Annotated in this window: 153 protein-coding genes, 4 tRNA genes and 2 pseudogenes (1 of these 159 running past the window's edge); 76 read left to right on the forward strand and 83 right to left on the reverse strand. The window is 69.0% G+C overall.

What is annotated here, in order from left to right:
* Nucleotides 1-793, forward strand: partial view of a LacI family DNA-binding transcriptional regulator gene (locus EEJ31_RS00600; RefSeq protein WP_233563669.1) — the 3' portion only. The gene continues 185 nt to the left of window position 1, outside the view; the window shows 793 of its 978 coding nt (coding positions 186-978); its start codon lies beyond the left edge, outside the window; its stop codon occupies nucleotides 791-793.
* A gap of 76 nt (nucleotides 794-869) precedes the next feature.
* On the opposite strand, the gene EEJ31_RS00605 is transcribed toward EEJ31_RS00600, so the two are convergent.
* A complete protein-coding gene (locus EEJ31_RS00605; RefSeq protein ID WP_233563646.1) occupies nucleotides 870-2135 on the reverse strand; it encodes an FAD-dependent oxidoreductase in 1266 nt (421 codons plus the stop codon).
* Nucleotides 2136-2230: 95 nt separating this feature from the next.
* Here EEJ31_RS00605 and EEJ31_RS00610 point away from each other — a divergent pair, with 95 nt between their 5' ends.
* Both EEJ31_RS00610 and EEJ31_RS00615 read left to right on the forward strand, forming a co-directional pair.
* Nucleotides 2231-2713 carry a DUF3151 domain-containing protein gene (locus EEJ31_RS00610; RefSeq protein ID WP_123044348.1) on the forward strand — a complete coding sequence of 161 codons (483 nt, stop codon included), beginning with the start codon at nucleotides 2231-2233 and terminating at the stop codon, nucleotides 2711-2713.
* Between the two features lies 1 nt (nucleotide 2714).
* A complete protein-coding gene (locus EEJ31_RS00615; RefSeq protein ID WP_123044349.1) occupies nucleotides 2715-4001 on the forward strand; it encodes an adenylosuccinate synthase in 1287 nt (428 codons plus the stop codon).
* Between the two features lie 64 nt (nucleotides 4002-4065).
* Here EEJ31_RS00615 and EEJ31_RS00620 read toward each other — a convergent pair whose 3' ends face one another.
* Nucleotides 4066-4902, reverse strand: a complete 837-nt coding sequence (locus tag EEJ31_RS00620) for a metallophosphoesterase (RefSeq protein ID WP_123044350.1) — start codon at nucleotides 4900-4902, stop codon at nucleotides 4066-4068.
* Nucleotides 4903-4927: 25 nt separating this feature from the next.
* Nucleotides 4928-5677 carry a polyprenol monophosphomannose synthase gene (locus tag EEJ31_RS00625; protein ID WP_123044351.1) on the reverse strand — a complete coding sequence of 250 codons (750 nt, stop codon included), beginning with the start codon at nucleotides 5675-5677 and terminating at the stop codon, nucleotides 4928-4930.
* A gap of 125 nt (nucleotides 5678-5802) precedes the next feature.
* On the opposite strand from EEJ31_RS00625, the gene EEJ31_RS00630 reads away from it, so the two are divergent.
* Entirely contained in the window at nucleotides 5803-6123 is a 321-nt protein-coding gene (locus EEJ31_RS00630) for a chorismate mutase (protein ID WP_123044352.1), read from the forward strand.
* 125 nt (nucleotides 6124-6248) lie between these two features.
* Here EEJ31_RS00630 and EEJ31_RS00635 read toward each other — a convergent pair whose 3' ends face one another.
* The 4 genes from EEJ31_RS00635 to EEJ31_RS00650 form a co-directional block, all read right to left on the reverse strand.
* Nucleotides 6249-7217 (reverse strand): hypothetical protein, encoded by a 969-nt coding sequence (locus EEJ31_RS00635; RefSeq protein ID WP_233563647.1) that lies wholly within the window; start codon nucleotides 7215-7217, stop codon nucleotides 6249-6251.
* 434 nt (nucleotides 7218-7651) lie between these two features.
* Nucleotides 7652-9964, reverse strand: coding sequence for a phosphoribosylformylglycinamidine synthase subunit PurL (purL, locus tag EEJ31_RS00640; RefSeq protein ID WP_123044353.1), 2313 nt, complete (start codon nucleotides 9962-9964; stop codon nucleotides 7652-7654).
* Nucleotides 9965-10189: 225 nt separating this feature from the next.
* Entirely contained in the window at nucleotides 10190-11617 is a 1428-nt protein-coding gene (locus EEJ31_RS00645; RefSeq protein WP_123044354.1) for a DUF2254 domain-containing protein, read from the reverse strand.
* Between the two features lie 40 nt (nucleotides 11618-11657).
* The gene (locus EEJ31_RS00650; protein WP_123044492.1) at nucleotides 11658-13262 is read right to left on the reverse strand and encodes an AMP-binding protein; all 1605 of its coding nucleotides are present in this window, start codon (nucleotides 13260-13262) and stop codon (nucleotides 11658-11660) included.
* A 314-nt stretch (nucleotides 13263-13576) separates the two neighbouring features.
* Here EEJ31_RS00650 and EEJ31_RS00655 point away from each other — a divergent pair, with 314 nt between their 5' ends.
* Nucleotides 13577-14851 (forward strand): mechanosensitive ion channel family protein, encoded by a 1275-nt coding sequence (locus EEJ31_RS00655; RefSeq protein ID WP_233563648.1) that lies wholly within the window; start codon nucleotides 13577-13579, stop codon nucleotides 14849-14851.
* A gap of 18 nt (nucleotides 14852-14869) precedes the next feature.
* Here the strand turns inward: EEJ31_RS00655 and EEJ31_RS00660 are convergent, their stop codons facing one another.
* The 4 genes and pseudogenes from EEJ31_RS00660 to EEJ31_RS00675 form a co-directional block, all read right to left on the reverse strand.
* Complete coding sequence (locus EEJ31_RS00660) at nucleotides 14870-15184, reverse strand: ferritin family protein (RefSeq protein WP_123044356.1); 315 nt, start codon at nucleotides 15182-15184, stop codon at nucleotides 14870-14872.
* A 145-nt stretch (nucleotides 15185-15329) separates the two neighbouring features.
* Entirely contained in the window at nucleotides 15330-16028 is a 699-nt protein-coding gene (gene purQ / locus EEJ31_RS00665; protein WP_123044357.1) for a phosphoribosylformylglycinamidine synthase subunit PurQ, read from the reverse strand.
* Between the two features lie 131 nt (nucleotides 16029-16159).
* Nucleotides 16160-16399, reverse strand: a pseudogene (purS, locus tag EEJ31_RS14235) (phosphoribosylformylglycinamidine synthase subunit PurS); the annotation flags it as partial.
* 58 nt (nucleotides 16400-16457) lie between these two features.
* Nucleotides 16458-17762: a kynureninase gene (locus EEJ31_RS00675; protein WP_123044359.1), complete on the reverse strand. Its 1305-nt coding sequence runs from the start codon at nucleotides 17760-17762 to the stop codon at nucleotides 16458-16460.
* Between the two features lie 151 nt (nucleotides 17763-17913).
* On the opposite strand from EEJ31_RS00675, the gene EEJ31_RS00680 reads away from it, so the two are divergent.
* Nucleotides 17914-18594, forward strand: a complete 681-nt coding sequence (locus tag EEJ31_RS00680) for a TetR/AcrR family transcriptional regulator (protein WP_158603869.1) — start codon at nucleotides 17914-17916, stop codon at nucleotides 18592-18594.
* A gap of 134 nt (nucleotides 18595-18728) precedes the next feature.
* Here EEJ31_RS00680 and EEJ31_RS00685 read toward each other — a convergent pair whose 3' ends face one another.
* Both EEJ31_RS00685 and EEJ31_RS00690 read right to left on the reverse strand, forming a co-directional pair.
* On the reverse strand, nucleotides 18729-19598 hold the full coding sequence (locus EEJ31_RS00685) for a VOC family protein (RefSeq protein WP_123044493.1): 870 nt from the start codon (nucleotides 19596-19598) through the stop codon (nucleotides 18729-18731).
* Nucleotides 19599-19705: 107 nt separating this feature from the next.
* Nucleotides 19706-20641 (reverse strand): phosphoribosylaminoimidazolesuccinocarboxamide synthase, encoded by a 936-nt coding sequence (locus tag EEJ31_RS00690; protein WP_123044361.1) that lies wholly within the window; start codon nucleotides 20639-20641, stop codon nucleotides 19706-19708.
* 84 nt (nucleotides 20642-20725) lie between these two features.
* Between EEJ31_RS00690 and EEJ31_RS00695 the strand changes: the two genes are divergently transcribed.
* On the forward strand, nucleotides 20726-22315 hold the full coding sequence (locus EEJ31_RS00695) for a DHA2 family efflux MFS transporter permease subunit (protein WP_123044362.1): 1590 nt from the start codon (nucleotides 20726-20728) through the stop codon (nucleotides 22313-22315).
* 127 nt (nucleotides 22316-22442) lie between these two features.
* On the opposite strand, the gene purD is transcribed toward EEJ31_RS00695, so the two are convergent.
* Nucleotides 22443-23711, reverse strand: coding sequence for a phosphoribosylamine--glycine ligase (purD, locus tag EEJ31_RS00700; protein ID WP_123044363.1), 1269 nt, complete (start codon nucleotides 23709-23711; stop codon nucleotides 22443-22445).
* Between the two features lie 189 nt (nucleotides 23712-23900).
* On the opposite strand from purD, the gene EEJ31_RS00705 reads away from it, so the two are divergent.
* Entirely contained in the window at nucleotides 23901-24254 is a 354-nt protein-coding gene (locus EEJ31_RS00705; protein ID WP_123044364.1) for a sterol carrier family protein, read from the forward strand.
* Nucleotides 24255-24414: 160 nt separating this feature from the next.
* Here the strand turns inward: EEJ31_RS00705 and EEJ31_RS00710 are convergent, their stop codons facing one another.
* Complete coding sequence (locus tag EEJ31_RS00710) at nucleotides 24415-25365, reverse strand: ribokinase (RefSeq protein ID WP_123044365.1); 951 nt, start codon at nucleotides 25363-25365, stop codon at nucleotides 24415-24417.
* A gap of 92 nt (nucleotides 25366-25457) precedes the next feature.
* Here EEJ31_RS00710 and EEJ31_RS00715 point away from each other — a divergent pair, with 92 nt between their 5' ends.
* From EEJ31_RS00715 to purM, 3 genes are read left to right on the forward strand one after another with little or no spacing between them, the layout of a single operon-like run.
* Nucleotides 25458-25889, forward strand: coding sequence for an MFS transporter (locus tag EEJ31_RS00715; protein ID WP_148040102.1), 432 nt, complete (start codon nucleotides 25458-25460; stop codon nucleotides 25887-25889).
* Entirely contained in the window at nucleotides 25886-27469 is a 1584-nt protein-coding gene (purF, locus tag EEJ31_RS00720; RefSeq protein ID WP_233563650.1) for an amidophosphoribosyltransferase, read from the forward strand. The genes EEJ31_RS00715 and purF overlap by 4 nt, the downstream gene beginning before the upstream one ends.
* The gene (gene purM, locus EEJ31_RS00725; protein WP_123044367.1) at nucleotides 27466-28569 is read left to right on the forward strand and encodes a phosphoribosylformylglycinamidine cyclo-ligase; all 1104 of its coding nucleotides are present in this window, start codon (nucleotides 27466-27468) and stop codon (nucleotides 28567-28569) included. The genes purF and purM overlap by 4 nt, the downstream gene beginning before the upstream one ends.
* An 87-nt stretch (nucleotides 28570-28656) precedes the next feature.
* Here purM and EEJ31_RS00730 read toward each other — a convergent pair whose 3' ends face one another.
* The 4 genes from EEJ31_RS00730 to EEJ31_RS00745 form a co-directional block, all read right to left on the reverse strand.
* On the reverse strand, nucleotides 28657-28884 hold the full coding sequence (locus EEJ31_RS00730; protein ID WP_123044368.1) for a DUF3073 domain-containing protein: 228 nt from the start codon (nucleotides 28882-28884) through the stop codon (nucleotides 28657-28659).
* Nucleotides 28885-29035: 151 nt separating this feature from the next.
* On the reverse strand, nucleotides 29036-31096 hold the full coding sequence (locus tag EEJ31_RS00735) for an APC family permease (protein ID WP_233563651.1): 2061 nt from the start codon (nucleotides 31094-31096) through the stop codon (nucleotides 29036-29038).
* 42 nt (nucleotides 31097-31138) lie between these two features.
* Entirely contained in the window at nucleotides 31139-31747 is a 609-nt protein-coding gene (locus EEJ31_RS00740) for a PadR family transcriptional regulator (protein ID WP_123044369.1), read from the reverse strand.
* Nucleotides 31744-32595 carry a DUF4097 family beta strand repeat-containing protein gene (locus EEJ31_RS00745; RefSeq protein ID WP_123044370.1) on the reverse strand — a complete coding sequence of 284 codons (852 nt, stop codon included), beginning with the start codon at nucleotides 32593-32595 and terminating at the stop codon, nucleotides 31744-31746. Before EEJ31_RS00745 ends, EEJ31_RS00740 begins: the two co-directional genes overlap by 4 nt.
* Before the next feature lie 297 nt (nucleotides 32596-32892).
* Here EEJ31_RS00745 and EEJ31_RS00750 point away from each other — a divergent pair, with 297 nt between their 5' ends.
* Nucleotides 32893-34089: an ROK family transcriptional regulator gene (locus tag EEJ31_RS00750; RefSeq protein ID WP_407643183.1), complete on the forward strand. Its 1197-nt coding sequence runs from the start codon at nucleotides 32893-32895 to the stop codon at nucleotides 34087-34089.
* 145 nt (nucleotides 34090-34234) lie between these two features.
* Here the strand turns inward: EEJ31_RS00750 and EEJ31_RS00755 are convergent, their stop codons facing one another.
* From EEJ31_RS00755 to EEJ31_RS00790, 8 genes are all read right to left on the reverse strand, one after another.
* Nucleotides 34235-35236 carry a sugar phosphate isomerase/epimerase family protein gene (locus EEJ31_RS00755; protein WP_123044371.1) on the reverse strand — a complete coding sequence of 334 codons (1002 nt, stop codon included), beginning with the start codon at nucleotides 35234-35236 and terminating at the stop codon, nucleotides 34235-34237.
* Nucleotides 35237-35302: 66 nt separating this feature from the next.
* Complete coding sequence (locus EEJ31_RS00760; protein WP_123044372.1) at nucleotides 35303-35647, reverse strand: putative quinol monooxygenase; 345 nt, start codon at nucleotides 35645-35647, stop codon at nucleotides 35303-35305.
* Nucleotides 35648-35661: 14 nt separating this feature from the next.
* Complete coding sequence (locus tag EEJ31_RS00765) at nucleotides 35662-36834, reverse strand: levoglucosan dehydrogenase (protein ID WP_123044373.1); 1173 nt, start codon at nucleotides 36832-36834, stop codon at nucleotides 35662-35664.
* Nucleotides 36835-36914: 80 nt separating this feature from the next.
* Nucleotides 36915-37691 (reverse strand): sugar phosphate isomerase/epimerase family protein, encoded by a 777-nt coding sequence (locus EEJ31_RS00770; protein WP_233563652.1) that lies wholly within the window; start codon nucleotides 37689-37691, stop codon nucleotides 36915-36917.
* A 38-nt stretch (nucleotides 37692-37729) separates the two neighbouring features.
* Nucleotides 37730-38896 (reverse strand): Gfo/Idh/MocA family protein, encoded by a 1167-nt coding sequence (locus EEJ31_RS00775; RefSeq protein WP_123044375.1) that lies wholly within the window; start codon nucleotides 38894-38896, stop codon nucleotides 37730-37732.
* Nucleotides 38893-39879, reverse strand: a complete 987-nt coding sequence (locus EEJ31_RS00780; RefSeq protein ID WP_123044376.1) for an ABC transporter permease — start codon at nucleotides 39877-39879, stop codon at nucleotides 38893-38895. The genes EEJ31_RS00775 and EEJ31_RS00780 overlap by 4 nt, the downstream gene beginning before the upstream one ends.
* 2 nt (nucleotides 39880-39881) lie before the next feature.
* Nucleotides 39882-41390 carry a sugar ABC transporter ATP-binding protein gene (locus EEJ31_RS00785; protein ID WP_199727229.1) on the reverse strand — a complete coding sequence of 503 codons (1509 nt, stop codon included), beginning with the start codon at nucleotides 41388-41390 and terminating at the stop codon, nucleotides 39882-39884.
* A gap of 56 nt (nucleotides 41391-41446) precedes the next feature.
* The gene (locus EEJ31_RS00790; RefSeq protein ID WP_123044377.1) at nucleotides 41447-42613 is read right to left on the reverse strand and encodes a substrate-binding domain-containing protein; all 1167 of its coding nucleotides are present in this window, start codon (nucleotides 42611-42613) and stop codon (nucleotides 41447-41449) included.
* A gap of 445 nt (nucleotides 42614-43058) precedes the next feature.
* On the opposite strand from EEJ31_RS00790, the pseudogene EEJ31_RS00795 reads away from it, so the two are divergent.
* Nucleotides 43059-43355, forward strand: a pseudogene (locus EEJ31_RS00795) (ABC transporter permease); the annotation flags it as partial.
* 102 nt (nucleotides 43356-43457) lie between these two features.
* Nucleotides 43458-44234, forward strand: a complete 777-nt coding sequence (locus tag EEJ31_RS00800) for a DeoR/GlpR family DNA-binding transcription regulator (protein ID WP_123044378.1) — start codon at nucleotides 43458-43460, stop codon at nucleotides 44232-44234.
* Between the two features lie 9 nt (nucleotides 44235-44243).
* Here the strand turns inward: EEJ31_RS00800 and EEJ31_RS00805 are convergent, their stop codons facing one another.
* Entirely contained in the window at nucleotides 44244-45068 is an 825-nt protein-coding gene (locus EEJ31_RS00805; RefSeq protein ID WP_123044379.1) for a BtpA/SgcQ family protein, read from the reverse strand.
* 127 nt (nucleotides 45069-45195) lie between these two features.
* On the opposite strand from EEJ31_RS00805, the gene EEJ31_RS00810 reads away from it, so the two are divergent.
* Both EEJ31_RS00810 and EEJ31_RS00815 read left to right on the forward strand, forming a co-directional pair.
* A complete protein-coding gene (locus EEJ31_RS00810) occupies nucleotides 45196-45969 on the forward strand; it encodes a MerR family transcriptional regulator (protein ID WP_123044497.1) in 774 nt (257 codons plus the stop codon).
* 12 nt (nucleotides 45970-45981) lie between these two features.
* Entirely contained in the window at nucleotides 45982-49122 is a 3141-nt protein-coding gene (locus tag EEJ31_RS00815; protein WP_199727230.1) for an efflux RND transporter permease subunit, read from the forward strand.
* Between the two features lie 97 nt (nucleotides 49123-49219).
* Here the strand turns inward: EEJ31_RS00815 and prpB are convergent, their stop codons facing one another.
* The 7 genes from prpB to EEJ31_RS00855 all read right to left on the reverse strand — a co-directional run bounded on the left by prpB (nucleotide 49220) and on the right by EEJ31_RS00855 (nucleotide 57098).
* On the reverse strand, nucleotides 49220-50119 hold the full coding sequence (gene prpB / locus EEJ31_RS00820) for a methylisocitrate lyase (protein ID WP_123044380.1): 900 nt from the start codon (nucleotides 50117-50119) through the stop codon (nucleotides 49220-49222).
* A gap of 71 nt (nucleotides 50120-50190) precedes the next feature.
* Nucleotides 50191-51768 carry a M23 family metallopeptidase gene (locus EEJ31_RS00825; RefSeq protein ID WP_158603870.1) on the reverse strand — a complete coding sequence of 526 codons (1578 nt, stop codon included), beginning with the start codon at nucleotides 51766-51768 and terminating at the stop codon, nucleotides 50191-50193.
* Between the two features lie 283 nt (nucleotides 51769-52051).
* Nucleotides 52052-52795: a hypothetical protein gene (locus EEJ31_RS00835; RefSeq protein ID WP_123044383.1), complete on the reverse strand. Its 744-nt coding sequence runs from the start codon at nucleotides 52793-52795 to the stop codon at nucleotides 52052-52054.
* The gene (locus EEJ31_RS00840; protein ID WP_233563653.1) at nucleotides 52792-53424 is read right to left on the reverse strand and encodes an RNA polymerase sigma factor; all 633 of its coding nucleotides are present in this window, start codon (nucleotides 53422-53424) and stop codon (nucleotides 52792-52794) included. Before EEJ31_RS00840 ends, EEJ31_RS00835 begins: the two co-directional genes overlap by 4 nt.
* 11 nt (nucleotides 53425-53435) lie before the next feature.
* A complete protein-coding gene (locus tag EEJ31_RS00845; RefSeq protein WP_123044384.1) occupies nucleotides 53436-54188 on the reverse strand; it encodes a protein tyrosine phosphatase in 753 nt (250 codons plus the stop codon).
* A gap of 135 nt (nucleotides 54189-54323) precedes the next feature.
* A complete protein-coding gene (locus EEJ31_RS00850; RefSeq protein WP_233563654.1) occupies nucleotides 54324-55982 on the reverse strand; it encodes a RecQ family ATP-dependent DNA helicase in 1659 nt (552 codons plus the stop codon).
* Between the two features lie 90 nt (nucleotides 55983-56072).
* Nucleotides 56073-57098: an alpha/beta hydrolase gene (locus EEJ31_RS00855; protein ID WP_123044385.1), complete on the reverse strand. Its 1026-nt coding sequence runs from the start codon at nucleotides 57096-57098 to the stop codon at nucleotides 56073-56075.
* A gap of 471 nt (nucleotides 57099-57569) precedes the next feature.
* On the opposite strand from EEJ31_RS00855, the gene EEJ31_RS00860 reads away from it, so the two are divergent.
* The 7 genes from EEJ31_RS00860 (at nucleotide 57570) to recQ (ending at nucleotide 65469) form a co-directional block, all read left to right on the forward strand.
* A complete protein-coding gene (locus EEJ31_RS00860; RefSeq protein WP_123044386.1) occupies nucleotides 57570-59681 on the forward strand; it encodes a DEAD/DEAH box helicase in 2112 nt (703 codons plus the stop codon).
* 266 nt (nucleotides 59682-59947) lie between these two features.
* Nucleotides 59948-60631, forward strand: a complete 684-nt coding sequence (locus EEJ31_RS00865; protein WP_123044387.1) for a hypothetical protein — start codon at nucleotides 59948-59950, stop codon at nucleotides 60629-60631.
* A 49-nt stretch (nucleotides 60632-60680) separates the two neighbouring features.
* Entirely contained in the window at nucleotides 60681-61409 is a 729-nt protein-coding gene (locus tag EEJ31_RS00870) for a YcnI family copper-binding membrane protein (RefSeq protein WP_158603871.1), read from the forward strand.
* Nucleotides 61410-61419: 10 nt separating this feature from the next.
* Nucleotides 61420-62079, forward strand: a complete 660-nt coding sequence (locus tag EEJ31_RS00875; protein WP_123044389.1) for a copper resistance CopC family protein — start codon at nucleotides 61420-61422, stop codon at nucleotides 62077-62079.
* 36 nt (nucleotides 62080-62115) lie between these two features.
* Entirely contained in the window at nucleotides 62116-62922 is an 807-nt protein-coding gene (locus EEJ31_RS00880) for a thymidylate synthase (protein ID WP_123044390.1), read from the forward strand.
* A complete protein-coding gene (locus EEJ31_RS00885; RefSeq protein ID WP_123044391.1) occupies nucleotides 62919-63410 on the forward strand; it encodes a dihydrofolate reductase in 492 nt (163 codons plus the stop codon). Before EEJ31_RS00880 ends, EEJ31_RS00885 begins: the two co-directional genes overlap by 4 nt.
* A gap of 76 nt (nucleotides 63411-63486) precedes the next feature.
* Nucleotides 63487-65469 carry a DNA helicase RecQ gene (recQ, locus tag EEJ31_RS00890; RefSeq protein ID WP_123044392.1) on the forward strand — a complete coding sequence of 661 codons (1983 nt, stop codon included), beginning with the start codon at nucleotides 63487-63489 and terminating at the stop codon, nucleotides 65467-65469.
* Between the two features lie 236 nt (nucleotides 65470-65705).
* Here recQ and EEJ31_RS00895 read toward each other — a convergent pair whose 3' ends face one another.
* A complete protein-coding gene (locus tag EEJ31_RS00895) occupies nucleotides 65706-66290 on the reverse strand; it encodes a YdeI/OmpD-associated family protein (protein WP_123044393.1) in 585 nt (194 codons plus the stop codon).
* Nucleotides 66290-66814 carry a DUF1697 domain-containing protein gene (locus EEJ31_RS00900; RefSeq protein ID WP_123044394.1) on the reverse strand — a complete coding sequence of 175 codons (525 nt, stop codon included), beginning with the start codon at nucleotides 66812-66814 and terminating at the stop codon, nucleotides 66290-66292. The genes EEJ31_RS00895 and EEJ31_RS00900 overlap by 1 nt, the downstream gene beginning before the upstream one ends.
* Before the next feature lie 239 nt (nucleotides 66815-67053).
* Here EEJ31_RS00900 and EEJ31_RS00905 point away from each other — a divergent pair, with 239 nt between their 5' ends.
* Nucleotides 67054-69228 carry an acyl-CoA dehydrogenase family protein gene (locus tag EEJ31_RS00905; protein WP_123044395.1) on the forward strand — a complete coding sequence of 725 codons (2175 nt, stop codon included), beginning with the start codon at nucleotides 67054-67056 and terminating at the stop codon, nucleotides 69226-69228.
* A 9-nt stretch (nucleotides 69229-69237) separates the two neighbouring features.
* Nucleotides 69238-70194: a prolyl aminopeptidase gene (pip, locus tag EEJ31_RS00910; protein WP_123044396.1), complete on the forward strand. Its 957-nt coding sequence runs from the start codon at nucleotides 69238-69240 to the stop codon at nucleotides 70192-70194.
* Between the two features lie 87 nt (nucleotides 70195-70281).
* Here pip and EEJ31_RS00915 read toward each other — a convergent pair whose 3' ends face one another.
* From EEJ31_RS00915 to EEJ31_RS00945, 7 genes are all read right to left on the reverse strand, one after another.
* Nucleotides 70282-71052, reverse strand: a complete 771-nt coding sequence (locus EEJ31_RS00915) for a CDP-alcohol phosphatidyltransferase family protein (protein WP_233563655.1) — start codon at nucleotides 71050-71052, stop codon at nucleotides 70282-70284.
* A gap of 13 nt (nucleotides 71053-71065) precedes the next feature.
* On the reverse strand, nucleotides 71066-75085 hold the full coding sequence (locus EEJ31_RS00920; protein WP_123044397.1) for a fibrinogen-like YCDxxxxGGGW domain-containing protein: 4020 nt from the start codon (nucleotides 75083-75085) through the stop codon (nucleotides 71066-71068).
* A gap of 76 nt (nucleotides 75086-75161) precedes the next feature.
* The gene (locus EEJ31_RS00925; protein WP_123044398.1) at nucleotides 75162-75854 is read right to left on the reverse strand and encodes a hypothetical protein; all 693 of its coding nucleotides are present in this window, start codon (nucleotides 75852-75854) and stop codon (nucleotides 75162-75164) included.
* Nucleotides 75855-75966: 112 nt separating this feature from the next.
* Nucleotides 75967-77532: an oligosaccharide flippase family protein gene (locus EEJ31_RS00930; protein WP_123044399.1), complete on the reverse strand. Its 1566-nt coding sequence runs from the start codon at nucleotides 77530-77532 to the stop codon at nucleotides 75967-75969.
* A 13-nt stretch (nucleotides 77533-77545) separates the two neighbouring features.
* Entirely contained in the window at nucleotides 77546-78391 is an 846-nt protein-coding gene (locus tag EEJ31_RS00935; RefSeq protein ID WP_123044400.1) for a WecB/TagA/CpsF family glycosyltransferase, read from the reverse strand.
* An 89-nt stretch (nucleotides 78392-78480) separates the two neighbouring features.
* On the reverse strand, nucleotides 78481-79161 hold the full coding sequence (locus EEJ31_RS00940; RefSeq protein WP_123044401.1) for a hypothetical protein: 681 nt from the start codon (nucleotides 79159-79161) through the stop codon (nucleotides 78481-78483).
* A 170-nt stretch (nucleotides 79162-79331) separates the two neighbouring features.
* A complete protein-coding gene (locus tag EEJ31_RS00945) occupies nucleotides 79332-80858 on the reverse strand; it encodes a YveK family protein (protein ID WP_123044402.1) in 1527 nt (508 codons plus the stop codon).
* Between the two features lie 150 nt (nucleotides 80859-81008).
* Between EEJ31_RS00945 and EEJ31_RS00950 the strand changes: the two genes are divergently transcribed.
* Together EEJ31_RS00950 and EEJ31_RS00955 are read left to right on the forward strand one after the other, a co-directional pair.
* Nucleotides 81009-82310, forward strand: a complete 1302-nt coding sequence (locus EEJ31_RS00950; RefSeq protein WP_123044403.1) for an O-antigen ligase family protein — start codon at nucleotides 81009-81011, stop codon at nucleotides 82308-82310.
* A gap of 35 nt (nucleotides 82311-82345) precedes the next feature.
* Complete coding sequence (locus tag EEJ31_RS00955) at nucleotides 82346-83281, forward strand: glycosyltransferase family 2 protein (protein ID WP_123044501.1); 936 nt, start codon at nucleotides 82346-82348, stop codon at nucleotides 83279-83281.
* Nucleotides 83282-83365: 84 nt separating this feature from the next.
* Here EEJ31_RS00955 and EEJ31_RS00960 read toward each other — a convergent pair whose 3' ends face one another.
* The 4 genes from EEJ31_RS00960 to EEJ31_RS00975 all read right to left on the reverse strand — a co-directional run bounded on the left by EEJ31_RS00960 (nucleotide 83366) and on the right by EEJ31_RS00975 (nucleotide 88602).
* Complete coding sequence (locus tag EEJ31_RS00960) at nucleotides 83366-85009, reverse strand: family 16 glycosylhydrolase (RefSeq protein WP_158603872.1); 1644 nt, start codon at nucleotides 85007-85009, stop codon at nucleotides 83366-83368.
* 330 nt (nucleotides 85010-85339) lie between these two features.
* Nucleotides 85340-85837: an adenylyltransferase/cytidyltransferase family protein gene (locus EEJ31_RS00965; protein ID WP_123044405.1), complete on the reverse strand. Its 498-nt coding sequence runs from the start codon at nucleotides 85835-85837 to the stop codon at nucleotides 85340-85342.
* A complete protein-coding gene (locus EEJ31_RS00970) occupies nucleotides 85837-87390 on the reverse strand; it encodes a sugar transferase (RefSeq protein WP_123044406.1) in 1554 nt (517 codons plus the stop codon). Before EEJ31_RS00970 ends, EEJ31_RS00965 begins: the two co-directional genes overlap by 1 nt.
* Before the next feature lie 318 nt (nucleotides 87391-87708).
* Nucleotides 87709-88602, reverse strand: coding sequence for a dihydrodipicolinate synthase family protein (locus EEJ31_RS00975; RefSeq protein ID WP_123044407.1), 894 nt, complete (start codon nucleotides 88600-88602; stop codon nucleotides 87709-87711).
* 75 nt (nucleotides 88603-88677) lie between these two features.
* Between EEJ31_RS00975 and EEJ31_RS00980 the strand changes: the two genes are divergently transcribed.
* The 3 genes from EEJ31_RS00980 (at nucleotide 88678) to EEJ31_RS00990 (ending at nucleotide 90761) form a co-directional block, all read left to right on the forward strand.
* On the forward strand, nucleotides 88678-89283 hold the full coding sequence (locus EEJ31_RS00980) for a helix-turn-helix domain-containing protein (protein WP_123044408.1): 606 nt from the start codon (nucleotides 88678-88680) through the stop codon (nucleotides 89281-89283).
* A 73-nt stretch (nucleotides 89284-89356) separates the two neighbouring features.
* Complete coding sequence (locus EEJ31_RS00985; protein WP_123044502.1) at nucleotides 89357-90169, forward strand: EamA family transporter; 813 nt, start codon at nucleotides 89357-89359, stop codon at nucleotides 90167-90169.
* Between the two features lie 82 nt (nucleotides 90170-90251).
* On the forward strand, nucleotides 90252-90761 hold the full coding sequence (locus tag EEJ31_RS00990; RefSeq protein WP_123044409.1) for a barstar family protein: 510 nt from the start codon (nucleotides 90252-90254) through the stop codon (nucleotides 90759-90761).
* A 20-nt stretch (nucleotides 90762-90781) separates the two neighbouring features.
* Here the strand turns inward: EEJ31_RS00990 and EEJ31_RS00995 are convergent, their stop codons facing one another.
* The gene (locus EEJ31_RS00995; protein ID WP_123044410.1) at nucleotides 90782-91276 is read right to left on the reverse strand and encodes a GNAT family N-acetyltransferase; all 495 of its coding nucleotides are present in this window, start codon (nucleotides 91274-91276) and stop codon (nucleotides 90782-90784) included.
* A 117-nt stretch (nucleotides 91277-91393) separates the two neighbouring features.
* Here EEJ31_RS00995 and proS point away from each other — a divergent pair, with 117 nt between their 5' ends.
* The 4 genes from proS (at nucleotide 91394) to EEJ31_RS01015 (ending at nucleotide 93992) form a co-directional block, all read left to right on the forward strand.
* Entirely contained in the window at nucleotides 91394-92818 is a 1425-nt protein-coding gene (proS, locus tag EEJ31_RS01000; protein WP_123044411.1) for a proline--tRNA ligase, read from the forward strand.
* Nucleotides 92819-92959: 141 nt separating this feature from the next.
* The gene (locus tag EEJ31_RS01005) at nucleotides 92960-93364 is read left to right on the forward strand and encodes a VOC family protein (RefSeq protein WP_123044412.1); all 405 of its coding nucleotides are present in this window, start codon (nucleotides 92960-92962) and stop codon (nucleotides 93362-93364) included.
* The gene (locus EEJ31_RS01010) at nucleotides 93361-93642 is read left to right on the forward strand and encodes a winged helix-turn-helix transcriptional regulator (RefSeq protein ID WP_123044413.1); all 282 of its coding nucleotides are present in this window, start codon (nucleotides 93361-93363) and stop codon (nucleotides 93640-93642) included. Before EEJ31_RS01005 ends, EEJ31_RS01010 begins: the two co-directional genes overlap by 4 nt.
* A 122-nt stretch (nucleotides 93643-93764) precedes the next feature.
* Nucleotides 93765-93992: an RNA-binding S4 domain-containing protein gene (locus tag EEJ31_RS01015; RefSeq protein WP_123044414.1), complete on the forward strand. Its 228-nt coding sequence runs from the start codon at nucleotides 93765-93767 to the stop codon at nucleotides 93990-93992.
* 10 nt (nucleotides 93993-94002) lie between these two features.
* Here EEJ31_RS01015 and EEJ31_RS01020 read toward each other — a convergent pair whose 3' ends face one another.
* The 4 genes from EEJ31_RS01020 to EEJ31_RS01035 all read right to left on the reverse strand — a co-directional run bounded on the left by EEJ31_RS01020 (nucleotide 94003) and on the right by EEJ31_RS01035 (nucleotide 95114).
* Nucleotides 94003-94659, reverse strand: a complete 657-nt coding sequence (locus EEJ31_RS01020; RefSeq protein WP_233563656.1) for a histidine phosphatase family protein — start codon at nucleotides 94657-94659, stop codon at nucleotides 94003-94005.
* 136 nt (nucleotides 94660-94795) lie between these two features.
* A tRNA-Phe gene (locus EEJ31_RS01025) sits at nucleotides 94796-94868 on the reverse strand.
* A 61-nt stretch (nucleotides 94869-94929) separates the two neighbouring features.
* A tRNA-Asp gene (locus EEJ31_RS01030) sits at nucleotides 94930-95003 on the reverse strand.
* Nucleotides 95004-95041: 38 nt separating this feature from the next.
* Nucleotides 95042-95114, reverse strand: a tRNA-Glu gene (locus EEJ31_RS01035).
* 491 nt (nucleotides 95115-95605) lie between these two features.
* Here EEJ31_RS01035 and EEJ31_RS01040 point away from each other — a divergent pair.
* Both EEJ31_RS01040 and EEJ31_RS01045 read left to right on the forward strand, forming a co-directional pair.
* On the forward strand, nucleotides 95606-96868 hold the full coding sequence (locus tag EEJ31_RS01040; protein WP_233563657.1) for a M23 family metallopeptidase: 1263 nt from the start codon (nucleotides 95606-95608) through the stop codon (nucleotides 96866-96868).
* Nucleotides 96861-98330 (forward strand): C40 family peptidase, encoded by a 1470-nt coding sequence (locus tag EEJ31_RS01045; RefSeq protein ID WP_158603873.1) that lies wholly within the window; start codon nucleotides 96861-96863, stop codon nucleotides 98328-98330. Before EEJ31_RS01040 ends, EEJ31_RS01045 begins: the two co-directional genes overlap by 8 nt.
* 120 nt (nucleotides 98331-98450) lie before the next feature.
* Here EEJ31_RS01045 and EEJ31_RS01050 read toward each other — a convergent pair whose 3' ends face one another.
* Complete coding sequence (locus EEJ31_RS01050; protein ID WP_123044417.1) at nucleotides 98451-98942, reverse strand: inorganic diphosphatase; 492 nt, start codon at nucleotides 98940-98942, stop codon at nucleotides 98451-98453.
* Nucleotides 98943-99028: 86 nt separating this feature from the next.
* On the opposite strand from EEJ31_RS01050, the gene tilS reads away from it, so the two are divergent.
* The 15 genes from tilS (at nucleotide 99029) to cls (ending at nucleotide 113339) form a co-directional block, all read left to right on the forward strand.
* Nucleotides 99029-100036: a tRNA lysidine(34) synthetase TilS gene (gene tilS, locus EEJ31_RS01055; protein WP_123044418.1), complete on the forward strand. Its 1008-nt coding sequence runs from the start codon at nucleotides 99029-99031 to the stop codon at nucleotides 100034-100036.
* 55 nt (nucleotides 100037-100091) lie between these two features.
* On the forward strand, nucleotides 100092-100643 hold the full coding sequence (gene hpt / locus EEJ31_RS01060; protein WP_123044419.1) for a hypoxanthine phosphoribosyltransferase: 552 nt from the start codon (nucleotides 100092-100094) through the stop codon (nucleotides 100641-100643).
* 164 nt (nucleotides 100644-100807) lie between these two features.
* Nucleotides 100808-102823, forward strand: a complete 2016-nt coding sequence (ftsH, locus tag EEJ31_RS01065) for an ATP-dependent zinc metalloprotease FtsH (RefSeq protein ID WP_123044420.1) — start codon at nucleotides 100808-100810, stop codon at nucleotides 102821-102823.
* A 7-nt stretch (nucleotides 102824-102830) separates the two neighbouring features.
* The gene (gene folE / locus EEJ31_RS01070) at nucleotides 102831-103400 is read left to right on the forward strand and encodes a GTP cyclohydrolase I FolE (protein WP_123044421.1); all 570 of its coding nucleotides are present in this window, start codon (nucleotides 102831-102833) and stop codon (nucleotides 103398-103400) included.
* Nucleotides 103397-104203 carry a dihydropteroate synthase gene (gene folP / locus EEJ31_RS01075; protein ID WP_123044422.1) on the forward strand — a complete coding sequence of 269 codons (807 nt, stop codon included), beginning with the start codon at nucleotides 103397-103399 and terminating at the stop codon, nucleotides 104201-104203. The genes folE and folP overlap by 4 nt, the downstream gene beginning before the upstream one ends.
* Nucleotides 104200-104574 carry a dihydroneopterin aldolase gene (gene folB / locus EEJ31_RS01080; RefSeq protein WP_123044423.1) on the forward strand — a complete coding sequence of 125 codons (375 nt, stop codon included), beginning with the start codon at nucleotides 104200-104202 and terminating at the stop codon, nucleotides 104572-104574. Before folP ends, folB begins: the two co-directional genes overlap by 4 nt.
* On the forward strand, nucleotides 104571-105125 hold the full coding sequence (gene folK / locus EEJ31_RS01085) for a 2-amino-4-hydroxy-6-hydroxymethyldihydropteridine diphosphokinase (protein WP_233563658.1): 555 nt from the start codon (nucleotides 104571-104573) through the stop codon (nucleotides 105123-105125). Before folB ends, folK begins: the two co-directional genes overlap by 4 nt.
* Nucleotides 105122-105589 (forward strand): DUF3180 domain-containing protein, encoded by a 468-nt coding sequence (locus EEJ31_RS01090; protein WP_123044424.1) that lies wholly within the window; start codon nucleotides 105122-105124, stop codon nucleotides 105587-105589. The genes folK and EEJ31_RS01090 overlap by 4 nt, the downstream gene beginning before the upstream one ends.
* Nucleotides 105582-106178, forward strand: a complete 597-nt coding sequence (locus EEJ31_RS01095) for a PH domain-containing protein (RefSeq protein ID WP_233563659.1) — start codon at nucleotides 105582-105584, stop codon at nucleotides 106176-106178. Before EEJ31_RS01090 ends, EEJ31_RS01095 begins: the two co-directional genes overlap by 8 nt.
* Nucleotides 106175-107815: a PH domain-containing protein gene (locus tag EEJ31_RS01100; RefSeq protein WP_123044425.1), complete on the forward strand. Its 1641-nt coding sequence runs from the start codon at nucleotides 106175-106177 to the stop codon at nucleotides 107813-107815. The genes EEJ31_RS01095 and EEJ31_RS01100 overlap by 4 nt, the downstream gene beginning before the upstream one ends.
* A complete protein-coding gene (locus EEJ31_RS01105) occupies nucleotides 107812-108561 on the forward strand; it encodes a Rossmann-like and DUF2520 domain-containing protein (protein WP_123044426.1) in 750 nt (249 codons plus the stop codon). The genes EEJ31_RS01100 and EEJ31_RS01105 overlap by 4 nt, the downstream gene beginning before the upstream one ends.
* Nucleotides 108558-109466: a pantoate--beta-alanine ligase gene (panC, locus tag EEJ31_RS01110; protein WP_233563660.1), complete on the forward strand. Its 909-nt coding sequence runs from the start codon at nucleotides 108558-108560 to the stop codon at nucleotides 109464-109466. The genes EEJ31_RS01105 and panC overlap by 4 nt, the downstream gene beginning before the upstream one ends.
* A 20-nt stretch (nucleotides 109467-109486) precedes the next feature.
* Entirely contained in the window at nucleotides 109487-111025 is a 1539-nt protein-coding gene (gene lysS / locus EEJ31_RS01115; RefSeq protein ID WP_123044427.1) for a lysine--tRNA ligase, read from the forward strand.
* Nucleotides 111026-111227: 202 nt separating this feature from the next.
* Entirely contained in the window at nucleotides 111228-111869 is a 642-nt protein-coding gene (locus EEJ31_RS01120) for a hypothetical protein (protein WP_123044428.1), read from the forward strand.
* 9 nt (nucleotides 111870-111878) lie between these two features.
* Nucleotides 111879-113339 carry a cardiolipin synthase gene (cls, locus tag EEJ31_RS01125; protein WP_123044429.1) on the forward strand — a complete coding sequence of 487 codons (1461 nt, stop codon included), beginning with the start codon at nucleotides 111879-111881 and terminating at the stop codon, nucleotides 113337-113339.
* Between the two features lie 17 nt (nucleotides 113340-113356).
* On the opposite strand, the gene EEJ31_RS01130 is transcribed toward cls, so the two are convergent.
* From EEJ31_RS01130 to EEJ31_RS14200, 4 genes are all read right to left on the reverse strand, one after another.
* Complete coding sequence (locus EEJ31_RS01130) at nucleotides 113357-113749, reverse strand: type II toxin-antitoxin system VapC family toxin (protein WP_123044430.1); 393 nt, start codon at nucleotides 113747-113749, stop codon at nucleotides 113357-113359.
* The gene (locus EEJ31_RS01135) at nucleotides 113746-114018 is read right to left on the reverse strand and encodes a FitA-like ribbon-helix-helix domain-containing protein (protein WP_123044431.1); all 273 of its coding nucleotides are present in this window, start codon (nucleotides 114016-114018) and stop codon (nucleotides 113746-113748) included. The genes EEJ31_RS01130 and EEJ31_RS01135 overlap by 4 nt, the downstream gene beginning before the upstream one ends.
* Before the next feature lie 3 nt (nucleotides 114019-114021).
* Nucleotides 114022-114222 carry a helix-turn-helix domain-containing protein gene (locus EEJ31_RS01140; protein WP_123044432.1) on the reverse strand — a complete coding sequence of 67 codons (201 nt, stop codon included), beginning with the start codon at nucleotides 114220-114222 and terminating at the stop codon, nucleotides 114022-114024.
* Nucleotides 114223-114419: 197 nt separating this feature from the next.
* The gene (locus EEJ31_RS14200; RefSeq protein WP_267897599.1) at nucleotides 114420-114542 is read right to left on the reverse strand and encodes a hypothetical protein; all 123 of its coding nucleotides are present in this window, start codon (nucleotides 114540-114542) and stop codon (nucleotides 114420-114422) included.
* A gap of 137 nt (nucleotides 114543-114679) precedes the next feature.
* On the opposite strand from EEJ31_RS14200, the gene EEJ31_RS01145 reads away from it, so the two are divergent.
* From EEJ31_RS01145 to EEJ31_RS01165, 5 genes are all read left to right on the forward strand, one after another.
* Nucleotides 114680-117205, forward strand: coding sequence for an ATP-dependent Clp protease ATP-binding subunit (locus EEJ31_RS01145; RefSeq protein ID WP_123044433.1), 2526 nt, complete (start codon nucleotides 114680-114682; stop codon nucleotides 117203-117205).
* Nucleotides 117206-117405: 200 nt separating this feature from the next.
* The gene (locus tag EEJ31_RS01150; protein WP_233563661.1) at nucleotides 117406-117918 is read left to right on the forward strand and encodes an amino-acid N-acetyltransferase; all 513 of its coding nucleotides are present in this window, start codon (nucleotides 117406-117408) and stop codon (nucleotides 117916-117918) included.
* 177 nt (nucleotides 117919-118095) lie between these two features.
* Nucleotides 118096-122601 carry an ExeM/NucH family extracellular endonuclease gene (locus tag EEJ31_RS01155; RefSeq protein WP_325049326.1) on the forward strand — a complete coding sequence of 1502 codons (4506 nt, stop codon included), beginning with the start codon at nucleotides 118096-118098 and terminating at the stop codon, nucleotides 122599-122601.
* A 151-nt stretch (nucleotides 122602-122752) separates the two neighbouring features.
* On the forward strand, nucleotides 122753-123388 hold the full coding sequence (locus EEJ31_RS01160) for a hypothetical protein (RefSeq protein WP_123044436.1): 636 nt from the start codon (nucleotides 122753-122755) through the stop codon (nucleotides 123386-123388).
* Between the two features lie 57 nt (nucleotides 123389-123445).
* Nucleotides 123446-123844: an SseB family protein gene (locus EEJ31_RS01165; RefSeq protein ID WP_123044437.1), complete on the forward strand. Its 399-nt coding sequence runs from the start codon at nucleotides 123446-123448 to the stop codon at nucleotides 123842-123844.
* Nucleotides 123845-123857: 13 nt separating this feature from the next.
* Here EEJ31_RS01165 and radA read toward each other — a convergent pair whose 3' ends face one another.
* The gene (radA, locus tag EEJ31_RS01170) at nucleotides 123858-125219 is read right to left on the reverse strand and encodes a DNA repair protein RadA (protein WP_123044438.1); all 1362 of its coding nucleotides are present in this window, start codon (nucleotides 125217-125219) and stop codon (nucleotides 123858-123860) included.
* A gap of 9 nt (nucleotides 125220-125228) precedes the next feature.
* Nucleotides 125229-126065, reverse strand: a complete 837-nt coding sequence (locus EEJ31_RS01175) for an SGNH/GDSL hydrolase family protein (RefSeq protein WP_233563662.1) — start codon at nucleotides 126063-126065, stop codon at nucleotides 125229-125231.
* Nucleotides 126066-126159: 94 nt separating this feature from the next.
* Between EEJ31_RS01175 and EEJ31_RS01180 the strand changes: the two genes are divergently transcribed.
* A tRNA-Ser gene (locus EEJ31_RS01180) sits at nucleotides 126160-126249 on the forward strand.
* Between the two features lie 360 nt (nucleotides 126250-126609).
* Here EEJ31_RS01180 and EEJ31_RS01185 read toward each other — a convergent pair.
* On the reverse strand, nucleotides 126610-128778 hold the full coding sequence (locus EEJ31_RS01185) for a fibronectin type III domain-containing protein (RefSeq protein WP_123044439.1): 2169 nt from the start codon (nucleotides 128776-128778) through the stop codon (nucleotides 126610-126612).
* A gap of 219 nt (nucleotides 128779-128997) precedes the next feature.
* Between EEJ31_RS01185 and panD the strand changes: the two genes are divergently transcribed.
* Nucleotides 128998-129408, forward strand: a complete 411-nt coding sequence (panD, locus tag EEJ31_RS01190) for an aspartate 1-decarboxylase (RefSeq protein WP_123044440.1) — start codon at nucleotides 128998-129000, stop codon at nucleotides 129406-129408.
* A gap of 4 nt (nucleotides 129409-129412) precedes the next feature.
* Here panD and EEJ31_RS01195 read toward each other — a convergent pair whose 3' ends face one another.
* A complete protein-coding gene (locus EEJ31_RS01195) occupies nucleotides 129413-130012 on the reverse strand; it encodes a TetR/AcrR family transcriptional regulator (protein ID WP_233563663.1) in 600 nt (199 codons plus the stop codon).
* Nucleotides 130013-130153: 141 nt separating this feature from the next.
* Between EEJ31_RS01195 and EEJ31_RS01200 the strand changes: the two genes are divergently transcribed.
* Together EEJ31_RS01200 and EEJ31_RS01205 are read left to right on the forward strand one after the other, a co-directional pair.
* The gene (locus EEJ31_RS01200) at nucleotides 130154-130426 is read left to right on the forward strand and encodes a hypothetical protein (RefSeq protein ID WP_148040106.1); all 273 of its coding nucleotides are present in this window, start codon (nucleotides 130154-130156) and stop codon (nucleotides 130424-130426) included.
* Nucleotides 130427-130501: 75 nt separating this feature from the next.
* A complete protein-coding gene (locus EEJ31_RS01205; RefSeq protein ID WP_233563664.1) occupies nucleotides 130502-131440 on the forward strand; it encodes a sigma-70 family RNA polymerase sigma factor in 939 nt (312 codons plus the stop codon).
* Between the two features lie 93 nt (nucleotides 131441-131533).
* Here the strand turns inward: EEJ31_RS01205 and EEJ31_RS13800 are convergent, their stop codons facing one another.
* Nucleotides 131534-131710: a hypothetical protein gene (locus tag EEJ31_RS13800; protein ID WP_158603874.1), complete on the reverse strand. Its 177-nt coding sequence runs from the start codon at nucleotides 131708-131710 to the stop codon at nucleotides 131534-131536.
* A 122-nt stretch (nucleotides 131711-131832) separates the two neighbouring features.
* Between EEJ31_RS13800 and EEJ31_RS01210 the strand changes: the two genes are divergently transcribed.
* Entirely contained in the window at nucleotides 131833-132216 is a 384-nt protein-coding gene (locus EEJ31_RS01210; RefSeq protein ID WP_123044443.1) for a DUF3054 domain-containing protein, read from the forward strand.
* A 9-nt stretch (nucleotides 132217-132225) separates the two neighbouring features.
* Here the strand turns inward: EEJ31_RS01210 and EEJ31_RS01215 are convergent, their stop codons facing one another.
* The gene (locus tag EEJ31_RS01215; RefSeq protein WP_123044444.1) at nucleotides 132226-132531 is read right to left on the reverse strand and encodes a hypothetical protein; all 306 of its coding nucleotides are present in this window, start codon (nucleotides 132529-132531) and stop codon (nucleotides 132226-132228) included.
* Nucleotides 132532-132594: 63 nt separating this feature from the next.
* Nucleotides 132595-133386: a LysR family substrate-binding domain-containing protein gene (locus tag EEJ31_RS01220; RefSeq protein WP_123044445.1), complete on the reverse strand. Its 792-nt coding sequence runs from the start codon at nucleotides 133384-133386 to the stop codon at nucleotides 132595-132597.
* A gap of 79 nt (nucleotides 133387-133465) precedes the next feature.
* On the opposite strand from EEJ31_RS01220, the gene EEJ31_RS01225 reads away from it, so the two are divergent.
* Nucleotides 133466-133900, forward strand: a complete 435-nt coding sequence (locus EEJ31_RS01225) for a DUF5997 family protein (RefSeq protein ID WP_233563670.1) — start codon at nucleotides 133466-133468, stop codon at nucleotides 133898-133900.
* A gap of 60 nt (nucleotides 133901-133960) precedes the next feature.
* Here the strand turns inward: EEJ31_RS01225 and EEJ31_RS01230 are convergent, their stop codons facing one another.
* Nucleotides 133961-134608: an alpha/beta hydrolase gene (locus EEJ31_RS01230; protein ID WP_123044447.1), complete on the reverse strand. Its 648-nt coding sequence runs from the start codon at nucleotides 134606-134608 to the stop codon at nucleotides 133961-133963.
* A 154-nt stretch (nucleotides 134609-134762) separates the two neighbouring features.
* Here EEJ31_RS01230 and EEJ31_RS01235 point away from each other — a divergent pair, with 154 nt between their 5' ends.
* On the forward strand, nucleotides 134763-135350 hold the full coding sequence (locus EEJ31_RS01235) for an NUDIX hydrolase family protein (protein ID WP_123044448.1): 588 nt from the start codon (nucleotides 134763-134765) through the stop codon (nucleotides 135348-135350).
* Between the two features lie 27 nt (nucleotides 135351-135377).
* Here EEJ31_RS01235 and EEJ31_RS01240 read toward each other — a convergent pair whose 3' ends face one another.
* The 4 genes from EEJ31_RS01240 to EEJ31_RS01255 all read right to left on the reverse strand — a co-directional run bounded on the left by EEJ31_RS01240 (nucleotide 135378) and on the right by EEJ31_RS01255 (nucleotide 139520).
* Nucleotides 135378-136334 (reverse strand): nucleoside hydrolase, encoded by a 957-nt coding sequence (locus tag EEJ31_RS01240; RefSeq protein ID WP_123044449.1) that lies wholly within the window; start codon nucleotides 136332-136334, stop codon nucleotides 135378-135380.
* Nucleotides 136335-136545: 211 nt separating this feature from the next.
* Nucleotides 136546-138093 carry a DEAD/DEAH box helicase gene (locus tag EEJ31_RS01245; protein ID WP_233563665.1) on the reverse strand — a complete coding sequence of 516 codons (1548 nt, stop codon included), beginning with the start codon at nucleotides 138091-138093 and terminating at the stop codon, nucleotides 136546-136548.
* Between the two features lie 273 nt (nucleotides 138094-138366).
* Nucleotides 138367-138996 (reverse strand): DUF1684 domain-containing protein, encoded by a 630-nt coding sequence (locus EEJ31_RS01250; protein ID WP_123044451.1) that lies wholly within the window; start codon nucleotides 138994-138996, stop codon nucleotides 138367-138369.
* Entirely contained in the window at nucleotides 138993-139520 is a 528-nt protein-coding gene (locus tag EEJ31_RS01255) for a hypothetical protein (RefSeq protein WP_123044452.1), read from the reverse strand. The genes EEJ31_RS01250 and EEJ31_RS01255 overlap by 4 nt, the downstream gene beginning before the upstream one ends.
* A 24-nt stretch (nucleotides 139521-139544) precedes the next feature.
* Between EEJ31_RS01255 and EEJ31_RS01260 the strand changes: the two genes are divergently transcribed.
* The 3 genes from EEJ31_RS01260 (at nucleotide 139545) to EEJ31_RS01270 (ending at nucleotide 142117) form a co-directional block, all read left to right on the forward strand.
* A complete protein-coding gene (locus EEJ31_RS01260) occupies nucleotides 139545-140003 on the forward strand; it encodes an EVE domain-containing protein (RefSeq protein WP_123044453.1) in 459 nt (152 codons plus the stop codon).
* Nucleotides 140004-140047: 44 nt separating this feature from the next.
* Nucleotides 140048-141313 (forward strand): coiled-coil domain-containing protein, encoded by a 1266-nt coding sequence (locus tag EEJ31_RS01265; RefSeq protein WP_123044454.1) that lies wholly within the window; start codon nucleotides 140048-140050, stop codon nucleotides 141311-141313.
* Nucleotides 141314-141562: 249 nt separating this feature from the next.
* Nucleotides 141563-142117 (forward strand): 2-phosphosulfolactate phosphatase, encoded by a 555-nt coding sequence (locus EEJ31_RS01270; protein WP_123044455.1) that lies wholly within the window; start codon nucleotides 141563-141565, stop codon nucleotides 142115-142117.
* A gap of 63 nt (nucleotides 142118-142180) precedes the next feature.
* Here EEJ31_RS01270 and EEJ31_RS01275 read toward each other — a convergent pair whose 3' ends face one another.
* From EEJ31_RS01275 to EEJ31_RS01290, 4 genes are all read right to left on the reverse strand, one after another.
* Nucleotides 142181-142675 carry a SprT-like domain-containing protein gene (locus EEJ31_RS01275; RefSeq protein ID WP_123044456.1) on the reverse strand — a complete coding sequence of 165 codons (495 nt, stop codon included), beginning with the start codon at nucleotides 142673-142675 and terminating at the stop codon, nucleotides 142181-142183.
* Nucleotides 142675-143886: a PQQ-dependent sugar dehydrogenase gene (locus EEJ31_RS01280; RefSeq protein ID WP_233563666.1), complete on the reverse strand. Its 1212-nt coding sequence runs from the start codon at nucleotides 143884-143886 to the stop codon at nucleotides 142675-142677. The genes EEJ31_RS01275 and EEJ31_RS01280 overlap by 1 nt, the downstream gene beginning before the upstream one ends.
* A gap of 29 nt (nucleotides 143887-143915) precedes the next feature.
* Nucleotides 143916-144785 carry a spermidine synthase gene (locus tag EEJ31_RS01285; protein WP_123044458.1) on the reverse strand — a complete coding sequence of 290 codons (870 nt, stop codon included), beginning with the start codon at nucleotides 144783-144785 and terminating at the stop codon, nucleotides 143916-143918.
* Between the two features lie 196 nt (nucleotides 144786-144981).
* Entirely contained in the window at nucleotides 144982-145932 is a 951-nt protein-coding gene (locus tag EEJ31_RS01290; RefSeq protein ID WP_123044459.1) for a sugar kinase, read from the reverse strand.
* 228 nt (nucleotides 145933-146160) lie between these two features.
* Here EEJ31_RS01290 and EEJ31_RS01295 point away from each other — a divergent pair, with 228 nt between their 5' ends.
* Entirely contained in the window at nucleotides 146161-147708 is a 1548-nt protein-coding gene (locus tag EEJ31_RS01295; RefSeq protein WP_123044460.1) for a UxaA family hydrolase, read from the forward strand.
* A gap of 12 nt (nucleotides 147709-147720) precedes the next feature.
* A complete protein-coding gene (locus EEJ31_RS01300) occupies nucleotides 147721-148743 on the forward strand; it encodes a Gfo/Idh/MocA family protein (protein ID WP_123044461.1) in 1023 nt (340 codons plus the stop codon).
* 147 nt (nucleotides 148744-148890) lie between these two features.
* Here the strand turns inward: EEJ31_RS01300 and EEJ31_RS01305 are convergent, their stop codons facing one another.
* Nucleotides 148891-149619, reverse strand: coding sequence for a FadR/GntR family transcriptional regulator (locus EEJ31_RS01305; RefSeq protein ID WP_123044462.1), 729 nt, complete (start codon nucleotides 149617-149619; stop codon nucleotides 148891-148893).
* A gap of 112 nt (nucleotides 149620-149731) precedes the next feature.
* Between EEJ31_RS01305 and EEJ31_RS01310 the strand changes: the two genes are divergently transcribed.
* From EEJ31_RS01310 to EEJ31_RS01325, 4 genes are read left to right on the forward strand one after another with little or no spacing between them, the layout of a single operon-like run.
* Nucleotides 149732-150817, forward strand: a complete 1086-nt coding sequence (locus EEJ31_RS01310; RefSeq protein WP_123044463.1) for a zinc-dependent alcohol dehydrogenase — start codon at nucleotides 149732-149734, stop codon at nucleotides 150815-150817.
* Between the two features lie 35 nt (nucleotides 150818-150852).
* On the forward strand, nucleotides 150853-152229 hold the full coding sequence (locus EEJ31_RS01315) for an ABC transporter substrate-binding protein (RefSeq protein ID WP_123044464.1): 1377 nt from the start codon (nucleotides 150853-150855) through the stop codon (nucleotides 152227-152229).
* 59 nt (nucleotides 152230-152288) lie between these two features.
* Nucleotides 152289-153233 carry a carbohydrate ABC transporter permease gene (locus EEJ31_RS01320; RefSeq protein WP_123044465.1) on the forward strand — a complete coding sequence of 315 codons (945 nt, stop codon included), beginning with the start codon at nucleotides 152289-152291 and terminating at the stop codon, nucleotides 153231-153233.
* Nucleotides 153230-154051, forward strand: a complete 822-nt coding sequence (locus EEJ31_RS01325; protein WP_123044466.1) for a carbohydrate ABC transporter permease — start codon at nucleotides 153230-153232, stop codon at nucleotides 154049-154051. The genes EEJ31_RS01320 and EEJ31_RS01325 overlap by 4 nt, the downstream gene beginning before the upstream one ends.
* A gap of 794 nt (nucleotides 154052-154845) precedes the next feature.
* Here the strand turns inward: EEJ31_RS01325 and manD are convergent.
* From manD to EEJ31_RS01345, 4 genes are all read right to left on the reverse strand, one after another.
* On the reverse strand, nucleotides 154846-156078 hold the full coding sequence (manD, locus tag EEJ31_RS01330) for a D-mannonate dehydratase ManD (RefSeq protein WP_123044467.1): 1233 nt from the start codon (nucleotides 156076-156078) through the stop codon (nucleotides 154846-154848).
* Nucleotides 156079-156113: 35 nt separating this feature from the next.
* Nucleotides 156114-157544, reverse strand: a complete 1431-nt coding sequence (gene uxaC, locus EEJ31_RS01335) for a glucuronate isomerase (RefSeq protein WP_123044468.1) — start codon at nucleotides 157542-157544, stop codon at nucleotides 156114-156116.
* Between the two features lie 177 nt (nucleotides 157545-157721).
* Nucleotides 157722-159086 carry an APC family permease gene (locus EEJ31_RS01340; protein WP_123044469.1) on the reverse strand — a complete coding sequence of 455 codons (1365 nt, stop codon included), beginning with the start codon at nucleotides 159084-159086 and terminating at the stop codon, nucleotides 157722-157724.
* 63 nt (nucleotides 159087-159149) lie between these two features.
* Nucleotides 159150-160778, reverse strand: a complete 1629-nt coding sequence (locus tag EEJ31_RS01345) for an amidohydrolase (RefSeq protein WP_123044470.1) — start codon at nucleotides 160776-160778, stop codon at nucleotides 159150-159152.
* Between the two features lie 99 nt (nucleotides 160779-160877).
* Here EEJ31_RS01345 and EEJ31_RS01350 point away from each other — a divergent pair, with 99 nt between their 5' ends.
* The gene (locus EEJ31_RS01350) at nucleotides 160878-161489 is read left to right on the forward strand and encodes a TetR/AcrR family transcriptional regulator (protein WP_123044471.1); all 612 of its coding nucleotides are present in this window, start codon (nucleotides 160878-160880) and stop codon (nucleotides 161487-161489) included.
* A 74-nt stretch (nucleotides 161490-161563) separates the two neighbouring features.
* Here the strand turns inward: EEJ31_RS01350 and EEJ31_RS01355 are convergent, their stop codons facing one another.
* Entirely contained in the window at nucleotides 161564-162952 is a 1389-nt protein-coding gene (locus EEJ31_RS01355) for an APC family permease (protein WP_123044472.1), read from the reverse strand.
* Between the two features lie 311 nt (nucleotides 162953-163263).
* Here EEJ31_RS01355 and EEJ31_RS01360 point away from each other — a divergent pair, with 311 nt between their 5' ends.
* Both EEJ31_RS01360 and EEJ31_RS01365 read left to right on the forward strand, forming a co-directional pair.
* A complete protein-coding gene (locus EEJ31_RS01360; RefSeq protein WP_123044473.1) occupies nucleotides 163264-164169 on the forward strand; it encodes a hypothetical protein in 906 nt (301 codons plus the stop codon).
* 329 nt (nucleotides 164170-164498) lie between these two features.
* A complete protein-coding gene (locus tag EEJ31_RS01365) occupies nucleotides 164499-165254 on the forward strand; it encodes a hypothetical protein (RefSeq protein ID WP_148040107.1) in 756 nt (251 codons plus the stop codon).
* Between the two features lie 449 nt (nucleotides 165255-165703).
* Here the strand turns inward: EEJ31_RS01365 and EEJ31_RS01370 are convergent, their stop codons facing one another.
* The 3 genes from EEJ31_RS01370 to EEJ31_RS01380 all read right to left on the reverse strand — a co-directional run bounded on the left by EEJ31_RS01370 (nucleotide 165704) and on the right by EEJ31_RS01380 (nucleotide 169599).
* Nucleotides 165704-166711, reverse strand: a complete 1008-nt coding sequence (locus EEJ31_RS01370; protein WP_123044475.1) for a LacI family DNA-binding transcriptional regulator — start codon at nucleotides 166709-166711, stop codon at nucleotides 165704-165706.
* 93 nt (nucleotides 166712-166804) lie between these two features.
* Entirely contained in the window at nucleotides 166805-168559 is a 1755-nt protein-coding gene (locus EEJ31_RS01375) for an amidase (RefSeq protein ID WP_123044476.1), read from the reverse strand.
* A complete protein-coding gene (locus EEJ31_RS01380; protein ID WP_123044477.1) occupies nucleotides 168556-169599 on the reverse strand; it encodes an agmatine deiminase family protein in 1044 nt (347 codons plus the stop codon). Before EEJ31_RS01380 ends, EEJ31_RS01375 begins: the two co-directional genes overlap by 4 nt.
* Before the next feature lie 78 nt (nucleotides 169600-169677).
* Between EEJ31_RS01380 and EEJ31_RS01385 the strand changes: the two genes are divergently transcribed.
* Nucleotides 169678-170301, forward strand: coding sequence for a TetR/AcrR family transcriptional regulator (locus tag EEJ31_RS01385; RefSeq protein ID WP_123044478.1), 624 nt, complete (start codon nucleotides 169678-169680; stop codon nucleotides 170299-170301).
* The last annotated feature ends 148 nt before the right edge of the window (nucleotides 170302-170449 follow it).

Below are 170449 nucleotides of genomic sequence, written 5' to 3' on the forward strand. Positions count from 1 at the left end.
CCTCGTTCTACCCAATCTCACCAACCCCTTCAACCTCGACCTGATCCGCGGCAGCCAGGTTCAAGCGCAGGCCGCGGGCTTCATGCAGCTCCTCGTAACCAGCGGCGAGTCAGAACAGGTGGAGGCCGATTGGCTGACTGAGCTGGCCGACACCGTCGACGGCGTAGTGGTGGCGTCGCCTCGTTCAGCGGATGCCCTACTCCAGCAGGTACGCGAGCGTGTCCCTCTCGTCGTGCTGAATCGAGAAGTGCCGTGGCTCTCTGGTGTGCTGATCGATACGCCGGCCGGCCTCGCGCAGGCGCTCGACTACCTGGTCTCCCTCGGGCACGAACGGATCGCCTACGTGCGCGGGCCGGCCCGTTCCTGGACCGATCAAGCCCGGTACCGAGCCTTGAAGCAGGCGGCCGGGCGTCACGAGGTGGAGTTGATCGCGCTCGGGGCGTTTTTCCCAACACTCGCCGCGGGCGCTGCGGCCGCGGACGCCGTGGGGCTGGCGAAAGTCACCGCAGCCATCTTCTTCAACGACACCCTCGCGATCGGTGCGCTCGGGCGGTTCGAAAAACAAGGCATTCGGGTACCGGACGACCTGAGTGTCGTGGGATGCGACGACATCTTCGGCGCATCATTCACGAATCCTTCGCTCACCACCGTAACGGCGTCGGGCGAGCAAGCGGGGCGGGCGGTGACAGACATGCTGCTGGGCACCTTCACCACCAAGGACCGCTCCCATCGGGTCGATCGGCTGCCGACACACCTTACTGTGCGGGGGTCGACCGGCCCGGTGCGCGCCTAGCTCAACCTGCCTGGCGACCCCTTATTCGCGAGTGAGCACGAACTGCGGGAATGGGCGCTATTCCCGCAGAAACTGCTCACTCGCGTCGCCGATACGGGTGCAGCAGCTCCCCGTCGAGGCGCTCGGGTCGGAAGCCGCGGCCGACGACGCGCGCGGCGACCCGCCGAATGACCGGCAGCGCGAGCGCGACGGGGATGCGCTGCCACCAGGGCATCGGGTTCCGCAAGAATCCGCCCCCGCCGGGCTTGGCGATCACGGTGTGCAGCTGGATCTGGATCGGCTGCATGCGCCGCACGGGCGGCAGGCGCCGCTGCTGCACCGCGGCGAGGTGTTCGGGCGCAACGGATGCCGCGCGAAGCGGCGGGGCGAGGATTCGGGCGGCGGCCACGGCATCCTGAATGGCGTAGTTCACGCCGACGCCGAACGCGGGCGACATCGCGTGGGCCGCGTCGCCGATGCAGAGCAACCCGGGCACCCACCAGGTGGGAAGCCGGTTGACCTGCACGCTGAGGAGCTTCACCTGGTCCCAGGAGTGCACCGCCCCGACCGCCGGCGCCAGGAAGGGCGCCGCGCGCACGATGCGGGCGCGGAAAGCGTCGAGGCCCTCCGCCTGGATCTGGGGATAGGCGCCCTTGGGGATGAGCATGCCCGACTGGTAGTAGTCACTGCGCGGAATCGTGATGACCATGGACTCCGCATTGAGGTAGCCGAGCGTGTCGGGCGGCGGGGAGCCGAGCTTCGGCAGCCGGAACCACAGCACGTCGATGCCGACCCCGTAGTCCACCGGCACGAGGCCGGCGGAGCGGCGAACATCGGAATCGCGGCCGTCAGCTGCCACGGTGAGGTCAGCGGTGATCTCGACGGCCTGGTGATGTGTGTGCGCGGTGACGCCGATCACCGGGCGCTGGCCGGCGGCATCCGCTGGGCCATACCTGACACTCGTGGCCTCGGTGCCCATGAGCAGGCGGAACGTGGGGTAGCGGGACGCCTCGTTGGCGAGCAGGTTGAGGAAGTCCCACTGGGGCATGAGGGCGATGCTGCGGTTGGGCCCGCGCAGGGAGCCGAAATCGATCGGGGTCAGGCGGTTGCCGTTGACGACGACATCGAGCGTGTGGATGTGGCTCTGCGGGATGCCGTCGAACCGGTGCCGGAGACCCAGCTGGTCGATCAGGTCGATGGTCGACGGGTGGATGGTGTCGCCACGGAAGTCCCGGAAGAAATCGTCGTGCTTCTCGAGCACGATCACCTCGACACCGGCGCGCGCGAGCAGCAGGCCCAGCATGATGCCGGCCGGCCCGCCCCCGACGATGCAGCACTCGGTCTGGAACGACTGTTCGGGCACAGCGCACCGCCTTCCGGTTCCCGCTATTCTGACGCTCGCCGCGGTGCTCGTCCAGCGCGAAAGCGGCCCCGTGGTGGCCCGCGATAGGATCGAGTGTGACCGGCGACAACCTGTTGAACCAGCCCGAGACGCTCCTTCCGGCCGAAACCGAGGTGGCGGAGGCCCTGCAGGGGGTCTCGATAAGCGACCTTCCCGCTGTCGTGGCGGCGCATCCCACGTCGTCACTGGCTTGGGCCGCACTGGCGGATGCCGCGCACGACGACGGTCGCACCCTCGACTCATACGCCTATGCGCGGGTCGGTTATCACCGGGGCCTTGACGCCCTGCGCAAAGCCGGCTGGCGCGGCCAGGGCCCGGTGCCGTGGCGGCACGAGCCGAACCGCGGAGTGCTGCGGGCGTTGTACGCCCTGCGCCGCGCGGCGGCCGAGATCGGGGAGACGGGGGAGGTGCAGCGCCTCACCGAGTTCCTTGACGGCGCAGACCGCTCGGCCATCGCCCAGATCGAGGCGGAGCAGGCGGCGTCGCACGCCGCCGTTGCCCCGCCGACCGACACCTTCATCATCCGAGGAGAGGACTGACATGCCAGCGATCGTTCTGATCGGCGCCCAGTGGGGCGACGAGGGCAAGGGCAAGGCGACCGACCTCCTCGGCAGCCGCGTCGACTTTGTCGTGAAGTTCAACGGCGGCAACAACGCCGGGCACACGGTCGTCGTCGGCGATGAGAAGTACGCCCTGCACCTGCTGCCGTCGGGCATCCTCACCCCCGGCGTGACTCCGGTCATCGCGAACGGTGTGGTCGTCGACATCGAGGTGCTGTTCGAGGAGCTCGACGCGCTCGCGGAGCGCGGCGTGGACGTGTCGAAGCTCAAGGTGAGCGCGAACGCGCACGTCATCACCCAGTACCACCGCACGCTCGACAAGGTGACGGAGCGCTTCCTCGGCAAGCGCCAGATCGGCACCACCGGGCGGGGAATCGGACCGACGTACGCCGACAAGATCAACCGGGTCGGCATCCGTATTCAAGACCTGTTCGACGAGAACATCCTTCGCCAGAAGGTGGAAGGCGCGCTCGCCCAGAAGAACCACCTGCTGGTGAAGGTGTACAATCGGCGCGCCATCGAGGTGGATGAGGTCGTCGAAGACCTGCTGTCGTACGCCGAGCGGCTGCGCCCCATGGTCGAAGACACCGCGCTGCTGCTGCACAACGCGCTCGACGCCGGCAAGACCGTGCTCTTCGAGGGCGGCCAGGCCACCATGCTCGACGTGGACCACGGCACCTACCCGTTCGTCACGTCGTCGAACGCCACCTCGGGCGGCGCGGTCACCGGCTCGGGCGTTGCGCCGAACCGCATCGACCGGGTCATCGCCGTCGTCAAGGCGTACACCACGCGCGTCGGTGCCGGCCCGTTCCCGACGGAGCTGTTCGACGAGTCCGGCGACTTCCTGCGCGAGCACGGGTTCGAGTTCGGCACCACCACCGGCCGGCCCCGCCGCACCGGCTGGTACGACGGCCCCATCGCGCGCTACACGGCGCGCATCAACGGCGTCACCGACTTCGTGCTCACCAAGCTCGATGTGCTCACGGGTCTTTCGACCATCCCCGTCTGCGTCGGCTACGACGTGAACGGCGTGCGCTTCAACGAGGTGCCGGTCTCACAGTCCGACTTCCACCACGCGACCCCCATCTACGAGGAGTTCCCCGGCTGGACCGAGGACATCACCGGAGCGCGCCGGTTCGAGGACCTCCCGAAGAACGCGCAGGACTATGTGCTCGCGATCGAGGCGATGAGCGGCGCGCGTATCTCCGCGATCGGCGTTGGACCGGGCCGCGATGCCATCGTCGTGCGCCACGACCTGATCGACTGACGCGGGAGTCCCGCATCCGTCAGCCGGGTGACGGGCAACGGATGCCGCACCCCGCGTTGCCGGGTCAGGCCGGCTGCACCCCGGCCAGCGCAGCGATGCGCGCCACCTCGGCCTCATCGAGATCGAAGATCTCGCGGCCGTCGTCGTCGCCCGGGGCGGTGACGAACGCCGTTCGCACGCTGCCGCGCTCGGGAATCTCGACGAGCGCGAAGCCGGCACCCATGGTGGCCCGCTCGCGGCCGCGAGGTGCGAGGACATCCGTCGTGTTCGCGATGCCGGGCGCGACGATCACCGGGATGCCGGCGGCAGCGGTGGCCAGGGCGTGGTGATAGTGGCCGGAGAGGATGGCCCGCACATCGCCGCCGGCGCAGACGCGAAGCAGCGCATCCGCGTTCTGCAGTTCGAGGGCCGCCAGCAGTGCGGTACCTGCCGGCACGGGCGGGTGGTGGGCGACGACGACCGTGCCGTTTTCGGCGGGCGCGGCCAGTTCGGCGGCCAGCCGGTCGAGCGTGCCGGGGTCGACGGCGCCGTACCCGGCGCCCGGCACCGAGGTGTCGAGGCTGATCAGTCGGAAACCGTGCACATCGAGCACCCGGTTGCGCGCGCCGAGCACCGCCTCGAACGCCTCCCGGTTGTCGTGGTTGCCCATGGCGTAGACCACCAGGGCGCCACGATCGGCGGCCCACGGCTCGATCACCTCGCGCAGCCGCCGGTACGACGCGGGGCTGCCGTCGTCAGAGAGGTCGCCTGAGGCGACGACGACGTCGACGTCGCGCATCCGTCCGGCGCTCTGCAGCACCCGCCGGGTCGCAGCCAGCGTGTCGACCAGCCCGTAGTGCAGGGTCTGGTCGCCGAAGAGGTGCGTGTCGGAGAGGTGCAGGATGCGCAGTGAGGAACTCATGCGCCCACCATACGCACCGCCTCCGTCACCGCTCGGCAGGCACCAGCGGATGCTCCGGCTCGCGCGTGAAACCCCACCGCGTCACGCGCACCAGGGCTTCGACCACGATACGGAGCGTCATCTTGCTCCGGCCGTGCTCGCGCTCGACGAACGTGATGGGTACCTCGGAGATCGCCGCGCCCGATCGTTCCAGCCGCCAGGCCAGCTCGATCTGGAACGCGTAGCCGTGCGCGGAGAGCGACCCGAGGTCGACGGCCTCGAGCGCCCGGCGGGGAAACGCCCGGTACCCGGAGGTGATGTCGTGCAAGCGGGAGCGCAGCAGGATCCGGGCGTACTGGGTGCCCGCCCGGGAGATCAGGCGGCGGTACCAGGGCCAGTTGACCACACGGCCGCCGGGCACCCACCGGGAGCCGATTGCGAGCGCCGCGCCGCCGTCGAGCGCGGCCAGGAGCGCCGGAAGCTGCTCGGGCTGGTGCGAACCGTCGGCGTCCATCTCGACGACCCTGTCGTATCCGTTGTGCAGCGCCCAGCGGAACCCGGCGACGTACGCCGGCCCGAGCCCCTGCTTGCTGTCGCGGTGCAGCACCTGCACCCGAGGAGTGGTGCGGCTGATCTCGTCGGCGAGGTCGCCGGTGCCGTCGGGGCTGTTGTCGTCGACGATGAGCACGTCGACGGCGGGCGTCACGGCCAGGAGCCGCGTCACGAGCGCGGGGAGGCTCTCGCGTTCGCAATACGTGGGGATGACGACCACGGCTCGGTCGGTACTGAAGGTCACCGCTGGTCTCCCGCAGGGTCATGCCGAAACCGGTCCGGCTGCTTCTGTTTCTCCTGCCAGACTACGCAGTTCTGATGGGTGCGCACCGCGAGCCGCTTCCTCCTGCTCCTTGCTAGGGTCGACGTATGCCAGAGACCAGCCCCCTCGATCACGACGACGCGCAGAACGAGCTGGACGGCATCCGCCAGAGCATCGACAACATCGATGCCGCACTCATCCATCTGCTCGCGGAGCGCTTCAAGTTCACCCAGAAGGTGGGCCGGTTGAAGGCCGCGAACGGGATGCCGGCGTCTGACCCGGAGCGCGAACGCGTGCAGATCGCCCGCCTGCGCGCGCTCGCCGAGGAGAGCCACCTCGACCCGGCGTTCGCCGAGAAGTTCCTGAACTTCATCGTCGCCGAGGTCATCCACCATCACGTCAAGATCGCCAGCGGCGAGAGCGCCTGACCCGCCGGCCCCCGCGCCCGCGACGTCCGCCTACGCCTCACACGGGCAGGATTCTCTCGCCGGTGCGGGCAAGATGTCGCCTCGCGCGTGTCCAGGCGGCAGAAATCACGCACCCACGGAACGAGTCAAGGGTTCCAACCTTTAGCGAGGAGCGCACGACGAACTTTGCCCTCGACTTCGTTCCGTCTCGTTCCGAGGTGGCTCTTGTTGTAACGAATGACCCGCCAGTCCTCCTCCATGATCTCGTCGAGCCGATCGACGTCGCGCTGGAACTGCTTCTCATCGACTCGATGCACCTCACCGTCGTACTCGAGCAGGATCTTGTGCTCCCGGTACACCAGATCGCCCCAGGCCATGAAGGCGCCATACCGGTTTCGTAGTTCGAGATTGACTTCGGGCTCCGGCAGGTTGGCTCGAACGATGATGAGCCGAAGCATCGTTTCACGGGGCGAGTCGGTGCGCGGGCGCACGAGCGCCAGCGCTTCACGCAGCAGCTTGGCGCCGGGTCGACCGCTGCATCGGGCGACAGCAGTGGCAAGGATCTGCATCGTAGCCGGGGGACTCTTGCGCCGAACCAGCGCGTCGCCCATGATGACCAGCTCGTCAAGCGTGAGGGTGGTGGATAACTGGCACCAAACGTCCACGGCGGATGCAACGGGCAGGGTCTCGAGGTACACCACGCGGGTAACAGTGGATGCGAAGTGTCCGCGGACGCCACTGCCAGTTCGGCGAAGGCTCCGGCTCATTGTGGAGACATCGAGCCATTCGATGTCGCGAAACCGGCTCGGAAGGGGAAGCCCGTGAAGGAACGCCGCCGTGATGTGGCTGAAGAACTGCCCGTCCGGCATCCGTGTCGCATATTCGTGTGCACGAACTCGATTGCGCGAGCGAGCGCGCGTCCAGGTCTCCTCCACGGTTTCATTCGCGGGGGCTTCGTCAAATGACTCCGACGCTTTCAGGGAACGCACGCCCCGGAAAGGCCTCCGGAGGTCGCTCCGCCGCAGGCGGCCGTCATTGACGCCCAGATTGCGGGCTTCCCGGGTGCTGAACGGGCCGGTTGTGAGGCTTAGTGGAAGGTCGGCGGGGCGTGTCATCGGACGATCGTCGCATTCCTCGACGCGCCAAACTCGTTATCCACAATCAGCCAGGTCAGCCTCGCATTATCCACAGCCTCGCGCCCGCGATGTCCGCCTCTACGCGGGTGCGGGCGAAGTGCCGCCGGGAGGCGAGACGCGCGGCAGAAAGCCCGCACCGGCGGAGGGGCGCGGGGCGCCGGTGTGGGCCAACCGCCGCCTTGCGGGCGAAGAGGCGGCTGAAACTTCGCACTCGTGATGGGGCCCCGGAAGAAGAGGGCAGGAGGAGTGGGAGGGCGCCGGGCAGCCGCGGGTGCGGGCGAAGTGCCGCCGGGAGGCGACACGCGCGGCAGAAAGCCCGCACCGGCGGAGGGGCCTCGGGGCCCGGTGCGAGCGAAGTGCCGCCGGGAGGCGAGACGCGCGGCAGAAAGCGCGCACCGGCGATGGGGAACGGACTACGAGGCGAAGTGCGCCGGCAGCGTTCCGCGATGGCGGGCGCGAAGCTCGTCGAGGCTGATCGTGAACTGGTCCTGCACCTCGAGGCCGGGCGCCGTCGCATCCGTCACGCCGATGCGCAGCACCGGGTAGTCGCGGCCCTCGCAGAGGCCGAGGAACTTCACGTCGTCCTCGCGCGGCACGCTGACGATCACGCGGGCGGTCGACTCCGAGAACAGCGCAACGGATGTGTCGATCCCGTCGCGCTCGCAGATGTCGCCCAGCCACACCCGGGCTCCCACCCCGAACCGCAGCACCGACTCGGCGAGGGCCTGCACGAGGCCGCCCTCGCTCAGGTCGTGGGCCGAGTCGATAAGTGCGCCCTGCGATGCCGCGTGCAGGAGCCCCGCCAGCGCGGCCTCGCGGTCGAGGTCGACGACCGGGGGACGGCCGCCGAGGTGGTCGTGCACGACGCCGGCCCACGCGGAGCCGTCGAGCTCCTCGCGGGTGACGCCGAGGAGGTAGATGTTGTGCCCGTCGTCCTGCCAGCCGCTGGGGACGCGGCGGGCGACGTCGTCGATCACGCCGAGGACGGCGATCACGGGCGTCGGGTGGATCGGCTGGTCGCCGGTCTGGTTGTAGAACGACACGTTGCCGCCGGTGACCGGGATCTCCAGCTGCAGGCATCCGTCGGAGAGCCCCTCGACGGCCTGGCCGAACTGCCACATGACCTCGGGGTTCTCGGGAGAGCCGAAGTTCAGGCAGTCGCTGACGGCGGCGGGGACCGCGCCCGTGACGGCGACATTGCGGTACGCCTCGGCGAGGGCGAGCTGCGCACCGCGGTACGGGTCGAGCTGGCAATAGCGGCCGTTGGCGTCGGTGGAAATCGTGAAGCCGAGGCCGGACTCCTCGTCGACGCGGATCATGCCGCCGTCGTCGGGGAACGCGAGCGCCGTGTTGCCCATCACGTAGCGGTCGTACTGGTCGGTGATCCAGCTCGGGTCGGCCTGGTTGGGGGAGCCCAGCAGGGCCAGCACCTGCGAACGCAGGGTGTCGGCATCCGTCGCCCGCGGCAGCACCGTGGCGGTGTTGGCCTGCAGGGCGTCGATCCAGGCCGGGTAGGCCACCGGGCGGTCGTAAACCGGGCCGTCGACGGCGACGGTGCGCGGGTCGACGTTGACGATCTCCTCGCCGTTCCAGTCGATGATGAGCCGGCCGGTGTCGGTGACCTCGCCGAGCACGCTGGTCTCCACGTCCCACTTGGCGGTGACGGCGAGGAAGCCGTCGAGCTTCTCGGGCGCGACGACGGCCATCATGCGCTCCTGGCTCTCCGACATGAGGATCTCCTCGGCGGTGAGCGACGGGTCGCGCAGCAGCACGTTCTCGAGCTGGATGTACATGCCGCCGTCGCCGTTGGAGGCCAGCTCGCTCGTGGCGCAGGAGATGCCGGCGGCGCCGAGGTCCTGGATGCCCTCGACGAGTTTCTCGCGGTAGAGCTCGAGGCAGCACTCGATGAGCACCTTCTCGGCGAACGGGTCGCCCACCTGCACGGCGGGCCGCTTGGTGGGGCCGCCCTCCGAGAAGGTGTCGGACGCGAGAATGGATGCCCCGCCGATGCCGTCGCCGCCGGTGCGGGCCCCGAAGAGCACCACTTTGTTGCCGGCGCCCGTGGCGTTGGCCAGGTGCAGGTCTTCGTGGCGGAGCACGCCGACCGAGAGGGCGTTCACGAGCGGGTTGGCCTGGTAGACGGCGTCGAACACGGTCTCGCCGCCGATGTTCGGCAGGCCGAGACAGTTGCCGTAGAACGAAATGCCCGAGACCACGCCGTGCACGACGCGAGCCGTGTCGGGGTCGTTGATGTCGCCGAAGCGCAGGGCGTCCATCACGGCGACCGGCCGGGCGCCCATCGAGATGATGTCGCGCACGATGCCGCCGACGCCCGTCGCGGCGCCCTGGAACGGCTCGATGTACGACGGATGGTTGTGCGATTCGATCTTGAACGTGACGGCCCAGCCCTCGCCCACGTCGATGACGCCGGCGTTCTCGCCCATGCCGACCATGAGGTTCTTCTTCATGGCCGGCGTGACCTTCTGTCCGAACTGGCGCAGGTAGTTCTTGCTCGACTTGTAGGAGCAGTGCTCGCTCCACATCACCGAGTACATGGCCAGTTCCCCGCTCGTGGGGCGCCGGCCCAGGATCTCCCGGATGCGCGCGTACTCGTCGTCTTTCAGGCCGAGGGCGCCGTACGGCTGCTCCTTCTCGGGGGTCGCGGTCGCGTTGGAGACGGTGTCGGCGACGCCGCGAGTGGTGGGGGATGCAGCGGTGTCGGTCACGTCGGAAGTGCTCCTTGAAAGAACGGATGCCGGGGATGGGTCCAGTCTAGTTCGGGCTCCCGGCACCTTCGCTCCTCTCCACCCCACCCGGATCCGGCCTCGGTGAGGGGACAACTTTTCCTAGTGGAACCCGGTCGTCGACTAGGTAAAGCTGGCCCCTCACAGAGGAGTCACAGAGGAGTCGCAGAGGAGTCGCAGAGGAGTCACAGAGGAGTCAGGGAGGAGTCACAGAGGAGGAGGAACGGGAGGAAGGAGAGGGAGAGGAGGAGGGGGCGGGGTGGGAGAGAGCGCCTCCTCGACCTGCAGTCGTTGCCGCTCGAACCGGGCGAGCTCGGTCTCGTCATATCCGCCGTCGAGAACGGATGCCGTCAGGCGCCGGCATTGTGCGCGCACCTCGTCGCGCTGCCCGGCCGTGTGGGCCGCCTCCGCGACCTCGCGCAGGAGTTCGAAGAGCCGGCCGGCGACATCGGGATCACTCGCGCCGTACCGGCGCGGCTGCTGCACGCCGAGCTCGAGCAGGTCGGCGAAACCGTACCGGCAGGTGATCAGCCGGAGCGTGCCGTCGGCGTCCTGCAGGGCCGGGGGCTCGTCGGGGAGTGCAGCGATCGTACGCAGCAGCGCGGAGACGTGACGGAGCGCGTTCACTGCGGTGGTCGGGTCGTTCACGGCGGGCGAGAGCGACCGGTTGGCGACATCGACCAGCTGCCGGAGACCGTAGCCGACATCCTGACCGGCCGTGCGCTCGTATCCGGTCGCGTACGCCGCGTTCACGGCCTTGTCGATGTCGTCGTGCGCCGGAACGGAATCATCGCCGCCTGCGGAGCAGGGCCACCAGCTCGCCAGCGGAAGTCCGCTGACGACGCTGGAGCCGACCGGATTGCGCTCCTCGATGACGATGTCGTGCTGCACGGCGACCGCGAGCAGCTTCGCGCGGTTCACCGACGTGATGAAACCGGAGGACGCGGCGCGGGTCGTATGCGAGTCCGCGGGTCGCGCGACGGCCTCGGCCCGGCCCCCGGCGTCGGCCGGCGTCTCGCTCATGACGGCGATCGTGCGGTCGGTCTCCTTGTGCACGTTGTGCAGCATCGTGTCGACCCGCAGCAGGGTGGCCAGGTGAGCGAGGAACAGCGTGAGCATGATCACGCTGGCGAGGGTGAGCAGCGACGCGAGCGTGATCGTGATCCGCGGCACGATCGCATCCGTTGTCTCGTCGCCGTCCTGCACGGTGCGGAGCGCGGTGAGCGCGTAGGCGAATGTGCCGAGGAACACCGCCAGCGTGGCGTGCACGGTGCGGTCCTTGGCGAACAACCGCAGCAGGCGGGGCGAAGCCTGGCTGCTGGCCAGCTGCAGCGCCACGACGGTGAGCGAGAAGGTGAGCGACGTCGCCGTGATGAGCGAGCCGGCGATCGCCGAGAGCAGGGCCCGGGCTGAGCCCACCCCGCCGGCGAACAGGAAGTCGCGCAGCGTCGCCGGCAGGTCTTCGTCGATCGTGGTGTCCAGCACCGGGAGGTAGATTCCCAGCAGCACCGCGATCACGATGGCGGTGGTCGGCAGCGGCCACAACTGGGCGGAGATCTCCTCGCTGATCCTCGCCCACCGTCCGCTGAGCGGCCCGTGGCGGCCGCCGCCCGCGCCGGACGAGCCCTTCGTCATCGCGCCCCCTCCCCGGCGGGACTGCCGCCGATGCCCCAGCCTAGGTCGATGCCAGCGATCGTCCACCCTGCTCCCGCGCCCGCAGCTCCTTGCGCAGGATCTTCCCCGCCGTCGACTTCGGGATCTGGTCGATGAACTCCACCACGCGCACCCTCTCGTACGGTGCCACCCGCTCGGCCACGAACGCGATGACGTCGTCTGCGCTGAGGGCGGCATCCGGCCGGGCGACGACGAAGGCCTTCGGAATCTCCTGGCCGTCGGCATCCGCCACGCCGATCACGGCGGCGTCGGTGACCAGCGGATGCGCCAGCAGCACCGCCTCGAGCACCGCCGGCGCCACCTGGTAACCCTTGTACTTGATGAGCTCCTTGAGCCGGTCGACGATGCGGAAGGCGCCGTCGAGGCCGACCGTGGCGACATCGCCGGTGTGCAGCCAGCCGTCGCCGTCGAGGGTGGCGGCGGTCGCCGCGTCGTTGCCGAGGTAGCCGTGCATGATGTTGGGCCCGCGGAGCAGGAGTTCGCCCGGGGCGCTCTCGCGCTCCACGGGCGGCTCGACATCCGTGCCGGTCTCGGGGTCGAGCAGCCGGGCCTCCAGGTTGGGAAGGAGCAGTCCGATGCTGGAGCGGTCGAGGTCGTCCCGTTCAAGGGGGATCGCGTGCGTCACCGGGCTGGTCTCGGTCAGCCCATAGCCCTGCGAGACGGTCGTGTCGAGCCGCTCGGCGACCGTGGCGGCCAGGGCACCGTCGAGCGGCGCGGCACCCGAGAAGACGACGCGCACCGTCGACAGGTCGTACTCGTCGACGAGCGGGCTCTTCGCCAGGGCGACCGCGATCGGCGGCGCGATGAACACGAATGTCGCCCGGTGCTCGCTGATCACGCGCAGGAACTCTGCGAGGTCGAAGCGGGGCATTGTCACGAGCGACGACCGTTGCTTGAGGGCGAAGTTCAGCAGCACCGTCATGCCGTAGATGTGGTAGAACGGCAGCACCGCGAGCACCCGGTCGTCGGGGCCGAGGCCGATGATGACGCGGGTCTGCGCGACGTTCGCCACGAGGTTGCGGTGTGTCAGCATGACGCCCTTCGGAATGCCCGTCGTGCCCGACGAATAGGGAAGCACGGCCAGGTGCGTGGCCGGGTCGAAGGTGACCTTCGGCGCGGGTGCGCCCTGGGTGAGCAGATCCTGCAGCGACGGATGCCCGTCGGCGCCGTCGAGCACGATGAGGTGCGCGTCGTCGATGCCCGCGCTCGCCGCCGCGGTCTTCGCGCCGGCCAGGAGCGCGGAGACGGTCACCAGCCAGGTCGCCCCGGCGTTCGCCAGCTGGGCGGCGATCTCGTCGGGCTTGTACAGGGAGTTGATGGTGGTGGCCGTCGCGCCGGCGCGGAGGATGCCGTGGAACGCGACGGCGAAGGCCGGGGAATTGGGGCAGAGGAGCCCGACGACACTCCCGACCTCGCCGCCCCGGGCAGCCAGGGCGCCCGCGAACGCCTCGATCCGGTCGACGAGCTGGCCATAGGTGGTCTGGGCACCCGAAGTGCCGTCCACCAGTGCCACCCGATCGCGCTCGTCGTCGCCCAGGTCTCCGAACAGGTAGTCGAACACGTTCTGTTCGGGGACGTCGACGTCCGGGTAGGGGCTGGTGAACATGCTGATCTCCTTCGATCGGGCTCGGGCCTGCCCCATTTGACCCTGAACGTGCTCCGAAGGGCAAGCCCCCGCTCCCCAGCGCTCGCCCCCGACCCGCCCCGGCGCCCGTTGTTCCATCGCGAGGGGACAGCTTTCCCTAGTGGAACGAGCCTTGCACTAGGTAAAGGCGACCCCTCACGCGAGGGCGGGAGGGGCGCGGGCGGGAGGGGCGCGGGCGAGGGCGAGGACGGGACGGGACGGGGGAGGCGGGGGAGCGCTGAGGCGGCATCCGTATGCTGGACGAGGCCCACCCATCAAGCAGGAAGGCAGCTTCATTGCCCGATTGGCAGACCTGGCTCCAGTTCATCCTCGCGGTTGTCGCGGCGCTCGTCGCGGCGGTCGTGGCGACGCTTCTCGTGACCCTGATCGTGCACCTCGTCGCCAGGCGACGGGACTGGCCGCGCGCCCTCGTGCGGCACACCCGGGTCCCGTTCCGCTCCCTTGTCGTGGTGCTGGGGTTATGGTTCGCGGTCGCCAACTTCTTCCCGCTGCCTGACTCGCTCACGCTGCTGAACCACCTCTTCACGATCGCGGTGATCGGCACCGGCGCCTGGCTGCTCGGTCAGTTCCTGCTGTTCGTCGAGGACCTCGGCGTCGCCCGCTACCGCATCGACGTGCCCGACAACCGGGTGGCCCGGCGCATCCGCACGCAGATGCTCATTGTGCGGCGCCTCACCATCGTCGTCATCGCGGTTGTGGCGATCGGCAGCGTGCTGCTCACCTTCCCCGCCGTGCGAACGGTGGGTGCCAGCCTCCTCGCATCCGCTGGCGTTGCCAGCATCGTCGCCGGTCTGGCCGCGCAGTCGATTCTCGCGAACATGTTCGCCGGGCTGCAGCTCGCGTTCAGCAACGCCCTACGTGTCGACGACGTGGTGGTCGTCGAGGGCCAGTTCGGGCGCATCGAGGAGATCACGCTCAGCTATGTCGTGGTCAGGGTGTGGGATGACCGGCGCCTGGTATTGCCCTGCACCTACTTCACGACGCAGCCGTTCGAGAGCTGGACCCGCCGCTCCAGCCAGCTGCTCGGTGCGGTCGACTTCGACCTGGACTGGCAGGTGCCGCCGGCGGCCATGCGGGCCCAGCTCGCCGTCATCCTGGACCGCACCCCGCTCTGGGACCAGCGCACGAGTGTGTTGCAGGTGACGGATGCCGTGGGCGGCTTCGTGCACGTGCGCATCCTGGTCTCGGCCGTGGACGCCCCCACCCTGTTCGACCTCCGCTGCCTCGTGCGCGAGGAGATGGTCACCTGGCTGCAGCAGAAGCAGCCGGCCGGGCTCCCGCGGCGGCGCGTGCAGCTGCTGGGCGCCGAAGCCGCCTCCGACGAGCGGGCGACGGATGCCGCGCCCCACGAAACCGGCGAGGGCGGCCGCCGCTGGCATCCGGAACACGTGCCCGACGACGCCGACGAGGCGGCGGATTCCGCCGCGCACGGCGCGGAGCGCGGCGGCCTCTTCACGGGCTCGAAGGAGGCGGAGGAGCGCGCCGGCCAGTTCACCGGGGCGATCAGCACGGTGCCCGACGACGAGCGCGAGGACGCCGCCCGCCCCTGACGGGCAGCGCCGCACGGACTATCCCGCCTCGGACTCCGCGGTCTCGCCGTGCCCCACGATGTTGCCGCTCTTGAAGAGCACTCCTTGGGCGATCTCACGCCACTTCGGCATCTTCCGCAGGAGAAACTCGAGCTCCATGCTGAAGTGCTTGAATTCCTCGCCGAGTGAGTCGTCCATGATCGCGTGAGCTTCCTCGTCGGGTTCAACCGACATCCGCTGCACGTACCAATTGATGGCGTCCGCTTCCTCGCTCAGGCTCGTAAGCATTCGAGCGAGTGTTCTCGTTTCTGCCGATAGTTCATCCGCCGGCTCGTGATATTGCTCAAAACCCATCGTGACTCCTCGTCGAAAGTGGTTGTGAGCTTGAGCGTAGGTTGGAGTCGCCTGAGTGGCAACGGTCTGCCCGTTTCGCAGCCCTCGACGAGGCTGGGGACTCCGAGCACGCCCGCCGGTCAGCGCATGCGGTCAGCGGATGCCGTCAGGCGCCGACGAGGGTGCGCTCGATGACCGACGTGAAGAAGGCGAGGCCGTCGACGCCGGAGCGCATGGCGGCGGCGGTGTCGGGGCCGAAGCCCGGCTCCACCGCGTGCTCGGGGTGCGGCATGAGGCCCACCACGTTGCCGCGGGCGTTGGAGACGCCCGCGATGTCGTTGAGCGAACCGTTCGGGTTGGTCTGCAGGTACCGGAACACCACCTGGCCCTCGCCCTCGAGGCGGGCGAGCGTCTCGCGCGACGCGACGAATCCGCCCTCACCGTTCTTCAGGGGGATGGTGATCTCCTGCCCGGCCGTGAACCCGCTGGTCCAGGCCGTGGACGTGTTCTCGACGCGGAGCTTCTGGTCGCGGCAGACGAAGGTGCCGCGTTCGTTGCGGATCAGGCCGCCGTCGACGAGGTGCGCCTCGGCGAGCATCTGGAAGCCGTTGCAGATGCCGAGAACCGGCATCCCCTTGCCGGCGGCGTCGACGACCTCGGTCATGATCGGGGAGAGGCTCGCGATGGCGCCGCAGCGCAGGTAGTCGCCGTAGCTGAATCCGCCGGGCAGCACGAGCGCGTCGACGCCGGCGAGGTCGTGGTCGCCGTGCCAGAGGGCGACCGGCTCGGCGCCGGCCAAACGGATGGCGCGCTGCGCGTCGCGGTCGTCGAGCGAGCCGGGGAAGGTGACCACGCCGATCCGCATCAGCGGTCCGCCTTCTCTGCCGCATTCTCCTGCGCGTGGGTGCCGTCCGCCTCGATGCGCTGCGGGTCTTCGGTGACGTTGCCGGTGGCGAAGTCCGCTTCGGCGCTGGCCCCGAAGCCGTCGACGCCGGCGTAGTGCACGCTGACCACGTCTTCGATGACCGAGTTGGAAAGGATTTCCTCCGCGACCGCCTGCGCCTCCGCGAGCGCCGCGTCATCCGCCGGCCCGTCGACCGTGATCTCGAAACGCTTGCCGACGCGCACGCCGTGGAACCGGTCTTTGCCGAGGCGGGCGAGGGCGCCGGCGACGGCCTTCCCCTGCGGATCCAGCAGCTCGGCCTTGGGCATGACTTCGACGACGATTGTTGGCACAGGTCACTCCGCTTGCGCTCGGGGGTGGGATGCCCCTGATTCTACAGGCTGCGACGCCTCAGCCGGGCAGGAGGCCGGAGCGGCCGAGCAGGATCCCGCGCAGCACGTCGCGAATGGCCGCCATGCCGGTGTGCGTCTCCGCGAAGCTCGTGGAGAGCGGTGCCAGGCCCACGCGCAGGGCGTCGGGCGAGCGGAAGTCGGGCAGCACGTCGTGCTGCCACAGGGTCGCCGTGACCTGCCGCATCGCCGGATGCCGGAGCAGGATGTGCCCGCCGCGCCGCTCGGGGTCGCGCGGGGAGGCGAGCACCACGCCCATGGGCGCCAGCCACTCGTCGGCGAGGGCGATCGCGAACTCGGTGAGCGCGACCGACTTCGCCCGCACCTCATCGATGCCCGCCTCCTCGATCATGCCGATGGTGTCCTGCATGGCGAGCATGCCGACGACGGGCGGCGTGCCGCTCTGAAAACGACGGATGCCGGCGGCCGGCACGAACTCCGGCCCCATCTCGAACGGATCCTGGGCACCGGCCCACCCGCGGATGGGTTGCGACAGCCGGTCCTGCAGGTCGGCGCGCACGTACCCGAATGCGGGCGAGCCCGGGCCGCCGTTCAGGTACTTATAGGTGCAGCCCACCGCGAGGTCGACGTCGCAGGCGTCGAGGTCGATGGGCACGGAACCCACCGAGTGGCAGAGATCCCAGAGCACCAGCGCGCCGGCCTCGTGCACGGCGGACGTGATGGCGGGCAGGTCGGCCAGGAACCCGGACCGGTACGCCACGTGGCTGAGCAGCACGAGGGCGGTGCGCGGTCCCACGGCCTGCCGCACCTGCTCCACGGTGACGCCGGCGGCGGGGTCCGGCACGATCCAGCGGATGCTCGCGCCCCGCTCGGCCGCGATCCCCTCGAGCACCCAGCGGTCGGTGGGGAAGTTGTCGGTGTCGATCACGATCTCGGTGCGGCCGCGGCCCTGCGCGAGTGCGGCATCCGTCGCGGCGCGGGCCAGCTTGTAGAGCAGCACGCTCGTGGGGTCGCCGATGAAGACCTGGCCGGCCGCGGCGCCGAGCGCGGCGCGGCCGAGCTGGTCGCCGATCGTGAAGGGCAGCCGGGACCAGTCCTCGTCCCATCCGCGGATGAGCCGGGTGCCCCATCCGTTCGCCACAAATTCGGTCAGCCGTGCGACGCTCGCCTTCGTCGGCCGACCGAGGGAGTTGCCGTCGAGGTAGGCGAGCACGGGGGGCTCCACGCCGGCGTCGACGCCGACGAAGCGCTCGCGCAGGTGGGCGAGGCCGTCGATCCGGTCCATGCGGCGCGCGAAGGTGAGGTGCGGGTCGGCGGGCAACGCGTGTGACGGATCGGGGATCATGCTCGGCTTTCGCTTCGGGGCGCTCCTGAACGCGCCAGCGGCGGCCGCGGGCGCGTTTCCACGGTAGCGGTGTCGGCCGCGGAACGGGGCCGCGCCTCGCCCGTCCTACCCCACGATGGGGTGTCTGGCAAGGGGTCCTAGAATCGATGGCATGACTCCGCTTTCCCGCACCCCAGAGGACGTTTCCCCCTCCAGGCGCCGGGATGCGAGGGCCAACCGGGAACGGCTGCTCACCGAGGCGCGGATCCTGATCGCGGAGAACGGCATCGAGGCATCGCTCGAGGAGATCGCCCGCCGCGCCGAGGTGGGCGTGGCGACCCTCTACCGCAACTTCCCGACGCGCGACGACCTCGTCCGTGCCCTGCACGCGACGGCCCTTGCCGATCTCCTGCCCGTGCGCGAGGAGATCGAGGCCGCCCCCACCGCGTGGGACGGCGTCGTGGTGTACCTCGAGCGCGTCATCGAATGGCTGGTCGCCGACCCCTCGCTCCCGCCGATCCTCAAGCGCATGGCCGTCATCGAGCCCGGGATGCGCTCCGGGGACCGGTTCGAGTCGTTCATCGCCGAGCTCGTCGAGCAGGCCAAAGTGGAGAGTTCTCTCCGTTCCGACGTCTACGCGGTCGACCTGGCCGTGCTCATCACGCTGATCGGTTCGCTCGGCTCACTGGGCAACGGATACGCCGGCCAGTGGCACCGGCAGCTCTCGATCGCGCTCGACGGGTTGCGCCCTCCCGGTCACGACCGGGCGAAGCTCCCGGGGCGACCGCTCAACGTGAAGCAGTTCCGGGCGAGCATGCACGGCCTCAGCCGGCGGTCGCGCCGCGCGACGTGAGCCGACGGGCCCTGCCCCGCGGCTCTCGCCGCGCATCCACGGCACTTTCCGCCGAGATTGCCAGTTCCGGTCGAGTATGAGCGGCGCGCCGCTCACTCTCGACCGCAACGGTCACTCTCGGCGCGTGAGGCGGGTTACGCGGCGCGCACCGTCAGCGTGTTCGCCCACGGGTCGTCGAAGCTGAGGGCCTGCCCGTCGTGACGTGTCTGCACGCCGTAGTGCGACATCCGCTCGCCCAGTTCGCCGAGATCGTCGCCGGAGGGCACGACGATGTCGACCGTGCCGAGGCCGAGGGCCAGCCGGCGCTTGCCGGAACCGGCGCTGTTCCAGGTGTTCATGGCCATGTGGTGGTGGTAGCCGCCGGCCGAGACGAACAGCGCCGAGCGGCCCAGCGTGGCCGTCGTCTCGAAACCGAGCCGGTCCACGTAGAACTCGCGGGCGGTGACGGTGTCACCGACCGACAGGTGCACATGCCCGACCACCGCGTCGCCGGCGGTGGGCGCGGCAATGCCGGTCTCGGTGAGGTGCTCGCGGATGAACGCGTTGGGGTCGAGGTGGAGCGTCGCCATCTCCACCTGGCCGTGGGTCCAGCTCCAGCTCGTGCGGTCGCGGTCCCAGTAGAGTTCGATGCCGTTGCCCTCGGGGTCGGTGAAGTAGAAGGCCTGGCTCACGAGGTGGTCGGCGCTGCCGGTGAAGGTGCCCGGATGCTTCGTGGCGACCGAGTAGACCGCCGCGGCGAGGTGCGCCTGCGTGTCGAACAGGATGGCCGTGTGGAAGAGGCCGGCCTCGTGCGGGCTGGCGGCGGCGAGCTCGGGCGCGTGCTGCAGGATCACGATCGGCGTGCTGCCGCGACCGAGCACGGCGACCGGCCCGTCGTGGCTGAGGAGCTCGAGGGTCACCGCGTCGCGGTAGTACGCGATCATCGCGTCGAGGTCGCCCACGCGCAGGGTCACCGCCCCCATCGCGGTGTCGGCGGCGAGGAGGTCATGGGCGGTGCGGGTCATGCTCTCCACAACGGATGCCGCGCAGCCGGTATTCCGCGCGTCGCGCCCGCGGCCCGCGCCCCGCGCGCGTCCTCGCGGTCCGTCTCGACGAGACCGCGGCGCCGGGCTTAGGCCGTGAGGCGCTCCAGCAGCTCCCGGTAGCGCGCTGCCGTCCGCTCCACGATGTCGGCGGGCAGCTCGGGCGGGGTTCCGGTGCCGTCCCAGTGGGTGCTCAGCCAGTCGCGCACGATCTGCTTGTCGAAGCTCGCCATCCGCTCCTCGGGGGTGCCGCCCGCGCGCCACGTCTCTGCATCCCAGTACCGGCTCGAGTCGCTCGTGAGCACCTCGTCGGCGAGAGTCAGCTCGCCGGTGGCCCGGTCGGCCCCGAACTCGAACTTGGTGTCGGCGAGGATCACGCCGGCCGCTTCGGCGATGTCGGTGGCGGTGCGGAAGATGGACAGCGACAGGTCGCGGAGCGCCTCAGCGGCCTCCGCCCCGACCAGCTCGACTGTGCGTTCGAAGGAGATGTTCTCGTCGTGTTCCCCCATCGGCGCCTTCCAGGCCGGGGTGTAGAGCGGTTCCGGCAGCCGGTCACCGTTGGCCAGCCCCGCGGGCAGCCGGATGCCGCACACGGTCTGTGACTGCTGGTATTCCTTCCAGCCCGAGCCGGTGAGATAGCCGCGCACCACGCACTCGATCGGGTACATGTCGAGCGTCTTGCAGAGCATGGCCCGCCCGGCCACCGCGGCGGGGATGGCGCTGCGGGCGTCATCGCCGAGGGAGTGGTCGGGGACGAGGTGGTTCGGAACGGCGCTCAGCCGGTCGAACCACCAGAGGCTGAGCGTCGTCAGGAGCTCGCCCTTGCCGGGGATGCCCGGCTCCAGCACATGGTCGAACGCGCTCACCCGGTCGCTCGCCACCACGAGCAGGCGCCCGGCGCTCGCGACATCCGTTGCCGGGTCGTTGGCCGGCACATACAGGTCGCGCACCTTGCCGGAGTAGGCGTGGCGCCAGCCTTCGAGCTCGGGGGCAGCGGATGCGGGCGGCGGAGTGTCAGTGGTCACTGGTTTATTCTCCACCAGGTGCGCGTACGCTACTGAAGTCGGTTCGCGAGACTGGCCGTTCACGCGAAGAGAAGGACAACCCGCATGGAAGACATCACCAGGCCCTGGCCCGCGCTCTGGGCACTTGTCCTCGGCTTCTTCATGATCCTCGTCGACAGCACGATCGTGTCCGTCGCCACGCCCGCGATCATGACGGGGCTCGACGCGGGCATCAACGCGGTGATCTGGGTGACGAGCGCCTACCTGCTGGCGTACGCGGTGCCGCTGCTGATCACCGGTCGCCTCGGCGACCGGTTCGGCCCCAAGAACATCTACCTGATCGGCCTCGTGGTGTTCACGGGGGCGTCCACCTGGTGCGGGTTCTCCGGCGACATCACCATGCTCATCACCGCTCGCGTGCTGCAGGGCTTCGGCGCGGCGCTCATGACGCCACAGACCATGGCCGTCATCACCCGCATCTTCCCGCCCGACCGCCGCGGGCAGGCCATGGGCCTCTGGGGCGCGGTCGCCGGCATCGCCACCCTCACCGGGCCGATCGTCGGCGGCGTGCTCGTCGACGCGGCGGGCTGGGAGTGGATCTTCTTCGTGAACGTGCCCGTGGGCATCCTCGCATTCGTGCTGGCCTGGCGGCTGGTGCCGAAGCTCGTGACGCACCAGCACCGGTTCGACATCGTCGGCGTGGTCCTGAGCGCCGTCGGCATGTTCCTCCTCGTGTTCGGTATTCAGGAGGGCGAGACCTACGACTGGGGCACGATCGTCGGCCCGATCTCGGTCTGGAGCCTCATCGTCGCCGGCATCGTCGTGCTGGCCGGCTTCGTCGTGTGGCAGCACTTCAACCGGGGCGAGCCGTTGCTGCCCCTGAAGCTGTTCCGCGATCGCAACTTCTCGCTGGCGAACCTGGCCATCACCACGGTGGGCTTCTCGATCACCGGGATGGCGCTCCCGCTCATGATCTACGCGCAGACCGTTCGGGAGCTCTCGCCCACGCAGTCGGCGTTGCTGCTGATCCCGATGGCGCTCATCTCCGGCGGCCTCGCGCCGGTCGTCGGCAAGCTCGTCGACCGCATCAACCCCAAGTACATCGCCCTGTTCGGCCTGCTCTGCATGGCGGCGGCCCTGTTCTGGCTCGGGTCGATCCTCACAGCGGATGTCGCGATCTGGCTCCTCCTGCTGCCGATCGCGCTCCTCGGGCTCGCGAACGCCGGCATCTGGGCGCCGTTGTCGACCACCGCGACCCGCAACCTTCCGCCGCGCGACGCGGGAGCCGGCTCGGGCGTCTACAACACCACCCGCCAGGTCGGCGCGGTGCTCGGAAGCGCCGGCATCGCCGCGATCATGCAGGCCCGCCTCGTCGCTGACCTTCCCGCCGCAGCCGGCGCAGCCGCCGAGGGCGGAGCGGTTGCCGGTGGTGGCAGCCTGCCGGAGTTCCTGCACGCCGGGTTCAGCTCGGCCATGGGGCAGTCGCTCTTCCTGCCGGCGGCCGTCGCCCTGATCGGCGCGGTGACCGTCATCTTCTTCACCAAGCCCAAGGCGCCCGCCTGGGGGCCCGGAGCGGCGGCGGCCCCGGCTGCCGAGCAGCCCGCGGCGCCGGCGCCCGAGGGGCTCGCCGTTCACACCCCGGACGCGGTCGCGTCGCAGCAGGCCGCTGCCCGGGAGTCCGCGGACGCGCAGTAGCCCGCCGCCCAGTAGGCGCGTGCGAGCTGCGACACGGGACGGGCGCCCGCGACCGGGAGCGTTGGTGCCCGCGACCGGGAGTGTCAGTGCCTGCGACGGGGAGCGTCAGTGCCCGCGACGGGGAGCGTCAGTGGGCGACGCGCGCCGCGATGTCGGTGCGGAACTGCGCACCCTCCAGCGAAACCTCGCCGAGCGCCCGGTACACGCGATCGCGGGCCTCGGCGAAGTCCGCGCCGACGGCGATGACGTTCAGCACGCGGCCCCCGGTCGCGACGAGGTCGTCACCCCGCCGCGCGGTCGCCGCGTGGGCGATGCTCACTCCCGGCACAGCGGATGCCGCGTCGAGCCCCGACACGACGCGCCCGGTCACGGGCTGGTCGGGGTAGTTCTCGCTCGCGACGACGACCGTGATGGCGACGTCGTCCGAGAAGGCCGGACGCTCCACCCCGGCGAGCTCGCCCGATGCCGCGGCCAGCAGGAGCGTCGACAGCGGTGTGACGAGCCGTGGGAGCACGACCTGCGTCTCGGGGTCGCCGAACCGGGCGTTGAATTCGATGACGCGGATGCCCGCATCCGTCAGTATCAACCCGCAGTACAGCAGGCCGATGAACGGAGTGTCCTCGTGCTCGAGCTGGCGCACCGTCGGCAACGCGATGGTCTCGATCACCTCGTCGACGAAGGCCTGCTCGCTCCCGAAGCGTTCGTCGAGCCAGGGGAGCGGCGAGTACGCGCCCATGCCGCCGGTGTTGGGGCCGCTGTCGCCGTCGCCGAGCCGCTTGTAGTCCTGAGCGGGAGAGAGCGGAAGCACGTTGTGCCCGTCGCTGAGCAGGAACAGCGACACCTCGTCGCCGTCGAGGAACTCCTCGATGAGCACCGCGCCCTGGCGCAGCCAGTGCGTCGCGTGCTCGAGCGCTGCGTCGCGCGACTCGGTGACCAGCACGCCCTTGCCCGCGGCGAGACCGTCGGCCTTCACCACGTAGGGGGCGCCGTAGGCATCGAGGGCGGCCTCCGCTTCGGCGAGCGAGCCGGCACGGGCGGCGCGACCGGTCGGAACGCCGGCTTCGTCCATGATCCGCTTGGCGAAGGTCTTGCTGCCTTCCAGTGCGGCGGCCGCGCGGCCGGGTCCGAACACCGGGATGCCCCGGGTGCGGAGGGCATCCGCGACCCCGGCGACGAGGGGAGCCTCGGGCCCGATCACCACCAGCTGGATGTCGTTGGCGGTGGTGAACTCGGCGACCGCCTCCGGGTCGTTCGCGTCGAGGGCGACCACGTCGACGTCGGCGGCGATCCCGGCGTTCCCCGGGGCCGCGATGATCTCGTGCGACGCGTCCTCCCGGAGCAGGGCGGAGATGATGGCGTGCTCGCGGGCACCGGAGCCGAGGACGAGTATTCTCACCGCTTCAGGCTAGCGGATGCGCCTCTCCCGGCGCCCGTTGCGCCTTCGCCCCCGCACGCGCCGACGTCTCGCGCCCGTAACTCCGGAGATCAGCCGTGGCGTCGCCCGGCTTCCGCACGTTTCAGCGGCCGCCCGGTCCGGCGCGGCGCGTTTTTCCGGAGTTACGTGCAGGGGAGGCAGGATGGAGAGGTGGCCAGGGCGAGGATCGACGATGCGGCGGGCACGGCCGCGGTGCACGACTGGAGTGTCGGCGACGGGGGACGCGAGGTGCGTGCCCGCGCCGTGCGTTACACGCTGCAGGTGCTCGCCGAGCGCGCCGAGGGCAACACCGTCGAGGTGCGTGTGCCACCGTTCGGCGCCGTGCAGTGCATCGAGGGCCCCCGGCACACGCGTGGGACCCCGCCCAATGTTGTCGAAACGGATGCCGAGACCTGGCTCGCACTCGCCACCGGCGTGCTCACGTGGGGCGACGGCCTCGCCTCGGGGCGCATCCACGCCTCGGGGCAGCGCGCCGACCTCACCGGTCACCTTCCCGTGCTGTAGCGCGCCCGTCCCCCGGCTCCGTCCCCCGTCCTCCCACGCGCCGTGAGGGGCCAACTTTCCCTAGTGTCGCGGCCGCGCGACTAGGGAAAGTCGTCCCCTCACGGGCGGGGCGGGTCGGGGCGGGGCGGGTCGAGGTGGGGCGGGGCGGGAGCCGGGCGGGTCAGGTGAGGAGCGATGCGACCTCGGCGTACGTCGGCATGGAACTCGTGGCGCCGTTCCGGGTAACCGAGATCGACGAGGCCACCGTCGCCCAGCGCACCGCCTCCACCATGTCGGCCTCGCTCACGGGCCCCATCCGCTCGCCCTCGGCCTCCCCGGTGGTCGCACCGCCGGTGGCGGCCCCCGCCAGCCGGGCGACGACCCCGCCGACGAACGTGTCGCCGGCCGCTGTGGTGTCGACGGCCTGGACCGGCCGGGCCGGCGCCAGCCCGAGCACCGTTCCGTCGTGCGCGATGATCGAGCCTTCGGCGCCGAGCGTGACGATCGCCCAGGTTTTCCCCGCGCTCAGCGCCTCGGCCGCGCGCACCGGGTCGGCCTCCCCGGTGAGTTCGGTGGCTTCGATCTGGTTGGGCACGACGAGATCGACGGATGCGAGGAACCCGGCCGGCAACGGCATCACCGGCGCCGGCGTCAGCACCGTGAAAACGTCGGCGGCACGGGCGACGGCGATCGCCTCCTCGAGCACCGGAACCGGAAGCTCGCACTGCATCACGAGAACCGATGAACGCTCGATGAGCCGCGTCGCGGCATCCGTCAGCGCCGTCACCGTGGCATTGGCGCCGGAGACGACGACGATCGAGTTCTCGCCCGAGTCGACGACCGAGATGTGCGCGGTGCCCGTCGGCTGGGCCGACCGGGCCACACTCTCAATGCCGATGCTCGCGTCGGCCATGAGGTCGAGCAGCGCCGTGCCGTATGCGTCGTCGCCGACCGCGCCCACGAAGTTCACCACGGCGCCCTGCCGCGCGGCGGCCACCGCCTGGTTGAGGCCCTTGCCGCCTGGGACGGTCGCGAAGTCCGTTCCGAAGATCGTCTCGCCCGGTTGCGGCAGCCGCGGCTGGCGAACGACGAGGTCCATGTTGGCGCTGCCGAGCACGGCGATTGTCTTCATCCGCCCAGTCTGCCAGCAATGGGCATCCGGTCGCGGCGACCAGCGCGCGCACGCGGGCGCGGGCACACAGCTGGAGGTGGGACAATATGCGGGTGAGTATCCCCGAGCAGCCATTCGGCAGCAGGCCGAACGCTGACGAGAGTATCCCCGTTCACGACCCCGGTGAGCCGCGCGGTGAGATGCCCGTGTCCCCGGAGACCGCAGCCGAGCCCGAACCCGTGCAGACGCAGGTCGTCGTGCGCCGGTCGCCGCGCTACAACCATTTCATGATCCTCGGCGCCATCGTCGGCGCCCTGGTGGCGCTCATCCTCACCTTCGCCTTCCCCGCGAACCCCACCTACGACCGCGGCCAGGTCTTCGGCTACCTCCTGCTCGTGGGCGTCGCCATCGGCGTCGGCCTCGGCGCCCTGGTGGCCCTCATCCTCGACCGCATCGTCGGCCGCAAGGGCACAAGCGTCATCGCCGACTGGGTCGAGACCACCCCCGGCGATGAAACCGGCACACGAAAGGACGGCGACGCATGAGCGGCGGCGACGGACTGCTCGGTCACGACCTCCTTCCCGGCGAGAAGGGCCCGCAGGATGCCTGTGGCGTCTTCGGCGTCTGGGCTCCCGGCGAAGAGGTGGCCAAGCTCAGCTACTTCGGCCTGTACGCGCTGCAGCACCGCGGCCAGGAGTCCGCCGGCATCGCCACGAGCGACGGCGGCAAGATCCTGGTCTACAAAGACATGGGCCTCGTCTCGCAGGTCTTCAACGAGGCCGCGCTGAACACCCTCATCGGCCACATCGCCGTCGGGCACTGCCGGTACTCCACCACGGGTGGATCGAGCTGGCAGAACGCGCAGCCGACGCTCGGCCGCACCACGAGCGGAACCGTCGCCCTCGGCCACAACGGCAACCTCACCAACACCGCCGAGCTCCTGCAGCTCGTGCACGAGCGCTACCCGCAGGTCGAGGGCGAGTTGCGCCGCGGCAACACCACCGACACGGCCGTGCTCACCGCCCTCCTCACCGGCGACCCCGACCACACGCTCGAGGCCACCGCGCTCGAAGTGCTCCCGCGCGTGCAGGGCGCCTTCTGCCTCGTGTTCATGGACGAGACCACGCTCTACGCGGCCCGCGACCCGCAGGGCGTGCGTCCGCTCGTGCTCGGCCGCCTCGAACGCGGCTGGGTGGTCGCCTCCGAGACCGCGGCGCTCGACATCGTCGGCGCGAGCTTCGTGCGCGAGGTCGAGCCCGGCGAACTCATCTCGATCGACGAGAACGGCCTCCGCACCCAGCGGTTCGCCGCAGCCAAGCCCAAGGGCTGCGTGTTCGAGTACGTCTACCTCGCCCGCCCCGACACGTCCATCGCCGGCCGCGGCGTGCACGAGGCCCGCGTGGAGATGGGCCGCCGCCTCGCCGCCGAGCACGCGGTCGAGGCCGATCTCGTCATCCCTACGCCGGAGTCCGGCACGCCGGCCGCCATCGGCTACGCGCAGGCCTCCGGCATCCCGTTCGGGCAGGGTCTGGTCAAGAACTCCTACGTCGGGCGCACGTTCATCCAGCCGTCCCAGACCATCCGGCAGCGCGGCATCAAGCTCAAGCTCAACCCGCTCAAGGAGATCATCAAGGGCAAGCGCCTGATCGTCGTCGACGACTCGATCGTGCGCGGCAATACCCAGCGCGCCCTGGTGAGCATGCTGCGCGAGGCCGGCGCCGCCGAGGTACACGTGCGCATCTCCAGCCCGCCCATCACTTGGCCGTGCTTCTACGGCATCGACTTCGCCTCCCGGGCGGAGCTCATCGCCACGGGCCTCGGCGTCGACGAGGTGCGCCAGTCGATCGGCGCGGACTCCCTCGGCTACCTCTCGCAGGAGGGCATGATCGAGGCGACCGAGCAGCCGCGCGACCGGCTCTGCACCGCCTGCTTCACCGGCGAGTACCCGATCCCGCTGCCCGACGCCCAGCACCTCGGCAAGAACCTGCTGGAGCGCGGCGCCGCCGCAGACGGCTGCGACCCCGGCCCCGACGCCGAGTTCGAGGTGTCGCTTCCCGCCGGCCCCGTGCGCCGCACCCACAGTCCAGCCGCCCAGCCCATCGGCGACCCCGGAAGGCAAGAATGAGCAACGCTTCGTACACCGCTGCCGGAGTCGACACCACGGCCGGCGACCTCGCCGTCGAGCTGATGAAATCGGCCGTCGGCAGGACCCACGGCCCCAACGTGCAGGGCGGCGTCGGCGGGTTCGCCGGCCTCTACGACGTGTCCTTCCTCACCCACTACCGGCGGCCGCTGCTGGCCACCTCAACGGATGGCGTGGGCACCAAGGTCGCGATCGCCCAGGCCATCGACAAGCACGACACCATCGGGCAGGACCTCGTCGGCATGGTCGTCGACGACATCGTCGTGGTCGGCGCCCGTCCCCTGTTCATGACCGACTACATCGCCTGCGGCAAGGTCGTGCCCGAGCGCATCGCCACGATCGTGGGCGGCATCGCCGCGGCGTGCCTGGCCACCGGAACGGCCCTCGTCGGCGGCGAGACCGCCGAGCACCCGGGGCTCCTCGGGCGTGACGACTACGACGTGGCCGGCGCGGCGACGGGCGTGGTCGAGGCCGACCGGGTCCTCGGGGCCGAACGGGTGCGCGACGGCGACGTCGTCATCGCGATGGCCTCCTCCGGCCTGCACTCCAACGGCTACTCGCTCGTGCGCAGTATTCTTCGTCAGGCCAAGATCGACTTCGTCGATCGGTCTGATGACTTCGGCGGCCAGGTGGGCGAGTCGCTGCTCACCCCGACCCGGTTGTACACGACACCGCTGCTGGGCATCCTCGACGACCCGTCGCTCCACGGCGCCGTGCACGCGCTCAGCCACGTCACCGGCGGCGGCATCGCGGCGAACCTCGCCCGCGTGCTCCCGCTCGGTGCGTGGGTGGAGATCGACCGGTCCACGTGGTCGCCGCTGCCGGTGTTCCGGGTGCTGAGCGACATGGCCTCATCCACGCTCGAAAGCGCGGAGGGCACCTGGAACCTGGGCGTCGGCATGTTCGCGGTCGTCGCGCCGGAGGCCGCGGCATCCGTTATCGACCGACTCGACAACGACGGCATCGCCTCCTGGGTTGCGGGCACCGTCTCGACGACCGCCCGCGACGTCACCGGGTTCGAACAGGGTGCGAAGGGTGTCGACGGCGGCGCGGTGCGCCTCGTCGGGCGCTACGCCGACTAGTCGGTCACGGCCTGAGGCGCTGCAGCGTGCCGAAGGCGCACGAGAGCCGCCACCGCTGATGCGGCGACGACGGATGCGACGAGCGGGCTACGCGCGCTTCTGCTCGTCCTCGGGCGTGTAGTGGTCCGCATACTCCTCAGGAGCCAGCTCGGCCTCGTACTCCGGCCACTTGGCCAGATCCTCGTCGAGTCGCGGGTCGCCTGCGGCGTGCCCGGTGAGTTCACGCTCAAGCGCGTTGTAGTTGGTGTCAGGGCTGAAGTACTTCAGCTCTCGCGCAACCTTGGTGTGCTTAGCTTTTTGACGGCCGCGCCCCATGCGTGACCCCCTTACGATGCCAGGCCGGGATGAGCAATGAGTCACCCGGGATTACCGAACGGAACAGAGAAACCTAGGCTTAGTTTAGCATGGTGCACTTGTTCCCCCGCCGGAGCGGCATGCCGGGCGAAAGCGGGCCAGGTGGGGCCGGCTAGTGCTTCTCCCGGCCGGTGGGACGCCCGGCGGGGGTGAGTGGCTTCCGCGGCACCGGGCGAGGCCGCACCGGCTCGCCGCGTCGCTCCTGGCCCGGCAGCGGCCGTGACCGCCGGCCGTAGATGAGCTCCGAGGAGTCCAGCAGCCACGGCACCAGCGCGATCGTGACGCCGTGCACCATCATCAGCTTCTGGCGGATACGCCGGGCCTTGTGGTTGTGCAGCAGCGACTCCCACCAGTGGCCCACGATGTAGATCGGCGTGTACACGGTGACGACCTCGGAGCCGTGCTCCTCGCGGCGGCCCTTGATGTACTGGATCAGCGGCCAGCTGAGGTCACGGTACGGCGACTGCACGATGCGCAGCGGCACGGCGATGTTCTGCGCGATCCAGTCCCGTTTGAGCTTCAGCGTCTCGTCGTCGTCGATGGAGACGTGGATCGCCTCGAGACTCTCGTGCCGGGCAGCGATCGCGTAGTCGAGTGCCTTGAGCACCGGCTTCTGCATCTTGCCCACGAGCACGACGGCGTGGTCGCCCTGCGAGCCGAACGTGGTCTCCGGGTCGACGGCGATCTCGGTCGCCACGTCGCGGTAGTAGCGGTTGACGCCGAGCATGAGCGTGAACAGCACCGGCATCATCACGAACACGAGCCAGGCGCCGAGCGTGAACTTCGTGACCGTGACCACGAGCAGCACCACGAAGGTCAGCAACGCGCCGAAGCCGTTGATGGAGAGGCTGCGGAGGATCGGTCCCCGCGGGCTCGCTCCCGCCCGAAGCATCGTGATCCAGTGCTTCACCATGCCCGACTGGCCGAGCGTGAACGACACGAAGACGCCGATGACGTACAGCTGGATCAGAACCGTCAGGTTGGCGCGGTAGACCACGAGGATGAGACACGCCGCGAGGGCGAGCAGCAGCACGCCGTTGGAGTAGATGAGCCGGTCGCCGCGGGTGCTGAGCGACTTGGGCGCATACGAGTCGCGGGCGAGCACCGAGCCGAGCAGCGGGAATCCGTTGAACGCCGTGTTCGCGGCGAGGAGCAGCACCGCCGCGGTCGCCGCCTGCACGATGAAGAACAGCAGCGAATTGTTGCCGAAGATCGAGGAGGCGACCTGCGCGATGAGGCTCCGCTGCGGCTCGGTCGCGCACTCGGCCCAGCCGATCAGGTCACACGGGTCCTCCGAGTAGTGCACGCCGGAGATCAGCGCCAGGGCCGTGAGCCCCACGAACAGGGCGATGGCGATGCCGCCCATGAGCGCGAGCGTCGCCTGCGCGTTCTTGATCTTCGGACGACGGAAGGCGGGCACGCCGTTGGCGATCGCCTCGACACCGGTGAGGGCGCTGCATCCGCTGGCGAACGAGCGCAACAGCAGCAGGATCAGCGCCGCCTGCGCCAGCGAGTGCGACTCCACCTCGTATCCCGCCGATTCGGCGACCGGCGGATCGCCGAGGGCCACCCGGGTGAGCCCGACCAGCACCATGGCGAACACGCTGCCGATGAAGACGTAGGTGGGAACCGCGAACGCCTTGCTCGACTCGCGCACCCCGCGGAGGTTCACCGCCCCGAGCAGGATCACGAAGAACACCGCGAGCTCGACGCGCAGCGGCGCCAGCTCGGGCAGGGCCGAGATGATGTTGTCCACACCGCTGGCCACCGACACCACGACGGTCATCACGTAGTCGACGAGCAGGGCGGATGCGACCACCAGGCCCGCCTTCTCGCCCAGGTTCTTCGACGCGACCTCGTAGTCTCCGCCGCCCGACGGGTAGGCCTTCACCAGCTGCCGGTAGGAGAGGGTGACCACCACGAGCAGCAGCACCACGACCGCGGCGACCCACGGCGCGAAGGCCAGGAACGACAACCCGCCGAGCGTCAGGATCATCAGGAGTTCCTGCGGCGCGTACGCCACGCTCGACAGCGGGTCGCTCGCGAAGATGGGAAGGGCCAGGTATTTGGGGAGGAGCTGGCCTTCGAGCTGCTCGCTCGGGAGCGGGTCTCCGATGATCCACCGCTTCGGCGAGCGGATGTCGGGTGGCGGGGCGTTCCCCTCGGAAGTCACGAGGGACGACACTACACCGTTGATTTCCGGTGTCAAGCGGGGCTAACGGCGCAGCGAATCCAGCAGCCGCGACCGCACGCCCGCGAGCTCCCGCCGCAGGTCGTCGACCGTCTCGGGACCGATCGGGGAGCGGGCGGCCAGCGTGCGGAGATCGGTGCGCACCTGCTGACGGAACTCGTTCAGCACGACGTCGGCCTCGCGAAGCAGCCGGGCGGAATGGCTGTGCGGCGACTCCTCGGCGGCCGGCTCCTTCGCATCCGTTTTCGCCTGCTGTGCGGCGGCGGCCAGGTCCGCGCGCAGGCTCTTCATCGCCGCGTTGACGCCCGTGCGCACCTCGTCGGCCAGGCGCCGCACGGAGTCGCTCATCTCGTTCTCGATCATGGTCAGGTCTCCTTCACGTGCGTTCAGCTCGGCGCGTCCGGCGTCGGTGATGTCGTAGACGGTCTTGCGCCCGTCGGCCGCCTTCTGCACCAGACCGTCCTCCTCGAGTTTGGCCAGCCGCGGGTAGATGGTGCCGGCGCTCGGGCTGTAGGTGCCGCCGAAGCGGTCGCTGAGCGCCTGGATCAGCTCGTAGCCGTGCCGGGGCTGCTCGGCCAGCAGGCTGAGCAGGTAGAGGCGCAGGCTGCCGTGGGAGAAGACCGGCGGCGTCATGCGGATGCCTCGCCCGGCGCATCCGTTGCCCCGGACGGCGCCTGGACGCGCTGGCGCACGACGGAGATGTCGCCGGAGACGGAGTTCGCGCGCAGTTCGAGCCAGGAGCCGGCGAGTTCGCCGAAGCTGCCCTCGTAACCCTTGCCGAAGCTGCGGCGGATGGTGTGGTCGTCGACCTGCAGGGCGCCCGAGACCGTATTGAGGAGGTAGCGGGCGGGCACGTCGGAGCCGAGCCGGAGCATCACGTTGCCGTTGACGGTGTTGGTGGTGACGGCGTTGGGGGTGCCGGCGAGGTCGAGGAACACGTCACCGGAGACGCCGTCGAGGGTGAAGCGGTCGATGTGGCCGCTGGCGGTGGTCTCGCCGGTGACCGTGTGCACCGAGATGCTGCCGGTGTGGCCCCGCACCGAGAACTCCCCGTTCACGCCGTTGAGGTCGAGCGGCCCGGAGAGGCCGTCGACGACGATATCGCCGGAGACGGTGCTGAGCCGCGCCCCGGCGGTGAGATTGGAGACCAGAGCCTCTGCCGAGACGACGCCGAGCTTGAGTGCCACGTCGCGCGGCACCATGACGCTGATGTCCGCCTTCGCGGTGCCGCGGAAGGAGGAGAAGGCGTCGATGAAGTTGTCCCAGCGCAGTTGCGGGTGGTCGATCTCGAGGGCGTCGCCGTCCATGGAGATGCGCAGGTCTTTGCCGGTGACCGAGTGCACCTCGACGCGGGCGCCCGGCTCGTCGTGACCGATGACATCCACTTTGCCGCCGATGAGGGTGACCTTCAGCCGGCGCACGAGGGCCAGGTCGATGACTTTGGACTGGCCGGGGGCGACCAGCCATTTTTCGAGTGACATCTTTTCTCCCTACGGACGGCGAGTGGGCCGCCCCATAACTCGCGATATATCGCGACCGATGAAGACACGTTATATCGCGTTCAACGGATGCGCAAGAGTCGCCGCACCGTCGGCCGGACTTCGCGGCAAGCGTTCAGGAAGCGGGCGAGGGTTGGGACGCGCGCCCGCTTCCTGAACACGAGCCGGCGCCGGGCGCCCGCTCTGTTGAGGGCGGCGGGAGCGTACTTACGCCAATAGTTCGGGGCGATACCGCTTCATTCGGCTCGCTTACATTGAGGACTATGGTTCAATTGAACGGTGATCGACATAAGTCTCGGAAATGCCCTCGGATCCACCGGTGCCAGCGACCTGTTCCAGATCCTCCGGGACGGTCGTCCACGCACCCGCACCGAGCTGGCCAACCTGACCGGACTGGCACGCTCCACGATCGCGCTGCGCATCGACGCGCTCACCGAACTCGGCCTGGTCGGACCGGCGGGCGATGCCCCATCGACGGGCGGCCGCCCCTCCTCGCAGTTCGCTCTGGCCACCGACACCAAGGTCGTCCTCGCCGTGGACATCGGCGCCTCCCACATCCGCCTCGCCGTCAGCGACCTGTCGGGGCGGCCCCTGCTGGAGGATGCCACGGACATGGAGGTGTCCGCGGGGCCGGAGGCAGTCCTGAACTGGGTGATCGATGCCGGTGACGCACTCCTCACCGCGGCCGGCCGTTCGCTCGCCGATCTGCTGGCCATCGGTGTCGGCCTGCCGGGCCCGGTCGAGCACGGCAGCGGCCGCCCGATCAACCCGCCCATCATGCCCGGCTGGGACCGGTTCGACGTGCCGGGATGGCTGCAGGCGCACTTCGACGTGCCCGTGCTGGTCGACAACGACGTGAACATCATGGCGCTGGGGGAGCGCGAGCTGGCCTGGCCCGACGTCGATCACCTCGTGTTCATCAAGGTGGCCACCGGCATCGGTTCCGGCGTCATTTCCGGGGGGATGCTGCAGCGCGGTGCCCAGGGCATCGCCGGGGACATCGGCCACGTGCAGGTCTCCCGCGGCCTCGACGTGCCCTGCCACTGCGGCAACCGCGGCTGCCTCGAAGCCCTCGCCTCCGGACCCGCGCTCGCCAAGGCCCTGCGCGCGCGGTCCATCGACGCGCACGGCAGCCAAGACGTGGTCGACCTCGTCAAGCACGGCAATCTCGAGGCCATCCAGGCGGTGCGGCAGGCCGGACGCGACCTCGGCGAGGTGCTCACCGCCTGCGTCAGTCTGATCAACCCCTCCGTGATCGTCATCGGTGGCTCCATGGCGCAGGCGGGCGAGCACCTGATCGCCGGCGTGCGCGAGGTCGTCTACACGCGCTCGATGCCCCTGGCCACACAGCACCTGCAGATCACCCAGTCGAGCGCCGGTGTGAATGCCGCGGTGCTCGGTGCGAGCATTCTGGCCATCTACCATGCCCTTTCGCCCGCCGTGGTCGAAGCCATGGTGGCCCGGCACACTGGCTGAATTCCGCGCATGAGGTGCGCCAGCAGGCGCCTCGTGCGCCGCTGGCATTTCGGCGCACGACAGCGCCCTCGGCTTCCGTGCCCAAAGCGCGTCCAGTACCGCCTTGGCCCCGGCGCAGCTGCCGCTTCAGTCGTGCTACCCGCGTCTACCGGGTGCTGAACGCCGCGTCGAAGGCCGCATCGGGCTGGTCGAAGGCGAGGCGGCGCACGAACTGGAGCGCCTCCGGTGCGCCGATGAGCCGGTCCATGCCGGCGTCCTCCCACTCCACCGAGATCGGGCCGTCATAGCCGATCGTGTTGAGCATGCGGAACGCGTCCTCCCACGGCACGTCGCCGTGCCCGGTGGAGATGAAGTCCCAGCCGCGGCGGGGGTCGGCCCAGGCCAGGTGCGAGCCGAGCCGGCCGTTGCGGCCGTTGCCCATCCGCTTCTTGGTGTCCTTGCAGTCAACGTGGTAGATGCGGTCCTTGAAGTCCCACAGGAAGCTCACCGGGTCGAGGTCCTGCCAGACGAAGTGGCTCGGGTCCCAGTTCAGGCCGAACGCCTCCCGGTGCCCGATCGCCTCCAGCGTGCGCACCGTCGTCCAGTAGTCGTAGGCGATCTCGCTCGGGTGCACCTCGTGGGCGAACCGAACGCCGACCTCGTCGAAGACGTCGAGGATCGGGTTCCAGCGGTCGGCGAAGTCCTGGTACCCGGCGTCGATCGCCTCCTGCGAGACGGGCGGGAACATCGCCACGTACTTCCAGATCGACGAGCCGGTGAACCCCACCACGGTCTTCACGCCGAGCTTGGCCGCGAGCCGGGCGGTGTGCTTCATCTCCTCGGCGGCGCGCTGGCGCACCCCTTCCGGGTCACCGTCGCCCCACACCACATCCGAGAGGATGTCGCGGTGCCGCTGGTCGATCGGGTCGTCGCACACCGCCTGACCCTTCAGGTGGTTCGAGATCGCCCACACCTTCAGGTCGTACTTCGCCAGCAGGTCGAGCTTGCCCTGCACATACTCGTCGTCATCCCAGCGCCACGGGTCGAGGTGGTCGCCCCAGCAAGCGATCTCCAGCCCGTCGTAGCCCCACTCGGAGGCCAGGCGCGCAACTTCTTCCAGGGGCAGGTCGGCCCACTGGCCGGTGAACAGGGTGACGGGGCGGGGCATGTCGTGACTCCTCTGAGTGCGCGTGATGGGAATTTGCTTGGTCAATGCAGGAATGGGAACTTACATTCACGGCCCCTCTGGCGCTCCGTTGCCGACCGTGCGCAATCGTGTGACTTCCAGGGGTCGGACCAGCCAATCCGGAACCACGTCTAAGAAGTTCTTGACGTGCTCTTGCTCGTTGTGCGCGTGCAAAGCCTCTTCTGTGGACCATTCCTCGTAAAGGATGAAGCGGTCTAGGTCATTCGCATCAACAAAAACGGAATAGTCGACACAGCCGTGATCTTCACGGCTGTGAGCCTGAAGCTTGGTGAGTTCGTTCTGCAGGGCAGCACGGAACTCGGGTTTCGCCACGAAAACTGGCATAAGGATGGCGACGTCCGATTTCGCCGCTGTCAAGGAGATGCCCGTCATGGCGTCCCCGCCTTCTAGAGCTCCGCCGGCTGAACGTCTACCCACGCATCTGATTCAGCTGACTGCACGATGGCATCGTCAATCAAGGCGATCTGATATCCGTCTGCGAAATTTGGACTCACCGTGCCACCTTCTGCAATAGCGGTGAAGAAGTCGTGAGCTTCGATGATTTTTGTTTCGCCGTAACCGATACCCAGTGCGGGGATGGGCCACAGGGCTGCACCGTAGGGGTGGACCGGGCCAGTGTAGATGGTTCGGAAACCTCGGCGGTCCCCCTGATCACTCGCGAAACACACCTGCAGTTCGTCGCGCCGTTCGTAGTTGAATACGATACTTCCCTCGGATCCGTGGATTTCGAATGTGATGAAGTTATTGCGACCGTAGGCGTTTCGGGTGGCCTCGATGGACCCGACCGCGCCGTTAGAGAAGCGGATCATCGTCATGACTTCATCGTCGACGTCTACGTCGCCCCGCGGCCCGTCGGAACCACGTACGGTGCCGAGAGCATCAGCGCCGCCAGCCTGGAGCGGTCGTTCAGGAATCCAAGTGGACAGGATGGAGTTCACCTGGCTGAAATCACCGACAAGGTACCGCGCCATGTCGATCACATGTGTAGCGATATCGCCAAGTGCTCCGGACCCTGCGATCGACTTCTGGAAGCGCCAGGACAACGGAGAATTGGGGTCGGCGCTCCAGTCCTGAAGGTACGTTCCGCGGAAGTTCAAGATGCGGCCAATGGCACCTTCTTCGATGTACTTCTTTGCAAGCGCGACAGCGGGCGTCCGCCGATAATTGAACGCAACAGCATGCACCACCCCTGCTTCCTTCACGGCCTCGTACATTGCCTTCGCCTCTTGAGAGGTGCGGGCAAGCGGCTTCTCGCTGATGATGTGCTTGCCGGCCTTGGCCGCAGCAATGGCGATCTCGGCGTGCAGGTGATTTGGCGTTGCGATGTCGACAACGTCGATCTCAGGGTCTTCCACGACGCTGCGCCAGTCCGAGGTGGATTGCTCGAACCCGAAGCGGCGTGCAGCTTCTGCCGCTAGCTGGTCTGTCGCTTCAGCAATCGTCTTACGCACGGGCATCGCAGGCGCAGGCCAGAAGAACATTGGCATCGCCGCGTAGGCGAGCGAATGAGCCTTGCCCATGAAGCCGCCGCCGATAAGGCCGACATTGAGATTCTGCATGATGATTCGTTGTCCCTTCTAGATGCGGCACGCCGCAATGGCTTCTATTCGTTTGTGCCGCGCTTTACGTGGCCTCGTGATCAGAGAACGTTGTCAAGGAATTTCTTGCTGATTTCTGCGGCAACACGAGGGTCACCGTCATAAGAGTCGAGTTCGACCATGAGCCAGCTGTCGTACCCGCTTTCTTTGACCGCCCGGATGATGTCTTCCATATCTAGATCGCCTTCGCCTAGGGGTAGGAATGCGAATGGTTCCTTCCGCAAGTCCTTCAGATGGACGTGACGAATTCGATCGGAGTACTGCCGGATCAATGCGGCAGGGTCTCCACCGGCCGCCGCTAGGTGCGCCGTGTCAGGGCAGAACCCGATCTTGGTCAGGCCCATCAGCTTCTGTAGTTCCTCGGGGCTCTCCACGATGGTGGACAGGTGTGGGTGATAGCTCGCTTCTAGTCCGAAGCTTTCTGCAATGTCAGTCACCCGATCCAGGGCTTCGCCCAGACGCTGGTAGTCGTCATTCGTGGTTCCAGCCGCCCGTCGTGCGCCACCACCAACGACAAGTCGTTCCGCCCCGAACGTCTTAGCCAGCTCGGCGGCACGATGGACGCGGTGCAGCTCATCGGGAAGGATGTCGGAATAGATGAAGTTAGCGCCGGTGTAAACGCTCACCAGTTCGAGTTTCGCGTTCTCCATCATTTCGCGGAGCTCATCCGGACGATCGGCATGGTCGGCAAGGTTGCCGTCGAACATTTCAATTCCTTCGTACCCCACCGAGCCGATATCGGCAATCGCCGCTTCCATGGAGCCGTTCGCGCGATAGAAGAGGTCTTTGACGCTGGTAACTCCGGTTGCATCGCCCACGACGCCGCCCCAGGTGATTGTGTGGTAACCCAAACGCATTAGCTTGACCTTTCGTTAATAAGCGCGGTCGGCTTGATTCCGGTCGCGCTGTCATCGATACTCGGAACGCTGACCCAGCCCCCCGAGGCAGCGGAATCCAAGACGGATTCGGTCAGTTGCGCGGCCCGCAATCCGTCACGAAATGTCGGTAGTCCGACAACCGCTTCTCCTGAGATTGCTGAGTAGCTGTCCTTGACGAAAGCATTGAAGGAGTCTTGGTATCCCTGCGGGTGTCCAGCTGGCAGAACCGCGTATTTCTTACCCTGATCGGTTGTGAGCATGTCAGCTCCAGCGGGGATATGGCGCGCGGACTTAGTGTCGCCCACCCGCAATGTGCCGGGGTTTTCCTGATTGAAGCTGAATGATTTTTCGGTTCCGTCAAACGAGAACCAGAGTCGATTTTTGCGGCCCGGTGTGACCTGGCTGATCACGAGGGATCCGCTTGCCCCATGATCCGTCTCGAAAAGCAGGTTGGCACCGTCTTCCGTTTCGACGCGTGTGGCTCGGGCGCCATTAGGACGCTCGGGGAAGGCGCGTGAAGTCTTGGCGACTAGTCGAGTAATGCGGTGGCCAGTCACGAATTCCATGAGATCGCACCAGTGGACGCCGATGTCTCCGAATGCTCTAGAACCGCCCCCGAGTGCAGGGTCCACTCGCCAATTGTTTGAGCGGGGATCTGCCAACCAGTCCTGCAGGTATGAGCCATGCAAGAGCCACAGTCTGCCCGCATCGCCCGAGAGGATCCGCTCTCGGATCTCCCGTACAGCAGGATAAAAGCGGTAGATAAACGGAACAGAGGCAACAACGCCGGCTGCCTCTGCTGAAGAAACCAGCCGGGCCGCGTCCTGCACGGACGTGGCGAGGGGCTTTTCACAGATCACCGCTTTGCCAGCAGCGATTGCGCTCGCCGCTAGCTCGGCGTGGGACGCGTTGGGCGTGCAGATGTGCACGACATCAATGTCATCCCGGGCGATGAGCGTCGCCGGTGACTCGCAAGCTTCCGCGGCGCCTAGCCGGGTGGCAGCGGCGAGAGTTCCCTCGGGGCTGCGGCTGGCTACGGCTGCCACTACGCCCCCGCTTGCACGAACGGCGTGGGAGTGGACGGTCCCCATGAAGCCCGTTCCGATGATGCCAGCACGAAGTGCACCACCAGCCTGCATGGTCATTTCTTACGGGCCAAGGCGACGGCGAGGATGATGATGGCGCCGCGGACGATTTGTTGCTGGCTGCTGTCCAGCCCGGCGAGTACCAGGCCGTTGTTGATCAAGCCGATGAGCAGTGCGCCGAACATTGTGCCGATCACCGTGCCACTGCCACCGAACAAGCTCGTTCCCCCGAGGATGACAGCCGCAATGGCTGAGAGCTCATCTCCGGTGCCCCACTGGAACCGTCCCGATTGCAGTCGGCCTGCGTAGAGCATGCCGGCGACACTGGCGACGACTCCAGAGATCAGTAACACCGTGAATTTGATGCGCTTCGTGTTGATACCTGTGAAGTTGGCGGCGGTCCGGTTTCCCCCGGTTGCCAGAACCTGACGACCGAATTTGGTGCGGGAAAGGCCTATCGCGCCAATCGCGACGAAGACGGCAGCCCATACGACAAGACTCGGAACTGGGCCGATGTTTCCCGAGCCGAAGATGTTGTTGAAGACATCACTGAGGATCGGCTCAGGGGCGGAATTGGTGATCCACTGCGCCGTGCCGACGGCGACGCCCATCATCCCGAGCGTTACCAAAAATGACGGGATGCCAAGCAGGCTGACCAGGGAACCGTTTATTGCACCGACAACGAAGCCGACGGCCAAGCCGGTGACGATCCCTGGCACGAGGCCCCAGGCGGAGATCGCCATTGCCGTGGATACGCTCGAAAGCCCGGCGATCGATCCCACGCTGAGGTCGATCTCCGCAGCCGCGATTACATACGTCATTCCGACGGCGATGACCATGATTGTTGCGGTCTGGCGCAAAATGTTCACGAGATTGACGGGTGAAAGGAATCCCTGGTTTCCAAGGAAGATCGCGAAAAAGAGGAACACAACTGCAAAGCCGATGTAGATGACGTACCGGCGCCAATCGATTCCGGTGATAATGTCCCGGGATCGGCGTTTGGAGGCGATCGGCGACGCCGAAGTGGTACTCGTGTTGTTCATGTTCAGACTCCTTGAACTGCAAGTTGAAGAAATTCCTCGTCAACAATCTCGTTGCGAGAAAGATCGCGAATTACGGAACCGTCGCGGATGATTAGCACGCGATCGCTGACAGCAAGAAGCTCGGGGTATTCCGAAGAGATGATCATGACGGCCTTTCCTTGATCCGCCAGATCACGGACCAGATCGAGAATCTCGCTCTTCGTGCCGATGTCAATGCCCGCTGTGGGTTCGTCAAGAATCAAGATGTCGGGGTTTCGGCCCAGCCACTTGGCTAAGACGACTTTTTGCTGATTGCCGCCGGAGAGCAGGTTGACCGGCTTGGCGGGATTGGAGACCTTGACAGCGAACTTCGAGATCAACAAGTTAGCGAGCTCCTTACCCGCGCGAGTATCTATCAACGGGCCTTTGCCGATTCCAGTCAGCAGACCGAGCAGAAGATTGTCGCGGACCGAGTGGTCCAGAACCAATCCTTGATCTCTTCGGTCCTCGGGGATTAGGGCGATTCCGGCTTGCATTGCGCGCTGCGGCGAGGAGATGTTGACTTTCTCACCCCGAATGTAGATGTCCCCGCTTTCAACGCGATCAATGCCGAAGAGCGCTCTGGCCAATTCCGTGCGTCCGCTCCCCATGAGGCCAGCGAGCCCGATAATCTCTCCTGGCCGAAGGGTGAGGGACACGTCCCGCACCCGCGCTCCGGCATTGAGCCGACGCACCTCAAGGAGTGGTTGATCGTCGAATGCGGCTTGGGATCGAGTGCGGTAGGTCAGTTCCCCCTCGATTTTCTTGCCAACAATGCCCTCAATGATCTGCTCGGGAGCAACGTCTGCGAGCGATTCGGTCAAAAGTCGCCGCCCGTCCCTCAGGATGGTGATGCGGTCGCTGACACGGTAAACTTCGTCCATCCTGTGTGAGATGTAGATAATGGAGATGCCGCGGCTCTTCAGCCGGCCGATCAAGGCGAACAGCGCCTCGGTTTCATTCTTTGCAAGACTCGCCGTCGGTTCATCCATAATTAGAACTCGCGCGTTCTGGGCCAACGCCTTGGCAATCTCGGTGAGTTGCCAGTAAGCGGTTCCTAGGCGGCCCACCTCAGAGCGCGGGTCGAGATCGACCTCCATCTCTGAAAGTACGTCTCTAGCGCGCTGCCTTGATTCTCTGTCGTTGATGAATCCCGCGCCGTTCAACGGCTCAGCTCCGAGGAAGATGTTCTGCGCGACGGTGAGGCTGGGCACGAGGCTGAATTCCTGGAACACCATGCCGATGCCAGCGGCCTTCGCGTCCGGGATGGAATCGATTTTCACTCGGTTGCCGTCGACCATGATCGTGCCGCGATCGGATTGGTAAACACCTTGCAGGATCTTCATCAACGTTGACTTTCCCGCACCGTTGCCGCCGACGAGAGCGTGAACTTCGCCTTTGCGAACTTCGAAATCAACGTCATTGAGGACAGTTACACCATTGAAGCTCTTGGAGATGGACCGCATCTCCACTGCGTACTCTGCTCCGGTCATGAGACACCACATTTTCCGGAGGACGCGGCGAGAAAGCCGCGGCCCCCATTCATCGATTACTTCTTGTAGGAGTCCACAATCGACGCGGGCGGATCAGCGTGATACACCTGCTTCCAAGCGTCGAGCACGTTTGAGTGGTCAACGGGAAGAGCAGGCACCGCTACGTATGCCGGCAGGTCCTTGCCGATCAGAGAAAGAGCTCCCAGACGGGCTTCGGTCACTCCCTGGTCGAAGGGTCGCTGCGCGCCGAGACCGACAATGAGCTGGTCCTTGGCCAGTGCGATCGCGACGTTCGTCCCGAGGTCTTCAGTGGCTATTTTCAGGTTTGTGTTGCCTGCCGCTCTCGCGGCTGCCATAACACCTTCTGCAGGGACGTCCCAAACAGCCCAGATGCCCGTCAGGTCGGGGTGCTTGGTCAGCATGGCGCCAGCGGACACTTGTGCCTGTCCGGCGAAATCAGGACCAGCGATACCTGTCTCTTCGACAATCTCGATGTCGGGGAATTCCTGGTTGATCGTCTCTTTGAAGCCTTGGTAGCGCTGTTTGGTGACGAAGAAGTCAGCTTGATGGAAAATTACGCCGATCTTGCCTTTACCGCCGATTGCCTTGGCCATCTCGTATGCGGAGACCACTCCGTTGCCGTAGTTGTCGGCCGATACGACGGAGACATAATCTTCGCCGGCCGTCATGCCGTTGGGCACATTGTCCATGAACACGAGCTTTATTCCAGCCGCCGCCAACGCTTCATAAGCTGATTCTGTGGCAACGGGATCGGTCGGGATCGACACGATGAGGTCGGGCTTCTGGGTGGCGAGAGTTTCAAGCTGCGACACTTGCTGGTCGGGCTTGAAGTTTGCATCTGTCGTCGCGATCACTTTGATGCCGAGCTTGCCGAACTCGCTTTTCAGGCCGGCGATCTGGGCGGTGGCCCAGTCGTTCCCGCCGTAGTGCATGGCGATAGCCGCAGTCGCGTTCAGCGCCTTCACTTTAGCGATTTCTTCCTCCGTCATGTCTGCTGAGGAAGCGGGAGCGGCCGTTTCGCCGTGGGGACCCTTGCTGAGAACCTTTCCGCTGACAATGTCCGCAAGTGCCTTCTCCGCCTTTTGCACGGCTGGATTTGCAGAGGCAGCAGCCTGCGAGTCGGAGCTTCCTGCCGAACTGCAGCCCGAAACGGCGATGAGTACCGCCCCTGTCGCTGCAATCAAAGCCAAATTGCGCTTCATGAATATTCTCCAATGAATATCGGGCACGCCCGGGTGGGATCTTGCCGATTACCGAGGACCCCTTCACGAACGGTGGTGCCCGGTTCCGACGCGGATATCGCTCAACACCCGCTCGGCAAGTATGGCAGAAGACGTGCGTCTTTTGTCAAGCCAATTACAAAAGTCGTGTGTCGATCGACGGGTTCCGGAATGCTGCGCGGCATTACTTTCAGGAGAAAGGGCCAATGTTGTTGGTTGCAGCCGCAATCGCGGTGAAGGACTGAACGCGGTGCGGGTGCGCGGGATCCCACAGAGCACCTACGCCGTCAGCTACATAACCGCCTCCGTTGTGGCAATCCCCAATCCGCAACTCGAGGAAGGGCTGACGTTGCCGGAAAGTTCTAGCGTGCGTGCAGCGAGACGGCAGACGTAAGCGCCACCCCGTCTACGTTGTACGTGCTCGCGGGCCGGCATTGCCGCCGTGATGATGCTCGGCCGCACCACTGCGGGCACGTCGACGCACGGCACGCTGTACGAGCTCGACGCGATCGCTTCGGTCGTCGTCGGTGGCACCCTGCTGATCGGCGGGCGCGGCACGATCGTCGGCACCGTGCTCGGCGTGCTCATCTTCAGCACCCTGTCCAACATCTTCACTCAGAACAACCTCGACACCTCCGTGCAGGCGGTCGCCAAGGGCGTCATCATCGTCGTCGCGGTGCTGCTGCAGCAGCGCTTCGCCGTGCGGGGCGCCAAGCGCACATAGGTCGAGCGCCTCGCCGTCCACGCCCCCTCCAATAGGCTGTGCTACAGCGGATGCGCCGCCGCGATGTGCGAGAGCGGTGCGTGCTGAGAGGAGCTGGGGTTCGTGAAGGCAGAACGGCACTCCCGCATCGTCGAGATCCTCGATGACCGGAACACCGCATCCGTTGCCACCCTGAGCGAACAGCTCGACGTCTCGGAAATGACGATCCGGCGCGATCTCCTGGAACTGGAGCGCACCGGCATCCTCCGGCGCATCCACGGCGGGGCCACCCGCACCACCGGTCGGGCCTACGAGCCCCCGTTCCGGGTGCGGCAGATGAACGACAGCGGCATCAAGCGGGCCATTGCGAAGGCCGCGGCGGCGATGGTCGACGACGGCGACGCCCTCGGGATCGACGTCGGGTCGACCGTGCTGGAGATCGTTCCGCAGATCACCGCGTCGAACCTGACGATCGTGACGGCGAGCCTGCGCGTGGCCATGGCCGTGGCCGAGCATCACGCGCTGGAGCAGACCGTGCGACTGATCTCGACCGGCGGCGTGCTGCGGGCCGAGGAGCTCTCGTTCATCGGCCAGGCCGCCGTGCAGAGTTTCGGGCGGTTCCGCATCGACAAGGCGTTCCTGGGCGTGGGCGGAGTGTCGGTGGCCGGCGGCGCCACGGAGTTCAACCTGGAGGATTCGGACGTCAAGCGCGCCATGGTGGAGTCCGCCAACAGCGTGATCGTGCTCGCCGACTCCAGCAAGCTGGAGAAGGTCGGATTCGCGGAGGTGTGCCCGATCGAGGATATTGACGTGCTGGTCACCGACGACCGCGCCGACCCCGCGCTGCTGGAGAGCTTCCGGGCAGCGGGGGTCGACGTCGTGGTGGCGCCGGTCGGCTAGCGAAGAGCGTCAGCTCGCCGGCAGCGTGTGGCGCAGCTTCTGCACTTCACCCATGAGTTCGCGCACGCGGGCGGGGTCGACGGGGTTCTCGAAGACGCCGTCCTTCTTGAAATAGGTGCCGACCACGCCGCCGTCGGCGACGCTCAGCTGCGCGGCCGCGGTGTTCGCCCTCACGCCGGTGTTCACGAAGACCGGCACGTTGCCCGCCGCGTTCTTGACGGCCTGGAGCTGGTCCATGTCGGTCTGGGAGCCTGCGGTCGGTCCGGAGACGCAGATGGCGTCGGGGAGCGTCGCGAAGACGGTGGTGCGGGTGATGGCCTCGAGGTCGCGGTCGGCCAGGTACTTCGCCGATTCCGGAACGATGTTGAAGAACAGCTTGACGTTCTCGCCGCCGACCGCCCGGCGGTGCCGTGCGGTCTCGCCCACGTTGGTGTTCCAGAGGCCGAAGTCGCTCGCGTAGACGCCGGTGAAGATCTCGCGCACGAACTTCGCATCCGTCGCGACGGCGAGGTCGATGGACGCCCGTCCGTCCCACAGCACGTTCACGCCGAAGGGCACGCTGATCTCATCGTGCAGCTCGCCGATGATGCGCGCCATGGTGATGGCCGTGATCGGCTCGGTCTTGGTGAGGTAGGGAAGGCTGAACTCGTTGGAGAACATGACGGCGTCCACCCCGCCCTCCTGCAGATTGGCGAGCTCGGCGCGGGCCCGGTCGAGGATCGTCGCCAGGCCGCCCTTCGAGTCGTACCCCGGGTCGCCCGGCAGGGCGGAGAGGTGCAGCATGCCGATGATCGGCTTTGCCACGGGAAAGACGTCGTGCAACCAGGTGGCCATGGAAGAGGTTCTCCTTGAATGTTAGAAAGTGTTCATATTATACAGAGCCGACGTGATCGTTTGGGAGGGGGCCGGGCCGCGATATCCGCTTGACCTTGACGCAGCGTCAACGTTTAGCGTGGACCTCATGAGAGAGGGAACCGCCAGGGAATGGCCGATTCACGACATCGCACGGCTGGCCGGCACCACGAGCCGTGCCCTGCGGCACTACGGGGCCGTCGGGCTGTTGCCGCCGAGTCGCATCGGCGGCAACGGTTACCGCTATTACGACGAGCAGGCCCTGGTGCGACTGCAGCGCATCCTCATGCTGCGTCAGCTCGGCCTCGGCCTGCCCGCCATCGGCAGGGTGCTCGACCGCGAGACCGACGATGTCGCAGCCCTCTCCGACCACCTGCTTCGCCTCCGGCAGGAGCAGGACCGGCTCGACCGCCAGATCCTGGCCGTCGAGCACACCATCCGCACCCTCACCGAAAGCGAGACGCTCATGCCCGAGAACATGTTCGACGGATTCGACCACACCCAGTACCGCGAGGAGGTGGAGGAGAAGTGGGGGAAGGCGGCCTATGCGAGCGGCGACCGCTGGTGGCGCAGCATGACGGATGCCGAGAAGGCCGGCTTCCAGCAGCAGCACGTCGACATCGCGCGTGACTACGCCGCCGCGCGTGACCGGGGGCTGGCCGCCGACAGCGCCGAGGTGCAGGCCATCGCCGCCCGGCACCGCGACTGGATCGCCATCGGCTGGCAGGGGCGCCGGCCGACGGCCGAGGAGCTGGCCGGCCTCGGCGACATGTACGTGGCCGACGAGCGCTTCGCCGCCAACTACGGCGGTCAGGACGGCGCCGCGTTCGTGCGGGACGCCCTGCACGCCCTCGCGGGAAAGGGGCCGCACAGCACGGAATGACATACTTGCCCGGTGCATCTCCTCGCTGTCCTGAGCATGAAGAACCGGGCCCTGATCGCGCTCATCACCATCGTCGCCGCGGTGTTCGGAACCCTCGCGCTCACGAGCCTCAAGCAGGAGCTCATCCCGTCACTGCAGCTCCCGCAGCTCGTCATCACCACGAGCTACCCGGGTGCGTCGCCCGAGGTCGTCAACGACGACGTCTCGAGCCCGATCGAGCGGGCGATCCAGGGCGTCCCGGGGCTCGAGTCGACGTCGACGACCAGCAGCACGAACGCGTCGCTGGTCAGCGCGACCTTCACCTATGGCACCGACCTCGCCAAGGCGGAGTCGAAGATCGCCTCCGCGATCAGTTCGATCTCGTCGCGACTGCCCGACAACCTCGATCCGCAGATCCTCTCGGGCAGCATCGACGACTTCCCGGTGCTGTCGATCGCCGTTTCGGGTGACGACACCACCGCGCTCGCCGACGACCTGAAGCGCAGCGTGCTCGGCGACATCCGCGACGTCGACGGCGTACGCGACGCGACGCTGGTCGGCGAGGCGGGCAAGCGGGTGACGATCACACCGGATGCCGCGGCGCTCGCCGAGGCGGGGTTCAGCACGCAGGCCATCCGTGACGCCCTGCAGCAGAACGGCGTGCTCGTGGCGGGCGGCGCGATCACCGAAGGCGGCAAGACGCTGTCGGTGCAGGCCGGCTCGAAGCTCGTCTCGGTCGGCGACATCGCGTCGCTGCCGCTCATCCCGTCGGGGATCCCGGGAGCCGGCGGCGCAGCCGGGGCGCCGGGGTTCGGCGCCGACGCGGCCGACGCGGCCGCGGCATCCGTTGTGACGATCGACGACGTGGCGGATGTCGCCCTCACCGAGAACCCGGCCACCAGCATCTCGCGGGTGAACGGCGAGCCGGCCCTCACCGTCTCGGTCACCAAGGTTCCCGCCGCGAACACGGTCGACGTGTCGAAGGCGGTGCGGGCGATCCTGCCGGGGCTGGAGGAGGGCATCCCGGGCGCGACGTTCACGGTCGTGTTCGACCAGGCGCCGTTCATCCAGCAGTCCATCGACTCCCTCACGCAGGAGGGCGTCCTCGGCCTCGCGTTCGCGGTGCTGGTGATCCTGGTGTTCCTGCTCTCGGTGCGCGCGACGCTGGTGACCGCGATCTCGATTCCCACCTCGGTGCTGATCACGTTCATCGGGCTGCAGGCCGTGGACTATTCGCTGAACATCCTCACCCTCGGCGCGCTCACCATCGCGATCGGCCGGGTGGTCGACGACTCCATCGTCGTCATCGAGAACATCAAGCGGCACCTCGTGGCCGGGCGTGACCGGGCGCAGACGATCATCGAGGCCGTGCGCGAGGTCGCCGGCGCGATCACGGCGTCGACCATCACCACGGTGACCGTGTTCCTCCCGATCTCGTTCGTCGGCGGGTCGACGGGTGAGCTGTTCCGCCCGTTCGCGCTCACCGTGACGATCGCGCTCCTCGCCTCGCTGCTGGTGGCCCTCACCATCGTGCCGGTGCTGGCGTACTGGTTCCTCCGCACGCCCGCGCGCGGCACCTCGCCGGAGGTCGCCGCGGTGCAGGACGCCGACGACCTCGAGCACCCCAGCCGGTTGCAGAAGGGCTACCTGCCCGTCATCCGCTGGACGCTGCGCCACGCCGTGGCGACCATGCTGCTGGCCGTCTTCGTGCTCGTCGGCACGGCCGCGCTCGCGCCGCTCATGAAGATCAACTTCCTCGGCTCCACCGGCCAGAACACGTTCCGGGTGACGCAGACCCTGCCCGTGGCGACGAGCCTGGCCGCGCAGGACGCCGCCGCGCAGAAGGTCGGCGACGTGCTCGGCGGTATCGACGGGGTGCAGACGGTGCAGGTCTCGATCGGTGGGCAGAGCGCGGAGTCCGCGTTCCGCGGCGGCCCGTCGAGCTCGGTGACCTACTCGATCACCACGAGCGACGAGGCCGACCCCGACCACGTGCAGCAGGTCACCCGCGACAGGCTGACCGGGCTCGACGGGGTGGGCGAGGTCTCGGTCGCGGCCGCCGGCGGTTTCGGCGGGTCCTCGGACATCGAAGTAAACGTCACCGCCACAACGGATGCCGACCTGCAGGCGGCGACGGACGCCATCCTCGAGCGGGTGCACGCTCTCGACGGCATCGCCGAGAGCACCAGCAACCTCGCCGCTTCCCGCCCGTACATCGCCGTCACCGTGAACCGGGACGCGGCCGCCGAAGCCGGCCTCAGCGAACTCGCCCTCGGCACCCTCGTGTCACAGGCGATGCAGCCGAGCGCCGTGGGCTCGGTCGTGATCGACGACACGACCCTCTCGGTGTACCTGCAGTCCGATGCGCCGCCGACGACGACCGCCGAGCTGGCGGCCCTGCCCATTCCCACGCCGTCGGGCGAGGTGCCGCTCGACGAGCTCGCCACCGTGGAACAGGTGAAGGGCCCGTCGACCATCACCACGACCAAGGGGCTCCGCACCGCGACCGTGTCGGCGACGCCGAAGGGCGACGACCTCGGGGCCGCGACCGCGCAGGTGACATCCGCGGTCGAGGAGGCCGACCTTCCCGCCGGCGCGAAGGCGACGATCGGGGGCGTGAGCGCCGACCAGGCGGAGGCATTCAGCCAACTCGGTGTGGCGATGCTCGTCGCGATCCTGATCGTCTATGTCGTGATGGTGGCCACGTTCCGCTCCCTGCTGCAGCCGCTGCTGCTCCTGGTCTCGGTGCCGTTCGCGGCGACCGGCGCCATCGCGCTGCAGGTGGTCAGCGGCATCCCGCTGGGGGTGGCCTCGCTGATCGGCGTGCTCATGCTGATCGGCATCGTGGTGACCAACGCGATCGTGCTGGTCGACCTCGTCAACCAATACCGCCGCCGCGGCATGGCCGTGGGCGACGCGCTCGTGCACGGCGCGTCGCGCCGGCTCCGCCCCATCCTCATGACCGCGCTCGCCACCATCTTCGCCCTGCTGCCGATGGCCGTCGGGCTCACCGGGCACGGCGGCTTCATCTCGCAGCCGCTCGCGCTCGTGGTCATCGGCGGGCTGGTGTCGTCGACGCTGCTCACCCTCGTGGTGCTGCCCGTGCTCTACTACCTCGTGGAGGGCACCCGCGAGCGCCGCGCGTCACGTAACGCCCGATCTCGCGAGGCGTAGCCCTGTTCCGCCGCCGCCGGTGCGGGCCAATTGCCGCCTCGGCGCTCGGCGCGCGGCAGAAAGCCCGCACTCGCGCGTTCGCGGGTGGCGTCGGGAGCTAGCGGGCGATCGTGAAGTTGAACACCGAGCTGTCGAAGGCGTTGTAGGCGGGGTAGTCGAGCAGGTCGTAGAGGTCGGCGCGGTGCTGCATCTCGTCGAGGCGTGCCGTCAGCGCGCCCTCGTCGTTCAGTGTGTCGAGCGCCCGGCCGGCAGCCCCCATCGCCATGCGCAGCAGCGACACCGGCCAGATGACGATGTTCACACCGACATCCGCCAGCTGCTCTGAGGTGAAAAGCTCGCTCTTGCCGAACTCCGTCATGTTGGCGAGGATCGGCACGTCGACCGCCGCGCGCACGGCTTCGAACTCGGCGAGCGTGGCCATGGCCTCGGGGAAGATCACGTCGGCCCCGGCGTCGGCGAGCTTCTTCGCCCGGTCGACGGCTGCGTCGAGGCCGTCGACGCCGCGCACGTCGGTGCGGGCGATGACGACGAAGTTCGGGTCGCGACGGGATTGCACGGCCGAGCGGATGCGCTTGAGCGCGGTGTCCTCGTCGACCACCTGTTTGCCGTCCAGGTGCCCGCAGCGCTTGGGGTTGACCTGGTCCTCGATGTGGGCGCCGCCCAGTCCGGCGTCTTCGAGCTCCTGGATCGTGCGGGCCACGTTCATCGGCTCGCCGAAGCCGGTGTCGGCGTCGACGATGGCCGGCAGGTCGGTCATCCGCGCGATCTGCCGGGCGCGCCCGGCAACCTCGGTGAGGGTGGTCAGCCCGATGTCGGGGAGCCCGAGGTCGGCGGCGATGACGGCGCCGGAGATGTAGACGCCGTCGAATCCCTTGCGCTCGATCAGCCGCGCCGACAGCGGGTTGAAGGCGCCGGGGAAGCGCAGGAGCTCACCGTCGGCGAGGCGCTCGCGGAAGAGCCGGCGCTTCTCGGATGCAGGAGTCTGGGCATAGAGCATGAGGCGAACCTTTCACGGGATGCGGGCGCAGGGGTGTATACCTACGTCCACAGTAAGCCCGCGAGCCGGTGTCACCGGCCCAGGACGACACCGCGCTTCGCCAGGAACGGCTGCGGGTCGACCCGCGAACCGTCGATGCGCACCTCGAAGTGCAGGTGACATCCGGTCGAGGCGCCCGTGCTGCCGACCCCGGCGATGACCTGTCCTCCGATCACCGTGTCGCCGACGGAGACGAGGGTTTCGCCGGTCGCGAGGTGCGCGTAGCCGGTCTGCACGCCGTTGCCGTGGTCGATGAGGATCCAGTTGCCGTACGTGCCGAGGGTGCCGGCCGACACCACGGTGCCGGAGGTGGCGGCGTACACGCCCGCGTCGCAGGAGGCGCCGATGTCGGTGCCGTAGTGGTAGTCGCCGACGTCGGGCAGCGGCTTGTCGGGCCGCGGGCCGAAGCGGTCGGTGATGGCGCCGACGGCGGGAAGCACCCAGCCCTGGGCGCTCAGCTGCCCGGTGTCGGGCTTGTGCGCCGGCAGCGGGCTCATCCCGAGCACGCCCGCGGTCGACGCCCGGCGCAAGGAGTCCAGCCGCGCCTTCGCGGCGTCGAAACCGGCCTTGGCCGCCTCCATGCCGCTGCGCGCCTGGTCGAGCGGAACGGCGAGCACGGCCTCCTGCGCGACCCGATCCTTCTCGAGCAGCGCGTCGGCACGCTGCTGCTCGACCACGCTCCGCACCTTGATCGCGGGAAGACTGCCGCTCAGGTGCGACAGCTTGTCGAGCGTGCCGAGCCGGTAGAGGAGGCCACTGCCCGAGCCGTCGAGGAAGGCGTCGACCGCCGCGGTGCCGGAGCGCTGCTGCGCCATCGCGCGGGTGATCGTCGCGACGACGCGACCGGCGCGTGCGGCGCTCTCCGCGGCATCCGTTGCCATGCCATGCACGAGTGTCGCGCGTGCCACCGCCTCGTCGTACCGCGCCTTCACCGAGGCGTAGGTGAGCTTCGCGTCGTCATACGCCGCCGAGGCCTTCGTGAAATCGGCCTGTGCCGCCATGAAGGCCGCCACCCGGGCAGCGGATGCGCGTGCCGCGGCTTCCGCTTCGGCCCTGGCCGCCGCTGCAGCCTCGTCGGCGTCGGCCTGGGCCTGCGCGGCCTGCTCGCGTGTCTCTCGCGGGGTCGGGTAGTCGCCGGGCGCGTCGTGGATGGTGAGCGGCGGCGACGTCGGCGGAACCCGCGGGGGCACGGTCGGCGTCGGCGTGGTGGGGCGGCTGGGAACCGTCGTGGGAGTGGGTGTCGGCGTCGGTGTCGGTGTGGGCGTCGGTGTCGGCGTGACGACGGGAGACTCAGGGGAATCGGTCGGCCCAGGAGTCGGCGTGCCCTCGTCATCGGCATCCGCCGGCTGCCCATCGCCATCGGCGTCTCCCGCGGCAACGTCGTCGGCGGGAGGTGGCGTTTCGGCGGGAGTCGTCGCCGGGTCGTCCCCCTCGTGGGAACGCGCGTCCCGCAAGGAGGCCAACGCATCCAGTGCGTCGAGCGCGTCGGCGACGCCGGATTCCGGCTCCGCGGTGCTGCTCGGCGCGGGAGTCGGGACGTCGTCGGCCCATGCTGCCGGGGGAGCCACCGCCGTGAATGCCGCCGCAACGAGCACTGAGCTGAGGAGCACGCCGGCACTTCGCGCCCGAGGGCCGGACGCGTCCGGTCCCCGCCTAAAACGACGTTTACTCAGCTTCGATGCCATAACGGTGCGCGATCCATTTCGGGTGATGGATGTCCGGCTCGGGTCGCCGGGGTGGCGCTAGTATTTCACGCCCCCGCTTCGCCCCACAAGACATGAGCGAAACTCCGGTCGTCGGTTTCGGAGAACCGCGGGTCGAACGCCGCTCCGCGGGTCGAATTCAGCCCGCGCAGCGGCGTTCAGCCCGCGCAGCTGGGGAGGGCGGGCAGGGCTACCGGGACCCGCGTCCCTTCCCCGCGGAGTCGTCCTCGTCCTCCGCCGTCTCGTGCGCGGTGCCGACGGAGGCGACCTCGTCCTGCTTGGTCTTGTGGGCCGTGCCGGGCGAGGCCGGAACGTGCGGGCTGCGGGGGATCCCTGCGGAGGGTGCTGCGTGGTCGGGCACCCGGGCTGCCGGAGTCGCGCGCGATGCCTGCTCGGGGAGCTTGGGGAGCGTCGGTCCCTGCCGCCTGAGCGCTTCCTCGCTGCGGCCGGGCTTTGCGGCGGTGCCGGCGTCCGAGTGTGGGGCATCCGGAGTTGCGGACCGCACGTGTTCAGGGGCCGGCGGGGCGGCGGGCGCGACGGGCGGCGCCGTGGGCGCGGCGGTTGGTTCGGGCAGCTCGGTCTCGGCGGGCGCGGAAGGGGCGGCGGCCAGGCTGCTGATGAGGCCGGCGACGGTCTCCTGCGCGGAGTCGCGGAAGTCGGGGCTCGCGGCCGCCGCTGCTCCGACGCCGAGCCCCATCGCGGCGACGACGGCCAACGAGGTCAGGCCCACCCGGCGGCGAGCCCGTCGCGCCCTGCCGAGATCGATGGCCGGGGCGGTCTCGCGCGCGTGCAGCTCCGAGGAGAGCGCCGGGGCGTGGGCGAAGCCACGCAGTTCCAACAGGGCGTTCCGCAGCCCGTCCGACTGCGTTCCTCCGGCTTCGGACAGCACCGTGTCGACGACGTGCTCATCATGCCTGCTGAATCGGGTGTTCATGGCGTTCCCCAGCTTTCGATGGCGGGCTGTTTCTTCAGGGCGGCCAGGGCGCGGCGCTGAAGTTGTTTGATGGATCCGACCGACTTCTCCATGATCTGGGCAACCTGCTCCAGGGAAAGGTCGGCGACGATGCGGAGGAGGAGGACCTCACGCTGCTCGGGACTCAGCACCCGGAGCAGGCTGAGCACACTGGATCCGTCGACGGCGAGTTCCTCGGCAGACGGGCTGGTGCGCACATCGAGGTCGGGCTCGTACTCAAGCGCGGCCGGGATGCGAGACCGGCGGCGCCAGTGATCGACCACGCGCGCGTGGGCAATGGTGAAGAGCAACGACTTCGCCCCCTCTGTACCGCCACGCAGGGACTCGATGCGGGGAAGCACCGCCAGGAAGACGTCGTGGGTCGTGGCCTCGGGATCATCGACGCGCTGGGCCGTCAGGTAGCCGCAGACGGCGGGCGAGAAGGTGCGGTACAGCTCATCGAACGTCACGGTCGACGGCTCAGCGGATGCCGGTGCCAGCGCCCCGGCCGCACGCCGAGCGGGACGTCGTCGATCGACGACGTCCCACACCGACGTGCTCGTCACTTGCTGCTCACCCTGGTCCTGCCGGCGGCCCCTCATCGGGGCCATGGATCGGCGTGCTACCGGCGGTCGGCCTTCGCGGCCTTCGCGGCCTTGTGGGCGGCACCGTGTGCCTTCGCCTTGGGGGCATTCACTACGGCGTCGTCGGTCGCGTCGACGGTGGCTTCCACCTCGACGTCAGCCGCCGCGTCGTCTGCGGTTTCGTCACCAGCGGTCGCGTCGTCCTCGGTGGTCCTCTTCGGGGCGTGTGCCGCGCGGGCCGCCTTGTGCTCAGCCGAGTGGCCAGGCGCCGGGATGGAGGCGCAGTAGTCGACGATGCCGTCCGCACCGCCGGCTGCCGTCTCGAGGGAGGCGTAGGCGACCGAGGTGATCGAGAGGCCGCCGTGCGTGTACGCCTCGCAGAGTCCGTGCGCGGCCGGGCCGGTGGCGTCGGGGCCGACCGGGGCGGTCGCGTCGTCGGTTTCGTCGTCGACGGTTGCCGTGCCGTCGGTCGTGCCGTCGACGGCTGCGGCGTCGTCAGACTCGGTGCCATCCGTCTCGACGGCCGTGGACTCGGAGGCGGCCGTGGACTCGGAGGCGTCGGTGGACTCGGAGGCGTCGGCATCGACATCCGCTTCGGTCGTCGCGTCGGCGTCGGCGTCGGCTTCGGCTTCGGGGGCGGGCGCGCCGATCACGTCGTGCGCGGCCTGCTGCAGCGGCTCCGGCAGGACCTCGGCGTAGGCCGCGACGCCCGTGCCGCCGGCGACGACGACGCCCGCGGTGAGCACCGCAGCGCTGATCTTGCTGCTGAGCAGAGTGGTGATGAGAAGCATGAATCCCCCGAATGTGATCTGTGGACAAACTCTATGTGCAGGTGCGGTCGCGCCTACACCTGAGTAATCGACGCCGGGGGCGAAAAAGTTACGCCGGTTCTCAGAAGTTTGGAATGTTGCTCCGCGGCTGGCGCGTCACACCACGTCGAGGAGGTCGTGCTCGCGGATCGCGTCCAGTGAGAGCACCTTGTACCCCTCTTCCTCGAAGAAGACCGTGATGCGGTCGTCCTCCACGCTCATGACCGTGCCGGGGCCCCACTCGCGGTGCCGCACGGTGGTCTCGGGAGGGAAGCCGACCGCGCCGTGCTCACGCGCGGCGTCGCTCGGGGCCGGTGCCGAAGCATCCGTTTCATAGGCGGAGCCGGAGGTGCACGTGTCGCAGTTGCCGCACGGCTCGGCGAGGTCCTCCCCGAAGTAGCCGAGCAGGAATTGCCGCCGGCAGCGGCTGGTCTCGGCGTAGCTGCGCATCATGGCGATCCGCGACTGTTCGATGCGCTCCCGCGACTCGGCGACCTCGGTGGCGAGCGTCGCCGCTTCGCCGGGGTCGACGGATGCCGTGGCCCGCACCCCGCGCCGGTCGCTGTCCACGAGTCCCGCCTCCTCCAGCAGGTTGAGCAGGTTCGAGGCGCGGCGCGTCGTCACGTCGAGGGCCGCGCCGACCGCCGAGACGCGGATCGGCGCATCCGCTGCCGCCACCGCCCGGTATGCCCGGGCGAGGTCGCCGTGGTCGGGGGTGCCGGAGTTGAAGAAGGTGCGGAGGCCGAGGTCCTCGGCGCGGTAGTGCAGCGTTGTCGTGGCCGGTTCGTCGTCGCGCCCCGCGCGCCCGATCTCCTGGTAATAGGCGTCGATGGACTCGGGGATGGCGGCGTGAACGACGAAGCGCACGTTCGGCTTGTCGATGCCCATGCCGAACGCGGAGGTCGCAACCACAACGTCGACCTCGTCGGCGTGGAAGGCTTCGTGTGTCACCGTGCGCTCGGACGCCGTGAGCCCGGCGTGGTACGCCGCCACCCGGAGGCCCTGCCCGGCCAGCTCCTCGGCGTAGCGCTCGGTGTCCTTGCGGGTGGCCACGTAGACGAGGCCCGGCTTCGGCAGCTCGACCACCTGCTCCACGACGGCACGACGCTTCTCCTTGTCCTCCGCGTGCCGCACCACCTCGAGACGCAGATTCGGCCGGTCGAAGCCGCGCGTGAGCACGAGAGCGTCCCGCAGGCCCAGGCGTTCCACGATCTCTTCGCGCACGGGCGGCGAGCCCGTAGCGGTGAGGGCGACGACCGTCGGGTGGCCGAGCCGCTCGATCACCTCGCCCAGGCGGAGGTAGTCCGGCCGGAAGTCATGCCCCCAGCTCGACACACAGTGGGCCTCATCGACCACGAACAGCGAGACACCGAGATGCTTGAGGCGTTCGATGACGTCGTCTTTCGCCAGCTGCTCGGGGGCGAGGAAGAGGTACTCCGCGTCTTTCGTCGACAGGGCCTCCCAGGCATCGGCGTTCGTGCGCGCGGACTGGGCCGAGTTCACGGCGACGGCGTCGGGCGCGTCCTCCGCCGCCGTGATGCCGGCGACCTGATCGGCCTGCAGGGCGATGAGCGGGGAGACGATGAGCGTCGGGCCGTCGATGAGCGTGGCCGCGACCTGGTAGATCGCCGATTTGCCGTAGCCGGTGGGCATGACCGCGAGCACGTCGCATCCGTTGACGGCCGCCGTGATGGCTTCGAGCTGCCCGGCGTGCAGGTCGTCCCAGCCGAAGCGCTCCTCGGCCGCCGCCTGCACCTCGTCGCTGCCGATGGTCACGCTGTCTCCTTGTGCACATGCCCAGTGCAGCAGGACGCGGGAAACGCGGCAAGCCCCGCCACCCGGCAATCTGCCGGGTCGACCGGTGGGTCAGCGACCCAGGGTGTCGTGCAGGAACGCGGCGACTCTCGCGCGCATCGCCTGGTCGAGGATGCCGATGGAGTGCAGCGCGCCGGGCACGGTCACGACGTCGTGACGGATGCCGTGCCGCTCGAGTTCGCCCGCGTACCGAGTGGCCTGGGCCGCCGGCACGTAGTCGTCGGCGGATGTCGCGAGGAAGACCGGCGGGTCGCTCACGTCGAGCTGGGTGGTGGCGGACGCCTCCGCGGCCTGCGGGCACGGGTCGGCCGGCTCGCAGCCGAGGTAATCGAGCACGCTGTGCTGCAGGCTGGGCGCCGTGCCGTCGGCCGCGAGCTGGCGGGCCCGGAGGTCGATCGGTCCGGAGAGCTCGGCCACGGCCGCGACCCGGGACCCCTCGGTGAGCGGCCCGGAACCGCGAGCGCCGAGGAGCGCGGCCAGGTTGCCGCCGGCCGAGCCGCCGAAGACGCCGATCCGGCGCGGATCGATGCGGTACCTGTCAGAGACGGAGGGAGTGCGGAGCCACTCCACCGCCAGGCTCACGTCGTCGATGGCGGCGGGAAAGACGGCCGCCGGCGACAGGCGGTAGTTGACCGAGAACGCGACGAAACCCTCGGTGGCGAGCCATTCGCAGACGCCGCGCCAGTCGGAGTTTCCCTTGTCGCCGCGCGCCCAGCTTCCGCCGTGAATGGAGAGCACCGCGGGGGCCAGCGGCGACCGTGCGCCCGCGCGCACCGCGGGAGTGCAGACGTCGAGGGTGAGGAGGGACCCGTCGGGTTGGGTGCCGTAGACGACGTCGGGCGTCACGGTGATGCCCTCGGCGGGCTGGGTGAAGGTGCGGATGCCGACCACCTGGCGGGTCGTCAGTTCGCTCGCTGTGCCGCCGGCCGGGGTGATCGGGTGCAGTTCGGTGTGGAAGCCGACGAGTACCGCCGCGCCGACGACGGCGACGACGCCGGAGCCGGCGATGGTGAGGAGCCGGGCGCGCCGGTGCCGGGACGCGAGCAGGCGGCGCGGGAACAGTCGGGACGACTTCACAAGGGACTTTCGGGTTACGCGTCATTGCGTGTGTGCTGGTGGTGCGGGGCAAGCCAGCGTGCGGCGTCTGCACGTTGTGTGCACTGAGAGTATTCGCATCCGTTGCCCATTGCCAATCGCCCAACCGGGGGGTCTGGCGGGTGCGGAGTTTCTGCCGGTATCGCGGTTCTCGCCCGGCAGAAACTCCGCACTCGCGAGAAGGGGCGGGAACGGGCGGAGACGGGCGGAGACGGGCGGGGGACGTTTTCCGTGACATTTGGGCGAGTGTCGGGTAACGTAGGCAGGTCGGCTCTTGACACCGCTATGTTCGCGGATGGGTTTGTAAGTCAGGTGGGCCGGTTTCCCAACAGACAGTTGGCGAAAAATCACTGTATGTGAACGGTCCCGGCCATTGACTGCCCGGGTTCTTCAGGTTGCGTCGCTTCGCGGCGTTGTTCTGCCATGCATCAAGAACAACCCAGGAATATTTCTATGCCCAAGAGCAAGAAGCCAGCCGCCGGTCGCGCGGCCAAGAACTTCGATCCCGCCTACGGCCGCCCGGCCAGGGGTGGCGTGAAGCCGGGAAGCAAGAGCCCCGGCCACCGCGGTTACCGTGCAGACGAGGGTGCGCCCAAGAAGCAGCGCTGGAACGCCGACGAACGTGCAGCCCGTGCTGCCGGCCGGCCGGCGGAGCGCACCGAGCGTCCCTCCTATGGCGAGCGGGCCGAGCGTCCCGCGTATGGAGCCCGCGCGGAGCGTCCGTCCTACGGTGACCGTCCGCAGCGGGGCGAGCGCCCCTCGTACGGTGACCGTCCCCAGCGTGGTGAGCGTCCGTCGTATGGTGACCGTCCTGCCCGTAGCGAGCGTCCGTCGTATGGTGACCGTCCTGCCCGCAGCGAGCGTCCGTCGTACGGCGACCGTCCTGCCCGTAGCGAGCGTCCGTCGTACGGCGACCGTCCTGCCCGTAGCGAGCGCCCCTCGTACGGCGACCGTCCCCAGCGCGGTGAGCGTCCGACGTACGGCGACCGTCCGGCCCGTGGCGAACGTCCGTCGTACGGTGATCGCCCGTCGTACAACGACCGTCCCGCCCGTGGCGAGCGTCCGTCGTACGGTGATCGCCCCGCCCGTAGCGAGCGCCCGTCGTACAACGACCGTCCCGCCCGCGGCGAGCGACCGTCGTACAACGAGCGTCCCGCCCGTAGCGAGCGCCCGTCGTACAACGATCGCCCGGCGCGCTCCGACTTCGCCGACCGTCCCCGCCGCAGCTTCGACGAGCGTCCCCCGCGTCGTGACTTCGACCGTGACAACCGCGCCCCTCGCAGTGAGGGTGGAGACACTTCGTCCTACTCTCGCAAAGACGAGAAGCCCCGGTTCACGGCTGATGACGACGTGGTGCTTGAGCGCCTCGAAGCGCAGGCGACCACGGCATCCGATGTCGTGGGCGTGAGCTGGGCCGACCTCGGACTCGGCTCGAACATCGTGCGTGAGCTCGGCCTTCTCGGCGCCCCGAGCCCGTTCCCGATCCAGGCGGCGACCATCCCCGACGTGCTGGCCGGCCGCGACGTGCTCGGCCGCGGCCGCACGGGCTCCGGCAAGACCATCGCCTTCGGCGCTCCGCTGGTGGAGAAGCTGATGGAGAACGAGGGCGGCAAGAACCGCAAGATGGGCCGCAAGCCCCGCGCGCTCATCCTCGCGCCGACTCGCGAGCTCGCGTTGCAGATCGACCGCACCGTGCAGCCGATCGCCCGGAGTGTTGGCCTCTTCACCACGCAGATCTACGGCGGCGTTCCGCAGTACCGCCAGGTGAGCGCTCTGCAGCGCGGTGTCGACATCATCATCGGCACCCCCGGCCGCATCGAGGACCTCATCGACCAGGGGCGGCTCGACCTCAGCGACGTGATGGTCACGGTGCTCGACGAGGCCGACCACATGTGCGACCTGGGCTTCCTCGAGCCGGTGCAGCGCATCCTGAAGCAGACCAAGGAGGGCGGCCAGAAGCTGCTGTTCTCGGCGACCCTCGACAAGGGTGTGGCCATGCTCGTCGACGAATTCCTCAAGAACCCGTCGGTGCACGAGGTCGCCGGTGAAGACCAGGCGTCGTCCACGATCGACCACCGCGTCTTCGTGGTCGAGCACCGCGATAAGAGCGCGATCATCGAGCAGCTCGCCGACCGGGAGGGCAAGACGCTCATCTTCAGCCGCACCCGAGCGTTCGCCGAGCAGCTGGCCGACCAGCTCGAGGACGCCGGCATTCGCGCCACGAGCCTGCACGGCGACCTCAACCAGTCGCGCCGCACGCGCAACCTGCAGCTGCTCACCAGCGGCCGGGTCAACGTGCTGGTGGCAACGGATGTCGCAGCCCGCGGCATCCACGTCGACGACATCGATCTCGTGATCCAGGCCGACGCTCCCGACGAGTACAAGACCTACCTGCACCGCGCCGGCCGCACCGGTCGCGCGGGCAAGGCCGGAACCGTCGTGACGCTCATCCCGAAGCAGCGCCGCCGCCGCATGGACGACCTGCTGGAGCGCGCCGAGATCGAGGCGAGCTTCGTCTCCGCGGCACCCGGCGACCAGGCCGTCGCCGACCTCGCGAGCCTGTAGGCCAGACGCACGCGCAAGGAAAGGGGCACCCCGCGCGGGTGCCCCTTTCGCGTCCGGCAAGGCAAATGATTCTCCGGCGTGTCGTTTCCGGCTTTCGACCCGGGAAGTTCTAACCTGCAGATGTCGCTGGCACGCTTCGTGCGTAGCCGCTCGCTCTCTCCGCTTCAATTCGGGTTTGAGGCCGAGAGAGCGCGCGACAGGCACCTGTGGGGCCGCCGTCTCGGCGCCCCACAGGTTGCGGCGATCCTCCCCGGTAGGGTGGCAGGGTGAGCACCGACCGGAACGGCATGACCACACGATGGTCGCGCTTCTTCCGCGGCTGGGCGGCAGCGGCCTTCGCCACGTTCGTCGCAGCCCTCTCCCACACCTTCGCCGGTGGCGGCGCACCCGGCGCCCTGGCCATCGTCGTCTCGCTCGCGTTCGCCGGCATCATCTGCATCGGCATGACGGGCCCCGCGCAGTCGCTGTGGCGCACGAGCGTGGCGGTGGGGGCGAGCCAGCTCGTCTTCCACGGTCTGTTCCTCCTGACGGGAGCATCCGGCACGGCTGCGACCACCCTCGTGCAGCGCGCACCAGACGGCGCTCACCACCACGCCGCCGCCGTCTCGGTCGTGACGAGCGCCCCGATGGCTCCAGGGAGCGTGCACGGCGGCCTCGGCAGCGACGGAATGATCGCGGCGCACGCCGCAGCCGCGATCGTGACGATCCTGGCCCTGCGGCACGGCGAAAGCGCCATTCAGAGGCTCCTCGCCACGGCGCGACTGGCCATCCGCATCCTGCTCCCTCGCCTCGCCGGCGCCATCGCGCCGTCGTCACCCCGGCAGTCGGTCCACGCCGCCCCCATCGCCGCCGGCTCGCCACGCGAGGCGTTGATCTCGCCCATGCGGCACCGGGGGCCACCCGCGCTCGCCGGCGCTTTCCGGCGCACCGCACACCTCTTATCAGCTTGACCCGCGCGCGGCCATCATGGCGGCCCGCGGGAAGACCCTAGGACTCGTCATGAAACTTCGCACACCTGCCCGCGCCGCCACCGGACTCGCCGCCGGCGCCCTGCTTGCCGTCGCCGTTCCACTCTCCGCCAGCGCCCACATCCACGTCGACCCGTCGTCGGCCCCGGCCGGCTCCTCCGCCGTGCTCACCTTCACGCTGCCGCACGGCTGCGACGGCTCGGCCACGACCGCGATCTCGATCGAGATCCCCAAGGGCATCACCGGCGTCACCCCCACCGCCAAGGCGGGCTGGAACGTCGAAAAGGTGGCCGTCGACCTCGACAAGCCTCTCGACGACGGACACGGCAACACCATCACCACCCGCACCGGCAGCATCCGCTACACCGCCGACACCCCGCTGGCCGACGGGCTGCGCGACACCTTCGCGCTGAGCGTGCCGCTGCCCGCCGACGCCGCCGGCGAAAGCCTGCAGTTCCCGGTGCTCCAGGCCTGCGAGTCCGGCACCGTCGAGTGGAACGAGACCCAGAAGGCCGGCGCCGAGGAGCCCGAGCACCCCGCGCCGGCCGTCACGGTGACGGCGGCGACGCCCGGCGAGCACTCCGATGACGGCGACGGCGACGCCGCGCAGGCCGTGCAGGCCGCGCCGGCAACGGATGCGGCAAGCCAGGCCACGCCGACAGCCGGCGACGACATCCTCGCGCGCGTGCTCGGCATCGGCGGTCTCGTGGTCGGCGCCGTCGGAATCGTGGTCGCACTGACCGCCCGGCGCCGGGCGTAGGGTCGGGACCATGGCGACCAGGAAACGATGGCTGGGCCGACTCGGTGCGGCGGTGCTCCTCTCGGGCGCCGCGCTCGGGGTGTTCGCGGCGCCCGCCTCTGCGCACAACTACGAGGTCAGCTCCACGCCCGAGGCGGGCGCGGTCGTGACGACGCAGCCCGACGTGATCTCCGTCACGACGAACGACGACCTCCTGGCCGTCGACGGCCTCAACGGCGGCATGGGCATCCAGGTGTCCGGCCCCGCGGAGCATCCGCTGTATTACGGTGACGGATGCGTCACGGTGTTCGGGCCCACCATCGAGGCGGAGGCCGCGCTGGGCCAGCCCGGCGAGTACACGGTGAGCTGGCAGGTGATCTCCACCGACGGACACTCGGTGTCGGACAGCTTCACCTTCACCTGGAAACCCAACGCCGACCAGAAGCTCGCCGCCGGGAAGAGCGCCCCGCCGACCTGCGGGAAGACCGCGACCGACGCGGCTGGCGAGGGCACGGCAACGGCCGCGCCTGACGGGTCCGGCGACGCGGGCGGCGCGGCCACGAGCGGTGACGCGGCCAAGGCCGCGCTCGTCGACGTGGTGTGGATCGGCGGCGCCGTGCTCGTCGTGCTCGTCGCGGTGGTGGTCACCCTCGTGCTGGTGCGCCGGAAGCCCGCCGTGCCCCGCGAGTAAGGCGTACGTCCGAACGCGCTCCGGTACGATCAGGGCATGGCCCAGACGATCCCGACGCCGTACGAAGACCTCCTGCGTGACGTTCTCGCGAACGGCAGTCACAAGGACGATCGCACCGGCACCGGTACCCGGAGCGTGTTCGGACGCCAGCTGCGCTTCGACCTCGCGGCGGGGTTCCCGCTCATCACCACCAAGCGCGTGCACTTCAAGTCGATCGCCTACGAACTGCTCTGGTTCCTCCGCGGTGAGAGCAACGTGGGCTGGCTGCGCGAGCACGGCGTGACCATCTGGGACGAGTGGGCCGACGCCGACGGCGACCTCGGCCCGGTCTACGGGGTGCAGTGGCGTTCCTGGCCCACGCCCGACGGCGCGCACGTCGACCAGATCTCCCAGGTCATCGAGACGCTCCGCACCAACCCCGATTCACGGCGGATGATCGTGTCGGCATGGAACGTCGCAGACATCCCGCAGATGGCCCTGGCCCCGTGCCACGCCCTCTTCCAGTTCTACGTCGCCGACGGCAAGCTCTCCTGCCAGCTCTACCAGCGCAGCGCCGACCTCTTCCTCGGCGTGCCGTTCAACATCGCCAGCTACGCGCTGCTCACCCAGATGGTCGCCGACCAGGTGGGCCTCGAGCTCGGCGACTTCGTCTGGACCGGCGGGGACTGCCACATCTATGACAACCATGTGGAGCAGGTGACCGAGCAGCTCTCGCGGGAGCCGTTCCCGGCGCCCACGCTCAGCATCCGGCACCGCGACAGCATCGCCGACTACGAGTACGACGACTTCCAGCTCGAGAACTACCAGCACCACCCCGCCATCCGCGCCGCGGTCGCCGTATGACCATCGGGCTGGTCTGGGCGGAGGCCGCAGGCGGCGTCATCGGCAACGAGGGCAGCATGCCGTGGCACCTCCCCGAAGACCTCGCCCACTTCAAGCAGGTCACCCTCGGCAACCCGGTCATCATGGGGCGCCGCACCTGGGACTCGCTGCCCCCGCGGTTCCGCCCGCTCCCCGGCCGGCGGAACATCGTCGTCACCCGGCAGGCCGACTGGCGAAGCGACGGCGTCGAGACGGCGCACTCGGTCGACGCGGCGCTCGCGCTCGCCGGCACAGCGGATGCCTGGGTCATCGGGGGCGCCGAGATCTTCGGCATGGTCATGCCCCGCGCTGACGTGCTCGAAGTGACCGAGATCCGGTCCGAGGTTCCGGGCGACACGCACGCGCCCTCCCGCGACGGGTGGGAGCTCGTGGCCTCCGAGCCCGACGAGGGCTGGCTCACCTCGCGCACCGGCCTCGAGTACCGGTTCCTGCGCTACCGACGCCCCTGACGCATCCGCTGCCCCCTTCGCCGGGGACGCGCGGCCGGCGCAGGGGCTTGTCAGGAGCGCTCGGTAGAGTTGCCGCGTGAGTTGGAACGCGGAGACCCCCTGGGCCATTGACGACCTCGTTCCGCCCGACGACTACGACGCGCCGCCGCCGCCCGACGAGGGCTGGGGCAGCCCCGCCAGCAGCACGACCGCCGGCGCGACGGTCGCGGTGACTCCGCGAGCCGCGGCGCCCCGCTTCTCCTCGGCCCTCGACGCACTGCACGAGGTGTTCGGCTACGACAGCTTCCGGGGCGAGCAGGCCGAGATCATCGACCAGCTCATCGCCGGGAACGACGCCGTTGTGCTCATGCCCACCGGCGGCGGCAAGAGTCTCTGCTATCAGGTGCCGTCCCTCGTGCGGGAGGGCACCGGCGTCGTGATCTCGCCGCTGATCGCCCTGATGCAGGACCAGGTCGACGCCCTCACTGCCGTCGGCGTCCGCGCGGCGTTCCTCAACTCCTCGCAGGACGCCGCCGCTCGCGCCCAGGTGGAACGCGCCTACGTGGCCGGCGAACTCGACCTGCTCTACGTCGCCCCCGAGCGGCTGTCGTCCGAGGCCACCAAGCGATTCCTCGAGCGCGGCACCATCGCGCTGTTCGCCATCGACGAGGCGCACTGCGTCTCGCAGTGGGGTCACGACTTCCGCCCCGACTACCTCGCGCTCTCCGAACTCGCCGACCGCTGGCCCGACGTGCCGCGGGTCGCCCTCACCGCGACGGCAACGGATGCCACGCACCGCGAGCTCACCACCCGGCTCCAGCTGGGCGACGCGCGCCACTTCGTCGCGAGCTTCGACCGGCCCAACATCCAGTACCGCATCGTGAACAAGGCCGAGGTGCGGAAGCAAGTGCTGGCGTTCATCCGCTCGGAGCACGACGGCGACGCCGGCATCGTCTATGCGCTCAGTCGGCGGAGCGTCGAGCAGACGGCGGAGTTCCTGCGCGCCAACGGCGTCAACGCCCTCCCGTACCATGCCGGGCTCGACGCGCGCCTGCGCGCCGCCACCCAGGCGCGCTTCCTGCGTGAGGAGGGCGTGGTCATCGTCGCCACGATCGCGTTCGGCATGGGCATCGACAAGCCCGATGTGCGCTTCGTCGCCCACATCGACCTGCCCAAGAGCGTGGAGGGGTACTACCAGGAGACCGGCCGCGCGGGTCGCGACGGACTCCCGTCGACTGCCTGGCTCGCGTACGGGCTGCAGGACGTCGTACAGCAGCGCCGCATGATCGACGAGTCGCCCGGCGACCTCGCGCACCGGCGCAAGCTCTCGGCGCACCTCGACGCGATGCTCGCGCTCTGCGAGACGGTGCATTGCCGGCGGGTGAACCTGCTGAGCTATTTCGGGCAGCCCAGCGAGCCGTGCGGCAACTGCGACACCTGTCTCACGCCGCCCGAGGCGTGGGACGGAACCGTCCCCGCCCAGAAGCTGCTCTCCACCGTGGTGCGCCTGCAGCGCGAGCGCAACCAGCGCTTCGGCGCCGGGCAGCTCATCGACATCCTGCGCGGCAAGGTCACCCCGCGCACCACCCAGCACCGGCACGATCAGATCAGCACCTGGGGCATCGGCGCCGACCTCAGCGACCAGCAGTGGCGCGGCGTCGTGCGGCAGCTGCTGGCCCAGGGCATCCTCGCGGCGTCGGGGGAGTACGGGACGCTGGGTCTGACGGATGCCGCGGCATCCGTTCTCAGCGGATCCCGCAGCGTGCAGCTGCGCAGCGAACCCGACCGGCCCGAGCGCGCCGCCGGCGGCAGCCGCGGCTCCCGCGGCGGCACACGCGCCGCCGCGGCCGACCTCAGCCCGGAACAGGCCGAGCGGTTCGAGGCGCTGCGTGCCTGGCGCGCCGGTGAGGCCCGCGAGCAGGGGGTCCCCGCCTACATCGTCTTCGGTGACGCCACCCTCGCCGCGGTCGCCGCGGCGCAGCCGTCCACGCTCGCCGACCTGAACGGCATCAGCGGCATCGGTGCGAAGAAGCTCGACGCCTACGGCCAGGCCCTCCTCGACGTCGTCGCCCGCGCCTGACCCCGCGCACCCCCGCGTCCCCGTTCGCGCCCTCCGCTTCCACCCTCTTCCGCGGGTGCGCGCTTTCTGCCGCCTTGGCGTCCGCGAGACGGCAGTTCGCGCGCACTCGCGCGCCCTCCGCTTCCACCCTCTTCCGCGGGTGCGGGCTTTCTGCCGCCTTCGGGGGGGGTCGAGGCAGCAGTTCGCGCGCACTCGCGCTGCGTTTTCGCGCGAAGGCACGGGCACCGCGCCGTGGGTCAGGGCTTGCGCGGGTGGATGGTCTCGCCGCGGGCGAGCATCGCCACGTAGTCCGCGATCTTGCGGGCACGCGTCTCCGCCCGCTTCACGTTTCCGATGCGGAAGATGATGGCGTAGCGGTTGGCGCTGTCGAGCCGGGCGAACAGCTCGGCCGCCTCGGGGCTCGCCGCGAGGGCCTCGGCCAGGTCGGCAGGCACCTCCGCGCTGCCCTGTGACGCGTAGGCCGCCTCCCAGCGCCCGTTCGCCCGCGCCTGCTCGACCGCCGCCTCGCCGGCGGGCCGCATGCGCCCCGCATCCGTCAAGCGCTGCACGCGCTCCCGGTTCACCTGCGACCAGATGCTCCCCGGCCGGCGCGGGGTGAACAGCTGCACGTAGTACCGCTCGTCGAGGCGGCCCTTCTGCGCGTCGATCCACCCGAAGCACAGGCCCACGTCGACGGCATCCGAATAGCTCACGCTCGAGACGCCGGCCCCCTTCTTGGCGATCGCCAGCCGCACCCCGGGCGACGACTCCCCGTTCGCGTCCAGCCAGCGCTCCCACTCCCCGGCGTCGGCGCAGTAGACGATCTCCCGCTCCACGGCCATCAGGCGACCAGCTTCTGCAGCGTTCGCAGGTTGCGCGTCGTCGTCGCGGCCTTGTACCGGGCGCGGCCGAGCGCCTTGCCGAACGCGCTCGTGAGCGTGCTGCCGCGTTCGACGGTCCAGTAGACGACGCCCGGCCCGGCGAGAATCTGCTCCCGCACGGGGTCGAGCTCGTCCTGCATCGCGAGCAGCTCGCCGGCGACGGCCGGGTCAGCCACGAACACGACATACGGATGCCACCCGTCGCGTTCGGCGTCGAAGGGAAAGCCGGTCAGCAGCGCCCGGATCGCGTCGATGCCGTGCACCTGCACCCACGCCTCGTACCCGAACCGTTCCCCGAGCGCCCGCTCGATCAGCGGCTGCACCTCGTCTGCCGACAGATCGGTCTCGAACAACACGTTGCCGCTGGCCAGCACCGTTTTCACGCCGCCCAGGCCGAGGCCCTCGAACACCGCCTTCACGTCGGCCATCTTCAGGTTGATCCCGCCGACGTTCACCCCGCGCAGGAGCGCCGCGTATCGAGTCATGCAGTGAGGCTACCGTGTCCGGCGGATGCCCCGGAAGGCGCCCGCGACCACCACCGCACCGGTCGCCTCGTTTGTCCGTTTCGGTGCCGGTCTCCGCGTCTGAGTTGTGGAAACCTACACAACGGATGCCTCCGCTCACGGGCTTCTTTGTAGCCGGTTCACGCACCATTTCTGCGCTCCCCGGCGCCGACCTAACGTGGGACCGACCCACGCATCGCCCGGAAAGAGAAGGATCGACGATGGTTGACACCGCCCAGAGCGCCGCGAACACCACAGAGACGGACATCGGCCCGACCCGGGCATCCGACGCGGGGACCGGAACGGGCCTCACCGACGTGAGCGTCGACACCGGCCCCATCCGGGTCTTCGGCGACCCGTCCGGACCAGCGGTCGACGTCGACTCCCTCCGCCGCCAGCTGCTCGGCACCTGGGCGGACGTCCGCCTCGCCGCCCGGGAGATGACGGCGAAGCCGGAGTTCCACGGCATCCCGGGCCTGTCGATGGCCGATCACCGCACCCGTGCCTTCGAGCAGATGCAGCGCCTCGCCGACAACGGCCACGTGCACCGGGCCTTCCCCGCGCACCTCGGCGGGCAGGACGACCATGGCGGCAACATCGCTGGCTTCGAGGAGCTGGTCACCGCCGACCCGAGCCTGCAGATCAAGGCCGGCGTGCAGTGGGGCCTCTTCGGCGCGGCCGTACTGCACCTCGGCACCGCCGTGCACCACGACACCTTGCTGCCCGGCATCATGAGCCTCGAGGTTCCCGGCGCGTTCGCCATGACCGAGATCGGGCACGGGTCGGATGTCGCGAGCATCGGCACGACGGCGACCTACGACCCGCAAGACCAGGAATTCGTCATCCACACGCCGTTCCGCGCCGCATGGAAGGAGTACATCGGCAACGCCGCCAAGGACGGCATCGCCGCCGTGGTGTTCGCCCAGCTGATCACCGGTGGCGTGAACCACGGCGTGCACGCCTTCTACGTGCCCATCCGCGACGCGTCCGGCGCCTTCCTCCCCGGAGTCGGCGGCGAGGACGACGACCTCAAGGGCGGCCTGAACGGCATCGACAACGGACGCCTGCACTTCGACCACGTGCGCATCCCGCGCACGAACCTTCTCAATCGCTACGGCGACGTCGCCGTCGACGGCAGCTACACCAGCCCCATCGCGAGCCCGGGGCGCCGGTTCTTCACCATGCTCGGCACCCTCGTGCAGGGGCGCGTCTCCCTCGACGGCTCCGCCACCCAGGCGTCGGCGCTCGCGCTCACCATTGCGATCACCTACGCCAGCCAGCGCCGCCAGTTCACGGCGGGCAGCGACACCGACGAGGAGGTCATCCTCGACTACCAGCGGCACCAACGCCGGCTGTTGCCGCGCCTGGCCACGACCTACGCGCAGACGTTCGCCCACGACGAATTCCTCGTCAAGTTCGATGCCGTGTTCAGCGGCGCCGCCGACACGGACGAGGACCGCCAGGACCTGGAGACTCTCGCGGCCGCGCTGAAGCCGCTGTCCACCTGGCACGCGATCGACACGCTGCAGGAGGCCCGCGAGGCCTGCGGCGGCGCCGGGTTCATGGCCGCGAACCGGCTCGTCGGCCTCCGCGCCGACCTCGACATCTACGCCACCTTCGAGGGCGACAACAACGTGCTGCTGCAGCTGGTCGCCAAGCGACTGCTCACCGACTACAGCCGCAAGTTCGCCAAGGCGGATGCCGGTGCCCTGGCCCGCTACGTCGTCAAGCAGGCCACCGGTCGCGCCTACCACGGCTCGGGCCTGCGCCGGCTGTCCCAGGCGGTCGCCGACCGCGGCTCCACTGCCCGCTCCGTCGGTGCACTGCGGGACCCGGCGGTACAGCGCCAGCTGCTGACCGACCGGGTGGAGACGATGATCGCCGACGTCGCATCCGTTCTGCGCCCCGCCACCCACCTGCCGAAGAAGGAGGCCGCTGACCTGTTCAACTCGCAGCAGAACGCGCTGATCGAGGCGGCCAGGGCGCACGGGGAGCTGCTGCAGTGGGAGGCGTTCACCCGGGCGGTCGAGTCGACGACGCACGAGGGCACGAAGCAGGTGCTCACGTGGCTGCGCGACCTCTTCGGGCTCGGCCTCGTGGAGAAGCGCGTCGCCTGGTACCTCATCCACGGGCGGCTCTCCGCGCAGCGTGCGCTCGCCGTCACCGCCTACACCGACCGGCTCATCGCCCGCCTGCGCCCGCACGCCCTCGACCTCGTGAACGCCTTCGGCTACACGCAGGACCACCTGCGTGCCCCGATCGCGAGCGGCATCGAGCGGGAACGCCAGGACGAGGCCCGGGACTACTACCGCCGGCTGCGGGAGTCGGGCGCGGAGCCCGTGCCGGAGAAGGCTCACAAGGGCGACCGGAAAAAGAAGGATCACCCCGGGCAATAAGCTCGACCCATGCGTGACTTCTATCCCGAGATCGAACCGTACGACACCGGCATGCTCGATGTGGGTGACGGCAACAGCATCTATTGGGAGGTATCGGGCAACCCGGAGGGCAAGCCGGCGGTCTACCTGCACGGCGGCCCCGGCGGCGGATCGAGCCCCACCCAGCGCCGCCTGTTCGACCCGGAGAAGTACCGCATCGTGCTGTTCGACCAGCGCGGCTGCGGCCACAGCCTGCCGCACGCCAGCGAAGCGGATGCCGACCTGTCGACCAACACGACGTGGCACCTGGTCGACGACATGGAGAAGCTCCGGGAACACCTCGGCATCGACCGGTGGCTCGTCTCGGGCGGCTCCTGGGGCAGCACGCTCGCCCTCGCATACGCCGAGACGCACCCGGACCGGGTGACCGAGCTGGTGCTGCGCGGCATCTTCACGCTGCGCCCCGTGGAGCTCGACTGGTTCTACGAGGGCGGCGCCGCTGCCGTGTTCCCCGACCTGTGGGAGGAGTTCGTCGCCCCGGTGCCCGAGGACGAGCGCGGCCGCATGATCAAGGCCTACGGCGCGCTCCTCAACGACCCGAATCAGGAGGTGCGGGAACGCGCCGGCATCGCGTGGTCCACCTGGGAGTCGTCCACCATCACACTGCTCCCGCAACCGGAGACCGTGGCCCGCTTCACCGAGCCCTCGTTCGCCGTCGCCTTCGCGCGCATCGAGAACCACTACTTCCGCCACGGCGGCTGGTTCGAGCCCGGCCAGCTGATCCGCGACGCGCACGAGCTGCGTGACATCCCCGCCGTGATCGTGCAGGGCCGTTACGACATGTGCACGCCCGCGTTCACCGCCTGGGACCTGCACCGGGCCTGGCCCGAGGCCGTCTTCCAGCTGATCCCGGATGCCGGGCACGCCTTCGACGAGCCGGGCATCCGGGAGGCACTCATGGACGCGATGGACCTCTTCGCCGGCTGATTCCCGCCGAGACGCACGCTTCCGGTCGAGACGGACGCGCGTGCCTGTCCGTTCGGACCGCAACTGTCCGTTTCGGGGCGGGGCAGGTCAGGCCACGCGCGGCCGGCGCAGCTTCTGGTACTTGCGGCGCATCGAGACCGCGCTGTGCACCGCGTTCAGCAGGAACATGATCGTGTACGCGGCGACGAAGGCCGGCGGGAACCCCCAAAGCAGGAACATCCAGCAGAACGTGCCCGTGTCGGTGGGGATCAGCACGAACGACTGCCGGTTGCCGCTCGGCGGCGGCGGCGGGATCTTCGCGGACCGGGCGAGCTGCTCGGCGAGGATCTGGCTCATGAACTGGGCGACGCTCACGAGGCAGTAGGCGAGGGTCACGGCGAGCACCCACGCCGGCTGCCCCATCGCCCAGAACCCGACCAGCACCGCCACGTGGATCGCCGGCGTGCGGATGGCGTCCACGACGTGGTCCAGCCACTCGCCGGCGGGGCTGCCGCTGCCCTGCAGCCTGGCCACCTGCCCGTCTGCTGAGTCGAGTAGGTAGCCGACGGCCAGCAACACCGCAATGGCGACGCCGGTGGCCGGCCCGGCCGGCACCGCTATCAGCAGCGCGATCGCCACCGCCGAGAAGGCCGCGCTCGCCGCGGTCATCATGTTGGGCGTCCAGCCCAGGGCGTAACCCGCGGCGGCGGCATAGCGCGCCAGCCTCCGGTTCACCCACCGCGTGTATGCGGGAACCCCCTCGCCCGGCTTCTGCGCGCGGCCGAGTCCGGCCATGCCGGCCCGGTACCGCGCGCCGAGTGACGCGCCGGCGTCGGCCGGCGCAACCGGAAAGACGGTCCCCGCCTTGATCACCGTCATCGTCTCATCCCCTCTACTGCACCGCGGCGATCAGCTCGAAGCTGTGGCTCGACGCGCTGTGATAGTTGGAGTGCACCTCGGCGGTGATCAGGTTCGCGCCCGTCACGAACGCCGAGGCCGGAACGGTGAAGGTGACCGGGTTGGCGACGGCCGTGCTGGCCGACACGGGCGCCGTCGCGTAGGTGTTCGCCGACACCGCGCCGCTCGGCAGGTTGTTGCGTCCCACTTCGACGCCGTTGACGTAGACCACGATGCCGTCGTCGGAGCGCGCGGTGACCAGCACCGATCCGAGCTTCGCGGCATCCGTCACGCTGATCGCCTTGCGGTAGTACGACGTCAGCGGATACGGCGACGCCGCGGTCAGGGCCGTTGCGATGTCATTCGTTCCGCGACCGATCGGGGCCGCACCCGTCTGCCAGGTGGAGGAGTCGAATCCCGCCGTGTTCCAGCTCGATCCCGGCGCCGTGTCGGAGTAGTAGTACTGCCAGTCGGCGCCGGCCGCGACGAGCACGCCGTCAGCGGGCGGGTCGGCCGGCGGGTCGGCCGGCGGGTCCACCGGGTCCTCGGCCGCGGGCTGGGTGCCCGGGGTGATCGTGGCCGCCATCTCGAAGCTGTGGCTGGATGCCGAGTGGTAGTTGGAGTGCACCTCCGCGGTGATCAGGTTGGCGCCGGTGACGAATGCGGAGCCGGGCACCTCGAACGTCACCGGGCTGGCGACCGCCGTCGTCGCCCCCACTGGCGACTTCGCGTAGCTGTCGAAGTCGACCGCGCCCGTCCCCATGTTGTTCCTGGCCACTTCGCTGCCGTTCACGTAGATGACGATCCCGTCGTCGGAGCGCGCGGTCAACGTCACCGAGGCGACCTTCGTCGCATCCGCCACCGTGACCGCCTTGCGGTAATACGAGGCGAGCGGATACGGCGACGCGGCCGTGAGGGTGGTGGCGATGTCGTTCGTGCCGCGGCCGATCGGAGCGGCACCGGTCTTCCAGGTGGAGGCGTCGAACCCGGCGGTGTTCCAGCCGGAACCCGGGGCGGTGTCGGCGTAGTAGTACTGCCAGTCGGCTCCATTCGCGACGAGGGCGGTGTCGTCGGCCGGCGGGTCGCCGCCCCCGTCACCGGGGTCGGCCGGCGGGTCCACCGGGTCCTCCCCGGCGGGCTGGCTGCCCGCGGTGACGGTGGCCGACAGCTCGAAGCTGTGGCTGCTCGCCGCCCGGTAGTTCGAGTGCACCTCGGCGGTGATCGAGTTGGGACCGGTCACGAACGCCGAGCCGGGAACCGTGAAGGTGACCGGGTTGGCCACCGCGGTGGACCCCGATACCGGCGCCGTGGCGTAACTGCCCGACGTGATGGTTCCGGAGGGCAGGTTGTTCCTGGCCACTTCCTTCCCGTTCACGTAGACCACGATGCCGTCGTCGGATCGTGCGGTCAGCGTCACCGAGGCGACCTTCGTCGCATCCGTCACCGTGGCCGTCGTGCGGTAGTACGAGGTCAACGGATACGGGGACGTCGCCGTCAGGGCCGTCTTGATGTCGGCCGTGCCGCGACCGATGGGGGCCGCACCGCTCTTCCAGGTGGAGTCGTCGAAGCCGGCGGTGTTCCAGGCGGCAGCCGGGGCGGTGGCCTCGTAGTAGTACTTCCACGAGGAGCCGGCCGGGATGAGCACGCCGTTCGATGCCGGCGGGTCGACGGGCGGGTCGACGGGGGAGCCGGCCTTCACCGGTACCGCCGTGGTGCTGGCCGAGCGGTTGCCGCTCGGGTCGGCAGCCTGCACGAAGTACTTCACGTCGACGGGCACGACGGGCACGGTGGCCGACAGTGCGGTCGTCGTGGCGATGACCCGGTCGTTGCGCAGGATCTCGTATGTGACGCTGCCGCGGTCATCCGTTGCCCCCGACCAGCTGAGGGTCGTGCCCGTCGAACCGACGGATGCCTTCAGATTCGACGGTCTGGACGGCGCGTCGGTGTCGTTGTGGGCGAAGCGCACGAACCCGCCCGACCACTGTTCGGTCCAGCCCGCCTTCACGGAGCTCTTGTAGTCGCCGCCGAACCAGGTGGCGCCCGTCGAGTCGTTGAACAGCGCCCAGGCGCCGGCCCCGCCCCGCTGGCTCACCGTGGGGTTGAACTGGGTGACATACTTTCCGGTCGCGTTGTTCCATCCGCCGGCGGAGTTGATCTTGTTGGCCTGCGTCCACGTGGTTCCGATGTTCGGCCAGCGGCGGGCACCGGCGTAGTCGGTGTAGAAGCAGTGGCAGCCGGCGTAGACGACGGTGCCATCGGTGGAGATGGACTGGATGTCACCGTTCGGGTAGCCGATGTTGGTGCTGAGCTCCGACATGTCCGACCGCGCGTAGCTGTAGAGCATGTGCTGGGAGCCACCGATCCAGACCCGGTTTCCGACCTCCTTCACCGCCTGCTGATAGTTGCTGGTGCTGGAGAAGTCGATGACCCACGGGATCACGCTCGCCGTGTCGGTGGTGATGACGGCTCCCTTGACGGCGTCGGTGTCGGCCGAGGTGGTGAAGTAACCGGCGAAGTACACCCGGTCGCCCTGGGCAGAGGCATCGAGGGAGACGACCGTCCCGTTGAACTCGGGGTTCCAGTTGTCGCCCGGGGTGCCGTCCGTCACCGAGACGCGCCCGGCGGACCGCACGTACTTCTCGGTGCTCCGCGTGCCGCCGGTCATGTGCGTGAACGTGCCGCCGATGTACAGCCAGTCGCCCTGCACGTCGAGGCTGCGCACGACCGGGATGCCGCTGGCGAGCTTGTTGATCACCTTGGTGGTGAAGGTGGTGTCGGTCGCGCCCGTCTTCGGGTCGAGCACGACGAAGGCCGGCTGGCTCCTGCCGTTCACCGTGGTGAAGTAGCCGCCCGCGGCCACGCGCCCGTCGGGGAGCACGGCGATGGCCTTGACCTGCCCGTCGAACGTCGGGCGGAAGCTCGAGATCCACTCGCCGGTCTTCACGTCGAACGCGGCCAGGTACGGCTGCGAAACGGCGCTCGCCCCGCTTGCGCTCTTCTGCACGGTGAGGAAGTTGCCGCCGACGTAGACGACGCCGTTGCCCTCGGCGAAGGCGGACACCTCGTTGCTGCCTTCATTGTCCGAGGAGGGGCCGGTGCCGAGCCCGGAGACGCCCCACACCGTCGGCATGGCGAAGCTCTCGGCCGCCGCCGGGATGGTGCGCTTCTCGGTACCGGAATCGGGGATCGCCGTGAAGATGTCCGCGCCGAGGAGCTTCGGGCGAAGGAAGACCTGCGTGAACGGGCGGGCGTTGCCCTTGCCGATGCTGGCCTCCCACAGGTAGCTGCCCGCAGCCTGGGAACCGTGGACGGCGGTGCCGAAGCCGAAGCCGCTCACCCAGCCCTGGTTCGCGCCGGTCCTGGTCTCGATGCGGTTCAGGCCCGTCCCGGAGCCGAACGCGGCGGTCTGGCCACCGGTGCCGCTGACGCCGCCGATCGTCCAGGTCTTCACGCGCTGCTGGTTGTCGAACACCCAGGCCCAGTCATCGCGGGGGGAGTCGAAGGTGAAGGTGTCGTCCTGCCAGGCGGTGCCATCCGTGTTGGTGGCCCGGTGCAGGCGGATGCCGTCGGGCAGCGAGCTCACCGGCTTGCCGTTCAGCAGCCCGCCGATGACCTTCGCGGAGAGCTGCGCGGGCTTGAATGCCGCCGGCCCGGTCACCACGCTCCGCACGTCGGCCGGCGTGCCCCAGCCCTCGTTGGTGTCTGACCAGTTGTCCCGGCCGCGGCCCACCAGCACCCACCCGCCGCCGTCGGTCTCCTGGTCGCAGTAGAACTGCTGCGGCGCCCCGAGTTCCGGGGTCACCAGCCAGTAGATTCCGCTCCTGGCAGCCGGCGTCGTCTGCTTGACCTCCCAGCAGGAGGCCGCTGCGGTGGCGGCGCTGGCCCCGTCAGGTGCGGGGAGCGATGCGGCGGCTGTCGCCGTCTGCGGGGTGAGGAGTGCTGCGACCACGACGGTGGTCGCGAGCGCCGCACCGAGCCCGAGGGATCGGGTCGGTGCTTTCGGGGTGAGTGACACGGGATTCTCCTTGATGAGTTCGGGTCTGCATGGGAGTTTTTGGGGCCTGTGGGTCGCAGGCGGGTCGGGCTGTGGGTTAGCAGGTGGGGTTGTCGGGGAAGGTGCGGTCTGTCACCTGCCAGGTGCCGTCGGTGCCCTGTGTGAGGGTGTAGATGTTGAGGGCTCGGCGGTTGGTGTCGGGGGTGCCGATGGGGTTGCCCTTGTTGTCGAGGATGGTGACGGCGCTGGAGTCGATGCAGGCCTGGACGGTGGCGGTTGTGGCGGTGGTGTGGAGCACTTTGACGCTGTCGACGACGGATTGGCCGTGCTGGGTCCAGCCGTTGGAGTCGAGTTCGAGGTGTTCGTTGCCGAGTTCTTCGAGGATCGCGCCGGTGGCGACGGGAGAGAGTTGCTTTTTCACGTCGCTGACGTTGTCGACGGTGGCGACGGCGCCGAGGAAGCCGTGCAGGGAGGCTTTGGCGTGGGTGTTGTCCAGGGGCACGCCGGGTGTGCCGGGGGCGGGCGTGGCTGGAGCGGGCTTGGCGGTGGCGGAGTTCTTCGCGGCCGGGGCGGTGGGGGTCGCGGTGCTCGCGGCGGCCGGCGTGGTGGGGGCCGGTGCGGCGGCGGCGAGTCTGGTGTCGGCGCCGGGGAAGGCCGTCCAGGCCAGGCCGCCGACCGCGGTCGCGACGGCGACGGTCAGGACCGCGGGGAACACCCAGCGGCGCCGCCTGGTCGGGGCTGGTGTGCCGTCGGTGCCGGCGTTTTCGGGGTCAGTCGTGTTGTGGTTCATCGATCCTGCGATTCGGGTTGCGCGGTTCGTTGCTGCCACCGTAACCGGCGGCCGTGAGGACTAACAAGAGAGATGCTCACCTTTTATGGGGATCGATTGGCCCCACTTAGGGTTACAGCAGAGACGGGGAGGGGGCCCGTTTTCTCCTGGCGAGCACGACCAGCTCGTGGAGGTGCAGGCGTTCGCGGTCGAGCGCGCACCACGTGAGCAGGAAGATTCCGCCCACCACGATCGAGAGGGTCATCGGGAGGAGTCCGGGGCCGAGGGTGAGGCGGGCAATGCCGGCGGGGAGGCCCACGGAGGCCACCGGCACCAGCAGGGCGTAGAGCACGCTTCGCAGCTCGATGGAGATGCCGAGGAACTTCCGCACCTCGATCGCGGCCAGAGCGGCGTCCACGAGCATGCTGAAGGCCCAGGTGACGGCGGCGCCGGTGATGCCCATGAGCGGGATGAGCAGCAGGTTTCCGGCCACGTTGACGAACAGCACGACGGACTTGTTGACCGCGTCCCAGCCGCTCCGGCCGCTCATCAGCAGCAGCGACTGGATGGTTCCGGCCGTGAAGGTGAGCACCGCCCCCACGCAGAGGATGCTGAGGGCGGTGCCGCCGCGCACGAACTCCGGTCCGAGCAGGCCCAGGACCACGGGCGAGAACAGGGCGAGAATCACGTAGATGGGCGTGCCGAAGAGCACGAGCCACGTGGCCGCGGTGCGGTACAGCGCACCCGTCTCGGCCTTCTTCTCCTGGGCGAGCAGGCGGCTGAACGCGGGGGCGACGACCACGCGGATCGCGGTGTTCACGATCAGGCCGGCGGCGACGAAGCGGCTGGCCCCGCCGTAGACGCCCGCGGCGGCGGAGCCGCTGATGATGCCCACGAGCAGCACATCCAGCCAGATCACCGACTGTTCGAGCCCGGCCGAGACCACGCGTGGCGCCGAGTAGGCCCAAATCGTCTTCCGCAGGGTGCGGGAGGGTGCGAAGAAGGAGCCGCGGGCGTCGCCGGCCCGTTCGTGACGCCTGACCTGCCTGACGAGCACCAGCACGGCGGCGGCCAGCGCGAGCGGCAGCGGGGCCGCCCAGCCGAGGGCGATGACGGTAAGCGAGCCGCCGCCGAGCGCGAGGAGCCCGACGACCACCGGCCGCAGCGCGGGCAGGGCCACGCTCCCCACAGTGACGTACGGAAGCACGCCGCCGAGACCGCGCGTCGCCGACAGGGCGACGAGGAGCAGGGCGCCCACGGGGATGAACCAGGCGACCACGGCGACCGCCTGCCGCACGTCGCCGGCGTGCGGGTCACCGCTTCCCGCGAGCAGGGGAGAGAGCAGCAGCGTGCCGATGCCGCACACGATGCCGGCGCCCGCCGTCGCGGTGAACATCACGGCCAGGGCGGAACGGATTTGACCGGTGTCGTGGTCGGCCAGGCGGGGCATGATCCACACCGCCGCGGAGTCCATGCCCGCCCGGGCGAAGCTCAGCACGATCGTGAAGATCGCGATGGCCTGCAGGATCACGCCGGCACCGGAGTCGCCGAGGGTGCGGGCGAGCACCACCGTGAGGATGAACCCCATCAGCGCGCTGGTGGCCGCGCCGAGGAAGCTGGTGATGCCGCCCTTCATCAGGTTCTCGGGCGGCTTCACGGCTGCCGGTCCGGCGGCCTCGGTCCTCACGGTGGTGCTCATCGGCGGTCCAGGGTCAGGCGCGCGCGCCGGTGAGCCGGGCGCGCAGGAGCTGCACGGTCAAGCGGCCCAGGAACACCGGATTTCCGGCGAGGTAGCGCTTCGCAAGGCGGCGCGGTTCGAGGATCAGCCGCCACAGCCATTCCAGGCCCGCCGAGATCATCCACTGCGGGGCACGACGGTTGGATCCGCTCACCCAGTCGAACAGCCCGCCGCAAGTGAGGACGGCCGGCACGTGCAGTTCGGTGCGGTGGTCTGCGACCCAGGCCTGCTGCAGCGGGTCGCCCAGGCCGACGAGCAGGATGTCGGGGTCGTACGCGTCGATCTCGGCGATGAGCGCCGGCATCTCCGCCTCGGACACGAATCCGTCCCGGGCGCGGTACTGCAGGCCGGGGGCGCGCTCCGCCAGGCGCTCGCCGGCACGGGCGGCGACGCCGGGAGCGGCGCCGAAGAGGTAGATCTTCTTGCCGCGGAGGGCGCACTCGGCGACCAGCGGGTTGATGAGGTCCGTCGTCGCCACCCGCTCCGGCACGTCGGCGCCGAGCGCGCGCGCCGCCCACACGATCGACTGGCCGTCGGGGTAGTCGAGGTCGGCCGAGAGCAGGATCTGCCGGAAGGAGGCGTCGCTGGCGGCGAGGTTGCACACGTTCGCGTTCACGCCCACGGCCACCTTCATTCCCTCGGTCTCCGTCCAGCCCATGATCGTCTGCACGAGCTGGGTCATGGACAGGCCGCTCACGGGAACCCCGACGACGTTCACGTCGTGCGTGCGGGGGGCAGGGGCGGGGCGGCGGATGCGAGAGCGACGCACGGTTGCGCGGGGCGGGACGACGCGGGTGGCCGGTTTTCGGGTCAGTGACACAGGGGGTCTCCTTGATGAGTTCGGGTCTTCATGGGAGGGGCGTGGCCCCGGCGGGACGCCGAGGCCGGTGAGGCGGGTGGGGCTGTGGGTTAGCAGGTGGGGTTGTCGGGGAAGGTGCGGTCTGTAACCTGCCAGGTGCCGTCGGTGCCCTGTGTGAGGGTGTAGATGTTGAGGGCTCGGCGGTTGGTGTCGGGGGTGCCGATGGGGTTGCCCTTGTTGTCGAGGATGGTGACGGCGCTGGAGTCGATGCAGGCCTGGACGGTGGCGGTTGTGGCGGTGGTGTGGAGCACTTTGACGCTGTCGACGACGGATTGGCCGTGCTGGGTCCAGCCGTTGGAGTCGAGTTCGAGGTGTTCGTTGCCGAGTTCTTCGAGGATCGCGCCGGTGGCGACGGGAGAGAGTTGCTTTTTCACGTCGCTGACGTTGTCGACGGTGGCGACGGCGCCGAGGAAGCCGTGCAGGGAGGCTTTGGCGTGGGTGTTGTCCAGGGGCACGCCGGGTGTGCCGGGGGCGGGCGTGGCTGGAGCGGGCTTGGCGGTGGCGGAGTTCTTCGCGGCCGGGGCGGTGGGGGTCGCGGTGCTCGCGGCGGCCGGCGTGGTGGGGGCCGGTGCGGCGGCGGCGAGTCTGGTGTCGGCGCCGGGGAAGGCCGTCCAGGCCAGGCCGCCGACCGCGGTCGCGACGGCGACGGCCAGCACGACGGGGTACAGCCAGCGTCGTGGGCCCCCGCGGCCGGTGCCGGGGGTGTTTTCGGGGTCAGTCGTCGGGTTCATCGATCCTGCGATTCGGGTTGCGCGGTTCGTTGCTGCCACCGTAACCGGGCGCGCACCCCGAGAACAAGAGAAGTCCTCATGTTTGCCTGTCGGGCGTGGCCCCATTTCGGGGGCCGTGGCGTCGCCGCGCTCTCAGCGCACCGTCGCGGCGGCGCGCGACCGAACGTCGGTCAGGAGGCCTCTGCCGCCGGCACGGCGCCGGCCAGCGCGTGATCGCGGTGGCGGCGCATCCGCCGGTGCCGGGGCGTTATCAGCGTGCCGAGGAGAGGGGTGCCGATCGCGGCAGCCTCGCGGAGGATGGCGAAGGCGCGCTTCGACGTGCTCGACCGGCTCGCGAGTGCCAGCACCACGCCGTCGGCCAGCCGCAGCGCGGCTACGAGGCTGGTCTCGGGCGCGGTCGACCTGGCCACGAGCAGCGTCATCCCGTTCTCGGGCGCGGAGTCCACCGTCTCGGCGAGGTCGGGGGCGACGCCCGACGGCGTCGTGCCGGCCGGGGGCAGCAGGCAGAATTCGAGGCCGGGGTGCAGCGCCGACTGGAACCGCTCGGGCCCTTTCGCCCGCGTGGCGGTCATCAGGCCCAGCCGGTTACCCAGCACCTCCCGCGCACGGGAGGTCACGTCGAAGAGCACCACCCTCACGGGAATGCCGCTCTCGGCAAAGGCGAGGGCCAGCGTCGCGGGCAGGCCGAATTCGTCGGGGCCGGAGGAATCGTCGATGACCGCCAGGGACGCGGGCGGTTCGAGACGAGCGAGCACACGCTCCCGCACCGCGGCCAGGGCGTGCAGCGCCTCGGTGTTCGTCTCGGGGAACTCCGGCGTGCGGGCCGTGAGCACGGCGAGCGGCGAAAGGCCGAGTGCGCGTTCGACCTCGCGGGCGTTCCGGAACCGGCGGTCGAGCCGGTTGATCGGGAAGGCGATGATCATGCCGAAGACGAGGCCGGCCAGCACGCCCCCGGCCATGGTGATGAGGGGGTTCGGCGTGACGCTCACCGGGTTCGTGACGGCCCGGTTGAGGATGACGCCCCCGGCGGTGTCGATCTGGGCGAGGTCGGTGCGTTCGGACACCAGCCGGTCGATGCCCTTGGTGACGACGTCGCGGCTGGTGCGGGCGAGCACCGAATCGCGGTGCGCGGCCTCGGCCGCATCGATCGCCGTGCGCGCCTCGCCGAGCTGCTTCTGCAGGCCGGCCAGTTCCTGCTGGATCCGGGTGAGCATGCCGGCGATCTCCGCGTCGGCGCGCGCGCTACGGTAGGCGAGGTACGAGGCGGCCAGGGCGTCGGCGCCCGCGCGGGCCTGCTCGGTCGTCGGGGCGGTGTAGCTGAGGTGCACCACCTGGCCGTCGGAGGAGGTCGTCGTCTCCAGGCCGGCGCGCAGGGCGTCCGGCGTCTGCGCGTCGCCGAGGGCGCGAGCCGCCCGGGCTGCGACAGCGGCGGAGTGAACGATCTCCGACTCGGTCGCGGTGTCGAGCAGGCTCTGCGGGGGACGCGACGAACTGAAGGCGTTCGTCGCGATGACGTCGAGCTGCACATCCGTTGTCGCCGTCGAGGCGGCCGGGACGGCGAGGAGGTAACCCCAGGCGACGAGTGCGCCCACGAGTGTTGCCAGCACGACGACATACCACTGCCGCTTCAGCACGAATCCGTACTGGTCGATACCGACGCTCTGGGCGGACGCCGTGCGTGGCATGGAGTCGAACATGTCCCCCCTCGGGTCGGCTGTGGACAGGACAACGGTGGCAGTGCAACCGAGCAAATGTCAATATCCCATGGACATTCGGCCCGGAGTGGTCCATATACTGTGACCTACCACCGCCAGACCCGACTGGTGGCAGAGGGGACGTGATCCTGCATGCGTACGTCGACCGCACCGGAGCGACTCCTGCCGCGGTGGCCGTTCGCCCTCATGTTCGTGTGGTTCCCGGCGTGGTGGCTCCTGGGCCTCGGTGAGATGGCGTGGATTCCCCTCTCGTTCGCCATGGTCTTCTACCTGGTGCGCCGGGGGCGCATCGAGGTTCCGCGTGGCTTCGGCATCTGGCTGTTGTTCATGGTGTGGATGGTGTGCTCCGGGATCGGGATCGACACCAGCGGTCGACTGATCGGATTCGTCTACCGCGCCCTGTTGTACCTCGTGACGACCATTGTCTTCGTGTACGTGTACAACGCGCGCCTGCGGCTCACCCCGCGGTACGTCGGCGGTGTGCTCACCGTCTTCTGGCTCATCACCATGGTGGGAGGGTTCATCGGCGTCCTGTTCCCGCTGTTGTCGTTCACCACGCCGCTTGCCATGGTGTTGCCGCAGCCGCTGCTCGACAACGAGCTGGTGCATGAGATGGCCGTCCGGCAGGTGACCCAGTACAACCCCGATTCCTGGCTCCAGATCGATCCGCGACCGAGCGCACCGTTCCTGTACACGAACGGGTGGGGGAACGTGTACTCGATGCTCACGCCCATCGTCATCGGCTACATGGTCGCGGTTCGCCGAGAGCGCCGGTTCTGGTTCCTGCTGCTCGCCCTCCCCGTCTCCCTCGTTCCCGCCCTGCTCACGCTCAACCGCGGGATGCTCATCGGCCTCGCGCTCGCCCTGGCCTACGTCACCGTGCGGTTCGTCTTGCGCGGCAACCTGCGCGCCATCCTCGCCCTGCTCGGGCTCGCCCTTGTCGTCGGGGTGGTCTTCATGACGGTGCCGGTCGCGCAGCGGATCACCGACCGGCTCGCCGTCAGTTCGACGACCGCGGATCGCGCGAGCCTCTATGACGAGACGTTCCAGCGCACCCTCGAGTCGCCGCTCTTCGGCTATGGGGCGCCGCGTCCGTCGCTGAAGGAGGGCGCTCCGTCTGTGGGCACCCAGGGGCAGATGTGGATGGTGCTGTTCTCCCACGGGTTCCCGGGACTGGCGTTCTTCATGGGGTGGCTGGTGTGGGCGTATCTCCGCACCCTTCATCGCTGGGATCCGCTCGGGCTGGCCTGTAATACCGCGCTCCTCGTGGTCGTCGTCGAGTCGAGCTACTACGGCATCCTCACGGCCGGCCTCACCATCGCCATGATCGCCGCGGCCCTGGCGCTGCCACGATCCGAGCCGCCGCTGGACGTCCCCACAAGTCGAGCAATCCTCAAAAATACTAGGAATGAGCGCGCCGTTCCAATACACTGAGCGGCACCGATCCGACCCGAACGAAGCGGCTAATGATGAACTCACCCGAAAATGTTGTTCCGCTCCCCGGCGTTTCCGTCGTCATCGCGACGCGGGGACGGCCCCAACTGCTGCGCGCCGCCGTGCGTGCGATCCTCGCGCAGGACTATGCCGGGGACGTGGACGTGGTCGTCGTGTACGACCGCATCGAGATCGACCCGCTCGACGATATCGCCGTGCCCGAAGGGCGTCGACTGAAGACCACCGCGAACGTGCGCGCACCCGGGCTCGCCGGCGGTCGCAACACCGGCATCCTGGCGACTAGCGGCGAACTCGTGGCCTTCTGCGACGACGACGACGAGTGGCTGCCGGGCAAGCTGGGCCGGCAGGTGGAAACGTGGCAGGCCGATCCCGGCGCGATCATGGTGGCCACCGGCATCCGCATCGAAACCGGCGAACAGAGCCACGTGCGACTGCCGCCGGACCGGGTCGAATTCGCGGACCTGCTGCTGTCGCGCATCACGGAGCTCCACCCGTCTTCCTTCCTCATGCGGCGGTCGGACCTGCTCGGCCAGGTTGGGCTGGTCGATGAGGAGCTCCCCGCCTCATACGGGGAGGATTACGACCTGCTGCTGCGCATGGCGCGTCAGGGGCACGTGCTCGCCGTGCGGGAGCCGCTCGTCATCGTGCACTGGGACCGCGCCTCCTTCTTCTCCGAGAAATGGCGCGGCATCGCCGACGGCCTCAGCTACCTGCTTGCAAAGCACCAGCGCTTCGCGGAGTCCCCCAAGGGATCCGCGCGGATCGAGGGTCAGGTCGCCTTCGCCTTCGCGGCGCTCGGCGACCGGGGCGACGCCTGGCAGTGGGCGCTCCGCACGATCCGTCACGACGCCTTCCAGCTGCGCGCATACGCGGCGGTCGCCATCGCGTCCCGCGTCGTGCCCGCCGGACCGCTCGTGCGCCTCGTCAACAGCCGCGGCCGCGGCCTCTGATCCCGCCCCTTAACGCGCGAGTGCGCAGTTTCCGCCGGAAAGCCTCTCGGTTGCCGGCAGAAACTGCGCACTCGCGGATGGGGACTAGCGCTGGTAGACCCGCACATAGTCGACCTGGTACTTGGCAGGGAACGCGGTGTCGGCGTCAGGCGATCCGGGCCAGCTCCCGCCCACGGCCATGTTCAGGCGCAGGTAGAAGTCGCCGGAGAAAGCCTTGTCGATCCACGACGTCGTGTCCTTCGTCCGCGTGTAGGTGAGGTTGCCGTCGACGTACCACTTGATCGAGCCGGGCTCCCACTCCACGGCGAAGTCGTGGAATCCGTCGGCGTAGCTGCCCGACGGCGTCTTGTAGACGTTCACCTGCATCGGGTAGGTGGGCACGTAGTCGTAGTGGATGGTCTGGCTGACCTTATTGGCTTCAGAGGCGTTGTTCTTGCTGGTGCCGACCACCTCGAGGATGTCGAGCTCACCGAGGCTGCCCGACGTGGGGCGCATCCAGAACGCGGGCCACAGCCCCTTCGAGGAGCCCGGCGTGGTGGGCAGCTTGGCGCGGATTTCGAACCGGCCGTACTCGAAGTCCATCTTGTTCTTCGTGTTCATCATCGCCGAGGTGTAGGAGCGCCCGTTCGGGAACCGGGAGTCGTGCGAGCCGCACGTGATCGGCGAGGACTCCTTACGGGCCGAGATGGTGAGGAGGCCGTCGGATTCCTTGATGTTCTCCGGCCGATCCATGAGGCACGCGAGTTCCTTGTTGCCGTCGCCGTAGGTGGAGTTGTTCTCGACGGTCCAGGCGTTGCGGTCGATCGTGGTGTCGTTGAACTCGTCGCTCCAGGCGAGCTTCCAACCCGAGGGCGCGGCCGGCGAGGAGGTCTTGGCCGGTGCGACAGCGGCGGGTGAGGCGGATGTCGTCGGGGCCGGCTGCGAGGCGGCGGCCTCGGTCTGCGCGGCGGCGTCGGCCGCGACATCCGGAGCCGTCGTGGGCGTCTCGGTGGCCTTGGCCGACGGCTTCGTCGTGGGCTCGGAGGTGGACTTGGCAGAGGGCTTCGCGGTGGGCTTGGCGGTGGCCTTTGCCGTCGCGGTCGCGGTGGGCGCAGCGCTGGCTGTGCTCGCGGGGGTGACGTCGACGAGGGTCACGTCGTCGATCACCATCCCGCGGTCGCGGTCGACCCCATAGCCCAGGATGCCGAGATCCAGCGACGACGCGTTGCTGCGTGCGGTGTAGTCGGCGGTGATCTTCTTCCAGCCGGTGCTCTTCGGCTTGCTCGCAGCCTGCTCGGTGCCCACGACGTGGTCGCGGTGGTTCTTCTCGTACAGGCGGAGGGCCACGGAGCGCCCGAGCTTCTCGACGCGCACCCAGGCCGTAGCGCGATAGGTGTGCTTGGCGACGACATTCTCGACCGGCGTCCGGCGTTCCCAAAGCGCCACCGTGCTCGCGGCGTGCGACGTGCTGGTCACGCGCACGGCACGGTCGTCGCCGCGGCCGTCAGCGCTTGACAGGCGCGTGTTTTTCGCCCCGGTCCAGCCTGCGTTGCTGCTCGCGAAGGTGCCGTTGGAGACGAGGTTCTTCCCCGTCTCAGGCTGTTCGGCCTGGGCGGCAAGGCCGGTCAGGCCGGCACCAGCGACGGCGGCGATGGCGAGCGCGCTGATTCCCGCGCGACGAAGGGGAAGCCCGCCCTTCACGGTACGACCGGCCGCCTTCTGGGCGTGCCTGGGCCTGGATTTTGACATGCGAATTCTCCTCAACGCAACGACGAACAAGCGTGGGGGAGCCACATAGGCATGACTGGACGCCAGGCGTCGCATCCGTTCCTGGGGCAGGAACAGCGTGCATGATGCCGGGCCGCCGAGGCGCGCCACGAAGGGCGGTACTCGGGACGCAGGACATCAGCTCGTCCCCCCCCAGAGGATGGTGGCACGTCGATACTCCTCAATGCCAATTCTGTGACCCCTTAATGGGGGACTCCCAGAATGGTTGGAGGACGTAGCGTACAATGCGGCATCCCCGCACCCCTCGCTGGGGGAGGCGAGGGATGCGGGGACGGTCTGGGGGTGCGAGCCCTACGGCATGGCCGCGCTCGCGGTCTGGCTCACGGCCTGACTCACCGCGCCGGTCGCCTGGCTGACGAGTGCATTCAGGGCGCCGCGGAGCAGGGTGCTCGAGGTGGACAGCGTGTACGGGAAGTAGACGATGTCCACGCCGTACCGGGCGAATTCCCGCTCCAGGCGGAGCCCCTTCTCGGTGCCCTGCCAGTCGTCGCCCTTGAAGAAGACGTCGAAGCGGAGTTCCTTCCAGGTGTCGAGTTTGTCGGGCAGCACCTCGGGGATCGCTTCATCGACGTAGGAGATGTGCTGCACGATCTCCAACCGCTCGGCCAGGGGAACCACCGGTGGCCGCCCCTTGTTCAGCAGCAGCATCTCATCGGAGACGACGCCGGCGATGAGGTAGTCGCAGTGGCTCTTCGCGTGCCGCAGCAGGTTGAGGTGCCCGATGTGGAACAGGTCGAAGGCGCCCGCGGCATAGCCGACCCGTTCCGCGTGGTCGCGCGTGGTTGACATCAATACGCTCCTTCGGGCCTCAGCACGGTCTTGATGGTTCGCCAGATGATCATCAGATCGCCGGTGAGCGACCAGTTCTCGACGTAGTACAGGTCGAGGCGCACGCTGTCTTCCCAGCTGAGGTTGGACCGGCCGTTGACCTGCCACATTCCGGTGAGGCCGGGCTTGATGTACAGCCGGCGGTGAACGTGGCGCTCGTAGCACTCCACCTCCTTGGGGAGCGGGGGGCGCGGTCCGACCAGGCTCATCTCGCCCACGAGGATGTTCCAGAGCTGGGGGACCTCATCGAGCGAGTACTTCCGAAGGATGCGGCCCACCCGCGTGATGCGCGGGTCGTTGCGGATCTTGAACAGCACGCCGGAGGCTTCGTTCTTGTCGAGCAGGGAGGCGAGGTCGTCCTCCGCCGTCTGCACCATCGACCGGAACTTGACCATGTGGAACGGCTTGCCCGTGCGCCCGCAGCGCTCCTGAAAGAAGAGCACCGGGCCGGGGCTGTCCAGCTTGATGAGGATCGCGATGGCGAGCAGCACGGGGAGCAGCACCAGCAGTCCCATCGCGGCGGCGACGGCGTCGAAGGTGCGCTTCATCACGTGCTTCGTTCCCTCGAACCGGGGGATCTCGACGTGGATGAGCGGAAGGCCCTCGACCGGGCGGAAGTGGATGCGGGGACCCGCGACATCCGTCAGCCGGCTGGAGAGGACCAGTTCGGCCGATGTGCCCTCCAGGCCCCAGCCCAGATTGCGGATGTACTGGCTGCCGCCGCTGGGGTTGCCGGCGACGATGACGGAGTCGACCCCCAGTTCCGCGGCGGCGGCGGGGACGTTGTCGTAGTCGGCGACGACGGGAACCTGCTGGTCCCGGCCGCTCACGGCAGCGATGTCGCCGCCTTCCAGGGCCACACCGACCACGTGATAGGCCGCCCCGGATTTCTCGCCGATCTGGCGCACCACGTATTCGACATCGTCGCGGTTGCCTACCACGATGGCGCGGGCGAGGTAGTGCCCGAAGTGGCGCTGGCGTAGCAGCCACTTGCGCCACAGCCAGCGTTCAACGGTGAGCCCGGCGACCCCGAGCGGCAGCGCGAGGATGAAATACCCGCGGGCGATGTCGACCTGGAACACGAGGAAGCCGATCGCCAGCAGCCCGAAGGCCAGCGCGCTGGCGTTGATCACCTGCTTGTACTCGGTCGCACCGACGCCCACCACCCGCGAGTCTCGGGTGTGCAGGGCGCTCAGGGTGGCGAGCCATGCGACGACGATGACAGCCGACACCATCCAGTACTCCACGACGGGCGAGGTGCCAACGGATGTCTGCGCGCCGGCCACGCCGAAGCGCGCCACGAGGGCGACGGTCACGGCGGCGACGATGACCGTGAAGTCCGTCGCGCGTAGCCGGTTCCGGTAGCGCCGGGCCCAGGTGAGCCCGGACTCCCGGCTGTCGGCCGTGAGCGTCGGTGTCACCGGTGCGAGGGTGTCGACGAGCCGCAACTTCGGAACCCGGCGCCCGAAGGCGGGGGCGCCGATGAGGGGGAGGCGAGGCTTGAGATCGCTCATTCTGCCGTCACCCCCTCGCGCACGTGAGGGCGCCGTCTGGCGCGGAGGCCTGGCGGAGTCGCGGTCTGATCGGGCAAGATGGGTCGACGGAGCCGCCGACACGTCGTGGACGTAGTCACGTTGGTTCCCTGCATTTCGGGTTTACAGGTTCAATACGGGATCACATCGGGCGAGGGCCTAGGGAACCCGTTGCCGTCCGTGGAAGATAAGTGACGCTTTCTCACTTAGCCACGGTGTGAACATACCTCACTTTTACCGTGGTGTGCTGTAACCCGAAAGGGGGGCAACCGTCGGTCACGGCCGGTGGGCACCCGGCACTCAGGCGGCGAGGTCCAGTTCGTCGACGACGCGGGCGATGCGCGCGCGGGCGTCGGCGTCGAGTCCGCGGAGCGGGCGCGGCAGTGACGGGGTCGACACTAGTTGAAGGTGTTCGGCGATGGCCGCGGTCACCCTCAGGCTCCCGAACTGTGCGAAGAGATCCCACAACGGCTGCAGGCGTGCCGATTCCGCCAGGGCGGCGGCGTGGTCGCCTGTGTGCGCGGCGCGGGAGATGGCCAGCGCCGGGGCGGGCAGCGTGCCGGCGATGACCGAGTACCAGGCGTCGCATCCGGCTGCGAGCCCGACTGCGGCAGACCCGTCGCCGGAGATGCCGATGCCGACGTGGTCGGGAATGCGGCTGCGGATGTCTTGGACGCGTTGCCGCGCCGCTGCCGGCTGACTCGGCACCGGCGGGATCTTGATCGAGGCGACTCGGGGGAGTTCTGCGATGCGGGCGTAGAGGTCGTCGGAGAAGGTGACGTGCGTGGTGCCGGGGTTGTCGTACACGACCAGCGGAATCGAGAGGTCGGCCGTGACGTCTTCGTAGAGTCCGAAGACGTCGTCGTCGGTGAGGGGCTGGTACGACATCGGCGCGAGCAGCACGGCGGATGCCCCTGCCTCCTGGGCGTCGTCGGCGAGGGCCTGGACGAGGGACGTGCGCAAGGCGCCGATCCCGACAATGACCGGAGTGCTCCCAGCGTGCTGCACGGCGGATCGTGCCACACGGCTGCGCTCGGCGCGGTCGAGGTACGCGTAGGAGCCGGTCGAGCCGAGCGCCGTGATCGAATCGACGCCGGAGCGCGCGAGCCGCGACACCAGGCGAGCGTACGCATCCTCGTCGAACTCGTCGTCGCGTAAGGGGGTCAGGGGAAACGCGCTCAGACCGGTGAACACCGTGGCTCTCCTTCTCGCGACGGGCGGGATCCGCTCCAGTATACGAGTGCACGTCTAGTGCAGTATTCTGCACTAATGGACAGGACCGCCACTGCCCTCGCCGAGGCGATCGGGGCGCGCATCAAGAACGAGCGCCAGGCGCGCCGATGGACGCTCGACCGCCTCGCGGAGGTCGCCGGGCTGAGCAGGCGCACGGTGGTCGCGATGGAGCAGGGTGCCGCGAATCCCAGCGTCGGAAGCCTGCTCAGGATCAGCGACGCCCTCGGCATCGGGCTACCCGCGCTGGTGGAGCCGCCGTCGCTGAAGCCGGTGAAGGTCACCCGCCGGGGCGAGGGCGCGACGCTGTGGCGGAGCGGCTCGGGCGGCTGTGGTGTGCTGGTGGCAGGCACCGAACCGCCGGACGTGGTCGAATTGTGGGATTGGACGCTGGCCGGCGGAGACCGCCACGACAGCGAGGCCCACGCGGCCGGCACTCGCGAGCTCATCCAGGTGCAGGAGGGGTGCCTCCTCATCGAGGCCGCGGGCCAGTCGGTCACGCTGGAGGCGGGTGACGCCATGGGGTTCCCCGGCGACGCCGCGCACGCCTACATCAACCCGGGCCAGGCATCCGCTCGGTTCTCGCTGGTCGTCTTCGAGCCGGGCGTCGGTTCGCCCGCGCGACCGGGGGCCACGGGTGCGTGACCCGGCCGGCCTGGGGCGGTTCCGGGTGCCGCAGCGGATGCCGGTGCCTCCGTGGGCGCTCGCGGTGACGGCGATGCTGTCGGTGCAGCTGGGGTCCGCGCTCTCGGTCGGCCTGATCGCAGAAGTCGGAGCGGCCGGTACCGCGTGGCTCCGGCTCAGCGTGGGCGCGGTGATCTTCGTGCTCCTCGCGCCACCTCCGCTGCGGATGGTTCGTCGGAGGGACGTCTCCGCGCTCCTGGGCCTCGGCGTGGCGACCGGGATCGTGACGATGGCGTTCCTGGCGGCGATCGAACGCATTCCGCTCGGCACGGCCGTCGCCATCGAATTCCTCGGGCCCCTGACCGTCGCCGCAGTGCGGAGCCATAACGCGAAAGCCCTCCTCTGGCCCCTGACCGCGCTGCTCGGCGTCATCCTGCTCACCGAACCCTGGCTCGGCGAGGTCGACATCGTCGGAATCGGATTCGCTGTCGTCTCCGGCGTCGGCTGGGGCACCTACATCGTGCTCACGCAGCGTGTCGGTGATCGCTTCAGCGGCATCACGGGGCTCTCATTCACCATCCCGATCGCCGCGCTGACCGCGGCGATTGTCGGAGTCCCGCAGGCCGCTGGCCACATCAGCCTCGCGATCCTGGTCGCCGCAGCGGGCCTCGCGCTACTGCTTCCGGTGCTCCCCTTCGCGCTGGAGATGATCGCCCTGCGTCACCTCACGCCGCACGCCTTCGGGACGCTGATGGCTCTCGAGCCGGCGTTCGGCGTGCTGCTCGGGCTGGTCGTGCTGGGGCAGCAGCCCTCTGCCACCCAGGTCCTCGGCATCCTGCTCGTCGTTCTCGCCGGCGCCGCAGCGCAGCGCCGGGGCCGGCGGGGTGCGAGCCCGACAGGCGTCTGACGGTAGGCTGCTGCCGACCTGGGCTGCGTTGGAAACCGCACCTCCGCCATTCCGAGTCGTTCCCGATGATGCGAGGATCCGAATGACTGTGACGCGCTCATTCTTTGAGGTTCAATCTCCCTTCGAGCTGGATGTGCTTGTCGGGTCAGAGTCTGAGATAGGGAACGCGATACTCCGGTGGTCGATGGCTGGGCTGACCGTACGGATGGTGCGGGGCAGCAAGATGCCGATCGTGTCGGAGCTCTTCGATGAGTTCAGTGCCGCACTGCAGTTCCCGCTCTATTTCGGCGAGAACTGGGATGCCTTCGATGAATGCTTGTCAGATCTGGACTGGCTGCCCGTCGAGCGGGGGAGGGTCATCGTCGTGACGGCGCCCGAGCACGTCTTGACCATGACGGAGCCGCGCGCGATGCAGGTGCTCGTGAGATGTATCGAGGTCGCCGCTGCGGAATTCTCGAAACCGATCGTCGACGCGGGTGAAAATATCGACCGGGCGGCGATTCCTTTCCGCGTGGTCCTGGCTACGCGGCCGGAATCAGTGCCGGCCGTTGCAGCGCGGTGGGCAGGCGTCCCCATGAGGATGCTCGGCTGACCCTCACCGCGGCGGCCGGTTCAGACCAAGCCGGTCAGGTCCATCCGCCAGTCGTTGGACTCCGCCCAGGTGCCTTTGGGGTACTCGAACGAGCTCGTGCCGACGAGTTCGAAGCCGGCCCTGCGGCATACCGCGTTAGACGCGGCGTGATCGACGCGGGGGAACGCGTGCAGATGACGGCGAGTAGCGCGCAAGGCCGCTCGGGAGGCGACCAGTCGCAGTGCGGCCGTGGCGTACCCGTGGCCGCCGAACTCCGAGAAGATCGCGTATCCCGTTTCGTACACCTCGTGACCGTCCCAGCTGCGCGCCCAATATCCGATCGAGCCGATCGCCACCTCGCCCAGGCGAACGACCATCATCTCGCCATCCTCAAGATGCAGGTAGCGCTGGTGGCGGCCACCCACCGCTTCTTCGAGCTCTGGTCCCCCGAGGTGCCTCGTCATTGCCGGCGTGTTCTGTCGTCGCAGCACATCCAGTCCGGCGTCGGACCACGGCTCGAGGTGAAGAGCACTCATAAGTGGAACGTTACCTGTCGCCGCCGACACGGCGTGGGCGTGCTGGTGCTTATGAGGCGCCCGAGCTCGGCTCCTGCGAGCTATCGCTGAACTTCGCGCTGCCGGTAGCGTTGCCCAATGGCGCATAGCAGTCGGACGAACGTTCTCACCTCCCAGCAGGATGACTTTCCCCGCTGGTACCAGGACGTCTTGGAGAAGGCCGAGCTGGCCGAGAACGGTCCGGTGCGCGGCACGATGGTGATCCGACCGTATGCCTACTGGCTCTGGGAGCGGATGCAGGCTGAGGTGGACGGGCGGATCAAGGCGACCGGCGCCGAGAACGTCTATCTGCCCCTGTTCATCCCGCAGTCATACCTGGCACGAGAGGCCGAGCATGTCGAGGGTTTCAGCCCCGAACTTGCGGTAGTCACGCACGCGGGCGGTAAGGAGTTGCCTGAGCCTGTCGTCGTCAGGCCCACGAGCGAAACCTTGTTCGGCGAGTTGATGTCCAAGTGGATCCAGTCGCATCGCGATCTGCCCATGTTGCTGAACCGATGGGCGAATGTTGTGCGGTGGGAGATGAGGCCCCGCCTGTTCCTGCGTACGTCGGAGTTCCTCTGGCAGGAGGGCCACACCGCGCATGCGACTCGCGAAGAGGCGAACGCTTATGCGCTTCGAATTCACCTGGACGTGTATCGCGATTTCTTGCAGAACGTTCTCGCAATTCCGGTGCTTGTAGGCGTGAAATCCCGGCGCGAGCGGTTCGCGGGGGCCATCAACACGATGACCTGCGAGGCCATGATGGGAGATGGCAAGGCGCTGCAGATGGCTACGAGTCACGAGTTGGGGCAGAACTTTGCGAAGGCGTTCGACATCACCTTTGCCAGCAGCTCAGGGCAGGTCGAACCGTGCTGGACGACCTCGTGGGGCTCCAGCACGCGGATGGTCGGTGGGCTGATCATGGCGCACGGTGATGACCAAGGAATCCGCATACCGCCCCGCGTCGCGCCGGTGCAGGTGGTTGTCCTCGCGGTGAAAGTCGACGAGCGGACGATGACGATTGGTTCCTCGCTCGTCCGCGAACTGATCACGGCAGGAGTGCGTGCCCGGCTCGACAATCGGACAACGCAGGGCTTTGGCCGGCGTGCCACAGAGTGGGAGCTCAAGGGTGTCCCGGTGCGGTTGGAGGTCGGTCCTCGAGATCTCCAATCGGGCCACGCGACGATCGTGCGACGCGACGGCGGCGCCAAGGAATCGGTCAGGCTCGAGGCGGTCAGCACAACCATTGTCGCCCTGCTGGAGAGCATTCACACAGAGATGATAGAGGCCGCCCGTCAGCGACTGATGGACCGCACTGTGGAGGCTGCGTCCGTGACCGAGGCACTTGACGCTGCCAAGGCAGGATTTGCGCGAATCCCCTGGGAGCAACTCGGTGAGGAAGGCGAGGACGCGCTCAACCGCGAGGCTGTGAGTGTCCGCTGCCTGCAAACCCGGCAAGGAACAGTGCCCGGAAACGGCGACCTGGCCTCCGACCTGATGGCGATTGTCGGCCGCAGTTATTGACCATGCACGTCGTGACTAAGGAACGACGCCCGCCGGAGCACTGGCTGCCTTAAGAACCGAAAGCTCTCGATGAGAACGGCCTTGATCGAGCGCGGGGCGGGGGGCTTGACGTTTCACTTGCATTTTGCAAGTATCGACCGCATGAACCTCTTCATCACTTGTCCGGTCGAGAGCGTCGAGCGCGCGACCGCCTTCTACACCGCCCTCGGCTGGACCCTCAATGCCGAGATGTCCGATCACAACGTGTCGTGCTTCAAGATCGCGCCCGAGCAGTACGTCATGCTCGGCAGCCGTGAGATGTACGCGAGCGTCGGCGCCACCGAGGAGTTGATCGGCGGGCCCGACACCCCCTCCAAAGTGACCGTCTCGTTCGGCCTCGGCAGCCGTGAGGCCGTCGATGAACTCGTCGAGCGCGCCGGCGCTGCCGGCGGACGTGTCGGTGACATCGACGACTACCCCTTCATGTACCAGCGCCAGTTCGACGACCCTGACGGCTACCACTACTCCCCGTTCTGGATGAAGCCGGACACCGATCCGATCGCGTGAGTGACCTCGCCGCAGCCCTCGACATTGTCGGAGCACGGTGGGCCCTGCTCATCGTGGAGCGGCTGCTCGACGGGCCGCAGCGATACGGGGACCTGCAGCGCGACCTCGGAGTGCCGACGAACATGCTCGCGACCCGCCTGCGCGAGCTCGAAGCGGCCGGCGTGCTGTCCCGTCTGCCGCTCCGGCACAACACCAGGGCCTACGCGCTGACCGATCGCGGGCTTGCCTTGCGCGAGGCGATAATCGCGCTCGGACGCTGGGGCGCCGAAGAGGCCTAGGTGTGGCGCCTGGCCCCAAGCCCTCGATCGGCATGGTCGCGTTGCGTCGCGACGACGAATTGCTCCCGTGACGTGCGTAGTTGAGGTCGGATCGCCGGCATCTTGTCGACTAACATTCGGGCATGGCAAATCCAGCTCCGATCGATGATGTCGCGATCGGTGGTGAGGTCATCCGCCTCGGGCAGTTCCTGAAATTCGCTGGACTCCTCGACTCCGGCGGAGACGTGAAAGAGGCCATCATCGACGGCCTTGTGGCCGTGAACGGCGAAGTTGATCGCCGACGCGGAAGGCAACTGCAGCCCGGCGACATCGTCAGCTTCGATGGACGCAGGGTTCGCGTCTGCCCGTGAGCGGACCGGCTCAGGACTCTGACGGCACCACGGGTAGCTCGAGCCCGTAGTTCCAGGACATGATGGCCGGCTGCTCGCGGTAATAGCTCAGCACGGACACTGATCCCGCATCCAGGGTTATCTGCGCACCGAATCGAGGGGCCAGTCGCAGGTACACGGCGGTCAGGATGCGCAAGAAGTGGCCGTGTGCCACCAAGGCGACGTCTCCGTTGGCCATCGCAGGCAGTACCCGGGTGAGAACGCGTGACGCGCGCGCAGCAACTTCTTCCACCGTCTCACCCGGCGTCTGCCCACGGATCACGCCGTGGGTGAACGCGCTCCAGTTGTAGCCGAGCTCGCTGCGAATGTCGCGCGTTGTGCGTCCCTCGTATCCGCCGTAGTCCCATTCGACGAGGAGGGGGTCCACTTCAGCATCGAGGCCAGCTAGTTCGGCAGTCCGTCGCGCGCGCTGCAGCGGCGATGTCAGGACGAGCGAGAACTCGTAGCCGACGAGCAGCTTGCCGGCACCACGGGCAAGGTCCTCTCCTCGGGCAGTGAGGGGAATGTCGGTGAGGCCCGTGTGCTTGCCACTCTTCGACCACTCCGTTTCCCCGTGGCGAAGGAGAATCAGCTTCCCCGATGGGTTATCCGGCGCGGGGTGGTCGGGCAGTGGATCGTTGGTGAGCACATTTCAACAGTAGTGTCGAGTTCGCTCGGGTCTTCACGGGCGAGAAGTGATGGCCAAAGCTCAGCGCGGCCTGTCGCTGTAGGTTGTAGGTTCCCGGAAACGAGAAAACCCCCGGCTCGGCCGAGGGTTTTCGCAGTGGCTCCGACCGGCATCGATCCGGTGACCTTTCGATTTTCAGTCGAACGCTCTACCAACTGAGCTACAGAGCCGTGAAGGCCGCAATGCGGCCGTCTAAGACAAAAGCCCTTCCTCAGAAGGGCTTGTCGCCTGCGACCCTGACCGGACTTGAACCGGCGACCTCCGCCGTGACAGGGCGGCGCGCTAACCAACTGCGCTACAGGGCCAAATGTGAAACCTTTGGTGCTTTTTTCAATTATAGGCGTGACCCCAACGGGATTCGAACCCGTGTTAACGCCGTGAAAGGGCGCCGTCCTAGGCCGCTAAACGATGGGGCCGGCGAGGTCACAAACCGCATGACTTCCGACGCATAAGCATAAGGGGCATTTGCTTCAATGCCAAAATCGAGGCGGATGCCGCGGGCAACCCCTGTCGACAGGCGCGCGTCGCGGCACCCGGAATTCGGTGCGGCGCGCGCAATTGCGCGCACTGTGACCCAGGTTCCAGTGCTTCCGGCGAGGCCCAGCGCACGGAAAGCGCAGAGAAAGGGGAGCGGGCGGCGCGATTTCACCCCGGAATTGGGGGGAAACGTACCCAGCTCGGGGGTCATCGGCGGGCCGCGACTCGCCCTCGGGCCGCTCGCTTGTTACCGTGAACAGTCGCCACTCAAGGCAACGAGACATCGAAGACGACTCACTGGGCCGCCGATCGGGGAAGTATGCATCGCACCGGAATCGCGACGAATCGCGGAGCGTGGGCAGGTCTGCGCACTTTACGAACTCGACGCGAAGGTCGACTTTCACGGCTTTCGGGGGGTGCGATCGCCGCGGTGATTGCGCTCGTCGTCTCGCTCGCGGGCCCCGCGCACTCCGCGCTTGCCGTCGACTATCCGACCTGGGACGAGCTGCAGCAGGCGAAGTCGAACACCGCTGCCGCCGCTGCCAAGGTCGCCGAGATCAAGACGTTGATCGGCGGCCTGCAGGACCAGGTCGCGGCGACCGAGGCTGAAGCCGAGGCTAAGGGTGTTGCGCTCCAGGACGCGCAGTTCGCGTTCGACGCTGCGACCCGGCGCGCTGCGGACCTCGCCGCGCAGGCCAAAGAGAGTGCGAAGACAGCGGATGCCGCCACCCGGCAGGCCGGCCAGCTCGCCTCCCAGCTCTACCGCACCGGTGGCACCGACCTGAGCGTGAATCTTCTCCTCCAGGGCAGCGGCAACGGCGCCGGTGCCGAACAGCTGCTCTCCAAGCTCGGGAGCATGTCGAAGCTCGTCGAGCGCAGCACCGAGATCTACGAGGACGCGCAGACGGCCGAGAACACCGCCCGGTCGCTCGGTGACCAGGCCGAAGCCGCCAAGAAGGTGCGGGAACAGCGTCGCGTCGAGGCGCAGAAGGCGATGGCTGAGGCGCAGGCGGCAGCGGATGCGGCAGCAGCCGCCCTCGCCGAGTCGCAGGCGAAGAGCGTCGAGCTCAAGCAGCAGCTCGCGTTCCTGCAAGACACCGAGGCGAAGACGGCGACGGCCTACAAGGAAGGCGTTGCCGAACGAGCGCGCATCGCGGCCGCGAAGGAAGCGGCGCGGCGCGCTGCCGAGGAGGCGGCGCGCGAGGCGGCCGCGGAGGCGGCTGCCGAGAGCGGGAGTTCCGGCGCGGGACTCGGCGGCGGCTACGTCGGCGACGAGGGCTGGGCTGTGCCTGCCAATGGGCGCATCACCGACGGGTACGGCCCCCGCGCGGTGATCTGCGGCAACGACGGCTGCAGCAAGGGGTACCACTCGGGCACCGACCTCGGGGCCGGCTGCGGCGCGAACATTTATGCCGCGCACTCCGGAACCGTCGACTACGCCGGCCGCATGGGAACGTACGGCAACTTCATCCTGCTCGACAACGGCGGCGGGGTGTCCACCGGCTACGCCCACATCGTCGACGGCGGAATCCACGTCGACTACGGCGAGCACGTGGAGGCGGGCGAGGTGATCGCCAGCGTCGGCGAGACCGGCGCCGCCGACGGCTGCCACCTGCACTTCGAGGTCCGGATCAACGGCAGCACCATCGACGCCGAACCGTTCATGGCCGACAGGGGGGCGCCACTTGGCTGACACCACCACGGGCAAGCCGAGGGGGTTCTTCTCGCGGCTGAGGCCACGCACGATGCTTTCCGTCGTCGCCGTGGGAGCGACCGGTGCCGTCGCGGCATCCGCTGGCATCGCCATGCCGGCCGCCTTCGCCGACCAGAACTACCCGAGCTGGGACGACGTTCAGAAGGCGAAGCAGAACGAGGCGGCGACGAAGGCGGAGATCGACAAGATCGGCTCCCTGCTCACCGGCCTGCAGCTCGCCGCCGAAGAGGCGTCCATCCGCTCGCAGAAGGCCGCGGAGGCGTATCGGGTGTCGCTCGACGACCTCGCCGCGGCCAAGGCCCGTGAAGAGAGCCTCACGACCCAGGCGGCGGCCGCCAAGAAGAAGGCCGAGACGTCGAAGATGCGGGCCGGCCTCATCGCCGCACACCTGGCCAAGACGGGCGCGCAGAACCTCTCGCTCAACCTGTTCCTGAACGGCAACGGCGCGACCGACCTGCTCCACCAGCTCGGCACGGCCAGCAAGCTGAGCGAGCAGTCTGAGCTGATCTACCGCGAGGCGCTGCAGGACCAGAACACGGCGGAGGCGCTCGGCGAACAGGCCGCGTCGGCGAAGGCCGAGCGGGAACGGCTTACCGCCGAGTCGAAGGACCGCTACAACGAGGCGAGTACCGCCGCGCAGGACGCCGAGGCGGCGTACACGACGCAGCAGGAGAAGTCCGACCAGCTGTTCGAGCAGCTGGCGGTGCTGAAGAACACGACCGCCGAGACCGAGCGCTCCTACCGCGCCGGCGTCGAGGCCGCCGCGGCGGCGAAGGCGCTGGCCGAGGCCCAGGCGGCCGCGGCGGCGAAGGCCAAAGCGGAGGCGGATGCGCGCGCCGCGAAGGAGGCCGCCGACAAGGCGGCCGCGGAAGCGGCCAAGCCCAAGCCCAGTCGGCCGAGCCCGCCCAAGCCGCCGGCCAGCGGCGGATCCAGCGGTGGATCCAGCGGCGGATCGAGCGGTGGGTCCAGCGGCGGATCGAGCGGTGGGTCCAGCGGCGGATCGAACGACTCCGGCGGCTCCGGTGACTCCGGCGGTTCCGGAAGCGTTGGGGCGCCCAGCGCGGGCGCCGTCGACACCGCGATCTCCTTCGCGCGTGCGCAACTCGGGGAGCGCTACGAGCTCGGCGGTTCCGGTCCCAACGTTTGGGACTGCTCGGGGCTGACGCAGGCGGCATATGGCGCTGCAGGAATCTACATCGGCACGCACTCGGCGACCAACCAGTACTACACGATGGCGGACCGCGGGCTGCTGGTGCCGTTCAGCGATGTGCGGGTGGGCGACCTGGTGTTCTGGTCGAGCGGATACGACTACTACCACGTGGCGATCTACATGGGCGGCGGCCAGGTGCTCGAGGCTCCCGACGTCGGGAAGCCCGTGCGCATTCACGCGATCTGGGGCTGGGGCGACGTCGCCTCCTACGTGGGCCGCCCCTCCGCCTGACCCGCCGGCGCGATCCGGCGCATCCGTGCCGCTGACTCGCGGACTTGCGCCTTCGTATCGACGCGAATGGCCCCTTCACTCGAGGTGAAGGGGCCATTGCTGACGAGAGGGGCGGAGGGCCTAGTGGCCTTCCTCCGCGAGCTTGGTGATTCCGTCGCGCACGATCTGGTCGGCCTCCGCGGCGTCGCCCCAGCCCTCAGTCTTGACCCACTTGCCCGGCTCGAGGTCCTTGTAGTGCTCGAAGAAGTGCTCGATCTCCTTGCGCGTGAACTCGGGGATGTCGTCGACGTCCTGGATGTGGTTCCAGCGCGGGTCGCCCGCCGGCACGGCGATGACCTTGGCGTCTGAGCCGCCGTCATCCGTCATGTTGAACACGCCGACCGGACGCACCGAGACCCCGACTCCCGGGAAGAGCGGGTAGTCCAGCAGCACGAGCACGTCGACCGGGTCGCCGTCGAGGCCGAGGGTGTTCTCGAAGTAGCCGTAGTCGGTCGGGTAGACGAACGACGTGTAGAGCACGCGGTCAAGGTAGACCCGGCCGGTCTCGTGGTCGACCTCGAACTTGTTGCGGCTTCCCCGCGGAATCTCGATGACGGCGTCGTATTCGCCCATGGTGCTCTCTCCCTTTGTTTCAAGCCTTCGTGCGGGGTGCCGGGCAGCGCGTGTGCCGGTTCCACGTCTGCCGATAACGTTACTGGATGCACTCCGACCGCAGGCCCCGGCTGACCCCCGCCATGGCCGACGTGCGCCGGGCGGTGCGCAAGGCGCTCGCAATGCAGGCGGGACCGGTGCTGGTGGCCCTGAGCGGCGGGGCCGACTCGCTGGCCCTCGCCGCCGCCACCGCGTTCGAGGCGCCGCGGGCCGGGCTACGCGCGGGCGCCGTCATCGTCGACCACGGCTTGCAGGCCGGGTCAGCGGATGCCGCGGCGCAGGCCGCGCAGGCGGCCCGCGAGCTCGGGCTCGATCCTGTTCTGGTTCGGGCCGTGGTCGTGGCTGGCGACGGGTCCGGTCCCGAGTCCGCCGCGCGCGCCGCCCGCTACCGTGCCTTCGAGGAGGCGATGCGCGACACCGGCGCCACCCACGTGCTGCTCGGGCACACGCTCGACGACCAGGCGGAGACGGTGCTGCTCGGGCTGGCCCGCGGATCCGGGCCCACGAGCCTGCAGGGCATGTCGTCGGTGACCGGGCCGTACCTGAGGCCGCTCCTCGGCATCCGTCGCGCGACGACGCAGCAGTACTGCCGGGATGCCGGCCTGTCGCCGTGGGCCGACCCGCAGAACGGCGACCCGCGCTACGCCCGGGTGCGCGTGCGGCAGCGCGTGCTCCCGACACTGGAGCAGGAGCTCGGGCCGGGCGTCGCCGAGGCGCTGGCGCGCACGGCCGAGCAGCTGCGTGAGGACGCCGACGCGCTCGACGCCCTCGTACTCGAGGTGATCGAGGAGATCTGCGAGCCGGCCGAAGGCGGCATCGCGGTGTCGGTGGGAGCGCTCGCGGCGAACCCGCCCGCGCTCCGGCAGCGCATCATCCGCTTCGTCGTCGAAAGCGAGTTCGGCGTGACACTCAGCCGCGCGCAGACGCTCGCGGCCGTGCGGCTGGTCACCGACTGGCACGGCCAGAAAGGCGTCGACCTGCCAGGCGTTAGAGTGGAACGTCAGAACGGCTTGCTGGTCTTCCGCGTGACCAGGGCCGTCGCTGCAGACCATTGAGCGCTGCCCACCCGACACGCGCTGCAGACACCGAACCGAAGGATTCCGCGCCTTTATGGAACCACGCGACATTGACAGCGACCTCACCGAGATCCTGATCGAGGAGGAGGAGATCCGCGCCAAGCTCGCGGAGCTGTCCCGCCGGATCGAGGCGGACTACGCCGGCAAGGACCTGCTGCTCGTGGGGGTGCTGAAGGGCGCCGTCATGGTGATGGCCGACCTGGCGCGTGAGCTGACGCATCCGGTGACCATGGACTGGATGGCCGTCAGCTCCTACGGCAACGGCACCGAGTCCAGCGGCGTCGTGCGTATTCTCAAGGACCTCGACAGCGACCTCACCGGCCGCAATGTGCTCATCGTCGAGGACATCATCGACTCGGGCCTCACGCTCTCGTGGCTGCTGGCCAACCTCAACTCCCGCGGGCCGGCGTCGATCGAGATCTGCGCCCTGCTGCGCAAGCCCGACGCCGCCCGGGTCGACATCGACGTGAAGTACGTGGGCTTCGACATCCCGAACCAGTTCGTGGTCGGGTACGGCCTGGACTACGCCGAGAAGTACCGCAACCTGCGCTGCGTCGGCGTGCTCGCGCCGCACGTCTACGCCTGATCGCCGTCCTCTCCCCGTGAGGGGACGACTTTTCCTAGTGCAGAGCGGCCAGAACTAGTAAAAGGTGACCCCTCACGGCGGTGGGGGAGGGAGAGCGTGCTCTCGTTCCTCCTGCGGCGAACACTCGGCGTTCCCTCAGTGGTAAGCGGTAGCCTGTGAGGACCATGAACGTGAAGAAGCTTCTGCGCGGCCCGATTCCCTACATCGTGCTGGCCGTCATCGTCCTCTGGGTGGGGTCGGCCCTCATCAGCATGTCCGGCGGATACCGCCAGATCTCGACCCAGCAGGGACTCGAGTTCCTCACCCAGGACAAGGTCGCCGAGGCGACCATCGTCGACGGCGAGCAGCGCGTCGACCTCACACTCACCGCGGCCGACAAGGAGCTCGGCAAGCGCGTGCAGTTCTATTACGTCGCCCCCCGTGGCGACGAGGTCGTTCAGGCCGTGACGGATGCCCACCCCGCCGACGGTTTCACCGACCAGGTTCCCAAGCCCAACTGGTTCACGTCCATGCTGGGCTTCCTCATCCCCCTCCTGCTGCTCGGCGGCTTCTTCTGGCTGATGCTCTCCGGCATGCAGGGCGGCGGCAACAAGGTCATGCAGTTCGGCAAGTCGAAGGCGAAGCTCGTCTCCAAGGAGAGCCCGCAGGTGACGTTCGCCGACGTGGCCGGCGCCGACGAGGCCATCGAAGAGCTGCAGGAGATCAAGGACTTCCTCAAGGAGCCGGCGAAGTTCCAGGCCGTCGGCGCCCGCATCCCGAAGGGCGTGCTGCTGTACGGCCCTCCCGGAACCGGTAAGACCCTGCTCGCCCGGGCCGTCGCCGGCGAGGCCGGCGTGCCGTTCTACTCGATCTCCGGCTCCGACTTCGTGGAGATGTTCGTCGGCGTCGGCGCCAGCCGCGTGCGCGACCTGTTCCAGCAGGCCAAGGAGAACTCGCCGGCCATCATCTTCGTCGACGAGATCGACGCCGTCGGCCGTCACCGCGGCGCCGGCATGGGCGGCGGCCACGACGAGCGCGAGCAGACCCTCAACCAGCTGCTGGTGGAGATGGACGGCTTCGACGTCAAGACCAACGTCATCCTGATCGCCGCCACCAACCGCCCTGACATCCTCGACCCCGCACTGCTGCGCCCGGGGCGCTTCGACCGGCAGATCGGCGTCGACGCACCCGACATGCTCGGCCGCAAGAAGATCCTCGAAGTGCACGCCAAGGGCAAGCCCATGGCCCAGGGCGTCGACCTCGAGGTCTTGGCCCGCAAGACGCCTGGCTTCACGGGCGCCGACCTGGCCAACGTGCTCAACGAGGCGGCGCTGCTCACCGCGCGCTCCAACGCGCAGCTGATCGACAACCGTGCCCTCGACGAGGCCGTCGACCGGGTCATGGCCGGCCCCCAGCGTCGCACGCGCGTCATGCGCGACCAAGAGAAGCTCATCACCGCCTACCACGAGGGCGGCCACGCCCTGGTGGCGACGGCCATGCGCAACACCGACCCGGTGACGAAGATCACCATCCTCCCGCGCGGCCGCGCCCTGGGCTACACCATGGTCATGCCGCTCGAGGACCGCTACTCGGTCACCCGCAACGAGCTCCTCGACCAGCTCGCCTACGCGATGGGCGGCCGCGTCGCCGAGGAGATCGTCTTCCACGACCCCACCACCGGCGCATCCAACGACATCGAGAAGGCCACCGGAACCGCCCGCAAGATGGTCACCGAGTTCGGTATGAGCTCCGAGGTCGGGCCGCTGAAGCTCGGGCAGGCCTCCGGTGAGATGTTCCTCGGCCGCGACATGGGCCACCAGCGCGACTACTCGGAGCGACTGGCCGAGCGCGTCGACACGGAGGTGCGTGAGCTGCTCGAGAACGCGCACGACGAGGCGTACGAGGTGCTCAGCAACAACCGCGGCATCCTCGACTCCCTCGCCGCCGCCCTGCTCGAGCACGAGACGCTCGACCAGAACGCCCTCGCCGAGATCTTCAAGGATGTCGAGAAGCTGCCGCCGCGCCCGCAGTGGCTCTCCAGCGACAAGCGCCCGGTCTCCGACCTGCCTCCCATCGCGCTCCCGACGCCCAAGGCGCCCATCGACGAGGGCGCCGTCGACGGCGGGATCACGAGCGGCGGCAGCGCCACCGACAAGCCCAAGCGACTGCCCGGCATCAACCCGCGCCCCGCCACGGCCTAGAACCGCCGTGGGGGTCGACAGGGCACGGATCGAGGCGGCCGTCACCGAGATCCTCGCCGCCATCGGCGAAGACCCGGGCCGCCCGGGCCTCGCCACCACGCCGAAGCGGGTCGCCGAGGCGTACGACGAGTTCTTCGCCGGTCTCGGCCGCGACCCCGCCGTGCACCTGCGCGGCAGCGTGCCGGTCGGGCCCGGGACGGGCGAACTCGTGCTCCTGCGCGGCATCGCCTTCCGGTCGGTGTGCGAGCACCACCTCCTGCCGTTTCTCGGAACGGCGCACATCGCCTACCTGCCCGGCGACCGCGTCGTCGGCCTCGGACGCCTGCCCGCCGTCGTCGAGACGATCGCGGCCCGCCCGCAAATGCAGGAGCGCCTGACCGAGGAGATCGCCGACGCCCTGCAGGAGGGCCTCGACCCGCGCGGCGTGCTCGTCGTCCTCGACGCCGTGCACGGCTGCGTGGTCGCCCGAGGCTCACGCCAGGCGGGGAGCTCCACCGTCACCCTCGCCACGCGCGGCGCGTTCGACGACCCGGTTCAGCGCGCCGAGGTCATGGCCCTCATCGGCGCACCGTCATGACGCAGGTCATGGGCATCCTGAACGTCACCCCCGACTCGTTCAGCGACGGCGGCCGGTGGGCGCAGGCGGATGCCGCGGTCGCCCGAGGACGGGAACTCGCCGCCCAGGGCGCCGACATCATCGACGTCGGCGGCGAATCCACCCGCCCCGGCGCCGACCGCGTTCCGCCCGAGGCCGAGCAGGAGCGGGTCATCCCGGTGATCCGGGAACTGGCGCGCGCCGGCCTGGTCGTAAGCGTCGACACGCTGCACGCCTCGACGGCCCGCGCGGCGGTGGAGGCGGGCGCCGCCATCATCAACGACGTCTCGGGCGGCCTCGCCGACCCGGCCATGGCATCCGTCGCCGCCGAAACCGGCCGCCCCTACATCGCCATGCACTGGCGGGGACACGCCAAGCAGATGGACACGCTCGCGGAGTACGCCGACGTGGTGCACGACGTGCGACGCGAACTGGAGGAGCGCGTCGACGCGCTGCTGGCCGCCGGCGTTGCGCCGAGCCAGCTCGTGCTCGACCCGGGCCTCGGGTTCGCCAAGCAGGGCCACCACAACTGGGAGCTGCTCGCCCGCCTCGACGAGCTGCAGGCGGTGGGCTTCCCCGTCATGGTCGGCGCGAGCCGCAAGCGGTTCCTGGCGGGGCTGCTCCCCGCCGACGCGCCCGTCACGGCCCGCGATCTCCCGACCTCCGTCATCAGTGTGCTGGCCGCGCAGGCCGGGGCGTGGGCGGTGCGGGTGCACGACGTGGAATCGACCCGGGTGGCACTCGCTGTGCTCGCACGCGTGGACTCCGACAGAATGGACGCATGAGCACCGACTCGATCACCCTCACCGGGCTGCGCGTGAACGCGCACCACGGGCTGTATGACTTCGAGCGCGAGAACGGCCAGGACTTCGTCATCGACGTGACCGTGTGGCTCGACCTGTCGGGCGCGTCGGACAGCATCGACCGCACCATCAACTATGGCGAACTCGCCGTGGAGGTGACCGACGCCGTCGCCACGAACCCGGTCGACCTGATCGAGACCGTTGCGGAGCGCGTCGCCGCCGTCGTGCTCGCCCACGAGGCCGCCGAGCGCGTGCAGGTGACGGTGCACAAGCCCGAGGCCCCGATACCCGTTCCCTTCACGGATGTCGCGGTGACGCTCACGCGCAGCCGCCCGGCCCGGGTGCACGCATGAGCCCCCTCCCGCGCCCCAACATCCGCATGGGCGAGGCGCGTGCCCGTGCACCGCACCGGGTCGTGCTCGCGATCGGCAGCAACCTCGGCGATCGCGCCGAGACCCTGCAGCGCGCCGCCCGGGACATCGCCGACCTCGACGGATTCGAACTCGACGCCGTGTCGGCGTTCGTGGAGTCGGCCGCCGTGAAACCCGACGGGGTCGACGAGGCCGCGCCCCGCTACCTCAACGCCGTGCTGCTCGGCCGGTACGCGGGCGACCCGCACGACCTGCTCGACTCAGTCAACGGCATCGAGGCCGAGCACGGCCGCGTGCGAGCCGAGCGCTGGGGCGACCGCACCCTCGACATCGACGTCGTCGCCGTCGACGACCTCCAGCTCGCCGACGACCGCCTCGTCGTTCCGCACCCCCGCGCGGCCGAACGCGACTTCGTGCTGGTGCCGTGGGCAGAGGTCGACCCGGATGCCGTACTGCCGGGCCGCGGGCGGGTGCGGGACCTGCTCGCCCGCATCCCGAACACCGTGCAGCCGTACCGCGGAGGGGACGAGTGAAGCGCACCACGCCCACACCCATCATCGCCCTGTTCGTGATCGGGCTTGCGATCGGATTCCTCGCCGAGGTCTCCGCCGCCGCGTCGGGCGTGCCGGTGTTCGTGGCGCCGCTGTCGCTGCCCATCACCCTCGTGGTGATCGCGGCCGTGGTGGTCGCCCTCGCCCGGCCGATCCGCAAGGCCACCAAGGGCGATGCCGGGCCGGTCAACCCCTTCGTCGCGCTGCGCGTCGCCGTGCTGGCCAAGTCGGCCAGCCTCAGCGGATCGCTGCTTTTCGGGGCCGGCACCGGCATCCTGCTGTACCTGCTCACCCGCACGGTCATGGCGCCGTCGGAGTCGCTCTGGCTCACCGTGGCGGCGGCGGTCAGCGGCGCCGTTCTGCTGGTCGCCGGGCTCATCGCCGAATTCTTCTGCACGCTTCCGCCCGACGACCACGAGAATGAGCCGGGAGGCGAACATGTCTGAGCACCAGGCCGTCATGGGCGATGGGCAGGCGGGGCAGGCGCAGGCGGACCAGGCGCAGGCGGACCCGCACTCGGCGGAGCCACTGGCGCCGGCGCCCGCGGACGGCCCGCGCCTGGAACTGCCGGCCGTCGGCGAGTGGAAGCGCGTGTCGCCCAAGTACGTCGTCGTCGAGGTCGTCGGCACGCTGCTCTTCGGCGTGGCCGCCTGCGCCGCCGCGGCCGTGCTCTGGCTCGTCGCAGACCAGCAGTGGGCCATCTACCCCGGTGCGGTCATCGCCGTCGGGGTGCTCGTCACGGTGGCGCTCGAGCCGCGTCGGGTGCGCTCCATCGGCTACCAGCTGCGCGACGACGACCTGCTGTTCCGGCGCGGCATCATGTTCCAACGCTTCGTCGCGGTTCCGTACGGGCGGATGCAGCTGGTCGACATCACGCGCGGCCCGGTCGCCCGCTGGCTGGGCCTGGCCGACCTGAAGTTCGTCACCGCAGCCGCCGCGACCGGCGTCGCCATCCCCGGCCTCCCCGAAGCGGAGGCGGACCTGCTGCGCGACCGCCTGGTCGAACTGGCCGAGAGCCGCCGGGCGGGACTGTGAGCTCCCCGACCAGGGCTGCGTCGACCTCGCTCGCCGACGGCGCCTGGCACCGGCTGCACCCGGCGACGCCCCTGTTCCGCGGCGGGATCTTCATGGTCGCCGTGCTAGGCTTCATCCTCGCCAACCTCCGCGAACGGCTGGTCGACTTCTTCTTCCGGGTTCCCACCTACGGCGGCGACCCGCTCGACGAGATCTTCCGGCGTGGAGCGGTGGGCTGGGCCCTCCTCGCGATCGCCGTGGTGCTCATCGTCATCCTCGTCGTGTTCTACCTCATGTGGCGCATGCACACCTTCCGGGTAGACGCGGAGTCGGTCGAGGTGCGAAGCGGCTTGCTCCTGCGCAGCAACCGCCGTGCCCGGCTCGACCGCATCCAGGGCGTCAACATCTCGAGGCCCCTGGTGCCCCGGCTGTTCGGGGCCGCGCGCCTCGACGTGAGCGTCGCCGGCCAGGACGCGACCGTGCAGTTGGCCTACCTCGGGTCGGCGGTGGCCGACGAGCTGCGCCGCGACATCCTTCGTCTGGCCTCGGGCGCCAAGCAGGCGGCCGCCCCCATAGCGCCGACGGATGCCGCCCCACCGTCGGACGCGCACCCCGACGCCCTGCACGGTTCGGCACCCGCCCACGGGTTCGAGGGCGCGAGCCGGTTCGCGGCCGCCCGGGTGCAGGAGTTCCTCTCGCCCGAGCTCGACCCCGACGCCGCCCCGCCCGCGTCGGTGGTGCGCATTCCCCCGCAGCGGCTGGCCGGCTCCATCGTCTTCAGCCTGTCCACCCTCGTGCTCGTCACGCTCGCCGTCGTCATGGCCGTGCGCGCGGCGACCGGCAACCCGGACTGGCTGATCGGCGCCGTGGTCCCCGTGCTCGGTGGCCTCGGCTACTCGTTCTCCCGCTTCACCAAGTCGCTGCGCTACAGCATCGCCGGCACGCCCGACGGGGTGCGGGTCGGCTACGGCCTGCTCTCCACGAACAACGAGACTCTCCCGCCCGGGCGCATCCACGCCATCCACGTCTTCCAGCCGCTGCTGTGGCGCCCGTTCGGCTGGTGGCAGGTGCGCATCAACAAGGCCGAACGCTCCGCGAACCGCGGGGCGGCCGGCCAGGCCGCCAGCACCACCACCCTCCCGGTGGGCACCCTCGCCGACGTCATGAAGGTGCTCGAGCTGATCCTGCCCGGGTACGACGACGACCAGGCGCGTGCGCTCGTCACCCAGGGCCTCCTCGGCACCGGCCACGCGGGCGACGGGTTCGCCAACGCCCCGCGCCGAGCCGCCTGGCGGCGGCCGCTCTCCTGGCGCCGCACCGGGTACGCCGTCGACGACGGCGTGGTGCTGTTTCGCCGCGGGGTCATCACCCGCGACCTGATGCTCGTGCCGCTGGCGCGGCTGCAGAGCGTCGGCATCAGCCAGGGGCCCCTGCAACGGATGCAACGGCTCGCGTCGGCGAAGCTGCACACGGTCGCCGGCCCGGTCACCGCCTCCCTCCCGGTGGTGGCGCAGGCGCAGGCGCTCGTGCTGTTCCAGGCGCTCGCGGCGGGAGCCGTCGCATCCGCTGAGGCCGACACGACCCACCGCTGGCGGAGCGAACGAGCCGCGGCCCCTGCGGGCACGGGTACGGCGGGGGCGGAAGGAGCAGGAGCATGAGCACACGTCCGGGACGGCTCGGAGTCGGCATCATCGGCGCCGGTCGGGTGGGGCCGGTGCTCGGCGCTGCCCTCGCCGGCGCCGGGCACGCGCTCGTCGGAATCAGCGCCATCTCGAAGGAGAGCCGGGACCGGGCGGAGGCGATCCTGCCGAACGTGCCCGTGCTCACGGTGCCCGAGGTCGTCGAGCGCAGCGAACTGGTCATCATCGCCGTGCCCGACGACCAGTTGGAGAGTCTCGTGGCCGGCCTCGCCGCCACCAAGACCTGGCAGCCGGGCCAGCTCGTGCTGCACACCGCCCCGGGCTTCGGCGCGAACGTGCTGGCCCCCGCGCTCGCCGGAGGCGCCATCCCGCTGGCGGTGCACCCCGCCATGACGTTCACCGGCACGAGCATCGACATCCCGCGCCTCGCCGACTGCTACTTCGCGGTCACCGCGCCGACGCCCGTGCTCCCGATCGGGCAGGCGCTCGTAGTGGAGATGGGCGGCGAACCGGTGATCGTGGCGGAGAAGGACCGCGCGACCTACGCGGAAGCGGTGGAGACGGCGACAGCGTTCTCCACGTCGATCGTCGAACAGGCCACCGGGCTGCTCGCATCCGTGGGCATCGAGCATCCCGGTGCCGTCATCGCACCGCTCGTGCGCTCGGCGATGGAGAACGCGCTGGCCCGCACCGCGCCGCCCGTGCTCGACCTGTCGGTGCTCCCGCCGTTCCCCGACGATGAGCCCGAGGAGGACGACGAGTGAACGCATCCGCTGGCCGGCCCGAGGTGATCGGGAGCATCGCGGACGTGCGCGCGCGCCTCGCCGCCGCCCGGCAGGAGGGCGCAGCCGCCGTGCCCCGGGTCGCGCTGGTGCCCACCATGGGGGCGCTGCACGACGGCCACCTCGCGCTCGTGGAGCGCGCGCGGGAGATCGCCGACATCGTCGTGGTCTCCATCTTCGTGAACCCCCTGCAGTTCGGCGCGGGCGAAGACCTCGACCGGTACCCGCGCACCCTCGACGCCGACCTGACCCGCCTGGCCGAGGCGGGCGTGCCGTTCGTGTTCGCGCCCACCGCCCGCGAGATGTACCCGGAGGGCTCGCCCGGAACCCGGGTCACAGCCGGCGCGGTCGGCTCCCTTTATGAAGGCGCGGCGCGCCCGGGCCACTTCGACGGCATGCTCACGGTGGTCGCCAAGCTGTTCAACATCGTCGGCCCCGACGTGGCCGTGTTCGGGCAGAAGGATGCGCAGCAGGTGTTCCTGGTGCAGCGCATGGTCGCCGACCTCGACCTGCCGCTTCGCATCGACGTCGCCCCGATCGTGCGCGAGGAGAGCGGGCTCGCCCTCTCCAGCCGCAACCGCTACCTCGACGAGGCGCAACGGGCCGCGGCGCACGCCCTGTCGGCGGCGCTCGCGGCCGCGGCATCCGTTGCCCGGGGCGGCGACGCGACGGCGGGGCAGGCGCTGGCCGCAGCCCGCGACGCCATCGAAGCCGCGCCAATGGTTAAGCTGGACTATCTCGTTGTCGTGCATCCGCACACCTTCCTCCCGGTCGGCGACGACTACCGGGGGCCGGCCAGGATGCTGGTCGCCGCGCTGGTCGGAACCACGAGGCTCATCGACAACACCGCACTCGACCTCGATACGGGCCGGACCAGCACCCGCTGACCGCCCCGACGGAGAACCGCATGACCGAGAACACGACCACCGCCCTCGCCGACGCAACTGCCGACGCTGAGGCCATTGCCGCCGCCGAGATGAACGAACAGAAGGCGGTGCGCATGGCCAAGCGCGAGCGCCTGAACGCGGCGGCGGGCGCCCCCGGCGGCGGCGCCTACCCGGTGTCCGTGCCGGTCAGCGACACGATTCCCGCCGTGCGCGCGCGCTTCGAAGGCCTCGAAGCGGATGCCCGCACGGGCGAGACCGTCGCGCTCGCCGGCCGCGTGGTGCACCTGCGCAACACCGGCAAGCTGTGCTTCGCGAGCCTCCAGGCCGGCGACGGCAGCCGCATCCAGGCGATGGTGTCGCTCGGCGAGGTGGGGGAGGAGTCCCTCACCGAGTGGAAGGACCTCGTCGACCTCGGCGACCACCTCTTCGTCTCCGGTGAGGTCATCTCCTCCCGGCGCGGCGAGCTCTCCATCATGGTCGCGTCGTGGCAGATCGCCACCAAGGCGCTGCTGCCGCTCCCGAACCTGCACTCCGAGCTCAGCGAGGAGACCCGGGTGCGCAGCCGCTACCTCGACCTCATCGCCCGCGAGCAGGCCAGGCGGAACGTCATCTCCCGGTCGACGACGGTGGCGAGCCTCCGGTCGACCTTCACCGGGCTCGGCTTCATCGAGATCGAGACGCCGATGCTGCAGACCATGCACGGCGGCGCATCCGCTCGGCCGTTCACCACCCATAGCAACGCCTTCGACACCGAGCTGTACCTGCGCATCGCGCCGGAGCTGTTCCTCAAGCGCGCGGTCGTCGGCGGCATCGACCGCGTCTACGAGATCAACCGCAACTTCCGCAACGAGGGTGCCGACTCCACGCACTCGCCGGAGTTCGCGATGCTCGAGGCGTACGAGGCCTACGGCGACTACAACTCCATCGCCGATCTCACCCAGAAGCTCATCCAGGACGCCGCGCAGGCCGTCGCCGGATCGCACGTGGTGACGTGGGCCGACGGCACCGAGTACGACCTGGGCGGCGAGTGGGATCGCATCAGCATGTACGAGAGCCTCAACGCGGCCGCCGGAACCGACGTGACGCCCGCCACGCCCGTGGCGGAGCTGAAGGCGCTCGCCGAGCGCGAGGGGCTTGAGGTCGACCACCCCACCCACGGCAAGTACGTGGAGGAGCTGTGGGAGCACTTCGTGAAGGGCGACCTGGTGCGCCCCACGTTCGTCATGGACTTCCCGGTCGACACCAGCCCGCTCGTGCGCGGCCACCGCACCACCCCGGGCGTCGTCGAGAAGTGGGACCTCTACATCCGTGGCTTCGAACTCGCCACCGGATACTCGGAGCTCGTCGACCCGGTGATCCAGCGCGAGCGCTTCGTGGAACAGGCGCGCATGGCGGCCGGCGGCGACCCCGAGGCGATGCGCCTCGACGAGGAGTTCCTGCGGGCCCTCGAATACGGCATGCCGCCGTCGGGCGGCATGGGCATGGGCATCGACCGGTTGCTCATGGCGCTCACCGGCCTCGGCATTCGCGAGACCATCCTGTTCCCGCTGGTGAAGTGATGAGCGACGCCGACAAGAAGGGCCCGTCGACGAACCGCATCGTGCTGTGGGTCGTCGTGGGCGGCATCGGCCTGTACCTGGTCGTCTCCGGGCTCATCGGCATCGTTGGCCGCTGACTCCCGGCGCTCGTTCCGTCACCCGCGACGCGCGCGCGTCGCGAGAACAGGAAGAATCGCGGCGATGCGTGCGGCATCATCAGCGGATGCAGCGCTCACTCACGCAGGACAAGGTGCGATTCGGGAACCTGGCCCGGCGCTCACAGCTGGCCGCTCTCGGCTACTCGCAGCGCGACATCCGTCGTGCCGTCGATGAGCACCAGTTGTGGCCGATCCGGCGCAGCTGGGTGGCGCATGCCGGGGCCGACTGGCGGGCGGCTCGCGCCATCGCCCTGGGCGGACGGCTCGCGGCGGCATCGGCGCTGGCGGCCTACGGCGTCTGGGTGACGCGGCCAAGCGGCCTGTGGGTGCAGACGCCGCCGACCGCTGCTCGGCTGCCGCAGCCGGGACCCGGCGAACACCGGCTCTGGTCGCCGGAGCACTTTCCGATCGCCGGTGACATGCGGCATCCGTTGCTGAAAGCAGGAAGGATTGCGCGTCGGGCACGCCCCGCGTCCTGCTTTCGCGACGGAAAGCCCGGGCGCAGCGCGGCGGGGTATCCTAGGAGCACTATGGACAGCTTCTGGGTGAATGCGCTCTACTCGCTCGCCCCCACCGTTGTGGTCGGATTGATCTTCTGGCTCGTGATGCGCTCCATCATTCACGCCGACCGCACCGAGCGGAAGGTCTACGCCCGCATCGAGGCGGAAGAACGCGCGAGACTCGGTCTCGACAAGCCGACCTCGTAGCCGGCCGAGGTGATATTCAATCTCACGACGATCATTGTCCTGGTCGCCCTCCTGGTGGACTTTGTCGTGCGCGTCATCGCGATCGTCGTCGTGCCGCGCAACCGCCGCCCCACCTCGGGCATGGCGTGGCTGCTCACCATCTTCTTCATCCCGTACCTCGGCGGCCTGCTGTTCCTGCTGATCGGCACCCGCACCCTCCCGAAGAAGCGGCTCGCGATCCAGGAGGAGATCAACGAGTTCATCCTCGACAGCACCCAGGGCATGGAACGCGTGCGCCGCGACCACCCGTGGCCGGGCTGGCTCGAGTCCGTCGTCGAACTCAACCGCAACCTCGGCTCCATGCCGCTGGTGGGCGACAACACCGCGAGCCTGCAGAGCGACTACGCCGGCTCGCTGGCGTCGATGACGGATGCGATCAACAACGCCCGCAAGTACGTGCACGTCGAGTTCTATATCCTCTCCCTCGACTCCACCACCGAGCCGTTCTTCGACGCGATGGCGAACGCGGTCAAGCGCGGCGTCACCGTGCGCGTGCTGATGGACCACATCCAGTCGATGCGCAAGCCCGGCTATCGCAAGACCAAGCGACGGATGACGCGTGACGGCGTGGACTGGAAGCTCATGCTCCCGCTCCAGCCGTTCAAGGGCCAGTGGCAGCGACCGGACCTCCGCAACCACCGCAAGCTCCTCATCGTCGACGGCGAGATCGGCTTCATGGGGTCGCAGAACATCATCGACCGCAGCTACAACGAACGGCGGAACATCCGTCGCGGGCTGAAGTGGAAAGACCTGATGATCCGCCTGCAGGGGCCGATCGTCGCCGGGCTGAACGCCATCTTCATCACCGACTGGTACAGCGAGACCGGGGAGCTGCTCACCCGCGACATCGAGCCGGTGCACTCCGTGCGGGTCACCGACCCGCTCGACTGCCAGGTGGTGCCGAGCGGACCCGGGTTCGAGGGCGAGAACAACCTGCGGCTCTTCCTCGCCCTGCTGTACTACGCGCAGGAGCGCATCATCATCACGAGCCCCTACTTCGTGCCCGACGAATCGATCATGTACGCCGTGACGACGGCCGTGCAGCGGGGCGTGCGCGTCGAGCTCTTCGTGTCCGAGATCGGCGACCAGCCGCTGGTGTACCACGCGCAACGCTCGTACTACGAGGCGCTGCTGCGCAGCGGCGTGGTCATCTACATGTACAAGGCGCCGTTCATCCTGCACGCCAAGCACTTCACCATCGACGACGAGGTGGCGGTGATCGGGTCGAGCAACATGGACATGCGCTCGTTCACCCTCAACATGGAGGTATCGCTCATGGTGCGCGGCTCCTCGTTCGTGCGGGAACTGCGGGCGGTCGAGAACGGGTACCGGCTCGACAGCCGGGAACTGACGCTCGAGGAGTGGGAGAAGCAGCCGCTCCGTTCGACGGTGCTCGACAACCTCGCGCGGCTCACCTCCGCAGTGCAGTAGGCCGCGGGCTGCGCCGATCAGGCGAGCAGCGTTACCGCACAGTAGCTTTCGGCGGCACGGCGGAGCCGGGCATCCGCTGTGATGAGGGGCACGCCGAGGGTCTGGGCGAGGGCGACGTACATCGCGTCGTAGGGCGTGATGTTCTCGCGCAGCGCCCAGGCCTTCTCAAGGAGGGGTCCGTGGGAAAAGCGTCGGATGGTGACACGTTTGAACTCGCGAATGAGACGTTCGGCTCGTTCGATAGGGATGCTGCCGCGGAGGATGAGCTTGCGGGTACTGCTGAGGAATTCGGGATCCAGCAGATGTGGAGCGACGAGGTCCGCAGTCGCTGCATGGCGAGGCACCCCGGCGGCGCCATGCTTGAGGATGAGTTCCAGTAAGGCGCCACTGTCGATCACCGCGAGACTCATCTCTCTTCGCGGCCTTCCTGGATGGTTTCGAGGATCACGTCCCTGTCCACGTGGATTGGCTGCCACCGTTGTTTCTCCGGTTGTGACATCCGCAGCTCGTCCTCCGCCACAGCTCGTTCCCAACGCTCGTGCACCTGAATGCGCTCGGCGATGTCGCTCAGCGTGCGCCTCAGGTACTCGGACAAGGAGAGACCCTGGGCTGAAGCCTGCGCCTTCAGCGTTTCCTGTACGGCTGGGTCAAGATCTCGAACTTGCACCGTCACTCCCATGTCTCAACGGTAACTCCGGATGCATGCATACACAACGGTTCTGCATGCATTGCGGGCGCGGTCGTTCTTCAACACCGAGAGGTTCACGATGCTCAGGTCGACGAGTTTGCTCAGCTCGGTGAGGGTCATCCCGCGTTCGGCGAGCACGTCGTCCAGGCGGCAGCGGATCCCTGTCCCCTCTAAGCGGGACTCAGTGGCTTTCATCACACCAGGCCTTCGGTGTCGCGTTGCAGCCTCGCGCTGTACCGAAAGGCGACGGCGACGGCCAACAGGGCGAGCGCGAAATAGATCGGCCAGAAGTCGAGGGCGAATCCCATGGATGGCTGGGGTAGCCCTGTCGACAGTGAATCAAACGTGGGGCCGTCGGGGTTGAAGCCTGTGAAGGAGATCTCCTCGGATTTTCAGCCGACGACGCCGAGTGCCTGCTGGGATGAAACGAGACCGCCGATCTGGAAGAAGACCTGCCAGGCGATCCCCCCGACACCGACGGCCACCGCGGCCGCCATGACCGAACCGGCCAGCACGGGCTTGAAAGGCTGGCCGCCGGTCAGTTGCCGGCAGGCGTCACGCTGGGGGCGAACACAGGCCCGATTTCAGGTATTGCTCGTTACTCTCGTTGTATCGGCGCCATAACTGCCCTGGTGCCAAGGGGAGCAATCACATGTTTGAGAGATTCACCGACCGAGCTCGTCGCGTCGTCGTCCTGGCCCAGGAAGAGGCCAAGATGCTCAACCACAACTACATCGGAACCGAGCACATCCTGCTCGGGCTGATTCACGAGGGTGAAGGCGTCGCCGCCAAGGCCCTCGAGAGCCTGGGCATCTCCCTCGACGCCGTGCGTGAGCAGGTGCAGGACATCATCGGCCAGGGCCAGCAGCAGCCCACCGGCCACATCCCGTTCACCCCGCGCGCCAAGAAGGTGCTCGAGCTGAGCCTCCGCGAGGCCCTGCAGCTCGGCCACAACTACATCGGAACCGAGCACATCTTGCTCGGCCTCATCCGCGAGGGCGAGGGCGTCGCCGCCCAGGTGCTCGTGAAGCTCGGCGCCGACCTCAACCGCGTGCGCCAGCAGGTCATCCAGCTCCTCTCCGGCTACCAGGGGAAGGAGCAGGTGCAGGTCGGTGCGAACGAGCAGACGGGCGCCCAGGCGGGCAGCCAGGTTCTCGACCAGTTCGGCCGCAACCTCACCCAGGCCGCGCGTGACAGCAAGCTCGACCCCGTGATCGGCCGCGAGAAGGAGATCGAGCGGGTCATGCAGATCCTCTCCCGCCGCTCCAAGAACAACCCGGTGCTCATCGGCGAACCCGGCGTCGGCAAGACCGCCGTCGTCGAGGGACTCGCGCAGGCCATCGTCAAGGGCGATGTGCCCGAGACGCTGAAGGACAAGCAGCTCTATTCGCTCGACCTCGGCTCGCTCATCGCCGGCAGCCGCTACCGCGGTGACTTCGAGGAGCGCCTGAAGAAGGTGACCAAGGAGATCCGCACCCGCGGCGACATCATCGTGTTCATCGACGAGATCCACACCCTCGTCGGCGCTGGTGCGGCCGAGGGCGCCATCGACGCTGCGAGCATCCTGAAGCCGCTCCTGGCGCGCGGTGAACTGCAGACCATCGGCGCGACCACCATCGACGAATACCGCAAGCACTTCGAGAAGGATGCCGCGCTCGAGCGCCGCTTCCAGCCCATCCAGGTGGCGGAGCCGTCGCTGCCCCACACCATCAACATCCTCAAGGGGCTGCGCGACCGCTACGAGGCGCACCACAAGGTGTCGATCACGGATGGCGCGCTCGTCGCCGCCGCGAACCTCGCCGACCGCTACGTCGCCGACCGGTTCCTCCCCGACAAGGCCATCGACCTGATCGACGAAGCCGGCGCCCGCCTGCGCCTCTCGATCCTGTCGAGCCCGCCGGAGCTGCGCGAATTCGACGAGAAGATCGCCGTGGTGCGCGCCGCCAAGGAGACCGCGATTGAGGACCAGGACTTCGAGAAGGCCGCGAGCCTCCGTGACGAGGAGAAGAACCTCCTCGGCGAGCGGCTGCGCCTCGAGAAGCAGTGGAAGTCCGGCGACGTGAAGTCGACGGCCGTCGTCGACGAGGGGCTCATCGCCGAGGTGCTGGCGCAGGCCACCGGCATCCCCGTGTTCAAGCTCACCGAGGAGGAGTCCAGCCGGCTCGTCTTCATGGAGAAGGCGCTGCACCAGCGGGTCATCGGCCAGGAGGAGGCGATCTCCGCCATCTCCAAGAGCATCCGCCGCACCCGCGCCGGCCTCAAGGACCCGAAGCGTCCCTCCGGTTCGTTCATCTTCGCCGGCCCCACCGGCGTCGGCAAGACCGAGCTCGCCAAGGCGCTCGCCGAGTTCCTGTTCGACGACGAGGCCGCGATGATCTCGCTCGACATGAGCGAGTACGGCGAGAAGCACACCGTCTCGCGGCTGTTCGGTGCCCCTCCCGGGTTCGTCGGCTTCGAAGAGGGCGGCCAGCTCACCGAGAAGGTGCGCCGCAAGCCGTTCAGCGTTGTGCTGTTCGACGAGATCGAGAAGGCTCACCCCGACATCTTCAACTCGCTCCTCCAGATTCTGGAAGAGGGCCGGCTGACGGATGGCCAGGGCCGGGTCGTCGACTTCAAGAACACCGTGATCATCATGACCACGAACCTCGGCACCAAGGACATCAGCGGCGGACCCGTCGGCTTCCAGGTGGAGGGCGACACCTCGACCGGCTACGACCGCATGCGCGGCAAGGTCAACGAGGAGCTGAAGAAGCACTTCAAGCCCGAGTTCCTGAACCGCGTCGACGAGATCATCGTGTTCCCGCAGCTGAGCAAGGCCGAGCTGCTGCAGATCGTCGACCTGTTCATCAAGCACCTCACCGACCGGATGCTGGACCGCGACATGACCGTCGAGCTCACCGTCCCGGCCAAGGAGCGCCTCATCGAGGTGGGCTTCGACCCGGCGCTCGGCGCCCGGCCGCTGCGCCGCGCGGTGCAGCGCGAGGTGGAGGACCGCCTGTCGGAGAAGATCCTGCACGGCGAGCTGAATGCGGGCGACCACGTGCACGTGGACTTCGCCGACGGCGAGTTCGTGTTCACCACCAGCACCCGCGAGCACCCGGTGTCGGTGGGCGCCAACGCGAACGCCGCGCTCGGCACCGGCCCCGGCACGCCCGACCTCGCGGTGACCAGCGACTGACGCACGCTCACACGAAGGGCCCGGCGGAGCATCCGCCGGGCCCTTAGTCGTCGCCGAGCCCTCGCCGTCCCGTCGCCCTTGGCCGCTAACTCCGGAGATCCAGGGCCGCGGGAGGGACGTGGCGCGGGGTGGCGGGGTGCGGGTGCCTAGACTGGAAAAGTTTCCGGAGTTAGCGACAGGCAGGGGCGGTTAGGGTGACGGTGGGCCAGCAGGGGTACCGGGTGCGCCGCGCGCGCACCGCCGACGTGCGGCAGATCAAGGAGCTCGTGGAGCCGTTCGTGCAGCAGCGGATCCTGCTCGGCAAGGAGACCGTGGTTTTCTACGAGGCGGTGCAGGAGTTCCGGGTGGCAGAGGATGCCTCGGGCCGGCTGATCGGCTGCGGCGCCCTGCACGTGATCTGGGAGGACCTCGCGGAGGTGCGCACCCTCGCGGTGGCCAGTGACTGGGTGGGCCGCGGGGTCGGCCATGCGTTGCTCGACCGGCTGGAAGACGACGCGCGGGAGCTCGGCCTCAGCCGCCTGTTCTGCCTGACCTTCGAGGTCGGGTTCTTCGGCCGGCACGGGTTCGCCGACATGGGCAGCGAGACGGTGGACCCGTCGGTGTACTCCGAGTTGGTGCGCTCGCCCGATGAAGGCGTCGCCGAATTCCTCGACCTGGCGCGGGTGAAACCCAACACGCTCGGCAACACACGGATGGTCAAGCGGCTGTCGTAGGCGTCGCGGCACTGGTTCGCCGCGGGATCGCTGGGCAGGAGCGCGTCGACAATGCGCGTCACCCGTTGCAGCGCCACCCGTTCGAGGGTGCTCATATGAGCAAAATTGGACGACATGGGATTCTGCCGTTCCCGCGCGGTGAGTACCGTAGCTAGGCTCCGAGCATTGCCGTCAACGATGACTGTCGATCAGGAGAACAAGATGTCGCATCCCCCGCTAGGCGGAAGGCTCAAGCTCACACTCGCGTCCGGACTGGGATTGGCGATGGTCGCAGCGCCGATCATGGCCCTTCCGGCCAATGCGAGTACAGATGGCATCGGGGTGGTGATCAACGAGGCCTACCTCAACGGGGGCAGTACCGGCGCGACGTTCCACAACAAGTTCGTTGAGCTCTACAACCCGACGGATGCCGCGATCAGCCTGAGCGGGATGTCGCTGCAGTACCGCTCGGCGAGCGGCACTGGCGCTCCTTCCGGGGTGCAGGCGCTGACCGGCTCCATTCCCGCCAAGGGCTACTACCTGATCCAGGGCGGCAGCAACGCCGACAACGGTCTTCCCCTCCCCGAACCGGATGCGACGATCAGCAACTCGTTCCTGGCGGGCAGCGGCGGCACTGTCTTCCTCGCCGACCAGACCGGAGCGATCACGCCGCCGGTCGGAACGGCGATCGGTGTCGACGGCATCGTGGACCTGCTCGGTTACGGAACCTCGAACACCTTCGAGACGGCGAAGAGCTCCGCAGCCTCGATCACCAGATCCCTCAACCGCAACGGCTTTGCGGACACCGACAACAACGCAGCCGACTTCACGACGGCAGCTCCCACGCCCACGAATTCCGGGCTTGAGAGCGAGCCCGCCCCCGACCCGGTCGAATCGGCAGGCGAGCACACGATCGCCGAGATCCAGGGAACAACCGACACCAGTCCGTTCAAGGACAATTCCGTCGTCACAAAGGGCATCGTCACCGCCGCCTACCCGGACGGCGGCTTCAGCGGCTACTACATCCAGACGCCGGGCACCGGCGGAAACCTCGACCTCGGCACCCACCCGGCGTCCGACGGCATCTTCGTCTTCTCGTCGGCCACCGCCGGCGACGTCGCTATCGGCGACTACGTCGAGGTGACAGCAACGGTCACCGAGTTCTACGGCATGACCGAGCTGAACGTGGCTTCCGGCGGACTGAAGAAGCTCGACGCCGCTGCCGTCACGGCCCCTGCCCCGGCCGCGGTCGGCCTCCCCGCCGACGTTGCCCAGCGTGAGTCCCTCGAGGGCATGCTCGTTGCGCCGCAGGGCGACTTCACCGTCACCGACAACTACGCCACCAACCAGTACGGCGAGATCGGGCTGGCGGCCGACGACAACCCGCTCATCCAGCCGACGGTCCTCGCCCACGTGGGAACGCCGGAGTACGCGGAGGCCGTCGCCACGAACAAGGCGCTCGCGGTCACCCTCGACGACGGTTCCTCGCTGAACTTCAACAGCTCCGCCAACCAGTCCATCCCGGTGCCCTACCTCTCCACCACGGCTCCGGTGCGCATCGGAGCGGCCGTCGACTTCACCAGTCCGGTCATCTTCGACTACCGCAACGACACCTGGAAGTACCAGCCGCTCACGCAGCTCACGCCGGCGAACGCCGGCACGGTGCAGCCGGCAACATTCGAGAACACGCGAACGGATGCCCCGCGCAACGTGGGCGGCGACATCCGTCTGGCCACGTTCAACGTGCTGAACTACTTCAGCACCACCGGAGACAGCATCGACGGCTGCACCTACTACAACGACCGCGACGGTGAGGCGACGACGGTCAAGGGCGGATGCGACGCCCGCGGCGCCGCGAACGCCGACGACCTCGCACGACAGCAGGCGAAGATCGTCAGCGCGATCAACGCGCTGGACGCCGACGTCGTGTCGCTCGAGGAGATCGAGAACTCGGCCACGTTCGGCAAGGACCGCGACGACGCCCTCTCCAACCTGGTGGCGGCGCTGAACGCCGACGCCGGCGACGGGGTGTGGGCCTTCGTGCCGTCACCGGCGGCCGTTCCCGCCAGCGAGGACGTCATCCGCACCGCCTTCATCTACAAGCCGTCCGCGGTGGAAACCGTGGGCGACTCGACGATCCTCATCGGCTCCGCGGCGTTCGACAACGCCCGGCAGCCGCTCGCCCAGGAGTTCAAGCTCGCCGGCGCCGCCGACAGCGAGGGCTTCCTCGTGATCGTCAACCACTTCAAGTCGAAGGGCTCCGGCGTCGGACCGGGGAACGAGACCGATGAGGGGCAGGGCAAGTCGAACGCGGACCGCGTGGCGCAGGCCGAGGCCCTCGTCGACTTCGCCGACGAGATGAAGGCCGCCAGCGGAACCGACCGCCTGTTCCTCTCGGGCGACTTCAACGCCTACCTGATGGAGGACCCGATCCAGGTGCTCACCAAGGCCGGATACATCGACCTCGGCACACGCACCGGCGAGGAGACCTACGCCTACGACGGCATGATCGGATCCCTCGACCACGTCTTCGCCTCGCCGGCCGCCGAGGAAGCGGTCAACGACGTGGACGTCTGGAACATCAACTCCGTCGAATCCGTCGCGCTGGAGTACAGCCGGTACAACAACAACGTCACCGACTTCTACGTCGACGACATGTACCGCTCCTCCGACCACGACCCGATGGTCGTCGGCCTGAACCTCGCGGTCGACCCGAACGCGACGGTGGACCTGAACCTGCTGAACATCAACGATTTCCACGGGCGCATCGACGGCAACACCGTCAAGTTCGCGGGAACCATCGAGCAGCTGCGGGCAGCCGGCGGTGATGCGAACACCCTCCTCGGCTCCGCGGGCGACAACATCGGTGCGTCGCTGTTCGCCTCCTCCTCGCAGCAGGATGTTCCGACCATCGAGGTGCTGAACGCGCTGGGACTCGAATCATCCGTGGGCAACCACGAGTTCGACACCGGCTACCCCGACCTGACCGGCCGCATCGCCGACCTGACGGACTGGGACTACCTGGGCGCGAATGTCTACTTCAAGGGAACCACTGACCCTGCGCTGCCGGAGTACTCGATCTTCGACGTCGCCGGAGTCGACGTGGGCGTCATCGGGGCTGTGACCCAGGAGACTCCTTCCCTCGTCTCGCAGAGCGGCATCTCGATGCTGGACTTCGGGGACCCGGTGGACGCCGTGAACCGCGTGGCCGCGCAGCTCACGGATGGCGACCCGAACAACGGTGAAGCGGACGTGATCGTCGCCGAGTACCACGAGGGTGCCAGCCAGGGAACGCCGAACGGTGCCACGCTGGAAAGCCAGGTCGCCATGGGCGGCGCCTTCGCGAAGATCGTGAACGAAACATCCGCCGCGGTGGATGCGATCTTCACGGCTCACACGCACAAGGCGTACGCGTGGGCCGGCCCCATCCCCGGTGCCGACGGCCAGACCCGGCCGATCCTGCAGACCGGCAGCTACGGCGAGAACGTCGGCCAGGTCGTTCTGACCTACCAGCCGTCAACGGATGCCGTAGTGAGCTACACGGAGCGGAATGTTCCGCGCACCACCACGGCCGACGCCGACCTGGTGGCCGCGTACCCGCGGGTCGCCGAAGTGAAGAAGATCGTGGACGACGCCCTCAAGGCGGCGGCCGTGATCGGTGAGCAGAAGGTGGGATCGGTCACCGCCGACATCACCACCGCATTCGGCGGTACCCCGCCCGTGCGCGACGACCGAGGCTCCGAGTCCACCCTCGGCAACCTGGTGGCCGACGCGCTGGTATCGAGCCTCTCCGATCCGGAGCTCGGCGGTGCAGAGATCGGCGTCGTGAACCCGGGCGGTCTCAGATCCGAACTGCTGTACGGCGATGACGGCGTCATCACCTACGCCGAGGCCAACAGCGTGCTGCCGTTCCTGAACAACCTCTGGACGACGACCCTCACCGGGGCCCAGTTCAAGACGGTTCTCGAGCAGCAGTGGCAACGGGACAAGGACGGCAACCCGATCACGTCGGGTCGTACCTTCCTGAACCTGGGTCTGTCGAACAATGTCAGTTACACCTATGACCCGGACGCCACGCTGAACAACCACATCACCAGCATCACGGTGAACGGTGCGCCGATCGACATGGCCAAGGACTACCGGATCGGGTCGTTCAGCTTCCTGTTGGATGGCGGCGACAACTTCTGGGAGTTCAAGAACGGAACCGACACGCGCGACTCCGGTCTCGTGGACCGTGACGCCTGGATCGACTACATCGGGGCCAATAGCCCGCTCTCCCCATCGTTTGCCCGCCGTGGCGTGGCGGTGGATGGCTACCCGGTGGGGGCCGTGGCTCCCGGCCAGTCGGTGACTCTCACGGTCTCGAAGCTCGACCTGACGTCGCTCGGCAGCCCGGCGAACACCGAACTGTCGATGAGCTGGTCGGGCACCGACCTCGGCACGGTGCCCGTGGTCAACGGTACGGCGACGGTGACCTTCACGGTGCCAGCGGATGCCGCAGCGACCGGCGAGCTGGTGCTGACGGCTAAGGAGTCCGGCACCACCGTGCACCTCCCGTTCACCGTCACGGCCCCGACCAACACCTGCGACCCGCTCGGCAACGGGCACGGGCAGGGCAAAGCCAAGGGCCACGACAAGGTGAACCCCGGAAAGGGCAAGGCGAAAGGTCATGACCAGTGCGCTGCAGCCGGCGTCGGGATATAACCACATCGCCTAGGTGAAACCCGGCGGCGCCGGTGTGCGACCAACTCGCGCACCGGCGCCGCCGCGCGTGCGGCGGGCAGCCGGCCGCTATTCCACGCCGACACGCGCCCCGCTACCCCGGCGCCCCGGAATGGGTGGTTAGCCTGAGGGCATGTCGACGTTCAAGCATCCGGCCGGCCGGCCGTCAGCGACGGTCTACCGGCGCCGGCGTCTCCTGGTCGGCCTCGCACTGGTCGCCGTCATCGTCGCCATCGTGCTGATCGTGGTGAAGCCGGGCTCCAGCACAGCCGAGCAGAAGCATCCGGCGGCCCAACCCGCCACCACGACCTCGCCCAGCAAGCCTGCGGCAACGCCGGCCAAGGCCACGCCGACCCCCGGTGCGCCCTGCACCGCCGCATCCGTCAAGGTCGAGGCCGTCACGGACGCGACGCACTACGCGGCCGATGAGAAGCCGAAGCTCTCGCTGCGGGTGACGAACACCGGCCAGGTCGCCTGCACCCTGAACGCCGGAACCTCCCAGCAGGTGTTCACCATCAGCAGCGGCTCCGACGTCTACTGGCGTTCGACCGACTGTCAGGTGGATGCCGGCGATGCCGTCGTGACGCTGAAGCCGGGCAAGCCCATCAGCTCGGCCACGCCCATTGCCTGGGAACGCGTGCGCTCTGCTCCCGACACCTGCAACGACGACACGCGCCCAAAGGCCCCGGCGGGCGGCGCGTCATACAACCTCAGCGTCTCGATCGGCGGCCTGACGTCGGCCGCACCCAAGCAGTTCATCCTCGACTGAGCGCGAGCGGTCACCGCATCCGTGCGCCTGCACCGGCGTGGATGATTGAATGGTTCGATGACCGATTCCACTCCGCCGACCCGTTCCGAAGCACTCGCGACCGCGCTCGCCAAGCAGGACGTCGCGGCGGTCGCGTACGCACTGCGCAATGACGTGGTGATCGTGCCGCAACTGGTGGTCGACGGCCGGGCGGAGCAGGTGCGCGTGTTCGGCCGTGAAGATTCCGGCAAGCGGATGCTGCTGCTCTTCTCCTCGGCGGAGAACTACGCCGCCATGGTGCCCGACGAGACCGACCGCCAGGTGATGGTCGGCGACGCGCAGTGGCTGCGCGAGTTCCTGACCGTGCACAGCCAGGTGCTGGAGATGGTGTTCTTCGACATCGCCGGCCCGCACGTCATGCAGGCGGCGCCCTCGGAGCTGCTCAAGGCGCTGGGGCCGCAGCCCGACGCCGAGTAGACCCGGCGCCCGCTCAGAAGGCCGCGTCTAGTTCGGCCTCCCGATGGGTCACTGACGTCGTCAGCGCTCGAGCAACCGCGGCCGTCAACGACCCGCTGGACGCGTCGATGCGCGTTCGGAAGCCGAGCCGGGCGCCCTCCGCCGCGCGCTGCTTGGCGGCCGTCACGGGTCGGATCTCACCGGCGAGGCTGATTTCACCGAACGCGGCGACGGTGTGGGCGATCGGTTTCTCCCTGGCCGCGGAGGCGATGGCGAGAGCGATCGCGAGATCGGATGCCGGTTCGGTGAGCCGCACGCCGCCGACCGTCGAGACGTAGACGTCCTGGTCGCTCACCTTGATGCCCACACGCTTCTCAAGCACCGCGAGGAGCATCGCCACGCGGGAGGAATCGACGCCGTTGGTGACCCGCCGCGGGTTGGGGGCGGTGGTGGGAAGGACGAGCGCCTGCACCTCGACGGGCAGGGCGCGCCGCCCCTCGAGGGCCACGGTGACGCACGTGCCGGAGACGGCGTTGTTTCCCCGGCTGAGGAACAGGCCGCTGGGGTCGGGGACCTCCGCGATGCCGTCGCCGGTCATCTCGAAGCACCCCACCTCATCCGTCGGGCCGAAACGGTTCTTGAGTGCACGCACGAAGCGCAGCGCCGTGTGCCGGTCGCCTTCGAACTGGCACACCACGTCGACGATGTGCTCGAGCAGACGGGGGCCCGCAATGGTGCCGTCTTTGGTGACGTGACCCACGAGGAGGATCGGCAGGTCGCGGTCCTTGGCGACGCGGATGAGCGTGGAGGCCACCTCTCGCACCTGGCTGGGCTGGCCGGCCAGCCCGTCGGACAGGGAGCTGGAGATGGTCTGCACCGAGTCGATGATGACGAGGTCGGGCGCGACGGCGTCGATCTGGCCGAGGATCGTGGCCAGGTCGGTCTCGGCGGCCAGGTAGAGCTCGGGCTGGAGTGCGCCGGTGCGTTCCGCCCGCAGGCGCACCTGGCTGACCGACTCCTCGCCGCTCACGTACAGCACGCGGGACTTCGCCGCGGCCGCCTTGGACGCCACCTCGAGAAGAAGCGTGGACTTGCCCACACCCGGCTCACCGCTCAGGAGGATGACGGCGCCGGGCACGATGCCCCCACCGAGCACCCGGTCGAACTCGTCGATCCCGCTCGGCCAGTGCTCCACCGCCGCCGTCTCGACGTGCGTGATCGGGCGGGCCACGCCCGCGCCGGAGACGAGGGCCGGCTTGACCGCGCGGGAGGAGGCGGCCTTCTCCGCCACGTCGACGACGGTGCCCCACTGCTGGCATTCACCGCACCGGCCCGCCCACTTCGGGGTCGTCCAGCCGCATTCGGTGCAGCGGAAATTCGATACGGGCTTGGGCATGCAGCGAGCCTAGCTCGCGCCGCTGACACTCCCGCTCGCCACCGCACCGGCTTGTGGACGCGCCGCGGCATCCGCTCGCGGTGGAAAGCGCCGGCGCAGGTCGTCGGCCAGAACCGGACCGAAGGCATCCGCCCAGATGCGATACCCGCGGTCGTTGGGGTGGAACATGTCGTTCGCGACCTGGGTGAGCGCGCGGCGGAGGCCCTGCCGCCTGGTGACATCGTGCAGTGGCGCGAGCGTGAGCCCGCTCTCGGCCGCCACCCGGCGCACGATGCCGTTGGCGATCGCCACCTTGCGTTCGTTGTGCGGGAGGTGGAAGCACGGCAGGTCGGCGACGATCGCGTAGGTCGGGAGCGCCCCGAAAAGACGACGGATGCCGGCCTCGAAGGCGACGGGATCCCAGAGGGCGATGTCGTTGGCCCCGATGGCGACGGTGACGATGTCGGGTTGGCGCACCTTCATGAAGCGGGGCAGTTGGTCGCGCACGGCGAGTCCGACCGTCGCACCCGAGACGCTGAGGTTGAGCACACGCACGGTACGGCCGGTGGCCTCGCGGATCTGCCGGGCGAGGAGACCGACGTAGCCGCGGTGAGGCGCACTCGCCCCGATGCCCTGGGCGGCGCTGTCGCCGATCGCCACGTAGAGCAGGTCGCCCTTCTTCTTGGCGAGATCGCGCCACCACTTGGAGTTGATGGGAAGCGTCTCGTTGAGCACGAGCGCGTTCGCGGCGATGCGACGGCGGAACCGAAGGTATGCCGTGCGACCGCCGAGCGCGACGCCGGCGATCGAGCCCAGGGCGAGCGCGGTTACGGCCGCGCCGCTGACGGTACTGCTGGTTCTGTTCACGGGCCTCACTCCGTCGAGATTACAACCATCGAACGGATGCCGGACGCGCGCGGTCGATTCGCGCCGTCGGCCACCGTCAACTACAATCGACCCCGGTACCGTGTCCGAGCGGCCGAAGGTGCAACTCTCGAAAAGTTGTGTGGGGGAGACTCCACCGTGGGTTCAAATCCCACCGGTACCGCCATCGAAAACCCCTGACGAGTCAGGGGTTTTCTGCTTTCCGGCGGGGCGCCTGGTGGTCTGTGGTGCACTTCTCCCCGCACCTTGGCCCCGCGCAAGCATCCGTTTGGCGTGCCCGGCCACCGTACGGGACCGCCATCTCCGTCTGTAGCAAATGGCGACCTTTTCGAGGCTGCGAAGTCGGTCGGCGCGGTCGCAAGCCGCAGCGCCGCCCAGCAGATGCGTCGCGGAGTATGAACACGGGCTGCTCATCGGCGAGCCCAGCTGGCCAGCGTGGGCGCCGGCTGTGCTCACCTGACGAACACCACCACCAAGGGGGAACCCTCGGTGACCATGCTGGCCAGTCGGTGCCGGCCGGCTCGGCTCAGGACCGGCGTGTGCGCCGACGACGCACGGTTGTCAGCACGCCGCCGGCTGCGAGCAGTGCCAACGCGAGCAGCGACGCCTCTCCGGTGCCGGCAGAGCCGGTGTGGGCCAGCCGGGATTCGGGCGTGGCCGTCACGCGGGTGGCGGTCTCCGTCGTGGCGCCCGTGCCGGTGGTCGGGTCGGTGCCGGCCGTCGCGGTTCCGTCCGGATCGATCCCATCGGTCGGGTCCGTTCCGTCGGTCGGGTAGGCGGCAATGAGGGCGACCGCGAACGGGTCCGAAGACAGCGACTGGGGCGCGAGGTTTCCGCCCGAGATAGTGGCAACGAGTCGGTGTTCGCCGATCTCCGCGTTGGCGGGCAGCGAGGTGCTGATGTGCACCTCGCCGTCGGCGCCCACGGTGCTCGTCGCGAGCACGAGGGGCGACGAGTGCAGTTCGAGAACGACGGATGCGCCGACGGGCAGGCCGGTCGCGTCGAAGCCAACCGGAGCGCCGATGCGGAGCGTTTCGCCGCCGGAGAAGTCGCCCTCAGAGGTGCCAGCGAAGGAGCCCGTGAACGTGAATGGCTGCACCGTATCGGCGACGCCCGGATCGGTCGTCCACAAGCCTGGACCTGCTGCGGAAATGGCGCGGATGCGGAACTGGTACGCGGTGCCGTCGACGAGTCCGGTCACGGTCGCGGGGGAGGATGCGCCGCTCAGGGCGGCCGTCCAGTCCCCTCCGACGGTCCGGTACTCGACGTCGTATCCGCTGAGGTCGGAGCCGCCGTCGTCTGCAGGGTTCGTCCAGGTCAGCACAGCGGAACCAGGACCGCTGACGACCGACAGGGCGGTTGGCGCCGATGCGGGACCGACAGGAACAGCCTGCGCGAGTGCGAAGTCACTGCGGCCGTCGAACGAGTCCGCCGACACGCGGAAGCGATATTCGGTGCCGTTCACGAGCCCGGTGACGTCGGCGGCAGTGCCCTCAGTCTCCTCGCGGAGGGTCCACGCGGAGCCGTCGAAGACCTCGACCCGGTAACCGACGACTGGGACGCCTCGTTCGACGGCGGCCTGCCACGCGAGGTGCACTCCGCCGTCGGTGCCCGTCACGACGAGGCCAGTCGGGGCGAGCGGGACGTCGGTGGTGGTGGCGGAGACCGGGGCGGTCGGTATCGTCGTGCCCGCGGCCGACGAGGCCGTCACGCTGAAGGCGTACGCCGTGAACGCGTCCAGGCCCTCGACCGTGCACTCGCTGCCGGTCGTCGCGCACGATGCCCCGCCAGGCGACGCGGTGACCGTGAACGTGGCGGCGTCGTCCCCGGGGTCGCCAGCCGTCCAGGAGACCAGGGCGGAGTTGTGTGCCGGCCTGATGGTGATCGCGGAGGGCACGGCCGGGATGATGCGCGGACGCACGGTGATGCTGCCCGTCGTCGTGGCGGCGCCGTCGGCGTTCGAGGCCTGCACCGTGAAATCGTAGGTGCCCGTCGCGGTGGGCGTCCCGGCGATGCCGTCAGCGGTCAGGGTGAGGCCGGGCGGCAGGGCGCCGATCGCCACCGTGAGAGCAGGATTCGGCGTGCCGGAGAGGGCGTACGTCGACGAGTACGCGGACCCGACCGGCACGGTGACCGTACCGGGCCCGCCACTGATCCGGGCGCTCCAGTCCAGGTAGGTGCGGAAAAGCCAGTCCATGTCGCTGGAGCCGACGTTCGGGTTGCCGCTCGGGTACCGGTCGCCGGTCGTCAGCATCTGGCCGGGGCCGTTGCGCACCAGGGCGTACTTCTGGCCCGCCACGAGCTGTGCCGGCTCCGTGAAGTCGGCGGTGATCCAGGCGGGACCGCCCGAGCCGCTCACCGGAGTGACCGCGAGCGGCGGTTGCGACTGATCGGCGCCGCCCCAGCCGTTTGCGGGGTAGATCGAGAGGGTCTGGGCGTCCCAGCCGTACCAGTACTCGTAGATTTCGACCCGGGAGAGCGCTCCGGAGGAGCCGGCAACGAAGGTTTGAGAGCTGCCGCCGCCCGCTGCAGCCATCGGACCAGCGGCAGCGGTGTCGTCGTTGGCCTGGTCGAGATGGAGCGTGCCTGCGGCGACGGCCGATTCCGGGATAGCGAGGAGTCCGCCGAGCGCGACAACACCTGCAATCCCGACGGCGGCGAGGTGGAGGGAACGGGAACGGCGGAGTGCGCGCATGGGGTCCTTTCGGGCGGACAGCGCGGGGCGCGTCTTTTCGAGGCTACCGACTTCTCGTCACGGCCCGCTCACCCCCGTTCGGGCTCCACGGCGCGATCAAGGGCGTTGGGGCATTCGTTTAGGAGGGGGCCGCCGTGCCAAGGGAGCGGTTCTCTTGAGGCGTAGCGTTCGACACTCGACGGCGGTGAACTGTGAGCGCGGCTTCGCTAGGCTTTAACCATGCTCCGCACCCTGATGACCGCCAAGATCCACCGCGCAACGGTCACCCACGCCGATCTGCACTACGTGGGATCGATCACCGTCGACAAGGACCTGCTCGACGCCTCCGGCATCCTCCCGGGTGAGCGCGTCTCGATCGTCGACGTGACCAACGGCGCGCGCCTGGACACCTACACGATCGCCGGTGAGCCCGGCAGCGGCGTCATTGGCATCAACGGCGCCGCGGCGCACCTCGTGCACGTCGGCGACATCATCATCCTCATTGCGTACGGCCTGTTCGAAACCGACGAGGCCATCGCCTTCAGTCCGACCATCGTGCACGTGGACGCGGGCAACGCCATCGTCGCGGTCGACTCGGATGCGGCATCCGCTGTCGCAGAGGGCGTTGAGCGGCCGCCGCACGCCCTGTAGCACCTCAGGCGGTGGCGCCCTCGGCGTCGCCCGTCTCATCCGCGACCTGGAAGTCCTTGATCAGCGACGCGGCCATGTGCTGCGCCCGCTTCGCCGAATTCAGGTCACCCATCGTCGCCTCGATGATCGAGCCCTTCATGAGAATCTGGTAGGAGAAGGCGAACTCCTTCGGCTCGCGCAGGCCGGCCTCGATGGCGAGCTCCTCCAGATTCTTGCGAACGTTGGCGAGGTGGCCGATGCTCGCCTTGCCCAGCGGATGGTTCGCCCCCATCTCGATGAGGACGTTGACGAACGAGTCCCCTTCGAAATTCTCCCGGTGGAACCACTCGTCGAAGACGTCGAAGATGGCCAGCAGTTTCGCGACGGGATCGGAGCCGCGCTCCCGCGCAGCGGAGACGACGCTGTCGCTCGTCCAGAGTTGCTCCCGGCGGCTCAGGAACGCGGTGACCAGCTCGTCCTTGGAGCGGAAGTGCCGGTAGAAGGTTGCGATGGCAACCCCCGAGCGCCGGATTATCTCGTCGACGGGCACGTCTCTCACCCCGCGCTGGGTGAAGAGTTCGTACGCGGTCTGCAGGATACGTTCGCGTGCGTTCGGCTTGCTCATATCAGACATCGTGCCCGTAAGCCTACCCCCTTGACAGAGAAACCGTTCTCCCCCTAAATGGGAACAAGAGATAGCGTTCTCTTCCCCCTCGGTCGAGGGAGGAACGGGCTCTCTCATAACGAATGAGCGGAAGGGGAAATCATGATCAGCGCTTCTTCCACGGATGGACTCGTGGGTGCGCTCGCGAGCGATGAACTGCCGGCCCCGACGGTCGGCGACCTGGTCGTCCAGTCGGTCTCCGACGGTGTCTGGCGTGTCCGGGACGGCCGCCTGCCCGAGCACGACGCCCTGTGCGTGCTCGGCGTCATCGAAGAAGCGGGCGGCAGTTTCGACGCGCTCGCCGTCGGTCGCGGCCTCAAGCGTTCGACCTTCGCCTCCCTCGACGAGGCGATCCCATTCTTCGCCCGGCAGTAGCCGGCGATCACCCGAACACCTCATCAGCACCACACCTCGCAAGTCAACGCTCAACAGAGATCAAGGAGCAGGAATATGTCCAACACCGCAGTCTCACCCGAACTGTCGCGAGCTCGCGTCACCGATGACGCCGTCAAGGATTACCTCCAGAAGATCGGCATGATCCCCCTGCTCACCGCGGAGGAGGAGACCGAGCTGGCCCGTCGCATCGAAGTCGGTGTCTTCGCCCAGGAGAAGCTCGAGTCGGCCGACCTCCCCGAGGAGCTCGCCGGCGAGCTCCGCTTCCTCGTGCGCGAGGGAGAAGCCGCCAACCGTCGGTTCGTGCGCTCCAACCTGCGCCTCGTGGTCAACATCGCCAAGCGCTACCTGCGCCACGGCGTTCCCTTCATGGACCTCATCCAGGAAGGCAACATCGGGCTCGACCGCGCCGTGAAGAAGTTCGACTACCGCCAGGGCTACAAGTTCTCCACCTATGCCACCTGGTGGATCCGCCAGTCGATCAGCCGCGGCATCGCGGATTCGGCACGCCTCATCCGCGTTCCCGTGCACACCGGTGAGCGCATCTCGGTGCTGCGCAAGGCCGTGCGCGAGTTCGAGGTCGACACCGGCCGCCAGCCCACCGTCGACGAGCTTTCCGAGCTCACCGGCTTCACGCTGAAAGACGTCCAGAAGCTGTTGAACGCCGACCGGGAGCCGGTATCCATCCACACCCTCATCGGCGACGACGCCGGCTCCGAGCTCGGCGACCTGATCGAGGATGACGACAGCGCCCCCGTGGTCGACATCGTCACCGCCCGCATCAGCCACGACCTGCTCTACCGCAAGATCGACGACCTGCCGGCCCGTGAGGCCGAGATCCTCCGGATGCGCTTCGGGCTGGGCCTGGCGGAGCCGATGACGTTCGACCAGGTGGGTGCCGCCTTCGGCGTCTCGCGCGAGCGGGTGCGCCAGATCGAGAAGCGGGCACTGCGCATGCTCCGCTGCCCCGAGCTGAGCAGCGCCGTTTCGATGTAGAACCGCGAGGCGAGGGCAGCTGTGCGCTTCGGCGCGCAGCTGCCCTTTCTTGTGCCCGGCGCCTGCCCACAGCGGATGCGCCGGCTCGGCCGGTCAGGACGCGCCGGCCGAGCGCGCGGCGTCGACGGCCGCCCGCACCCCGTTCCGCCAGGGCTCGCCGTGCCCCGGCAACAGCACGCGGGCATCGGTCGCGGCCAGTGCGTCGAGTGAGCGCGCCTGGCCGAGCCCGGGCACCCGAAGCGCCCCGGCCGCGGTCATCGCGAGCAGCACCGGGAGCGCCCCTGAGTAGAGGAGCGGATACGCGGCCGACGTCCTGCCAGGTGCGAGCTCGCCATTGGTGCACCTCCCGTTGCGGGCCAGAGTACCCCTGCCGCGGCATCTAGGCTGGGGAGATGAGTGCTGGTCGGCCCGTGGCGGCAACCGTTGTCTGGTCGGCCGTGGCCGACGTCGTTCTCGTGCTCGTGTTCGTGCTGATCGGCCGGGGCAGCCACGACGAGGGTCTCACCCTCGCCGGCACCGCGTCGACGGCGTGGCCGTTCATCGTCGGGCTGGCCGTGGGCTGGGTGGCCATGCGCGCGTGGCGGTATCCGCTCTGCCTGCGCTGGACCGGCGTGGGCATCTGGGTGGCAACGGTCGTCGTGGGCATGCTGTTGCGGGCCCTCACCGGCCAGGGCACCGCGGTGAGCTTCGTGATCGTTGCGACGATCGTGCTAGGCGTCTTCCTGCTCGGCTGGCGGGGGATCGCCCTGCTGGTGCGGCGGCGCAGGCGGCGATAGCGCCAGGTCTCAGCTTTCGCGGCCGGGGATGTGGATGTCTTTCGGGTCGACGTCGACGTCGCCCTGGTCGTCGGGGCCGCCGGTTCCGGGCAGCACCTCGACGTCGGCCGGGTCGATGTCGGGGTCGTCGAGCGCTTCGCTCTGTCGCGGATGCCGCTGCAGCGGTTCCATGTCGTCTTCGCTCGAGGGGCTGTAACTGGTGTCCCGGTCCAGTTGCTCGTGTTCGGGAAGACCCGTGTCATGGGCCAGCTGGTCGGGGGTCTTCGCGGTGTCGGCGGCCACCTGGTCCTTGCCGGGATCCTTGTCAGCGCTCATAGCTCGACGCTACGTCGTGCCTTGCGGATCGTCTAGGCCTCGACCGCGCGGATCGTTCGTGCGTTATCGCCCGCGGCGCTTGCCGGAACCGCGGGGCGCGTTGCGCGTGCGACCGGGCGCGGGCTTCTGCGTGCCGCCGTGCGACTTCTTGCCGGCCGCCTCGCGCGCGGCCTTGGCGGCTTCCTTGGCCTTCGCCGTTTTCTTGACCTTCTTCTCCGGCTCGCCGCGAACCACGACCGTCTCGGACCGCGAACTCGCTGCCGTGCGCCCGCGGACGATGCCGATGAACGTCTCCACGTCGTCCGTCGTGTTCGCCGTGGGCCACGCGAGGGCGATCTCGGTGTCCGCGACGCCGGCGACCGGCCGGGACACGACATCCTTGCGGCTGTGCAGGCGGGCCAGCGAGTGCGGCAGGATCAGGATGCCGACGCCGGCGGCCACCTGCTCCATCGCGTCGTCGAGATCACGCATCGGCGGGAGCGTCCGGCGGCTGCCGTCCTGCACCTCGACGGCGACGGCGCGCCACTCCGGCACGGCTTCGGGGTCCTGCAGCAGGTGCTCGCCCGCGAGGTCCTCGACCGGCACCGGTTCGGCCTCATCCAGGGCGGCGAGCTCGTGGTCCTTCGCCGCGACGACGACCGGCACCTCCCGGTACAGCGCGATCACGCTGAGATCCTGCCGGTCGATCGGCAGGCGCGCCAGGCACATGTCGACCCGACCGTCGCGGAGCACGTCTGCCTGTTCCGCCGCGTCGACACGCACCAGGTCGAGCGGCACGTCGGGGCGTCGCTCGTTCCAGATGCGCGCCCACTTGGTGGGCGTGACACCGGCGACGAAGCCGAGGGAGAAGGGCACGGGATCCTTCCGTAGGTGGGCGGCGGGCGGCCGGGAAGCCGCTTATTCACAGGGTCTCAGGCTATACGCTGGGGGGATGATGTCGGAGAAGAAGCCCCAGACCATGAAGTCCGCCACGGCGGCCCAAAAACTGGGGATTCTCCTGCAGGCGGCGCCCGAGGAGTTCCAGAACTCCATGGTCTCCCGCGCCGAACTGGCCGAGCTGACCGAAAACCCGCCGCAGTGGCTCGCCGACCTGCGCGCCAACGGCCCGCACCCGCGCCAGGTGGTCGCCGCGAAGCTTGGTGTCTCCACCTCGGGCCTCGCCCGTGCCGGTGTCACCGAGCCGCTCACCACGGCCGAGATCAAGCAGCTGCTGCAGCAGCCACCCGCCTGGCTCGTCACCGAGCGGGCCACGCAGGCCGAGGTGCGCGCCCAGCAGGTGCGCGACAAGGACGCGAAGGCCGAGAAGGCCGCCAAGCGGGAGCGCGCCGAGCGCGGCGCCGCCCAGCGCGCGGCGCACCGCGGCGAGTAACCGCGCCCAACTCCCTCTCGCGCCTGCGCCCGCGCCTGCGCTCGGCAGGGCGCGGCAGAATCACGCCGGGTATTGCTCGCGCAGGAAGCCCACGACGTCGCGCAGCTCGGCGTCGGAAACGGTGTGCGGCATCCCCTCGTAGATGCGCTCGGTGAGCGTCGCGTGATCGGGCAGCCAGTCCTGCGTCCAGTCGACGGCGTCGCCCGGGATGACCTCGTCGACCGTGCCGCGGCCCCAGAACACGGGCGGGCGCCGGGCGGCGAGCCGGTCGTCTCCGTCCCGAGGGCCGGGGGCGACGAAGCCCGACAGCTGCACGGCGAACGCGAAGCGATCCGGCGCGTGCCGCATCAGCTGCAGGGCCATGACCCCGCCCTGCGAGAATCCGAGCAGGCCAACGGATGTCGGCTGGGTCACCAGGGCGTCCAGCCACTGCAGCACGCCGAGCGTGGCGGCGTCGACGGCCGCCGAGCCTTCGTCGCGGTCGAGCGGGAACCACGCCCAGCCGCCGCTGCCGGCCGACAGCGGCGCGCGCAGCGACGCCATCACCGGTCGGAGCGGCAGGTGCGGGGTGAGGGCGAACAGGTCGCCCTCATGCGACCCGAAGCCGTGGAGGATCAAGAGGAGGGGGCGGCCCGCCCGGTCGCGCTCACTTGCCGACCAAAGCACGGCATCCGTATCGATGGGTTCAATGCGCCCGCTGTTATCCATGGGTTCCTCGTGTTCGGGTCAGAGGTGGAGTGGCTCCATACTTCCACCGTTTCGGCCCGTCTGGGCAGCCGGAAGGGGGGATCGTAGCCCCCACTGTGCGGGGCAGCATCCGCTGTTTTCACCGTCGGCGGCGATCGTGCATGAGAATGAGTGCATGAGCGTGCGCACCCCCGACCCCGACCCCGACTGGACGCCGGGGGACGACGACGCACCGCCGGCCCACACCAACCCGGGCTGGCTGAGCGACATCGAGCTCGAGCAGGTGCGCCGGCGGCTGCCGTTGCTGTATGTCGAGGCGGTGCCCGTGCGCACCGACGGACTCGGCCAGGTCGTGGAGGTGGGCGTGCTGCTGCGCGCGACGGCGACCGGGGAGATGACCCGCACACTCGTCTCGGGGCGGGTGATGTACGGGGAGACCCTGCGGGACGCGCTGTTCCGGCACCTGGAGAAGGACCTGGGGGCCATGGCGTTCCCGCAGCTGCCGGCGAGCCCGGTGCCGTTCTCGGTGGCCGAGTACTTCCCGCTGCCCGGTCTCGGCCCGTTCACGGATGACCGCCAGCACGCCGTCGCGCTGGCCTACGTCGTTCCTGTGACCGGAACGTGCGAACCCCGGCCCGACGCGCTGGAAGTGACCTGGATGACGCCGGAGGAAGCGGCGTCCGACGCGGTGTCGGCCGAGATGGAAGGCGGGCGCGGCGCGCTGCTGCGCACCGCCCTCGCATCCGTCGGCCAGCTGCGCTGACCTCGCTGGACGAACTTCGCTGCGGACTCAGGAGAGGCCGAGCGTCTCCAGGAACAGGGCGGCGTAGCGGTCGGCGTCGACGTCGAGGGCGACCTCGACCATCGCCCATTCGTCCATGAGGCCGTGCACCACGTCTTCGCCCGGCCAGCGCCGCAGGTCGACGAGGGTCTGGCCGCGCCCGTAACCGGTGAGCTCAACGCGCACCGGCCGCAGCTCTGTGCGCAACGCTCCCGGATCGACGAGCGCGCAGACCGCTCCGGCGTCGCCGATGAGGCCCGTGTATTCCGCGCTCTTGTCGGAACCGAGGGCGATGCGATTGGTGAGCAGGGAGCCGACCGCGCGGCCCACGGGGGAGTCGCCACCGAGCAGGCGCTCGGCGGTCTGCTCGGCCACGGCGACCTCATTGAACACGTCGAGGCCGTACATGAAGGTGGGCACGCCCGAGTCGAGAACGATGGCGGCCGCCTCGGGGTCGTGCCAGACGTTGAACTCGGCGACCGCCGTCGCGTTGCCGACGCTCGCCGAGCCGCCCATGAACACGATGCGCTCGATCTTCGGCGCGAGGTTCGGGTACTGGCGGAGCAGCAGCGCGAGGTTGGTCTGTGGGGCGAGGGCGACGATCGTGATCGGGTCGGTGCTCTCGGCGAGGAGCCGCCGCATCAGCTCGATGGAGCTCACCGGTTCGGCGGCGCGCGCGCTCGCCGGCAGGTGCAGGGTGCCGAGGCCGCTCTCGCCGTGCACGTGCGACGCGGCGCGGGCCGGTTCGATGAGCGGACGGCGGGCGCCGGCGGCGACCGGGATGTCGGGGGCGCCGGCGACGTCGAGGATGCGGAGGGTGTTCTCGACGACCCGTTCGAGCGACGCGTTGCCGGCCACGCAGCTGATGCCGCGCACGTCGATGTCGGGGTGGGCGACGGCGAAGAGGATGGCGAGGGCGTCGTCGACGCCCGTGTCGACGTCGAGGATGACGGGGAGGGCGCTCATCCGCTCAGCTTATCGGCCGCCCTCGCCGGAACTCACCCTCGCTAACTCCGGAGATTCTCGGTCGCGACCGCAGACTCCGGCCGAATCCGGGGGTGGGCGCACGGATCCCCGGAGTTAGCGACGGGGGCGGGGCGCGGAGGGGCGCGCGGAAACGCAGAACGGGGCCGCCTCCGGAGAGGCCGCCCCGTTCGAGAGCGGATGCGCGGGGCGGCTAGCCCTGCGCGCGGCGGGGGCCGCCGGAGCGGCGCGCGCCACCGGATGAGGCGTTGCCGCGCACGAGGCTGCCGACCTGCAGGCCACCGGAGCGGCCGGAGTTGGTGCGGCCGGAACCGCCCGAGCCCTGCCCCGCGCCCTGCTTCGGGGCGTGGCTGCGCGCTGCTGCCGGGCGACCCGACCGGTCGCGGCGCGGGGCGGCCGCACCCACGGCGTCGGCGGAGCGGGCCTCGCGGCCGCGTCCCTCGCCGTCGCGGAGCGCACGCTTGCGCTGCGCGTTGGCGCCCTGCGAGCGGCCCTGTGCCTGTCCACGCCCGGACTGACCGCGGGCCGGCTGCTCCTGGCGGGGAGCGGGCTTCACGTACGGTGCGACCTCGCCCACGAGCGTGGCGACGGCCGGCGACGTGGCGGTCACGCGCTGCGGGGTGACCTTGATGGCCGCCTTGCGCAGCAGCAGCTCGGTGTCCTTGCGTTGCATCGGCAGCATCACGGTGACGACGTCGCCGGAGCTGCCGGCGCGGGCGGTGCGGCCGGAGCGGTGCAGGTATGCCTTGTGCTCTGCGGGCGGGTCGACGTGGATGACCAGCTCGATGTCGTCGACGTGCACGCCGCGAGCGGCGACATCCGTTGCGACGAGAACCTTGACGTCACCGGCGGCGAACGCGGCCAGGTTGCGGTCGCGGGCCACCTGCGAGAGGTTGCCGTGCAGGTCGACCGACGGAATGCCGGAGTCGGTGAGCTGCTTGGCCAGCTTCTTGGCGTGGTGCTTGGTGCGCATGAAGAGGATGCGGCGGCCGGTGCCGGAGGCGAGCGTCTGCACGAGGTCCTTCTTGGCGTCGACGCCGTCAACCTCGAACACGTGGTGCGTCATCGCGTCGACGTGGCTGGTGGCCTCGTCGACCGAGTGCAGCACCTCGTTGTGCAGGAAGCGCTTGACCAGCTTGTCCACTCCGTTGTCGAGGGTGGCCGAGAACAGCAGGCGCTGGCCATTGCTGGGAGTCTTGTCGAGGATGCGCGTGACGACGGGCAGGAAGCCCAGGTCGGCCATGTGGTCGGCCTCGTCGAGCACGGTGATCTCCACGGCGTCGAGGCTCACGAAGCCCTGCTTCATGAGGTCTTCGAGGCGACCGGGGCAGGCCACGACGATGTCGACGCCGGCCTTGAGCGCGGCCACCTGGCGGTTCTGCGAGACGCCGCCGAAGATCGTGGTGGTGGTGAGGTTGTAGGCCTCGGCGAACGGGGTGAGCGCCGTGGTGATCTGGGTGGCGAGCTCGCGGGTCGGGGCGAGGATCAGGCCGAGCGGACGGCCGGGGCGGCGCTTGCCGCCGGAGAGCTTGCCGCCCAGGCGCGCGGCCATCGGGATGGAGAACGCGAGGGTCTTTCCCGAGCCGGTCTTGCCGCGGCCGAGCACGTCACGGCCGGCGAGCGTGTCGGGGAGCGTGTCGACCTGGATCGGGAACGGGCTGTCCTTGCCCTGCGCGGCCAGCACGGCGACGAGGGGGGCCGGCACGCCGAGCGCGGCGAAGGTGGTTTCTGTTTCAGACAAGTTGGTGCCTTTCGGGGCATCAGGTTCCCCGTGGTTCCCGGTGCAGCACAGCGGCATCCGAGATCAGGAGGATTCACATGGCGAAGGTGCCGATGGGCACATCCGTTCGCCGTAAGAAAGTTTCATTCGGAAATCGCAACCAGCTTCAGCGAAGGGGTTGCGATAAGAAGAGGGCGTTCTACGACGCAGGGAACGCGGCGACGCGCTCACAAGTGGTTCCAGTCTAGCGGGTGCTGTCAAGCGGATGCGCCGGCGGGCGCTGGTCGGTGCTGGTCAGTGCTCGGCGTGGTAGCGCTCGCCGACCGGCACCTCGACCGACACGGTGTTCCCCGCCTGCGGCAGCGGGCACGCCCACATCGGGTCGTACGCGCACGACGGGTTGTAGGCGAAATTGAAGTCGAGGACGACGGTGTCGTCACCGGTGCCGGGGCCGAGGTCGGCGCCCTTGATCGTGTCGAGCAGGTAGCGGCCGCCGCCGTAGGTGCCGCCCGGCTGTGCCGCCAGCGCGTCCTTGACCGGCAGGAACAGGCCGCCGCCGTAGCCCGCGAGGCGCCACACGTCGAGCGAGCCGACGTGCGGCAGGTGCACCGCGCCGAGCAGGTCGAATGAGACGGTGCCATCCGTTCCCGTCTCCACGTCCATCCGCACCGGTGTCTCGGCGCGGTGCACCTCGGCTTCGAAGCGCCAATCGGGGTCGTACGGGGCGATCGGGAGCCCGGTGAAGTTTGACCGGCCGTCGGGCAGCAACGGCGACGACGGATGCCGCGCGAACAGGTCGTCCCGCCCGGCCCGCCAGAGTGCGTGGCCGGCTCGGGGATCGTCGGCCTCCCGCACGCGGGCGTACAAGGCGAAGACGCGCCGGCGCCAGTCCGCGACCTGCAGGGCGTCGATGACGGACGTCACGCGGTCACGGTTTCGGGGTCGGTGTCGGCAGGCGCATCGACGCCCACGTCGTGCCGCCAGCCAGGCGCGAGCTGCTTGAGCTGACGCATCCGCCACTGCCAGAACGACCAGAGACCCGGCCAGAGCGCGAGCGTGGCCGGGCCGGCGTGGAAGATCAGCTGGTCGCGGTACAGAGTTCTGCCGCTTCCCGCGGGGTCGGGTGAGACGGCCATGCGGTGGTCCCAGCGGAGGCCGCCGCCGGTTGCCGTCTCGCCGGTGCCGGTATCGCGGAGGATGCGCACGTTGCCGCGCTGGGCGGTGGAGACGCTGAGCATGATCATCTGGGTGCCAAGGGGGAGCATCCCGAGGCCCCGCCGTGCCGCCGGGTACAGGCCCGGTTGCCAGATGGTGGGAAAGCCCTCCGCCGTCAGCGGCTCGAGGCGCATCAGCGGCGACGCGACCTCCTGCATGACGGCGGGGCTGCGGAGGGCGCGCCACGCCGAGTCGGGGTCGCAATCGAGGAGGTCTTTCAGGAGCACGCGCACGCTCCCAGTCTGCGGTGCGGTGCCATGCAGTACAACTGGAGCGTGGCGATCAGGTACTGGATGGGCGTGGCACAGCGCGAGCACGTGCGGCGTTGCGTGCGCGTCGGGGTCGCGCAGGTGGGCCCCGGCTTGCGGCGCGCGCTGGAGGAGCTCGGCGAGGCGGACGGGCTGGTCTACTACTCGCCCCGCACGGCGCCGGCTCCCGACGGCGACCGCCTGAGCGCGTTCACGGCCATCGGCCGGATCGCGGTCGGGCCCGCCTACCAGGAGTTTCCGGGCGCGGAACGCCCGTGGCGACGCCGGACCGAGTACGAGACGGATGTCGTCGAGGCGCCCATCCGCCCGCTGCTGCCGGTGCTCGACTTCAGCCGCGAGCACCGGGACTGGGGATTCCGGTTGCGCGCGGGCCTGTTCGAGATCTCCCGGCGTGACTTCGAGGTGATCCGCCGCCAGATGCGGCGCCCCTCCGCCGACGACCGGTAGGCGCCCGGGGAGGGCCGCCGCGAGGGGCCGCATAGACTCCGGGTATGGGCGTGGAACTGTGGTGGCTGCCCTCGCTGATCGTGTTCGGGGCCGCGGCGGCATCCGTTGCCGCGGTGATCGTGGCCCTGCGTCGACGCGCGAAAAGCCGGGCGCTGCGGACTCACGCCGCCGCCGACGCCCGTCAGCGCCAGGCGGCCATCAGCCTGGTGCGAGCGGATGACCAGGTGCAGGCGGCGACCGACGAGCTCGGGTTCGCCGTGGCACAGTTCGGCGATCGCGCCGCCCAGGACTTGCGGGCGGCGCTCGACGCCTCTCGGCGCGACCTGCGGGACGCGTTCGCGCTGCAGCAGAAGCTCGACGACGCCAAGCCGGAGACCGCCGCGGTGCGGCTGCGATTGATCGACCAGATCACGGCCCTGGCCGAGAGTGCGACCGAGCGGCTGCAGCAGCAGCTGGGGCAGCTCGACGCACGCCGTGGCGTAGAGAGGAATGCGCCGGCCGCTCTCGACGAGGTGCGGCAGGGGCTGGCGGAGGTGGCGACGCGCGCGTCAGCGGCGGAGGCAACGCTCGAGCGACTCGGCACCCGGTACGCCGACGGAGCCGTCACCGGCATGCGGAACGCCCTTCGGGCTGCACGGACGGCGGAGGGACAGGCGCGCATTGCCGCGGAGGCGGTCGCGTCCCGGCTCGCAGCCGGCGGGTCTGATCCGGTGGGGGTGGACCTCGCCGCGGCCGAACGCGGCGTCTACCGGGCGAGCCGCTCGCTCGACGCGGCCGACGCCGCCGCCGCTCACCTGCGTGGCGCGGCAACGGCCCTGAGCGAGGCGATCGCGGCCGCGGAATCGCGTCTTGCCGAGGCCCGGTCGCTGCGCGACCGCCACGAGGAACCCGAGTCGCGGGCGACGCTCGGCCACGCGATCGCCGAGACCGATCAGCAGCTTCTGCGCTTGGCCGAGCCTGGACGCGAGGCCGATCCGTCGGCCGACCTCGTCGCACTCCGCGAGGTCGTCGCGCGGCTCGATCGTGCGCACGCCGATGCCCGTAACCGCCAGTTGCGCCTCGAGAACGCTCGCGCGGCACTGGGCGGCACCCTCGTGACGGCCGAAAGCCAGATCACGGTCACCCGCGACTTCATCAGCGACAACCGTTCGCGCGTCGGCGCCTCGGCACGCACCCGCCTCGCGGAGGCTGAACGACAACTCGCGCTGGCCCGGGTGGAGGCCGACCCCGTGACCGCGCTCGACACCGCACGCCGGGCGATGACCCACGCCACCGACGCGGACGCCCTCGCCCGCTTCGACACCCACTGACGCATCCGCCGTCACGCTGCCGAGGCCGCCCGCGCCGTCCCCCGTCGCCCCGCGCGCCGCCCCCCGCGCCGTCCGTGCCAGTCCCGCGCCGCGCCCCAGTCCCGCCCCGCCCCGTTTCGGCGAATCGCTGCCTGATCGGCGAGTCGCGCCCGCTGGAGCGATAGCGCTCGGCCGTTCAGGCCGCGCCCAACGGATGCCGTGGGACGTCGGCCGCCGTCACGCGGCCGAGGCCGCCGGTAACCTTGCACCATGAGTGACAACCAGCCGCAGGGCTTCTACCAGGTGCGATTCGACTGGGGTGTCGCCGGATTCCAGGCGCTCGCCGCGGGGGCCGACGTCGTCGTCATCGCCGACGCCCTGCCGGCCCTCCAGCAGTCGACGGAGCCGACCACGCCGCTCGGCGCCCACCGCGTCATCCTCGCGGGGCTTCACAACCGCACCGCCGTCGCCCGCTGGGTGCTCGATCGGCAGGCCGAGAAGGGCGATCGCTTCTCGGTCGCCGTGATCGCGGCCGGCGACCGCCGTGCCGACGGCACCGGCCGCTGGGCCGTCGAGGACCTGCTCGCCGCGGGTGCCGTCGTGGATGCGCTCACCGACCTCGGGATCGACCATTGCTCGCCCGAGGCGGCCGCGGCATCCGCTGCGTTCGTGGGCCTGAAGCAGGCGGCGAAGCACCTGGTCGGCGCGTCGGAGACCGGGCAGGCGCTCGCCGCCGCCGGGCGCCGCGACGAGGTGCAGGCCGCGTGCCGGCTCGACGATCGTGACGACGTGCCGGCGCTCGGGGAATTCCACTTCGCCGTCTGACGTGCCTTTACGTGGCGTTCTCGCCCGGCGTGCAGCTCGCCCCGTAGCGCCGGCCGTCCACGCTCAGTCGGCCGCCGACGCCGCCGCCCGTCGACGCATCGCCGTGGTGATCTCGCGTCGGTTCCAGCGGATCAGGTGCGCCTGGTTGAAGCCGCGCCCGCACAGCCCGCAGGCCAACGGCTGCCGCGGTTGACGGTACCGGTAATGCACGTGCCCCGACGGGCAGGTGCCCACCCACGGCGCAAGCTCGTTGGCACCCTCCCCGTCGTGGGTGCGCTTGCCCACATAGCCGATCGAGCGCGCGGTGCTCTTCCACGCGGGGCCGTGCCCCGCCCGCGGGCCGGCGAGGGCGTGCGCCACCTCGTGCAGCAGGATCTGGTGGATCTCGTCGTCGCCGAACCGCGCCGCGAGGTACCGCGACACCGTGATGCGCTTGGCCGTGTAGTTGCACAGGCCGGCGCGCTTCTTCGCGTTGTCGAAACCGAACGACCAGTTGGGGTCCAGGTGCAGCGTGATGAGCGCGTCGGCCCAGCGGCGCACCCGGTCGAGCTCGGCCATCAGGCCGCCACCCGCACCTGGTACAACCGGTCATCGCCCTCGGCCGGCGTGCCCCGGCCGTCTGTGTTGTTGCTCACGAACCACAGTGTGCCATCCGGCCCCGACACCACATCGCGCAACCGGCCGAACCGGTGCACAAACCAGTCCTTCGCCTCGCCTGTGGAGGGATCGATCTGCCACAGGCGCTCGCCGCGGAGCCCGACCATGAAGATCGTGTCGCTCACGATCGCGATGCCGCTTGGGCTCGCGGCATCCGTCGGCCATTGCTGCACCGGGTCGATGAAGTCGTCGCCGCCACCTGCGCCCTCGACGACCGGCCAGCCGTAGTTGCCGCCGGGCACGATCCTGTTGAGCTCGTCCCAGGTGTTCTGCCCGAACTCGCTCGCCCACAGCTGCCCCGACGAGTCCCAGGCGATCCCCTGCGGGTTGCGGTGCCCGAAGGAGTAGACCAGCGTGCCGAACGGGTTGCCGGGCGGCACGTCGCCGGTCGGCGTCATCCGCAGGATCTTGCCGCCCAGCGAGCCGCGGTCCTGGGCGTTGTCGCTGTTCCCGGCGTCGCCCGCCGTCACGTAGAGCATGCCGTCGGGGCCGAACCCGAGCCGGCCGCCGTTGTGGTTGCCGGCCTTCGGAATGCCGCGGACCACGAGCTCGGGCGCCCCCAACCGATAGCTGCCCGCCTCGCCGGCCAGCGGCATCCGCACCACCCGGTTGTCGGTCGAGCTGGTGAAATAGGCGTAGACCCAGACAACGGATGCCGCGCCCGCGTCGCCGGGAGCGGCGCGCGGCGTCGCCAACCCGAGCAGGCCGCCCTCGCCCTGGGGCTCGACGCCGGGCACCGTGCCCGCCACGCGCGTGCGGCCGTCCGGCAGCAACTCGACAACCTGCGCACTGTCGCGCTCGCTGATGAGCGTGCCGCCGCCGGGCAGCCGAAGGATCGACCACGGCACGTCGAGGTTCGACGCGATCACCACGGGCTCGCCGACGGGGTGCACGAGCGGCGCGGGCGTGGCGGGAACGCTCGGGGTGGGAGCCGGCGGCGAGGCCGGCGACGGCGACGGCGCGGCCGCGCTCGGCGGCACACTGCTCACGTCGGGGGCGGCCGCGTGCGGGCCGGTGCAGGCGGCGAGGGAGAGCGAGACGGCGACCGCGAGCACCACGCCGGCCCGGCTCCGCGCCGCCCCGGCCCCGTGCATCCGCCTGCGCCTCACCATCTGCTCGCCCTTCCCGTCGCGACCCGGCGTCAACGCCCGATCTGGAACACCGTGCGGCCCGGCAGCGGCGACGGCGTGGCCGTCGCATCCGTTGTGACCTGCGCCTGCGCCATGAACTGTTCGAGCTCGGTGCCTTCGATGACCTTGGCCGGATGCGGGCCGCCGGCCAGCAGGCGCGGGATCCACTCCGTCTCGATCGGGGTCTGCGCGGCCACGAACACGATGTTGCCGAAACGGCGGCCCTTGAGCACCTGGGTCTCGGCCATGGCGATGAGGTGCGGGAAGACCGCAGCGAGCGTCGCCGCCTGCGCCCGGGCGAAGGGCAGGCCGGGGCCGTCGGCCACATTCACGGCCAGCACGCCGCGCGGCGAGAGCAGCGGCGCGGCCAGCTCGTAGAACTCCCGGCTGGTGACGTGGGCGGGGGTGCGGGCGCCGGAGAAGATGTCGACGACGACGAGGTCGACGCTGCCGTGCAGGCCGGCCGGCAGCTTGCCCAGCACCTCGCGCGCGTCGCCGTGCCGCACGCGCACGGCGGCGCGCTTGTCCCAGGGGAGCTCGGCGCGCACCAGCTCGACCAGGTCACTCTCGAGCTCCACGACCTGCTGCCTGGACCCCGGCCGGGTGGCCTCGACGTAGCGCGGGAGGGTGAGGGCGCCGGCGCCCAGGTGCACGGCCGTGATCGGCTCGCCGGGGTCGCCGAGCAGGTCGATGACGTGCCCGATCCGCTGGATGTACTCGAAGAACAGCTGACGCGGGTCGTCGAGGTTCACGTGCGACTGCGGCGTGCCGTCGACGATGAGCTGGTAGCTGCCGGGCGTGAACCGGTCGGGCTCGATGACCGCCGGCAGGCCGCTGTGTTTCAAGACGACCGACGGATGCTGCTGCTCGCCCCTGCTCATAACCCCAGTTTGCGGCATCCGCTGCCCCGTCTCCCGCCCTCCGTGTTGCCAATTCCGGAAATCCTCTGCGCCTGGCTCGCCGCGCCGCACTTGTCCGGGTGCCGGTGGGCGGCGCGGTGATGGTTTTCCGGAGTTAGCGGCAGGGGCGCGCGGGAAGCGGGCCGCCTGGAGGGGAGCGGGTTGCCGAGCGCGCGGCTCAGCGGCTGACGGGCTCCGCGGCGCCAAGGGCGGCCAGCTCCGCACGGCGCGGCAGGCCCTCCCAGTCCCCCGAGGACAGGCAGGCGTAGGCGCCGACGGTCACGGCGGTGGTCAGCCGGGTGGGCACGTCCTCGCCGAGCAGGTACTCCGCGAGGTAGCCCGCGACGAAGCCGTCCCCCGCGCCCACCGTGTCGACCGCCGTGATCTTGATCGCCTCACGGCTGTGCTCGGCGCCTCCGGCGAGCGCCACGGCGCCGTGGGCGCCGAGCTTCACGATCGCTTCGCCCGCACCCAGGTCCACCAGGCGGTGTGCCAGCTCGAGGGGCGTGTCGGCGGCGCCCACGGCGATCGCGGCCTCGTCGTCACCGGCGAAGACCAGGTCGGCGTCGGCGATGATGCGCCGGTACACCTGCCCGGCCTGCTCCTTGGTCCACAGCTTTCCGCGGAAGTTGAGGTCGAACGAGACGGTGACGCCGGCTTCCTTCGCGATGCGGATCGCCTCGAAGGTCGCCTCCGCCGCCGACTCGGAGAGGGCCGGGGTGATGCCCGTCACGTGCAGGAGCGACGCCTGGCGGATGAGCTCCGGGTCGATGTCGACGGCGTTCAGCCGCGATCCGGCGCTGCCCTTGCGGTAGTACCAGACCCGGGTCTCCTGGCTGGTGCGGTGCTCCTTGATCATCAGACCGGTGGGGGCGTCGGGGTCGCGAATGCCGACGACGCGGATGCCCTCGGCGCCGATCTCGCGCAGCACCAGGTCGCCGAGGGCGTCATCGCCCACCCGGCCGATCCAGGTGACGTCGACGCCCAGGCGGTGCAGGGCCACGGCGAAGTTGCTCTCCGCCCCGCCGAGGCTCAGGTTCATGGTCCGCGTGTGCTGCAGCGGCCCGGTCGAGCCGGAGCTCATCGACGCCATCGTCTCGCCGAACGTGACGACGGATGCCGCGCTCATCGCTGCACCGCCGCATCCGTTGACGTAAACGGTGCCGCGCAGACGGCGGTGGTGACGCTCTGGCTCATGGAAATCCTCGTGATCGCTGGGGGACGGGGCTCGGGAACGGGGCTCGGGGACAGCCCGAATCGGCATGGGAATCTTGACCAAGCCATTGCGCCCCATGATAATGGATATGAAAAGGTTTTCATTGTTTTCATTCACTCCGTCAGCGTGAGGATCGTCGGAATGCCCCCTCTTGTCCCCCTGAGCGACGTCGCTCTTCACCTGAGCGAGCGGGACGAAGTCGCCATCGCACTCCGGCCGCTGGTCGCCGGCACGATCATCGACATCGGCGAGGGGCTGCTGCCGGTCACGCTCCGCGCCGACATCCCGCAGAGCCACAAATTCGCCCTCGCCGACATTCCCGAGGGCGCGCAGGTGCACAAGTACGGGCAGTCGATCGGCCGCGCCACGCACACCGTTCTCGCCGGCGACCACGTGCACTCGCAGAACCTCGGCATGGACCTCACCGAACGCGAGCACGAGTTCGGCACGACGCACACCGAGCTCACCGCCCCCGCCGGCGAGACGCCGACGTTCCTCGGCTACCCGCGCGCCGACGGCCGGGTCGGCACCCGCAACTACATCGGCATCCTCACGTCGGTCAACTGCTCCGCGACTGCCGCCAACCTCATCGCTGACGCCTTCCGCGGCTTCGCCCTCGACGAGTTCGAGAACGTCGACGGTGTCATGGCGCTGACCCACACCAGCGGATGCGGGCTGGTGCCGACGAGCGAGGGTGGCCAGGTCCTCCTGCGCACCCTTCAGGGTTACGCGCGCCACCCCAACTTCGGCGGACTGCTCGTCGTCGGCCTCGGCTGCGAGATGGTTCCCGTCGAGTCGCTCGTCGAGGGCTACGGGCTGCCGGAGGACACGATCGTGTCCACCATGAACATCCAGGGCGAGGGCGGGGTGCGCGCCACGGTCAAGGAGGGCATCGCCCGCATCCGCGCCATGCTGCCGGAGCTGAACACCCGCCGGCGGGTGCCGGCCCCGGTCTCCAAGCTCGTGCTCGGCCTGAACTGCGGCGGCTCCGACGGCTTCTCCGGCATCACCGCGAACCCGGCGCTCGGTGTCGCCTCCGACCGGCTCGTCTCCTACGGCGGCACCTCGGTCCTCGCCGAGACCCCTGAGGTCTTCGGCGCGGAGCACCTCCTCACCAGCCGGGCGGTCGCGCCCGAGGTGGGACAGAAGCTTCTCGACCGCATCGAATGGTGGAAGGGCTACGCCGAACAGGGCGGCGGCAGCCTCGACAACAACCCGTCGCCGGGCAACAAGGCCGGCGGCCTCACCACCATTCTCGAGAAGTCGCTCGGCGCCGTCGCCAAGGGCGGCCAGGCCGACCTCTCCGCCGTCTACGAATACGCCGAACCCGTGACGGAGCCGGGCTTCGTCTTCATGGACACCCCCGGTTACGACCCGGTCTCCGTCACCGGCATCATCGCCGGCGGCGCGACGGTCGTCTGCTTCACGACCGGCCGCGGGTCGGTGTTCGGCGCCAAGCCGACGCCATCCATCAAGATCGCCACCAACACGGCCATGTACGAGAAAATGGCCGACGACATGGATCTGAACGCCGGCCGCATCGTCGACGGCACCGCCACGATCGCCGAGGTGGGCGAGGAGATCTTCGACCTCATCATCCGCGTCGCCTCGGGCGAGCAGACGGTGAGCGAGGAGCTCGGCGTCGGCCAGGAGGAGTTCGTGCCGTGGCAGTTCGGCACGGTCACCTGACCCCGGCATACCGTGCGCTTCGGGCTGGTCGGCACGGGCGCCATCGCGGCCCTGCACGCCGCTGTCATCGCCGGGCTCGATGACGCAGCCCTCGTCGCCTGCCATTCCCGCACTCCCGAGGCCCGCGAGCGTTTTGCCCGCGACAACGGATGCGACGCCGAAGCCACCCTCGACGGCCTCCTCGGTCGCGGCGACGTCGACGTCGTCGTCATCACGACGCCGTCGGGTACCCACGCCGACATCGGCATCCGCGCGGCCCGGCACGGCAAGCACGTGCTCTGCGAGAAGCCGCTCGACGTGTCGCCGGCGCGAGCGGATGCGTTGATCGCCGCGTGCGCGGAGGCCGGTGTGCTCCTCGGCGTCATCTACCAGGGGCGCTTCGGCGCCGGGGCCCGGGCGCTCAAGCGCGCGGTGGACGCCGGACGGTTCGGCCGCATCGCGCAATGCTCCGTGTTCGTGCCCTGGTTCCGCGACGACGCCTATTACGCCGGAGCAGCCTGGCGCGGCACGGCCGCCGATGACGGCGGCTCGCTGATGAACCAGGGCAGCCACGCGCTCGACCTGCTGCTCTGGATCGCCGGCGACGTGGCGGTGGCCTCCGCGCGCGTGCAGACGCGCATGCACGACATCGAGGCGGAGGACAACGCCGTCGCCTGGCTCGAGTTCGAAAGCGGCAGCCTCGGCCTCATCCAGTGCAGCACCGCCTGCTACCCGGGGGCCGCCCGCCGGCTCGAGGTGCGCGGCGAAACCGGGTCGGTGGTGCTCGCCGACGACGTTCCCGTGCTGTGGGAATTCGCAGTGCCCACGCCCGACGACGCCGACGTCGTGCGCCTGGCGCAGGCATCCGCGCCGCCCCGCACCGGGGAGCCGACGCCGGCCTCGCAGTCGGGGCACCTCGCGCAGTACCGTGACTTCATCGCAGCCCTGGCCGAGGGCCGGCCGCCGGCGATCCCCGGCAGCGAGGCGCGCCGCTCGGTGCGCCTCATCGCCGCGCTCCATGAGTCGAACCGCTCGGGCCTGCCCGTCCGCCTCTAGCGCGTGCATAACTCCTTCAATTCGCCTACGTCGTTCACGACGCCCCCGGAATTCCGTGTAATTGCGCGGTCGCGGGCGGCCGGGATCAGAAAGTTGAAGGAGTTATGCAGGCGCCGGGGGAAACGCTGCAGGCTGATTGGCGCGCGGTCAGGCGGAGGCGGAGGCGCGAGCGGCGGCCATGCTCTCCTCCACCTGGTGCACGAGGCGCAGGCTCGACGCCAGGTGCTCCTGCATGGCCCGGGCCGCCTTATCGGGGTCGTGCTCGCGGATGGCTCGCGCGATCGCGTCGTGCTGGGTCTGCTCCTGGCCGACGAGGTCGTTCTGCTCCCGGAACTCGCGCACCGCGACCATCACGGTCATCAGCTCGGCGCGAATGGAACTGACCATGAACGTGAGGATGTGATTGTTGGTCGCCATCGCGATGTCGGTATGAAACCTTGTGTCGAGCCGCGGGTACAGGTCGGTGTCGTCCTGCGCCGCCGCCATCCGGGCGTTCGTCGCGTCGATCTGCTCGAGCGCCCGGCCGTCCGACCGCTCGGCAGCCAGCCTGGCCGCCTGGATCTCCAACGGGATACGCACTTCCATGAGCGCCGACATCGGCCGGCTCTGCATGCTCGCGGCGCGCGTCATGAACATCAGAAGCAGCCGCTCGTCGAGCTCGCCGACCACGGGGTTGCGCCCGTTCCGAATATCGACGAATCCGCACACCTGGAGCGCCGTCAGCGCCTCCCGCACCACCGAGCGGCTGATGCCGAACTCCTCCATGAGCGCGGCGGTGGACGGAATCTGGTCACCCGCGGTCAGGCCGCGGTCGACGATGTACTTGACCACCGCGTCGAACGCCTGCCGCGTCAGTGTCTCGCTCTTGAGTAACAATGTGCCCTCTCATTGGCCGTGGAACCGTGAGCTGATCCTCACAGATTAGCCCATACGGATCTTCCTATCCGATAGGTAGACAGGCTGATGGGTTAAGCACTAGGGTCAGACCATGCAGAGCAGCACGACAGTCACCCCAGCGCGTCAACGAGCCGCTGTCATCCACGGCACGCGGGACCTGCGGGTCGACGCCCTCGCCGTCCCGACGCCCCAGGCGGGGGAGGCGCTCGTGCAGGTGCGCGCGGTCGGCATCTGCGGCTCCGACTTCGGCTACCTCAGCGGCGCCGCCAAGTACCCGGTGAAGGCCCCGTTCGTGCTGGGCCACGAGGCATCCGGCGTCATTGCCGGGCTGGGCGAGCAGACAACGGATGCCGCCGGCAGCGCCACGCCGCTGGCCGTCGGCACCAGGGTCGCCCTGGTCCCGGGCTCGTCCTGCGGCGAGTGCGACTCCTGCCTGGCCGGCTGGGACAACCTCTGCCCGAACGTCACGTACCTCGGAAGCGCGGCCACCGACCCGCACGTGGACGGCGCCCTTCAGGAGTACCTGGTCGTTCCGGTCGGGCGCCTGATCGCGATCCCCGACTCTGTGAGCGACGCCGCGGCCGCCCTGCTCGAACCGCTCGCCGTGGCCGAGCACGCCGTGCGCCGGGGCCAGGTCTCCGCCGAGAACGTGCTCGTGGTCGGCGGCGGAGCGATCGGCCAGCTGCTCGCGCTCTGCGCCCGCGCCGCCGGCGCCGCCGAGGTTACCATCTGCGAGACACAGGAACGGCGCCGCCAGCTGGCGCTCGACCACGGCGCCGACCACGCCGTCGACCCCGCCGGCCTCGAGGCCCTCATGAACGACGGCGCCCACTACGACGTCGTCCTCGACGCCACCGGCAACCCCGCCGTCCTCGACCTCGGCATCCGGGCCACGACCCCCGGTGACGGCCGCCTCATCATCGTCGGCAACCTGCCCGCAGACACCGGCCTCCCCGCCGAAACCGTTCGACGGGCCGAGATCTGGGTGACGGCCACCTTCCGCTTCCCCGCCGGCCTCGACCGCGCCCTCGAGCTCGTCACGTCGGGCCTCGACATCGACTGGCTCGTGGAGCGCTCTGCCGACCTCGACGGACTCGACGAGGCGCTCGCGGCTGCGGCATCCGCTGACCCGCCCCTGAAGATCCAGGTCTCCCCGAACCCCGCACCAACTCCCTGACCAGCACCATCCCCTCACAGGAAGGCACCAACGCAATGATCAAGAGACGACTGGTGGTAGCCACGGCGGCTGCCGTCACCATGCTCATTCCCCTCTCCGGCTGCAGCGCAGGCGGAGGACTCGGGGCGCAGAGCCCGGCACCCACTCGCACGTCCTCGGTGGACCCGGCGGTGGAGAAGGCCGCGAAGGACTTCAAGGGCACTTTCACGTACTGGACGGGCCTCACCTTCCCCGACGAGGGCAACAAGATCGAACAGCAGCAGATCGAGCAATGGGGCAAAGATCTGGGGATCGACGTCGAGGTCGTTGCCGTGAACCAGAACGACACGTCGAAGCGTGTCGCCGCCGCCCTGCAGTCCGGGTCGATGCCCGACGCCCTCACGGTCGGCTACGACCTCTCCAAGGTGATGGCCGCGAAGGACCAGCTCGCACCCCTCGACGACAGCTACAAGGCCATCGGCGAGAAGCACCAGGGCTGGTTCGAGCCCATCGACAAGGCCACCACCGACCCGTCCTGGGGCGGGTCGGTCTACGGCATCCCGCTCGGCTTCTTCGGCAACATCCTGTTCCAGCGCCAGGACCTGCTGAAGGCCAAGGGCATCACGGACGCCCCGAAGACCTGGGACGAGTTCGCGGATGACGCGGCCAAGATCACCAACGCCCCGAAAGTGTACGGTGCCGGGCTCGCCCTCAGCAATGTGCTCGACGGCAACCTGATGACCGCGGTCATGCAGTCCTTCGGCGGCCGCGTCGCGGACGACGCCGGACAGAAGTGCACGATCGACAGCCCGGAGACCGTGAAGTTCCTCGACTGGGTGAGCGGCCTGTACAAGAAGGGCGTCATCCCGCCGGACTCGGTCACCTGGGATGGCGCCGGTGACAACAACGCCTACCTCAGCGGCGCCGCCGGCTTCATCGTCAACACCGGCAGCGTGTACCTGTCGATGGCCGACCAGGACCCGGAGCTCGAGAAGAAGTCCGCGTATGGCACGCTCCCGAGCGGGCCGGCCATGACGGTCAACCCCGTGGACATCCGCTACCGTGTCGTACCGTCGTCGACGGATGAGAACGGCAAGATCCTCGCACAGGACCTGTTCAAGGTGCTCGCCGAAGACGACTACAACAGCGAGTACATGGCCAAGGCGACCTACGGGCCGGTGCTGAAGTCGCAGGCTTCGTACCCGATCTTCACCGACACGCCCGCCTACGCGGCGCTGCTGACCATCGCCCAGTCCGGTGGAACCCCGCCGGCGTTCCCCGACGTGGCCAACACCGCCTACTCGGAGTACCAGAACACCTTCTCCACGCCGCACATGATCCAGCGCGTGGTGACGGACGGTCTCAGCTCGCAGAAAGCCGCCGCTGAGGCGCAGGTCAACTGCCAGAAGATCTACGACAAGTACACCAAGTGACCAAGGCGGTCGGCGGGGCTTTCCCGGCCCCGCCGGCCCCTGAAACGAAAGCCCATGCCATGACAAAGCCCGTCCTGACTGAAGCCCCGGTCATCCGTCGGCCGACCGCCGTGCGGCCCCGCACCAAGCGGCCCGCTGAGCCGCACAAGCCCGGCGAGCGCTCCCGCGTCGGGCTGTTCTTCGTCGCACCGCTGGTGCTGATTCTCCTCGCCCTCGTCGGTTTCCCCACCGTCGCGTCGCTCTGGTACAGCTTCACGAACGTCACCGTCGGGAGCCCCGGCACCTTCGTGGGCCTCGCGAACTACATCGCCCTGTTCGGCGACCAGGCCTTCATCGACGCCGTCAGCAACCTCGTGCTCATCATCGGGGTGAGCCTGCTGATCAAGTTCCTCCTCGGGCTCACCGTCGCGTCGCTGCTCAACCGGCCCATGCGCGCCCGTGGCATCTGGCGGGCGATCGTCATTCTTCCGTGGGCGATGCCGGGCTTCGTCGCATTCATGGGCTGGAAGCTCATGTTCGAGTCCCGCGCCGGCGCCCTGAACCAGGTGCTCGGCTGGTTCCATCTCCACGTCGACTTCCTCGCGTCGCCGGAGCTGGCCCGCATGTCGGTGGTCATGGCCACCGTCTGGCGCGGATTCCCGTTCTGGGTGATCGGCATCCTCGCGGCGATGCAGACCATTCCCAAGGAGCTCTATGAGGCAGCCGAGATGGACGGCGCCGGCCCCTGGCGTCGCTTCACCAACATCACCTGGCCCGGCATCCGTGCCACCGTCAGCGTCGTCGCCGTGCTGTCGGCCATCTGGACGACCAACGGATTCGAGAACGTCTGGCTCATCACGCAGGGCGGCCCGTCCAGCGCCACGATGACCTTCCCGGTGCTCTCGTACCTCGACCTCACCAACTTCCAACTGGGCTCGGCATCCGCTGCGGCGATGATCACCCTGCCCCTCTTCGTGCTCCTGATCCTCTGGCTCGGACGCACGGGCGGAAAGGAATACAAATGACCCGCGGATACAACCCCTGGGTGACCCGGGTCGGGCTGCTGCTCATGACCATCCTGGTCGGCTTCCCGGTGTACTTCATGGTGACGGTGTCGCTGAAGCAGCCGCGGGACATCTACCGGGAGCCGTCGCTGCTGCCCAGCAACGCGACGCTGGACAACTACGTGCAGCTGTTCCAGGCCGGCTTCATGCAGAACGTGCTGAACAGCTTCTGGGTCGCGGCGGGCACCACCGTCATCTCCCTCATCCTCGGCGTCCTCGCCGCCTACGCGATCGTGCGCTTGCGGTTCCCCGGGCAGGCGGCCGTGAGCAAGCTCATCCTGATGAGCTACCTCACCCCGCTGATCCTGCTGTTCATCCCGCTGTCCGTGGTGATCCAGCAGCTGAACCTCGGCGACTCGCTGCTCGGCATCGGCATCGTGTACCTGGCGTTCACCGTGCCGCTGTCGGCCTGGTTCCTGCTCGGCTTCTTCCGGGGCTTGAGCCCCGAGATGGAGGAGGCGGCGTTCCTCGACGGCGCGGACCTGCGGCAGACCCTGCAGCACATCGTCATCCCGGTCTCGGCGCCCGGCATCGCCACGGCCGCGATCCTCACCTTCACCATGGCGTGGAGCGAGCTGTTCCTCGCGCTGGTGTTCCTCACCTCGCCCGGCACGCAGACGATCCCGGTGGCGCTGCAGAACATCATCAAGGGTGACGTGCAGAACTACGGCCTCGTCATGGCCGGGGCGATCGTCGCCACCATCCCCGTGCTCATCCTCTACTACCTGACCCAGCGCTGGGTGGTCCAGGGCGTGGCCGCCGGCGCCACGAAGGGCTGAGCGGGCCGCTGACCCGCTGACCCGCTGACCTGCTGGCCCGCTGGCCCGCTGGCCCGCTGGCCCGCTGACCCGAGCGCCGGCATCCGTTGCCTCGACGGATGCCGGCGCTCGTCTCGTTGCCGGTGCCCCACGCATAACTCCTTCAATTCGTGCGCGGTCGCACACTCCCACCGCGGAATTCCGCGGTTGGGAAGGCGGAACGGAGCAGATCGAAGGAGTTATGCACGGGAGAGGGGGTGGCATTCCGCTGTTTGGGCGACGGATGTCGGTGCTCGCGACGTGCCCAGCGGCATTCGTTGTCCTGAAAACAGGATGCGGCCGTGCCAGAGGCGCGTTTTGTCCTGCTTTGGGCGCAGATGGGTCGATTCCTCCTGTTCTCGCGACAGGCGGCCCGTACGCAAGCGATCCGGGCACTCGTAGAGTTCCGGCTCGGGTCAGCGGCTGGCGGCGCTCGGGTCATCCTCCTGCTCCCGCCCGCCCCGTGCATAACTCCTTCAATTCGTGCACCGTCGCTGACTCCCACTGCGGAATTCTGCGGCTTGGATGGCCTACCGGCACACATCGAAGGAGTTATGCACGCGAGGGCGGCATCCGCTGTTTGCGACGCCTGTGCGTGCCGGGTGCCCGCCGCACGTAACTCCGGAGATCCGCGCGGACCATTCTCGGCCGGCCCGAACTCACGGCGCTCTGGACGCAGCGGGCGAGAAATCTCCGGAGTTACGTGCGGGAGGCGGGAGAGACCAAGCGACCCCGGCGCTCGTGAGTGCCGGGGCCGTCAGATCAGCGGATGCCGCTCACCAGTCGTGCATGCTGCCGTCGCGCTGCAGGCGGTTGACCGGCAGGTACGCGGGCGTGTACTCGTAGCTGTTCGCGAGCTCCTCGTCGTACTCGACCCCGAGGCCCGGGTTGTCGCCCGGGTGCAGCAGGCCGTTCTCGAACGTGTAGCTCGTCTTGAACACCTCGAGCGTCTCGGGGGAGTGCTTCATGTACTCCTGGATGCCGAAGTTGTGGATCGCCATGTCCAGGTGCAGCGCGGCGGCCTGGCCCACCGGCGAGATGTCCGTCGGCCCGTGGAAGCCGGACTTGATCTGGTAGATCGCCGCGAAGTCCATGATCTTCTTCAGCGCGCTGATGCCGCCGGTGTGGGTGACGGCGCTCCGCACGTAGTCGATCAGCTGCTCGGTGATGAGCGTCTGGTAGTCGTAGACGGTGTTGAAGATCTCGCCGATCGCGAGAGGCGTCGTCGTCTGCGAGCGCACCCGGCGCAGGCTCTCCTGGTTCTCGCCGGGCGTGCAGTCCTCCAGCCAGAACAGCCGGTACGGCTCCAGCGCCTTGCCGAGCGTGGCCGCCTCGTTGGGCGTCAGGCGGTGGTGGCCGTCGTGCAGCAGCGGCAGGCCGTAGCCGAACTCCTCGCGCACCGCCTTGAACACCGTGGGGATGTGCTCGATGTACGCGGCGCTGTCCCAGGCCTCTTCGGTCGGCACGGCGGTGCGCTTGGCGGGTTCGTAGTCGTAGCGCTCGCCGGGCTTCTGGTTGGTGGCGACGCCGTACACCTGGCCGAGGCCGGGCACCGAGGTCTGCACGCGAATGGCCTTGAAGCCCTGGTCGAGGTGATTCTGGATCGACGTGAACAGCGACGGCAGGTCAGAACCGGATGCGTGCCCGTACGCGAGCGCGCCGGTTCGACTCGCGCCGCCCAGCAGCTGGTACACCGGCTGCCCGGTGACCTTGCCCTTGATGTCCCACAGCGCGACATCCACTGCGGCAATGGCCGCCATGGTGACCGGCCCGCGCCGCCAGTAGGCGCCCCGGTACAGGTACTGCCAGGTGTCCTCGATGTTCTGCGGGTCGCGGCCGATCAGGAGCGGCACGATGTGCTCCTTGAGGTACGCCGCGACCGCGAGCTCGCGGCCGTTGAGGGTGGCGTCGCCGAGGCCGGTCACGCCGTCGGAAGTCGTGACCTTCAGGGTGACGAAATTGCGGCCGGGGCTCGTCACCAGGACGTCAACGCGTTCGATCGTGCTCATTGGGGGTTCCTTCTTCTCGAGGGGGTGCGGCACCGCTACTGCTGCGGGCGGCGGGCGTACGACGCCTTCGGCAGGTTGTAGGCCAGGTCGACGGCGGTCTCGGTGGCCTCGTCGATGGTGAGCCGGTGCTCGGCGACGAGCTTGGCGAGGTAGCCGGCGTCCACGCGGCGGGCCAGGTCGTGCCGGGCCGGGATGGAGGCGAACGCGCGGGTGTCGTCGACGAATCCGCTGGTGTTGTAGAAGCCCGCCGTCTCAGTGGTGAGCTCGCGGAACCGGGCCATGCCGTCGGCGGAGTCGAGGAACCACCAGGGTGCCCCGAGCTTCACCGACGGGTAGACCCCGGCGATGGGCGCGAGCTCCCGCGAGTACACCGTCTCGTCGATGGTGAACAGGATCAGCCGGAACCGCGGGTCGAGCCCGAACGCGTTCAGGAGCGGGGCGAGCGAGCGGGTGAACTCGACGGCCTCGGGGATGTCGAAGCCGTTGTCGGGCCCGTACGCCTGGAACACCGCGTCGGCGTGGTCGCGCCCGACGCCGGGGTGCAGCTGCATGACCAGGCCGTCCTCCGTCGACATGCGGGCGCTCTCGAACAGCATGTTCCCCGCGAACGCCTCGCCGGTGGCCGCGTCGACCGGGCGGGTGAGCGCCTGCTGGAAGATGCGCTCCGCGTCGGCGGCGTCGAGCGGCGTCGTGTTCGCCGTGCGGTGCCCGTGGTCGGTGGCGAGGCCGCCGGCGGCCACGAAGGCGAAGCGCCGCTCCTGGACCGCCTCGAGGAAGCTCCGGTAGTCGGTCACGTCGACGCTGCTGCGGGCCGAGAGCGCGGCGATGGCGCCCCGCCATCCGCTGCGGTGCGGGTAGAAGAGCGCGTCGGGGCGGAAGGTGGGGATCACCCGGTCGCCCCACCCCTCGGCCGCGAGCGCCCGGTGGTCGGCGAGGTCGGCATCCGGTGCGTCGGTCGTCGACAGCACCTCGATGTTGAACCGGTCGAACAGCTCACGGATGCGGAATTGCGGTTTCGCGAGCGTCGCCGTCAGCTGGTCGTAGATCGCGTCGGCGGTCTCGGCGGAGGGCTCCTCGGTCACCCCGAAGATCTCCACCAGCTCGTGCTCGATCCAGTAGCGCGTTGGCGTGCCGCGGAACAGCTTCCAGTTCTCGGCGAACCGCCGCCAGATCAGGCGGTGGTCGGCCTCGAACGGCGCGTTTGGTTCGAGCGGGCGCACGCCGAGGTCGCTGTTGCGGTACCCCTGCGACACGAGCATGCGCACGAGGTAGTGGTCGGGGATGATGAACAGTTCGGCCGGGTCGCCGAACGGGTCGTTGCGCCGGATGGCGCCGACGTCGATGTGGCCGTGCATCGAGATGACGGGGAGATCGGCGGTGGCGGCGTAGACCTCCCGGGCGATGGCGCGCTGGCCGGGTTCTGCCGGCAGGGCCCGGTCAGGATGAAGTGCCCACGGTTGCGCCATTGCTGCCTCCTGGATGAAACAAAAGAATCGTTTGTTGCACTGCGGCTCGCGCGTGCTTTCCAACTATATCCGCGTCACTTGGCGGAATGCGAGCCCTTCTGTCGCATCCCTTCCCCGGAGGCAGGGGAAGGCGAGCGCGGAGGGAGTGCAAACCTTTGCATCCCCCTCCCGCGCCACTCAGTCCCGAAGCTCGACGAACTGCGGGGCCTGCTTGCGGAACATGCGCGTCACGCAGAGCACGTACGCCAGTCCGATGGCCACCCAGATGAAGCCGACGATCATGGCGCTCGGTTCCAGGCTGAACCAGAGCGCCACGTTGATGACCACGCCGATGGCGGGCACGACCACGTGGCCGATGACGCTGGCGCCCGATTTGCCCTTCAGGAAGCGCAAGTAGTGCGCGATGACCGAGAGGTTCACGAAGGCGAAGGCCACGAAGGCGCCGAAGTTGATCAGCGAGGCGGCCTGGTACAAGTCGAGGAAGACGGCGGAGGAGGCCAGCACGGCGATGAGCAGGATGTTGATCACGGGAATTCCCGATTTCGGGTGAACGTAGCCGAACACCTTGCGGGGAAGCACGCCGTCTCTTCCCATGGCAAACAGCAACCGGGCGGCGCTCATCTGCTGCGTCAGCCCGCAGCCCAGCACGGCGATGAGGTAGCCGGCCAGGAACACGGCCTGGAAGAACGCTCCGCCGATGTATTTCGCCATCTCGGGCGATGCGCCGGCGATATCGGCGATCTCGCTGACATCCGGGAACAGCACCTGCATGAAGTAGGTGATCCCCACGAAGAAGACCCCGGCGGCAGCGACGATGATGAAGATCGCCCGGGGGACATCGCGCTTGGGATTGATCGCCTCTTCAGACAGCGTGGTCACCGCGTCGAACCCCAGGAATGACAGCGCGAGGATCGAGGCCCCGGCGGCCACGGCCGGCACGTCCAGCCCGGGGGAGACGAACGGGGTCACGGAGAATTCCGCCCCGCGTGCCCCGTCGACGATGTTCTTGATCGTGAACGCGACGAACGCGACCGCGACGATCACCTGGATGATGACGAGGGCGTAGTTCACCTTCACCGCCAGCCTGATGCCGACCAGGTTGAGAACCGTGCAGATCACGATCGTCGACACGATCCACACCCAGGCGGGAACGCTCGGGAACGCCGCACCCATGTAAATGCTCGACAAAAGCGCATTGATCATCGGCAGGAACAGGTAGTCGAGGGTGGCCGCCCAGCCGACCAGGAAGCCCAGGTGCGAACTGATGGTCTTGCGGGTGTACGTGTAGGCCGAACCGGCCTGCGGGTAGACGCGAACCATCTTCGCGTAGCTGAACGCCGTGAACAGCACGGCCACGAGAATGAGGAGGTAGGCGAGCGGCACGTGGCCGCCGGTGGTGTCGGCGACGATGCCGAAGGTGTCGAACACGGCCAGCGGCGCCATGTACGCGAGCCCGATGAAGACGATATGGCGGAGCTTCAGGCTTCGCTTGAGCGTGCCCGGTTGCGACGCAATGGGGGTCGGTGTCTTGGTCAGTGCCATGGGAAAAGCTCCTTTGCTTTCGATCTCAGTTGTCAAACGGATGACGCGTCGTGGCCGGTCCTGCTATCCCGCGGTCCACTCCTCGCGGGCATCGTGAATCGCCTCGCCGGCCACGATGGTGAGGTCCGAACGCTGCTCAAGCAGTTCCTGGGGCTCGAGGTCGTACAGGTTCTCGGACCACACCACCAGGTCCGCTTCCGCTCCGGGCCGCAGCGTCCCCAGGGTCTGCTCGGCATGCCACGCCCAGGCCCCGGCGCTGGTGTAAGAGTGCAACGCGGCGTCGAGGCCGACGCGTTCGGCCGGCGTCCACGCGTCCTTGCCGCTGAGGCCGGCGCGGGTCATGGCGCTGAAGAGACCGACGAGCGGATCCATCTCCCCGACCTGCCAGTCGCTGGAGAACGCCACGTGTGCGCCGGAGTCGATGAGAGATCGGAAGCGCCAGGCCCGGTCCCAGCGCTCCTCGCCGATGTTGTCCATCCAGGTTCCCGCCACCAGGTCGGGTGAGGCGTGCCGGGGCTGCATGGCGGCCACCACGCCGAGCTCGCGGAACCGGGGGAGATCCTCCGGGGACAGGCACTCCACGTGCACGACGCCGTGCCGACGATCGACGGTCTGGTTGCGGGACTGGGCGGCGGCGACGGCGTCCAGGACCATGCGCACACCCCAGTCCCCGGTCGCGTGCGTGTGAATCTGGAAACCCAGCCTGTCGAGTTCCACGAAGAGGTCCAGGAATTCCGCCGGAGGGAGGGTCGGCGCCCCGCGGTTGCCGGGGCGGTTCGCGTAATCCTCGAGCATCGCCGCTGTGTGCGGTTCGATGACGTCGTCGGCATAGAGCTTCACGGGGCCAAGGCGCAGCCGTTTGCTCGCCGGTGCTCGGTCGACGGCGTCGCGAAGAGCGCGCCGGACGTCGCCGTTCGCTCCGATCGGGTGATACAGGGCCGCGATCACTCGGGAGAGCATCTCGCCCTCGGCCTCCGCGCGGAACATGAGGTCGAGCTCGGCGAGGGGGACCTGCGGCTCCACCACGGTCGTGATCCCGAGCTCTGCGGCCATGCGCAGGCTGCCGAGCAGCTTGCGATATCGGCGATCGGGCGAATACATCGGGATGTCGCGCTGCAACGCCCTCAAGCCGTCGCGGGTCATGGCGCTCGTATAGAAATCCGTCACCCAGCCGGTCGGTTCGCCGGTCGCACCGTCCAGTTCCGGGTTGCCCCAGGCGATTGCTCCGCCTCCCGTGATTCCCAGTGCGGATAGGGCGGCATGGTTCAGCCAGACCGAGTGCTGGTCGTAGGTCGTGACGAAAATGGGCCGATCGGTCAGCCCGCGTAGGTCGTCGGCATTGGGCCGACGGCCCTCCACGACCGAATACACCGCGTTCTCGGCACAGATCCAGCTCAATTCCGGGTGTTGTGCCGCGTGCTCCCGGATGCGGCGGCGCACGTCGGCGAGGTCGGTGGCGCCTTCGAGGCTCACCGCCTCCTCATCGAAACCGAGCAGCAGATGATTGTGCGAATCGATGATCCCGGGCGTGAGCAACCGTCCAGCCAGCGCTGTGGTCGCGCGGGCGGGAGGGGCATCCGCTGCATTTCCGATGAAGCTGATCGTGCCGTTGGTGATTCCGACGGCCTCGGCCCACGGCCGGTCGCGATCGAAGGTGCGGATCACGCCTCCGGTGAGCAGGGTATCGAGCATGGCGGTCCACGGTCTCCTTGTGTCGAGCTGCGAGTTCTTTTACATCGGTGTGAAAAAACTTCTTGGAGTGTGGCACGGGCCGTGCGCTACTGTCAAGGAATGGGTCGTCCGAGCACCAGGGAGAAGCGCCGGCAGGACCTCATCCAGGCCGCGCTCGATGCGGCCGCGGGCCATGGCCTCAGGCAGCTGTCGATGTCGGATGTCGCGAACCAGGCGGGTCTGACCCGGAGCGCGTTGCTGTATTACTACGAAGATCTCGATGAACTGCTGGTCGATGCTCATGCCGCGGGAAACGCTCGCCTCGGCGACGCCCGGGACGCGTTGGTGGCGGCACAGGAGACGCCGGGCCGGATGTTGGCGGCGGCGATCGACGCTGGGCTCCCCGAGGGTCCCGACGACACCCTCATGCGTTCGCTGTACGAGTTCGATGTGCTCGCCGGCAAGTCGCCCGTCCATGACCGGCTGGTCAAGGCGATGTACGAGCGCCAGCTCGCGGTGTACCGAAGCGTGCTGGAGTTCGGAAGCGATCAGGGTGACTTCGAATTGCGCGGCGACGTACCCGATATCGCGATGAACTTCGTGGCCCTCGAGGACGCGTACGGATTGCACATCGTGGGCGGCAACAGCCTGGTGAGCGTGGCGGATGCGAGGCGGGCGATCCGCCTCTATGCCCAGCAGGCAGGGTGCCCGGTGCCGCCGCCCGGCGACTGAACCGGCACGGTCGGACCAACCCCGTTCGTTCCAACAGGCCGCGCCCAGGCCTGTTGGACTCAGGCCCAGTCGGCTCAGACCGGTTCGGCGGCGCGCTCCCGCGCGGGCACCTCGTCGGCCTCATCGAAGGCCATCTCCGGCACCGGGCGGCGGAACCCGCGGGTGAGCCAGAGTAGGTAGACGACTCCGATCACGGTCCAGGTGAGCCCCACCGTCATCGCCAGCGGGTCGAGGTTCGCCCAGAGGTAGGCGTTGATGAGGAACCCGAGGGCGGGCGCGACGATCCAACCGAGCGCTGAACCCTCGAGCTGTACGCCGCGGCGACGGATGCGGAACGCGATCACCGACAGGTTCACGAATGCGAAGGCGGTGAATGCACCGAAGTTGATCAGTGACGTGGCGGCGCCCAGGTCGAGCATCAGTGCGCTCAGGGCGACGACGCCGACGGCGATGATGTTCAGGACCGGCGTGCCGAACTTCGGGCTGATGTAGCCGAAGAAGCGCGTGAACAGGATCCCGTCGCGGCCCATCGCGTAGAGCAGGCGGGAGGCGCTGGTCTGCGAGGCGAGGCCCGACGACAGCACCGAGATGAACGCGCCTGAGAGGAAGACGGTCTGGAACACGATGCCGCCGATGACCAGCGCGATATAGGGGGAGGCGCTCTCGGTCTCGGAGGTGATCTGCTCCAGTGCGGCCAGGTCGGGGACCAGAGTCTGCATGCAGTAGGTGACGACGACGAAGAACATCGCTCCGAGTGCCGCGACCCACATGATCGCGCGCGGCATGGTCTTGCGCGGTTCGATGGTCTCCTCCGACAGCGTGGTGACGGCGTCGAAGCCGAGGAACGCGAGCGCGAGCACCGAGGCGCCGCCGATGAGGCTCGCGGTGTCCATGTCGACCGCGTAGAACGGGGCGAGGGAGAACTGGAGGGCGTTGTCCGCCAGGATCGCGCCGATCGTGAGGGCGACGAACACGACGGCGATCACGGCCTGGAATACGACCATGACCATGTTCGCGAGGGCGCTGATCTTCACGCCCACGATGTTGAGGATCGTGACGATCGCGATGAGGCCGACGATCCACACCCAGCCGGGCACGGCGGGGAACTCCGCCGAGAGGTAGATGTCGGCGAGCAGGGCGTTGATCATCGGCAGGAACAGGTAGTCGAGCAGGGCCGCCCAGCCCACCAGGAAGCCGAGGCCGGGGTGGATGGTCTTGCGCGTGTAGGTGTACGCCGAACCGGCGGAGGGGTAGACCCGCACCATCTTCGCGTAGCTGAAGGCGGTGAAGATGATCGCGATCGTGACGATGATGTACGAGGCCGGCACGTGCCCGTTGGTCATCTCGGTGACGATGCCGAACGTGTCGAACACCGCGAACGGCGACATGTAGGCGAGGCCGATGAACACGACGTGCCGCAGCTTCAAGCGGCGGCGCAGGGTTCCGGGGTGCGTGGTGTCCATGGGGTACCTCTCTGTAACCGGTAGGAGCAATCCGAGATCCGCAGAATCGATTCTGCAACGGGTCGGCATGAGCGTAGCCCGTGTTCCGCCCGCTCGTCAATACGCGCGCGCAACGAGCGCCGTGATGAGCCCACCTGTGCCTGTTGACGCCGCTGGAGCCCGGCAGGAGATTTAAGCCGACGCGATGGAGGACGAAGCCATGGTGGTCGCGGCGGAAGCCGCCGGGGAGAACACAATGCGTTGATCTGTGTTCGAAACGCCCCGCTCCGGGTTGACACGGGTAGGCGACCAGATCGCGAGAGGATGGAATCGTGATCCAGCCTGAACCTGACGACCAAGCACAGCCACCAGGGCAGATCCACCTGGTTGGTGGCGTGAACTTTTCGACCTGGCCCGACCTCAAGTGGGCCCGTGGGAACACCCACACAAAGGCTCTCGAGGCGAGTTTCGTCGAGTGGTCGGCAAGCGCCCCCGTGTCGGTCGAGGGCGTTCTGCGAGACGACCGCCAGGGAATTGACTTGGTAGCGAGCGTGCCCCGCGGCATCCCGAAACACGAGTGGGCGCTCCTGCTCGGGGACGCATTGCACAACTTCCGAAGCGCGTTCGACGCGCTCGCTTGGGGCATGGCGCATTTCAACGACGCTCAGCCCAGTAAGCCCAAGTCGATCTACTTCCCGATCTGCAACGACCAGAAGCAGTGGAATGACGCCGTGAAGTCATGGGTGGGCGAACTCGACCCCGAGTTCCAACATCGGCTCCACGTCTTGCAACCGTTCAACTACCTGCCGCCGGGGATGCTCTCGTTGCTCCGGATGCTTCACGACCTTGATATTCAGGACAAGCACAAGGACTTCCTGACCGTATCGGCGGACATGAACGGGCTGAGTCTCGACGGGGCGTTCTTCAAGTACGAGGATGCAGACGTGGTCGCGACGCCACGTCTGGAGATGAGAACCGACGTGAAGTTCGGCGACGGTGTGGTGCTCGGGACTCTGCACGCCGGTGCGAACATCGAGACGCTAGGCCGGATGATCCTGCGACCAGTGATGCAGGTTCAATTAACTTGGGAGGGCCAGACGTTCGACGTTGGCTCGATGCTCACGCAGTTCGTTACGGAGACGCGGCGGCACCTGGACATCTTGATGCACGGGCTCGCGCCGCTCGACGACGGCGAAGGTGAGTGGTTGCCATTGGACGTCGAGTCGCTACCGTCCTAGGAACTTGCTGTGGGCCGCCACTCACGCTATCCGGCGATTGGGGCGGAACCACCCACGGCGTGGCCAGGAGCGTGGTAGCCGTACGATCTCGCGGAAGCGCTGGACCGCGCACATAGAGTGAATTGCGCCTCATGACTCCCTTGGAGTGAGCACACGTTTGCCATGACGGTCCTTTTGTATAACCCCCGTTCTGCCTCAACGCGGCCTGAGTTGTCTGAATCCCAGGGGACGGTCTCTAAAGCCGCACCTCGACAGGAGCCACATTGAGCAAACCGCGCCGGAACATCGACAGACAGGTAATCGCTGACGGGAATTCTTGAATCGCCTCCTTGATCAGAGGAATGATGGCGGCGACTGAAGTGATGAATCCAGACGAATCTCTTGTCGAGTATGCGGCCCGGCGAGATGAGGTGGTCGCGGACACTGTGCGGAAAGTGCTGGAAGTAACCGACGGCACCGATGCTTTCGATGTCATCGAGTTGATGCGGCAACGGGGGATTGTCGCGCCGAGGCTCGGAGTCCAGGATGAAAACTTTGATGCTTCGGCAGCGGCGATCGAAGTGCTCGCAGTCATCTTGCTCGCGCGGGGAGAAAGAAGCGAGGGCGGCTCGGGCGCGCAAAAGGACAGAGCCCAGATAAGCATCGAGATTCTTCACAACCTCACCACGCAGGTCCTGGGAGTTGGCAATCTTGCATTGCTTGCTCAAGGCGAATTGGCGCAATCCGAGCTTTCGCAGTTGGCTGCCGACTACCAGGGATCAATTCTGAGTATCAGGAATCGACAGTATTCCTCCATCCATGGCGCAATCAATGGCGAGCTGTTCGGCGGCAAGGAAGCCATCGAACTGGGCCTCGGGTTCTCGTACTCAGACTTCATTGCGGTCCGAGAGTCGATCGACGATGAGTACCTCGATGGCCTGAATGCAGCCATGGCGGAGTTTGGTGAAGTCGCTGTGTCCTGGGCAGCCGACACGACGCTGCCGCAGAGCCCGGAGACAATCAGACGCGGGAGCGCGGAAGTTCCCATGGATTGTCTCTCTCCACGACATGGCTGTGATCTCGCAAATTCTCGAAAGGGCACCTGAGTTCTTACTCTATTTGCGCCGTCGGACGGAGCCAGAAACTTCCAGACGCTTCAGCGCTATAGACGAGCTGGATTTGTTCATGCTCTACCTCAATGGCGGCCTCTACTTGGAACCCGACCCCGACCTCGTTTTTGAGTCCTATCCGAAGTCCCCACCCCCGTCCCCGTTCGATTATCGGCGCTTTGCTGAACAAGCGAAGGCGATACGAGTAGGCACGCACACGGATGCTCTGGATGCGTGGATGGAGCGGGATGACGTTCCCAGTGAAGCTGCGAAGCCCGTGTTCCGGTCGAACCCCCGAGTGACTGCGATAGTTGACTTTCTCGGCGATGGCCAAGAGCCGGGCTGGTTCCGATTCGCGGCCGACCTACTCAATCTGTCCGATGAAACGCAGGCAGACTTAACTAACGGATCGAACGAGATAGCGGCCAACGGATGCCGCTGCCGCGTCAGCGCGCCGGTCGCGTCGACTCCCTGGCCAGCAGCTCCGTCGGCAGTTCACGCACCTCGTGCTCGCGCGGCTCGGTCGCGTCGAGCACGTCGAGCAGCATCTGCGCGCACTCGTGCCCCACGGCACGGGGCCGGAGGTCGATGGCCGTGATGGGCGGCACGGCCGTCTGCATGACCACGCCGTCGACGTAGCTGGCCACCAGGAGGTCGGTGCCCACGTTCAGGCCGCGTGCGCGTGCCGCAGCGAGCGCGCCGACCGCCGCGCCGTCGGGCGCCGAGATGACGGCGTCGATGCCCACGCCGGCGTCCAGCAGTCGTCCCGTCGCCTCTTCCATGTCGGCCGGCGTGGAATCGAACGGAACCTCGGTCAGCAGCGGCTCCACCTCGTGCTCCCGGCACCAGTCGAGGTAGCCGGCACGCACGGCGCGACTCCAGTGCGAGGTCGTGTCAGGGGCGAGGAGCGCGGGCCGCTGCGCACCCTGCCCGGCCAGGTGGTCGAGCAGGCGCCGAATGGCATCGGGGTGGTCGGTCACCACCACGCCGTCCGGCTCCGGGAGGTCGGCCGGCCCGAACTCGCCGGTGACCGTCGGGATGCCGGCGGCGAGCAGCCGGCGGCCCACCGGGTCGTCGTCGAGCGGATCGACGACGATCAGCCCGTCGAGGAGCTGGAACGCCGGGTCGGCGGGGTCGAGCGTCGTGGCCAGCAACACCAGGGAGACGTCGCGCGCGTGCGCGGCTTCTGCCGCCCCGAACGCGAAGTCCATGTAGTACGAGCGGCTGAAGACGTAGGCCGGGATGTACAGGCCGATGCTGAGCACACGGTCCTGGCGGAGCTTGCGCGCCCAGATGTTCGGCGCGTAGCCGAGTTGCTCGGCGACCCGCAGCACGTGGGCCCGCGTCTCCTCCGAGATGCGTCCGGTGCGGCTGAGCGCAGCGGACGCGGTCGTGCGCGAGACTCCCGCCTCACGCGCCACATCCAGCAGTGTGCGCGTACTCGCCCGAGGCATATCGGGACACTATCACCCGCCTCATCGCGTCCGTTCTGAGTTGCGCGGGTTGATCGCCGTTGCGCGGGCTGAATTCAACCCGCGCAACGGCGTTCAACCCGCGCGACGACAGCGGTCGGGCACGAGTGCGGCGAGGGCGGGCGTGCGGGCGGGTTCCGTGCGGCGTGACCCGGTGGCCTCGAAGGCTGCCGCGAGCGTGAGCAGCGCGACGTCGTCGTAGGCCTTGCCGGCGAAGGTCAGCCCCACGGGCATTCCCGTGTCGGCCATGGTTCCCATGGGCACGGTCGCCGTCGGGATGCCGAGGTGCCGGACCACCAGATTGCCGTTGGCGACCCACACGCCGTTGCGCCAGCCGGCATCCGCTGATTCGGGGTTGACGTCCATGTCGGCCCGGCCGACGTCGGCGACGGCGGGGAAGATGACGGCGTCGAGGGCCAGCCTGTCCATCCAGAGCTCGAGGTCGACGCGGCGGGTTTCGGCGAGGCCCCGCATCCCCTCGGCGAGGTGCGGAATGTCGGTCATCGCGGCGAACGGATGCTCCCGGATGCGTTCCGGGTAGGCGCTGATGTCGTCGTCGAAGCCGTCGTAACGGTCGGGCAGCGAGCCGTCGGGGCGCGGGAAGATGGCGCTGCCGTCGACGTCGGCCAGGCGGTTCAGCCGGGGGTCGCCGTTGGCGCGCAGGAAGTCGTCCCACGCCCAGGCCGCCAGATCGACGATCTCGGAGCGGAGGTATCGGGGGCTCACCAGCCCGCGGGTGGCGAGGGTGGGGGCGCCGGCGCGGTCACCCTCGTAGTTGGAGACGACCGGGAAGTCGACGAGCACCACCTCGGCGCCCGCGGCCTCGAGGTCGCGCCGGGCCGCCTGCCACAGCTCGATGATGGAGGCACGAGTGTCGATCCGCTGCCCGGTCGGGCCGCCGATGCCGCAGGGTGTCCGGGTGCCGGCCCGGTCATCCTGGTTCACGTACATGCGCGGCACGCCGAATCGCTTGCCGGTGAGTGCGGCCCGGGCCGACGCGGCATCCGCTGGGGCGAGAGCCGGGTAGTGCGCGGGGCGCACGGTGGAGGACGGCGGCACGTCGATCCACGGCTGCACGCGCCAGAAGTCGCCGCGGGTGTCGTGGTCGTCGGCCACGATCACGTCGAGCACCTCGAGCAGGTCGGCCATGCTGCGCGCGTAGGGCACCACGACGTCCATGGTGGGCACGAGCGGCCAGTTGCCCCGCACCGAGATCACGCCCCACGAGGGCGTGTAGGCGCAGAGCCCGTTGTTCGAGGCGGGGCCGCGGCCCGACGACCAGGTCTCCTCAGCCAGGCCGAACGCGGCGAAACTCGCGGCGGTCGCCGTGCCCGAGCCGTTCGAGGAGCCGGAGCCGAACGGCGCGGTGAGGTACTCGGCGCTGTAAGGGCTCTCGGCGCGCCCGTAGACGCCGCGCTGCATGCCGCCGTTCGCCATCGGCGGCATGTTGGTGAGCCCGATGAGCACGGCGCCGGCCGCCCGGAGTCGCTCGATCGTGAAGGCGTCGCGCTGCGCTACGAGGTGCTCGAAGGCGGGCGAGCCGGATGCCGCGGTGAGGCCCCGGGCCAGGTAGCTGTCCTTGGCGACGTAGGGGATGCCGTCGAGCGGCCCGAGCGTCGTGCCGGTCGCGCGGCGCTCGTCGGAGGCACGGGCGTCGGCGAGCGCGCTCGGGTCCAACACGACGACGGAGTTCAGCCGCGGTCCGTTCCGGTCGTACGCCATGATGCGGTCCAGGTAGGCGTGCACGAGCTCCTCGCTCGTGACCGCGCCGTCGTCCAGGGCGGCGCGCAGCTCGGCGATGGACGCCTCGACGACGTCGAACCCGGTCATCGGGCGACCTCCTCGAGGGCGGGCTGCTGCTGGGTGATGCAGTGGATGCCGCCGCCGCGGGCGAAGATCGGCCGCGCGTCGACGGTCACCACCTTGCGACCCGGGTAGGCGGCCGCGAGGATGTCGCGAGCCGCGGCATCCGCTGTCTCGTCGCCGAAGCCGCACGCGATCACCCCGTCGTTCACGACCAGGTGGTTGACGTAGCTCCAGTCGACGAAGCCTTCCTCGTCGCGGATGGCCCGGGGCGCGGGCAGGTCGTGGATCTCCCAGGCGCGGCCCGCGGCATCCGTTGTCTGCGAAAGCAGCGCGCGGAGTTCGCGGGTGACCTCGTGGTCGGGGTGCTCGGGGTTCTGCTGGGCATGAAGCAGCAGGTGCCCGGGCGACGGGATGGTCGCGACGATGTCGACGTGGCCGCGCGTGCCGAACTCCTCGTAGTCGCGGGTCAGGCCGCGGGGGAGCCAGACCGTGTGCGTGGCGCCGATGGTGCGGGCGAGCTCGGCCTCGACGCGGGCCTTGTCGGCGTAGGGGTTGCGGCGCGGGTCGAGCTGCACGGTCTCGGTGACGAGCACGGTGCCCTCGCCGTCGACGTGGAAGCCGCCGCCCTCGTTGACCAGCGGGGAGCTGACGAGTTCGGCGCCGACCTCGTTCGCGACGAAGCGGGCGATCTCGGCCGACTTCTGCCACTCGGCCCAGGCCGGGTCGCCCCAGCCGTTGAAGGTCCAGTCCACGGCGCCGAGCACGCCGGGGCGGTCATCGTCGACCACGAAGGTGGGGCCGACGTCGCGCATCCAGAACTCGTCGAGGGGCGCGATCTCGATCTCGATGTCGGCCGACAGCATCCGCTTGGCCCGGCCGATCTCGCTCGGATCGACGACCATGGCCACCGGCTCGAACGCGGCGATGGCGTGTGCCACGGCGGTCCAGGCGGCGTAGCCCTCCTCGACCTCGGCGGGCGTGCTGCCGAGGGTGAGGCCCTCGCGTGGGAACGCCATCCAGGTGCGCTCGTGGGGTGCGGTCTCTGAGGGCATGCGCCAGGCCATTGCAGCAATCCTTTGGTGCGGGGAACACTATTGATCGAATGATCAATAACAGGGAGAATGTACCTACACTGGTACACGATGTCAACATCCACACGCACGAGGGCCGAGCGCAAGGCGCCCGAGGAACGTGCTGCCGAAATCCAGGCCGCCGCGCGGCGCATCGCGCTGCAGCAGGGGCTCGCCGCCGTCACGCTGCGCGCCGTCGCGGGCGCCGTCGGCGTCACGCCGGCGCTGGTGGCGCACTACGCGCCGAACATGGACGCGCTCGTCGCCGAGACCTTCGGGGCGATCGTGCGGGGCGAGCTGGACGAGGTGCGCGAGATCGTCGTGCAGCCCACGGCGAGCCGGCGTCTTGCGCGCCTGCTCAGCACGCTGCTCGACGGCAGCCGGGCCGACGTGACGGCGGTGTGGGTGGAATCCTGGACGCTGGGTCGCCGGAACGAGGCGCTCGGGGCGAGCGTGCGGGCCGAGATGGATGCCTGGCAGCAGGCGGTGCAGGAGATCATCGCGTCCGGCGTGGAGGCCGGCGAGTTCCACACCGACGATCCCACGGCGGTCGCCTGGCAGCTGCTCGGGATGATCGACGGACTGAACGCCCACGCACTCGTGCGCTGGGGCGCCGCCGCCGAGCGCGGGCCGCTCATCGCCCACGCCGTGGAAGGCATGCTCGGCCTGCCCCGCGGCGCCCTCGCCGAGCGCTGACCCCATCTCACCCCGTCCCACCGCCGCTAACTCCGGAAGAATGCCGTCCGTCGCCGTGCTTCCGGCGGAATGACGCGGGTCGCCGGTCGGGCCGGCCGGGTTTTTCCGGAGTTAGCCGCGGGGGGCTGGCGAGTGGTGCAGTTTGGGG

It is taken from the genome of Cryobacterium tepidiphilum (genome assembly GCF_003716325.1).
GTDB classification, from domain to species: domain Bacteria; phylum Actinomycetota; class Actinomycetes; order Actinomycetales; family Microbacteriaceae; genus Cryobacterium; species Cryobacterium tepidiphilum.

Coding starts and splice junctions, on each gene's coding strand:
- EEJ31_RS00615 (WP_123044349.1), top strand. CDS start 2,715: ATGCCAGCGATCGTTCTGATCGGCGCCCAGTGGGGCGACGAGGGCAAG.
- EEJ31_RS00620 (WP_123044350.1), bottom strand. CDS start 4,902: ATGAGTTCCTCACTGCGCATCCTGCACCTCTCCGACACGCACCTCTTC.
- EEJ31_RS00630 (WP_123044352.1), top strand. CDS start 5,803: ATGCCAGAGACCAGCCCCCTCGATCACGACGACGCGCAGAACGAGCTG.
- EEJ31_RS00635 (WP_233563647.1), bottom strand. CDS start 7,217: ATGACACGCCCCGCCGACCTTCCACTAAGCCTCACAACCGGCCCGTTC.
- EEJ31_RS00645 (WP_123044354.1), bottom strand. CDS start 11,617: ATGACGAAGGGCTCGTCCGGCGCGGGCGGCGGCCGCCACGGGCCGCTC.
- EEJ31_RS00650 (WP_123044492.1), bottom strand. CDS start 13,262: ATGTTCACCAGCCCCTACCCGGACGTCGACGTCCCCGAACAGAACGTG.
- EEJ31_RS00660 (WP_123044356.1), bottom strand. CDS start 15,184: ATGGGTTTTGAGCAATATCACGAGCCGGCGGATGAACTATCGGCAGAA.
- purQ (WP_123044357.1), bottom strand. CDS start 16,028: ATGCGGATCGGCGTGGTCACCTTCCCCGGCTCGCTCGACGACCGCGAC.
- EEJ31_RS00675 (WP_123044359.1), bottom strand. CDS start 17,762: ATGATCCCCGATCCGTCACACGCGTTGCCCGCCGACCCGCACCTCACC.
- EEJ31_RS00680 (WP_158603869.1), top strand. CDS start 17,914: ATGACTCCGCTTTCCCGCACCCCAGAGGACGTTTCCCCCTCCAGGCGC.
- EEJ31_RS00685 (WP_123044493.1), bottom strand. CDS start 19,598: ATGACCCGCACCGCCCATGACCTCCTCGCCGCCGACACCGCGATGGGG.
- EEJ31_RS00695 (WP_123044362.1), top strand. CDS start 20,726: ATGGAAGACATCACCAGGCCCTGGCCCGCGCTCTGGGCACTTGTCCTC.
- EEJ31_RS00710 (WP_123044365.1), bottom strand. CDS start 25,365: ATGAAGACAATCGCCGTGCTCGGCAGCGCCAACATGGACCTCGTCGTT.
- purF (WP_233563650.1), top strand. CDS start 25,886: ATGAGCGGCGGCGACGGACTGCTCGGTCACGACCTCCTTCCCGGCGAG.
- purM (WP_123044367.1), top strand. CDS start 27,466: ATGAGCAACGCTTCGTACACCGCTGCCGGAGTCGACACCACGGCCGGC.
- EEJ31_RS00730 (WP_123044368.1), bottom strand. CDS start 28,884: ATGGGGCGCGGCCGTCAAAAAGCTAAGCACACCAAGGTTGCGCGAGAG.
- EEJ31_RS00740 (WP_123044369.1), bottom strand. CDS start 31,747: ATGACGCCGCCGGTCTTCTCCCACGGCAGCCTGCGCCTCTACCTGCTC.
- EEJ31_RS00745 (WP_123044370.1), bottom strand. CDS start 32,595: ATGTCACTCGAAAAATGGCTGGTCGCCCCCGGCCAGTCCAAAGTCATC.
- EEJ31_RS00755 (WP_123044371.1), bottom strand. CDS start 35,236: ATGCCCCGCCCCGTCACCCTGTTCACCGGCCAGTGGGCCGACCTGCCC.
- EEJ31_RS00760 (WP_123044372.1), bottom strand. CDS start 35,647: ATGACGGGCATCTCCTTGACAGCGGCGAAATCGGACGTCGCCATCCTT.
- EEJ31_RS00765 (WP_123044373.1), bottom strand. CDS start 36,834: ATGCAGAATCTCAATGTCGGCCTTATCGGCGGCGGCTTCATGGGCAAG.
- EEJ31_RS00775 (WP_123044375.1), bottom strand. CDS start 38,896: ATGACCATGCAGGCTGGTGGTGCACTTCGTGCTGGCATCATCGGAACG.
- EEJ31_RS00780 (WP_123044376.1), bottom strand. CDS start 39,879: ATGAACAACACGAGTACCACTTCGGCGTCGCCGATCGCCTCCAAACGC.
- EEJ31_RS00785 (WP_199727229.1), bottom strand. CDS start 41,390: ATGACCGGAGCAGAGTACGCAGTGGAGATGCGGTCCATCTCCAAGAGC.
- EEJ31_RS00790 (WP_123044377.1), bottom strand. CDS start 42,613: ATGAAGCGCAATTTGGCTTTGATTGCAGCGACAGGGGCGGTACTCATC.
- EEJ31_RS00805 (WP_123044379.1), bottom strand. CDS start 45,068: ATGGCCACCTGGTTGCACGACGTCTTTCCCGTGGCAAAGCCGATCATC.
- EEJ31_RS00810 (WP_123044497.1), top strand. CDS start 45,196: ATGAGAGAGGGAACCGCCAGGGAATGGCCGATTCACGACATCGCACGG.
- prpB (WP_123044380.1), bottom strand. CDS start 50,119: ATGCTCTATGCCCAGACTCCTGCATCCGAGAAGCGCCGGCTCTTCCGC.
- EEJ31_RS00835 (WP_123044383.1), bottom strand. CDS start 52,795: ATGAACACCCGATTCAGCAGGCATGATGAGCACGTCGTCGACACGGTG.
- EEJ31_RS00840 (WP_233563653.1), bottom strand. CDS start 53,424: ATGGCCCCGATGAGGGGCCGCCGGCAGGACCAGGGTGAGCAGCAAGTG.
- EEJ31_RS00845 (WP_123044384.1), bottom strand. CDS start 54,188: ATGCTTCTCATCACCACTCTGCTCAGCAGCAAGATCAGCGCTGCGGTG.
- EEJ31_RS00860 (WP_123044386.1), top strand. CDS start 57,570: ATGCCCAAGAGCAAGAAGCCAGCCGCCGGTCGCGCGGCCAAGAACTTC.
- EEJ31_RS00870 (WP_158603871.1), top strand. CDS start 60,681: ATGAAACTTCGCACACCTGCCCGCGCCGCCACCGGACTCGCCGCCGGC.
- EEJ31_RS00875 (WP_123044389.1), top strand. CDS start 61,420: ATGGCGACCAGGAAACGATGGCTGGGCCGACTCGGTGCGGCGGTGCTC.
- EEJ31_RS00880 (WP_123044390.1), top strand. CDS start 62,116: ATGGCCCAGACGATCCCGACGCCGTACGAAGACCTCCTGCGTGACGTT.
- EEJ31_RS00885 (WP_123044391.1), top strand. CDS start 62,919: ATGACCATCGGGCTGGTCTGGGCGGAGGCCGCAGGCGGCGTCATCGGC.
- EEJ31_RS00895 (WP_123044393.1), bottom strand. CDS start 66,290: ATGGCCGTGGAGCGGGAGATCGTCTACTGCGCCGACGCCGGGGAGTGG.
- EEJ31_RS00900 (WP_123044394.1), bottom strand. CDS start 66,814: ATGACTCGATACGCGGCGCTCCTGCGCGGGGTGAACGTCGGCGGGATC.
- EEJ31_RS00905 (WP_123044395.1), top strand. CDS start 67,054: ATGGTTGACACCGCCCAGAGCGCCGCGAACACCACAGAGACGGACATC.
- pip (WP_123044396.1), top strand. CDS start 69,238: ATGCGTGACTTCTATCCCGAGATCGAACCGTACGACACCGGCATGCTC.
- EEJ31_RS00915 (WP_233563655.1), bottom strand. CDS start 71,052: ATGACGGTGATCAAGGCGGGGACCGTCTTTCCGGTTGCGCCGGCCGAC.
- EEJ31_RS00925 (WP_123044398.1), bottom strand. CDS start 75,854: ATGAACCACAACACGACTGACCCCGAAAACGCCGGCACCGACGGCACA.
- EEJ31_RS00930 (WP_123044399.1), bottom strand. CDS start 77,532: ATGAGCACCACCGTGAGGACCGAGGCCGCCGGACCGGCAGCCGTGAAG.
- EEJ31_RS00940 (WP_123044401.1), bottom strand. CDS start 79,161: ATGAACCCGACGACTGACCCCGAAAACACCCCCGGCACCGGCCGCGGG.
- EEJ31_RS00945 (WP_123044402.1), bottom strand. CDS start 80,858: ATGTTCGACTCCATGCCACGCACGGCGTCCGCCCAGAGCGTCGGTATC.
- EEJ31_RS00950 (WP_123044403.1), top strand. CDS start 81,009: ATGCGTACGTCGACCGCACCGGAGCGACTCCTGCCGCGGTGGCCGTTC.
- EEJ31_RS00955 (WP_123044501.1), top strand. CDS start 82,346: ATGAACTCACCCGAAAATGTTGTTCCGCTCCCCGGCGTTTCCGTCGTC.
- EEJ31_RS00960 (WP_158603872.1), bottom strand. CDS start 85,009: ATGTCAAAATCCAGGCCCAGGCACGCCCAGAAGGCGGCCGGTCGTACC.
- EEJ31_RS00965 (WP_123044405.1), bottom strand. CDS start 85,837: ATGTCAACCACGCGCGACCACGCGGAACGGGTCGGCTATGCCGCGGGC.
- EEJ31_RS00970 (WP_123044406.1), bottom strand. CDS start 87,390: ATGAGCGATCTCAAGCCTCGCCTCCCCCTCATCGGCGCCCCCGCCTTC.
- EEJ31_RS00980 (WP_123044408.1), top strand. CDS start 88,678: ATGGACAGGACCGCCACTGCCCTCGCCGAGGCGATCGGGGCGCGCATC.
- EEJ31_RS00985 (WP_123044502.1), top strand. CDS start 89,357: ATGCTGTCGGTGCAGCTGGGGTCCGCGCTCTCGGTCGGCCTGATCGCA.
- EEJ31_RS00990 (WP_123044409.1), top strand. CDS start 90,252: ATGACTGTGACGCGCTCATTCTTTGAGGTTCAATCTCCCTTCGAGCTG.
- EEJ31_RS00995 (WP_123044410.1), bottom strand. CDS start 91,276: ATGAGTGCTCTTCACCTCGAGCCGTGGTCCGACGCCGGACTGGATGTG.
- proS (WP_123044411.1), top strand. CDS start 91,394: ATGGCGCATAGCAGTCGGACGAACGTTCTCACCTCCCAGCAGGATGAC.
- EEJ31_RS01005 (WP_123044412.1), top strand. CDS start 92,960: ATGAACCTCTTCATCACTTGTCCGGTCGAGAGCGTCGAGCGCGCGACC.
- EEJ31_RS01015 (WP_123044414.1), top strand. CDS start 93,765: ATGGCAAATCCAGCTCCGATCGATGATGTCGCGATCGGTGGTGAGGTC.
- EEJ31_RS01050 (WP_123044417.1), bottom strand. CDS start 98,942: ATGGGCGAATACGACGCCGTCATCGAGATTCCGCGGGGAAGCCGCAAC.
- tilS (WP_123044418.1), top strand. CDS start 99,029: ATGCACTCCGACCGCAGGCCCCGGCTGACCCCCGCCATGGCCGACGTG.
- hpt (WP_123044419.1), top strand. CDS start 100,092: ATGGAACCACGCGACATTGACAGCGACCTCACCGAGATCCTGATCGAG.
- ftsH (WP_123044420.1), top strand. CDS start 100,808: ATGAACGTGAAGAAGCTTCTGCGCGGCCCGATTCCCTACATCGTGCTG.
- folP (WP_123044422.1), top strand. CDS start 103,397: ATGACGCAGGTCATGGGCATCCTGAACGTCACCCCCGACTCGTTCAGC.
- folB (WP_123044423.1), top strand. CDS start 104,200: ATGAGCACCGACTCGATCACCCTCACCGGGCTGCGCGTGAACGCGCAC.
- folK (WP_233563658.1), top strand. CDS start 104,571: ATGAGCCCCCTCCCGCGCCCCAACATCCGCATGGGCGAGGCGCGTGCC.
- EEJ31_RS01095 (WP_233563659.1), top strand. CDS start 105,582: ATGTCTGAGCACCAGGCCGTCATGGGCGATGGGCAGGCGGGGCAGGCG.
- EEJ31_RS01105 (WP_123044426.1), top strand. CDS start 107,812: ATGAGCACACGTCCGGGACGGCTCGGAGTCGGCATCATCGGCGCCGGT.
- lysS (WP_123044427.1), top strand. CDS start 109,487: ATGACCGAGAACACGACCACCGCCCTCGCCGACGCAACTGCCGACGCT.
- EEJ31_RS01120 (WP_123044428.1), top strand. CDS start 111,228: ATGCAGCGCTCACTCACGCAGGACAAGGTGCGATTCGGGAACCTGGCC.
- EEJ31_RS01130 (WP_123044430.1), bottom strand. CDS start 113,749: ATGAGTCTCGCGGTGATCGACAGTGGCGCCTTACTGGAACTCATCCTC.
- EEJ31_RS01135 (WP_123044431.1), bottom strand. CDS start 114,018: ATGGGAGTGACGGTGCAAGTTCGAGATCTTGACCCAGCCGTACAGGAA.
- EEJ31_RS01140 (WP_123044432.1), bottom strand. CDS start 114,222: ATGAAAGCCACTGAGTCCCGCTTAGAGGGGACAGGGATCCGCTGCCGC.
- EEJ31_RS01145 (WP_123044433.1), top strand. CDS start 114,680: ATGTTTGAGAGATTCACCGACCGAGCTCGTCGCGTCGTCGTCCTGGCC.
- EEJ31_RS01155 (WP_325049326.1), top strand. CDS start 118,096: ATGACTGTCGATCAGGAGAACAAGATGTCGCATCCCCCGCTAGGCGGA.
- EEJ31_RS01160 (WP_123044436.1), top strand. CDS start 122,753: ATGTCGACGTTCAAGCATCCGGCCGGCCGGCCGTCAGCGACGGTCTAC.
- EEJ31_RS01165 (WP_123044437.1), top strand. CDS start 123,446: ATGACCGATTCCACTCCGCCGACCCGTTCCGAAGCACTCGCGACCGCG.
- radA (WP_123044438.1), bottom strand. CDS start 125,219: ATGCCCAAGCCCGTATCGAATTTCCGCTGCACCGAATGCGGCTGGACG.
- EEJ31_RS01185 (WP_123044439.1), bottom strand. CDS start 128,778: ATGCGCGCACTCCGCCGTTCCCGTTCCCTCCACCTCGCCGCCGTCGGG.
- panD (WP_123044440.1), top strand. CDS start 128,998: ATGCTCCGCACCCTGATGACCGCCAAGATCCACCGCGCAACGGTCACC.
- EEJ31_RS01195 (WP_233563663.1), bottom strand. CDS start 130,012: ATGAGCAAGCCGAACGCACGCGAACGTATCCTGCAGACCGCGTACGAA.
- EEJ31_RS01200 (WP_148040106.1), top strand. CDS start 130,154: ATGATCAGCGCTTCTTCCACGGATGGACTCGTGGGTGCGCTCGCGAGC.
- EEJ31_RS01205 (WP_233563664.1), top strand. CDS start 130,502: ATGTCCAACACCGCAGTCTCACCCGAACTGTCGCGAGCTCGCGTCACC.
- EEJ31_RS01210 (WP_123044443.1), top strand. CDS start 131,833: ATGAGTGCTGGTCGGCCCGTGGCGGCAACCGTTGTCTGGTCGGCCGTG.
- EEJ31_RS01215 (WP_123044444.1), bottom strand. CDS start 132,531: ATGAGCGCTGACAAGGATCCCGGCAAGGACCAGGTGGCCGCCGACACC.
- EEJ31_RS01225 (WP_233563670.1), top strand. CDS start 133,466: ATGTCGGAGAAGAAGCCCCAGACCATGAAGTCCGCCACGGCGGCCCAA.
- EEJ31_RS01230 (WP_123044447.1), bottom strand. CDS start 134,608: ATGGATAACAGCGGGCGCATTGAACCCATCGATACGGATGCCGTGCTT.
- EEJ31_RS01235 (WP_123044448.1), top strand. CDS start 134,763: ATGAGCGTGCGCACCCCCGACCCCGACCCCGACTGGACGCCGGGGGAC.
- EEJ31_RS01240 (WP_123044449.1), bottom strand. CDS start 136,334: ATGAGCGCCCTCCCCGTCATCCTCGACGTCGACACGGGCGTCGACGAC.
- EEJ31_RS01260 (WP_123044453.1), top strand. CDS start 139,545: ATGCAGTACAACTGGAGCGTGGCGATCAGGTACTGGATGGGCGTGGCA.
- EEJ31_RS01265 (WP_123044454.1), top strand. CDS start 140,048: ATGGGCGTGGAACTGTGGTGGCTGCCCTCGCTGATCGTGTTCGGGGCC.
- EEJ31_RS01270 (WP_123044455.1), top strand. CDS start 141,563: ATGAGTGACAACCAGCCGCAGGGCTTCTACCAGGTGCGATTCGACTGG.
- EEJ31_RS01275 (WP_123044456.1), bottom strand. CDS start 142,675: ATGGCCGAGCTCGACCGGGTGCGCCGCTGGGCCGACGCGCTCATCACG.
- EEJ31_RS01280 (WP_233563666.1), bottom strand. CDS start 143,886: ATGGTGAGGCGCAGGCGGATGCACGGGGCCGGGGCGGCGCGGAGCCGG.
- EEJ31_RS01285 (WP_123044458.1), bottom strand. CDS start 144,785: ATGAGCAGGGGCGAGCAGCAGCATCCGTCGGTCGTCTTGAAACACAGC.
- EEJ31_RS01290 (WP_123044459.1), bottom strand. CDS start 145,932: ATGAGCGCGGCATCCGTCGTCACGTTCGGCGAGACGATGGCGTCGATG.
- EEJ31_RS01295 (WP_123044460.1), top strand. CDS start 146,161: ATGCCCCCTCTTGTCCCCCTGAGCGACGTCGCTCTTCACCTGAGCGAG.
- EEJ31_RS01310 (WP_123044463.1), top strand. CDS start 149,732: ATGCAGAGCAGCACGACAGTCACCCCAGCGCGTCAACGAGCCGCTGTC.
- EEJ31_RS01315 (WP_123044464.1), top strand. CDS start 150,853: ATGATCAAGAGACGACTGGTGGTAGCCACGGCGGCTGCCGTCACCATG.
- EEJ31_RS01320 (WP_123044465.1), top strand. CDS start 152,289: ATGACAAAGCCCGTCCTGACTGAAGCCCCGGTCATCCGTCGGCCGACC.
- EEJ31_RS01325 (WP_123044466.1), top strand. CDS start 153,230: ATGACCCGCGGATACAACCCCTGGGTGACCCGGGTCGGGCTGCTGCTC.
- manD (WP_123044467.1), bottom strand. CDS start 156,078: ATGAGCACGATCGAACGCGTTGACGTCCTGGTGACGAGCCCCGGCCGC.
- uxaC (WP_123044468.1), bottom strand. CDS start 157,544: ATGGCGCAACCGTGGGCACTTCATCCTGACCGGGCCCTGCCGGCAGAA.
- EEJ31_RS01340 (WP_123044469.1), bottom strand. CDS start 159,086: ATGGCACTGACCAAGACACCGACCCCCATTGCGTCGCAACCGGGCACG.
- EEJ31_RS01345 (WP_123044470.1), bottom strand. CDS start 160,778: ATGCTCGATACCCTGCTCACCGGAGGCGTGATCCGCACCTTCGATCGC.
- EEJ31_RS01350 (WP_123044471.1), top strand. CDS start 160,878: ATGGGTCGTCCGAGCACCAGGGAGAAGCGCCGGCAGGACCTCATCCAG.
- EEJ31_RS01355 (WP_123044472.1), bottom strand. CDS start 162,952: ATGGACACCACGCACCCCGGAACCCTGCGCCGCCGCTTGAAGCTGCGG.
- EEJ31_RS01370 (WP_123044475.1), bottom strand. CDS start 166,711: ATGCCTCGGGCGAGTACGCGCACACTGCTGGATGTGGCGCGTGAGGCG.
- EEJ31_RS01375 (WP_123044476.1), bottom strand. CDS start 168,559: ATGACCGGGTTCGACGTCGTCGAGGCGTCCATCGCCGAGCTGCGCGCC.
- EEJ31_RS01380 (WP_123044477.1), bottom strand. CDS start 169,599: ATGGCCTGGCGCATGCCCTCAGAGACCGCACCCCACGAGCGCACCTGG.
- EEJ31_RS01385 (WP_123044478.1), top strand. CDS start 169,678: ATGTCAACATCCACACGCACGAGGGCCGAGCGCAAGGCGCCCGAGGAA.